This is a genomic window from Hymenobacter sp. BT730 (genome assembly GCF_030542105.1).
GTDB lineage: Bacteria > Bacteroidota > Bacteroidia > Cytophagales > Hymenobacteraceae > Hymenobacter.
In genome coordinates this window covers 115,344-346,029 of record NZ_JAUOFB010000001.1, presented here as the reverse complement: position 1 = coordinate 346,029, position 230,686 = coordinate 115,344, and the positions used below count along the sequence as shown (strand labels likewise).

At 56.7% G+C, this 230,686-nt stretch carries 194 protein-coding genes and 4 tRNA genes (1 of these 198 running past the window's edge); 102 read left to right on the top strand and 96 right to left on the bottom strand.

The genetic code is table 11. The features are described from left to right. From Q4G72_RS01445 to Q4G72_RS01405, 9 genes are all read left to right on the top strand, one after another. Window positions 1-1,362: the 3' portion of a pseudouridine synthase gene (locus Q4G72_RS01445; protein ID WP_303309656.1), read on the top strand. It extends 477 nt beyond the left edge of the window; the window shows 1,362 of its 1,839 coding nt (coding positions 478-1,839); its start codon lies beyond the left edge, outside the window; its stop codon occupies window positions 1,360-1,362. A gap of 54 nt (window positions 1,363-1,416) precedes the next feature. Further along, a complete protein-coding gene (locus Q4G72_RS01440; protein WP_303309655.1) occupies window positions 1,417-2,157 on the top strand; it encodes a type III pantothenate kinase in 741 nt (246 codons plus the stop codon). Next, window positions 2,147-3,475, top strand: a complete 1,329-nt coding sequence (bamG, locus tag Q4G72_RS01435) for a BamG family beta-barrel-assembly machinery protein (protein WP_303309654.1) — start codon at window positions 2,147-2,149, stop codon at window positions 3,473-3,475. Before Q4G72_RS01440 ends, bamG begins: the two co-directional genes overlap by 11 nt. A gap of 22 nt (window positions 3,476-3,497) precedes the next feature. Further along, on the top strand, window positions 3,498-4,052 hold the full coding sequence (gene lptC / locus Q4G72_RS01430) for an LPS export ABC transporter periplasmic protein LptC (protein ID WP_303309653.1): 555 nt from the start codon (window positions 3,498-3,500) through the stop codon (window positions 4,050-4,052). 3 nt (window positions 4,053-4,055) lie between these two features. Next, entirely contained in the window at window positions 4,056-4,325 is a 270-nt protein-coding gene (locus tag Q4G72_RS01425; RefSeq protein WP_303309652.1) for a hypothetical protein, read from the top strand. A gap of 135 nt (window positions 4,326-4,460) precedes the next feature. Further along, window positions 4,461-6,587: a peptidylprolyl isomerase gene (locus Q4G72_RS01420; RefSeq protein WP_303309651.1), complete on the top strand. Its 2,127-nt coding sequence runs from the start codon at window positions 4,461-4,463 to the stop codon at window positions 6,585-6,587. Window positions 6,588-6,752: 165 nt separating this feature from the next. After that, a complete protein-coding gene (locus Q4G72_RS01415) occupies window positions 6,753-8,600 on the top strand; it encodes a tetratricopeptide repeat protein (protein ID WP_303309650.1) in 1,848 nt (615 codons plus the stop codon). A 258-nt stretch (window positions 8,601-8,858) separates the two neighbouring features. Then, complete coding sequence (gene recJ, locus Q4G72_RS01410) at window positions 8,859-10,583, top strand: single-stranded-DNA-specific exonuclease RecJ (RefSeq protein ID WP_303309649.1); 1,725 nt, start codon at window positions 8,859-8,861, stop codon at window positions 10,581-10,583. Window positions 10,584-10,694: 111 nt separating this feature from the next. Beyond that, the gene (locus Q4G72_RS01405) at window positions 10,695-12,536 is read left to right on the top strand and encodes a M61 family metallopeptidase (protein WP_303309648.1); all 1,842 of its coding nucleotides are present in this window, start codon (window positions 10,695-10,697) and stop codon (window positions 12,534-12,536) included. Between the two features lie 48 nt (window positions 12,537-12,584). Here Q4G72_RS01405 and Q4G72_RS01400 read toward each other — a convergent pair whose 3' ends face one another. Continuing rightward, a complete protein-coding gene (locus tag Q4G72_RS01400) occupies window positions 12,585-13,298 on the bottom strand; it encodes a porin family protein (protein WP_303309647.1) in 714 nt (237 codons plus the stop codon). A 519-nt stretch (window positions 13,299-13,817) separates the two neighbouring features. Between Q4G72_RS01400 and lptB the strand changes: the two genes are divergently transcribed. After that, a complete protein-coding gene (gene lptB, locus Q4G72_RS01395) occupies window positions 13,818-14,549 on the top strand; it encodes an LPS export ABC transporter ATP-binding protein (protein ID WP_303309646.1) in 732 nt (243 codons plus the stop codon). Window positions 14,550-14,721: 172 nt separating this feature from the next. Beyond that, a complete protein-coding gene (locus Q4G72_RS01390) occupies window positions 14,722-16,218 on the top strand; it encodes a GH3 auxin-responsive promoter family protein (protein WP_303310678.1) in 1,497 nt (498 codons plus the stop codon). 673 nt (window positions 16,219-16,891) lie between these two features. Here Q4G72_RS01390 and Q4G72_RS01385 read toward each other — a convergent pair. The 6 genes from Q4G72_RS01385 to Q4G72_RS01360 form a co-directional block, all read right to left on the bottom strand. Then, window positions 16,892-17,674 (bottom strand): TIGR00266 family protein, encoded by a 783-nt coding sequence (locus Q4G72_RS01385; RefSeq protein WP_303309645.1) that lies wholly within the window; start codon window positions 17,672-17,674, stop codon window positions 16,892-16,894. A 139-nt stretch (window positions 17,675-17,813) separates the two neighbouring features. Further along, window positions 17,814-18,188 (bottom strand): hypothetical protein, encoded by a 375-nt coding sequence (locus Q4G72_RS01380; RefSeq protein WP_303309644.1) that lies wholly within the window; start codon window positions 18,186-18,188, stop codon window positions 17,814-17,816. A gap of 120 nt (window positions 18,189-18,308) precedes the next feature. Beyond that, window positions 18,309-19,868: a glutamate--tRNA ligase gene (gene gltX / locus Q4G72_RS01375; RefSeq protein WP_303309643.1), complete on the bottom strand. Its 1,560-nt coding sequence runs from the start codon at window positions 19,866-19,868 to the stop codon at window positions 18,309-18,311. 117 nt (window positions 19,869-19,985) lie between these two features. Then, window positions 19,986-20,597 carry a pentapeptide repeat-containing protein gene (locus Q4G72_RS01370; RefSeq protein ID WP_303309642.1) on the bottom strand — a complete coding sequence of 204 codons (612 nt, stop codon included), beginning with the start codon at window positions 20,595-20,597 and terminating at the stop codon, window positions 19,986-19,988. Further along, window positions 20,597-20,782, bottom strand: a complete 186-nt coding sequence (locus Q4G72_RS01365) for a hypothetical protein (protein WP_303309641.1) — start codon at window positions 20,780-20,782, stop codon at window positions 20,597-20,599. Before Q4G72_RS01365 ends, Q4G72_RS01370 begins: the two co-directional genes overlap by 1 nt. Window positions 20,783-20,879: 97 nt before the next feature. Beyond that, window positions 20,880-21,272 (bottom strand): RidA family protein, encoded by a 393-nt coding sequence (locus tag Q4G72_RS01360; protein WP_303309640.1) that lies wholly within the window; start codon window positions 21,270-21,272, stop codon window positions 20,880-20,882. A gap of 55 nt (window positions 21,273-21,327) precedes the next feature. On the opposite strand from Q4G72_RS01360, the gene Q4G72_RS01355 reads away from it, so the two are divergent. Continuing rightward, entirely contained in the window at window positions 21,328-21,999 is a 672-nt protein-coding gene (locus Q4G72_RS01355; RefSeq protein ID WP_303309639.1) for a 3-hydroxyacyl-CoA dehydrogenase family protein, read from the top strand. Here Q4G72_RS01355 and Q4G72_RS01350 read toward each other — a convergent pair. The 4 genes from Q4G72_RS01350 to Q4G72_RS01335 all read right to left on the bottom strand — a co-directional run bounded on the left by Q4G72_RS01350 (window position 21,988) and on the right by Q4G72_RS01335 (window position 27,763). Continuing rightward, complete coding sequence (locus Q4G72_RS01350) at window positions 21,988-23,157, bottom strand: DUF6056 family protein (protein ID WP_303309638.1); 1,170 nt, start codon at window positions 23,155-23,157, stop codon at window positions 21,988-21,990. The genes Q4G72_RS01355 and Q4G72_RS01350 overlap by 12 nt on opposite strands. Window positions 23,158-23,539: 382 nt before the next feature. Continuing rightward, window positions 23,540-25,375, bottom strand: a complete 1,836-nt coding sequence (gene glmS, locus Q4G72_RS01345) for a glutamine--fructose-6-phosphate transaminase (isomerizing) (RefSeq protein ID WP_303309637.1) — start codon at window positions 25,373-25,375, stop codon at window positions 23,540-23,542. 107 nt (window positions 25,376-25,482) lie between these two features. Further along, complete coding sequence (locus Q4G72_RS01340; RefSeq protein ID WP_303309636.1) at window positions 25,483-26,967, bottom strand: DUF4270 family protein; 1,485 nt, start codon at window positions 26,965-26,967, stop codon at window positions 25,483-25,485. After that, the gene (locus Q4G72_RS01335) at window positions 26,951-27,763 is read right to left on the bottom strand and encodes a glycogen/starch synthase (protein ID WP_121236357.1); all 813 of its coding nucleotides are present in this window, start codon (window positions 27,761-27,763) and stop codon (window positions 26,951-26,953) included. Before Q4G72_RS01335 ends, Q4G72_RS01340 begins: the two co-directional genes overlap by 17 nt. A 127-nt stretch (window positions 27,764-27,890) precedes the next feature. Here Q4G72_RS01335 and panC point away from each other — a divergent pair, with 127 nt between their 5' ends. From panC to Q4G72_RS01300, 7 genes are all read left to right on the top strand, one after another. Next, the gene (gene panC / locus Q4G72_RS01330; protein ID WP_303309635.1) at window positions 27,891-28,745 is read left to right on the top strand and encodes a pantoate--beta-alanine ligase; all 855 of its coding nucleotides are present in this window, start codon (window positions 27,891-27,893) and stop codon (window positions 28,743-28,745) included. A 63-nt stretch (window positions 28,746-28,808) separates the two neighbouring features. Then, window positions 28,809-29,156 carry an aspartate 1-decarboxylase gene (gene panD, locus Q4G72_RS01325; protein WP_044510915.1) on the top strand — a complete coding sequence of 116 codons (348 nt, stop codon included), beginning with the start codon at window positions 28,809-28,811 and terminating at the stop codon, window positions 29,154-29,156. Window positions 29,157-29,256: 100 nt separating this feature from the next. Then, window positions 29,257-30,306, top strand: a complete 1,050-nt coding sequence (locus tag Q4G72_RS01320; RefSeq protein ID WP_303309634.1) for a lysylphosphatidylglycerol synthase transmembrane domain-containing protein — start codon at window positions 29,257-29,259, stop codon at window positions 30,304-30,306. Further along, window positions 30,296-30,781, top strand: coding sequence for a D-glycero-beta-D-manno-heptose 1-phosphate adenylyltransferase (rfaE2, locus tag Q4G72_RS01315; protein ID WP_303309633.1), 486 nt, complete (start codon window positions 30,296-30,298; stop codon window positions 30,779-30,781). The genes Q4G72_RS01320 and rfaE2 overlap by 11 nt, the downstream gene beginning before the upstream one ends. A gap of 12 nt (window positions 30,782-30,793) precedes the next feature. Continuing rightward, entirely contained in the window at window positions 30,794-31,489 is a 696-nt protein-coding gene (locus Q4G72_RS01310; RefSeq protein WP_303309632.1) for a zinc metallopeptidase, read from the top strand. A 240-nt stretch (window positions 31,490-31,729) separates the two neighbouring features. Beyond that, window positions 31,730-32,869: an acyl-CoA dehydrogenase gene (locus Q4G72_RS01305; protein WP_303309631.1), complete on the top strand. Its 1,140-nt coding sequence runs from the start codon at window positions 31,730-31,732 to the stop codon at window positions 32,867-32,869. Window positions 32,870-33,027: 158 nt separating this feature from the next. Continuing rightward, complete coding sequence (locus tag Q4G72_RS01300) at window positions 33,028-33,954, top strand: helix-turn-helix domain-containing protein (protein WP_303309630.1); 927 nt, start codon at window positions 33,028-33,030, stop codon at window positions 33,952-33,954. 60 nt (window positions 33,955-34,014) lie between these two features. Here the strand turns inward: Q4G72_RS01300 and Q4G72_RS01295 are convergent, their stop codons facing one another. From Q4G72_RS01295 to Q4G72_RS01285, 3 genes are read right to left on the bottom strand one after another with little or no spacing between them, the layout of a single operon-like run. Continuing rightward, window positions 34,015-34,788 (bottom strand): phosphoglycerol geranylgeranyltransferase, encoded by a 774-nt coding sequence (locus Q4G72_RS01295; protein ID WP_303309629.1) that lies wholly within the window; start codon window positions 34,786-34,788, stop codon window positions 34,015-34,017. Continuing rightward, on the bottom strand, window positions 34,766-35,518 hold the full coding sequence (locus Q4G72_RS01290; RefSeq protein WP_303309628.1) for a hypothetical protein: 753 nt from the start codon (window positions 35,516-35,518) through the stop codon (window positions 34,766-34,768). Before Q4G72_RS01290 ends, Q4G72_RS01295 begins: the two co-directional genes overlap by 23 nt. 9 nt (window positions 35,519-35,527) lie before the next feature. Next, entirely contained in the window at window positions 35,528-35,905 is a 378-nt protein-coding gene (locus tag Q4G72_RS01285; RefSeq protein ID WP_303309627.1) for a phage holin family protein, read from the bottom strand. Window positions 35,906-36,065: 160 nt separating this feature from the next. Between Q4G72_RS01285 and Q4G72_RS01280 the strand changes: the two genes are divergently transcribed. Continuing rightward, window positions 36,066-37,211, top strand: a complete 1,146-nt coding sequence (locus Q4G72_RS01280) for a DnaJ domain-containing protein (protein ID WP_303309626.1) — start codon at window positions 36,066-36,068, stop codon at window positions 37,209-37,211. 58 nt (window positions 37,212-37,269) lie between these two features. On the opposite strand, the gene Q4G72_RS01275 is transcribed toward Q4G72_RS01280, so the two are convergent. Together Q4G72_RS01275 and Q4G72_RS01270 are read right to left on the bottom strand one after the other, a co-directional pair. Further along, a complete protein-coding gene (locus Q4G72_RS01275; RefSeq protein ID WP_303309625.1) occupies window positions 37,270-38,823 on the bottom strand; it encodes an FAD-dependent oxidoreductase in 1,554 nt (517 codons plus the stop codon). 179 nt (window positions 38,824-39,002) lie between these two features. Beyond that, window positions 39,003-39,075, bottom strand: a tRNA-Phe gene (locus tag Q4G72_RS01270). A 162-nt stretch (window positions 39,076-39,237) separates the two neighbouring features. Here Q4G72_RS01270 and Q4G72_RS01265 point away from each other — a divergent pair. The 5 genes from Q4G72_RS01265 to Q4G72_RS01245 all read left to right on the top strand — a co-directional run bounded on the left by Q4G72_RS01265 (window position 39,238) and on the right by Q4G72_RS01245 (window position 45,316). Beyond that, a complete protein-coding gene (locus tag Q4G72_RS01265; protein WP_303309624.1) occupies window positions 39,238-40,635 on the top strand; it encodes a 4Fe-4S dicluster domain-containing protein in 1,398 nt (465 codons plus the stop codon). 120 nt (window positions 40,636-40,755) lie between these two features. Continuing rightward, entirely contained in the window at window positions 40,756-41,610 is an 855-nt protein-coding gene (locus tag Q4G72_RS01260) for a (Fe-S)-binding protein (RefSeq protein ID WP_303309623.1), read from the top strand. Between the two features lie 161 nt (window positions 41,611-41,771). Continuing rightward, window positions 41,772-42,299, top strand: a complete 528-nt coding sequence (locus tag Q4G72_RS01255; protein ID WP_303309622.1) for a hypothetical protein — start codon at window positions 41,772-41,774, stop codon at window positions 42,297-42,299. 72 nt (window positions 42,300-42,371) lie between these two features. Further along, window positions 42,372-44,312 carry a CHU_0125 family OmpA-like outer membrane integrity protein gene (locus Q4G72_RS01250; protein ID WP_303309621.1) on the top strand — a complete coding sequence of 647 codons (1,941 nt, stop codon included), beginning with the start codon at window positions 42,372-42,374 and terminating at the stop codon, window positions 44,310-44,312. 185 nt (window positions 44,313-44,497) lie between these two features. Further along, the gene (locus tag Q4G72_RS01245) at window positions 44,498-45,316 is read left to right on the top strand and encodes a proline and serine-rich protein 1 family protein (protein ID WP_303309620.1); all 819 of its coding nucleotides are present in this window, start codon (window positions 44,498-44,500) and stop codon (window positions 45,314-45,316) included. 84 nt (window positions 45,317-45,400) lie between these two features. On the opposite strand, the gene Q4G72_RS01240 is transcribed toward Q4G72_RS01245, so the two are convergent. Further along, window positions 45,401-45,877 carry a DUF4293 family protein gene (locus tag Q4G72_RS01240; protein ID WP_303309619.1) on the bottom strand — a complete coding sequence of 159 codons (477 nt, stop codon included), beginning with the start codon at window positions 45,875-45,877 and terminating at the stop codon, window positions 45,401-45,403. A 91-nt stretch (window positions 45,878-45,968) separates the two neighbouring features. On the opposite strand from Q4G72_RS01240, the gene Q4G72_RS01235 reads away from it, so the two are divergent. The 5 genes from Q4G72_RS01235 (at window position 45,969) to Q4G72_RS01215 (ending at window position 51,117) form a co-directional block, all read left to right on the top strand. Beyond that, window positions 45,969-47,171, top strand: coding sequence for a thiolase family protein (locus Q4G72_RS01235; protein WP_303309618.1), 1,203 nt, complete (start codon window positions 45,969-45,971; stop codon window positions 47,169-47,171). 63 nt (window positions 47,172-47,234) lie between these two features. After that, window positions 47,235-47,780, top strand: coding sequence for a GNAT family N-acetyltransferase (locus Q4G72_RS01230; RefSeq protein ID WP_303309617.1), 546 nt, complete (start codon window positions 47,235-47,237; stop codon window positions 47,778-47,780). Between the two features lie 63 nt (window positions 47,781-47,843). After that, on the top strand, window positions 47,844-48,635 hold the full coding sequence (gene truA, locus Q4G72_RS01225; protein ID WP_303309616.1) for a tRNA pseudouridine(38-40) synthase TruA: 792 nt from the start codon (window positions 47,844-47,846) through the stop codon (window positions 48,633-48,635). Between the two features lie 155 nt (window positions 48,636-48,790). Next, complete coding sequence (locus Q4G72_RS01220; RefSeq protein ID WP_303310677.1) at window positions 48,791-50,497, top strand: ABC transporter ATP-binding protein; 1,707 nt, start codon at window positions 48,791-48,793, stop codon at window positions 50,495-50,497. Window positions 50,498-50,592: 95 nt separating this feature from the next. Continuing rightward, window positions 50,593-51,117, top strand: a complete 525-nt coding sequence (locus tag Q4G72_RS01215; protein WP_303309615.1) for a hypothetical protein — start codon at window positions 50,593-50,595, stop codon at window positions 51,115-51,117. A gap of 74 nt (window positions 51,118-51,191) precedes the next feature. Here the strand turns inward: Q4G72_RS01215 and Q4G72_RS01210 are convergent. Continuing rightward, window positions 51,192-51,265, bottom strand: a tRNA-Pro gene (locus tag Q4G72_RS01210). Window positions 51,266-51,368: 103 nt separating this feature from the next. Continuing rightward, window positions 51,369-51,442: transfer RNA gene (locus Q4G72_RS01205), tRNA-Pro, on the bottom strand. A 350-nt stretch (window positions 51,443-51,792) separates the two neighbouring features. Between Q4G72_RS01205 and Q4G72_RS01200 the strand changes: the two genes are divergently transcribed. Together Q4G72_RS01200 and Q4G72_RS01195 are read left to right on the top strand one after the other, a co-directional pair. Further along, window positions 51,793-52,305, top strand: a complete 513-nt coding sequence (locus Q4G72_RS01200; protein WP_303309614.1) for a T9SS type A sorting domain-containing protein — start codon at window positions 51,793-51,795, stop codon at window positions 52,303-52,305. A 99-nt stretch (window positions 52,306-52,404) separates the two neighbouring features. Continuing rightward, window positions 52,405-53,547: an NAD(P)/FAD-dependent oxidoreductase gene (locus tag Q4G72_RS01195; protein ID WP_303309613.1), complete on the top strand. Its 1,143-nt coding sequence runs from the start codon at window positions 52,405-52,407 to the stop codon at window positions 53,545-53,547. Between the two features lie 28 nt (window positions 53,548-53,575). On the opposite strand, the gene Q4G72_RS01190 is transcribed toward Q4G72_RS01195, so the two are convergent. Next, window positions 53,576-55,360 carry an ABC transporter ATP-binding protein gene (locus tag Q4G72_RS01190; protein ID WP_303309612.1) on the bottom strand — a complete coding sequence of 595 codons (1,785 nt, stop codon included), beginning with the start codon at window positions 55,358-55,360 and terminating at the stop codon, window positions 53,576-53,578. Between the two features lie 204 nt (window positions 55,361-55,564). Here Q4G72_RS01190 and Q4G72_RS01185 point away from each other — a divergent pair, with 204 nt between their 5' ends. The 8 genes from Q4G72_RS01185 to coaE all read left to right on the top strand — a co-directional run bounded on the left by Q4G72_RS01185 (window position 55,565) and on the right by coaE (window position 62,167). Further along, window positions 55,565-56,656 carry a Glu/Leu/Phe/Val dehydrogenase dimerization domain-containing protein gene (locus Q4G72_RS01185; protein ID WP_303309611.1) on the top strand — a complete coding sequence of 364 codons (1,092 nt, stop codon included), beginning with the start codon at window positions 55,565-55,567 and terminating at the stop codon, window positions 56,654-56,656. Between the two features lie 101 nt (window positions 56,657-56,757). After that, complete coding sequence (gene nusB, locus Q4G72_RS01180) at window positions 56,758-57,942, top strand: transcription antitermination factor NusB (RefSeq protein WP_303309610.1); 1,185 nt, start codon at window positions 56,758-56,760, stop codon at window positions 57,940-57,942. An 89-nt stretch (window positions 57,943-58,031) separates the two neighbouring features. Continuing rightward, a complete protein-coding gene (locus Q4G72_RS01175; protein WP_303309609.1) occupies window positions 58,032-58,346 on the top strand; it encodes a YtxH domain-containing protein in 315 nt (104 codons plus the stop codon). Between the two features lie 112 nt (window positions 58,347-58,458). Further along, window positions 58,459-59,460 (top strand): isocitrate/isopropylmalate dehydrogenase family protein, encoded by a 1,002-nt coding sequence (locus tag Q4G72_RS01170; protein ID WP_303309608.1) that lies wholly within the window; start codon window positions 58,459-58,461, stop codon window positions 59,458-59,460. A gap of 161 nt (window positions 59,461-59,621) precedes the next feature. Continuing rightward, complete coding sequence (locus tag Q4G72_RS01165; protein WP_303309607.1) at window positions 59,622-60,143, top strand: DUF1573 domain-containing protein; 522 nt, start codon at window positions 59,622-59,624, stop codon at window positions 60,141-60,143. A gap of 98 nt (window positions 60,144-60,241) precedes the next feature. Next, on the top strand, window positions 60,242-60,571 hold the full coding sequence (gene yajC / locus Q4G72_RS01160) for a preprotein translocase subunit YajC (protein WP_303309606.1): 330 nt from the start codon (window positions 60,242-60,244) through the stop codon (window positions 60,569-60,571). A 19-nt stretch (window positions 60,572-60,590) separates the two neighbouring features. Further along, complete coding sequence (locus tag Q4G72_RS01155) at window positions 60,591-61,559, top strand: YbbR-like domain-containing protein (RefSeq protein WP_303309605.1); 969 nt, start codon at window positions 60,591-60,593, stop codon at window positions 61,557-61,559. Window positions 61,560-61,564: 5 nt separating this feature from the next. Then, window positions 61,565-62,167, top strand: coding sequence for a dephospho-CoA kinase (gene coaE / locus Q4G72_RS01150; protein ID WP_303309604.1), 603 nt, complete (start codon window positions 61,565-61,567; stop codon window positions 62,165-62,167). 39 nt (window positions 62,168-62,206) lie between these two features. Here the strand turns inward: coaE and Q4G72_RS01145 are convergent, their stop codons facing one another. From Q4G72_RS01145 to Q4G72_RS01135, 3 genes are all read right to left on the bottom strand, one after another. Continuing rightward, window positions 62,207-63,394 (bottom strand): GNAT family N-acetyltransferase, encoded by a 1,188-nt coding sequence (locus Q4G72_RS01145; protein ID WP_368408957.1) that lies wholly within the window; start codon window positions 63,392-63,394, stop codon window positions 62,207-62,209. A gap of 60 nt (window positions 63,395-63,454) precedes the next feature. Continuing rightward, entirely contained in the window at window positions 63,455-65,068 is a 1,614-nt protein-coding gene (locus tag Q4G72_RS01140) for a glycosyltransferase family protein (protein WP_303309603.1), read from the bottom strand. Between the two features lie 75 nt (window positions 65,069-65,143). Continuing rightward, window positions 65,144-66,748 (bottom strand): glycosyltransferase family 39 protein, encoded by a 1,605-nt coding sequence (locus Q4G72_RS01135; RefSeq protein WP_303309602.1) that lies wholly within the window; start codon window positions 66,746-66,748, stop codon window positions 65,144-65,146. An 86-nt stretch (window positions 66,749-66,834) separates the two neighbouring features. On the opposite strand from Q4G72_RS01135, the gene Q4G72_RS01130 reads away from it, so the two are divergent. Further along, window positions 66,835-68,136, top strand: a complete 1,302-nt coding sequence (locus tag Q4G72_RS01130; protein WP_303309601.1) for a hypothetical protein — start codon at window positions 66,835-66,837, stop codon at window positions 68,134-68,136. A gap of 366 nt (window positions 68,137-68,502) precedes the next feature. Continuing rightward, entirely contained in the window at window positions 68,503-69,909 is a 1,407-nt protein-coding gene (locus Q4G72_RS01125; protein WP_303309600.1) for a metallophosphoesterase, read from the top strand. Window positions 69,910-70,275: 366 nt separating this feature from the next. Here Q4G72_RS01125 and Q4G72_RS01120 read toward each other — a convergent pair whose 3' ends face one another. After that, a complete protein-coding gene (locus Q4G72_RS01120; protein WP_303309599.1) occupies window positions 70,276-70,731 on the bottom strand; it encodes a hypothetical protein in 456 nt (151 codons plus the stop codon). A 500-nt stretch (window positions 70,732-71,231) separates the two neighbouring features. On the opposite strand from Q4G72_RS01120, the gene Q4G72_RS01115 reads away from it, so the two are divergent. From Q4G72_RS01115 to Q4G72_RS01055, 13 genes are all read left to right on the top strand, one after another. Further along, window positions 71,232-71,612, top strand: a complete 381-nt coding sequence (locus Q4G72_RS01115; protein WP_303309598.1) for a hypothetical protein — start codon at window positions 71,232-71,234, stop codon at window positions 71,610-71,612. A 21-nt stretch (window positions 71,613-71,633) separates the two neighbouring features. Then, on the top strand, window positions 71,634-72,077 hold the full coding sequence (locus Q4G72_RS01110) for a hypothetical protein (protein ID WP_303309597.1): 444 nt from the start codon (window positions 71,634-71,636) through the stop codon (window positions 72,075-72,077). A 629-nt stretch (window positions 72,078-72,706) separates the two neighbouring features. Next, complete coding sequence (locus Q4G72_RS01105; RefSeq protein ID WP_303309596.1) at window positions 72,707-73,441, top strand: GntR family transcriptional regulator; 735 nt, start codon at window positions 72,707-72,709, stop codon at window positions 73,439-73,441. A gap of 282 nt (window positions 73,442-73,723) precedes the next feature. Continuing rightward, the gene (locus Q4G72_RS01100) at window positions 73,724-76,831 is read left to right on the top strand and encodes a SusC/RagA family TonB-linked outer membrane protein (RefSeq protein WP_303309595.1); all 3,108 of its coding nucleotides are present in this window, start codon (window positions 73,724-73,726) and stop codon (window positions 76,829-76,831) included. A gap of 17 nt (window positions 76,832-76,848) precedes the next feature. Further along, complete coding sequence (locus tag Q4G72_RS01095) at window positions 76,849-78,330, top strand: RagB/SusD family nutrient uptake outer membrane protein (RefSeq protein ID WP_303309594.1); 1,482 nt, start codon at window positions 76,849-76,851, stop codon at window positions 78,328-78,330. Between the two features lie 12 nt (window positions 78,331-78,342). Then, window positions 78,343-79,293, top strand: coding sequence for an ROK family protein (locus Q4G72_RS01090; RefSeq protein ID WP_303309593.1), 951 nt, complete (start codon window positions 78,343-78,345; stop codon window positions 79,291-79,293). 6 nt (window positions 79,294-79,299) lie between these two features. Further along, entirely contained in the window at window positions 79,300-81,090 is a 1,791-nt protein-coding gene (locus tag Q4G72_RS01085; protein WP_303309592.1) for a class I mannose-6-phosphate isomerase, read from the top strand. Between the two features lie 5 nt (window positions 81,091-81,095). Then, window positions 81,096-82,493 carry a sugar porter family MFS transporter gene (locus Q4G72_RS01080; protein ID WP_303309591.1) on the top strand — a complete coding sequence of 466 codons (1,398 nt, stop codon included), beginning with the start codon at window positions 81,096-81,098 and terminating at the stop codon, window positions 82,491-82,493. Window positions 82,494-82,574: 81 nt separating this feature from the next. Continuing rightward, window positions 82,575-83,390 carry a hypothetical protein gene (locus tag Q4G72_RS01075; RefSeq protein WP_303309590.1) on the top strand — a complete coding sequence of 272 codons (816 nt, stop codon included), beginning with the start codon at window positions 82,575-82,577 and terminating at the stop codon, window positions 83,388-83,390. Between the two features lie 138 nt (window positions 83,391-83,528). Beyond that, entirely contained in the window at window positions 83,529-84,758 is a 1,230-nt protein-coding gene (locus tag Q4G72_RS01070) for a DUF5005 domain-containing protein (protein WP_303309589.1), read from the top strand. A 56-nt stretch (window positions 84,759-84,814) separates the two neighbouring features. Next, a complete protein-coding gene (locus Q4G72_RS01065) occupies window positions 84,815-86,356 on the top strand; it encodes a sialate O-acetylesterase (protein ID WP_303309588.1) in 1,542 nt (513 codons plus the stop codon). A gap of 51 nt (window positions 86,357-86,407) precedes the next feature. Next, entirely contained in the window at window positions 86,408-87,649 is a 1,242-nt protein-coding gene (locus Q4G72_RS01060; RefSeq protein ID WP_303309587.1) for a DUF5005 domain-containing protein, read from the top strand. Between the two features lie 374 nt (window positions 87,650-88,023). Next, a complete protein-coding gene (locus tag Q4G72_RS01055) occupies window positions 88,024-88,515 on the top strand; it encodes a hypothetical protein (protein ID WP_303309586.1) in 492 nt (163 codons plus the stop codon). Between the two features lie 214 nt (window positions 88,516-88,729). On the opposite strand, the gene Q4G72_RS01050 is transcribed toward Q4G72_RS01055, so the two are convergent. From Q4G72_RS01050 to Q4G72_RS01005, 10 genes are all read right to left on the bottom strand, one after another. Continuing rightward, window positions 88,730-90,349: a DUF4974 domain-containing protein gene (locus tag Q4G72_RS01050; protein ID WP_303309585.1), complete on the bottom strand. Its 1,620-nt coding sequence runs from the start codon at window positions 90,347-90,349 to the stop codon at window positions 88,730-88,732. 42 nt (window positions 90,350-90,391) lie between these two features. Further along, window positions 90,392-91,435: a FecR family protein gene (locus Q4G72_RS01045; RefSeq protein WP_303309584.1), complete on the bottom strand. Its 1,044-nt coding sequence runs from the start codon at window positions 91,433-91,435 to the stop codon at window positions 90,392-90,394. A gap of 109 nt (window positions 91,436-91,544) precedes the next feature. Further along, window positions 91,545-92,270 (bottom strand): head GIN domain-containing protein, encoded by a 726-nt coding sequence (locus Q4G72_RS01040; RefSeq protein WP_303309583.1) that lies wholly within the window; start codon window positions 92,268-92,270, stop codon window positions 91,545-91,547. An 84-nt stretch (window positions 92,271-92,354) separates the two neighbouring features. Continuing rightward, complete coding sequence (locus tag Q4G72_RS01035; protein ID WP_303309582.1) at window positions 92,355-92,945, bottom strand: RNA polymerase sigma-70 factor; 591 nt, start codon at window positions 92,943-92,945, stop codon at window positions 92,355-92,357. 1,007 nt (window positions 92,946-93,952) lie between these two features. Further along, window positions 93,953-94,672: a DUF4097 family beta strand repeat-containing protein gene (locus Q4G72_RS01030; protein ID WP_303309581.1), complete on the bottom strand. Its 720-nt coding sequence runs from the start codon at window positions 94,670-94,672 to the stop codon at window positions 93,953-93,955. Between the two features lie 44 nt (window positions 94,673-94,716). Next, entirely contained in the window at window positions 94,717-95,487 is a 771-nt protein-coding gene (locus tag Q4G72_RS01025; RefSeq protein WP_303309580.1) for a DUF4097 family beta strand repeat-containing protein, read from the bottom strand. 91 nt (window positions 95,488-95,578) lie between these two features. Further along, window positions 95,579-96,430, bottom strand: coding sequence for a zf-HC2 domain-containing protein (locus tag Q4G72_RS01020; protein ID WP_303309579.1), 852 nt, complete (start codon window positions 96,428-96,430; stop codon window positions 95,579-95,581). Between the two features lie 2 nt (window positions 96,431-96,432). After that, a complete protein-coding gene (locus tag Q4G72_RS01015; protein WP_303309578.1) occupies window positions 96,433-96,984 on the bottom strand; it encodes an RNA polymerase sigma factor in 552 nt (183 codons plus the stop codon). Window positions 96,985-97,072: 88 nt separating this feature from the next. Next, entirely contained in the window at window positions 97,073-97,513 is a 441-nt protein-coding gene (gene arr, locus Q4G72_RS01010) for an NAD(+)--rifampin ADP-ribosyltransferase (protein ID WP_303309577.1), read from the bottom strand. A gap of 466 nt (window positions 97,514-97,979) precedes the next feature. Beyond that, a tRNA-Val gene (locus Q4G72_RS01005) sits at window positions 97,980-98,057 on the bottom strand. 180 nt (window positions 98,058-98,237) lie between these two features. Between Q4G72_RS01005 and Q4G72_RS01000 the strand changes: the two genes are divergently transcribed. Continuing rightward, window positions 98,238-100,775, top strand: coding sequence for an AsmA-like C-terminal region-containing protein (locus Q4G72_RS01000; protein WP_303309576.1), 2,538 nt, complete (start codon window positions 98,238-98,240; stop codon window positions 100,773-100,775). Window positions 100,776-100,877: 102 nt separating this feature from the next. Beyond that, on the top strand, window positions 100,878-101,795 hold the full coding sequence (locus Q4G72_RS00995; protein ID WP_303309575.1) for a TerB family tellurite resistance protein: 918 nt from the start codon (window positions 100,878-100,880) through the stop codon (window positions 101,793-101,795). 74 nt (window positions 101,796-101,869) lie between these two features. Here Q4G72_RS00995 and Q4G72_RS00990 read toward each other — a convergent pair whose 3' ends face one another. Both Q4G72_RS00990 and Q4G72_RS00985 read right to left on the bottom strand, forming a co-directional pair. After that, entirely contained in the window at window positions 101,870-103,018 is a 1,149-nt protein-coding gene (locus tag Q4G72_RS00990; protein WP_303309574.1) for a mechanosensitive ion channel family protein, read from the bottom strand. 74 nt (window positions 103,019-103,092) lie between these two features. Further along, window positions 103,093-104,319 carry a Glu/Leu/Phe/Val dehydrogenase dimerization domain-containing protein gene (locus tag Q4G72_RS00985; protein ID WP_303309573.1) on the bottom strand — a complete coding sequence of 409 codons (1,227 nt, stop codon included), beginning with the start codon at window positions 104,317-104,319 and terminating at the stop codon, window positions 103,093-103,095. A 243-nt stretch (window positions 104,320-104,562) separates the two neighbouring features. Between Q4G72_RS00985 and Q4G72_RS00980 the strand changes: the two genes are divergently transcribed. After that, window positions 104,563-104,871: an ArsR/SmtB family transcription factor gene (locus Q4G72_RS00980; protein ID WP_044516101.1), complete on the top strand. Its 309-nt coding sequence runs from the start codon at window positions 104,563-104,565 to the stop codon at window positions 104,869-104,871. Between the two features lie 135 nt (window positions 104,872-105,006). Here Q4G72_RS00980 and hemA read toward each other — a convergent pair whose 3' ends face one another. Then, window positions 105,007-106,278: a glutamyl-tRNA reductase gene (gene hemA, locus Q4G72_RS00975; protein WP_303309572.1), complete on the bottom strand. Its 1,272-nt coding sequence runs from the start codon at window positions 106,276-106,278 to the stop codon at window positions 105,007-105,009. 302 nt (window positions 106,279-106,580) lie between these two features. Between hemA and Q4G72_RS00970 the strand changes: the two genes are divergently transcribed. Beyond that, the gene (locus tag Q4G72_RS00970; RefSeq protein ID WP_303309571.1) at window positions 106,581-107,774 is read left to right on the top strand and encodes an ATP-binding protein; all 1,194 of its coding nucleotides are present in this window, start codon (window positions 106,581-106,583) and stop codon (window positions 107,772-107,774) included. Window positions 107,775-107,920: 146 nt separating this feature from the next. Here Q4G72_RS00970 and Q4G72_RS00965 read toward each other — a convergent pair whose 3' ends face one another. Then, window positions 107,921-109,069 (bottom strand): lipocalin-like domain-containing protein, encoded by a 1,149-nt coding sequence (locus tag Q4G72_RS00965; protein ID WP_303309570.1) that lies wholly within the window; start codon window positions 109,067-109,069, stop codon window positions 107,921-107,923. Window positions 109,070-109,119: 50 nt separating this feature from the next. Then, on the bottom strand, window positions 109,120-109,596 hold the full coding sequence (locus tag Q4G72_RS17865; protein WP_368408969.1) for a carboxypeptidase-like regulatory domain-containing protein: 477 nt from the start codon (window positions 109,594-109,596) through the stop codon (window positions 109,120-109,122). A gap of 454 nt (window positions 109,597-110,050) precedes the next feature. Between Q4G72_RS17865 and Q4G72_RS00960 the strand changes: the two genes are divergently transcribed. Together Q4G72_RS00960 and Q4G72_RS00955 are read left to right on the top strand one after the other, a co-directional pair. Continuing rightward, entirely contained in the window at window positions 110,051-111,820 is a 1,770-nt protein-coding gene (locus Q4G72_RS00960; RefSeq protein WP_502213664.1) for an amino acid permease, read from the top strand. A 99-nt stretch (window positions 111,821-111,919) separates the two neighbouring features. Continuing rightward, window positions 111,920-116,479 carry a PDDEXK-like endonuclease domain-containing protein gene (locus tag Q4G72_RS00955; RefSeq protein ID WP_303309569.1) on the top strand — a complete coding sequence of 1,520 codons (4,560 nt, stop codon included), beginning with the start codon at window positions 111,920-111,922 and terminating at the stop codon, window positions 116,477-116,479. Window positions 116,480-116,529: 50 nt separating this feature from the next. Here the strand turns inward: Q4G72_RS00955 and Q4G72_RS00950 are convergent, their stop codons facing one another. After that, window positions 116,530-117,489, bottom strand: a complete 960-nt coding sequence (locus Q4G72_RS00950; RefSeq protein ID WP_303309568.1) for a DMT family transporter — start codon at window positions 117,487-117,489, stop codon at window positions 116,530-116,532. Between the two features lie 160 nt (window positions 117,490-117,649). Continuing rightward, window positions 117,650-118,639: a tRNA dihydrouridine synthase DusB gene (gene dusB / locus Q4G72_RS00945; protein WP_303309567.1), complete on the bottom strand. Its 990-nt coding sequence runs from the start codon at window positions 118,637-118,639 to the stop codon at window positions 117,650-117,652. Window positions 118,640-118,698: 59 nt separating this feature from the next. On the opposite strand from dusB, the gene Q4G72_RS00940 reads away from it, so the two are divergent. The 4 genes from Q4G72_RS00940 (at window position 118,699) to Q4G72_RS00925 (ending at window position 122,998) form a co-directional block, all read left to right on the top strand. Further along, the gene (locus Q4G72_RS00940) at window positions 118,699-119,748 is read left to right on the top strand and encodes a CPBP family intramembrane glutamic endopeptidase (RefSeq protein WP_303309566.1); all 1,050 of its coding nucleotides are present in this window, start codon (window positions 118,699-118,701) and stop codon (window positions 119,746-119,748) included. 50 nt (window positions 119,749-119,798) lie between these two features. After that, window positions 119,799-120,734, top strand: coding sequence for a phosphatidate cytidylyltransferase (locus tag Q4G72_RS00935; RefSeq protein WP_303309565.1), 936 nt, complete (start codon window positions 119,799-119,801; stop codon window positions 120,732-120,734). A gap of 140 nt (window positions 120,735-120,874) precedes the next feature. Beyond that, window positions 120,875-122,164: a Glu/Leu/Phe/Val family dehydrogenase gene (locus Q4G72_RS00930; RefSeq protein ID WP_303309564.1), complete on the top strand. Its 1,290-nt coding sequence runs from the start codon at window positions 120,875-120,877 to the stop codon at window positions 122,162-122,164. A gap of 153 nt (window positions 122,165-122,317) precedes the next feature. Further along, window positions 122,318-122,998, top strand: a complete 681-nt coding sequence (locus Q4G72_RS00925) for a phosphatidylserine decarboxylase family protein (RefSeq protein ID WP_303309563.1) — start codon at window positions 122,318-122,320, stop codon at window positions 122,996-122,998. 117 nt (window positions 122,999-123,115) lie between these two features. Here the strand turns inward: Q4G72_RS00925 and Q4G72_RS00920 are convergent, their stop codons facing one another. The 4 genes from Q4G72_RS00920 to ribD form a co-directional block, all read right to left on the bottom strand. Next, a complete protein-coding gene (locus Q4G72_RS00920) occupies window positions 123,116-124,291 on the bottom strand; it encodes a glutathionylspermidine synthase family protein (protein WP_303309562.1) in 1,176 nt (391 codons plus the stop codon). Window positions 124,292-124,402: 111 nt separating this feature from the next. Next, window positions 124,403-125,074: a Cj0371 family chemotaxis-regulating polar lipoprotein gene (locus Q4G72_RS00915; protein ID WP_303309561.1), complete on the bottom strand. Its 672-nt coding sequence runs from the start codon at window positions 125,072-125,074 to the stop codon at window positions 124,403-124,405. 117 nt (window positions 125,075-125,191) lie between these two features. After that, window positions 125,192-125,674 carry a free L-methionine (R)-S-oxide reductase MsrC gene (msrC, locus tag Q4G72_RS00910; protein WP_303309560.1) on the bottom strand — a complete coding sequence of 161 codons (483 nt, stop codon included), beginning with the start codon at window positions 125,672-125,674 and terminating at the stop codon, window positions 125,192-125,194. Between the two features lie 110 nt (window positions 125,675-125,784). Next, entirely contained in the window at window positions 125,785-126,828 is a 1,044-nt protein-coding gene (ribD, locus tag Q4G72_RS00905) for a bifunctional diaminohydroxyphosphoribosylaminopyrimidine deaminase/5-amino-6-(5-phosphoribosylamino)uracil reductase RibD (protein WP_303309559.1), read from the bottom strand. A gap of 97 nt (window positions 126,829-126,925) precedes the next feature. Between ribD and prmC the strand changes: the two genes are divergently transcribed. From prmC to rfbA, 7 genes are all read left to right on the top strand, one after another. Then, window positions 126,926-127,798 carry a peptide chain release factor N(5)-glutamine methyltransferase gene (prmC, locus tag Q4G72_RS00900; protein ID WP_303309558.1) on the top strand — a complete coding sequence of 291 codons (873 nt, stop codon included), beginning with the start codon at window positions 126,926-126,928 and terminating at the stop codon, window positions 127,796-127,798. 98 nt (window positions 127,799-127,896) lie between these two features. Continuing rightward, a complete protein-coding gene (locus Q4G72_RS00895; RefSeq protein ID WP_303309557.1) occupies window positions 127,897-128,496 on the top strand; it encodes an acyltransferase in 600 nt (199 codons plus the stop codon). 4 nt (window positions 128,497-128,500) lie between these two features. Then, a complete protein-coding gene (locus Q4G72_RS00890; protein WP_303309556.1) occupies window positions 128,501-129,796 on the top strand; it encodes a nucleotide sugar dehydrogenase in 1,296 nt (431 codons plus the stop codon). Window positions 129,797-129,873: 77 nt separating this feature from the next. After that, window positions 129,874-130,905 carry a UDP-glucose 4-epimerase GalE gene (gene galE / locus Q4G72_RS00885; protein WP_303309555.1) on the top strand — a complete coding sequence of 344 codons (1,032 nt, stop codon included), beginning with the start codon at window positions 129,874-129,876 and terminating at the stop codon, window positions 130,903-130,905. An 83-nt stretch (window positions 130,906-130,988) separates the two neighbouring features. Further along, on the top strand, window positions 130,989-132,044 hold the full coding sequence (gene rfbB, locus Q4G72_RS00880) for a dTDP-glucose 4,6-dehydratase (protein WP_303309554.1): 1,056 nt from the start codon (window positions 130,989-130,991) through the stop codon (window positions 132,042-132,044). Between the two features lie 29 nt (window positions 132,045-132,073). Then, on the top strand, window positions 132,074-133,081 hold the full coding sequence (locus Q4G72_RS00875) for an SDR family oxidoreductase (protein ID WP_303309553.1): 1,008 nt from the start codon (window positions 132,074-132,076) through the stop codon (window positions 133,079-133,081). A gap of 66 nt (window positions 133,082-133,147) precedes the next feature. Further along, entirely contained in the window at window positions 133,148-134,020 is an 873-nt protein-coding gene (gene rfbA, locus Q4G72_RS00870) for a glucose-1-phosphate thymidylyltransferase RfbA (protein ID WP_303309552.1), read from the top strand. 79 nt (window positions 134,021-134,099) lie between these two features. Here the strand turns inward: rfbA and chrA are convergent, their stop codons facing one another. Both chrA and Q4G72_RS00860 read right to left on the bottom strand, forming a co-directional pair. Continuing rightward, window positions 134,100-135,317: a chromate efflux transporter gene (gene chrA, locus Q4G72_RS00865; RefSeq protein WP_303309551.1), complete on the bottom strand. Its 1,218-nt coding sequence runs from the start codon at window positions 135,315-135,317 to the stop codon at window positions 134,100-134,102. A 145-nt stretch (window positions 135,318-135,462) separates the two neighbouring features. Then, window positions 135,463-136,440 (bottom strand): isopenicillin N synthase family dioxygenase, encoded by a 978-nt coding sequence (locus Q4G72_RS00860; RefSeq protein WP_303309550.1) that lies wholly within the window; start codon window positions 136,438-136,440, stop codon window positions 135,463-135,465. A 137-nt stretch (window positions 136,441-136,577) separates the two neighbouring features. On the opposite strand from Q4G72_RS00860, the gene Q4G72_RS00855 reads away from it, so the two are divergent. Together Q4G72_RS00855 and Q4G72_RS00850 are read left to right on the top strand one after the other, a co-directional pair. Next, complete coding sequence (locus Q4G72_RS00855) at window positions 136,578-137,405, top strand: hypothetical protein (RefSeq protein ID WP_303309549.1); 828 nt, start codon at window positions 136,578-136,580, stop codon at window positions 137,403-137,405. 320 nt (window positions 137,406-137,725) lie between these two features. Further along, the gene (locus Q4G72_RS00850; protein WP_303309548.1) at window positions 137,726-139,774 is read left to right on the top strand and encodes an OmpA family protein; all 2,049 of its coding nucleotides are present in this window, start codon (window positions 137,726-137,728) and stop codon (window positions 139,772-139,774) included. A 78-nt stretch (window positions 139,775-139,852) separates the two neighbouring features. On the opposite strand, the gene floA is transcribed toward Q4G72_RS00850, so the two are convergent. The 4 genes from floA to proS form a co-directional block, all read right to left on the bottom strand. Continuing rightward, window positions 139,853-140,854, bottom strand: a complete 1,002-nt coding sequence (floA, locus tag Q4G72_RS00845; RefSeq protein ID WP_303309547.1) for a flotillin-like protein FloA — start codon at window positions 140,852-140,854, stop codon at window positions 139,853-139,855. A gap of 105 nt (window positions 140,855-140,959) precedes the next feature. Continuing rightward, window positions 140,960-141,454 (bottom strand): NfeD family protein, encoded by a 495-nt coding sequence (locus Q4G72_RS00840; protein WP_502213669.1) that lies wholly within the window; start codon window positions 141,452-141,454, stop codon window positions 140,960-140,962. Between the two features lie 97 nt (window positions 141,455-141,551). Next, window positions 141,552-142,241 (bottom strand): hypothetical protein, encoded by a 690-nt coding sequence (locus Q4G72_RS00835; protein WP_303309545.1) that lies wholly within the window; start codon window positions 142,239-142,241, stop codon window positions 141,552-141,554. A 229-nt stretch (window positions 142,242-142,470) separates the two neighbouring features. Then, window positions 142,471-143,946 carry a proline--tRNA ligase gene (proS, locus tag Q4G72_RS00830; protein WP_303309544.1) on the bottom strand — a complete coding sequence of 492 codons (1,476 nt, stop codon included), beginning with the start codon at window positions 143,944-143,946 and terminating at the stop codon, window positions 142,471-142,473. A gap of 193 nt (window positions 143,947-144,139) precedes the next feature. Between proS and Q4G72_RS00825 the strand changes: the two genes are divergently transcribed. Beyond that, a complete protein-coding gene (locus tag Q4G72_RS00825; RefSeq protein WP_303309543.1) occupies window positions 144,140-145,360 on the top strand; it encodes a hypothetical protein in 1,221 nt (406 codons plus the stop codon). Window positions 145,361-145,407: 47 nt separating this feature from the next. Beyond that, window positions 145,408-146,949, top strand: a complete 1,542-nt coding sequence (locus Q4G72_RS00820) for an OmpP1/FadL family transporter (RefSeq protein ID WP_303309542.1) — start codon at window positions 145,408-145,410, stop codon at window positions 146,947-146,949. Between the two features lie 84 nt (window positions 146,950-147,033). On the opposite strand, the gene Q4G72_RS00815 is transcribed toward Q4G72_RS00820, so the two are convergent. Next, the gene (locus Q4G72_RS00815; RefSeq protein WP_303309541.1) at window positions 147,034-147,975 is read right to left on the bottom strand and encodes a hypothetical protein; all 942 of its coding nucleotides are present in this window, start codon (window positions 147,973-147,975) and stop codon (window positions 147,034-147,036) included. Between the two features lie 173 nt (window positions 147,976-148,148). On the opposite strand from Q4G72_RS00815, the gene Q4G72_RS00810 reads away from it, so the two are divergent. Further along, window positions 148,149-150,416, top strand: a complete 2,268-nt coding sequence (locus Q4G72_RS00810; RefSeq protein WP_303309540.1) for a S9 family peptidase — start codon at window positions 148,149-148,151, stop codon at window positions 150,414-150,416. A 123-nt stretch (window positions 150,417-150,539) separates the two neighbouring features. Further along, entirely contained in the window at window positions 150,540-152,006 is a 1,467-nt protein-coding gene (locus Q4G72_RS00805) for an energy transducer TonB (protein ID WP_303309539.1), read from the top strand. A gap of 5 nt (window positions 152,007-152,011) precedes the next feature. Here Q4G72_RS00805 and Q4G72_RS00800 read toward each other — a convergent pair whose 3' ends face one another. Then, entirely contained in the window at window positions 152,012-153,457 is a 1,446-nt protein-coding gene (locus Q4G72_RS00800) for an aldehyde dehydrogenase (protein WP_303309538.1), read from the bottom strand. 115 nt (window positions 153,458-153,572) lie between these two features. Here Q4G72_RS00800 and Q4G72_RS00795 point away from each other — a divergent pair, with 115 nt between their 5' ends. Continuing rightward, on the top strand, window positions 153,573-155,336 hold the full coding sequence (locus Q4G72_RS00795; RefSeq protein ID WP_303309537.1) for a DUF6311 domain-containing protein: 1,764 nt from the start codon (window positions 153,573-153,575) through the stop codon (window positions 155,334-155,336). Between the two features lie 49 nt (window positions 155,337-155,385). Here Q4G72_RS00795 and Q4G72_RS00790 read toward each other — a convergent pair whose 3' ends face one another. From Q4G72_RS00790 to Q4G72_RS00775, 4 genes are all read right to left on the bottom strand, one after another. Continuing rightward, window positions 155,386-156,360, bottom strand: coding sequence for a glycosyltransferase family 2 protein (locus Q4G72_RS00790; RefSeq protein WP_303309536.1), 975 nt, complete (start codon window positions 156,358-156,360; stop codon window positions 155,386-155,388). A gap of 8 nt (window positions 156,361-156,368) precedes the next feature. Next, on the bottom strand, window positions 156,369-157,112 hold the full coding sequence (locus Q4G72_RS00785) for a class I SAM-dependent methyltransferase (protein ID WP_303309535.1): 744 nt from the start codon (window positions 157,110-157,112) through the stop codon (window positions 156,369-156,371). Next, a complete protein-coding gene (locus Q4G72_RS00780; RefSeq protein ID WP_303309534.1) occupies window positions 157,109-158,086 on the bottom strand; it encodes a glycosyltransferase family 2 protein in 978 nt (325 codons plus the stop codon). Before Q4G72_RS00780 ends, Q4G72_RS00785 begins: the two co-directional genes overlap by 4 nt. A gap of 112 nt (window positions 158,087-158,198) precedes the next feature. Continuing rightward, window positions 158,199-159,725 carry a hypothetical protein gene (locus Q4G72_RS00775; RefSeq protein WP_303309533.1) on the bottom strand — a complete coding sequence of 509 codons (1,527 nt, stop codon included), beginning with the start codon at window positions 159,723-159,725 and terminating at the stop codon, window positions 158,199-158,201. 357 nt (window positions 159,726-160,082) lie between these two features. Here Q4G72_RS00775 and Q4G72_RS00770 point away from each other — a divergent pair, with 357 nt between their 5' ends. The 4 genes from Q4G72_RS00770 to Q4G72_RS00755 all read left to right on the top strand — a co-directional run bounded on the left by Q4G72_RS00770 (window position 160,083) and on the right by Q4G72_RS00755 (window position 164,234). Then, window positions 160,083-160,622, top strand: a complete 540-nt coding sequence (locus Q4G72_RS00770) for a hypothetical protein (protein ID WP_303309532.1) — start codon at window positions 160,083-160,085, stop codon at window positions 160,620-160,622. Between the two features lie 108 nt (window positions 160,623-160,730). Then, on the top strand, window positions 160,731-162,176 hold the full coding sequence (locus tag Q4G72_RS00765) for a hypothetical protein (RefSeq protein ID WP_303309531.1): 1,446 nt from the start codon (window positions 160,731-160,733) through the stop codon (window positions 162,174-162,176). Window positions 162,177-162,267: 91 nt separating this feature from the next. After that, window positions 162,268-163,602, top strand: coding sequence for a hypothetical protein (locus tag Q4G72_RS00760; protein WP_303309530.1), 1,335 nt, complete (start codon window positions 162,268-162,270; stop codon window positions 163,600-163,602). A 77-nt stretch (window positions 163,603-163,679) separates the two neighbouring features. Continuing rightward, window positions 163,680-164,234 (top strand): carbohydrate binding domain-containing protein, encoded by a 555-nt coding sequence (locus Q4G72_RS00755; RefSeq protein WP_303309529.1) that lies wholly within the window; start codon window positions 163,680-163,682, stop codon window positions 164,232-164,234. Window positions 164,235-164,253: 19 nt separating this feature from the next. Here Q4G72_RS00755 and Q4G72_RS00750 read toward each other — a convergent pair whose 3' ends face one another. From Q4G72_RS00750 to Q4G72_RS00740, 3 genes are all read right to left on the bottom strand, one after another. After that, window positions 164,254-166,089: a hypothetical protein gene (locus Q4G72_RS00750; RefSeq protein WP_303309528.1), complete on the bottom strand. Its 1,836-nt coding sequence runs from the start codon at window positions 166,087-166,089 to the stop codon at window positions 164,254-164,256. Window positions 166,090-166,157: 68 nt separating this feature from the next. Then, window positions 166,158-166,880 (bottom strand): glycosyltransferase family 2 protein, encoded by a 723-nt coding sequence (locus tag Q4G72_RS00745; RefSeq protein ID WP_303309527.1) that lies wholly within the window; start codon window positions 166,878-166,880, stop codon window positions 166,158-166,160. Between the two features lie 105 nt (window positions 166,881-166,985). Further along, complete coding sequence (locus Q4G72_RS00740) at window positions 166,986-167,777, bottom strand: SDR family oxidoreductase (RefSeq protein WP_303309526.1); 792 nt, start codon at window positions 167,775-167,777, stop codon at window positions 166,986-166,988. 152 nt (window positions 167,778-167,929) lie between these two features. On the opposite strand from Q4G72_RS00740, the gene Q4G72_RS00735 reads away from it, so the two are divergent. The 5 genes from Q4G72_RS00735 to Q4G72_RS00715 all read left to right on the top strand — a co-directional run bounded on the left by Q4G72_RS00735 (window position 167,930) and on the right by Q4G72_RS00715 (window position 172,229). Beyond that, entirely contained in the window at window positions 167,930-168,460 is a 531-nt protein-coding gene (locus Q4G72_RS00735; protein WP_303309525.1) for a 3-hydroxyanthranilate 3,4-dioxygenase, read from the top strand. A gap of 23 nt (window positions 168,461-168,483) precedes the next feature. Then, the gene (locus Q4G72_RS00730; protein WP_303309524.1) at window positions 168,484-169,500 is read left to right on the top strand and encodes an amidohydrolase family protein; all 1,017 of its coding nucleotides are present in this window, start codon (window positions 168,484-168,486) and stop codon (window positions 169,498-169,500) included. Window positions 169,501-169,531: 31 nt separating this feature from the next. Next, complete coding sequence (kynU, locus tag Q4G72_RS00725) at window positions 169,532-170,815, top strand: kynureninase (protein WP_303309523.1); 1,284 nt, start codon at window positions 169,532-169,534, stop codon at window positions 170,813-170,815. Between the two features lie 90 nt (window positions 170,816-170,905). Then, on the top strand, window positions 170,906-171,595 hold the full coding sequence (locus tag Q4G72_RS00720) for an LptF/LptG family permease (protein WP_303309522.1): 690 nt from the start codon (window positions 170,906-170,908) through the stop codon (window positions 171,593-171,595). Between the two features lie 25 nt (window positions 171,596-171,620). Then, window positions 171,621-172,229, top strand: coding sequence for an alpha-ketoglutarate-dependent dioxygenase AlkB family protein (locus Q4G72_RS00715; RefSeq protein WP_303309521.1), 609 nt, complete (start codon window positions 171,621-171,623; stop codon window positions 172,227-172,229). A 76-nt stretch (window positions 172,230-172,305) separates the two neighbouring features. Here the strand turns inward: Q4G72_RS00715 and Q4G72_RS00710 are convergent, their stop codons facing one another. Next, entirely contained in the window at window positions 172,306-174,984 is a 2,679-nt protein-coding gene (locus tag Q4G72_RS00710) for a TonB-dependent receptor (RefSeq protein ID WP_303309520.1), read from the bottom strand. Window positions 174,985-175,679: 695 nt separating this feature from the next. Between Q4G72_RS00710 and Q4G72_RS00705 the strand changes: the two genes are divergently transcribed. Further along, window positions 175,680-177,077 (top strand): FAD-dependent oxidoreductase, encoded by a 1,398-nt coding sequence (locus Q4G72_RS00705; RefSeq protein WP_303309519.1) that lies wholly within the window; start codon window positions 175,680-175,682, stop codon window positions 177,075-177,077. Window positions 177,078-177,174: 97 nt separating this feature from the next. Here Q4G72_RS00705 and Q4G72_RS00700 read toward each other — a convergent pair whose 3' ends face one another. The 3 genes from Q4G72_RS00700 to rpoN all read right to left on the bottom strand — a co-directional run bounded on the left by Q4G72_RS00700 (window position 177,175) and on the right by rpoN (window position 180,059). Then, complete coding sequence (locus Q4G72_RS00700) at window positions 177,175-177,606, bottom strand: hypothetical protein (protein WP_303309518.1); 432 nt, start codon at window positions 177,604-177,606, stop codon at window positions 177,175-177,177. Window positions 177,607-177,753: 147 nt separating this feature from the next. Then, on the bottom strand, window positions 177,754-178,380 hold the full coding sequence (locus Q4G72_RS00695; RefSeq protein ID WP_303309517.1) for a hypothetical protein: 627 nt from the start codon (window positions 178,378-178,380) through the stop codon (window positions 177,754-177,756). Between the two features lie 92 nt (window positions 178,381-178,472). Next, the gene (gene rpoN / locus Q4G72_RS00690) at window positions 178,473-180,059 is read right to left on the bottom strand and encodes an RNA polymerase factor sigma-54 (RefSeq protein ID WP_303309516.1); all 1,587 of its coding nucleotides are present in this window, start codon (window positions 180,057-180,059) and stop codon (window positions 178,473-178,475) included. Between the two features lie 234 nt (window positions 180,060-180,293). Here rpoN and asnS point away from each other — a divergent pair, with 234 nt between their 5' ends. Further along, window positions 180,294-181,691, top strand: a complete 1,398-nt coding sequence (gene asnS, locus Q4G72_RS00685; protein ID WP_303309515.1) for an asparagine--tRNA ligase — start codon at window positions 180,294-180,296, stop codon at window positions 181,689-181,691. Window positions 181,692-181,748: 57 nt separating this feature from the next. On the opposite strand, the gene Q4G72_RS00680 is transcribed toward asnS, so the two are convergent. The 4 genes from Q4G72_RS00680 to Q4G72_RS00665 form a co-directional block, all read right to left on the bottom strand. Beyond that, a complete protein-coding gene (locus tag Q4G72_RS00680; RefSeq protein WP_303309514.1) occupies window positions 181,749-181,997 on the bottom strand; it encodes a hypothetical protein in 249 nt (82 codons plus the stop codon). Between the two features lie 77 nt (window positions 181,998-182,074). Beyond that, on the bottom strand, window positions 182,075-182,575 hold the full coding sequence (locus Q4G72_RS00675; RefSeq protein WP_303309513.1) for a hypothetical protein: 501 nt from the start codon (window positions 182,573-182,575) through the stop codon (window positions 182,075-182,077). A 185-nt stretch (window positions 182,576-182,760) separates the two neighbouring features. Further along, entirely contained in the window at window positions 182,761-184,059 is a 1,299-nt protein-coding gene (locus Q4G72_RS00670; protein ID WP_303309512.1) for an alginate O-acetyltransferase AlgX-related protein, read from the bottom strand. 10 nt (window positions 184,060-184,069) lie between these two features. Further along, window positions 184,070-185,440: an MBOAT family O-acyltransferase gene (locus tag Q4G72_RS00665; protein ID WP_303309511.1), complete on the bottom strand. Its 1,371-nt coding sequence runs from the start codon at window positions 185,438-185,440 to the stop codon at window positions 184,070-184,072. 363 nt (window positions 185,441-185,803) lie between these two features. On the opposite strand from Q4G72_RS00665, the gene uvrA reads away from it, so the two are divergent. Next, entirely contained in the window at window positions 185,804-188,764 is a 2,961-nt protein-coding gene (uvrA, locus tag Q4G72_RS00660; RefSeq protein WP_303309510.1) for an excinuclease ABC subunit UvrA, read from the top strand. Window positions 188,765-188,830: 66 nt separating this feature from the next. Here uvrA and Q4G72_RS00655 read toward each other — a convergent pair whose 3' ends face one another. The 4 genes from Q4G72_RS00655 to Q4G72_RS00640 form a co-directional block, all read right to left on the bottom strand. Continuing rightward, window positions 188,831-189,445 (bottom strand): DUF4142 domain-containing protein, encoded by a 615-nt coding sequence (locus Q4G72_RS00655; protein ID WP_303309509.1) that lies wholly within the window; start codon window positions 189,443-189,445, stop codon window positions 188,831-188,833. A 66-nt stretch (window positions 189,446-189,511) separates the two neighbouring features. After that, complete coding sequence (locus Q4G72_RS00650; protein ID WP_303309508.1) at window positions 189,512-190,111, bottom strand: DUF4142 domain-containing protein; 600 nt, start codon at window positions 190,109-190,111, stop codon at window positions 189,512-189,514. Between the two features lie 33 nt (window positions 190,112-190,144). Continuing rightward, window positions 190,145-190,384, bottom strand: coding sequence for a hypothetical protein (locus Q4G72_RS00645; protein WP_303309507.1), 240 nt, complete (start codon window positions 190,382-190,384; stop codon window positions 190,145-190,147). Window positions 190,385-190,431: 47 nt separating this feature from the next. Beyond that, complete coding sequence (locus tag Q4G72_RS00640; protein WP_303309506.1) at window positions 190,432-190,986, bottom strand: DUF4142 domain-containing protein; 555 nt, start codon at window positions 190,984-190,986, stop codon at window positions 190,432-190,434. 217 nt (window positions 190,987-191,203) lie between these two features. Here Q4G72_RS00640 and Q4G72_RS00635 point away from each other — a divergent pair, with 217 nt between their 5' ends. Next, window positions 191,204-192,049: a hypothetical protein gene (locus Q4G72_RS00635; protein WP_303309505.1), complete on the top strand. Its 846-nt coding sequence runs from the start codon at window positions 191,204-191,206 to the stop codon at window positions 192,047-192,049. A gap of 156 nt (window positions 192,050-192,205) precedes the next feature. On the opposite strand, the gene Q4G72_RS00630 is transcribed toward Q4G72_RS00635, so the two are convergent. Further along, window positions 192,206-193,006, bottom strand: coding sequence for an enoyl-CoA hydratase-related protein (locus Q4G72_RS00630; protein WP_303309504.1), 801 nt, complete (start codon window positions 193,004-193,006; stop codon window positions 192,206-192,208). A 66-nt stretch (window positions 193,007-193,072) separates the two neighbouring features. After that, window positions 193,073-193,771 (bottom strand): 2-C-methyl-D-erythritol 4-phosphate cytidylyltransferase, encoded by a 699-nt coding sequence (locus Q4G72_RS00625; protein WP_303309503.1) that lies wholly within the window; start codon window positions 193,769-193,771, stop codon window positions 193,073-193,075. A 153-nt stretch (window positions 193,772-193,924) separates the two neighbouring features. On the opposite strand from Q4G72_RS00625, the gene Q4G72_RS00620 reads away from it, so the two are divergent. Then, window positions 193,925-194,269, top strand: coding sequence for a hypothetical protein (locus tag Q4G72_RS00620; RefSeq protein WP_303309502.1), 345 nt, complete (start codon window positions 193,925-193,927; stop codon window positions 194,267-194,269). 73 nt (window positions 194,270-194,342) lie between these two features. Here the strand turns inward: Q4G72_RS00620 and queA are convergent, their stop codons facing one another. After that, complete coding sequence (queA, locus tag Q4G72_RS00615) at window positions 194,343-195,392, bottom strand: tRNA preQ1(34) S-adenosylmethionine ribosyltransferase-isomerase QueA (protein ID WP_303309501.1); 1,050 nt, start codon at window positions 195,390-195,392, stop codon at window positions 194,343-194,345. A gap of 141 nt (window positions 195,393-195,533) precedes the next feature. On the opposite strand from queA, the gene Q4G72_RS00610 reads away from it, so the two are divergent. The 3 genes from Q4G72_RS00610 (at window position 195,534) to Q4G72_RS00600 (ending at window position 199,137) form a co-directional block, all read left to right on the top strand. Continuing rightward, window positions 195,534-196,793, top strand: coding sequence for an ABC transporter permease (locus Q4G72_RS00610; RefSeq protein ID WP_303309500.1), 1,260 nt, complete (start codon window positions 195,534-195,536; stop codon window positions 196,791-196,793). 172 nt (window positions 196,794-196,965) lie between these two features. Continuing rightward, window positions 196,966-197,829 carry an LOG family protein gene (locus tag Q4G72_RS00605; RefSeq protein ID WP_303309499.1) on the top strand — a complete coding sequence of 288 codons (864 nt, stop codon included), beginning with the start codon at window positions 196,966-196,968 and terminating at the stop codon, window positions 197,827-197,829. Window positions 197,830-197,952: 123 nt separating this feature from the next. Beyond that, window positions 197,953-199,137: a lycopene cyclase family protein gene (locus Q4G72_RS00600; protein WP_303309498.1), complete on the top strand. Its 1,185-nt coding sequence runs from the start codon at window positions 197,953-197,955 to the stop codon at window positions 199,135-199,137. Window positions 199,138-199,158: 21 nt separating this feature from the next. Here Q4G72_RS00600 and Q4G72_RS00595 read toward each other — a convergent pair whose 3' ends face one another. The 3 genes from Q4G72_RS00595 to Q4G72_RS00585 all read right to left on the bottom strand — a co-directional run bounded on the left by Q4G72_RS00595 (window position 199,159) and on the right by Q4G72_RS00585 (window position 201,655). Then, window positions 199,159-199,926, bottom strand: coding sequence for an ABC transporter ATP-binding protein (locus Q4G72_RS00595; protein WP_303309497.1), 768 nt, complete (start codon window positions 199,924-199,926; stop codon window positions 199,159-199,161). A 49-nt stretch (window positions 199,927-199,975) separates the two neighbouring features. Next, entirely contained in the window at window positions 199,976-200,197 is a 222-nt protein-coding gene (locus Q4G72_RS00590; RefSeq protein ID WP_019948259.1) for a DUF2795 domain-containing protein, read from the bottom strand. 138 nt (window positions 200,198-200,335) lie between these two features. Continuing rightward, entirely contained in the window at window positions 200,336-201,655 is a 1,320-nt protein-coding gene (locus Q4G72_RS00585) for a DUF349 domain-containing protein (RefSeq protein ID WP_303309496.1), read from the bottom strand. A 350-nt stretch (window positions 201,656-202,005) separates the two neighbouring features. Here Q4G72_RS00585 and ettA point away from each other — a divergent pair, with 350 nt between their 5' ends. Together ettA and Q4G72_RS00575 are read left to right on the top strand one after the other, a co-directional pair. Beyond that, window positions 202,006-203,670 (top strand): energy-dependent translational throttle protein EttA, encoded by a 1,665-nt coding sequence (ettA, locus tag Q4G72_RS00580; protein ID WP_303309495.1) that lies wholly within the window; start codon window positions 202,006-202,008, stop codon window positions 203,668-203,670. Between the two features lie 230 nt (window positions 203,671-203,900). Continuing rightward, complete coding sequence (locus Q4G72_RS00575; RefSeq protein WP_303309494.1) at window positions 203,901-205,004, top strand: PAS domain-containing sensor histidine kinase; 1,104 nt, start codon at window positions 203,901-203,903, stop codon at window positions 205,002-205,004. Window positions 205,005-205,060: 56 nt separating this feature from the next. Here Q4G72_RS00575 and Q4G72_RS00570 read toward each other — a convergent pair whose 3' ends face one another. After that, a complete protein-coding gene (locus tag Q4G72_RS00570; protein WP_303309493.1) occupies window positions 205,061-205,588 on the bottom strand; it encodes an inorganic diphosphatase in 528 nt (175 codons plus the stop codon). 218 nt (window positions 205,589-205,806) lie between these two features. Here Q4G72_RS00570 and Q4G72_RS00565 point away from each other — a divergent pair, with 218 nt between their 5' ends. Beyond that, window positions 205,807-206,214 carry a hypothetical protein gene (locus Q4G72_RS00565; protein WP_303309492.1) on the top strand — a complete coding sequence of 136 codons (408 nt, stop codon included), beginning with the start codon at window positions 205,807-205,809 and terminating at the stop codon, window positions 206,212-206,214. Here Q4G72_RS00565 and Q4G72_RS00560 read toward each other — a convergent pair. The 5 genes from Q4G72_RS00560 to Q4G72_RS00540 all read right to left on the bottom strand — a co-directional run bounded on the left by Q4G72_RS00560 (window position 206,204) and on the right by Q4G72_RS00540 (window position 209,328). Further along, the gene (locus Q4G72_RS00560; protein WP_303309491.1) at window positions 206,204-206,524 is read right to left on the bottom strand and encodes a hypothetical protein; all 321 of its coding nucleotides are present in this window, start codon (window positions 206,522-206,524) and stop codon (window positions 206,204-206,206) included. The two genes, Q4G72_RS00565 and Q4G72_RS00560, sit on opposite strands and share 11 nt — an antisense overlap. Window positions 206,525-206,670: 146 nt before the next feature. Next, window positions 206,671-206,880 (bottom strand): hypothetical protein, encoded by a 210-nt coding sequence (locus Q4G72_RS00555; RefSeq protein ID WP_303309490.1) that lies wholly within the window; start codon window positions 206,878-206,880, stop codon window positions 206,671-206,673. Between the two features lie 201 nt (window positions 206,881-207,081). After that, entirely contained in the window at window positions 207,082-207,378 is a 297-nt protein-coding gene (locus Q4G72_RS00550; protein WP_303309489.1) for a hypothetical protein, read from the bottom strand. A gap of 159 nt (window positions 207,379-207,537) precedes the next feature. Then, the gene (locus Q4G72_RS00545) at window positions 207,538-208,692 is read right to left on the bottom strand and encodes a trypsin-like peptidase domain-containing protein (RefSeq protein ID WP_303309488.1); all 1,155 of its coding nucleotides are present in this window, start codon (window positions 208,690-208,692) and stop codon (window positions 207,538-207,540) included. 48 nt (window positions 208,693-208,740) lie between these two features. Continuing rightward, window positions 208,741-209,328 (bottom strand): RNA polymerase sigma factor, encoded by a 588-nt coding sequence (locus Q4G72_RS00540; protein ID WP_303309487.1) that lies wholly within the window; start codon window positions 209,326-209,328, stop codon window positions 208,741-208,743. Window positions 209,329-209,463: 135 nt separating this feature from the next. On the opposite strand from Q4G72_RS00540, the gene Q4G72_RS00535 reads away from it, so the two are divergent. After that, on the top strand, window positions 209,464-209,691 hold the full coding sequence (locus Q4G72_RS00535) for a hypothetical protein (protein WP_303309486.1): 228 nt from the start codon (window positions 209,464-209,466) through the stop codon (window positions 209,689-209,691). A gap of 172 nt (window positions 209,692-209,863) precedes the next feature. Here Q4G72_RS00535 and Q4G72_RS00530 read toward each other — a convergent pair whose 3' ends face one another. The 6 genes from Q4G72_RS00530 to Q4G72_RS00505 all read right to left on the bottom strand — a co-directional run bounded on the left by Q4G72_RS00530 (window position 209,864) and on the right by Q4G72_RS00505 (window position 218,067). Further along, window positions 209,864-211,642, bottom strand: a complete 1,779-nt coding sequence (locus tag Q4G72_RS00530; protein WP_303309485.1) for a hypothetical protein — start codon at window positions 211,640-211,642, stop codon at window positions 209,864-209,866. 4 nt (window positions 211,643-211,646) lie between these two features. Next, window positions 211,647-213,869, bottom strand: coding sequence for a DUF4175 family protein (locus tag Q4G72_RS00525; RefSeq protein ID WP_303309484.1), 2,223 nt, complete (start codon window positions 213,867-213,869; stop codon window positions 211,647-211,649). Then, window positions 213,866-215,401 (bottom strand): BatA domain-containing protein, encoded by a 1,536-nt coding sequence (locus Q4G72_RS00520; RefSeq protein ID WP_303309483.1) that lies wholly within the window; start codon window positions 215,399-215,401, stop codon window positions 213,866-213,868. Before Q4G72_RS00520 ends, Q4G72_RS00525 begins: the two co-directional genes overlap by 4 nt. A gap of 26 nt (window positions 215,402-215,427) precedes the next feature. Further along, on the bottom strand, window positions 215,428-216,306 hold the full coding sequence (locus tag Q4G72_RS00515) for a DUF58 domain-containing protein (protein WP_303309482.1): 879 nt from the start codon (window positions 216,304-216,306) through the stop codon (window positions 215,428-215,430). Window positions 216,307-216,374: 68 nt separating this feature from the next. Next, the gene (locus tag Q4G72_RS00510) at window positions 216,375-217,352 is read right to left on the bottom strand and encodes an AAA family ATPase (RefSeq protein WP_303309481.1); all 978 of its coding nucleotides are present in this window, start codon (window positions 217,350-217,352) and stop codon (window positions 216,375-216,377) included. Between the two features lie 91 nt (window positions 217,353-217,443). Further along, window positions 217,444-218,067 carry a DUF4159 domain-containing protein gene (locus Q4G72_RS00505; protein WP_303309480.1) on the bottom strand — a complete coding sequence of 208 codons (624 nt, stop codon included), beginning with the start codon at window positions 218,065-218,067 and terminating at the stop codon, window positions 217,444-217,446. Window positions 218,068-218,254: 187 nt separating this feature from the next. Between Q4G72_RS00505 and Q4G72_RS00500 the strand changes: the two genes are divergently transcribed. Continuing rightward, window positions 218,255-218,884, top strand: a complete 630-nt coding sequence (locus tag Q4G72_RS00500) for a porin family protein (protein WP_303309479.1) — start codon at window positions 218,255-218,257, stop codon at window positions 218,882-218,884. 183 nt (window positions 218,885-219,067) lie between these two features. Here the strand turns inward: Q4G72_RS00500 and Q4G72_RS00495 are convergent, their stop codons facing one another. The 6 genes from Q4G72_RS00495 to Q4G72_RS00470 form a co-directional block, all read right to left on the bottom strand. Then, window positions 219,068-220,393 (bottom strand): TldD/PmbA family protein, encoded by a 1,326-nt coding sequence (locus Q4G72_RS00495; RefSeq protein WP_303309478.1) that lies wholly within the window; start codon window positions 220,391-220,393, stop codon window positions 219,068-219,070. 42 nt (window positions 220,394-220,435) lie between these two features. Continuing rightward, entirely contained in the window at window positions 220,436-222,088 is a 1,653-nt protein-coding gene (locus tag Q4G72_RS00490; protein WP_303309477.1) for a TldD/PmbA family protein, read from the bottom strand. A 92-nt stretch (window positions 222,089-222,180) separates the two neighbouring features. Next, window positions 222,181-223,515 (bottom strand): TldD/PmbA family protein, encoded by a 1,335-nt coding sequence (locus tag Q4G72_RS00485; RefSeq protein ID WP_303309476.1) that lies wholly within the window; start codon window positions 223,513-223,515, stop codon window positions 222,181-222,183. 56 nt (window positions 223,516-223,571) lie between these two features. Further along, a complete protein-coding gene (locus Q4G72_RS00480) occupies window positions 223,572-225,221 on the bottom strand; it encodes a TldD/PmbA family protein (RefSeq protein ID WP_303309475.1) in 1,650 nt (549 codons plus the stop codon). A gap of 226 nt (window positions 225,222-225,447) precedes the next feature. After that, window positions 225,448-226,491: a 5-methylcytosine restriction system specificity protein McrC gene (locus tag Q4G72_RS00475; RefSeq protein WP_303309474.1), complete on the bottom strand. Its 1,044-nt coding sequence runs from the start codon at window positions 226,489-226,491 to the stop codon at window positions 225,448-225,450. 6 nt (window positions 226,492-226,497) lie between these two features. After that, a complete protein-coding gene (locus Q4G72_RS00470; RefSeq protein ID WP_303309473.1) occupies window positions 226,498-227,778 on the bottom strand; it encodes an AAA family ATPase in 1,281 nt (426 codons plus the stop codon). 298 nt (window positions 227,779-228,076) lie between these two features. Between Q4G72_RS00470 and Q4G72_RS00465 the strand changes: the two genes are divergently transcribed. Then, window positions 228,077-230,560 carry a M1 family metallopeptidase gene (locus tag Q4G72_RS00465; protein WP_303309472.1) on the top strand — a complete coding sequence of 828 codons (2,484 nt, stop codon included), beginning with the start codon at window positions 228,077-228,079 and terminating at the stop codon, window positions 230,558-230,560. Window positions 230,561-230,686 lie beyond the last annotated feature (126 nt).

Sequence of the window (230,686 nt, the reverse complement as noted above, 5' to 3'; positions counted from 1 at the left end):
TTCAATAAGGTGGGTCCCAACCCGGCACCCGCAGCAGCTCCCTCTAAGCCTTACAACAACGACGAATATCGTGCCCCGGAGCGCGGCGCGGACTTGGGTCCGGACCGTGAAATTCGTCCTGCCCGTCCCTTTGATTTTCGGGGTCGTCCGGATGAAGGCACGTTTGAGCGGGAGCGGCCTCGTAGTGCGCCTGACCGCCGCGAAGGTGGTGCCAGCCCCCGCAGCTTTGGGGAGCGACCCGCCTTTGGCAGCCGTCCGGCTCCAGACCGCAAAGACAGCAGCAGCCGCCCTTATGGTGACCGAAAAGAAAGTAACAGCCGTCCCGCCTACGGCGACCGGCCGCAGGCTCGCCCTTATGGCGACAAGCGGGAGGCGCGGCCTTACGGTGATGCGGGCAAAGACCGTCCATCGTACGGCGACAAGCGGGAAGCACGCCCGTATGGGGAAAGAAGCGAGCGGCCTTTCGAGAAGCGCGACGCACGTCCAGCCGGCGCTGATAAGCGCGCCGGGCGGGATGTACCTTCTAACCGTGCGGGCAAGCTGAAGTATGGCGAAGTAGCCGGTGAAGCACCCGAATACAAGAACCTCAAGTTTTACGAGGACGATAAAAACCGGGGCAACAAGCGCCGTCGCGAGGAAGAAGAAACCAACTCCGACGAAATTCGCCTGAACCGCTATATCGCTAACGCTGGTATCTGTTCCCGCCGCGAAGCTGACTCGCTGATTGTTGCGGGCGAAATCAAGGTGAATGGCGAGGTAATTACCGAGTTGGGCTACAAAGTGAAGCCTACCGACACGGTGCAGTACGGTAAAACCAACCTGAACCGCGAAAAACTGGTGTATGTGCTGCTGAATAAGCCCAAGGATTTCATCACCACCACGGAGGACCCAGAAGGTCGCCGGACGGTAATGGAGCTGGTAGCCAGTGCCTCGAAGGAGCGTATTTTCCCGGTAGGCCGCCTGGACCGCAATACCACGGGGCTGCTGCTGTTCACTAACGATGGGGAAGTAGCGCAGAAACTCTCGCACCCCTCGCATAAAAACAAGAAAATCTATCAGGTAGAGCTAGACAAGCCCCTGACGGAGGAGCACCTGAAGCAGATTACAGCCGGGGTGGAGCTGGAAGATGGCAAGGCTGAGGTAGATGACGTGGCTGTAGTGGCTGGCAACCCGCATTTCGTGGGGGTTGAGATTCACATTGGTCGTAACCGCATTGTGCGCCGCATTTTCGAGCACCTGGGTTATGATGTAATAACCCTGGACCGCGTACAGTATGCTGGCCTGACGAAGAAGGACCTGCCCCGCGGTAAATGGCGCTTCCTGTCAGAGAAAGAGGTTATCCGCCTGAAATATTTCATGTAGAAAGCAACCCCGAACGGGGAAGCCGACTCCTCTTGGCAACATCTTCTGCCTTCTATGCACTTACTCACCCTCGACATTGGTAACACAGCGGCAAAGCTGGGCTATTTTGTGGAGGGTGAGTTGGTGCAGCAGGAGGCCGGGTTGCTTCCGGACCAAGTAGTGGAAACCGTTTCCCGCTTGTGCCCGGATCATGCCATTATTGCCACGGTCGCAACTCGTCCGGTAGAGGAGTGGGTGCAGGAAATGCAGCCGTACGTTCGTGGAACGGTGCTGCCTTTCTCTGCTGCTACTACTGCCATTCCCCTTCAAAATGCTTACGCTACGCCCCATACGCTGGGAGCTGACCGTTTAGCGGCCGCTGTGGGGGCAGCCACTCTCTTCCCGCGGCAGGACGCTCTGATCCTCGATGCCGGAACGGCGCTGAAAGCTGATTGGGTAGAAGGGGGGCATACGTTTCGGGGTGGTAGCATTGCGCCGGGGCTGCAGCTGCGGTTTCAGGCCTTGCATACTTTCACGGGGCGGCTGCCATTGATATCGGCGCCCCCGCTGGCTGACGACGTGCCCCTTACCGGTACAGATACGCAGTCGGCCATTCGTAGCGGTGTAGTGAACGGAATGGCCGCCGAAATGAATGGAATACTGGCCGCGTACCGCCAGCACAGCCCGCATCTGGCGGCCGTTCTGACCGGTGGCGACGGGCCTTTCTTTGAACCGCGGCTGAAAGGACGCATCTTTGCAATTCCCGAGTTGGTTCTGCTCGGGCTTCACCGAATTCTGGTGCATAATGTCAAGTAAGAAATTCGCCGGCTTCGTTGGCTTGGTAGTACTCAGTGCGCTGGCCGCTCCTCGCAGCCAGGGACAAGGTCTCGGTAACTCGCCTTATTCCCGGTTGGGCTTAGGCGACGAAGTTCCTAATACCGGAGGCATTCGTCAGCAGGGAATGGGAGGGGCTGGTCTGGCCGCGCCCAATAGCGCGCATGTAAACGACCAGAACCCGGCCCTGCTGTTCTATACCACGCGCACCACCTTTGAGCTGGGCCTGAACGGCCAGTACAAAACGGTGAAAAACAACGAGGCCTCCCAGAAAGATGGCAGTGCTACGCTGGGCTATCTGGCGCTGGCCGTGCCGCTTTCCAGTCGGTGGGCTGCTTCGCTGGGGTTACGGCCCTATAGCGTCGTTGACTTCGAAACAAAATCGGTGGATAGAGTTGCCGGCGACCCTAATGCCCGCTCCCTGAAGGAATATGAGGGCTCTGGCAGCCTTAGCCAGGTCTACCTCGCGCAAGGAGTGAAGGTTGCCAAAGGCCTTACCCTGGGCGTTACGGCGTCTTATATCTTCGGGGCTATTGATCAGAAGACCAAGGCAACACTGCTGACGGATACTACCTTTATCAACGCAGCCACTACTACCTCCATCGTAGGGGAACATACTTACTATTCTGACTTCCACTTCCGGGTGGGTTCTCATTACCGCACTGCGCTCAACAGCAACCTGAATCTGAACGTGGGCGGCACGTACACGTTTGGCTCAAAGCTGGACGGCACCAACTCCGTGGTGCTGGACCGTGAACAGATAGATGGTACTCTGGTAGAGCGCACTACGGTGCAGGATGAGCAGACCGGTGCCGCAACGCTGCCCTCCACCATTCAGGGTGGTATCTCCTTCGATAATAACAAGAACTGGACGTTGGCGGCTGATGCCAGCCACACTAAGTGGTCGGACTACCGGGGTTTCAGAGGTACTAATACCACCCCACTGGACAATACTTTCCGGGTAGCCGCCGGGGGCGAGCTGACGCCTGATCCATCTTCTGTGGACAGCTATTTCAAGCGGGTAACCTACCGGGTAGGCCTAAGCGTAGCTTCTATGCCCTACCGCCCTGCTGGGCAAACCCTCTATGACCGGTCTATTAGCTGGGGATTTACCCTGCCGGTGCCCACGGCTACGCCTTTGGATGCAGCCAATGTAAACCTCTCATTTACTTATGGTATGCGGGGTAATACCGATGTCAGCACGGCTTTTCCCAAGGGCAACATTCAGGAGGACTATGTGCGCGCTCAGCTGGGTTTCACCCTGAACAACCGCTGGTTTATCAAGCGCCGCATAGAATAACCAGGCTTATACTTCGAACAGCATGAGCAGCCACGGCAGGCATTGGCTTTGGAGCGGGTTGCTATTGGCAGCGTTGGGCACCGCCTGCGAGTCAAAATCGACAGCCAGTGTGAAGCCGGTGGTGTACAAGGGCCCCTTGCTGGAAAGCCAGAAGGTAACGCTGCTATTCAGTGACTCGGCTAAGCTGCAGATTAAGCTGACCGCACCTGTGCAGCAGCAGTTTGAGAACGGCGACCAAATTTTTCCAAAAGGAATGCAGGTAGTCTTTTTCGGGAAGGATAAGCAGGTTGTCAATACGCTTAGCGGCAACTACGGCAAGTTCGACCGGAACAGCAACCTATACTTGGTGCGGGGCAATGTGCGGGTGAACAACTCGGAAAAGCAGCAGAAGCTGAGCACCGAGGAGCTGTATTACAACAAGCAGAAGGGAACAATTTATACCGACAAGTTTGTGCGGGTAGAAACCCAGACGGAAATCCTGACCGGTACCGGTCTGACGGCCAATCAGGAATTTTCGCGCTATAAAATCCTGAAGCCCGCCGGTATTTTTACTGTTGAGCCCCCAGCGGCCGAATAATCCATGAAATTCCGCTTCGATAAGTCCTTGTTTCGCACGGTGCTGTTTTCCGTAGCACTGGTTGCCTTTATCATTGCCACCTACCAGACCATAGAGCAGAACGACAAAAATGCCGTAATGGACAATTACTGGCTGTTTATGCTGTCTTTCAGCTGTCTGCTGCTCTACCGGTTTCTAGGCCGGAAGCCCGTTACGGCACCGCCCACTACCCCGCCAGCCCCCGCAAAAAACACTCGCAAAACGCCGGCTGCGCGTCCGCGGGCCCGCAAATAACCCTCTGGTAGCTACCGGCACAAGCGGCGGCACTCGCACTTTGCCTGGTTGCCTGCGGATTAGCTTTGAATGTCCGGGGGATTCTGGTTATTTTGCGCCTCATTCTACTTTTCTTACCGCGCTTTTTTCAACTAAATGGCATTAATTAAAACGATTCGGGAAAAATCGGGCTGGGCAGTCGGCACCGTTGCCATCGGGATGCTGCTCTTTATTGTCGGTGGCGACCTTATTGGGGGCAAAAACCGTCTTTTCAACCGTAATGAAACCGTCGTAGGCGAAATTGCGGGCGAGAAAGTGGAATACGATGAGTATCAGCGCGTACTGGAGGATACTAAGCAAGCCTTTATTGCTCAGAACCAGCGTCAGCCCGACGAAACCACGATGGGATACCTGCGCGAGCAGGCCTGGAACAAGATTCTCTACCGTCTGGCCTTCCAGAAGGAGTTCGACGCTCTCGGACTGAAAATATCGGACGAGGAACTGACCGATATGGTGCAGGGCAAGAACATTCACCCCAGCATTAAGCAGGCTTTCACTGACCCCAAGACTGGCCAGTTTGACCGCAACCGTGTGCTGGAATACCTGCGCAACTTGGACAAGCTGCCTCCTCAGGCTCAGGATGCTTGGTACAACTTCGAAGCCAACCTGGCGCCCGAGCGCCTCGGCAACAAGTACAACAACCTCATCAAGCTCTCTACCTACGTCACGTCGGCGGAAGCCAAGCGCTTTGCGGAGGACAACAATTCCCGGGCCAGCATCAGCTATCTGCTGGTTCCGTACTTCTCCATCTCCGATTCGGCCGTGAAAGTGACCGATGACCAGCTGCAGGCGTACCTGGACAAGCACAAGAGCCAGTACAAATCAGAAGAGAGCCGCACCATTGAATATGTAACCATCCCGGTTACGGCTTCTGTGGAAGACAGCACCTCGATTAAAAGTACTATCGACCAGCTGGCTCAGCAGTTTGCTTCGGCTCCGAATGACTCCCTGTTCGTGAAGCTGAACACTGACCCCGAGTATCCTTACAACGGTGCTTACCTGTCGCCGGCTGATCTGCCCGAGAAGCTGCGCCAGAACCTGCCCCTCACACCTGGCAAAGTATATGGCCCTTATGCCGAGAACGGCACCTACAGCCTGTTCAAAGTAACCGGAACGAAAGCCGGCGCGCAGCCAGCCGCCCGCGCCAGCCACATCCTCATCAAGCCCGCCGACGCTACTCCCGCTGCCAAAGCGGCGGCGCTGGCCAAAGCCAAAGAAGTACTCGCTAAAATCAAAGGTGGTGCTGATTTCGCAGCCATGGCTCGTCAGTATGGTTCAGACGGTACTACCGCCACCGGCGGCGACCTGGGCTGGTTCACCAAGGGCCGCATGGTGCCTGAGTTCGAAAACGCCGTATTCGCGGCTTCTTCGGCCGGCTTGCTGCCCAACCCGGTAGAAACCTCTTTCGGCTACCACATCATCAAAGTAACGGCTCCTAAAACCACCCAGACCTATCAGGTCGCCGCCGTGCAGAAGTCCATTACTCCTTCTGATGCTACTCGCGAAGCCGCTTATGCCCGCGCCCAGGAGCTGAAAGGCAAAGCCACCGACCTGGAGTCGTTCCGCGCAGCGGTTGCGGCTGACAAAACTCTGCAGAAGCAGGAAGCGAAAGGCCTCGATAAAGGCGCCCAGACGGTGAATAACCTGCAGGGAGCCCGCGAGCTGGTACGTTGGGCTTACTACAACGACGGCAAGAAAACCGACATCGGAGACGTATCGGAGGTTTTTGACATCAACGACCAGTACGTGGTAGCAGTACTCACCGGCACCCGCGAAAAAGGCACCGTTGATCTGGCCAGCGTAAAGCCTGAATTAACCGCTTTGGTACGCAACGAAGAGAAGGCTAAGCAGATTATGGCCAAGCTGCAGGGTAAAACCGGCACGCTGGAGCAAATGGCAGCCGCTTATGGTCAGGGTGCCCAGGTAAACAAAGCCGACAATATTGCTATGGGTGCCGGCATGATTCCTGGCATCGGTAATGAGCCGGTGGCCGTAGGCACGGCATTCGGCCTGAAGCCCGGTCAGAAGTCAGCTCCTATCCAAGGCGAGCAGGGCGTGCTGGTGGTACAACTGAACAAAATGGATAAGCTCGACACCCCCGCCGACATCAATGCCATTAAGCGTCAGTTGTTAGTGCAGCGCTCCTCGCGTCTGGATGGTGCCATCTACGAAGCCATCAAAAACAAAGCAGATATCAAAGACAACCGTCCGCGCTTCTTCTAAGCCGCACCGCGTTGCTTCTACAAGCAAAAGGGCCGTACCTTGAGGTGCGGCCCTTTTTTGTGCTCCCGGTGGCCAAGAGTTTATTCCTTTGATGCAATGAATATGGCCGGAAGGTAGTTTGTCCTATGTGGCAGCCCGTTCAGGCTCCTTTTTCTACTTTGCTCTATGCGTAACAGGTATATCCATATTCATAGCAGCTGGCGCCGGATGCTGGCGTTAGCCATAGTGTGTGTCGGGTTGGCGTCGGGCGCAGCGCGGGCCCAGGAGGTAGTAGGCGAGGCGGCTTTAGCGCGTGAATACGTGCGCAAGGGAGACTTTAATAAAGCCGAGGTACTGTTCAGTCAGCTTTCTGCCGATGCGCAGCTCTCAGCCACTATTCTACCTGAATACCTGCGTACCCTACAGGAGCTGAAGCAGTTTAAGGAAGCCGAAAAGCTAGCCAAGAAAGCCCAGCGTAAGCGCCCGAATGACCCCTTGGTAGGTCTCCTGCTGGGCCGCGTGTACGAGAGCAGTGGCAATGCCCCGGAGGCCGCCAAACAGTACGAGCGGGTAATAGCTGCCCTCAAGCCCGATCAGGTAGTGGCTGTGGCCTATAACTTTCAGGAGCGCAACCAGCTGGAATGGGCTGAGAAAACCTACCTGCGCGGCCGCGAGCTGGCCCATAATGACACCGAGTATGCCCCCCAGCTGATTCAATTGTATACTGTGCTGCCCCGCACTCAGCAGCTACTGGCGGAAACGCTGCACCTACTGCAGCAGAATGAGCGCCAGTTGCCCTTTGTGCGCAACATGCTGCAGAACAGTCTGCGTGAGGAGAAAGACTTCGATGCCCTGCAGAAGCTTCTGCTGACCAATGTGCAGCAACACCCCGAGCAAAGCGTATACAGCGAACTGCTGCTCTGGCTATTAGTTCAGCGCAAGGACTTTACCGGCGCGCTGGTACAAGCCCGCGCCCTCGACCGGCTAGCCCACAGTGAAGGCAGCCGCGTGATGGACCTGGCCGATATTGCGCAGCAAAACAAGGACTACGAAACGGCCATTGAAGGCTACCAGTACGTGGTGCGGGAGTACCGCGACGGCCCCCTCTACAATGCAGCCCGCCAACGCATGCTGCAAGCCCGTGAGGACCAGGTGCGCAACACGTTTCCCGTGGACGTCACCAAAATTAAAGCCCTGCTCACGGAGTACCAGCAGTTGCTGACGGAGCTAGGACCTGGCTCACCCGATAGGGGCGAGGTCCTGCGCAATATGGCCGAGTTGTACGCTTTTCAGCTCGACGATAAAGCCAAAGCAGCATCCCTGTTAGAAGAGGCCATTGCCTCCCCCCGCGCCACCTCCCAGACCATTGACCAAGCCAAAATAACCCTGGCCGACTTGTACCTGCTGCGCGGGGAGCCTTGGGAAGCTACGCTGCTGTACTCCCAGGTAGAAAAGTCGCATAAAGACTCTCCGCTGGGCTACGACGCTAAGCTGCGCAACGCCCGCCTGAGCTATTTCGCCGGCGACTTTAAACTGGCCCAGAGCCATCTGGATATACTGAAGGAAGCCACCAGCCGCGAAATTGCCAACGATGCCATGCAGCTCAGCCTGCTCATCTCCGATAATACCGCCATGGATACCGCCGGCGTGGCCCTGCGCGACTATGCGGCCACCGAGCTGTTGGTGTTCCAGAATAAAGTGCCGGAGGCCCTGCGCAGCCTGGATGCGCTGGTGCAGAAGTATCCCGGTCACGCCCTCACCGATGAAGCCTGGTACCTGAAGGCCCAACTTCAGCGCCGCACCGGCGACTACGCCGGGGCCATTACTACCCTCACGCGCATCACCGCTAACCCTAAGTACGACGTGCTCAGCGACGATGCGCTGTTCCTGGCGGCCACCATTCAGGAAGAAAACCTGAATGACAAAGAGAAGGCTCAGGATTTGTATAACCAGGTGCTGGCCAAATACCCGGGCAGCATCTACACCGCCGAGGCCCGCAAGCGCTTCCGCAAGCTGCGCGGCGACAGTTTGTAAGCCCTGCGCCTAGCGGAAGAACAGAAACATCAGGGCCAGCGACAAAAGAAAACCCAGGTACATCAGCCCATCCGTGAGAATGTATTGGCGGTACTTTTGGTAAAAAGTGCGCAGTCTTTTCATGTGGCTGAAAGCAAGGCAGAAGAAGCGCAAAAATAGACAATAAAGAGCCCCTACATAGGTTAAGCGTGGCGGCCGGATGCGGTTTTCTTCTTACTTTTGAAGATAGCGTGCCCGTTGGGCAGCACCTCCCCAATTATGCAAAAACGATGGATCCGGAAGCCCGCGCCCGACCCCGAAAAGGTTCGGCACCTGGCCGATGCCTTGCGCGTCAATCCCTCCATTGTGTCGCTGCTGTGCCAGCGCGACGTCTGCACTTTTGAAGAAGCCAAGGCTTACTTCCGCCCCTCGCTCGACGAGTTGCCTGACCCTTTACTCATGCGCGACATGGACCGCGCCGTAACCCGCCTGCAGCATGCCCTGCACGCTGGGGAAAAAGTGCTGGTGTTCGGCGACTACGACGTGGACGGGACTACCTCCGTGGCCGTGGTGTATGCTTACCTGCACGCCTTTTTCGGTTCGGAGCGCATCGACTACTACATTCCGGACCGCTACAAGGAAGGTTACGGCATTTCAAACGCCGGCATTGATTTCGCCGCTGACAATGGCTACGCCCTGATTATTGCGCTGGACTGCGGTGTGAAGGCCGTGGATAAAATAGCCTACGCCAACACCAAGGGCGTTGACTTTATCATTTGCGACCACCACTTACCCGGCGACGAGCTACCAGCAGCCATAGCTGTACTAGACCCCAAGCGTGCCGACTGCCCCTATCCATTCAAAGAGCTTTCCGGCTGCGGTGTGGGCTTTAAGCTGATGCAGGCTTTCTGCCAGCACTTAGGGCAGGAAGAAGCCCCATTGCACGAGCTGCTGGATTTATTATCGGTGAGCATTGCAGCCGATATTGTGCCCATTATGGGGGAAAACCGCACGCTGGCCTATCACGGCCTGCGCCTGCTCAATGATACGGCGCACCCCCAGCGCCCGGGCCTCGATGCCCTGCGGGAGTTGGCCGGGCTGCGGGAAAGCAAGCTCAACATCAGCAGCCTGGTGTTTGGCTTCTCGCCCCGCATTAACGCGGCCGGCCGCATGGGCGACGCCAAGCGTGCAGTTTCTATGCTGCTGGCCCAGAGCAAGGAAGAAGCCTTCGAAAAAGCCAGCGTAGTAGACAAAACCAACCAGGACCGCCGCGGCTTCGATACGCGCATTACCAAGGAAGCTCTGGAAATGATTGAGGCCGACGCCAGCATGCGAGACGCCCGCTCCACGGTGCTCTACAACGAAACCTGGCACAAGGGAGTCATCGGCATTGTGGCTTCCCGTTGCCTTGATAAGTATTACCGGCCTACCATCATTCTCACGGAAAGCAACGGTAAAGCCACTGGCTCAGCGCGCTCCGTGATGGGGTTTGATGTGCACCAGGCCATTCTGGAGTGCGCCGATTTGCTGGACCAGTTTGGCGGGCACATGTACGCGGCCGGCCTCACGCTGCCGGTAGAAAACGTGCCCGCTTTCCAGCGGCGCTTTGAGGAGGTAGTCTCTTCCCGCATTACGGATGAGCAGCTGATTCCGGCCGTAGAAATTGACGGAGAACTGGCCCTGAGCGACATCACCATGAGCTTCTATAAGCTGCTCTGCCAGATGGAGCCCTTCGGCCCCGGCAATGCCAATCCTACCTTCGTTTCCCACGGTGTGCACGCCCAACCCGACTCGGCAAGGATTGTAGGCACCTCGCATTTAAAAATTGTGCTCACGCAGGATGGCCACCACAGCGTAGATGCCATTGGCTTTGGCCTGGGCGACTTCCTGCCGCAGATCCAGCAGGGCCGCCCATTCAGCGTGTGCTATACGGTGGAGCTAAATGAGTACCGCGGCGTGAAAACCCTGCAGCTACGCTTGAAAGATTTGCGCTGGGAAGAGTAGCCGCTTCCCGCCAGGCAACCCAATTGCAGACTTCCTGTCTTTCCTGTTATATTTTTATGATTTCGGGCAGTGCAGCCATTTCAGCCGCGCTTGCTGTATGGTTTAGCTGCTATGAGAAAAGAATGCGCATTGCTGGCCCTCGGGCTTAGCCTGAGTGGGATAGTACAGGCCCAGCAAGCCCCGGCGGGCTATGAGATTGGGGTAAACCTGCAGCAGGTAGAAAACGACCGGATAAAGATTGTGGTGAAAACCCCGCCCGTGCGCGAGGGCAAAGCCACGTACGTTATGCCCAGCGTGGTGCCCGGTTCCTATTCCAAGAAAGACTACGGCCGGTTTATCCATGGTTTTCAGGCCTACGACGATAAAGGCCGCAAGCTGAAAAGCAGCCGCGACGGTAACAACGTCTACGTCATCGACAAAGCCCGCAACCTGGCCCGCATCGAGTACCTGGTAGACGACACCTGGGACTCGAAAGACAACAGCAACTTTATCTTCCAGCCCGGCGGCACCAACATTGATGCCGGCCGCAACTTCGTGCTCAATCACTACGGGCTGTACGGCTATCTGGAAGGCTACAAAATGCTGCCCTATCAGGTAACGATTGAGAAGCCCGCCGAGCTGTATGGGGCTACTTCCCTTACCAAACAGCTGGCCTCACCTACAAAGGATGTATTTACGGCCAGCAGCTACGTGAGCCTGGCTGATGCGCCCATTATGTATAGCCGGCCCGATACGGCGAGCTTTATGACGGGGGGCGCCCGCATTTCGGTATCCGTCTTCTCGGAAACGGGCCTGGTGCAAGCGGCAGAAGTACGTCAGGCTATGCAGCCCATGGCTGAGGCGCTGGCCAAGTTCTTCGGCCGCATGCCCGTGCCGGGCTACCATTTTATCATGTATTTCCCGGCTTTTTCTTCCCCGGTAGTCAACAAGCAGGGGGGATTTGGGGCTATGGAGCACTCCTATTCTTCGGTGTACTTTTTGCCCGAAATAGGGGATGCGGACCGCACCCGTTCTATGATTCGGGAAGTGGCCTCCCACGAGTTCCTGCACATTCTGACCCCGCTGAACATGCACAGCCGGGAAATAGGGGAGTTCGATTTCCGCAACCCCAAAATGTCGCAGCATTTGTGGCTGTATGAGGGCGTAACGGAGTACTTCGCGCACCTGGTGCAGCTGCAGGGCGGCCTCACGCAGGAGGAAGATTTCCGCAAGGAAATGAAGAGTAAGATTGAGCAGGCCCAGAAGTACGGCGACGTATCGTTTACGGATATGAGCCGAAAAATTCTGGACAGTCCTTATAAGGACATGTATGAAAACGTGTATAAGAAAGGCGCTCTGCTGGGCTTTCTGCTTGATATCCGCATTCAGGAGCTAACCCAGGGCCGTCTCACCCTGCGCGACGTGCTGCTACAGCTGGCGCAGAAATACGGCCCTGAGCGTCCGTTTGAAGATGAGCAGCTGATTGGCGAAATCGTGGCCCTCACGCATCCGGAGGTGCGCCAATTCTTCACCGATTATGTGCAGGGGAGTCAGCCGCTGCCGCTCACGGAGTATTTCGCGAAAATAGGCTGGCGCTATGTCCCCAAGGACCGGGTGCTGGTGAAGGCATTCGGCGAGCTGGGCTTTAAGTATGATCAGGATAAGCAGGAGTTTGTAGTGGCCCAGACCCGTGCCGAGCGTAATGGCTTTGGCCTGCAAAACGACGACGTGATTCTGCAGGTAAATGGTACGCCGCTGTCTATGGGAAATGCCGAGAAGCTTCTCCGGCCCCTAGTAGAGCCTTCCTCTGATAGTAAGGTGCGGATTACCTACCGGCGCGGCAGCACGCAGCAGAACATAGAGGCAGCCCCGCAGGAACTGGAAGCCGAAATGAAAAACATTGTAGAGCCGCTGCCCGTGCCAACGCCCAGCCAGCGGACCCTACACGACCAGGTACTGCGCCCCCGCGCTTAGCAATCTTAGCCAGGGTCTAAGGCAGCGCTGCATCACGCACGCCCCTTCCTATTTGCCGATAGTCAGGGGCAACAGGTAGCCTAGCTGCAGCATAAAGGCGTCATTAAATGCCTTGGGCTCGTTGTCGATGTCTTTAGTGTCTATCAGGGAATTAAAGCCCCGGTTGTAGCGCAGGCCAATGCTGAGGCCGCTTTCGGCTTGATACCCCAAACCAGCTACTGCCCCAAGATCGGCACTAGCCAGATCCGACTTACTGTCGCCAGTATCCTTCTCCACCTTGTCTGCCTGGCCGTTGGTAAACTTGGTGGTGGTTTCTGTATCGGAGCTGGAACGGGCCAGGTAGCCGAACTGGGGCCCCAACTCAAAGAACAGGCCGCCGGCGTTGATCTTCCCCAATACTAGTACATCAATATAAGTGAGCACCCGGGTCTGCTCGAAAGAAAACTTTTCTACGCCCGAAGCCAACCCGGATTTCTGTTCGGTTTCCAATTGGTAGCCCTTGCGGTTGAGTAACACTTCGGGCTGAACGGAGAAGAACCCATCGGAAGAAACCGGAATTTGGACAGCGGCGCCTACATTGAACCCTAGCTTCCGCTGGTCCTGACTGGTATTATAGTTTGGGCCGGCAATCTGCTCCACATCGTCGCCGGCCAGCTTAGAATAGGTGGCCCCAGCTTTTAAGCCAATGCGAAAACCGCCGGGGTCCTGTGCGTACGCAGAGGCTGCGCTCAACACGAACAGAAAGGTTAGGATCTTTTTCATAGACGTTATAATAGATGTGAATGGTATGATAGAAAGCAGAGAGCTTACACCTGCTCCCAAAGCAAAGTGTATGGCCCAAGTGAGTCAGGGAGATTTTATATGGGGATACTATGCGTGGCGCAGGGCGTTTCTTGGTTTGATGACTATTGGTTAACTCGCTGATTAATATATTCTTTCGCTTGCCAGAGAGTATTGACTAGTATCAAGGCGGGTAATGATAAAAATCATTATCCTACCTCAAGCCAGTTACCCGCTCTGCTTCGTTGCTCTGTACTTTTCTTGGTGGCAGCAGTACGCAGTGCCGCCCCGGAAATACAGCAAAGTGCCGTGTGATTTTATCTGCCATAGCGCCTAAGCCCTTAACTCATGGTATAGTAGCGCCGGGTTGAAAATCAGTTGCTTGTGAAGCCTTGACTGCTGGCTAACTGCCCACGTACAACCCCAACAGCGCAATCTGCGTCCTGCTTTCACCGCCAGGTTGCTACTGCTACCCGGTTGGCTTCGCTACCTTTGCCTCCCATGATTCTGAAAGCTGAACACCTGATCAAGAAATACAAGTCGCGCACAGTTGTTAACGACATGAGCGTGACCGTATCCCAGGGCGAAATTGTAGGGCTGCTGGGCCCCAACGGCGCCGGCAAAACCACTTGCTTTTACATGATTGTGGGTATGGTGAAGCCCAATGAGGGCCACATCTACCTCGACGACGAAGAGATTACCAACCTGCCCATGTTCCAGCGGGCCCGCCGTGGCGTGGGCTACCTGGCACAGGAGGCCTCCGTATTCCGCGACCTGACCGTGGAGGAAAATATCCTCTCCGTGCTGGAAATGACCAAGCTTACCCGCCAGGAGCAGCTGGATAAAGTAGAAGAGCTGTTAAATGAGTTCAGCCTCACGCACGTGCGTAAAAACCTGGGCCGGGTGCTGAGCGGCGGGGAGCGGCGGCGCACGGAAATTGCGCGGGCCCTGGCCGTAAACCCCAAATTTGTGCTGTTGGATGAGCCCTTTGCCGGGGTAGACCCCATTGCGGTGGAAGAAATTCAGGGCATTGTGGCTAAGCTCAAGCACAAAAATATCGGCATCCTCATCACCGACCACAACGTGAATGAAACGCTCAGCATTGTAGATCGGGCCTACCTGCTATTTGAGGGCAAGCTGCTGAAGGCGGGTACTGCCGAAGAGTTGGCCGCCGATGAAACCGTGCGCCGCGTGTATCTGGGTAAGCACTTCGAATACAAGCGCAAAATTTAATAACTCCGTCTACAGATAGAGTAAAGGATAGAAATCGGGCAGAAAGACGGGCATTTCGCGCTGATACGGTAACTTTCTGGCGGTAGCATGGGTAAAACGGCCACCTGACGGGCAGTAGCGCCCATTTCCTCTTATTCCCGATTCTGTGATTAGCAGTATTCTGACGTGGGCCATGCAGCGGCGCCTCACCAGCATCAACCACTTCCGGGAACACCCGCTGGAAGTACAGGAGCAGGTATATGCCAATTTGCTGCGGCAAGCCCAGAGCACAGAATGGGGCCGTTTATATGGGTATGCCGAGGCGCCCTCGCGCCAGGAGTTTGCCCGGCGCGTGCCCGTGAGCAGCTACGAGCAATTGTACCCGTACCTGGAGCGCATGCTGCACGGCACTTCTGATGTGTTGTGGCCTGGCGCAGTAGAATGGTTTGCCAAGTCCAGCGGGACTACCAATGCCCGCAGTAAGTACATTCCGGTTTCGCAGCAATCCTTGCATGAGTGCCACTACCGCGCCGGCCGCGACATGGTGGCCATGGCCACCAGTATGTATCCGGAAGCCGATGTGCTGGCGGGAAAAACCCTTTCTCTGGGCGGTACGCATGGCAGCAACCCCTTTCGGCCGGGTTCCGAGTCGCGCGTAGGAGATGTTTCGGCCGTGGTCATGCAGAATCTGCCGGTTTGGGCCGAGTTTCTGCGGACACCCCCGCTGGAACTGGCCCTACTGGATGAATGGGAAGAGAAAATAGAGCGTATTGCCCGCCACGTGCTGCACGTGGATGTCACTACATTGGCAGGCGTACCTACCTGGATGATTGTTCTGCTGCGGCGGGTAGTGGAACTGGCCGGGGCAGAAAACATTAGTGAAGTATGGCCTAACCTGCGCCTGTTTCTGCACGGAGCCGTAGCATTTGGCCCGTACCGGGAGCTATTCCGCCAGCTAATTCCCAGTGGGCAGATGCGCTATCTGGAAATATATAATGCTTCTGAAGGCTACTTTGCCTTCCAGGATCAACCCGACTCTGAAGACATGCTGCTGCTGCTGGACCACGGGGTGTATTATGAGTTTTTGCCGGCAGATCAGTTTGAGGCGGAATACCCCCAGACTATTCTGCTGGAAGAAGTAGAACTGGGCAAGAGCTATGCGCTTATTATCAGTACCAATGCCGGACTGTGGCGTTATAAAATTGGCGATACGGTGCGCTTTACCAGCCTGGCGCCCTACCGCATCCGCATTACCGGTCGCACCAAGCATTTTCTGAATGCGTTTGGAGAAGAAGTAGTCATAGAAAACGCTGAGTCTGCCCTAGCCGCTGCCTGTTTGGCTACGGGCGCCCTGGTGCGGGACTTTACAGCCGCCCCTGTTTACTTCCAGACGGGGAGCAGTACCTCCCGCGGCGGGCATGAATGGGTAGTGGAATTTACGCAGCTGCCCACCAATACCGAGCAATTTGCCCAAGTGCTGGACCACACCCTTCGCCAGCTAAACTCGGATTACGACGCCAAGCGCCACCGCGACCTGGCGTTGGTAGCCCCTAAAATTACACCAGTGCCTGCCCATACGTTCGAGCAGTGGCTGGCTAAAAAAGGCAAGCTGGGCGGGCAGCATAAAGTACCCCGGCTAAGCAACTCACGGGAGGTGGTAGACGAAATTTTAAGGCAGCTAAACAATTAATGGTTGCCGAAGCTGCCTCTGAATGTGAGGTAAGATGCTGCTATAGTACCAGCAGATTATTTATTGCGCGTTGCGGCCCGTGCTACTTTCTGTCATCCTTCAAAAGTACTGTTACCAAACATGGGTAAGCCCTCCCAAGGTCCGTAACGTAGCTTATTCTTGGCAGAAGGAGTAGGGCAAAATGGAGAGAGGCATTGCTTTAGAGTGAGCTTTGCTACTTACAAGTTATAATAATAATGAGAAAATGAACTTACTGGTGAAAACCAGTATTATGCTAACATTCGTAGAATCAAGTACATAAGAATTATATAATTTATCTGAGGCTTTAATCAGGATAAGTATAATTCTTATAGATTAAGTTCTATATTAGTGACAAGGTTCCCCCCTAAAAATCCCCGCCCTGTGTCTACTATTGCAACTCACTCTCCTACTCGGTCTTCTTCCCGAAGCCGGCGCAATTACACTAGTCGTCGAAAAACAAAACAACGCCTTACCAATAAAACCATCCTAGGCTTTTTGGGTATCCTGCTGTTGGCTTTGCTGGTTAGTCTGATTGTTATTGCCGTGAAGGCTTCTATGTCTTCAGACAAAGAGTTTGCAGACAGCACGGCCTGGCAGCCAGTAGTTGTCACTACCGGAAGTTTGGGCTGATACGGGTTGAAGAACCAGGCCGCTATTCGTCTAGGATGCCGCCTACCAAATTACCCAGTACACCCCCGCTTTCCTTTCGTGCGTTGGAGCCATTAGGCATCAGTGCCTGGATAAGCTTCTTCACCGGCATAGACTGAAGCCACACCCGCCCAGTACCGCTGAGCGTGGCTAATAGCAGCCCTTCTCCGCCAAAAATCATTGATTTCAGGCCGCCTGCCCGCGTAATGTCAAAGTTTATACTGGGCTCAAAGGCAACCACGCAGCCAGTATCCACGCGGAGGATTTCATTCCGAAGCTGCTTCTCAATGATTGTGCCGCCGGCATGGATAAAGGCCTTGCCGTCACCAGTCAGCTTCTGTAGAATGAAGCCTTCCCCACCAAAGAAGCCTGCGCCCAGGCGTTTGTTGAAGTGAATGGCAATTTTGGTACCCCGGGCAGCGGCCAGAAACCCATCTTTTTGCACAATTAAGCCTTGGGGAAGCAAGCGTAAATCCAGCGGCAGAATAGTGCCGGGATAGGGCGCGGAGAAGGCTACCCGGCTTTTGCCATGGCTACCCCGATGCGTAAAGTGCGTCATAAACAGCGACTCACCCGTAATCAGGCGCGTACCCGCCGAAAACAGCTTGCCCATTAGCCCCTGATCAGGTTCGGAGCCGTCACCCATTTTCGTTTCAAAGGCAATAGCCTCCTCCATATACACCATGGCCCCCGCCTCGGCAATGACGGTTTCCTGAGGGTCTAACTCAACTTCCAGTACTTGAATATCAGAGCCAAGAATGCGGAAGTCAATGTCGTGAGCTTGCATAGCGGTGTGGTAAGTTTTCAGGCCCAAGTATAGCAAACTGCTGATAAATAGAGCGCGACTATACATGTTATATCAGCAAAAAGCCCGCTCCTGCACGTAGCAGAACCGGGCTTTTTAATGCAGGCTGTGAAAGCATCCGTTATTCATCCTCTACAGTATCCATAGCCGTATCCGACACATCCTCGGCTGCGTCATCTGCTTTACCGGGTTTCTTCTTGGCCTCCCGGCTGGTCCGGCGCATAAAATCTTCTTCGGATTCCTCGGGCTCTTGCGCTGCCGAGTCCTCTACAGGGAATTCCTCCTCGTCCTTCTCGCCAAACTGACCGTCGCGGTTTACCAGTTTTTTGTCGCGCACGTGGCGGTTCAGAAACGTGTTGATTTCCTCAATAGAGTAGTTGGAGGTGATTTCGCCCAGCGGATTCACCTTGATTTCGAACCCCTCCAGATCCTTATGCACTTTGGCTTTTTTCTCGGGGTCGACGGTTTTTTTCTTATTGACGGGTTTCTTAGCCATGATATCCTGCGTGGTTCGTAAAGAGAAAAGCAGGTGCAACCCCAGAAGCACGAAGGCCGCTCCGCAGCAATGCTGTACGGAGCGGCCCCGGCGGCGGATGCCTAAATGCAGAAATGTCCGCTACGCGGAGGCTTGCGCGGCCAGCTGGTCAATAGCCAGATTCAGCCGCTGCGCGGTTTCCTCAGGGCCCAGAATGCTCATAATAGCCATCAAATCGGGGCCGGCGGCAGCACCGGTTACAGCTACCCGCAAGGCCTGCAGTACCTGACCAATTTTGATGCCCTGGCGCTCCAGTACCTGCGTGAGCAGCGCCTTGATGCCTTCCGGCGTGGAGTCGGCAGTAGCGGGCAATGCCAGCGCAAACTCCTGCAGCGCACCGGCTACCTGCGCATTCCATTTTTTGCTGATTACCTGCTCATCGTAGCTGGTAGGGCGGTGGAAGAACAGCTGTGCCTCTTTCGCCAGATCAGCCGGGAAGGTAGCACGCTCTTTCACCAGCGCGGCAATCTGCTCGGCTTTGTTGGCGGATACCTCAACGCCTTGCTCTTTCAGGGCATCCAGCAAGTACTGGGCTAGCTCGCTGTCGGGCTTGGCGCGCAGGTATTGCTCGTTGTACCAGCGCACTTTGTTTTGGTCGAAGCGGGCCGGCGACTTGCTTACCCGCTCAATGGAGAAGGTTGCAATCAGGTCGTCCATGGTAAACAACTCCTGCTGCGTGCCGGGGTTCCAGCCCAGAAAAGCCAGGAAGTTGATGAATGCCTCGGGCAGATAACCCGATTCGCGGTAGCCGCTGCTCACAGTAGGCTCGCCGGTTTCGGCATCTTTGCCATGCCATTCCAGCGGAAATACAGGGAAGCCCAGCCGGTCGCCGTCGCGCTTGCTGAGCTTGCCGGTGCCGTCAGGCTTCAGCAGCAGGGGCAGATGCGCAAACTGCGGCATGGTGCTTTCCCAGCCAAAATAGCGGTACAGCAGCACGTGCAACGGCGCCGAGGGCAGCCACTCTTCGCCCCGAATCACGTGGGTGATTTCCATCAAATGGTCATCCACGATATTGGCCAGGTGGTACGTCGGCATGCCGTCGGACTTCATCAACACCTTATCATCCACGCTGGAGGAGTGCACTACTACCCAGCCGCGAATCAGGTCGTTGAAGCGGATTTCCTCCTTACGGGGTACTTTCAGGCGGATAACGTAGGGCGTATTGTTGTCGAGCAGTTGTTTTACCTCGTCTTCGGGCAGCGTGAGCGAGTTGCGCATTTGCGCGCGGGTGATGCTGTTATACTGCGGGTTGGGCACTTTGGCAGCCGTAAGGCGCGCGCGCATGGCGTCCAGCTCCTCGGGCGTATCAAAAGCATAATAGGCATGGCCGCTATCCAGGAGCTGCTGGGCATACTGCAGGTACATAGGCTTCCGCTCGCTCTGCCGGTAGGGGGCGTGTGGCCCGGGCGTTTCGGTCCAGGGGCTTTCGTCCAGCGTGATGCCGCACCACTCCAGGCTCTGCCGGATGTAGTCCTCGGCGCCGGGTACAAAGCGGTTCTGGTCGGTATCTTCAATGCGCAGCAGCATTTTACCGCCCAGCTTGCGGGCCAGCAGGTAGTTGTACAGCGCAGTGCGCACGCCGCCAATGTGCAGCGGTCCGGTGGGGCTGGGCGCGAAACGCACCCGTACTTCTCTTTCCATAATACAGTCGGTTCGCAGCGCTTTCGGGTGGGAAAACGCGCCGCAAAGGTAGGTAATTAGCCGGGGAGGCAATAGGCACCCCGGCAGGAATACGTTAGCTAATAGAACCCTGGGGCATTAGCTGATAACCAGCTCAAACTGCGTGAGCAGGCCAGGCAGGCTATGCAGGGAAAACCGAGCCTGCTTTACTTCGTTTTGGGCGGGGTCCAGTTCCACATCCTGCGCGGTGCTGAAATCCGCGCCCACCAATCGGGTTTGCTTGAAAACAGCCCGCAAGAGTTTGCAGTCCTGAAATGCGGCGTTGGTTAAATCCGCCTGCGTGAAATCCGCCTCCTGCAGCGAGCAGTTTATAAATCGGGTGTTGGACAGGGCCCGGCCCAGAAAAGAAGCGTAATCGAGCTGGCAGTGGTCGAAATGCACGCCAAACAGCATGTCGCGGCATGCCTGAAAGGGTAAGCCTATCAGCTTGCAACCCGCAAAAGCCACGTTCTGGAATGCCGTGTTAGCAATGGTGGCGCCCGCCAGATTGCAGTTCTCAAATAAACAGTCACTAAAGCGCCACCCGCTCAGGTTGGCCTGGCTGAAGTCGAAACCGACGAAGTGATATTCCTCAAACTCGCGCTGGCCGGCCAGATCCGCTGGCAGGGTGCGTGTTAGGACATGGCCCTCCGGGAAATAAGCGGGCTTGCGCAGTGGTTTGGGCGGCTTACGGGAAGCTGGCTGCCGCATCAGTCCCGGTTTCGATAGACCAGGTACAGAATCAGCCCCAGCGCGGTAATTCCCCCACGAATGGCCCAGGAAGCGGTGCTGCCCCACTGATCAATCCAGGTCAGAAACATAAACTTCATGCCCAGCAAAGGCAGCAGGAGCGATACAAACCCGATAATGAGCATTCCGAGACCAAGCTCTTTCATACACGCGGCAATAAGTAGATGAGAAATATTCAGGCGCTTACGTGCTGATTAAACGTAAGCGCCTGATTGCCAAACTAAGGCTTCGGCGCCGAATTATCTACTCGCTTTTTACCGCAATGCAGGATATTTCCACCTGCACATCCTTGGGTAAACGGCTGACCTGCACAGTTTCCCGGGCCGGAGCATATTCCTCGGAGAAATAGCTGCCGTAAATTTCGTTGATGAGGGCAAAGTTGCCTAAGTCCGTAACGAAGATGCTGGTTTTCACTACGTCCGTGAGGGCCAGACCGGCGGCGGTCAGTACAGCCTGCAGGTTACGCATTACCTGATGGGTTTCCGCTGCTACATCACCATTGCCGGCCAGTTGGCCGGTAGTAGCATCCAGAGCTATCTGCCCTGAGACGTACACGGTGTTGCCAGCTTGAATTGCCTGGCTGTAAGGCCCGATGGGCGCTGGGGCTTCGGGCGAGTATAGGATAGTATGCGGCATGAGCAAGAAGGAATTGAAGGGTGGACGTCTATCTTTGAGCCCAAAGTAAGCAACTATGCATCTGTTTATCGTCGAAGGCAGCCATCTGGAGGACGAGCTGCGCCGCAAATTTGGTCCGCAGCACACCTACGACTTCTGCCCGGCTACCTCCTTCGATCTGCTGACCCGCCTGGCCGCCGCCGATGTGGCTTTTGACCTGCGTCCCTGGCCCGAGCTGCACTATGAGCGCCCCCGTCAACCGCTGTTTTACGATACTACCCGGCACTCCCTGGCGCAGCTCTTTCACCATGAAGAAGCGCCCCTGGGTCCCGTATTTGGCTTATGTGCCGTGCCTACTTTGCTGGACCGCCGCCTGCTGGAAGTGAGCCTTTATAATCTCCACGATACCTCAGAGCTGGTCAAGGTATGTGCCGGCTTAGGTACAGAATATCGGATTGTAGCCGAGCGGGTGGGGCTGGTGACGCCGCGTATTGTCTCCATGATCATCAATGAAGCCTGTTATACACTGCAGGAAGGTACTGCCTCGGTGCGGGACATTGATCTGGGCATGAAGCTGGGCACCAATTATCCTCATGGGCCCTTTGAATGGGCCAATGCCATTGGAGTGGCCCGCGTATATGATATCCTGGAAGCGCTATACCAGGACACTCACGAGGAGCGCTACAAAGCCTGCCCGCTACTGAAGCATATGGCTTTGCGGGGCGAGTCGTTTGAGTTAGCGAGCTAGTACTGCAGCAGGAACTGCTACCCGCAGACTGCGTTTGCCGAAGCACGCGGCAAAATCCACATTGCCCCACCAATGTGGATTACTGGAAAGGTCGTTGAAGTAGATGGTTTTGAGCTTGACCGTGAGTGGGGGCAATACCACGTCTGGTATGGGAGCCGTGAGCAGCCGGTAGCGGGCTTGCTGCTCTTGGTCGTAGCGGGCGGCGTTACCACTCAACCAGTCAGAATAAGCCGAAACGACAGTATTGATGCGCCGGTTAATGTGCAGACGCTCCAGGGGTACATCATGGTTGCTCCATAGTGCCACGAAGATCAGGCCGCCTACTAATAGCCGGGCCGGGCCACTCAGCTGGGGTGCCGCGTGCCCTTTCCGCACCCGGTAGCCAATCCAGCCAAACACCGACATCCACCAGCTCACCATAAAAAAGAGGTAAAGAATATTGAAGCACCGGGGCGGCGGCGGCGTATCAATGGCCAGATACGTCAGTAGAAAGCTGCTGTAAAGTCCCATACCAAAGAACAGCGGCCACCACCAAACATTCCGGGTAAGGCGCTGCCAGATCGGGGCCGCTTTGGCAACAGCCACTTGATGCAGCCAGGGCAATAATAGGATGGTAACCAGTACCAAAATGCCGCTGCCCAGCCAGTTGACGAGCATATAGGCCACGGCTACCGTCGTGGTGAACACTGCGTGGGGCACTGATACCTGCACTTTCATGCTGTCTATCCGGCTGAAGTTACCGGGGGCTGAAAGCAGCAAAATAGCGCTGAGCAGAGCCAAGCCTGTCAGCCACCACCAACCGGCCGCTGACCTATTTTTCCATAGCACAGGTACCGAAACCAGCCCGCCCGCAATGGCAATGCAAGCTGTTACCTCCGAGAAAGCGGGAGCAAAAAAGGCCAGCAGACTGGCTATTACCCAGAATACGCCTCGCAGACTATGCTGCCGAATAAGGGGAAGCACCCCCATGACGGCCAGCAGTGCCAAGCCTAGAATGCAGGGAACTGTATATGCCAGGCCGCTAATAAACCAGTAAAAGGCCTCAGTAGGACTTGGGAGCCACAGGAAGTATAAAAGCACCAGTATGCTCCCCCCGGCCCAGCGCACCCGCTTGGATATAGTACCGCCACTCAGCACAGTATAGGCAGATACCGCCATACTCAGTCCCAGCAGCAGAATCAACCCTCCTACATACAACCTGTACAAAGGTAAATTCACCCCCCCTGCCGCTATAAACGGGTGCAAGATGCTGATAAGCGAGGAAGAGAACCGCCCCGAATGCCGAAAATGGGTATTAAATATGTAGGGCAGAAAGCTTTCTTTCCGGAGCGCCTGGGGCACACTGTAGTCATCCAGATAAGGATGGCAATAAACCGCCAAGGCAAGAAAAGGGAGCAGGCAGAGAGCAGCCCCTATGCCCAATAGCCACGGCCAGAAGCGGCGGTGCAGAAAAAGGGCTGAGGCAGAGCGGAAAATCATGACGTAAAAAAGGGAAGTACCGCAAAGTACTTCCCTTTCATTTATTGCTTCAGCAAAATGCTTACTCTACTGTTACCGATTTGGCCAAGTTACGGGGCTGGTCTACGTTGCAACCACGCAGTACCGCAATATGGTAAGATAGCAGCTGCAGTGGAACTACTGATACCAGTGGCATCAGGACTTCGCTTGTAGCGGGTACTTCAATCACAAACTCGGCCATATCCGGAATTGTCGTGTCACCTTCCGTTACCACCGCAATAATGCGGCCTTTGCGGGCTTTCACTTCCTGAATGTTCGACACTACCTTCTCATACGAGCTGTCCTTGGTAGCAATAACTACTACCGGCATGTTCTCATCAATAAGGGCAATAGGGCCGTGCTTCATTTCAGCCGCTGGGTAGCCCTCGGCATGGATGTAGCTGATTTCTTTCAGCTTCAGAGCGCCTTCCAGCGCTACCGGGAAGTTATACCCGCGGCCCAAGTACAAGAAGTTAGGCACATCCTTGAAAATCTCGGCAATCTGCTTGATTTCCGTGTTCAGCAGGAGTGCCTTTTCTACTTTGGATGGAATATTTTCCAGCTCCACCATCAACTCCCGCAGTTTCAGATCGGTGAGAGTGCCGCGCTTGCTGCCTACAATCATCGCCAGCAGCGTGAGTACAGTTACCTGTGCTGTAAAGGCTTTGGTAGAAGCTACCCCAATTTCAGGGCCTGCATGGGTATAAGCACCAGCATCAGTAGCGCGGGCAATGCTGCTGCCCACTACATTGCAAATGCCGAAAATGGTAGCGCCTTTGCTCTTCGCTAACTCAATAGCTGCCAGGGTATCCGCGGTTTCACCGGACTGCGAAATAGCAATAACAATGTCGCGCTCCGTGATGATGGGGTTCCGGTAGCGGAACTCCGAAGCATATTCCACTTCTACCGGAATCCGTGCCAAATCCTCAATCAGGTACTCGGCTACCAGGCCCGCGTGCCAGGAGGTACCACAAGCAACAATGATGATGCGCTGGGCATTCACGAACTTCTGCTCGTAGGCTCGCACACCACCCATGTTCAGGTGGCCGGCTTCCAGTTCTAAACGGCCGCGCATGGAGTCGAGGATGGAGCGAGGCTGCTCAAAAATCTCCTTCAGCATGAAGTGCTCGTAACCGCCTTTCTCAATGCTGTCGAGGGCCATTTCCAGCTTCTGGATGTACGGCGTCTGCTGTACATCTTCTTTGCTGCGAATCTCCATCTTGCCATCCCGAATAACTACGATTTCATAGTCATTCACATACACCACTTCGTTAGTGTACTCAATAATAGGCGTAGCGTCGGAAGCCAGGAAGAACTCGCCTTCACCGATGCCAATTACCATGGGAGAGCCTTTGCGAGCAGCAATCAGCTGGTTTGGCTCATCCTTGCTCAGCACAACAATAGCATAAGCACCTACCACTTCGTGCAGGGCCAGGCGTACAGCTTCTTCCAGCGAGCAGTTGTTTTGCTTCTGAATTTCTTCAATCAGATTTACGAATACTTCCGTGTCCGTATCAGAGTGAAAAACGTGTCCCTGCTGCTGCAGGTGCGTTTTCAGCGCGGCATAGTTCTCAATAATGCCATTATGGATAATGGCAATCCGCTCGGAGGTAGAATAGTGGGGGTGAGCGTTGGAGTCATTAGGCTCGCCATGCGTGGCCCAGCGGGTATGCCCCATGCCGGTATGCGAGTGCAAATCTTTATCGGCAATGAAAGCTTCTAAGTCAGCGACTTTGCCCTTCTTCTTGTAAACGTTCAACTCACCGTTTAACAAGGCCACTCCGGCAGAATCGTATCCCCGGTATTCCAGACGACGCAGTCCTTTTAGAATGATGGGGCAAGCCTCACGGTGCCCAATGTATGCTACAATGCCGCACATAATAGTTCAGTGAAAAAGGAAAATAGGCAGAAAAAAGGCCGGCTAGTACCAACGGAGCAAAGGCCCTCGCCGGAAACCAGCCGACAAAAATGCTGAAAAAGGTATTTCTACAGGCTGGACGTGTATACGCGCAACCTGATATTATTGGCGTCGAGTACGGCGCGGTTCAGGGTAAGGTTGGTCAGCTGAAGCGCGGCTTCTTCATTGGTTGTTAAACCATTGATGTTCCGTGGAGATGGAGTCAGCAAAAAGCCCTGCGGTATTTCAGCATCCAACTTGCCCGCTACATATGCCTGTACATAGCTGGTGAGCAAAACGCTGTAGTACTTATTGGTTGGTCCCAAATCGTAATACGTTACTGCAGCCGCATTTCCCGCCCCTTGAGCTGACGCAACATCTCTTTGAACCAGGCGGTCTTGGGTTACCCCATTAACGTTCCGGCGCAGAACCAAGTTATTGCGGTTCACTTCATACAGGTAAGCAAACGGCGGATAAGCAAACTGTAGGTTGGCAAAGGGTTTTATCGGAATAATAAGTTCCGCCCGGTTAATAATAAGATTGGGCTGCTTACGCAACTCGTTCAGACCGGGTATGAATAGCTTGGTGCTTAAGCCAGTTCCTTCCTGGATATAGGTTAAGCCATTTGTTCTGTCGGCCGACACAGAATCTTTGCGAGTACGTAAGCCCGCAAAAGCAGCTGAGCCGCTTAAATCGGTCGTGATTTGTGTAAAGAAACGAGGCGCATTAGGGTTGGTTCCAGTAGGGTCACCCAGATCAATGCTATAAGTACGGCCGGGTGTTTTCCGCTTATCTACGTGGAAATACACTACCATACGCGTGCTGGCAGAGCGGCCAAACTGGACAATAGAGCCTGAGAAGCTGGCCGTAGGGGCCAAGGCAAAGCCGGGCAGCAAGGAAGAAAGCGTTGTCTGGCTAAAACCAGGAGTATTCAGGGCCTCAAAGAGTTGTGTGGTAAACGATGAAGTCTGTCCGGCTTTTACCAGGGGTAGCCGGACTACTCGCACCGGAACCGCCACTACTACCGTCGTGGTGTCATCGGCCGAAGTAGGGTTCTTCAGCTGCCGCACCAAAGCCGTCCGGTTCACTTTGTCGCTCACATTCGTCAGCAAAGCGGGCGTTTGCACGGGTAGCGAGCTGGCCGAAGTATATGTTACTCGCTCTTCCAGAGGTTGAGCTAAACGGAAAAGATCAAACTGAACAGGCTTGGTGTCCGTGCCATACACCCGATCAAAACCCAGCCGCAGGACCACCGAATCCAGGCGGGCATTGGTGTAATCAGAAGGAAGGGAGTCGGAAGTGACTTTCGTCTCGAAAAAGGTACGTGCCGTAATGGTGCCCAGGTTGGCATCGGTCAGGCGGCCCACCAGATACTGGTTGCGGCCCAACGTGCCGAGCGAATCCAGCTTCACGGTGGAAGCCGTTACGGCAAAATCCTTGAATTCGGTATTAATAGGCGTAGTGCCGGGGAGGTCCAAGCCTAGCTCATTGGGGTCTTCGCAAGCAGTAAGCAGGAGGGAAGCCGAAAGAAAAAATGCCGACGCCCGTCGGAAGGCGCTAGCTGGCCAATTCATTATAGAGAGCGTAGTAAGAGGTAAGCAGATTATCATCGGCCGCTACCTGGCCAATGCTGCGCTTCTGGGAATACTCGTTGAAAAGCGCATTCAGGTTGTCGCTGAAGTCTTCGTCCGATTTGATGACCGAGTCAGCATACTCCATGCCGATTTTGATGAAGCCACCGAAATCAGCGGATTTCAGATGGGTGAGCATCTCATCATCAATGTCCAGCATCTTGGCCTTCTCAATAATGTCGCCTTCAAATTTGTGGGCGAATTCATTGTTATAGACCGTGAAAATAGACTTGGAGTCCTTGAAAATCGGGTCCTTCTTGTAAGTCGTTTTCAGGTACATCGGAATCAGGCCCGTCATCCAGTCGTTGCAATGAACGATGTCCGGCGCCCAGCCCAGTTTCTTCACCGTTTCCAGCACGCCCTTGCAGAAGAAGATGGCGCGCTCATCGTTATCGGCATGGAACTGGTTGTTTTTATCAACCAGCACCGACTTGCGGTGAAAATAATCTTCGTTGTCGATAAAATAAACCTGCAACTTGGCATTGGGAATAGAAGCCACCTTGATAATCAGGGGCTTTTCCTCTTCGCCTACGGCAATGTTGATGCCGGACAGACGGACAACTTCGTGCAGACGGTTCTTCCGCTCGTTGATAATGCCGAAGCGAGGAACGAAAATTCGGATTTCCATCCCCATTTCCTGCATTCCCTGGGGCAACATCCGCAGAAACTCCGCTACCTTGGTCGTCTGCAAAAACGGATTAATCTCCGTGGCAGCATAGAGTATTCTCAGCTTAGACATACAGGGTTCTGTGGTTAAAATTGGGAGGGCACACTTTGGGATGCACAAAATTAAACATTTTTAGGCGAAAATTCAACGAAACCCGCCCGTAGATGCCTGTGTGGCGTCGGAAGGGCCCTGTGTGTATATGGAGATTCTGCAAACCGCTGCCGGGTTGCAAGCGCGCACCGAAGGGTGGCGCCAAAACGGGCAGCGCATTGGGCTGGTGCCCACTATGGGCGCGCTGCACGAAGGCCACCTGCAACTGGTTAGAGCGGCCGCCCGGGAGAATGATGTCGTCGTCGTCAGCATTTTTGTCAACCCCACCCAGTTCAACAACCCGGAAGACTTCCGGCTGTACCCGCGCCTGCCTGAAGCTGATGCGACTCTGCTGCAGGATACCGGCTGCACCGTACTGTTTGCTCCCTCCGTGGAGGAAATGTATCCCCAGCCCACGGTGATGCGCTTTGACTTTGGCGCGTTGGAGCAGGTGATGGAGGGCGCCCACCGCCCGGGGCACTTCAATGGCGTGGCCACTGTGGTGAGCAAGCTGTTTCACCTGAGCCGGCCGCACCGCGCCTACTTCGGGCAGAAGGATTTGCAGCAGGTAGCGGTTATTCGCCAGATGGTGGCCGATCTGAGCTTTGATCTGGAGCCGGTTACCTTCCCCACCGTGCGGGAAGCCGACGGACTGGCCATGTCCTCCCGCAACCGGCGCCTTTCGCCGCAGGCCCGGGCGGTAGCTCCGCGCCTGTACCAAGCCCTGGAACTGGCCACCCGTTTGTTACAGCAGCATGCCACCGTGGCCGAGGTGCAGCAACAAGTCACGGCCTTTCTGCAGCAGCACCCGGAAATTGAGCTGGAGTACTTTGATATCAGCAATGCCCGCACGCTGCAACCCCTTGAGGACGGCGCCGCCCCGGCCGGGCAGGTGGCTTTGTGCCTGGCGGCTTGGCTGGATGGCGTGCGGCTGATTGATAACGTGGTAGTGAACCTGGCGTAAGTCAACCTTCGGTGCCACGGGATTTAACTATCTTTGCGGCCATTCATTCACCCGCTTTCACTCATGCAAATCGAGGTTCTCAAGTCCAAAATTCACCGGGCCAAAGTCACGCAGGCTGAGCTACACTACGTAGGCAGCGTCACGATTGATGAGGACCTGCTGGATGCCGCCAACATGGTGGAAAACGAGAAAGTGACCATTGTGAACGTGAACAATGGGGAGCGGTTCGAAACCTACACCATTCGGGGCGAGCGGGGCTCCGGCATGATTTGCCTGAACGGACCTGCTGCCCGGCGCGTTGCCGTAGGCGACATCGTAATTATCTTCTCCTACTGCCTCATCGATTTTGCCATTGCCCGCCAGCATCAGCCTACGCTGGTGTTTCCGGACCAGCATAACCGGCTGGTATAATTACCGTTGCTCTTACTAAAGTGCCCGTTGCCAGTCTGTTCGCCAGATAATGGCAGCGGGCACTGCGCTACCGGCTCCTTTTAACCGGCTCTAGATTTACGTGAAAAAACTGCTCAATATTCTAAAGTATGTGCTCCTGCTGGCCTTCTCGGCCCTGCTGATGCGCTACGCCGTGCGCGACCAGGATCTTAGCAAGGTGGGGCGGTACATGCGCGAGGCCAATTACTTCTGGATGGGTCTCACCGTTCTGCTCTCGGCGCTGGGCTACTTTAGCCGCGCCTACCGCTGGAAAATGCAGTTGGATGCCACTAAGCACAAGCCCGGCTATTGGGATGTATACCACGCCATGATGGTGGGCTACCTAGCCAATCTGGTGCTGCCACGTATGGGTGAGGTCGTGCGGTGCTCCATCCTGCGGCGTACCGGCGGCATTCCGGTGCAGGTGGCCCTAGGTGCCGTTATTACGGAGCGGGTAATTGACGTGCTGGTGCTGTTTTCCCTGTTGGGCGCTACGCTTCTGCTGGATTTTCATAAGTTCTGGGCCTTTGTGCTGAGCCTATTCTCTGATAAGTACGATACGCTGGCCCAAAGCCGGGATATCCTGCTGGTTGCCGCTGGTATTGCCGGGGCGTTAGCGCTCATTGGTGGTTACTTGCTTTACCGGAACGTGGAGCGGCTGCGGCAGCTGGCCCTGTTTAACAAGCTGGAAGGATTTGTGCGCGGGCTCATGGAGGGTGTATTCAGCATCCGCAAGCTGGATAGCAAAGGCCTGTTCCTGCTGCATACGGCCTTCACCTGGCTGGTCTATTATCTCATGGACTATCTGGCATTTTTTGCCTTCCCGGAAACCCATAACCTGGGTATGGCTGCCGGTCTGGCAGTCCTTACGTTTGGGGCGTTTGGGATGGCTACGCCGGTGCAGGGCGGCATCGGGGCCTTTCACCTGATGGTGCAAAGCACCCTGCTGGTCTATGGGGTGTCGAAGGAAGCGGGTATTGCGTATGCGCTGGTAGTGCATGGCACCCAAACGCTGCTGGTAGTGCTGATGGGTGGTATCAGCTTTGTAGTCAGTATGATCAAGTCGGGTCGGGAAAAGCGCGCCATAGCGGCGTCGGTGCCCGATGCCGCCACCCCAGCCTATGTGGAGTAAAGAAAAAATATTAAGCCGCGAGGCCCTGCTGCCCGTGCTGGAGCAGTGGCGCCAGCAGGGCCGCCGCATTGTATTCACCAACGGCTGCTTCGACCTGCTGCACCTCGGCCACGTCGATTACCTGGAGAAAGCACGGCACCTAGGCGATGCGCTGGTAGTAGGGTTGAATACCGATGCATCTGTTAGCTGTCTGAAACCAGGCCGACCTTTGCAGGACGAAATGTCACGGGCCCGCATTCTGGCTTCCCTTTTGTTTGTGGATGCGGTAGTACTCTTCGATGAGCCTACGCCGCTGGAACTCATTCAATTGGTGCAGCCTGATATCCTGGTAAAGGGGGATGACTACGCCATCAGTGGAATTGTAGGCCACGAGGAAGTGTTACAAAGAGGCGGAGAGGTGCTCACCGTACCGCTGGTGGCTGGCTACAGCACCACGCGTATTGTAGAGCGCATCCGCCAACTCCTTACTCCCTAAGCTCTTCCTCCTATGTATTCCACAAGCCCAATATATCTGGTCGTTATCGGGGCCATGATTGTCAGCTGGCTGATACAGTGGCGCCTGCGCAGCAAGTTTGCGCAGTACGCCCAGATTGGTCTGAAATCAGGCCTCACGGGCCGGCAGATTGCCGAGCTCATGTTGGCTGACCACGGCATCACTGATGTCAAAGTTATCAGCACGGAAGGCCGCCTTTCCGACCACTACAACCCCGCCGATAAGACCGTTAATCTCTCCGAGTCGGTGTACGCGGAGCGCAGTGCCGCCGCCGCTGCGGTAGCGGCGCACGAATGCGGCCATGCCGTGCAACACGCTACTGCCTACAGCATGCTGCAGTTTCGCTCGGCCATGGTACCGGCCCTGAGTGCCGTGTCGCGCTTTATGCCCTTCATCCTCCTGGCGGGGGTGTTGATGCTGCGCACCTCACTGATTCCGCTGGGCGTGGGCATTGCTCTGTTCTCGCTGACTACGCTGTTCTCCTTTGTTACCCTGCCCGTGGAGTTTGATGCTTCCCGCCGGGCCCTGGCCTGGATTGATAAGCGCGGTATTGTAACCTCCCAGGAGCATGCTATGGCGAAAGATGCCCTCTGGTGGGCCGCCATGACGTATGTGGTAGCCGCCATTAGTTCCCTGGCCACCCTGCTCTACTACGTAAGCATTTTCATGGGCAGCCGTGACCGGCGCTAACCTGTCAGCTTCTTCTTTAGTTAAGCGCAACGGGCCTCTTCGCCAGCCGGAGAGGCCCGTTGGTGTTTCGTTCTTATACTACGAATTCCGTAAGCTCTGAAGGAAAGCAGCCAACGCAAAATGCCTTATTAGAAAAATACGGGCATGCTGCTGTAACTGCCAGTTGAGTAGCTTAATTTTGACCACAATTCCCACCCGCTGCCCCAAGCAGCTCCACCTTCCTCACCCAAGTTTTACCGCATGGATTTCCAGCTCACCGAAGAACAACTTGCCGTTCAGGCTGCCGCCCGCGACTTTGCCCAGAATGAACTTTGGGCCGGCGTAATTGAGCGCGACGAGCACCAAAAATTCCCCACCGAGCAAATCAAGAAGATGGGCGAGCTGGGCTTCCTGGGCATGATGGTTAGCCCTGAGTACGGCGGCGGCGGCATGGACACGGTTTCCTACGTGCTGGCCATGGAAGAAATTTCCAAGGTCGATGCTTCCTGCTCGGTTATTATGTCCGTGAACAACTCACTGGTATGCTGGGGCCTGGAGAAATACGGAACGGAGGAGCAAAAGCAGAAATACCTGCCCCGCCTCACTTCCGGCGAAATCATTGGCGCGTTCTGCCTCTCCGAGCCCGAAGCCGGCTCCGATGCCACCATGCAGCGCACCACCGCCGAGGATATGGGCGACCATTACCTGCTGAACGGCACCAAAAACTGGATTACCAACGGCTCCTCTGCTTCGGTGTACCTGGTTATTGCCCAGACCAACCCAGAACTCAAGCACCGCGGCATCAATGCCCTCATCGTGGAGAAAGATGCTCCCGGTTTCGTGGTAGGTCCTAAAGAGAACAAGCTGGGCATCCGCGGCTCCGACACCCACTCCCTCATGTTCACGGACGTGAAGGTGCCCAAGGAAAACCGCATTGGCGAGGATGGCTTCGGCTTTAAGTTCGCTATGCAGGTGCTGGCCGGCGGCCGGATCGGCATTGCGGCCCAAGCTTTGGGTATTGCCTCGGGTGCTTATGAGTTGTCGTTGAAATACTCGAAGGAGCGCAAGTCATTTGGCGTGCCGATTTCCCAGCACCAGGCCATCCAGTTTAAGCTGGCCGATATGGCCACCAACATCGATGCCGCCCGCCTCCTGTGCCTGCAAGCCGCTCACGATAAGGACGCGCACCAGGACTACGCCAAATCCGGCGCTATGGCCAAGCTGTTCTCCTCCAAAGTGGCTATGGATACGGCCGTTGAAGCGGTGCAAGTGCACGGCGGTTACGGCTTTGTGAAAGAATTCCACGTGGAGCGCATGATGCGCGACGCCAAAATCACGCAGATTTATGAGGGCACTTCTGAGATTCAGAAAATTGTAATCTCACGGGAAATCCTCAAGTAAAAGGCGAATTGCCTAAAAGTCAGATTCATTGCACTAAACCCAGCCAATTTTTTGGCTGGGTTTTAGTTTTTGTGAATTTTTATATCTTATTTTGCATTGTATAAACTCGGGCAAGTAGCGCCCGTTTTCCACTCAGCTCCCCCACACCTAAGCGGTTTATGGAAGATTACAATAAAGTGATAGAGTCGCTCGGCGTCCGCTATATCAAAGCGAAGAACCTCGTCTTGCAGCAGCCTTTCACGGTGCGCAATTCGTATGACGTTGGCAATAATTTGATTCTCCTGCACAAAGGGCATATTTCCTTTGGCGATGATGAGCAGACCACGGTAGAAGAAGGCGAAATGCTCTTCATTCCCGGCGGTCGGGCTACGCGCGTGGCCTACGGCGACGGCGGCGGTAAGGTCATCACCAACGATGACCTGATCAGCAACAAAGACAAGTTTTTCCACTCGAATTCTGACCTCGACCTCATCGGCGACGCTGAAGAGAGCCACAGCTTTGTGAGCTTTGAGGCCAAAGTATTTGACTCGGTTAACTTCTTTGCCTCCCTTGATGTACCTGCTTTCCTGATTACCGGCAATTCCAAGCTGGCTAACCTGGTTATTAAAGTGGTAGAGGAAAGCCTGCAGGAACTGCCTGGCCGGGAGCGTCTCATCACCATTTACACCGAGAACATTGTGGTGGAAATTGTGCGCTACATCTTGAAAAACAAGATGTTTGTGGAGCAGCTGGCCACCAACAGCACCTACTTCAAGGATCCACGCCTCATTGACCTGTTCAACTACATCAAAGAGAACCTGGGCGGCGACCTGTCGAACAAGGTGCTCAGCGGCGTAGCCAACGTGTCGGAAGACTATGTAGGCCAGTACTTTAAGATGCTGACCGGCATCAACCCCCAGGACTACATCGAATACCAGCGCATGGAGCGGGCCGTATTCCTGTTGCGTACCACCAAAAAGAGCATCCGCGACATTGGGAAAGAAGTGGGCTACAAAGACACCGCTTATTTCTGTCGTCGTTTCAAGATGATGTTTGGCATTCCAGCCGGTAAAATGCGCCGTCGTGAGTCCGCCATGAACATCTAATTCTGCTTCGACTTGCATAAAAAAAGCCCTGGTATCATACCAGGGCTTTTTTTATGCGCTTTAATTGAGCGCCGTGCTGGCTACGGCATTGAAGGACTGTACCACCGCTGCTACCTCCGGCAGGAAGCCTGGGTCTTTTTCAATCTGATTGCCAATGACAATTACATCGGCCCCGGCCTCCAAGGCGGCCTGGGCTTTTTCAGTGGTATTAATCCCACCTCCTACAATGAGAGGGACTTCCACCGCCTGGCGTACAGCCTTAATCATGGCGGAGGATACCGGATACATGGCGCCACTGCCACCATCCAGATACATCAGGCGCAAGCCCAGCTGTTCGCCGGCCATGGCCGTGCAGGCGGCAATACCAGGCTTATCATAGGGTAAGGGCGTGGTGCCGCTTACGTAGCTTGCCGTAGTCTGACGGCCGGTATCAACCAGCATATAACCGGTGGGCAGAATCTGCAGTTTGCTCTGGCGCAGCAAAGGGGCGGCAATGACGTGCTGCCCAATCAGGAACTCCGGATTTCGTCCGGAAATCAGTGAAAGCAGCAGAATACCATCGGCCTGTCCATCCAGGTGCAGGCTGTGGCTGGGGAACAGCAGCACCGGTACTTTGGAGCGGCTTTTCAGCAACTGAATAAGGGTAGCCTGGTACGAATTCAGTACCAGGCTACCCCCAACAAAAAAGTAATCGACCGGATGGGTCTCGCTTAGCTCCAGCAAATGCCGGCAGCCCGCCTCGTCCAACTGGTCGGGGTCGAGCAATACGGCCAGCGACTTCTGGCCGCGGGCGCGGCGTTTGCTAAGGCCTTCATAGAGACTGTTGAGGCGCATTCGCGTCGTCGTGGTGATACGTAAAGTCTATGTCCTGCGTGGCCGGCTGAGCGGCGGGCGCTGTTGCAAGGTCGTTATTTTTGTCTACAGGCAAATATTCTCCTACTTTTTTGGCGACATAAGCCATCAGCACCGCCGAAACCTGCGCTATCAGCATTTTACCGGTATCCGACTTCAAAAACACGTTGAAGGCATCGGCCATGATGGAAGACGCACTGGAAGTAGGCTGCTGCGGACGCAAGGCTGGTGTGGTAGACCGTGCGGAGCGGGTATACTGGCTGATGGGGTTGTCCAGCGGAGGGAACGGATCCTCAGAGTCCGTGTGGTACACGTCGGGGGCCAGGTCGGCACGCTCATGGTTACTGGGCATCTGGCTGCCCCGGTCGTACTGATGCGGACCAGCGCCGAAGCCCAGATCATCACTCTCGGCGGTATCTACGGGGCTGTATGCTGGCCGCCGGTGGCGACTGTGGAGAGATTTGCCGGGATGATAGTCCAGCTGCTCATCATCTTCAAAGTCATCTTCCTCAGAAGGGCGGGAGCGGAAGGCGCGGGCTATCAGCCAGATGCCACCCGCCACGCCGGCGCCAATCAAGGCATACTTACCAATGCGCTGGGTCTGCTCTTTAATATCTTCCACATCGCCCATTAGGGCGCGCTCATATTCCAGCTTCTGGCGCTCCAGAAACTCCTTTTCGTCTTCAAAAAGCGGGTTGTGCAAATCGGCCATGGGAGAGAATTAAGCTTGGCGTTTATCAGATTTATAAATGGTGTTGCTCAGCATCTTATCGGCTAGCCCCTGGAATAGCTTTTTATCTACACCTACGATAAACACAATCAACAGCACCAGATAGATAGCGGCTACAATCCCAAAGCCCCAGTACGAGCTGTCCAGAGCGGCATTGAGAGCCAGCCCCGCAAAAATGCTCAGAAACACGAGAAACAACAGCCCAATAAGCGCCATGGTGACTCCGTGGGCAGTACCAACAAAGGCGTTTTTAACTTTTTCCTGGGTTTCGAGGCGTACAAGATCAATACGCGTATCGAGGTAGCCCATCAGGTTCCCGATCAAACTGTCATTTCGGGGCGTTTTGGTAGCGTCGTCGTCGTTGGCCATGCGGCAGAAGGAGTTTAGGGAGATAAATGCTTTAAAGAACTGGGTACGGAAAATACACGAGGAATGGTGCGATGCTAATGGAACTTCATACGAAAAAGCCTGTTCATCGTCTGAATTCCTACCGTAAAAGTCCCGTTCTTGCCCTGCTTACCGCTGTATTTTGAGCCCGAATCATTACCATATCCTGGGAGTATCAACTACGGCCACGGCGCTGGAGATTAAGCAGGCCTATAAGCGGCTGGCGCTACGCTACCACCCCGACCGTCATCGGGGCGATACGCGCTTTGAAGAGCAGTTTAAACAGGTGAGCGTGGCCTACGGTATCTTATCGGACCCGATCCGCCGGGCTTCCTACGACCACCTGCTGCGACAGGATGCGCTGCGGGCCGATGCTGCCCGCCGGCAGCAGCAATTCCGGGCACAGGGCCAGCGCGTATATGGGGTGCCGATGCCCCCGCCACAGCCGCTGCGCACCCGCCGTCCGGCTACTTCGTCGGAGCGCCACTACCGGCCCATACCCAAACGCCGCACCCGGTTTACACGCCGGGACTATCTGCTCATGCTGGGGGTACTTGGGTTGTTTATCCTGTTTGGGCTGTCAGTGAAAGTTACCATGGACCATCTCACCGCCCTGTCTAACTACGATGATGGGATAAAAGCTTATGGAGAGCGGCGGTGGAGTGTGGCGCATGCGTATCTATCGGAGGCCGTTCACTTTAAGCCGGAATTCAGTGCTGCCCGGCGGCGGCGGGGTGAAATAGAGCAGTTGGTTTTTCACGATTATGCTAATGCATTAACGGATTATAAGGTGGCCTTACGACAGCCCGCCTCGGTACGGCAGGCGGCCGAACTGTGGTGGCGTGTGGGACAGTGCCAGACTGAGCAGGGCCACATGGAAGGCGCCCTGCACAGCTACTCGCGGGCTATTCGGCTGGATTCTACTCTGGCTGGTCCCTGGCTGGACAGGGGAGAGCTGCGCATGTTTGAGCAGCGCCGATTTCGGGCCGCTATCCGTGATTTATCCATGGGCCTACGGCAGCGCGCGGCAAAGGGCAGCAGTCCCTCCGTACGGTACCTGACTTACCGGGGCCTGGCTTGGTTTAAGCTAGGCGAGTATGAGGCTGCCCGCGAAGATTATCAGCAAGTATTACTAAATAACCCCAATAACGGGCAGATCCATTTTCTGCTGGGGCGGCTGGCCCAGGAGGAGGGCAAGCCGGTGGCCGCCTGCGAATTCTACGCCCGCGCCGTGCTGCTTGGGTATGGCTACGCTGAGGAAGCGCGGCTGAAAAGCGGCTGTCAATAAGCTGACAAGCCCGACACGATGTATCAGGCTTGTGATTAGATCAGGCTTGGTATTAAGGTTACTCCGCTGGGGCCAGGTCCGTATTGGCCGGGCCCATCAGCAGCTTGCCAAAGGCATCGAAGCGGGAACCGTGGCAGGGACAGTCCCAGCTGCTTTCCAGGCCATTCCAATGCACCACGCAGCCCAGGTGTGGGCAAATGGCCGAGCACTCATGCACTTTCCCATCAGCGGCTTTATATACGGCTACTTTGGTGATGCCCCGGCGCAATACAGCACCCGAGCCGGCTGGAATGTCTTCAGGTTTGGCTACATCGCCACCCGTTAGCAACTCCGTGTATTCAGTGGCTACATTCACATTTTCGCGCACAAACTCCTTAATGGATTCTGGCTTGAGAGTAACCCGGCCCGGGTCGTAGAGCTTCTCCCAGGAATTAGGGCGGTCCATAACCAAGTCCCGGATCAGCATAGCACCCAGGGTGCTGTGCGTCATGCCGTGGCCGGAGTCACCGGTAATCAGGTACACGTTGTCTTTATCCAGTGGATTGCGGCCTGCAAATCCCAGGCAATCTACCGGCTCCATCACCTGTCCCGACCATTGGTATTCTACGCTCGTAATCTGCGGAAAATGTGCGCGGGTCCACTCTTCCAGGCAGCGCAGCCGCTCGGCAGGGTTTTCCTCCTGCCCGGTTTTATGGTCTTCGCCGCCCACAATCAGCAGGTCATCACTTGCTTCGGGTACTTCCTGTAGACGGATGTAGTGGTATGGGTCGGCGGTATTCCAATACAGCGCTTTGGTAATGGAGCCTTTCGGCACACGGGCGGCCAGTACGTAGGTGCGGTAAGGAGCCTGCTTGGTATGCATCACTACCCGGTCGTTGAATGGCGTGTTAGTGGCAATAACAATGGCTTGTGCGGTTACCGCAACCCCTTCGGAGGTGATTACCCGGGCGGGAGAGCCGCCTTCTACCGTTTCTACATGGGTGTGCGTAAAAATATGTCCTCCCTGAGCTGTAATGGCATCCACGAGCCCATGGAGATACTTGAGAATGTGGAACTGACCCTGATTGGGAAAACGCAGACATTCGCCGGTTTTAAATCCCTGCACTCCAGCATCAGCCAGTTGCTCTACCTGCTTTAATCCCGCACGGTGCGCGGCTTTCAATTCATCGGCCAGCTCTTGGGAGGTGCCGTTGGCGGGTAGGAAAAGGTAGCCGTCCAGACGCGAAAAGTCACAGGCTATTTTCTCGGTTAGTGCTATTCGCTCTATCTCATCTATAGCAGCGCCATGGCTTTCGGCTGCTAGCCGGGCACCTTCCTGGCCAAATAGATTTTCCAGGGTAGAGTACCGGTCATCCAGCGCATTGGATAGATGCGCAGTGGTGCGGCCGCTCTCGCCGCTGGCAATTTCACCATCTTCCAGCACTATTACCTGCTTGCCTTCTTTTCCCAGGAGATAAGCCGTCGTAAGGCCTGCAATACCGGCGCCTACAATCACCACATCGGCACTCATGGGCTTTTTTAGCGCTGAAAAGGTGGGTAGCGCGGCGGCTGTGGGGAACCAAACAGATTGGGTAGCACCAGATGTAGGGGCGCCAGAAGCAGGGTTAGGCATAGCAGGGGTAGAATAGTTTCTCCCGTGCTTACGGCCGGCTAAGCCCAAGGTTGAGCCGTTGGCCGTATCGTTAAGTACTAGCCAAATAGCCTCTTAGCCAAGAGATATGCCTTGGGTTACAGGCGTTTGGTTAAACGAAAAATCCCTGCCGGCTGGGTGCGGGCAGGGATTTTAATCTGTGGTAATGATTGGAATCGAACCAACGACACCAGCATTTTCAGTGCTGTGCTCTACCAACTGAGCTACATTACCATCTCCTCTTAAGCCGTATGGCCGTTGGGGAGCACAAAAGTAGTAAACCCATTCCAACCTGCAAGGCGTATCGTAAAAAAATGTTTCCGACTGCCAAAAGATATAGTTTGTTATGCATAACGACTATATTTCGGCCTAAACCCCAAACCTACCCATTTTCCTGTGCATTTTTCTATCCAAAACATTCTCTTCCTGCTGGTAGCGGTGGCGGGCTTTGGCCTGTTTGCCTGGCAAGCGCGGAAGATACGGGCCAATATCCTGGTGGGGCGCGACCGGGATATGAGCGGCCATGTGAGCGAGCGGCTGTGGAAAACGCTGCTGGTCGCCTTCGGACAACAGAAGATGTTCAAGCGCCTCACCCCGGCGTTTCTACACCTGATTGTCTATATCGGCTTCATCGTCATTAACATTGAAGTTATTGAAATTCTGATTGACGGCATTTTCGGGACGCACCGGGTACTGGGCTTTATGGGCCCGCTGTATTCTGCCCTTACGGGCACCAATGAAGTGCTGGGGGCTCTGGTCGTTCTGGCCGTAACGGCCTTCTGGTGGCGCCGCAACGTGGCTGGGGTACGCCGCTTTTCCGGCCCGGAAATGCGCGCCTGGCCCCGCCTGGATGCCAACGTAATCCTCTATATCGAGGTGGCCTTGATGGTGGCGTTGTTTCTGATGAACTCCTCCGACCTAAAAGCACACCAACTGGAAGGCAAAGAGCTGGCGGGCGCATTCCCTATTAGTCAGTTTCTGACGGGTTTGCTTCCCACAAATGCCAGCAGCTTAGCTGTGCTGGAGCGCGTGGGCTGGTGGGCGCACATTGTCGGTATTCTGCTGTTTCTGAACTACCTGCCCTCGTCCAAGCACTTCCACATTATCCTTGCTTTTCCGAATGTGTACTTCTCCCGGCTGGTGCCGCAGGGGCAGTTCTCGAACGTGGACAGCATCACCCACGAGGTGAAAGCCATGATGGACCCCACGTACCAGGTGCCGGCTCCGGCTACCAACGCCGATGGCTCGGCCGTAGCGCCCACGCCGTTTGGCGCCAAGGATGTAAATGACCTGGCCTGGACCAACCTGCTGAATGCCTACTCCTGCACCGAATGTGGCCGCTGCACCTCCGTGTGCCCGGCCAACCTAACGGGCAAGCTGCTCTCGCCGCGCAAAATCATCATGGACACGCGCGACCGGATGGAAGAGAAGTATAACTCGCCGCTGATTTTCGATCCGGCCCTTTACGGCAAAGAAGCCAAGCACGACCCACAGGAGCAGCTCGACAAAGAAAACCACACCCTGCTGCGCGGCTACGTGACGCCCGAGGAGCTCTGGGCCTGCACCACCTGCAACGCCTGCGTGGAAGCCTGCCCCGTGAACATCAACCCCCTGGAAAGCATTGTGGAAATGCGCCGCTTCCTGGTGCTGGAAGAGTCGGCGGCCCCTAACTCGCTCAACGTTATGTTTTCCAACATTGAGAACAACGGGGCGCCTTGGGCCTTCTCGCCTTCAGACCGCTTCAACTGGGCCGATGATCTGTACGTGGCCGAAAAAGCTACTACCGTAGCTTAAAATATTGAACCTCTTGCGGGGCTCTGCTTTGCAAGCTCCTTGCTTTCAACTTAATCTGACTTTCGTCAACCCAAAATAATGGCTGAGCTAACTGCCAAACGCCCCGTTTCTGTTCCACTCATGGCTGATCTGGCTGCCCGGGGCGAAACCCCGGAAGTGCTGTTCTGGGTGGGCTGCGCCGGTGCCTTCGATGACCGATACAAGCGCGTAACGCGGGCTTTTGTGCGCATTCTGGAACATGTGGGTGTGAAGTACGCCGTGCTGGGGATGGAAGAAACCTGCACCGGCGACCCGGCCAAGCGCGCCGGCAATGAGTTCCTGTTTCAGATGCAGGCTATGCAGAACATTACCACGCTGAATGGCTACGGCATCAAAACCGTGGTAACGGCCTGCCCGCACTGCTTTAACACCATCAAAAACGAATACCCGGCCCTGGGCGGGGAGTACGAGGTAATCCACCACAGCACCTTCCTGCAGCAGCTCATTAACGAGGGCCGCGTGAAGGCCGAAGGGGGCGAGTCGTTCAAAGGCCGCCGCATCACCTTCCACGATTCCTGCTACCTGGGCCGCGCTAACAACATCTACGAAGCGCCCCGCGCCGTGCTGGAAGTGCTGGACGCCGACCTGGTGGAAATGAAGCGCTGCAAAACCAACGGCCTCTGCTGCGGCGCTGGTGGTGCGCAGATGTGGAAAGAGCCTGAGCCTGGCAAAAAAGACATTAACATTGAGCGCACCGAGGAGGCCCTGGCTACGCTGGATGGCAATGCCGAGGCGCTAAGCAACCTGACCGGTGTGGAAAGTACCGCGCCGGGCCTGCCCGCCGGTTCCAACCACGGCGGCAGCATCATTGCCGTGGGTTGCCCTTTCTGTATGACGATGATGGCCGACGGCGTGAAAAACAAGGAGCGCGAGCAGGATGTGCAGGTGTTTGACCTGGCCGAGCTCATTGCCTCTGCCGAGGGGTTAAATGCTTAACCGCAAGCCTCAACAAAAGCGCTGCTAAGCCGGTCTAACTGGTCCCGACGGAACTTCCCGCCGGGACCAGTTATTTTGTATCATATCGGTGGCTGGCTGCGTTGATATCCTGCTTCAGGCTTGTAACCACCCCGCGCTTTCTCTCGACATCACTATTACTCATGTTTGTTTCATTTCAAGACCTGCCGTCTACGGCGCGCATCTGGATTTACCAAGCCAACCGGCCGCTGACGCCGGCAGAAGAAGCGGCCGTGCAGCCCTTGCTGCAACAGTTTGCAACAGACTGGACTAGCCACGGGCGGGCGTTGCAGGCCTCGGCTGCGTTTCTTTACCATCAGTTTCTGGTTATCGGGCTGGATGAAAAGGTAGCCGATGCCAGTGGCTGCTCCATTGATGCCTCTGTGCGCTTTGTGCAGGGATTGGAAGAACGACTGGGTATAACGCTGCTGGAAAAATCGACGCTGGCGTTTCTGCTGGATGGGCAAGTGCACCAGCTGGACCGCCGCGAGCTGCGCGCTGCCGTAACGGATGGGCGTTTGCAGGCCGATACGCCTTACTTCGATGCCACCATTACCAGCCACGCAGCGCTGCAAAAGGGGTGGCCAGCGCCGGCCTCGGCTACCTGGCTGCAACGGTACTTTCCGGTGGCGCACTCTAAGGACATCCCGGAGGGATACAATGCAGCCTAAACTTAGTATACTTGTTACGCTTTATCCGGGAATCGTTCTGTGTCAATGGTCCCGACAATCATTCTACTTTCTATGCGGAAATTTCTGATTTTATCGATGGCCGCCGGCACTACGGCGCTGCTGGGAGGCTGTAGTGCCTCGGAGCAGGCCACCAAAGCCGATAAACGCTTTACCCGCGGTGAATACGAAACCGCTATTCCGCTTTATAAAGCTGATATCAAGCGGGGTAAGCGCATTGCCTATTCCAATTACCGCATTGCTGAGTCTTACCGGCTTTCTAACCGCGTTGAGCAGAGCGAGGAGTACTACAAAGCGGCCGTAGGTGGGGGGGTGAAAAGCACTGATGCCCGCTTCTACTACGGGTTGGCCCTGAAAGCTAATGGCAAGTATGATGAGGCAGCCGAGCAGTTTACGGCTTATGCAGAAACCGGCGGCAACCAGACGCTGGCAGCTCGTGCCGAGCTGGAAGCCAAAAACGTGAAGCAAATACCGGCGCTGCTGGCCTTCAAAACCAATAACGAAGTGGAGGCGCTGGATTCTCTTAACTCACCGTCAGCGGATTTTAGTGCCACCATCATGCCTACCACCAAAGAGCTGGTGTTTGCTTCTGGGCGGGATGGGAAGAAGTATTTGGGCAATGGGGAAGGTTTTAATGACCTGTACGCCATTAAGTTTGCCGATGACCAGAAGATGACCGGTGGCACGGTGCGCAAACTGGAGGATAAGTTCAACTCCCCCAGTATGCACGAGGCCAGCGCCACGTACTCGCCCGATGGCAAAATGATGATTTTTGCCCGCTCGAACGACGGTACTAAGAAAGAAGCGAAGAAAGGTTTTCAGAGCGTGGACCTGTTTGTTTCCTACTACCGGGGAGCGGAATGGACGGAGCCGGAACTGCTGCGCGGAGTAAACAGCCGCACGGCAGATGACTTTTCGCCCGTATTATCCCCCGATGGGAAAACGTTGTATTTCGCCTCCAGTCGCACCGGTGGGCTGGGTGGTAATGACCTGTACAAGGCCACACTGGAAGAGGGTAACCGCTTCGCCAGCCCCGAAAACCTGGGCGATAAAATCAACACGCCCGGCAACGAAAACTTTCCGGCCGTAGCGCCCGATGGAACGCTGTACTTCTCCTCTGATGGACACCCCGGCTTGGGCAAGCTCGATATTTTTATGGTGGAAAAAGGCGTGGTAAAAAACCTGGCCACCCCTATCAATAGCCCCGGCGACGACTTTGCCCCGTACTTCACGGCCAAGGATATGGGCGTCTTCTCCTCCAACCGCAGCGGCGGCAAAGGCAGCGACGACCTCTACCTGTTCCGCAAGAAGCCGCGGAAGCTGGTAACGCTATATGCTGATGGCACCCTGCTGGAGCGGGACAGCAAAACCGGACAGACCAAGCCCTTGGCTGGGGAAGACATTGTGTTGCTGGGTCGCAATGGTCAGCGCTTACAGGAAGCGAAGTCCGGGCCCGATGGCAAATTCAGCTTTAAGCTGGACACGGCCACTACCTACGCACTGGTAGCCGACCGCCCGGGCTACTTCACCGCCCGTCAAGCCCTAAGCACCATTGGCAAAGTGCCCCCGCAGGATCAGCTGCCCAATGAGCAGAACGATATCCGACTGCCCGTAACGCTGACCCTGGACAAGATTGTGGTGAACAAAGCCATTGTGGTCGAGAATATTTTCTATGATTTCAACAAGTGGAATATTCGCCCCGATGCTGCCCTGGAGCTGGATAAGCTGGTGGAAACCTTAAACGACAACCCCAAAATTACCATCGAGCTTAGCTCGCATACTGACTCGCGGGGCAAGGACGCTTATAACCTGAACCTCTCCCAGAAGCGGGCGCAGTCAGCGGTAGACTATATCATTTCTAAGGGTATTGATAAAAGCCGTATAACGGCTCGGGGCTATGGGGAAACCCGGCCGGTTATCAAAAACGCCCGCAAGGAGGAAGAGCACCAGCGCAACCGCCGCACAGAGTTCAAAGTCACCCGGATTGCGCAATAATATTTAAGCAATTGAATATTAATAAAAAGGCCTTCGTCGTTATGATGAAGGCCTTTTTTGTATGGCTTCTGCCAATAAAATGCGACCGAAACATACAGAAATACTATATAGTTCCAGATTGGCACAATACTTGGCATTAGCTACCTGGGTACGGATGAGCCGCTACCCGCTTAGCAACTACTGCCATGAATAAGGCACTACTCCTCTGCTGCAGCTTTCTGCTCTGGGCCGCGCAGCTGGTGGCCGCTCCGGCCAATGTAAATTTCGTTTCGGAACATGGGGTTCCATTTGAGCTGCTGTTTGATGGACGGCCGCTTACCCGGGGCATTTCCCGCGAGGTGTACCTGGACCGGGTACAACCAGGGTTCCACTGGGCTGAATTCCGGATTCCGGCCGGCCGGGGCTTCGTGAAATACCGGACCCGGGTGTTTCTGGATGCCGGCTATGAATCAAACTATATTCTGATTGCCCGTCGGGGTTTTGCCCCCGTATTGCGCAAGGTTTCTGCCGTGCCTATTCGTTATAACCAAGGCCCGCGCTATAATGACCACCGCGACCGGGACAATGACCGATATGAGGACCGCGACGATGACCGGAATGACCGGCGCGACGATGACCGCCGGCCCGATTACGACTCGCATATCAACCGGGAAGATGACCGGGATTCCCGCTATGAGGACCGCTCCGGCTACAACGGCCGCGCTAACTCCCTGATGAGTTCCGCCGATGTGGATGAGCTGATCCGGGTGGTGGATGCCAAGCCCTTTGACAGCGGCAAGCTAACTATTGCGAAGGAGGCATTAAGCCAGTCCGATATTCGGACGGATGATTTAAAGCGTCTGCTGCGCCGCTTCGATTTTGAAAGCCAGCGCCTGGAACTGGCCAAGTTTGCCAGCAGCCATGTGGCCGATCCGCAGAACTTCTACCGGGTATATGAACTCTTCAACTTTGACTCGAACGTGAAAGAGCTGCAGGAATACACCGCCCAGCAACCCCGCCGTTAACCTGCCTTTTCTGCGCTATGTAAACCACAAAAAGGCTTCCCGAGGGAAGCCTTTTTGTGGTTTTAAGTGTTAGGCAAGCAGCATTTACCGCAGGCGGTCCATGCTACGCACCAGCTGCTCGTCGCGGCGGATAAAGCGGTTGGCCAGTAGGTTAAGCAGCAGCGCCAGTGTGGGCAGGTAAAAACCAGCTTCGAAGGAGCCGGCCAGCTTCACGTTCAGCAGCCGCTCGCCTACGCCGGAGTAATACCAGCTGGCGCCAATGGTGGCCATAATCAGGACCAGATTCAATAGGCCCAGCTGGAGCTGGCGGAAGCGGTTGCGGAACTGGAAAATTTCAAAAATTGCCACGGCTGCCGAAGCCAGCGCCAGCGCTGCAATAGGCCAGGTAGCCGTGGGCACCGACATGCCAGGGTCGGCGTGGGCGTAAGTGAGCTTGGTGGCGGTGAGCTGCAGTTCCTGGCCGCTGAGCGGATCCACTTTGCTCCAGATAGGCAGGAAAACAACGCTTAGCATGGCCAAAGCCAGCAGCAACAGGAACACGCTTTGGATTCTTTGTATCATCTTTGTGTTTTGCTAGTTCAGATTGGCCCGCGTATGCTGCGGGCCGGCAAAAGTAGCCAACAACGACCGGAATAACCGCATTTCAATACCAATGCAAACTGCATATATCGTGGACGCTGTCCGCACCCCTATTGGCAAATTTGGCGGTGCGCTCAGCAGCGTACGTCCTGACGACCTGGCCGCGCACGTGCTGCGCGAGCTGATGCGCCGCAATCCTTCAGTAGATAAAGCGGCCATTGAAGACGTTATCATGGGCGCCGCCAACCAGGCCGGCGAAGACAACCGCAACGTAGCCCGTATGGCTGCGCTGCTGGCTGGCCTGCCCATTACTGTGCCCGGCAACACCGTAAACCGCCTGTGCGCCTCGGGCCTGCAAAGCATTATGGATGCCGCCCGTGCCATTAAAGCCGGTGAAGGCGAGATTTACCTGGCGGGCGGGGCCGAAAGCATGACGCGCGCGCCGTTTGCCATGGCGAAGTCGGAAACCGCTTTTGGCCGGGACTTTACTGCCCACGATACTACGCTGGGCTGGCGCTTTGTCAACCCCAAGCTCTCCAAGCTGCATCACCCGTACACCATGGGCGAAACGGCCGAGAACGTAGCCCGCAAATACGGCATCACGCGGCTGGAGCAGGATGAGTTTGCCTTCAACTCCCAGCGCAAATACCACCGGGCCTTCGAGAAAGGCCGTTTCCGCCGCGAAATTGTGCCTGTATTCGTGTCCAGCCCCAAAGGCGACGCGGCCCTGTTCGACCACGATGAGCCGCCGCGTTTGTCAAGCATGGAAAAGCTGGCCAGCATCCGGCCCGCTTTCCTGCCCGTGGATGGTACCGTTACGGCCGGCAACTCCGCCGGTATCAACGATGGCGCTGCTGCCGTGATGATTGTAAACGAAGCGGCCCTCAAGCAATATAACCTGAAGCCGCTGGCCCGGGTAGTGGCCTCGGCCGTGGCGGGCGTCGATCCGGCTTACATGGGCCTGGGCCCAGTGCCGGCTACTCAGAAAGTGTTGCATCGGGCTGGCCTCACGCTCAATGAGCTGGATCTGATTGAGCTCAACGAAGCTTTCGCTGCTCAGAGCATTGCCTGCATGCGCGACCTGAACCTGGACCCGGAGAAAGTGAACGTAAACGGCGGCTCTATTGCCATCGGGCACCCGCTGGGCTGCTCCGGCGCACGCATCACGGCCACTCTCATCCATGAAATGCAGCGCCGCGAAAACGTGCGCTACGGCCTGGCTACTATGTGCGTAGGCGTAGGGCAGGGGGCTGCCGTTATTTACGAAAAGCTGTAGTACAAGGAGTTACGGGAGGTTTTATCGATAAAGCCTCCCGTAACTCATACTTCCGCCCTCGCTATGCCCGACGCGCTGCTAACCCCCATCCTTCCGTTGCCCATACCGGGGGCACGGCTGCGGCCCTGGCGGCAGAGCGACGCGCCCGCGCTGGCCCATTACGCCAACGACCGGGCTATCTGGCAGAACCTGCGCGACACGTTTCCGCACCCCTATACCACCGAGGATGCCCAGTATTTCCTGGCTTTGGTGGCCGATAGTCAGCGCGACGTGCACCTGGCTATTGACGTAGCGGGGGAGGCTGTTGGGAATATTGGGGTGCATTTCAAATCGGATATTCGCCGCCGCTCCGCGGAAATTGGCTATTGGCTGGCGCGGGACTACTGGGGCCGGGGCCTGGCTACCGCCGCCGTGCGTACTCTCTCCAACTACGTGCTGTGGAACTTTGATGTGTGCCGTCTATTTGCGGTTGTTTTTGAGCCGAACTATGCTTCGGCCCGCGTGCTGGAAAAGGCGGGTTACGCCCTGGAAGGCCGGATGCGCAAAAGCATCGTGAAAGATGGCCAGATGCTGGACTCCCGCCTTTACGCTCTCATCAAGGAAGAATAAGCATGCAGGCTTTAAGCCTGTAATGCCGGCCCTTCCTTTTCTCTGTCTGATTTCTCCCTGCCCTTGCGCTATTTCCTTCATCTCGGCTATGATGGCAGCCTGTACCACGGCTGGCAGGTACAGCCTAATACGCTAACGGTGCAGCGCGAGCTGGACCGGTGCCTGTCGCAGGTGCTGCGCCAGCCGGTATACTCCCTGGGCAGCGGTCGCACCGATTCCGGCGTGCACGCCAGCCATCAGGTAGCGCATTTTGATGCCGAAATACCCGACACACTAGACCCCGAGACGCTGCTGTACCGGCTTAACCGGGCGCTGCCGCGTGATATTCGGGTGTACGCGGTGCACCCAGTGCCGGATAAAGCCAACGCCCGCTTCGATGCGGAGGCCCGCACCTACGAGTACCACGTGCGCCTCGTGCCCGACCCCTTCACGCCCGCCCATGCCCTCTACCTCGACCGCGCCCCGGACTTGGTGGCTATGAACCAGGCCGCCGGCTACCTGCTGGGCTCCCGCGACTTCACCAGCTTTTCCAAAGTGAAGGGTGGGGAGAAGCATTACGTGTGCGTTTGCTACGAGGCCGGCTGGCGCGAAGTGCCCGGCGGACTCATTTTCCGCATCCGGGCCAACAGGTTTGTGCGCGGCATGGTGCGGCTGGTGGTGGGCACGCTGCTCACGGTGGGCCGCGGCAAGCTCACGCCGGAAGAGTTCAAACAGATTCTGGATGATCAAAGCCGGATAGCGGCCAGTGGCGCGGCCCCGGCCAACGGTTTGTTTCTGGCCCGGGTGGAGTATCCGCCCGAGCTGGTTCCGACAGAACAGCTACCCGCCGGAATGCCGTACTTTGTGAGCCGTTAGCCCCGCGGGGTTAACCGGACTGCAACTTAGGGGCTGGGTAAGGGGTTATTGATCCTCATAACCCCTTCTATTCTTAAACACATATCCACTTGGAGCAGGCAACTACCGCCACCAAAACCGGCAATATCTTCGACTGGCAGGTGCTGCGCCGGCTGATGACCTACGTGCGCCCTTACCAGCGGGTATTCTACTTTCTGATTTTCCTGACCGTGGCCACGGCCGCGCTGGGCACCCTGCGTCCCTTCCTGATTCAGCAGATGGTGGACGTGAGCATTGAGCAGGGCGACATGGTGGGCGTGAACAAGATGTTCGGCCTGCTTATCATCCTGCTGGTGGCTCACACCTTAGTCAGCTACCTGCAAACCTACTTTGGTGGCTGGCTGGGCCAGTACATCGTGCGCGACATCCGGGTAGACCTCTACCAGCACATTCTGGATCTGCGCCTGAAGTTCTTCGACCGCACGCCCATCGGGCAGCTGGTTACCCGGAATATTTCTGATGTAGAAACCCTCTCTGATGTGTTCAGCGAAGGTCTGGCTGCTATGATTGGCGACATCCTGCAGCTAGTGTTCATCATGGCCTTCATGTTTTATATTGATTGGCGCCTGACGTTAGTGAGTCTGTCCGTGATTCCGCCGCTGCTTTTCAGCACCTACGTGTTCAAGGAGAAGGTAAAGAAGTCCTTTCAGGAGGTTCGCACGGCTGTGGCGGCCCTAAACTCTTTCGTGCAGGAACACCTGACGGGCATGAACGTGGTGCAGATTTTCAACAACGAGGAGCGCGAGTTCCGAAAGTTTGAGAAGATCAACAAGGTGCACACGCAGGCCAACATCCGCTCTGTGCTCTACTACAGTATCTACTTCCCCGTGGCCGAGGTATTGGCGGCAGTAGGAGTGGGGCTTTTGGTGTGGTATGCGGCCCAAGGCCAGATTGAAGGCACTATTTCCAAAGGCGCACTCATCGCCTTTATCATGTATAACGCCCTGTTTTTTAGACCGATTCGCCAGATTGCGGACCGGTTTAATACCCTGCAGCTGGGCTTGGTCAGCACGGAGCGCCTGCTCAAGCTGCTCGACAGCAAAGAGCTCATAGCCGATACTGGCACCTTCGCTCCCGCTAACCTGCGCGGCGACGTGGAATTCGACCACGTCTGGTTTGCCTACAACGATGAGGAGTGGGTGTTGCGAGACATCAGCTTCACGGCCCAGGCTGGCCAAACGGTGGCTTTCGTGGGCGCTACCGGCGCCGGCAAAACCAGCATCATCAACCTGCTCAGCCGCTTCTACGAAATTAACAAAGGCACCATCCGCATAGATGGCCACGACCTGCGCGAGTTCGACTTGAAGCACCTACGCCGCCATATAGGCGTGGTGCTGCAGGATGTGTTTCTGTTCGCCGGCACTATAAAAGACAACATCACCCTGGGTAACCAGGATATCACCGAAGCCCAGATCTGGGAGGCCGCCGATTTGGTGGGCGCCCGCCGCTTTATTGAGCGCCTGCCCGGCGCCCTGCAGTACGAGGTAATGGAGCGCGGGGCTACGCTTTCCGTGGGCCAGCGCCAGCTCATCAGCTTTGTGCGCGCCATGGTGTACCAGCCGCGCATCATTATTCTGGATGAGGCCACCTCTTCCGTGGATTCGGAAACGGAGGAGCTGATCCAGCAGGCCATTGAGAAGCTGATGCAGGGCCGTACCTCCTTGGTTATTGCCCACCGCCTCAGCACCATCCAGAAAGCGGACCGCATTATCGTGCTGGACCGCGGCGAAATCAAGGAAAGTGGTACGCATGAGGAGCTTTTGCGCCACGGCGGCTTCTACCAGCAACTCTACCAGATGCAGTACAAGGACGCACTGGCGTAGCGTACTGGAATGGCAAGAGCAGTTATCAGTGGGCTCCATGCTTACTTCCCGGCTTCTGGGCTACACGCAACTATCAACTGAATTAATAAATACGAATGACTCGTTGGTTTTTTCTGCTGTCTATCCTGGTAGCTGCTTTAGCAGCAGGTATTTATGCGTATCTGGGTGGTTTTCGCTCTCCGGAAGTGGAGGTAGTAACCACGCAGGCGCCCATCTACCTGGCTGGTAAATATTTCAACGGCCGCGTCGATAGCAAAGAGTTTGGCCCCCTGTTCCGGCAGGCGCACCAGCTGCAGGAAAGTGGCCAATTGCGCGGCGAACTGGCTAATATTTACTACAACGACCCGGAAGCCGCCGGTGACACCGTAAAGGCTTTCATTGGGCTGATTGTGGCCGATACTACCACGCAAACGCTGCCCAGCGGCTACCGCTTCAGCACGTTCAGCGGCGGCCAGCGCGTAGTGCGCGCCCGCATCAATGCCAGCTATATGGTAGCTCCGGACAAGCTGTATGCGGGCATTAAGCGCTATGCCGAGTTGCAAAAGCTAAAGCTGCGGAAGGTGTACGTCGAAAGCTTCCCGGCTAAAGGACCGGTGGAGGTGCTGGCGGTAGTACAGTAACCACGCCAACCAAACATGAAAAAGCCCGCTTAACCGAAGTTCAGCGGGCTTTTTTGTAGAGGCGGGAAAATAAGTCGGGGTGGCAGGATTCGAACCTACGGCCTCGTCGTCCCGAACGACGCGCGCTACCGGGCTGCGCTACACCCCGAGGTAGGTGCTGCCGGTAGCACCCAGGGTACTAGTACTTTTTAGTGCGGAAAAAAGCCTCCGAACCGAAGTCCAGAGGCTTTCCGAGCCGCAGCTCTATTCAGTCGGAGTGGCAGGATTCGAACCTACGACCTCCAGCACCCCATGCTGGCGCGATACCAGGCTACGCTACACCCCGATGGAATCGAGTTGCAAATGTAAGACAACGACGGGATGCAACGCAACTTTATCGGCTATAAAATCCGAATTGAAATAAGTGCTGACCGCCAATAAAGGGTGTGTTAAGTCTTAAGCGGCTGATGAAAAGAAGGTTAGGGTCAGCCAAGTTTCAGCATCAAAATGGATAAAAAGTTGCTTTCAGACTCGATAATCCGAGCTTTTTAAGGTAGCTGAAGTACTAGCTAGCAGAATAAAATAAAAACGGGGTATATCAGTTTTGTGCAAAATATTGGTGCGATTTCTGCACCAAAGCGGCAGAGTTTCTTTATTTTTACCAAAACTGAGCTTTCTCTTTTCTGAGTGCTGTTTATGAAACTGTTTACTTCGCTAATGGCCCTGGCCATTCTTTTTGTAGGTGTCCAGGCTGCTTCAGCTCAGACAAAACCAGCCGCTAAGCCCGCTGCAAAACCGGCCGCAAAAGCTCCCATAAAACCGGCGCCCAAGCCTGCGGCCACTGTTGCGAAACCGGCCGCCGCTAAACCAGCTCCTGTTGCTGCAGTAGCTCCGGCAGCCGCTCCAGTAGCCCCCACGCTTATTTCTGATACGGACAATACTGCCCCGGTTGCAGCCTCTACTGATGCGCTGAAGGTGCGCATCGAAACTAACCCCATTACGAAGCGCCTGGTAGTGCGTACCAATGCTACCGGCCCTACCCGCGTAGAGGTGAACGATGATGCTGGCCGTCCGGTGCTTACCCGCGACATTGTAGCAGGAGACGCTGCCGCGGTGCTGGACGTAAGCCGCCTGCCTGCCGGCAGCTACATTGTGCAGTGTACCTCCGGGGAGCGGCGCGGCATGCGCCGTGTGGTGCTGGGCCAGTAACCTCTTGCTAAGCTTTTCCTGAAAAGCCCCGCTAGCTTCGGCTGTGGGGCTTTTTTATGTAGGAGCCCTCCTGATAATCTAGTTGCTTACCTTCGCTTTATGGCACAACGGCTTTTCTCCTACTGGGAACACCAGACGTTTCTGGATGCATATGATGTCGTGGTAGTGGGGGGCGGCATTGTGGGCCTCACGGCCGCCATTTTCACCCAGCGGCTACGGCCTATGGCCCGCGTGTGCGTATTAGAGCGTGACCTGCTACCTAACGGAGCAAGTACCAAAAATGCTGGTTTTGCCTGCTTCGGTAGTATTTCAGAACTGATAGAGCAGGAAAAAAGGAATGGTACCGCCGCTTTGCTGCAAGTAGTGCGGGCCCGCTGGCAAGGATTAGCCCTGTTGCGCGAGTTGCTCGGTGACGAAGCCCTGCACTATGAAGGTGTGGGTGGGTTTGAATTGTTCTGCCCTGAGGATGCGGCGCTGGCACACACCTGTCAGGAGCATATGGAATACTATAACCACCTGCTGGCCCCCATTATTGGTACCGCCGATATTTTTCGGGATGCTACTGCCCGCCTTCCTGAATTTGGATTTGCCGGCGTGGATGTCATGCTGGAAAATACGGCGGAAGGCTGCCTGGACAGTGGCCGCCTGATGCGCAGCCTGCTCCGGCTCGCCTGGCAGGAAGGTGTAACAGTATTGCATGGTTGCCCGGTTACTGGTTTAGAAAGCCGGGCTTCGGATGTTCGGCTGCAAACCGGACTAGGGAATATGCTGGCCGGGCAGGTGTTATTGGCTACCAATGCCTTTACTGCGCAGTTTTTTCCGGCCCTGGACGTTCAGCCTGGCCGCGGACAGGTACTGGTTACGGAGCCTATTCCCGAGCTGGCCATGCGCGGTACTTTTCACTACGATAAAGGTTATTACTACTTCCGGCAGGTAGGCAACCGGTTATTGCTAGGCGGCGGCCGCAACCTCGACTTTAGTGCCGAAGCTACGACCGAGCCAGGACTTACTCCTTTGGTACAGAATCGGTTGGAGCAGTTGCTGAATGAAGTCATTCTACCTGGCCAGCACCCACGTATTGATTACCGTTGGAGCGGGGTAATGGCTTTTGGCGCTGATCTGGAGCCGATAATCCAACCCTTGGCTCCGGGAATTTATGGGGCGCTCCGCTGTAATGGTATGGGCGTGGCCATGGGTACTGGCAGTGGCCAACGGGCTGCCGCAATGATGAACAGCCAATAGTAAGGGTGAGCCTAAGCGGTGCTATTTGCTACGCTTCTTCGCTTTGCAACTGCCGCTCATACAATGCGCGGTACAGGCCCTGTTCGTCACGCATCAGGGCATCATGGGTGCCGTGCTGCACAATCTGACCATCATCCAGTACCAGGATTTCATCAGCCAGCTTTACCGAAGATACCCGGTGACTTATGATGAGGCTGGTGCGGTTGGCCATAATGCGTTGCAGGCTGGCCAGAATAGCATTTTCCGTGTTGGTATCCACAGCGGAAAGGGAGTCGTCCAGAATTAAGATACCGGGCTCTTTTACTAAGGCGCGGGCAATGCTGACGCGCTGTTTCTGGCCGCCGGAAAGCGTGATGCCCCGCTCGCCCACTTTGGTGTCGAAGCCTTCCGGGAAGCGCATAATGTTGTCGTAGACATTGGCATCCTTGGCGGCCTGCAGCATTCTTTCCTCCGTTGGTTGGTCCAGCCCGAAGTTGATGTTGTTGCGGATGGTGTCGGAGAACAGGAACACGTCCTGCGGCACGTAGCCGATTTGCTCCCGCAGCGAGGTCAGGGCATAGTCGCGCACGTCTACTCCATCTACCTGAATGCTGCCGCCTGATACATCATAGAGGCGGCAGAGCAGGGCCGCCACGGTGCTTTTGCCTGAGCCGGTATTGCCGATGACGGCCAGCGTCTGGCCCGGCCGAATGCGGAAGGACACGTCACGCAGGGCTTGAATGCCGGTATCAGGGTAGGTGAAGGAGACGTGGTCAAAGACGATGTCGCCCTGAATTTCCTTCTCCACGTTCTGCCGCGACACGATATCGGTTTTCTGGTGGAGGAACTCGTTGATGCGGGCCTGGGAAGCTTCGGCACGCTGTACCAAGGAAGATGTCCAGCCCAGGGCCGTAACGGGCCAGGTGAGCAGGTTCACGTAAATCAGGAACTCGGCAATGCTGCCGGTGGTAATGGTGCCCCGAATCACTTCCTGACCGCCCACCCACACAGTAATAATGGTACTTAGACCTACCAGGAACAGAATCAGTGGAAAAAACAGGGAGTTGACGAAGTTCAGGCTCAGGGACTTCTGCTTGTACTCATCAGAAGCCAGTGCAAACTGCCGGTGCGAGTCTTCTTCCCGCACAAACGATTTCAGTACCCGGATACCCGAAAAGGCTTCCTGCACAAACGTGGTCATGCCCGCCAGGGAGCGTTGAATCTCGTCGGACTTCCGTTCAATCAGGTTATTTACGTAGAAAATACTGATGCTGAGAATAGGCAGCGGGAGCAGCGTATAGAGCGTGAGCTTTACGTTCACCATCAGCATCAGGGGCACAATCAGCAGAAACAGAATAACCAGCTGCATAAAATACATCAGCGCCGGGCCCACATACATGCGTACCCGGCCCACGTCCTCAGAAATACGCGACATTAAATCCCCGGTGCTGTGGCGGCGGTAGAAGGAGAGGGGCAGGGACTGGTAGTGCTGGTAGATTTCGTTTTTCTGGTCGTTTTCGATGAGCCGGCTCATCACGATGAGCGTCTGGCGCATGAAAAACAAAAAGATGCCCCGCAGCAGGGCCATCGTCACAATTAATACCCCATACAGCAGCACGTTGCGCCCAAACAGGGCATACACGCCGCTTTGCGCCTTGGTACCAGCATAGAGGTGATACAAATCAATTCCTTCGCCTACCAAGTCAAAGGAATAGCGCACAATCTGGGCCGGAAAAATGGCCAGCAACGTGCTCAGAGCCACAAATAACACCCCACCCAGGAAATGCCATTTGTAGCGGAAGAGGTATTTATTGGTGGAAGCGAGGGCGCGCACGTAAAGCAGGTTAGGACAGGTAGACAACCTCCGAGGCCATAAGCTTGTACATAGCTGATAGGGTGCCGGAGTCAGAAAAACAGGTTACTTTTGCACCCGAATTGCGGGGGCGGTATTGTCGTGTTGACAAAGATACAACAAGCCGGCCCTTACGGTTTCCCACCCAAATTTTCCCCACCCACCCTTTTCAAACATTCCACCCGCATGGTTGAGATTCAAACCCTGGCTAACACGTCGGTCTTTGGTCAGATTGCCGAGCATGAGCACGAGCAAGTTGTGTTCTGCCATGACAAGGACACCGGTCTGCGTGCCATTATCGGCATTCACAACACCGTGCTGGGCCCGGCCCTGGGCGGCACCCGCATGTGGCACTACGCTTCTGATGCGGAAGCCCTGAAAGACGTGTTGCGCCTCTCGCGCGGCATGACTTACAAGGCGGCCATTTCCGGCCTGAACCTGGGCGGTGGCAAAGCCGTGATTATCGGCGACGCCAAAACGCTGAAAAACGAAGCCCTGCTGCGCAAATTCGGCCGCTTCGTGCAGAACCTCAACGGCAAGTATATCACCGCCGAAGATGTGAACATGACCACTAAGGACATGGAATACATCCGGATGGAAACCAAGCACGTGGCCGGCCTGCCCGAAAGCATGGGCGGCTCCGGCGACCCTTCGCCGGTAACGGCCTACGGCACCTACATGGGCATGAAGGCCGCCGCGAAAAAGGCATTTGGCTCCGACTCTTTGGCCGGCAAGCGCATTGCCGTGCAGGGCGTGGGCCACGTGGGCACCTACCTGCTGGAGCATCTTTCCAAGGAGGGCGCCAAGCTAATTCTGACCGACTACTACGAAGACCGCGCCCTGGAAGCAGCAGCCAAATTTAAGGCGGTAGCCGTGGGTCTGGAGGAAATCTACGACCAGAACGTGGACATCTACTCGCCTTGCGCGCTGGGTGCCACCATCAACGATGATACGCTGGACCGTCTGAAGTGCAAAGTCATTGCCGGCTGCGCCAACAACCAGCTGCAGGACGAGAATGTGCATGGGCCAGCCCTGGTAGAGCGCGGCATCATCTACGCTCCCGACTTCCTGATCAATGCCGGTGGCCTGATTAATGTGTACTCCGAGGTGATTGGCGGCAGCCGCCAGTCGGCCCTCACGCAGACTGAGAAAATTTACGATTTCACCACGCAGGTGCTTGAAAAAGCCGAGCAGGAGGGGACGCATCCACAGGCCGCTGCCATTCGGCAGGCGGAGGAGCGCATCGCCGCCATCGGTAAGGTTAAATCCACTTACTAATTGCTGGTGCTGAGGTGAACAGGTAGTGAGGGGATGAGACATTTCCCGTCCGGCATTACCGCTCTACCTGTTCACCTCATCACTTCATTACCACACCCAGAATGCTCAACCGTCGCACGCTCCGCATTAAAGTCATGCAGGCCCTGTATGCCTATCAGCAGGCCATTGGGTCCGATGCCTCTCTGGCCCTTGACCGCATTGCGGATGCCTTTGCGCCTGACCTGAACTCGCCCGAGCCCCAGGACCGCAAGGTGCTGAAAGGCCAGCAGAAGATGGCGGAGGTTATCTTCAAGGAATGGCTGAAAACCGGTGAAGAGCCGGAGTCCCTGGACGACAAAGAGGTAAACGACGCCGTGCAGGATGCCATTAAGTACTACAAAAAGGCTAAGGCCAAAGATGGTACTTTCTTTGGCGGCCAGATGGTACACGCGGCCGAGAGCATTCATGACCAGTACATTCACCTGCTGAACCTGCCTACGGCGTTGCTGCAGGTGTTTGAGGAGGAGAAAAACCGCGAGTCGCGGCGCTACACGGCACCCAAGGAGCAGCGCCTGGACACCACGCGCCTGGAGGAAAACCAGGTGCTGCAGAAGCTGGCGGAGAACAAGCAGCTGCTGGACCTCACCATTCGGCGCACCCTGCACTGGGGCGGCGAGGATGAGATGGAAGCCCTGCGCATGGCCTGGCGCAACGAAATCCGTAACGATGCCGAGCTACAGAGCTACCTGGCCGCTCCGGCCGGCTCTTATGCCGAGGATCAGGAAATCGTGAAGCACCTCTATAAGGAGTACGTGTTCAAGGGCGAAGCCCTGCCGGCCTGGCTGGAAGAAGACGACCTGAACTGGGAGGAAAACCGCGCGGTGGTAAAAAACCTGGTGATGAAGACGCTGAAAATGCTGGACGAGCAAGCGGACGAAAACCTGGAATTGATGTCCCTGTCGGCTAACTGGCAGGAAGACAAAGAGTTTGCCGAAGCTCTCTACAAGCAGACCATGGAGGCCGACGAGCAGTACGAAAAGCTCATTGCCGACTCCGTGCAGAACTGGGACGTGGAGCGTGTGGCCCTCACCGACAAGATTATCCTGAAAATGGCCTTGTGCGAAATGCACTTATTCCGGGCTATTCCGGTGAAAGTGACCATTAACGAGTACATTGAAATCAGCAAAAATTACAGTACCCCCAAGAGCAAACAGTTTGTGAACGGGATTCTGGATAAATTGGCGCAGGACCTCACGGCTAGTGGTGCTATCCGCAAGTCGGGTCGCGGGTTGCTGGACAACCAGTAGCCTATGACAACCTCCGGTGCGCCGGAGCCGTTGAGCCTAACTCTATACATCCATTGTCCCTATTCCCACCACGCCACGTTTTCCGCACTATGGGTAGCAAAACCACTACCGGCCTTCTGTGCTTCGCAGGCGGCGCCCTCACCGGGGCTGTCCTCGGCATTCTATACGCCCCCGAAAAAGGCCGCGAAACCCGCAGCTGGCTTAGCTATAAGCTCGAAAAATACCGCGAGACCCTGGCTGACCTCACCGAAAGCCTCGTGACCAGCCGCAGCGATGCGGCCCCATCCTCAGCAAAATCGGAAGGCCAGCGCGTCATTCGCGACGCCAAGGATAAAGCCGAGCAACTGCTGGGGGATGTAGACCAGCTGATTAACCAGATTAACTCCCGCCGCTCTACGCTGTAGTCTTTCGTCTTCAAAATGTGGAAAGTGTGTTACTGACTCCGGTGATTCGTTAAGAAAGCATCCTGGTCGGTTCACATTTTCCACATTTTATCTTTTCGCATATTCATTCGTCATGCATACCATCACCCTTATTCCCGGCGACGGCATCGGCCCGGAAATCACCAAATCCGTCATCGATATTTTTGCTGCTGCCCAGGTACCGGTGCAGTGGGAAGAGCAGAACGCGGGTCAAACCACCTTTGACCAGTCGGGGGAGCTGATTCCGCAGACGCTGCTGGACTCTTTGGAGCGCAACCGGGTGGCCCTGAAAGGCCCTATCACCACCCCTGTAGGCAAAGGCTTCCGCAGCATCAACATCACGCTGCGTCAGAAGTATGACCTCTACCAGAACGTGCGCCCGGCTCAAACCACCGAGGGTATTACCTCCCGCTACACCGGGGTAGATCTGGTGCTGTTCCGCGAGAATACCGAGGGTTTGTACTCAGGGCTGGAAGTGTATGATGAGCGACTGGGAATTGCCGATTCGTTTAACCGTATTACGGTAGCCGGCTCGCGCAAAATCTGCCGCGCCGCATTTGCCTATGCTGCCAAGCATGGCCGCAAAAAGGTAACGCTGGCCCACAAGGCCAACATCCTGAAAATGGCGGGTACCCTGATGCTGAATGCCTGCAAAGAAGCCGCTACTGAGTTTCCGCAGATTGTGTTCGAAGACAAGATCATCGACAATATGTGCATGCAGCTGGTGAACAAGCCCGAGCAGTTTGATGTGGTGGTGACGACGAACCTGTTCGGCGACATCCTGTCTGACCTCTGCGCGGGGCTGGTAGGCGGCCTGGGCGTAGTGGCCGGCGCCAACATCGGCGACGACATGGCCATTTTTGAAGCCGTACACGGCTCGGCGCCCGATATTGCCGGCCAGGGCAAAGCTAACCCTACCGCCCTGCTACGCTCGGCCCTGATGATGCTCCACCACCTGGGCGAGCACCAGCACGCCGACCGCATCCAGAAGGCGCTGGAAGCTACCCTCAAAACCAAGGAAAAGTGCACCGGCGACCTGGGCGGCAAAGCGTCTACCAGCGAGTTTGCCCAAGCCATCATTGACAACCTGGCGTAGCTCATTAGCGCCTGATTTTGAAAGCCCTTCTGCGGTTTCTATCGTGCCCGATGGAAATTGGCGAGAGGGCTTTCGGGTTTATACTTGGCTTACCTTACTTTAGTACTTTCAAATTCTGTTTTACTGAAACCCTGCCTGCGGGCAGTTACTGTTCTCTTTGTATGAAACGCACCATCCTTTCTGCCTTCCTGCTTTCCGGAGTACTGCTAATGGGCTCCTGCAACCAGGACAAGCCTGCCGAAGTAGGCGTTGAAGGCATGAACGCTGCCGCCAACGAAGCAGCCGCGAACCCCACCGTAGATAACCCCAACGTAGCCAGCGACACCGAAGCGCCTAACCCGAACGCGCCGGTGATGACCTTCGCCGAAAATGAGTTTGACTTCGGCGACATCAAGCCCGGCGCCATTGTGAAGCACACCTTCACCTTTACCAACACCGGCAAAAGCCCGCTGCTGATTGAAAACGCCATTGCTTCCTGCGGCTGTACCACGCCTAACTGGACGAAGGACCCCATTGCCCCCGGCGGAAAAGGTACGATTGATGTGCAGTTCAACAGCCAGGGTAAATCCGGCATCCAGAACAAGGAAATTTCGGTGCAGGGCAACACCCAGCCCAGCGTAACCAAAATCTCCATTCGGGCCAACATTCTGGCCGATGGCAGCAACGGCCCCGTTCGTAAATAATTTGTAACTCGAAACTAAGCAGGCGAGAGGGCGCAGTATGCTACCAGAGTAGCCGGCAGCGCCCTCTCGCTTTATTTTCTCATTCTGTTCGCTTACCCATGTTCCTCACTTTATTGCTGCAGGCTCCGGCCGGAGAAGGCTTCACGTCGCTGCTGTTTCCCATTGCTATTGGTCTGGTTGTCTATTTCTTTATGATTCGCCCGCAGCAGCGGCGCTCCAAAGAGGCCAAACAATTCCGGGAATCAGTAGCCAAAGGCATGCAGGTAGTAACCATTGGTGGTCTGCACGGTAAAGTGGTAGAGGTAACGCCCGAAACTGTAGTGCTGGAAGTAGACCGGGGTGCCAAACTGCGCTTCGACCGCACCGCCATTGCCCGCCAGGTAGGGGGCTCGGCCCAGCCAGAGGCGGTGGTCGTTACTGAATCCTGATTTGTAGCTGCGTTTTGGTGTGTCGCTCCTGAATATTCGTCATATGGCCCGCTGGTTCGTCAGCCCTTTTATAGGGCAGGAGCGAAGCTATTGGCGGGCCGTAACGGCGTGTTTTCTGGCGGCCTCTACGTTCTGGCTGCTCAATGCGCTGAACAAAGTATACACCACGCGTATTGATTACCCCGTAGTATGGCGCTACGATACCCGCAGGTACATTCCCTTACAGCCGTTGCCCAGAGAGGTAGCCGTAAACGTAACGGCCCGGGGCTGGAAGCTACTGCGTAAAAACCTGATGCTGGACGTGCGTCCGGCCGAAATTGTGCTGGGTCGCCTGCCGGGTACCAAGTTCCTTTCGGGTACTGCCCTGCGCCCCACCTTAATGGGGGCTATGGAAGGTATGCAGCTCAACTACGTGCTGACGGACACCATTTTTGTGGAGTTTGACCGGCTGGTAACCCGCCGGTTGCCTCTCATGCTAAGCCCCGCCGCCGATGGTACAGCGCTGCCTTTCCTGGCGGAGTTTTCGCCCGAAAGCATCAACTTTCGGGGGCCGTCGCAGGTGGTTTCCCGTTTGGCCAGCCCCTATCTGGTGCATTTGCCGCAGGCTCCGGCCGGCAGCAGCAGTGGCTCTATCCGGGTGCCCATTGGGGGGCCTAAGCTGGTCACAACCGATGTCCAGGATGTCTATATCCGGCTGCAGCCCCGGCCTTTGGTAAGCCGGCGGGTTTCCGTGATGCCCGAGCTACATAATTTTCCGGTGGGCCAGGCCTATACTATACGCCCCGTACGCATGCTGGTGGAGGTGCAGAGCTTTGCAGAAGATACCGCGCGCCTCGACCTCTCGCAGGTGCGCGTCCTGCTGGATTACGGCCAGATGCATGCCGCCGACTCCACGCTTCAGCCTCTACTGACGCCCACACTGCCTCCTATCCGGGGTGCCCGGCTGCTTACGCCGGTGGTACACGTCTCGCTTACCTCCCATAAGTAGTAAGTATGCGGCGCATTGGCATCACGGGGGGTATTGGTTCGGGGAAAAGTGTAGTGTGCCGTCTGTTTCAGGTGCTGGGCACGCCCGTGTATGACTCCGATGCCCGTGCCAAGTGGGTTATGGCCCACGACACGGAACTGCGTACTGAGCTAATAGCCGCTTTCGGCCATGGCACTTTCACGGCCGATGGGCAACTGGACCGCACCTACCTGGCGCGGCGCGTCTTCAACGACCCCGAGCAGCTGGCCGCCCTCAATGCCCTGGTGCACCCGCACGTAGGCCGCGACTTTGAGCAGTGGGTGTTGCAGCAGCAAAAACACCAGCCCCCCTACATTCTGAAAGAGGCGGCGCTGTTGTTTGAATCGGGCGCTCACCGGCAGCTTAACCAGATTATAACCGTGTTTGCGCCGCCGGAGGTGCGGCATGCCCGCGTGTTACGCCGCGACCCGCACCGCACCCCCGATGATATCCTCAACATCATGGGCAAGCAGCTCAGCGAAGAGGAAAAGCTGCGCCGCGCCGATTTTGTAGTCTATAATGACGACATCCAACTGGTAATCCCCCAGGTACTGGCTCTGCACGAGAAATTTATGCAGCCTGAATTCTGAGCATAGGCGCGCAGAAGTTCAGGCTGCAGAGGCAAGTGTTTACCGAATAACCGGGCACCGCTCAAATGGCCGGGTAGGGTCAAAAAGCTTGCGGTAGGTAACGTGGGTTTTGAAGATGCGGGCTCCGATAGACCGGATAACTGCTAACATGCGCGGATTGAAGTCGCCAATCCAGTTCATCTCGATTTCTGTGTAGCCGGCTTTCATGAACTCCTGCTGCGCATGCACCATCATGGCCGATTCCACTCCCTTGCCTTGCCAGGCCGGCACCACGCCAAAAATCACCCCAAACATTTTCTTGGGCTGCCGCCGCTGGTAGCGCCACCGCTCATACACAAAGCGGAGCTTTCCGGTAAGGTTCAGGCGGGGACCTACGTGTTTGAAAATCTGATTCAGCTCGGGTAGGCTGACAAAAAAAGCCACGGGCTCCTCGTTGCAATAAGCAAACCATAGCAGGCGCTCATCCAGAACGGGCTGCAACTGCTTAATGAGGTTGCGTGCTTTCTCCAGCGGCATGTCACTGATACCGGAATGGTTGGCCCAGGCCAGGTTATAGACGTGGTGAAAATCCTGTGCCATGCGCTCTACATCACGGCCATTGGCGTGCGCAAAGCGAAACTCCGGGTGTTCCTGGGCGTAGCGCTCGGCCGCTTTTTGAAAGTTGGGATGAAGCGGCTCCGCCACGTCGCGGTAGCAGGTATACTGCTTGAAATACACCTGAAACCCGTACTGCTCAAACAGCTGCTGATAGTAGGGTGGGTGGTAGAACATACCATAGTTGGGCTCGGTAAAGCCCGCCGTGAGCAACCCCCAGAATCGGTCTCGCTCCCCAAAATTGATGGGCCCGTCCATGGCCTGCATGCCCCGTTCCGCCAGCCAGCGCTGGCTGGCCTCAAATAGCTGATTGGCTGCTACCTGATCTTCTATGCACTCAAAAAAGCCCATGCCGCCGGTAGGCAGAGTAGGGTCGGTGTGCGCATTGTGGTGGTTCACGAAGGCTGCTACCCGCCCAATAGCCTCCCCTTGCTCGTTGGTCAGAACCCAGCGAATGGCCTCCCCATGAGCAAAGTTGGCGTTGCGGGCCGGGTCAAAAGTAGCCTCAATGTCATGGTCTAAGGGGCGAATCCAGTGGGGATGCTGCTGGTAGAGCCGTTCCGGCATATTACGAAACAGGCGCTGCTCTTCGGCAGTACGAACTTCAATCAACGACATCATTAAATCAGGCAAGGAGTTCAGAAGTGCAAGGTACGGCGACGGTGGAAAACCCGAAGCCCGGTCAGAGGTTCGTTAGTAGCGCTGAAAAATGGACAAGATCTTGATGCCATTGGCCCGAAGAGAGTACACCTCCCGGCCTACGCTGTCTTGGTAAGTCTGCGGATGCCAGCGGTACCCCGTCATAAAATACCTGGCTTGGGCATTTGGCTGATATTGAATTCGGGCGCGTTCAGAAGGCGGTAATAGCAGGGAGTTGTTGTAGAGGGGCTCATGCTTGCCGGCCATCTGAATGGTAAGGTGCGGGGAGGCATCGTGGGCCAGCAGCCACTCCAGCCCCGGCCGGAATGCCAAGCCCCAATAGTCCCGCTCAAAGAGTTGCTCTGCCAGGGGCGCGGGTAAAAAGCTGAAGTATACCTGCTGAAACGGGTGCATCCGTACCATCCGGAAAACGGTAAGGGACATTTCCAGCAGGGCCGCCAGCAGACATGCTGCCGCCAGCCACCGTGCGGGCCGCCAGGATGTAGCTAGCTGCCACAAGTGGCGTATACCTTGGACAGCGAAGAGCAGCAGGGCCGGGTAAATGAAATAAACGTGGCGCCAGCCATCATATACCACTGCCTGTGTAAGGATAACCACCAGAACCGGGCCCAACAGCCATAGCGCAAACCAAGTATCGGCTTTCGCCGCAAGGGTACGGAGATAAGCACCCCGGGAGCGGAATAGCCGGGTAATGCCGTTGCTCAACCCAAGTAGCGCCAGCAGCGGGTAGGCCACTGGCGTAGTAAGCAGAATCCAGACCGGAAGGTAATGCCAGGGTAGCTGCGTGTCGGCTATCAGCTTACCAAAATAAAGGCAGGTGCCTGACCAAGGGTAGCTGCCTAGCCGGTGAAATGCTGCCCACAGATCGGGTAGTGGGGTAGCCCACAAATAGGGCCATCCCAGGATAGCCACTGCCAGGGTAGTAATCAGGTAAGTCAAGACCAGATACGCCCGGCGTGACAGGGGATAAACCTCTCCTGATAGACTAAGAAGCACTGCCAGGGTAGGGACTGCCACTAATAATCCCTGCACCCGAATATCGGTAGCCAGGGCCGTTAGCATGCTTAGTACCAGCACACGCCATAGGCTGGGCTGTTGCCGGAGCCACAGCAACCCGGCTACGGCCAACGTAAACAAGGACATAAATACGATGTCCTTACCATTATAAAATGCCTCTGCAAAGAACCGGGGGGAAACTACCAGTAACCCGCTGGCCATCAATCCCCATCGCCAGTCCTGAAAGCGCCAGCGCCCGATATAATACAGTCCCCACACTCCCAGTACAAACGTGCAGAATACCAACAGATGCCGCAGAAAATATAGAGGCCGGGCATCCCCATCGGTAAGAAGATAGCCCAGCCCGGCAACCACCATCTCAAATACAGGACCATGGTCACTGTCGGGATAAGCTCGGATATCGGGAATAGGGGAGTGACTCGCTGCTGCTTTTTGGGCAAAGTCAGGGGCCAATTGCTGAGCAACTTGGTTTAGGCTGACCAGACCATTGAGGTGGTTATTGACTTCATCCCACGACATACCATAGTCGCGGTGCAGCAGCAAGCCTAATAACAGGAGCAGCGTAAAGAACAGGCGGGGTATTAGCAGCGCCCCCCGAGAAACTTGAGGCAGAGAAATCGGACGGAGCACGCTGTAATGAATAGTTTCCGGTACTTTTTTATGAAGGTAATAGCTGTTGTTCCCTTCAGTGCTTTGCAGGATTTGTTAGTAGCGCTGAAAAATGGATAAGATTTTGGCGCCACTCGCCCGGATGGTATACACCTCGCGACCCACGATGGCCGGATACGGTTGGGAGTACTCGCGGTAATTAGTAAGGAAATAACGAGAAGACGCCCCTCCCAGACTTAGCCGACTGCTCTCAGCTCGTGGCAAAATCAAATAGATAAAGCCGATAGGATTGGCCGAATTGGTTTCTAGGGTGATGCGCGGAGAGGGGTCGTGAGCCAGTAACCATTCTACGCCCTGGCGGTTAGACAGAGCCCAATAGTCTCGGTCAAACAACTTTTCGGCTACCGGGCCGGGCAGGCAGCTGAAATATACGTTTTGAAAGGGATGGTCCTGCACCATACGGGTAAGCGTTAGAGCCATTTCGGCTACTCCCAGGCTGGCCACAACAACTGCCAATGGCCGCCAGCCCCGTTGCTGTTCTACAGCCGCAAGACCGGCGCGTACCCCCTGCACGGCCAGCAGCAGCAGCGCCGGATACAGAAAATACAGGTGCCGCCACCCATCATATAGTACTGAGTGTAGCCCAACGACTGCTACAATGGGGCCAACAGCCCAGCCTAAAAACAGAACATCGTAGCGGTAGTGCGGGCAGGTAAGCAGGCGCCGTAAGCTAAAGCCGGTTATCAGGGCCACAACTGCTCCCAAAAATGCCATGGTATAGGCCAGCGGAGTGGTAATAAATATCCAAACAGGAGCATAATGCCACGGTAGCTCCGTCGACATCATAAGTTGCCCCCAATACAGCACCGGGCCCTCCCAGCGGAAATGGCTCATCGTTTGAAAGGCCATTACCAAGTTGCCCCATGGGTTAGCCCATAAGTAAGGCCAGCCGAGGACGGTGAAGAGGGAGGCGGCTAACAAATATGCTCCGCCCACCTGTGCCAGTCTGCCTTTCTGGGAAATTGGCCGGGCAAATGCCGCCAGCCCCAGCATGCCCAGCGTGAATACCACTACCATCAGTCCCATAATCCGAACATCAATGGCAGCAGCAGTGGCCAGACCATGCACCAGGGCCCGGCTTATGGTGGGGTTCTCTAGCAAACGTAGCAGGGTGTATATGGCCACTGTAAAAAAGGCCATAAAAATCAGGTCCTTGGAATTATAGAAGCTCTCGGCAAAAAAACGAGGGGAAAGCAGCAGCAGTAGGCTTCCCAACAGTGCCCAGCGCCAGTCTTTAAATCGAATCAGGCCAATCCGGTATAGTGCCCACATCCCCAGCGTGCAGGTAAGATAGTTCAATAGGTGTTGCAGGAAGTAGAATTCCCGGGTATTACCGTGGGTAAAGATCCGGCCCAGCACAGCAACCGGTAAGGCGAATAATACGCCGTGGTCATGTTCCGAAAAGTTCTCAAAGTCAGGTATTTCATCGTAGGTGGCTTCTTGGCGGGCCAACTGCGGGAAAAAAAGCCGGGCAATGTATTTAGCGTTTACCAAGCCATTCAGATGGTCAATGGGTTCGTCCCAGCTCAGACCATAGTCGCGGTGCAGTAGCAGGCCCAGCAGCAGTACAAGGGAAAAGAACAAGCGCGGCAGAAGCCGCGCCCCCAAGGGTGCCTGAAAGAAGGTAAACAGACCTGGCATGCGGGATGAATAGTTTCCGGTAATTTCCGGCGAAGATAACTCCCTGTGGCGGCGCTTAGCGCCTACATTAGTCTTTACTTCCTTCTATGCTTCGTCGGCTCCCCCGTATTGTTTGGCTTGTTTTGCTCTTGCTGATGGCTGCCAAGCTGGCGCTGCTGTTGCACCTGAACCCCGAGCTGGCCTGGAACCCCGACGAAATCCGGAATGGACACATTGCCGACAACGTGCGGGCCGGTCATGGCTTTGTTTCCTACGATGCCACGCGCCAGCAGCTGCGCCCCGATGCCTTTCATGCTTCGTTTCCAGTGCTGGTATATGTGGCGTGGGAAAATCTGGGCTTGCCCAAGCACTACTGGACGCTGCTGGTTTACGTTGGTACATCCTTCCTGTATGCTGTAGCGTTTCTGTACGTGTATCGCACCCTACGCTGGCTGGGTGTTAGCCTGATGTTTAGTTGGCTGGGAGCAGGCTTGTTTGCCCTATATCCATCGGTAGCATACTATATCGGTGGGTTTTTCTGGTACGAAAACCTAGCCATGCCGCTGCTGGTGCTGGTAGGCTATAAGCTGCTGCGGTTACACGACGGGCGGCCACTCAGCTGGACCGATGCTATCCTGGTTGCTATCAGTATTACGCTTTCCTGCCTGTTTCGCAGCTATCTGCTGGCTGTGTATGCCTTGTGGTTGTTGGTATTGTTACTGGTATGCTGGCGCGGCCCTGCGGGCCGCCGGCAGGATGCTATGCGTTTGGGCCTGCTCACGCTGCTACTGGTGAGCATTGGCTACCTGCCGGTTTTGTACAAAAACCATAAGCAGTTTGGCGCTTATATCCTTAGCACCCAAGGCGGGTTTGAACTGCTGCATGGGCATAATTCCTTTACCCAGGGGCGTTTTATGTATAATTGGGATGACCCTGCGGCGCCTTTTGGCCGTTGGGTTCTGGCACATATTCCGCAGCTGCCCACGCTCAATCAGTATCAGGAAAGCCAGGCCCGCGCCCGCTTGGCCGGTCAGTGGGTAAAGCAACACCCCGAGGCGGAACTCCGACTGATAGGGCGTAAGCTACAGCTGTTTTTTACACCCGAGAACTATAATGTTGATACGGAGCACAACTTCCGGTGGAATCCGCTTACCACCTTGGTACATGCTTGTTTTCTGCTTTCGCTGCTGGCCGTAGTTCTGCGCCTTCGCGGCCTGCGCTTTCAAAGCACTGACGCCTTGCTGCTGGCACCCGTAGCGGCTATTCTGCTGCTTAGCCTCGTTTTCTTTGTCGGTTACCGCTGGCGCTATTTTGCCGAGCCCGCTATGCTGATGTATCCGTTGGTAGTGTGGCAGCGCCTGCGCCAGCCATTGGCGGCCAGGCAAACAAAAAAAGACAATCATTTCTGACTGTCTTTTTGATGTGGGAGATACTGGATTCTAACCAGTGACCCTCTGCTTGTAAGGCGCCCGCTGGGCATTCAGAAAAGCCTTTTCTGATCCGCATCACCAAAGACCGCAAGCAGGTCTTCCGCTCCACCGGGCTTTCCCTGCACCTGCTGTTGGTTTTATATGCTTCATTTACTCAATCAACGGCAACCTTGGCAGGGGTAGTTGAAAGGGGGAGGCAGGACGCACACTAGCATAAATGTATTTCCGCGAGTTGACTAGCTTACGGTTCCTCTTCCATCTATTTTGTCTGACTTCGATCATAGAAAACCATAAAATTTTATTTGTACATATGGTATAATTACAATAAAAACTTTAACTATAGTGATGGGAAAAGTATACACTGGCGTAGTAACTATGGTGCTTTTGCTGATTGCTATTCCTGGGTGGGGGCAACGTTTTGCTGCTATCGGGGATTTTGGACGCGTAGGGCAGCCGGAGCAGGACGTGGCTACGCTTGTGCTGGGCTGGAATCCCGAATTCATTATTTCCCTGGGCGACAATAACTACGAGTATGGTCAAGCCTCTACGATGGACCAGAACGTAGGCCAGTACTATCACAGCTACATCTACCCCTACACAGGCGCTTACGGCGCGACCTCTGATCCGCAGCAAAACCGGTTTTTTCCCTGCCTGGGCAACCACGATGTGATGACCCTAAAGGGGCAGCCCTATCTTGATTTTTTCACGTTGCCTGGTAATGAGCGGTACTACGACTTTGTGCGCGGCAACGTGCATTTCTTCGTGCTCAACAGTAATGCCAGCGAGCCGGATGGGATTACCTCAACCTCCGTGCAGGCTCAATGGCTGCAGCAGCAGCTGGCCGCCGCAACCGAGCCATGGAAGATTGTGTACCAGCACCACTCACCTTACTCTTCGGGCGACCGGGGAAATGATAAAAAGTTGCGCTGGCCCTTCCGCCAATGGGGCGCCTCGCTGGTGATGGCCGGGCACGACCATCATTATGAGCGGCTACTGGTGGATAGCCTCACCTACATCGTCAATGGGGTGGGTGGCGACGATGTGATAGGGGTGAAGAAGCTCCAACCCTACACGCGGGCGCTGTATGCCCTCGATTATGGGGCGATGCTGTTCAACGCCACCCCTCAAAGTCTATCGATGCAATTCTATACCCGCACCGGCGAGCTAGTCGACGCCTACACGCTGCAGAAAGAAGACCCCCTGCCCATTTCGCTCACTTCATTTGTGGCGAAGCGACAAGGTACTGAGGTCGTACTTCGTTGGACGACGGCTACCGAGCAGAATAGCCGGGGGTTCGGCATAGAAGGTTCGCCCGATGGTCTGTCTTATCATACAGTCGGCTTTGTGCCTTCTCAGCCAGGAAGTAGTACGAGCACGCGGAGCTACCGCTGGACGAACAACACCCCAGGTAAGGTTGGATGGTACTACTACCGGCTGCGCCAGGAAGATGAAGGGGGGCAGTTCGCCTATTATGGCCCTATAGCCGTTCATTTTCAGGGCCTGCCTGCCGCGTTGAACGTCTACCCCAATCCATTCGACCAGGAATTGACAATGGAGATTACGAGTGTCGCAGTCGGGCTGGCGATGCTTACACTCACCGATGAGGTGGGGAAGGTTGTGTGGCACGAGGTGCAGACCGTGGTGGCGGGCGTGAACCGCCTTGGAATCACTCCCCCATTAAAAGCAGGACAGTACCAGGCGACAGTGCGCATGAATGGACATATCCTGCGGCAACTTGTAGTCAAACAGTAAACAACCGCCTGCCACTGAGAATAAAGCCTCACCGGTGTTTCCGCTGCCGGCGGATAAAATGCAGACGGAGCATGCGGCGCAGCAGTGGCTGGTGCACGTGCGGGATACCATGCTAGCGCCGTTTACACGGAGGAGGATGAGCTAGAGCATTTCCTTCGCAACTGCAGGATAAACAAACCGCCCCAACCATACCGACCAGAGCTGTTTGCGGCTTGGGATGTAACTATGGATACGCACGATAAAACTATGTGCGTTTAGCGAAATAAGGTCGCGGCTCCTACCTACAGTAACTACCTGCCTAAAAACAACACCGGCCGTTTCTATGCTTGAAACAGCCGGTGTTGTTTTCCTGAACACGCGTAACGGTTAGTTTTTCGTTTCCAGCACGCTATATGTTTTTTGGGCGCCGGCTAAACTCTCGGTGTAGAGCTTATAGTGCTCCGCTCCTTTTTCGGGGCCGTACGCTTTCTTGAGTACGGCTTCGATGTCATAGCTGGCGCCTGGAATGACCGGGTCCATAATAAACAGGTACGCATAGGTGCCATCCGCCTCCGGCCGCACGGCGTTGAGCACGCGCGTCTGGCGAAATACGTGCTGCTCCTCGGGGCCTAGCTTGGCGAAAGTGGGCCAGAAAATGTCGCTGACAAAATGTTCAAACTGGACCCGCTTATCTGCCTTTACCGGGTTAACAATGACCCAGACTTTATCCCCGGGCTTGGCCAGCTCGCGGGTCGTTTTTTTCTGCTGGGCAGTGGCCGAGGGGGCACCACATAGGCTCAAGACACAGAGAGTAAGTAAGGAAATGAGTACGCGAAATTTCATAAATAACGGGTTAGAAGAAAGAAGTTAGCTCACTTTACCCCGAAGCGCGGCAAGTGCTTACAAATGAGGGTAAAGCCAGCTAAACATACTGGAATATTCCGAACAGCTTATACTATAAGCATATAAATTATTAGGTTAATGCATATCCTGAATTAAAGTGACAAACTGAACCCTGTAAAGAGAACTATTGGGAGCTAGCCAGTAAGGAGCTATAGTTCAGTCTCAGTGATGTCGAATCACTAGGCTGCTAGGTGTCTATTTGCTATTCTGCAGCAGTACTTTAAATCCTGATCAACACTGGGATAAAAAAGGGGAAGAGTAGAATATTATAATATTGAAATTTATTCATACACTCGTGCTATACCTAGTAGTGCTTTAGTTACCCTTGTCTATTGCTTGTGGTGTTTCTGTAACGGCAACAAAAGCCATACCCCGCTATTTTAATTCTCTATAGGCAAATGATGCGCAATGAATTATTCACTCCAGCGGGGAAGGTGCATATGACCACTGAATATGATCCTGCAAACGGCTGGGTGTATAATGATTGGAGGGGCCCGCAGAATTTGGCCCGTGTCATCGCCGGTAGCGAGGCGGGCTTACGGCTGCTGCGGCAACATACCTGCCCTTATCTGCTCAATGATAATCGCCACACCTCCGCGCCCTGGGACTACGCCGTCGAGTGGGTCGTGACCGATTGGCTGCCGCGCGCTCTAGCCGCAGGGCTGACCCATTATGCCCAGGTGATCCAGCCGGAATTGCCGACGGTTCACTCTGCGGACGTCTTGTATACCGCTCTTAGTGAGCAGGTGGAGATGCGCCTGTTTATCAGCCTGCTGGAGGCGCAAGCCTGGCTGCAGCAACTGCCGCCGCAGAAGAAGTAAATGTTATCCCCTTTCTGACCGATGAAAATAACCTTAACCAACAGCGCCAACGAGGTCTACCTGACTTCGGAATATGACCCTGCCAACCACTGGGTGTGCAACCACTGGCAGGGGGAGCAAACCTATGTAGGTATGGTGGCCGGCGCGAATGCCTGTCTGGCCTTGCTGCAACAGCACCAGTGTGCCTACCTGCTCAACGACAATCGCCAGGCCGTGGGCCTGTGGGATGAAATCCTGGAGTGGGTGACTACCAGCTGGACCCCACGGGCCATGGCCGCGGGACTGACCCATTTTGCTCAGGTTGTCAGCCTGGATACGCTGGCGGCCGATTCCTCGGAGGTGATGCGCGTCAGCCTGAAGGACAAGTTCCATATGCACTCCTTCACGATTATGGCCGAAGCCCAGGCGTGGCTGCGAGCGGCGCAGCAGCCGAGCGCGACCCCTCCGGCCGTCACGATGCCCTAGTGGGGAGGATTCGGCGCTTGGGTCGGTTAGGGTATGCTGGAAGCCGCCCAGATCACCCAGCGAATTAAGGGACGAGGGCTACTTCTCTGCTAGGATTGATAGCCTGCGAGAAAGAAGGGGCAATCTTAGTATTCGCTAACTGGTCGTCTGGGTCTGGACTAGCAGGAGTTTGCCATTTATAACGTTTATGAAACGGACGTTTTATAGAGGTGAAGGTTGAGCGGCTAGGTTTCGATAAGATTGACGGCGCTGAACCCATTCCATATTAGGCAGTTGTAAATAAGGTATGGTAAGTCCCTTTACGTTAAGCTAGTCATAAACATAACTAGCTGGCTAACTTAGATCATCTCACTTGGGCGCAAATCTCTTATGGCAGCAAGCCGGAAAATTATGCGAGACGCTTATCGACTTCCTACTGTTGCCGACGGAGGCACTCGGAACGTAGCGTAGAATTATGACTATTGCCATTAGACCGTGTAGTGAAAGTAGCAGGCCTTCTCGAGCCTATTGCCCTTGCTATAAACCACTGACTTTAAAAATTCTGCATTTTAGGAATTAGATCAAATTATTGTGTAATTGGGCCATCTCAATATGTCTGAACATTCATACATACTGGGGTACTTGGCTATATGGAAACTTTTAACATCGACCACAGCAGCACTACTCCCCTGCACGCGCAGGTAGAGGACCTGTTGCGGGACTTGATCAAAATTCCAGAATACCAGGAAGGCAAGCTGCTGCCGAACGAAGTAGCGTTAGCCAAGCAGTTAGGCATCTCTAGGAACACCGTCCGGCAGGCCACCAATAAATTGGTCTTTGAGCGGCTACTGGTGCGAAAAAAAGGAGTCGGAACAACGGTCGCCAAAAATAATATTATCACCAAGCTGGACAAATGGTCGAGCTTTACCCATGAGATGGGCGAGAAGGGCGTCTCGTTCCGAAACTACCGCATAGACGCCAGCTGGGTAGAGGCCGACAAAGAAGTCCGGCAGCTATTCCATATCGCCCGCCATACTAAGGTTCTGAAAATGGAGCGACTACGCGGGGTTGATTCTGGGCCGGTTGTGTTGTTTGTCTCCTATTTTCACCCTCGGGTAGGCCTAACGGGGAATGAGGATTTTACCCAGCCCCTGTACGACCTGCTGGAAAAGCAGTACCACACGGTTGCCGCCGTTTCCAAAGAAGGTATAAGTGCCATTCTGGCTGATGCAGAACTTTCTGAAAAGCTGGAAATAGAAGTAGGTGACCCGGTGCTGTTTCGCAAACGAGTTGTTTGTGACCCTGGTGGCCGCCCCATTGAGTATAACTTGGGCTATTACCGGGCTGATAGCTTTACCTACACTATTGAAATAAAGCGGGAATAGTTCGCTGGCAGTTTGTTTCAACTACGGCTAAAAAAACATCTAGACTGCCACCCGCAATCGATTCCGGTAACAATTGGTCTAGTCTGTTTCAGTAAACATCTCAACCTGATAGGCCACCATAATGGAGCCCTGACTTCAATAAATGACAGATGTCCAACTATATATGCATATGTATGAACATATGGACATGACGTATTTTTTGCCTTTTGACTCGTGCCTTTCTGATTCCGGTATATGACCACCCTTAGAAACCGACACCTCGCTCTGCAGTTGACTGCAATCATGACTGGCTGCCTAAGCTTGGGTAGGGTAGAAGCTGCTGTTCAGCCAACCCTTCTGCAGGCGCCCGCTGAGCGGGTAATCCAGGGAAAGGTAACGTCCAGCGACGGCAACGAAGCCTTAATTGGGGTCAGCGTCAGCATTAAGGGCCGGAACCAGGGCACCACCACCAATGCCGAGGGGCAATATAAGCTCACCATCCCCGGCGGGGAGGAAACAGTGCTTGTTTTCTCCTACCTAAGCTACACTACTCAAGAGGTGCCGGTTAAAAACCAGAGCACAGTGTCGGTAGTGCTGAAGCCCAACGTCCAGCAGCTCTCCCAGGTAGTAGTCATCGGCTACGGCACTACCAAGAAAAGCGACCTGACAGGCTCCGTCGCATCCATCAAATCGGAGGAGCTGTTAGCTACGCCCTCCACCTCTTTCGACCAGGCCCTGCAGGGGCGGGCCGCCGGCGTGCAGGTCACGCAGACCTCGGGTCAGCCCGGCTCCGAGGCCTCTATCCGCATTCGGGGTACCAGCTCTATCAACGCCGGCAACGAGCCCCTCTATGTCATAGACGGGATGCTGGTAAGCAGTGATGCCAACGACATGTCGGTAGGCGTCAACCTAGGCCCCCGCATCAGCGCCCTCTCCACCATCAATCCAAACGACATTGAATCGATTGAGGTGCTGAAGGATGCCTCAGCCACAGCCATCTACGGCGCCCGCGGGGCCAATGGGGTGGTGCTGGTAACCACCAAGCGGGGCAAGTCTGGCACGGGCACCGTTACGGTCGATGCCTACCGCGGAACGCAGCAGGTGGCCAACAAGCTGAAGGTGTTGGATGCCACCCAGTTTGCCAATCTGGTGAACGAAGCGAAATTCAACGCCAACCAGACCCCCCTCTATAATAACCCGGCAAGCCTGGGAGCGGGCACCGACTGGCAAAAAGAAATCTTCCGGACGGCTCCCATCGCCAGTTACCAGCTTTCCTTTGCCGGCGGCGACGACAAAACCAAGTACGCCATTACGGGCGGCTATTTCGGTCAGGATGGCATTATCCGCAACTCCGACTTTAAGCGCTTTTCTTTCCGGGCCAACTTGGACCGTGAGCTGAGTCCAAAGCTAACGGTGGGCAACAGTGTGAGCTACGCCCGCATAGCCTCCTCCGGCGTTTTGACGACTACGGAAACGATTGTGCCCGGCGTCACCACCGCCGCGCTGCTGTTCAATCCCATTCTGCCCGTGTATAACGCGGACGGGCCCGGCGGCTACACCTTTGAGAACCGCGGGGGCAGCTACCTGGGCAAGACGCTGGGCAACCCGGTGGCGGACGTCAACGAGTTTAACTCTTACGGCGTCAACTCCCGGATTCTGGGCAACGCCTATGCCCGCTATAAGATCCTGCCGAACCTGGAGGTGCGGACCAGCTTCGGCATCGACGCATTTTCCTCGCGGGAAAACGCCTTTGGGCCCAATTTCCTGAAGCGTACCCAGGCCAGCAAAGGGGAGGCCTCCATCGGTACCATCTCGGGGCTGACTTGGCTTAACGAGAACACGCTGACTTACAAGCCCGTGATCAGTGCAAACCACGCGCTTGACTTCCTGCTGGGCTATACCCTGCAGGAGTTCAACAACGAAAGCCTACTGGTGTACGCTTTTGACTTTCCGGATGCCCGCACTGGCTACCACGACATCTCGGCCGGCCTGTTGCCGCAGAAGCCGTTCAACGGAGAGTCGCGGTGGAGCATGGTCTCCTACCTGGGCCGGGTCAACTACACGCTCTTTGACCGCTTCCTGTTTACGGCCACCGGCCGGGTCGATGGCTCCTCGAAGTTTGCCGCCGGCAAGCAGTACGGATTTTTTCCCTCAGGGGCGGTGGCCTGGCGGCTGTCTGACGAGGACTTTATGAAGCAGTGGGCCTTCATTTCGGAGCTGAAGCTGCGCACCAGCTACGGCATCATTGGCAACCAGGCCATTCCGCCCTATCAGTCGCTGTCGCTGGTGGGCGCTTATGGGCAGGGAGTCTTCAACGGCACAGAAGTATACACCGGCCGCGAGCCGCTCACCTTCGCCAACAAGAACCTGAAGTGGGAAACCACGGCCCAGTTGGACCTGGGCGCGGATGCCGCTTTCTGGAATAATCGGGTAGCCATTACGGCCGACATCTACCAGAAGAAGACCTCCGACCTGTTGCTATCCACCCCGGTTCCCTACACCTCCGGTTTCAACTCCACAGTCCTGAACGTGGGCAACATCCAGAACCGGGGGGTGGAGCTGGATATCCGCACGACCAATGTGAAGGGCAAGCTGGACTGGAGCACGGCATTAAACTTCTCCGTCAACCGCAATGAGGTTACCAACCTGAACAGTGAAACCGATATTTTCCTGGGCGGTGGCACGCTGCTGCGGGTAGGCGAGCCGGTCGGCACTTTTTACGGCTACCAGTTTGATGGCATTTTCCAGTCCGATGAGGAAGCCAGCTCTAGTCCGGTGCTGAAAGGCCAGGAAGCGACTTCTTCCAATCCCGCCTCCCGCGCCCGCGCCGGCGACCGGAAGTACCGCGACCTTAACGGCGACGGCGTCATTGACGAGAAGGACCGCACCATTCTGGGCAGCGCCCAGCCCGATTTCACCTGGGCTTTCACCAACAACTTCTCCTTTTTCAATTTCGACCTGAGCATTTTCTTCCAGGGTTCGCAGGGCAACCGGATGGCCAACCTCAACCTGTTTGACCTGCAGAATTTCAACGGGCAGAACAACGTGCTGGCCAGCGCCGCCCTCGACCGGTGGACGCCCAGCAACCCCAGTACCAAATATCCCCGAGCCCTAGCCGCGGGCAGCCTCGACAACGGCATTTTTTCCTCCAACATCGTGGAAGACGCCTCCTACCTGCGCCTGAAAAACGTGAGTTTGGGCTACCGGGTGCCGGCTTCCCTGACGCAGAAAGCCCGGGTCAAAAGCCTGCGGATTTACGCCAGTGCCACCAACCTGTGGACGCGCACCAACTACTCCGGCTATGACCCGGAAGCCAACACATTTGGCCAGAACACCGCCGTCATTGGCGTGGATCGTGGCGGTTACCCGCAGGCAAAAACCTACCTGGTGGGCTTAAATATCGGGTTTTGATATCAAGAACACTCCCTATGAGATTCAATTCTAAATTCATAAGCAAAGCGGGCCTGGCCCTGTTGGTGGTGTTCATGGCCTCTTCCTGCCAGGATTTTCTGGAAGAAGACCCCAAGAACTTCGTGGCCGTCACCAACTTCTACAAAAACGGGGATGATGCCGTGGCGGCCGTCAACGCCATTTACGGCTACCTGAACTCCACGAGTACTGGCTCCACGGCCGGGGTCTATCACAGCACCTTCTGGGTGACGGCGGGCCTGGCCTCGGATGAGATGCTGAACCAGAATGTCTTTTCCCCGGACCTCGACCAGGTGGCTACGTTTTCCCACGGTCCGCAAAACGCGGCGTTGCTGGAAATCTGGGCCATGCATTACAAAGCCATAACCGTGGCCAACATTGCCCTGGAGCGCATTCCAGGCATTGAAATGGAGCCCAACCTCAAGGCCCGGCTGCTCAACGAAGCGCACTTCCTGCGTGGTCTGCTTTACTTCGATATGGTGCGTATGTTTGGCAGTATACCGCTGCTGACCAAGGAGGTGGAGCCCCTGACGCCCCCGGTAGCTACTGCCGACGAGATATACGCCCAGATCATCACGGACCTGAAGGCGGCCGAAGCCCTGCCTGTGAGCTACCCCTCGGGCGACGGCAAGGGCCGAGCCACCCAGGGAGCAGCCAAGGCGCTGCTGTCCAAAGTATACTTAACCCGGAAGGACTGGACCAATGCGGCCCAAAAGGCCAAGGAAGTTATCGACTCCAACAACTATGCGCTGTGGGAAGACTTTGCTGATGTATTTAAGCTTGTCAACCGCAACGGCAAAGAAGCCATTTTCTCAGTCGGTTTCGGCGACCAGGGTGGGGCCATCAGCTTCTGGGAAGTGGGCCAGTTTCAGGTGCGGCTGCTGCCCACAGAGCTGAGCGCCGAGGGCGTGGAGAATGCGCAGGGCTGGCAAGTACCGACGTTGTACCTCTACAATTCCTTTGACTTCAACGACCGGCGCCGGGAGGTAACGTTCCTAACCCAGTATACTAACCGCAGCGGCGTGGTGACGCCCATTCGGCCCTACATCCAGAAATACTGGGACCGGGCCGCCGAGCCCAAAGGAAACGGCAGCGCCAACGACTACCCGCTGATGCGTTACTCGGAGGTGCTGCTGATATACGCTGAGGCCAGCAATGAGCTGAACGCCTCCGCTGAAGCCCATCAGTACCTCAATATGGTGCGCAAGCGGGCCCGCTTTGATGGCACCACCTACCGGACCACCGTGCCGGATTACGAGAATCTATCTCAAGAGCAGCTGCGCGCGGCCATTCTGAAAGAAAGAGCGCTGGAGTTTGTGGGGGAAGGCCACCGCTGGTTTGATCTAGCCCGCACCAAAACGCTTGAAACACTGGTACCGCTGGCTAAGCCCGGCGTGGTGCCCAGCGCCAAGCACTATCTCTTCCCGATTCCGCAGCGGGAGCGGGACCTGAATCCAAACCTGCCGCAGAACGGCTATTAAGCGCCCTTGCCCATGAATGCAGAACACTGCGCTATTACGATGGACTTGGGAGGCACCACCATCAAATTGGGCTTGGTGCAGGCTGGGCGGCTGCTGGCCAGCAGCCAGCTAGCTGCCCATTCGGCCCAGGGGCTGGCGGGCCGGCTGCCTTACATCAGGCAGGCGGTTGATGCCTTACTAGCGGAGCAGGCCATGTCCCGCCAGCAGCTAACGGGCGTGGGCGTCGCCATTCCTGGCATCGTGGACAGCGTGCAAAAGAAGGTGCTGTCCATCGACAAGAAGTACGCTGATGCCCCTGAGCTTGACCTACCTGCATGGGCCCGAGAGGCCTGGGGCCTGCCCATTATCTTGGAAAACGACGCCCGCGCTGCGCTGGTAGGGGAGTGGCAGTACGGCGCGGCCCGTGGCCTCGACGACGTGGTGCTAATGACGCTGGGCACCGGTGTAGGCTCCTCCGCCATCATCGAAGGCCGGCTGCTGCGGGGTCGGCATTTTCAGGCTGGATGCCTCGGCGGGCACTTCACCATCAACGTGCAGGGTGCGGCCTGCAACTGCGGCAACATCGGCTGCGTGGAAGCGGAGTCCTCAAGCTGGAGCCTCGGGGAAAAGGTGAGAAGCCACGCTGAATACCACTGCAGCCAACTTCGGGTGGAGCCGCAGATTGACTTTGCCACTCTGTTTCGCTGCGCAGAAAAGGGGGATGCCCTGGCCCGGCAGCTGCGCGACCAGTGCCTGGATGTGTGGGCAGCCGGCGCCATCAACCTGATTCACGCCTACGACCCCGAAGTGCTGCTTTTAGGCGGGGGTATTATGGGCAGTGGGGCCTACATCGTGCCCTACCTGCAGGCCAAGATCGATGCTTTTGCCTGGACACCTTGGGGCCGGGTGGAAGTAAGGCCCGCGTCATCTTTTGCCAGTGCTGCCCTGCTGGGAGCCGCCTATTTAGTGAATCACCAAAACTAAGCTGTTTTGAAAAAATCGAACTACGATAAGTTTCCTGAGATACGCATAGAAGGCCACCGCTGCGTGGCGGGCTGGGCTGCCCTTGCCGAAACCATTGCGTCCCGCCTGGCTGAAAAACCTCTGGAGCGGGCCGTAGTGGTGGTAGAGTGCTACCACGGCGTCGACTCGGTAGAGGTACTCGCGCAGCTGGCCGCGGTGCTCCGACCAGTGCTCACCGTCGAGGCCCACACCACCCTCAAATCGGAAAAGCAGATAAATGAGCTGGTAAAAGAATTTGTGACCGACGACCCGGTTTTCGGGTATATGGCGCCGCTGCCGCTGCTGGGCTTCTTTGACCCGCAAAAGCAGCAGGCGGCGCGGGCGGAAATGGAGCGCGCGGCACCGGGAGTTACTCTGGTTGTTGGAACCGGTGCCAGCTTCCTGGCTTCCGCGCCCGACCTGCTCGTGTATGCCGATATGCCACGCTGGGAAATTCAGCTCCGCTTCCGCCGCGGGGAGGTAGGTAGCTTGGGCGTGCCCAACCGCCGGGAAAGCTTTGCCTACCTGTACAAGCGGGCCTTTTTTGTGGACTGGCGGGTGTGTGACCGGCACAAGAAGACCCTGATGGACAAATGGGATTATGTACTGGACACTACCGTGCCGGCAGTACCCAAGCTCATTACCGGTGCCGCCCTCCGCGACGCCCTGCAGCAGACCGTCGCCCGACCCTTCCGGGTAGTGCCCTTTTTCGACCCCGGCCCTTGGGGGGGACAGTGGCTGAAAGACGTCTGTGACCTGGACCGCACCGAGCACAACTTCGCCTGGGGGTTCGACTGCGTACCGGAGGAAAACAGCCTGCTCTACCGGTTTGGGGAGCACGCCGTAGAGCTGCCCGCCCTCGAACTGGTTTTCTCCCACCCCCGTGAGCTGCTGGGTGAAGAGGTATTCGAGGCCTTCGGGGATGAGTTCCCCATCCGTTTCGACTTTCTCGATACCATGGAGGGCGGCAACCTCAGCCTGCAGGTGCACCCGCTCACGGAATACATACAGGAGAAGTTCGGCATGCCCTACACCCAGGATGAGAGCTACTACATGCTCGAAGCCAAGGCGGATGCCTTTGTATACCTGGGCCTAAAGGAAGACGTGGTGCCCGAGCGCATGATGCAGGAGCTGGAGGCTGCCCAAACCCAGGGACAGACCTTCGAGGCCGAAAACCACGTGGAGAAATGGCCCATTAAAAAGCACGACCACGTCCTCATACCAGCGGGCACGGTGCATTGCTCCGGGGCCAACAGCGTGGTGCTTGAAATCAGCGCCACGCCCTACATCTTCACCTTCAAGCTCTGGGACTGGAATCGTATGGGCCTGGACGGCAAGCCGCGCCCTATCTCCCTGGAGCACGGCAAGCAGGTGATTCAGTGGGACCGCACGACGCAGTGGACGCAGGATAACATCATCAACCAGGTGAAGCCCGTGGGGGCCGGCGACGGGTGGCGCGAAGAGCGCACCGGCCTGCACGAGGGCTCCTTCATCGAAACTCGTCGGCACTGGTTCAGCAAAACTGTGCCGCACGATACCCAAGGGGTAGTGAATGTGCTGAACCTTGTAGAAGGCGCCGAAGCCATTGTGGAAAGCCCCACCCACGCCTTCGCGCCCTTCGTGGTGCACTATGCCGAAACGTTTATCGTGCCGGCTGCGGTGGGGGCCTACTCCATCCGGCCCTACGGCGCCGGGGAAGGACAGGAGTGCGCGACGCTGAAAGCGTACGTCCGCACCCCAATTCGCTTTAGTGCTAAGTATTCCATTCTAAACAACTAGGGCCCATGGAAAAGACCATAAATAACTGGTTTGTATACCGCATCACGATGGTCGCCGCCGTAGGTGGGCTGCTTTTCGGGTACGATACCGCCGTCATTGCCGGGGCCATCGGCTTTCTGCAGGCCAACTACCACCTCTCCCCAGCCATGATGGGCTGGATAGCCTCCTGCGCTATTGTTGGCTGCATGGTGGGGGCCCTCTTTGCGGGCGCGCTCAGTGACCGGATCGGCCGCAAGAAAGTGCTGATGCTCTCAGCCATCCTGTTTGCCGTGTCCTCCATCGGCACCGCTATGCCGCCGGATCTGACGTGGTTTGTGGCGTTCCGGCTGGTAGGGGGATTGGGCATTGGCATTGCGTCCATCCTGGCGCCAATGTACATCACCGAAATTGCCCCGGCCGCCATCCGGGGCCGCCTGGTGTCCATCAACCAGCTCGGCATTGTAACCGGTATTCTCCTCATCTACTTCGTGAATGCCGGCATTGCCGGGCTCTACGACGAAGCCTGGAACATCAGCGTGGGCTGGCGCTGGATGTTCGGATCGGGCATCATCCCGTCGGTCGTGTTCATGGTGCTGCTCTTCTTCGTGCCGGAAAGCCCCCGGTGGCTGGCCAAGCAGGGCTATGTGGCCGAGCCGCTGGCTATCCTGACCAGAATCAACGGCGAGGAGCAGGCCCGGGTGGAGCTGGCCCAGATTACCAGCGCACTGTCGGAGGAGTCGGGCACGCTGGGTGAGTTATTTGGACCGGCCCTGCGCAAGCCCCTGGTTATTGGGCTGGTGCTGGCCGTGCTGTCGCAGATTACCGGCATCAACGCCATTATGTACTACGCTCCGGAGATTTTCAAGTCAACCGGCGACGGCTCGGACTCCGCCCTGCTGCAAACCATCCTGGTGGGCACCGTCAACCTGCTCTTTACCATCGTGGCCATCAAGTACGTGGATAAGTGGGGCCGCAAGGGCCTTCTGCTGGTGGGCTCGGCGGGCATGGCCGTGTGCCTGCTCATTATCGGCGGGGCTTTTTACCTGGAGATGGTCCGGGGCTACGTGGTGTTAGTATTTATCCTGGCGTATATCGCCTTTTTCGCGGTTTCGCTGGGGCCGCTGGCTTTTGTCATCATCGCCGAGATATTCCCCAACCGCACCCGGGGCCTGGCCATGTCGCTGTGCCTGGGCGCCCTGTGGGTTTCGGTGTACCTCGTCTCCCAGTTCTTCCCCATTCTGTTGCAGTCCATCGGCAGTGCCTACACCTTCTGGGTATTTATGGCGCTGTCGGCGCTGACGTTCGTTTTCGTGTGGAAGGCGGTGCCGGAAACCAAGGGCCGCACGCTGGAGGAAATCGAGCATTCCTGGGCTGACGAGCAGGCCGCCGTGCCGGTGCCAGGCCGGGTTGCGCAGCCGCAATAGCCACTTATTCTTTCCGGCCTCTTACGCTCAATTCACTAATTGCTTTTCACTCCATTCCCACTTATAACCATTTACCCCACCATGAAAAAAAATACCTCCTATTGGTTTTACTGCGTTGCCTTGCTGGCAACGCTTCTGGGCACTTCCTGCTCGAAAGATGAGGAATCCACCCCTGAAGGCCCGACCGTTGCGTTGTCCAAAGATGATGTTTCGGGCAAAACCGGCCAGGTAGTGGAGTCGGTCGTAACCGTGTCGGCCCCCGGTAATCTGAAGAGCCTTACCGTCTCCAAGCAGGTCAATCTGCAAAACGACAACACGTTTGGCACGAATGGCACCCAGACAGTTCAGCTATCCGGCACGGAGCTAAAAACCTATACTTACAACTTCACCTATACCCAGGCGGCAGGCGAAGTAGATAAGCTGGTAGGCTTCACCTTTAAGGCAGTGGATGCGAATGGCAAAACGGCCGAGAAGGTGCTGACGGTTAACACGGCCGCTTCGGGTGCCCAGATCCTGGCAACCTACCGCTGGAACCTGAAATCCAAGCTCCACACCACACCCAACCCTGACGCAGAAACCATTACGGACTGCGAGAAGGACGATTCCTTCGTCTACAATGAAAATGGCACCATGGCCGTGAACTACGGCACGCAGGCCTGCACCTTCGACGGCTTCAACGTGTACACAGGCTGGACGCTGAGCGCCGACGAGAAGACCTTCACGCAAACTTATGCCTCGGCCTTCGACCCGAGCAAGGTTACGACGGAAACTTACAAAGTGCTGTCCCTGACCAAGGACCGCCTGGTGATGGAGATTACGCTGGACCTGTCCGTATTTGGCCCGCCCTACACCGCCAACGAAACCTTCATCTACACCTTCGACGCCAGCCCGAAATAGGCGACAATCCGTAGCGCTGCCTTGCAAAGTCCCATTCTGGGTTGGTTGTCTGACAATCGGCCTGGGATGGGTACAAGTGCGGTGACTGGCCTGTTGGGTTCTTCTTTCCCTCTTACTGTTTCTTAAAGCCATTGTCCGATGTTTAGACATAGTGCGCTACTGAGTGCCATTGTTCTGCTGGGAGCTACTGCCGCCTGCTCCTCCGATAAAAGCGACTCGCAGAGCAAGGGCCAGCCGCAACCGGCCAACACTGATATCACCACCCTGAAGTTTACGGTGGAGCCCGCGCCAGAGTGGACCGCCCTGTTCAAGCGGACCTCAGGGTGGTTCGGCGCCGATGGCATCTTTGCTATTCCCAAAAACGGCGTCGATACGCCGGGCTCCGGCAAAAGCACCGAAACGATGTTAATCTTCAGCGACACAATGATTGGAGACATCAAAGACGGCAAGCTGAACCCGGGACAAACCATGATCAACAACTCGGTGGCCGTGCTGAAAGGCGGTGTGCCCTCCACCGACAACATTAGGTTCTACTGGGATAAGGACCCGAATACCGGCAAGCACAAATCCGTGTTTATTCCCAGCACGCCCAATGCCCAACCGGGCGAGTACTACTGGCTGGGCGACGGGTTCGTGAATACTGCCAAAAACAACGATACCTATATTTTCGGCTACCGGGTGAAAAACACCGACGCCAAGGTATTTGGCTTCCAGGAAGTAGGTAATGCCTTAATTGTCATTCCCGCCGGCAGCGTGCCGCCTTTCAAAGACCAGCGGCAGCTGGATACGCCCTTTTTCCTGCCGGGAAGCGCACCCGATGACTATGGGTCACTGGGGGCGGGGATTTTTGTGAATACCAAGGAGGCGGGCGCCCCGCAGCCCGACGGCTACGTGTACGTGTACGGTGTGCGTGGCAAAGCTAAGAATGTGGTGCTCGCCCGCGTATTGCCGGCCGACGTGGAGGACTTCAGCAAATGGCGCTACTGGGACGGCACCGACTGGAACCCCGACCTGGCTAAGCTGGCTAACATCACTGACCACGCCTCCAATGAGCTAAGCGTGACACCCCTGCCCGACGGGCGCTATGCTATGGTGTTCCAGACGGATGGCTTTGGCACTACGGTGGGCCTGCGTCTCGCTCTCAAGCCCCAGGGCCCGTTCGGGCCGCCCATCAAAGTGTGGGACAGCACCGAAGACACCAAGATGGACAAGGACTTTTTTGCCTACAACGCCAAAGTGCACTCCAACCTATCGGAGCCCGGGGAGCTGCTGATCAGCTACAACGTCAATTCCTTCGACTTCTTCAAGGACATCCTAGAACAGCCTAATCTGTACCGACCCCGCTTCATCCGGGTGAAGCTGCAGTAGCGCCTGGTAGCTGCTTAACCTTTATTTCTCCGTTCCCCTCTCAATCAACCCGCTCCATGAGACATCGAGGCCCGCGTATTACTTTGTCGTGGGGGTGCCTGCTGGGGGCATTGGCCGCGCTGAGCTGGCGTAGTCCGGAACTGCCTTCCCAAACCACCCCGACCCTGCAGGTAGCCAGCATCCTGCAGAGCAACATGGTAATTCAACAGGCCAAACCCGTGGCGCTGTGGGGCACGGCCCCGGTAGGGGATACAGTAGTATTGGCCGCTGACTGGCGGGAAGCCCCGGTCTGGGTGGTGGCTGATGCGGCCGGGCAGTGGCGGGGCACCCTGTCCGTGCCCGCCGCCAAGCCCAGGGACTTCACCCAGCACACGCTAACGGTGAGGTGTAAAAAGGAAAAAATCACCCTGACCAACATTCTGATTGGCGAAGTATGGGTGTGCAGTGGCCAGTCAAACATGGACATGGAGCTGAAGCCTGCTCTGCCATGGCTGCGCGGCGTGGTGGACTATGAGCGGGAAATCAGCGCGGCCGATTACCCGGCCATCCGGCTGATCAATATTGAGAATTCCTTTAAAAAAACGCCGCAGCCCAATGCCAAAGGTACCTGGCTGATTTGCTCTCCCCGGACGGCGGGCGACTTTAGCGGCGTGGCCTATTTCTACGGGCGGGAGTTGCTGCAGCGCTTACAGGTGCCCATCGGGCTGGTAGTGGCTTCGGTTGGGGGCTCGGCCTGCCAGGCCTGGGCCAGCCGGGAGGCTCTGGCAGCCGATCCACTCGTCCGGGCTCGGTACCTGACGCCTTATGAGGAGAGCTCCCAGGCCGGGGAAAGCCTGGATTCCATCAAGACCCTGGAAAAGCTGTTCGAGGTGCTGGCCCGGCCCACCCTGCTCTACAACGCCATGATTCATCCCCTGAAAAATCTTTCTATCCGGGGCTTTCTGTGGTACCAGGGTGAGGCCAACAAAAAGGACGGGGCTGATTACACTGCGCTGTGCACCGCCATGCTAAGGGGCTGGCGCCGGGATTTCAACCAGGGGGAGCTGCCGTTCTACTACGTGCAGCTCACGCCCTACAACTGGGAGGAAAAGGACTCCACGGCTACCTACTATGCCCGCTTGCGCGAAGCGCAGGAGGCAATGTTGCAGGTCCGTAACACCGGTATGGCCGTAACGATGGACGTGGGCGAAGCCGATAACATTCATCCCCGTAACAAGCAGGCCGTGGGGCTGCGCCTGGCACGGCTCGCCCTGGCCCGCACCTACCGTCAACCCAAAACGCTTGAGGTAGGGCCTCAGCTAAAAAAGTACGTGGTAAAGGGTAGCCAGATCCACGTGTACTTCGCTCCCCGGAGCCTCGGCACCGGGCTTACTACGACCGACCAACGGCCACCCCGGCATTTCTACCTGGCCGGCGCGGATCACGTCTTTCACCCTGCCGCGGCGAAAATAGTGCAGCAGCACCTGGTGCTGACCTCGACCCGGGTGCCGAAGCCAGTAGCCGTTCGCTACGCCTTCACCAATTACCCCATTACCAACCTAGCCAACCAACAGGGGCTACCGGCCGTGCCTTTCCGCACGGACGCGTGGGACCAGTAAGCCCGCGCCTTTCCCATTCTCCGACTCCCGTATTCGCAACCACCTCAAGGTATGAAACCCTGTACTCCTAGCCGCAACCGGACTGGTGCCGCCCTACTTTCCTCCGCCATGCTGGTCCTGTCTCTCGCCGGGTGCGGCCAGCAGCAAACTGCCCCCGACGTCGCCGGGGCGGCCGGTAGTCAGGCGGCCCCGCCTACCCGGCAAGTACGGGCTGTGGCCGAGCCGCAGTGGGACAACATGCTGCTGCAGAACAAAGGCTGGCTGGGTGCTGACGGCATTTACAGCGTGGCGCTGAATGGCGTCGAAAAGTCCGGGGAGGCCGAGGGGAAAGGTACTTTCCTCTGGTTTAGCGACACCATCATCGGGGCTATCAAAGATGACTCCCTACAGGCTGACTGGGAGATGGTGCACAACTCCGTGGGCTACCTGCAAGGCAACGTACCCGACCCGGAGAAAATCAAGTTTCACTGGCGCCGGGATGCCCAGGGCAAAGCCGCTTCGATGTTTGAGCCCCGGACCGCCAAATCCAAGCCCGGCAACTATTACTGGCTGGGCGACGGGTTTTTCAACCACCAAAAGGACAGCACTATTTACATCTTCGCCTACCTGATCAAAAGTCTACCGGGGGGCGTGTATCCCTTTGAGGACATCGGCGTTTCCCTCATTGCCCTGCCCAAGGGCAGCCGGCCACCTTTTACCAACCAGCGGCAGCTTGATACTCCTCTGTTTATCCCAAACAGTAACGGAAAGGGGAAAGTGGTCTTTGGCGTAGCCGTACTGGCTAATACGGTGGGTGCCAAAGCCCCCAAGCCCGACGGCTACATTTACGTGTACGGCGTGCGGGGCATGAACAAGGAGCTTCTGGTGGCGCGCGTGCCGGACAAGGTGTTCGAAGACTTCAGCCAATGGCGCTACTGGGACGGCAGTACCTGGGGCCCGGATGTACACCAGGCAGCAGCCCTAACCAGCCGGGTGTCCAATGAGATGAGCGTCAGCTTTATGGAGGACGGTCGGGTGCTGGCCTCCTACCAGCTCGATACCAACTCGCCCACTATTGCCATCCAGACCGGCCAGACCCCAGCCGGGCCCTTCCAGCCAGCGAAAAAGATGTACGAGACGCCGGAAGTGTACGAGGACCTGGACTTTTACACCTATAACGCCAAAGCCCACCCGCACCTGTCCAAGCCAGGGGAATTACTGATCAGCTACAACGTCAACTCGTTCGACTTCATTGCCGACATTCACAAGCACCCGCACCACCTCCGCCCCCGGTTTATTTCAGTGAAGTATTAAGTGAGGCAGTCAGACTGAAACTGATAAGGTAAGTACTCAGCTTCTCCTGCGCATAAATGAAAAACGGGGTGGTCTAGGAATGACAGACAATAGAAGGACTTATCTTTCTTCTGCCCGTCATTCCTAGACCACCGCCGCTTTCTGATGTGGCCTATGGTCGCGCCGTTAAATGCCTTCGGCGCCTATGGTGCCTTCCGACTTGGATCTGCCATGCATAAGATAGTTGCTTATAAGGTTTATGAAACGCACGTTCAACAGGTGTTAGGAGCGCCCGCGCGCAGGGTGTTGAGCTGCCCGGTGCCCGTTCCGGACGCGGCAGGCGTTTCCTCTTAGGGAGCTCGATTTATCCTGTATCTTGTTGTAAAGCCATCAGCATGACTCCCGTGGAACTCTTTGCGCCCCTGCCTGCCCGCTTAGCCTCGCGCTACCGGCGGGCCCAGCACGTGCATACGACTTATGATTGCTTTGGGGCCGTGGCGGCGGAATACACCTTTTTTACTGGCCCCCAGGTGCTGTATGTGCGCTGGCAGGGCCATGTGACGAGCGATGAGCTGGTGCGCGCTGCCCAGGTGGGCCTACAGCTAAATTTACAGTGGCAACCCCGAGGCCTGTTTCATGACACACGGGGGACCAGCGGGGAGTGGGGAGAAGCCAGCTCCTGGGTGGTGCATGAATGGATTCCCAGCATCCAAGCCCAATGCCCGCACCTACGCGGCATCGCCTTCTTGCTCGAGCAGGGGATGCCCATGCCGTATGCCAACCAGCAACTGATGGGGCATCTGCGCGAGCAATTTGAGCTTCACGTCTTTTACTCGCCCACCTTAGCCTGGCAGTGGCTAGATGAGCGCACCAAGGGCGCCGCTTAAAGAAGGGGCACTGGCTATGCGAACCAACGACTATTGGTAAGAGCCTATCGGGATTAAGCGTGCAACTAAGCTTGCTTTACCAATTTTCACTACGGTGTACATAGACATGCGTTGTCCTAAGGTGGATCCTAACGCTCCGCAAAGAACGTGTGCCAATGTATTGCTGCCGGATGCCAGATAGGGGCTATATCAGTGCTGCTATGCTTGTTTTGGGCTAAAAGCGAACCCCAGCACAGTAGCCAAACCAGCCAAGGACCTGCGTGGCAGCATTACCTTCTTTCAACCAAAGATGTCGGTCATCCAGCAGGTGAGAGTATACATGGCCGCGCTCTGAGTCGTAGCGCTGGGTGACGAGGACACTCACGGTGGGGCCGGCTACCAGGCGCCAGTGGCCGCCAGCCTTAAGGGGCGCAAATCCGATTAGTAAGCGCAATTGGTTTTGCAAGTTGAGGTCGTTGGTCCAGCCGCGCTGCTCCTCATTTACATGCAGCGCCAGGGCGTCGATGCTCAGGCTAACCCGGTGCCAGGCTAGTAGTTCGGTACCGGCTCCGTAGCCCAGCGCCCAGCGGCGGTTGCCCCTGCCAAAGTCATTGTAGGCCCCAGCGAAGAAGGTATAAAAACCGGCCGAGCCGCCCAGCTTTAAAATGGCTCCGATGGGCCAGGACTCCGAGTTGGTTACTTCCATACGATGGTAACCGTGGCGCACGAAGTTGAAGGGGGCAATGCTAACGCCATTTACTGAGTCGGCTACGTTGAGCAGGCCGGCCAGCTGTAGGCCCTGCACGTTGCTCGCCGCATTGAACAACCCCGCCACCTGCACTCCCTGGACTTCGCTTAAGGATACATTGAACAAGCCGGCTGCCTGCACCCGGGAGCGGCGCGGGGTTTGTTTAACAACAGGCTCCTGGTTCGGATCAGCCGCAGCGGTATTGGCTTTGGCTATGCCGCTATAGTTGAACAAGCCAGCCGTTTGGACGCCATTTATTGGGCGCGTGGCTACGTTGAGCAGCCCCGCGGCTTGCCAGCCTGTGGCGGTACCGCCCAGCACGTTCAGCAAGCCGGCCCCCTGAAAACCTTCCAGGTGGCGGCCCACCACGTTGGCTAAGCCGGCCAATTGCACACCAGCCACCGTGTCGCGGTCCACGTTGAATAAGCCAGCCGCCTCGAAGCCATCCACGCCCGCCGCGCTGCCGCCCAACACATTCAACGATAACGTGTTGACCATTTCTCCGCTGCGTGCTCCATTGGAGCCTAAGGGCCCCAGAAAAGTCACTTGCGCGGTTCTGGTATTCGACCGCCGGGTAGGGGTTTCCCTTTCCGTAGATGGTGCCCCGGTGGAATCCGGCGCGGCTACTGCGGGCTGCGCCAGAGCCTCCGGTTCTGACATAGCTGGTTTCGCCTTTGGTTTGTTCTGGCCGGTACTGGCCGTTACGGCCGACTTTGGGGTGGCTGGCTTGCCGGTGGTGGGCTTGGCTGGCTGGGGGGGAGTAACTTTTGGGGGCTTGGGGGCTTGCGCCGGATGCAGCACCACCTGGTCGCCTACCAATTCGTAGCCAATGTTTTTGTCGGCTAATAATGTGTTGAGCACCGTACGCAACGGTTGGTTCTGTGCCCTTAGCGTGACGGGCTGCTGCAAGTTGAGGGCTGTATTGCTGTAGGAAATTCGTATTCCATACTGGCGGCGCAGCGTGCGCAGGGCAGATTCAAGGGGTACTTGCTGGAAGTTAACGCTCACATTGCGCTCCAGCACGGCAGAGGGTTTTACTTGCGCCGTGCCAGGAAAGCTGGCCAGCACAAAAAGCAAGGCTATGGCTAGGCATATGCAGTTTCGCATAGCTAAAGTTCTGATAGAAGTGGGAAGAAAGTTGCCTGAGGACTAAGGACAGCCCGGTCCATTCAGGATATAGCCGTCAGCCTTTCGGCTCACCGAGAGATTAGCCGAAAGGCTGACGACACGCAGCATCTGGGCTAAATCGGTGCGCACGAAGGTGCCCGTGAAGCGGCAGCGACTCAGGTCTGGGTGCGCCAGGGTGATAGAGGTATTGTAGTACCGGCTCAGGGTTTGGACCACCTGAGTCATGGATTGATTGTCGAACACAAGCTCGTCTCGCTGCCAGGCGCGGAAGTTGGGATCCACAATTGGCTTTTGGACGGCCACCACCGGGGCCGCCCGCCGGATGACGCCGCGCCGGCCCGGCCGCAACAGCACCGAATCGGGAGTGGCCGTCAGGTGCTGCACGGGGCTGAAGGCTACGCGGCCCGTTACCACGGCTACTTCCACGGAGTCCTCGGCGAGGTAGGCCCGCACGTTGAACGAGGTGCCTAGTACCCGCGTCCGGGTATCGTTGGCTAGTACCGTGAACGTCCGGCCGTGGTCTTTTTTTACTTCAAAAAAGGCTTCGCCTTGCAGCTGCACTACCCGGGCGGTTTTGTTGAAATCGGAATTGTAGCGCAGGGTGGAATGGCGGTTCACCCATACCTGACTGCCATCGGGCAGGGCTACCTGCCGGCGCTGGGCGCCCGCTGCTATGGTTATGGTTTCCGGCTGCCGGCCTACCAGCCGCCATACACTCCAAACACCCAGCAGCAGCAGGAGAGCCGCCGCTACGCGCAGCAAAGGCTGTACCGCGGGCCACATAGATACCACCCGGCCTCCGGGCGTGGCTGGTGCCGGGGCCAGGTTGGTGTTGACCCTGAACTGCTGCCAGGCCGTCTCCACATCAGCTTCCGTGAATTCATCGGGCATGTGGCCCCCCCGTTCCCAGGCGCGGGTAGCCTCCATTAGCAGCGGCAGCCGGGCAGGCGAGGCTGTAACCCAGGCATGCAGTTCCTGTTGTTCCGACGCCGAGGCTTCGCCAGCCAAGTGTTTGGCCAGCAAATCCCAAGGGGCTTCCTCTGCGTCGGAATACAAGTTAGGCATGAACAAAGATTGGCAAATACGCTTACTAATGTCGATTATTTCCGGGCCTTATCTGGCGGCGAGGAAGGCAGTTTAGCGCTTAGCCCGGCGCAAAGCAAGCTGTGCGGCCTTAGTTGTCGGCCTGCACCCGGCCCGAACCCGTAATGCGCGTGTTGACCATGGGGCTGCCTTTGTAGAAGACGTTTCCACTGCCGGTAATCTCGACGTTAAGGTGGTGGCTGGCTTGTACATAGCTTTGGCCTGAGCCGGTGATGGAAACGTTGGTGTCCTGGGTTTTGAAATCATAGGCGCTTACCTGGCCCGAGCCGCTGGAGCTGCACTTGTGGCTTTGGCCCGAGCCGCTCAAGCGTATTTCCCCCGAGCCCGTCAGGGTGGTCTGGAGTTCGGTTACCTGCGCAAAGTTCAGGTCCGCTACCCCCGTGCCCGACACCTCTACTTTACAGTTGCTGGTGGTCAGCGGCGCGTCGCTGCGAATTTTTCCGGTGCCCGACAGCTGCACCTCCGTGAGTTCCGGCACCGTGATATACACCTTGATGGGGTCGTGGCGCCGCACGTTCACATGGCCAAACTCAATTTGCAGCTCACTGCCGTCGATTTCCGTTTCCAGCACGTCTAGCACATTGCGTTGCGCTTCCACGCGCACTTGCTGCGGGCTGCCTTGGGTCAGCACTACTTCCGCGTCAATACTGAGTTCTACCCGCTTGAAACTGTTTAGGGTCCGCACTTCCGCTACGGTAGGGCCCGTTCCGTGTATGCGGGGGCCGGATATGTCGTTGTCGCAGGAAGTGAACACAAGTGTCGATAGGAGGGGGAGCAGGAGCCAGCTGTTTTTCATAGCGGTAGAGTGATGGTAAAAAAGTAGGTTCTGCTTATATAGAGTCACAACCGTTGATTTACCCCTACGCCGCCTCGAAAAAAATTATAAAAACTCCAGTAGCATCAATGCCAAGCCGGAAAATAGGCCTTTGAGCTGCTGTCGTAACAGGCGGAGCGCCTTACCCATCTGGTTGTCCACGGTCTTAGGGGATACGTCCAGCGTTTCGGCAATCTGCTGATAGCTAAGTCCTTCCTGGCGGCTGAGCAGGAACACGGCCCGGCACTGGGGCGGCAGCGTAGCCAGAGCCGCCGCTACGGCCGCTTCCGCATCCTGCTCGTTTAAATGCTCCAGGGTAGAGTTCGTACCCATATCCACTACGTTGGCGTCCTCCCAGGCTACCTGCCGCTTCTGGCGCTCGGTATGGCGCAGGGCCGCGTGGAGGGCCGCCCGAAAAAGGTAAGACCTGTAGGTAGCCGTAATCTGCAGCGTCGCGCGGTTCTTCCACACGTTCAAGAGCAGGTCCTGTACCAGGTCTTCGGCCACGGCCCGGTCTTGCACCACCCGAAACACGGCGTTGCCCAGCGGCCGGTAGTACGCCCGATACAAAGCTTCCATAAACGCCTCTGGATTCGTGCGCTGCAACTCCGCCAAGCGGAGTTCAAGGGCATCAGCAGTTTCAATGGCGTTGGACATAAGAGCCAAAAGAAGAAGCCATGATTTCCGGAAGCTCAGTTAGGATGCTTAGATAGGGCGCAGTTTTCCATCCTTCGCGAAAAGATAGGAGTATCAGTCACTAGACTGCTTTTGCCCCATTCTAGATTCTAAGCCAATACCTGTTGGCGGGAACCCACGAAGTTGGGGCTAAACTACACCTTTGTATGGAACGCTTCTCTTGAGATTCATCGGATTATATCTCTCTATCTTCTTTGGAGCGCTTATTAATAAATATATATGCCAAAGCCCAGTTCCGGCGTTGATCTCCATGGAACTGGGTCTGATCAGGGTAAGGTCGGCTTATCGCAATAATTTAAATCCAATCCCCCGCTCCTGCACCATCTGGCCCTACCGGCAGCTTTACGATAGTGGCGCAAGCGAGGGATAAAGGATCTAGGCGGCAGCCGTGAAGAAGTTGTCATCGATTCAGAGCTCCAGCAATTCCGAAAAAATCGGCTTCACTATCCTGTTCAATTTGTTTCATCTAGGTTCGGATTACGGCATTTCGTCTCCCTTTGCCCGCCCTTGCTGAAATTGTACCGAAGCAAAGCCTTTCGGATGGTGGGAGTTATTCAGGACGACGGCTTTCCCCGCCGGGCGAGTTGCCTTGTACCCAATAGCGGGAGTTTCCATCATTCCACTAAACAGTGGTCAGTCTACACCCCGGCGGGTCGCGGTGTCTCGTGTCTGAGGGACGTGCAACGCGTGTTCATACGCAGGCAGGGTCCTGTGTCCCATTTCTTAAACCCCCCTTAAAGAGCGGTGACAACCGAGTGAATACGTTCCAATAAAGTTTATGCATCGCGCTCCAACGGAATAGTGACACGCCCGGCCTTGTCGGTACGAGGGGACTCACAAGTGGAGAGCCCTTATAGCTGAGTCCCCGGAGTGGGTGTTTGGGTAGGCGTTGGCCTGCTTGCCAGGAAGTATCATCAGAGCCCCTAGACCGCTTTGCACCAGCCGAAAAGGCGCTACAAGACATTGGTTTATTTTTGCTTACGGAAGTAAACGTCGTTGCTGATGGACTCCAGGCGTACTAAAGGACCTGATTTGCCCAGGGAGCCGCGCACCTCGTAGCCCACCATGGGCACGCCTTCCTTGCGGTTGGTAAAGGCAATATCCTGGTCGGTGTACACTTCGCCGGTAATTGTCTTAAAGGCAACTTTCGCCCCTTGCCCCGATGACCAGGTTACATCCACGAAGCCGCTGATGGATTTGGCTTCCAGCTGACCGGTGAGGCCGGTAGCTTCAATGTTGCCACTAATAGTGTTCACCCGCAACGACACGCCCTCCGGCACTTCAATTTCTACTTCCACGTTACTGCACACCCGGTACCCATCTCGGCCTTTTTCTCCGCCCGAGCTCCAGGAAGAACCCTGACCGTCGGGACAGTCGCCTGGCTGGCCGGTGCGTAACATGGCTTCATCAAAGGCTGACTTCACCGTTATCTGGTCACCCTCGGTATTTAGAGTAAGTTGGAGTGCGTTGTTAAGCTTATTCTGATTAATAGTAACGGCGGCCCGCACACGCAGTTGCTTGCCTTTACTACCCCGAATTTTTATGCTGGTGGCCTGTTTCAAATCCAGCACCACTTGTTGTTTAGCCCCCACAGAGGCACTCTTTTCAATAATCTTTTGGGCGTTAGCCGCAGGTGCCGTTAGTAATAAGGCACCACTCAGGCTGAGGAGTAAACGAAAGAATTTCATGGCGTTACGGAGTTGGATAGAGAGAAAAGCAGCGCTGTAATGCATTACTTGGCTTTGCGCACGAAAATGTTGCCGCTCACCGATCGAAGGGAAACATTCGCCCCACCACCATTCACGGTTCCTTGCACCACCTGGCCACCCACGCGCCGCAGTGCGTCTTCACTTTTGCCCATGGCAATGTCAAAGTCGGTGTATACATCACCTGAGATGGAACGCAGCTGCAGCGTAGCTTTACTATTGGGGCGCATGGTCACGTCCACATCGCCACTCACCGAGGAAATCGAACTGGGCGACTTGCTTAGGTCGGCGTAGCGCACGGTAATGCTGCCGCTCACAGTATTGGCTACTACGCCGCCGCCCATGTTGCTGAGCTTGGCGCTGCCATTTTTCAGGTTCAGCTCGATGTTACCGTCCAGGTCGCGAACTTCCACATCACCGCCGTTAAAGTTGGTTTGGTTGAACACCACCGACATGGACTGAGGCACCCGAATGACATAATCAGCGTCTTTGCGCGAGGCTTGCACAATGCGCACCACGTTATCTTTCTGGGTGACGGAAAGGCCCAGGCGGGTGTTGTCTTCGGCTGAATTGTACACAGAACGCAGACCTTCGGCTCGCTTGGGCAGGGGCTCATAGCCATTGCCGCTGATGATGAGCACGTCGCCGTTGTAGCCTTCCAGCTTCACGTCGCTGCTTTGCATATCGAGCTCAATCTTGCGGTCCTTGCCGCCGAGCTTAAGCTTGAATTCCTGGGCCTGCAAGGCCGGAGCTGTCAGCAGTAAACAGCTAAAAGTGAGAAGCAATAACTTTTTCATGTCGGATTTGGGGTACAGAGTGAGCCCGGCCGGCGTCGCCACGTTCGCGGCGCCAGCAGTAGGGTTCGGGTTGGAAAAGGAAAAGAGAAAACTATATCAGGGTGCCGAGGCCGTATTCCGCTTGTTGACGCACGATGGGTAGCGCGTCGGGCTTATTGGCCAGCTGCTCTAGCTGGGGCGCCGCTCGCCGTTCGCGCATGTTCACCAGCAGCTCAATGAGCAGAATCTGCACGTTGGGGTCAGTTTGGATAGTCAGCGACTGGATAAAGGCTTCTCCCACGCGCGGGTCAGTCCGCAGCCGGTACAGCGCATTGGCCGCGGCCAAGCGCACATTGGAATTGGGGTCAAAATTCAGGGTGTTGATGAGTACCTGCACCGCAGGGTCGCCGGTGGCATCTACCTGCTCCACAGCATTGTCCACCAGCTGTATCCGGTCACTGGCCGACAAGCTTTGCGAGGCATCACCCGACAGAGCATTGGCCAGTTGCATGGCATGTTTGGTAGAGCCGGCTATTGGGGCACTGGTCACGGTGGGGGCATTTTCCGGTTGCCACTGCTGACCCAACACCATGCCCATCACTAGCAGCGCTACGCCAGCGGCAATGCGCATGGCCCAGCGGCTAACCTCGCCGGGCCACATCGTACGGATGCGGGCTTCCCGTACTTCAGGAGCAGGTACTGGCGCTGCTGCCACTACGGCCTTCTCCTTCTCCAGCATCAACAAAAACTGATTGCGCAGCGCGGGGGAGGGTTTTGCCGGCTCAATGGCTTCCATTTGAACTGACAATTCCCGAAGCTGGGCTACTTGCTCCTGGCAGGCAGGACATTGGCTTAGGTGAGAAGCTACCCGCGCGGTCTGCTCGGGCAGCAGGACTTGGTCGGCGTAGTCGATCAGCTGGTCGGCTACGGTGAAACAATCGTATGGGGAAGGACGGTCAGTCATGGCTAGGAAGCGAAATAGATGGTGCGCAGGGCTTGCAAGGCCCGATGGGCTTTTACCTTGGCGGCGCCGGCGCTGCAGGCCAGCTGCTGCCCGATTTCCTCGTAGCTGAACCCCTGAAAGCGGTGCAGCACCAGAATGTCACGCTGGGCTTCGGGCAGCAGCGCCAGGGCTTCGTGCAGGTTTTGGTCGCGCTCAGTAGTGATCATAGCATCAAATGCCGAGGAGCCGAAACCGCCTTGTCGCTCCACTTGCAGCACATCAGAGGTATGCATGTGCTGCTGGCGCTGCCAGTAGTCGGCATGGGCATTGCGGGCCAGCTGGTAAATCCAGGCCCGAAAGGATGGGCCCGGCTGGTAGCTGGTGCGGTATTTCAGCAGGCGTTCGAAGACCGTTTGCGTGAGGTCTTCGGCGGTTTCCCGGTCGTTGTTGGTACGGCGCAGCAGGTAATTGAAAATAGGCAGGTGGTAGCGGTCGAACAGCACGGTGAGCTGGTCCAGGTCATTTGCCTGAATCTGCGCCATTAAGGCCTCGTCGCTCGGGTAGTGTTCGGCCACCGGGGGTAGGGTTTTGCGGGTTGGTCGAAAGGAGTACCGGCAAATTCCGGCATCGTTACAGCGCCGCCCGGATTTTTTTCAAAAAGCGTCAATCTTCAATAGCCTCGATCCCCTGTTGCTTCAGGCGCTCTAGGTGCTCCTGCATGGCTTGGAGCTGTTCGGGGGCATGCCCCTGCCACTGCGTTACCTCCCCCACTACCCGCAGCGGATGGCGCGAACGGTAGGACCGGGTGGGATTGCCCGGGTACTTCTTATCCGTCAAATTAGGGTCGTCTTCCACGGAGCCCGTGGGCTCCACGACATAAATGCGGCCGGGGCCGTCGCCCACGGCCAGTTCCGCTCCCCAAATGGCGGCCTCCAAGGTAGCGGTGAGGTAGACATAGGCTGCGGGCTTGCGCTGGCCATAGTTGGATGGAAAGCCCGGTGTAATTATATCCCCTAGCTTGAACGGGGCTTTAGTGCCATGATAGAACCGTGGAGCCTGCCGGTCGCGGGGAGAAGCCTGGTCCTGTGGGCTAGGGGTTTTCATGGTCCTGGTCTGGTAAGGGAAGTTTGGTGCCCCGTTGCTGACACGCTCCTGGAAAAGATAAGAAGACCACCGGATAGGTTCCGATAAAATTTACCGATCGGAAGCAACAAGTCTTTAAAGGATGAGCCTCTGATAATACTTACTGAGCAAACTCATCCTATGACTCGGAATATCAATATCCTTGTATACCTATATAATTTTCCCTTGTGGTCGTCTTCCTAAATCCTTCAGTATGCTTTTCTGTCCGCTTGGCGAACGAGCTGGGTCTATACAAAGACATCAACACTATAGTAGCAGCCGAGCATAACAAGCCGACCAAGATATTTTACCCCATTTATTTAATCACAATCACCCGTGGATAACAATACGCTGAATGGCTAACCTCAAAGAGCTAACTTGTCTTAGCTTGTTTAAACCAAAAGCAAAACAGGCACCCAGCATTGCTGCTAAGTGCCTGTTTTGCTTTTGGTGGGAGATACTGGGTTCGAACCAGTGACCCTCTGCTTGTAAGGCAGATGCTCTGAACCAGCTGAGCTAATCTCCCTTTTCCGTCCCGGTATGTGCCGTTTGGGAGTACAAATATGGGGGGTGTTTTCGAATACACCAAACTTTCTGCGACCTTCGGCTAGAATTTTTTGGTCTTTGGAGCGTTAAAAGCGCGGTTTTAGATAGCAAAGCATTCATATTCAGAATTGTTGAGGCGTTGGGATTCCTGAAAAAAACATTGCTTCTGGGGCTTATTTTTTTTGCGCTACTGCTGAGTGGACTGCTGGCGGCCATAAAATTGGGCGAAAAGCACATCATTGGCCTCTTTGTTCAGCAGGCCAATCAGTATCTGGCTACACCGGTGCAGGTGGGCCGGATTGAGTTATCCCTGCTAGACCAGTTTCCCCGCGTTTCTATTACACTACATCATGTAACCATCCGTGGCACGCTGCCCGCAGATACCGCCGCGCTGGCGCACTTGCGTACGTTGTACTGTGCTTTCGATACTTGGGACGTGCTGTCGGGGAATTACCGGATTAGGGCGCTTACGTTAAGGCAGGGGCGGGTAGTAGTGCGGCGTAACGTAAAAGGGCAGGGTAATTTTGCCATTTTCCGGGCTGATACAACGCAGGCATCTGAACGGCCACTGGCTTTCGATCTGGAAAAAATAAGCCTGCAGCAGCTACAAGTGGTGTATCAGGATGACGGTCTGCGCCAGCGCTACCAACTACAGGTGCATGATGTTCGGGCCATGCTGGCCGTTGCCGGCCACCGGATTCAGATTGCTGCTACTGGCACGACGCGGGTAGATGGTATAGCGTTAGGCTCGGATGCTTATCTGCGCGGTAAGGAGCTGACGTTGCGCACTCAGCTCACCGTAGACCGGGATTCAAAGGTGGTTCGTTTCTCTCCCTCTGCGTTGCTTATTGGGCCGGCTGAATACCAGATAGCGGGGACCATAGCCTATGCCGCCGCTACGCAGCTGAACTTGACGGTTGAGGGGAAGAATACCAATGCGCAGTCGTTGGTAGCGTTGCTGCCGGCCCGGCTGGCACGCCGCTTAGCCGTTTACCGCAGCCGGGGAGAGGTGTATTTTGGTGGAGCCGTACAGGGCGAGTTGTCAGGGCGGGCAAATCCGCAACTGACGCTGACCTTTGGGTGCCGGAATGCCTCCTTCTTTCATCCCGGCTATAAGGAGAAGGTGGAACACGTGTTCCTAACGGGTACTTTCAGTAATGGCGTGCGGTGTAACGCGAAAACCTCGGTTCTGTCTTTGCAGAATATGCAGGGTACGCTGCAGGGGCGGCCGTTTAGCGGATCCTTGCACTATGCAAACTTTACCGACCCTACCATGCACCTGCGCCTCAAGGCGAACATGGATGTGGGACAGGCGCTGCGCTTTTTTCCGGTAGCCGCCGTGCGAGCGGGCAGCGGACAGGCCAACCTACAGCTACAGTTTCATGGTAATCTGCGCGCCTTCAGAGCTGGGTCTGGCAGCGCAGGTGAGGCCTCAGGGGAATTGGTACTGCAGCAGGTAAGTTTACGCCTGCGCGATTATCCGCAGCCCATTTCCCGGCTTACTGGCCGGCTACAGCTGCGCGGCAACTCGGTGGCGCTGATAGGCTGCTCGGCTATGTGGGGCCACTCTGATTTTCAAGTGAATGGGGCCTTGCGCAACTTTCCGGGTTGGGCCCTACGGCCGGGGCAGGCTTTGCTGGTAGATGCCACCGTAGCCTCGCGGCAGCTGAATTTAAATGAGCTACTGGCGGCTTCTGCTGAAACCAGGGCGGGCGCAGCGGTAGCCGGCAGCGTGCCGGCCAAATACGCTGCCGTAGCGGTGCCAACTTCTCTGGCGCTCCATATTCGGGTGGTAGCGCAGCAGGTGATTTTCCGGCGTTTGCAGGCCAGCAATCTGCGCGGCACCATTCGGTTGCAGAACCGGGTGTTTTCCTCGCCGGGGCTCAGCATTGAGGCGCTGGGCGGGCGGGCCAGCGTGCAGGGCACGGTAGATGCGCGCCGCCCGGAACTGATTAAAGCCAGCACCGTAGCTTCCTGCAGCCAGATGCCACTGGATAAGCTGTTTTATGTGTTTGAGGATTTCGGGCAGGGCTTTATTACTCACCGTCATTTGCGGGGCCTGCTCACTGCTTCCGGCGAGTCGGATGTGTATTTCAACCAGCGGCTTGAGCCATTAACCAACCGGCTGGAAGCAGAAATTAAAGCCACTGTGCGCAATGGGGAGCTGAACAACTTCGAGCCAGTGCAAAAGCTGTCGATGGTGGCCAGCCGGGAGCAACTGCGCCACCTGCGCTTCGCGGAGCTCACCAACAACTTCTACATCCAGAGCCGCACAGTATATCTGCCGGAAATGGAAATCCGCTCCAATGTGCGCACGGCTTCCCTGATTCGGGTAACCGGCACGCACACCTTTGATCAGCAGATGGATTACCATGTGTCTATTCCGGTATTACCAGGGCTGCTGCGTCGGGTGTCGATGGGTGGTGAAACAAACACCGGCCCCGCCATTCTGCTGGCCATACAGGGAGATGAAGACAATTTCCGGGTAAGCCTGGACCAACGCCGGACGATGCGGGCACCTGCTGCCACACCGGCCACCGTACGGCCCTCCGTGGGAGAGCTACTAAGCGGCCGAAAACCGGTACCGGCTCCAGCCGGTGCTGCCTCCGCCAAACCGCCGGTAGAGCGCCCATCCTTGGGGAAGCCGCGCGAAAAAAAGCCCGTAGCACCTGCTCCCGGCGAGTACTTCGACTTCTAGAAGTATAGGATCAGGTCAAAACAAACGTCGAGGTCAACATTCCAACACAGGGCGCGTTAAGGAGGGCTATAGTTAATTTCAACACCCAACCCTCCCCCTGATATGAACGATAATCAACTGCTGCAGCAGTACTCCGAAGAAGAAAAGACAGCTTATATCAGCGTTATTGCCAGCTTGGCCTCCGCCGACCGCGAAGCCTCGGCGGTAGAGGTAGAATTCCTGCAGCAGCTGGCCCATACGGCCGGTCTGAGCGGCGGCGCTACCCAGCAGGTAATAGCGGCTGCCAAAGACTCTACCAACGAAAGCGTAAAAGCTAATCTGGATGCCTTGCGCAACAGTGACCTGCGCTTTTCCCTCGTGACGGACCTCATCAGCTTTGCCCGCGCCGATGGGGCGTATGCCAACGACGAGGAGGCCATGGTCAATAAAATATCCGCCTACCTGGGCATCAGCCCTCAGCAAACCCACACGCTGGAGCAGGTAGTAGACCAGGCGGCCCAGGTACCGCACGATGCCAGCGACCCGGCCAAAAAAGGCTTCCTCAACGGCATTACCGATAAGCTGGACAGCGTAGGTATTCCCAAAGGTGCTCTGCTGGGCGGCCTGCTGGGCGTGGTAGCGCCCATGGTACTTTCCGGCATGATGGGCGGCAACCGCAACAACACCGGCGGCATGGGTGGCATGATGGGCGGTGGTGGCAGCACTATGGGCGGCCTGTTGGGCGGTGCCATGGGTGGTGGTAGCTCTATGGGTGGCCTGTTAGGTGGTCTGTTAGGTGGTGGCCTGCTCAGTGGCGTGCTCGGGGGCAACCAGCGGGCAGCTAGTGACCCTTACGGAGCCAACTATCCGCAACAGGGTACGCACGTAGGTAGTGGCGGTTTAGGATCCCTGGTTTCTATTCTGGGTGGCCTGGGTGGCCGGCCGGGCTCGGCGCCCCGCAGTGCGGGTGGTACCGGCCTGGGTGGGCTTATGGGTGGCGGCATAGGCAGCCTGCTCGGCGGGTTGCTTGGTGGCCGCTAGCCGCGCCGTACCTCCTGATAAACGCAGAAAGCGCCGGTAGTCTGAGACTACCAGCGCTTTTTTATGCCTTGGGCTTAGCTAACCAAGGGCTGTTGACTGGATTGCAGACCGCGGAGCGGGTCCTGATTAGCCAGTTGCACCAGCGTGGTATTGCTGCTCACGAAGTTGCCGCCAAACTGCTCCACAATTTCTACCAGGCAGTAGTTAAGGTCTTCCTTCACGGCCAGGTATTCATCGTAATCCACGGTTTCCACGAAGTACTGCACCGTTACTTCCTTGGCCGTGGGCGTGAGGGCAGAGAATTTAATCTGCACCTCCGGCGTGGTAAGCTTGTGCGCCTGAATCATGCGGTGGGCCTCCTTGATGATCTGGCGGAGCTGCTCGCTGGTGGTGGCGTGGCTGAGCGCCAGCGTAAAGCTTACGCGGCGCGCCGTGCGCAACGACAGGTTATCGAGCGGCTTATCAATCATGGATTTGTTGGGCACCGTCACAAAGCTCTTTTCGGCAGTGCGCAGCCGAGTGCTGCGGAAGCCTACTTTCTCTACGGTACCCGTTACGCCGCCTACTTCTACTAGGTCGCCCACGGCAAAGGGGCGGTCCAGGAAAATGGTGAACGAGGCAATGAGATTTTCCAGGCTCTCTTTGGCGGCGAAAGCCACGGCCAGACCACCAATGCCCAGACCGCCAATCAGCGCCGTAACGTTTACACCAAATACCCGGCTCAGCATCAGCAGGAATGTGAGCGAGAGCACCAGTACTTTCAGCAGGTCCTTGGCGAAGGGAATCAGCTGATTGTTGAGGCGGGAGGGCGTGGTTTCGGCGCGGCGCTGAAACACGAGCACCACAAAGTCAATCAGCCGCAGGCCAATCCAGCCCACTCCCATAAACACAGCCAGCTGAAACAGGCGAAATAAGGCCACCTGCGGCCAGGGCTCATTACGGGCCAGCTCTGAACTGCGCACTGGATAGTCAAGCACCTGAAAGGCAAAGTAGGCCGTAATCAGGAAAATAACGACTGACAGCGGCTGGATCAGTAAGGCCTGAAACTGCTGCTCCGAAACTCCTTCTGTGCGCTTGCGAATGGCCCGAAATACCAGCTTGGACAGCAGCTTGGACAGCAGCCGTTTGAAGAGGTAGCCAAACAGCAAAATGCCCAGGCACCACAAATAGGCCTGCACATCATTCCCAAGAAAGCGCTGATGTAGAAAATCCTGAAGAAGCATAGTAAGAGTTCAGAGGCTTTGCTGCCTGCGGCTTTCCTTAGATTAGAGAAAAGCCGCGGGCAGCTACTGCCTGGTTATACCAACTGGCGCAGAGCCAGCTCGAATGATTTCATGGCAATACCCGTGCGCTGGTTGCCCTGCTGCCGGGTGCGGGCCAGCGCCGAGCGGATAATGCGGGATGTGTCGCCGAAAATGGCTTCGTCGGTGATTTCCACGTTGGTTTCCATCAGGTAGGCGAAAACCCGGGCCATGCCGCAGTTGGCAATAAAATCGGGGATGACGGATACATGCTGGTCGGCGTACTCGCCGGTGGCGCCAAAGAAGATTTCGGGGTCCTGGAAAGGCACGTTGGCTCCACAGCTGATAACCTCCAGCCCGGCGCCGGTTAGTTGCTCTATCTGCGTGCTGGTCACCAGACGGGAAGCTGCGGCTGGAATGAAAATCTCCGCGCCCGAGGTCCAGATCCGGCGGTTCACTTCCTCAAAGCTCAGCAGATCATCGGCCACCAGGGTGTTGTTCTCACGGCGCAGGAACAGGTCCCGCACTTCCTCAAAGGAAAAGCCTTCTTCGCGCAGCAAACCACCACTGCGGTCAATAATGCCGGTGACGCGCACGCCCTGCTGGGAGAGGTAGTACGCGGCCGCCGCGCCCACATTACCCCAACCCTGGATGATAGCGCGCTTGCCTTGCAACCCGCCGCCCCACAACTCATAGTAGTGGCGCACGGCCTCGGCTACGCCGTAGCCCGTAATCAGGTCAGCTATGGTGTAACGGCGGGCACGGTCAGGAGTGAATTTCTCATCTTCTACCACTTTCACTACGCCCTGGCGCAGCTGGCCAATTTTCTGAATTTTCTGGGGCTCGGTGGCGCGGTAGTGGCCATTAACAATCCCTTCTTGTGGGTGCCACAGGCCATAGTCCTCCGTTATTGGAATTACGTCATGGATTTCGTCCACGTTCAGGTCGCCGCCGGTGCCGTAGTAGCTTTTCAGCAGCGGAATAACGGCGCGATACCAGCGCTCCAGCACGCCGCGCTTGCGCGGATCCTGCGGGTCGAAGTTGATGCCGGACTTAGCGCCGCCAATGGCCGGGCCTGAGACGGTGAATTTCACCTCCATGGTTTTGGCCAGACTTTCTACTTCACGCTTGTCCAGGCCTTTACGCATGCGCGTGCCCCCACCGGCGGCGCCGCCCCGTAAGGAGTTGATTACTACCCAGCCCTCGGCCTCGGTTTCCGCATCTTTCCATTCAAAAACGATTTCCGGACGCTTGTTCTCAAACTTTGCCAGCAGGTCGCGCATACTCTATTTAGGGTGGGTGGGGAAAATAATATTTCGGCAAAGGTAAGCAGCCAGAGGCGAGCTAGCCCGATTCTTGCTGTTATTGTCTTTTAGGAAGACAATCGATACCTGAAAAAGCACAACAAAAATTAAATTCTACAAATCTTTTTACCGGCCACTTTCGTTACTGTAGGAACTTTGCACTAGGTGTATAGCGTATTAGCCATACTTCGCTCCTCCCGTCGTTCATTTTTGTACTTGTTTATGAAACCATTGCTTTCTCGCGTCGAATCGAAGAAGGTAGATAAGGCTGCTGCGATGCTGAAGGTGCTGGCTCACCCCAAGCGCCTGGCCATCGTCGATCTGCTGGGTAAGGAAGAAAAGATGACTGTCACGGAAATCTACCGTAATCTGGATTTACCGCAGGCTATAGCTTCTCAACACCTTATTACGCTCAAGGATCGGGGCATTTTGTCCTCTTTCAAGGTGGGCACCAAAATCTACTACTCCCTGTCAATCCCCAAATTATTGGACGTGATTGATTCTCTTGAAGACTGCTGCGATACGCTGTAGTTTTCTGAGACGCTTCTACTTCAGCAAGAAGTAGGATAAAGGCACTACTGGTGCCTTTGTCTTTTGTGAAAAACAATGCCCCGCTTCTGGTTTAACCGGAAGCGGGGCATTGTTTTTAGGGCTGGAATAGCTGGCTTACGAAGCCGTAGGCTGCTTTTCCAGATCAAACATTTCGGTCAGCACATCGATGAGCTGCTCAGCGTCGTCGCGGCGGCATACTGCTTTTAACTGCAGGACACGCTGCTTCAGCACTTTCTGCATCAGGGAGCGGGTAATGTCGTCGAGGCGCTTGGCTTCTTCGGCCGATACCTTCTTCTGGATGCGGTCCATCTCTTCCTGGCGCAGTTGCTCCAGGCCCGCTTTCATGCGCTGAATAATGGGGGACACCATCATTTCCTTCGTCCAATCGGAGAGGCCGGCAATGCTTTCGGCAATGATGGCGCGCACGTGCGGCACAGCCGCCAGGCGCTGCTCCAGGGCGGCGCTGGCCTTGCTGTGAATAGCATCGATATTATAGACCAACACGCCGGGCACGTTTTCTACCTCGGCCTCAATGCTGCGCGGTACGGACAGATCGATAAAGAATTTGTAGCTGAGCACATCCAGCCGCTCTACCATGTCGCGGGTAAAGAAGGGCTCGTCGCGGGCAATGGAGGAGATAATAACGTCAGCTTCCTTCAGGCCTTCTACCAGGTTTTCGAAGTCCAGCACTTTCACGCCGCACTCCTCGGCCAGCGCTTCGGCTTTGCTGCGGGTGCGGTTGCAGATAGTCACGTCGGTGAAGAGCTTGCTGTCGCCGAGGTGGCGGCACACATCGGCGCCAATCTCGCCCAGGCCAACGACCAGCACGCGCGGGTTAGCCACGTCGGTGGTCAGCTCTTCTACTAGTTCCAGGGCCGCGTAGGAAGTAGAGGCCGCGCCGTCGCGGAAGGAGGTTTCCTGCTGCACGCGCTTGTTGGTGAAGAATACGGTGTGCAGCACGCGGTGCAGGAAGGGCCCGGCGGCGTCTTCATCAGCCGACCACTGATAGGCCATTTTGACCTGGTTGCTGATTTGCAGGTCGCCTACTACCTGGGCATCCAGGCCCATCGACACCTCAAAGAGATGCTGTACGGCCTCCTCATAGGTATTGAGCAGGTCGAAATAAGGGTAGTAGGGTGTGCTATCGGCAATGCCTTTCAGCTGGCCCAGCGCCTCAATAATAGCGGGGCTCTGGTCACGGTCGGCGGCGTAGTATACCTCAGTCCGGTTGCAGGTACTCAGCACGAGCAGGTCGGAAAGGCCCAGGTCGTGGTGCAGGGTGTGTAGAAAGCGGCGGCAGGCAGCCTCATCCAACGAAATCAGCTCCCGAATTTCCAGCGGGGCTTTTTTGAAGGAAAGACTAATGGCCTTGAACGGGTGGAGCATAGCAGGTGCTAGTGCGTATTGTAGGAGGCAAAATTACGGTGCAATCGGTTAGGATACTAGCTACTACTTCATAAGCGTTGCCTGGCACACCTAAAACAATGCTTAAAAAGCGCAATACAGGGCATTTTGTTCCGGGCGGGTGACTAAAATCATCTTTTCACCAGCCGGTTTTCACATCATTATGTGAGGTAGGTACGTTGAGTGGCTTGGCCCCTGGAAAAGCGGCCAAGTCAGCGAAGCCCGTACTTTCGTACCATACGACAAAGCCCCCTAGTTGGCTTTAAGCCCTTTTGATATTCCCTGTGCTTCCCGTTCTCCCCATCTACGACCAGAAATCCCGCATCAAGCTTGCCATTGTAGCCGTGGCGCTGCTCGTGGCGGGGGCCACTGTTGTGTACACCAACCTGCTGGTGCAGCGCCTTTCCGAGCGGGAGCAGCAGCAGATAGACCTCTACGCCAAGGCTCAGCGGTTTATCATCAACTCCGAGGTGGACTCGAACACCAATTTCGTGTTCGAGGAAATCATCAACGCCAACAAGACCATTCCCATCATCTTTACCGATGGCAACGGCTACCCGCTGGATGCCAAGAATATGGATGTGCCCAAGCGGCTGAGTGAGGCGCAGCGCCTAGCGCTGTTGCAGCGCGAAATCCAGATTATGAAAAGCCAGCACCCGCCCATTGTGGTGGAGCTGGGCGCGGGGCTGCGCAACTACATCTATTATAAAGACTCCGTGCTGCTGGCTCAGCTGCGCACCTACCCGCTGGTGCAGCTGGCCGTAATTGGCTGCCTGAGCGTTATTGCCTACTTCACCTTCAGCTACTCGCGCCGGGCCGAGCAAAACCGCGTGTGGGTGGGCCTGGCCAAGGAAACTGCCCACCAGCTAGGCACGCCGCTCAGTAGCCTCATGGCCTGGCACACATATCTGAAGGAGAGCGAGAAGTTTAAGAACGAGCCCATTGTAGACGAGCTGGGTAAGGATGTGCGCCGCCTGGAAATCATTACGGAGCGCTTCAGCAATATTGGCTCAGTACCGATTCTAAAGGATGAGAACATCCTGCGCGTCACGCAAAACGCCATTGCCTACCTGCAAAGCCGGGTATCGAAGAAAGTAACCTTCGAAATCCGCACGGACCTGCCCACCGACACGCCCGCCCAGGTGAATGTGCCGCTGTTTGACTGGGTAATCGAAAATATCTGCAAAAACGCCATTGATGCCATGGACGGGCGCGGCAGCATTACCATTCATCTGCGCCGCCCGGCCCGGAACAAGTCCCAGATTGCCATTGATATTACGGATACCGGCAAAGGCATTCCCAAGAGCAAGATAGACCGGGTTTTCCTGCCAGGCTTCACCACCAAAAAGCGCGGTTGGGGCTTGGGGTTAGCGCTGGCTAAGCGCATTATTGAGAATTACCACAAAGGCCGCCTCTTCGTGAAATGGAGCGAGGTAGGACGGGGTACTACGTTCCGGGTGATTTTGAACGGGGAATAGCTGCCGGTTACCGGTTATTAGTAAAAAAAGAACTGTCATCCTGAACTCAGCGAAGGACCTTATGCTAATTGAACGATTAGCGTAATAACGACTTGTTCAAGCATGATAAGGTCCTTCGCAGGCTCAGGATGACAGAGTACATATATCTACTTGCCTGAACTGCCCGCCGGTACAGCGGTTGGAATAGCTTCTTTGGCAGTGGTGTTGGCGGGTGCCGCTTTCTTGTTTTTAACTTCCTTCCGGTTGGTGATTTCCACGTAGCTATTGCCTGTAACTGGCTTGCCGTGGTGGGTGCCGGTGACGCGGCACATACCTTCCCAATAGGGTAGCTTCACGGCTGTGAAAAGGCGCAGGACCAATTCTTGGTCGGGTACTAGCGGCTCAATGGTGAGGTCGTAGCCCTGGCTGGGGATTTGGAGGCGCCAGCGGGTGGGGTAGCGGTTGCCGGAGCTGGGGCTGGTCCACCAGGCAGTGGTTTCGAGGTGAAAATCTTCGGCGGCGAGGTGGGTATTCTGACCTTGCGGCCCAAAGTGCGAGCCGCCATCAATGGCGCGGCCGGTTTGTTTCTCGTAGAGGTGGTAGGCCATAATTTCCTCACGGGGCTCATTGAGTTGCACGCTAAACCAGTCCCAGCCAATGTTGGGGTTGGTGACGGAGTTGCAGTTCCACTGCCGGTCGTACCACAGTTCGCCTTCTACCTCGTGCCGCTTTCCGTTTACCTCTAGCGTGCCCGTGGTAGCTAGGCGCGGATAGCTGTAGTAGCCGGCTTTCGCCACGTTGCCATAGTTCTCGTAACCCGTGCCGCCGTGCAGGAGCACCGGTTTAGTAGGAGTAGTGCTCAGATCAATAGCCATGCCCTCGTGGGCGGCCATGCGCGCCTGCAGGCGGTAAATGCCTTCCTGGCCACTGAGCGTCCAGCGCTGGTTTTGCTTTTCCATGGAAAGCGCCAGCGGCAAGGTGGCCGGTAATAAATCGGGGAGGTTTTCCAGCTTATAATCGTAGCGGAACTGCTGGGTGGCGGGGTCGGTAATGGCGAAGTTCACCATCTGCCAGTCTTTCTTGCCGCTGAGATTGAAGTGGAAGAATACGTACTCCACCCCAAATACCTCGCCCGTTACTTTATCCTTTAGGTGTCCCGTGAAATACCACCATTCCAGAGAGTTGCGCGGGTGTACGGCTTCTTCCTGGGGCAGCTGGGCGCGTTCCTCAAACACATCATGCTTGTTGGTGGGCTTGAGGGCGCAGCCGGTAGTAAAGGTGAAAAGCAGGAGGGTAGCGAGCAGCAAATTCTTCATACCCCGGGAAAAGGAATTTGGTGGGCAAAAGGTTTGCGGGTTGCCGATGGCTAGCGGCGGAAAGGACGGGAGAGTCGCAGCCAGAGGCCGCGTGGCGTGTATATAGGATGAACGATGGATATCCCGCCAGCAATAATCACAGTTTCTCTTAAAAGCCGATTGTCAGGAGTCAGCTCAATTCGATAATCCTGCGCAAGATCAACAGGTATAAACCGATGGCTCTGAAAGCCAATGGTACTTACACTGACAATAGGAGGCCGTTGAGCATCTACAGGCCGAAGGTAGAGTTCAAACCTACCATCGGGCCCAGTGTATACACCAACATTAGTGCCCCGTAGTAAAATTGTGGCGCCGGGTAAAGGCTGATGGGAGATAGAGTCCACAACAATGCCCCGTAATATGTATCTGCTGGTAGTTAAGTTCTCGTCAGACGCCGATACAATAGAAGCGGAGTCTTCGCTTATTTCTGATGCCCGGTATTGAGTTAGATGTGAAACCGCCGTTTGTGCCTGCGCATTCCCTAGCATTAACTTCCCAAGACCCAAGGCAACCATAACTGCCGCTAGCCACTTTCGCCACGGCGAGGAATAATCAGGCGCGAAAATCGGCCGCGCTAACTGGTCAGCCCGAACCCGCCCGCAGCTTCCCCTGCTCTGTTTCTGTAGCCACGCCACCACCTCCGCATCCGTCATCCGGGTAAAATCCACCACCACCTTATCACAAGCGGCGCAGTGCCGGCCTTGACCAGCGGGCGTCATGGCGGCCCAGTTTTCGGAGCAGGGCTGCGGGATGGAGAGCGTGAAGGAACGGCGGTGCATGGGCGGCGAAGAACGGGTTTCGCTTGCAGGATGCTAAAAGCGGGTGCATTGCATACCCACCGCAGAAGTATCCCAAATTATCTTTCCGGCATGCTACCGGGCCAATAGATGCCGCCGCGCCGCATTATTCTGTATCTTTTGGCCCCTAAAACTATTTACTCCCTTGTCTGCACCACTGCCAACCACCCGCTCTACCAGCCTGTTCCGGCGCAAGAACATTGCCGACATCCTCCACAACCCACCCGCCGACGCTGAGCCGCATATTGGCGCGGTAGAAGGCGGCCTGGCCCGCCACCTCACCGTGCGCGACCTCACGGCCCTGGGTATTGCGGCCGTCATCGGGGCAGGTATATTCAGCACCATCGGCAACGCCTCCCACGATGGGGGGCCGGCCGTTTCCTTGCTGTTTGTGTTCACGGCCATTGCCTGCGCCTTTTCCGCCTTGTGCTACGCGCAGTTTGCCGCTACCATTCCCGTCAGCGGCTCGGCCTATACCTACGCCTACGCCTCCTTCGGCGAGCTGGCCGCCTGGATTATTGGTTGGGCGCTGATTATGGAATATGCCGTGGGTAACATCGTAGTGGCCATTTCCTGGTCCGATTATTTTACCGGTCTGATGGATGGCATTGGGTTGCATATTCCGGCTTATCTCACCATGGGCACGCAAAGTGCCTACAAAGGCTACCACGAGGTACTCGCCCTGATGCAGGCCGGCAGGCCGCTGGCCGGGGCTTCGCCGGCACAAATGGACGCCTACAAGGTGTGGAACAGCGCCCCGGCCCTGTTTGGCGACCTGAAACTGGTCTGCGACCTTCCCGCCTTTATGATTACCGTGCTGGTCACAGCGCTGGTGTACATTGGTATCAAGGAATCCAAAACCGCTTCTAACCTGCTGGTGTTGTTGAAGTTGGTGGTCGTGCTGATTGTTATTGCAGTGGGCGCTTTTTACGTTGATACGGCCAACTGGAGCCCCTTTGCCCCCAATGGCGTAGGTGGCGTGCTGAAGGGTGTTTCAGCCGTTTTCTTCGCTTATATCGGCTTTGATGCCATCAGTACCACGGCAGAGGAATGCAACAACCCGCAGCGCGACCTGCCCCGGGCCATGATCTATGCCCTCATCATCTGCACGGTGTTATATGTGATTATCACGCTGGTCCTAACCGGCATGGTCAGCTACAAAGAGCTGGGCGTCGGCGACCCATTGTCGTTCGTGTTTGAGCGGGTGGGTCTTGATTGGCTGGCGGGCGTGGTAGCCGTATCGGCGGTATTTGCCATGACCTCGGTGCTGCTGGTGTTTCAGATTGGTCAGCCCCGTATCTGGCTGACGATGAGCCGCGACGGTCTGCTGCCGAAGGTGTTTGCCAAAGTGCACCCTAAGTTTCACACGCCTTCGTTCTCCACCATTGTAACGGGCTTCTTTGTGGGCGTACCGGCCCTGCTGCTGAACATGGATCTGGTGATTGACCTGACCAGCATTGGCACCCTGTTCGCCTTTGCGCTGGTGTGCGGCGGTATTCTCATCATCGACCCCCACGGCACTTCCAAGGCGCGCTTTAAAGTGCCGTACGTAAACGGCCGCTACCTCGTGCCGCTCATTCTCATGGTGATTGGCGTGCTACTGCTCAACTACAACCGCACCGCCATCAACGAGTTCTGGAGCGCAGTAACCAGCGGCCAGTACGAGCTATTCCGCCATCAGATTCCGATGCTGGTCTTCCTGTTTTTCTGCGTAGGGCTGGCCTGGGCTTCGTTCACCCGAAACCTCTCGCTGCTGCCCGTGCTGGGCCTGCTCACCAACCTGTATCTGATGACGCAGCTGGGCATTGGCAACTGGATGCTGTTCTTCGGCTGGCTGATCATTGGGCTGGTGATTTACTTTGGCTACAGCTACAAAAACAGCAAGCTGAACCAGCCGGCGCTGGCTGTGCGCTAGGCGCCCCGGCCGTTGGTTTAAATAGAATAAAAGTGGCCCGATGTGCCGGTCTAATGGCCGCCGCATCGGGCCACTTTCCTTGTCAGAATAGTTTCTGCTATGTTATCAGTGGAGCAAGAGCGGCTGCTGGCCCTGCTCGCCTATATCCAGGAAACCGTGCGGTTGCGGTCTGCGCCAGCGGCCGACGTGACCCGTCAGCCGTATTTTCATGCCCTGGAAGCCCAGCTAAGCGGCCTGCCCGGCGTGGAGCTGAATTTAGCCGCCAACTCCCCGGAAGCAGAAGAAGAGGTATGGCTGCGCATTGAGCGGCTGCGGGAGCGGCCCGCGCCGCCCATTCTGGAGGAACCCCTCGCCACGCTGATTGACTTCACGAACGACCCCGGCAGTCGGCCGGAGCTACGCCGTGCGCTGCCTGCCAGCACCTTGCGCCGCTTGGGTTTGCTGCCAGAGGCTGCCCCGCAGCAACCCGCCTACGACCCCCTGGCCCCGATTGAAACCAGCACCCTGGCCCAGCTACCCAGCCTGGCAGTGGCATTGGAGCAGTATATCCGGCAGCAGTGGCAGCCGTGGGCGCTGGAAGAAAACCAGCGCCGCCGTACCATGGCCTGGTACTCCCGGCTATATACCCTCAAACAGCAGCTGGATGGTGGCCTCACCGACTCCCCCCTGGAACTAGTGTGGGGCGTGGGCGTGGCAGTGTGGCAGCTGAACGGCACTGCCGTGTGCCACCCGCTGCTCACCCGCCTGGTAGAGCTGACGCTCCATCCGCAGTCCATGGCGCTGGAAATACGCCCCCGGGACGTGGTAACCCGTCTGGAGGTGGAGATATATGCGGCGCAAAATGTGGGCGGCGTAGCTGAGTTGGAGCGGGGCAGCCGTCCCCTGCTCGCCGAAAACCCCTACCTGTCCCCATATGAGCCGGCTACCTACCAACCCATACTAGAGCTGGCAGCGGGCTTTTTGGATGAGCAAGGCCATTTCTTGTTCGATAAAAACCAGGCCCGCTTATTACCCGGCGCCACAGCGGCGCTTCAGATAACCGATACTTGGGTGCTGTTTGCCCGCCCACGCACCAGCAATACTTTTTTGCAGGATCTGGAAGCCCTGCGTACGCAAGTGGAGCAAGCGCCACACGGACTGCCAGAGGCGGCCGCCGCGCTGGTGCGGGAACCGGCTGCCTACCACGCCAACCACCCACTGCCGGCCTTCCGGGGCTTATCGATGGTAGGAGGTAGCACCGGAAACCCGAATTCACCGCTGCAAGAACTGTATTTCCCGCTGCCGTTTAATGAGGAGCAGGTGCGCATTATTCAGATGCTGGAACACGCGCCCGGCGTAGTAGTGCAGGGCCCGCCCGGCACCGGCAAAACCCACACCATTGCCAACGTCATCTGTCACTATCTGGCTTTGGGCAAACGGGTGCTGGTCACGTCCATGAAGGACCCGGCCCTGGCCGTGCTGCGTGATAAGCTGCCGGCAGCGGTGCGCCCTCTGGCTATTAGTCTGCTCACCAGCGAGCGGGAGGGCATGCAGCAGTTTGAGTACGCCATTCAGCGCATCGGCGAGGAAGTGCAGCGCCTTGACCCCGCCGCTACTACCCGGCAGATTGAGCAGCTGGCTACGCAGCTAGATGCCTGCCACGCCCGGCTGGCGTCCATCGACCGGCTCGTAACCCAATGGGGTCAGCAAAACCTGCAGCCGCTGGATCTGGACGGAGAAATACTGGCGGCAAGAGACATTGCCCGGGAAGTAGTGCAAAGCGCCGACTTAGCCGATTGGCTGGAAGACGACCTGGAAACAAGCCCAGCTAATGCCCCACAGTTCACGGAGGTAGATATCAATGCCTTGCGCACTGCTCGCCACACCCTGCAGGCAGACCTGGTATACCGCACGGCCCAATTGCCTGTGCTGGAAGTACTGCCGGATATTCGTGAGCTGTTGCTCACGCACCAACAGCTCAGTCGGGCTACCGAGCTGCAAAAGGCGGTAGCCCTCGGGCAGGTACCGGCGCTGGCCGCGCTTCCCGATCTGCCGGACCAGCTGGCCGCCGCGCTAACTCTACTTGCTGATGTACAGGAGCAGCAACAACAAGTCGCTGCTATAGCCTGGGGCATCAGTCAGCAAGAACAGCTAAAGCAAGGCCGAAAAAAGCCGCTATACGCACTGCTGGAAGCGCTGGGAGCAGAATTGCGAACTGCCCTGCAGGCCAGGCAGCAGTTCCTGTCCCGACCGGTTAGTGTGCCCGCCGGAATAGAGCTAAATGAGGAGTTGATAGAGGCAATCCAGGCACAGGCGCAGGGGCAGCGTCCCTTCGGGCTGGCCCGCTGGTTTGGCAAAGCCGCGCAAAAGCAGCAACTGGCTGAAATTAGGGTATTAGCAACTGCTCCATCCACGGCCACTGATTGGGCTTACGTGGGCAACTACCTGCAGGTGCTGAGGACCCTGCGGGCATTAGCGGCCCGCTGGAATGCTTTGGCTCCAGAGTTAAGCTTGCCGGTTTTGGCTTCACACCAACCTATAGCCGCTGCCACGGAAGCCTTTCAGCAGTACGAAGAATACGAGTTGGTGCGCGATGCGCAGCAGCTGGAAGATGCCCTGAAAATAACGCTGCAACGCTTGTTGCCCACTTTGGCCCCAGCCGGAAAAGTGGGGTCCCTCGAAGACGCTCAGAGAATATTACACCTACACCAGGACCGCCTGCAGCTGGAAACGACCTGGGCCGTGCAGGAGCGATATGAGCGGGCCCTGCACGGCACCACCGGCCCCGTCAGCGAAGAACTGCGGCAGTTTGTGGCCAATAGCCTGGGCAACCCAGCGGTGACGGACGCCACTCTGCAGACCCAATGGGGCACGCTCACCCAGGAGCTGCGGCGCATCCATGCCCTGCAAAACGAACTGACTACGGTAACGAGCATCACGGCGCAAATAGCCGCCTCCGGTGCGCCGTGCTGGGCGGCCCGGCTGCAGCGTGAGCCAGCCAACGGCCCCCTCGACGAGCTGCTGCCCACCGACTGGCCGGTGCGGTGGCGGCTACGGCGGCTCTCACGCTACCTGTCGAGACTGGATCAGCGGGCTGAAATGAAACAGCTGGCCACGGAGCGGGTAGAAATGGAAGCGGCATTAGCCCGCAACTATCAGGACATCATCACCCAAAAAACCTGGCTGCAGCTGGCCCTTAAGGCTACGCCGTTAGTGCGTAGCGCGCTGCAGGCCTACCGGAGCGCCATTACCCGGGTGGGGAAGGGCACCGGCAAGAGCGCCGGTAAGTACCGGCAGGCAGCGCGGGAGGCCGCGCAGGTGGCTAATTCGGCCATTCCGTGCTGGATTATGCCGCACTACCGGGTGTCGGAGTCGTTGCCGGCGGAGCTGGGGGCGTTTGATCTGGTGATTGTGGATGAGGCCTCGCAGTCGAATCTGCTGGCTTTGCCGGCTTTATTACGGGCCCGGAAAATCCTGATTGTAGGCGATGATAAGCAGGTGGGCCCCGGCCGCAGCGGGCTGACGGAAGAAAAGGAGAATGAGCTGATGAGCCGCTTTCTGGCTACGCAGCCGGCGCTCTACCGGCCGCAGCTTTCGCCCAGCCATTCTATTTACCAGCTGTTTCAGGTAGTTTTCTCCGATTCGCAGGTGCCGCTGCAAGAGCATTTTCGGAGTGTAGGGCCCATTATCGAATACTCCAAAAGGGAGTTCTACCATCATAGCCTCCGGCCTTTGCGCCTGCCTACCGCCTCCGAGCGGCTGGATCCGCCTTTAGTGGACGTAGTGGTGGAAGATGGAGTTCGGCAGGGAGATATAAATCCAGCTGAAGCCCGCTTTATTGTAGAGGAAATCCATCGGCTGACCCAGGATCCGGCCATGCAGCAGCGCAGCATCGGCGTGGTATCGTTGCTGGCTGATAAGCAGGCGAAGCTTATTTGGGAGATGCTGGAGCAAGAAATTGGGCTGGAAACCATGTTGCGGCACCAACTGGCCTGCGGCAATGCGCACACCTTCCAGGGCAAGGAGCGGGATATTATGTTCCTTTCCATGGTAGTGGCGCCGGGGCAGGCCACGGCCCTGGGGCAGACCGAGGATGCCCGCCGCTTTAACGTGGCCGCCTCCCGGGCCCGCGACCGGATGTATCTGGTGCGCAGTATCGAGTTGGAAGACCTGAGCGCCGCTGACCAGCTGCGCCGCGGCCTATTAGCGCATTTCACCTCCCCGTACGCCCAGGACGAGCAGCGCATAAGTAACCTGCGGGAACTGTGCGAGTCGCCGTTTGAGCAGGAAGTGTACGATATGCTCACGGCACGCGGCTACCGCGTGCAGCCACAAGTGCGCGTGGGCCACTACCGCCTCGACCTAGTAGTAGAAGGCGAAAACGACCGGCGCCTGGCCGTGGAGTGCGACGGCGACCAGTATCACGGCCCTGACCGGTGGCAGGACGACCTGCGGCGGCAGCGCGTGCTGGAGCGGGCCGGCTGGCAGTTCTGGCGCTGCTTTGCCTCCGCCTGGGTGCGCTGGCGCAAAGACACCGAGGAGGATCTGCTGGATACCCTAACGCGCGCTGGGATTATGCCGCAGCCGGCCGGTCAGCTGTTCACTACTTCTTATGTAGAAAAGCGGTGCTATGTCAGCTTGCCGGAATTGGATATGCGCTTGGCGGCTAGGGTAGTATAGCGGGCCTCTGGCCCGGGTAAGATCTTGCCCAGTAGCGCACGCTTTACAGCTTACCGAGCCCGGTGAATAATGAATACGCTGAGCAGAATAATCACCATGCCCAGTACGTGCCACAGGTTAAACGCCTCGCCATCCAGCAGGCCCCAGCCCAGCGCCACAATGGGCACAATGTAGGTATTGGAGGCCGCAAACAGCGCTGTAGAGCTGTGAATAAGCTTGTTGAACAGCACCATGGCAATGGCGGTGCTCATAGTAGCCAGCAGCACAATGTAGCCGAAAGCTGTCCAGGCGCCCGGTACGGTAGTCAGCTTGTGCAGGAAATCGGTGCCCAGCAGCAGAAAGACCAGTGCCGGACCGCCAATCAGAAGCAGGAGCACTCCGGTAACGGCGACGGAGGGAATGCCTTGAAAGTGGTGCTTGATGATGTTGAGGCTCACGCCGTAGCCCGCCGTAGCCAGCACAATGTACAGCCCGTACCAGGCATTGCCTTCACCGGCGGGCGTAGATTCCCCGCCGCTGCCGCCCAGCAGCATCAGCACCACGGTGCCGACAAGGCCCAGTGCTATGCCCAGCACCCGCAGGCTGGTCAGGCGCTGCCCAAAAAACAAAGCGCCCATGAGCAGCGTGAACACGGCCGTTAGCGCATTGAGCACACCGGCCAGCCCCGAGGCCAGCTTGGTTTCGGCGTAGGCAAACAGGAAAGCAGGAATGAGTGTGCCAATCACCCCGCTGAACAGCAGCCACTTAAAGCGGCTGCGCTCGATGCTGCCGATGTGCTTCAAAGAAAACGGCAGTAGCAGCAATGCCGCCACACTAACCCGGGTAGCGCCCAGCTCCAACGCCGAAAACACGACCAAACCCTTCTTCATCAGAATAAACGAAGTACCCCAGATGCAGGCCAGCACTACCAGCAAAATCCAGGCGGAGGCCGGAATGCGGTGAGGTGGGGACGAGGCAACGCTGGGAGGGGCAGGAGCAGTAGTTACGACCGGGGCGGGGGAGGAGGGCATCAGGGTGTAGGCGGAAAGGCAAAAAGGTATCCTGTCATTCTGAGCTTGGCGAAGGACCTTATGCCAGTTAAACGAGTCGTGGTTACACTAGTCGTTTAGCCATGAGAAGGTTCTTCGCCAAGCTCAGGATGACAGAGAAGAAATGAATAGCAGCGAATGATTACATCACCATAACAGGCTCCGCGGCAATAATTTCGTTTAGAATGCTGTGCACTTCCTCCGGCGAGTCGGTTTCTACCAGGCGCATGCGCCACTGCTTAGCGCCTTCCAGGCCCCGGAAATACTGGGCATAGTGGCGGCGCATCTCGAAGATGCCCACGCGGGAGCCTTTCCACTCAATGCTTCTCTCGAAGTGCATGCGGCACATGTTCACGCGCTCCTCCACGGTGGGCGGGGCCAGCAGCTCGCCGGTGGCCACGTAGTGCTTCACCTCCCGGAAAATCCAGGGGTAGCCAATGGCGGCGCGGCCAATCATGATGCCATCTACACCGTAGCGGTTTTTGTACTCCAGCGCTTTCTGGGGCGAGTCGATGTCGCCGTTGCCGAAGATGGGAATGCGGATGCGCGGGTTGTTTTTGATGGCTGCAATCAGGCGCCAGTCAGCGTCGCCTTTGTACATCTGCACGCGGGTACGGCCGTGAATGGTGAGGGCCTCAATACCGATATCCTGCAGGCGCTCGGCTACTTCCTCCACGTTTTTGGTGGTGTCGTCCCAGCCCAGGCGGGTTTTCACCGTCACGGGCAGGTGGGTGTTGCGCACCACGGCGGCCGTCATATCCACCATTTTGGGAATGTCGCGCAGCAGGGCAGCGCCGGCGCCGCGGCAGGCTACCTGCTTTACCGGGCAGCCATAGTTGATGTCGATGAGGTCGGGGCCGGCTACGGTGCTGATACGGGCACACTCGCCCATGGTATCTACATCAGAGCCAAAGAGCTGAATCCCAATGGGCCGCTCGTAGTCGAACACGTCGAGCTTTTTGCGGCTTTTGGCGGCATCCCGAATCAGTCCTTCCGAAGAAATAAACTCGGTATACATCAAATCAGCCCCATTGGCTTTGCACACGGCCCGGAAGGGCGGGTCAGAAACGTCCTCCATGGGAGCGAGCAAAAGCGGGAAATCAGGCAGGGCAAGGTCGCGGATGTGTACCACAGGGTAAGCTATTACGGGATTTTGCGCAAATTTACGACACTTCCAACTGTCCCGCCCCCATGAAAGGTTTCGTCCCCAGCCGTTTGCACCCCATTCTGGCCTTGCTGCTGCTGGTAGGCCTCATGTTTTTGTGTTTTTGCCTGGCCTCCTTTGTGCTCATGCTGCTGACTGGGGCCCTTTTTGGCATTGGGCTCATGGAATTTGGGCAGGTGATGCAAAATCCGGCCCGGCACCCACAAGGCTGGGCCATGATGATGCTGGCACAGGGCATATTCCTGTTGGGCGGCTTTGCGGGCGCGGCCTTGGCGCTGGTCCGCATTCAGGGCCAGAGCTGGCGCGCCTATTTTGCCCCCCGGCACCCGGTGCCCGCCCGTTGGCTGCTGCTGGGCGCGGTGCTGATTGTGGTGATGCTGCCGGCCATGTCGGGCCTGGTGCAGTGGAACGCCGATATTCACTTCCCCCGCTTTTTGCACGAGTTTGAGGTGTGGGCCCGTGACAAAGAAACTCAGGCGCAGGATCTTACCCGTTTTCTTACCCAGTTTGAGAACAGCACCCGGCTGCTAATAGGCTTGCTGGTTATTGCCGTTGTGCCGGCCATCAGCGAGGAACTGGTGTTCCGGGGCGTGCTGCAGCGCCAGCTCACGCGTTGGTTTGGCTCTTACCACACCGCCATTTGGCTATCGGCTATAATTTTTAGTGCGATTCACCTGCAGTTCTTTGGCTTTGTGCCACGCATGGTGCTGGGCGTAGTGCTGGGCTACCTGTACGCGTGGTCGGGCAATATCCTGGTGCCCATGGCGGCGCACTTCACCCAGAATGCTGTGCAGCTGGTGCTGCTCTACCTGCAGCAGCGGGGGACGCTGGCCACCAGCTTTGACCCTGATTCCACCGATGCCCTGCCGTGGCCGGCCATGCTGATATCGGCGCTGCTGAGCGGTGGGCTGTTGGTGCTGGCCTACCGGCATTTCAACCAGGACCTGGCCCCCAAGGTAATGCACACCCTTTCCCACGATGGGGTGCAGATTGGGGGCACTGTGCCACCAGCGGGGCATACGCTCACCGGCCATGGCATAGAGCCGACCCCAGGAAAACAATTGCCATCAGGATAACCTAAGGCGGGCCGCTTCCATTATATTGTCTTCTTAAAATCTGATTTCGTTTGACTATTTCTACGCCTGCTTCCGCTCCCGATACTTCCAACGACAAAAAACCGATGTCCAATCTGGGGCAGCGGGTATTGTACGGTGCCATAGGCGCGGCGGCACTAATTGGCTGTATCTGGTACAGTGCCTGGACGTTTGCCCTGTTCTTTGCCGTGGTGCAGGCCCGCATGTTGTGGGAGTTTTACCGCATGATGAAGCGCTCTGGCTATGCTCCGGCGGCACTGTTGGGTATAGCGGCTAGTTTGGTGCTGTTTATGGGCGTGGCAGGCTTGTTTCTGAGCGTGGATGCCCGGCAGCCGCTGAACAGTCTGGGGGCGGTGGTTACGGCTACAGGGGAACTGGGTATTGTGCTGCGGGCTTTGTTGCTAAGCTTTTTACTACTGCTACCGCTGGCCTTAATTGTTCGCGAAATGATCATCTGGCCGCGTTCCAAGCGGCCCTTCGCCAATGTAGGCGTAAACCTTACCGGCTTGTTTTATGTAAGCGTGCCCATGACACTGCTGGTGCCGCTAGCTTATAGTGGTGGCAGCTATGACTACCGCCGCGTGCTAGCCTTGCTGCTACTGGTTTGGGCCGCTGATACCGGTGCCTACGCCGCCGGCAAAAACTTTGGTAAGCACAAGCTGGCTCCCAGTATCTCGCCTGGCAAAACCTGGGAAGGCTGGGTGGGCGGCACATTACTTACCCTGGTTGTTGGCTGGGCACTGGGTTATCTACTGCCCGAACTGCCACTGGCCTACCGCCTGATAGCTGCAGCGGTAGTAGCTGTGTTTGGCGTACTGGGTGATTTGGCCGAGTCCATGCTCAAGCGCAGCGTGGGCGTGAAAGACTCGGGCCGCATTCTGCCCGGCCACGGCGGCCTGCTCGACCGGTTCGATGCCTTTCTGTTTATTCTGCCGGTTCTCCTGCTACTGTTGGTATTGTTGGGCTAGGAAAGTACCCTGCTTGGTTTCTTGCGTATGGCATAAACCTGCTACCTTTGGCCACCCATTCACACCTGCGCTATACTCGCTGCCCACCAGCCAGTTTAGCGCCGGTTATTTTCCACCCACTTTTACTTTTTTCTCTTCGTATGGCTGCCACCACGGTGTACAAAGAACCCGCCCCCCGCGTCGACGCCGAAAACCCTCTGGAATCCATGATGTCGCGCTTCAACGTGGCCACGGAAATTCTGGGTCTGGATGACGAAACTTATAATGTGCTCAAAGCACCCGATAAGCAGGTTATCGTGCACATTCCCGTAACCATGGACAACGGCAAAGTGCGCGTTTTTGAAGGCTACCGCGTGGTGCACAACACCATTCTGGGCCCTTCCAAAGGCGGCATCCGCTACGATAATAACGTGCACCTCGACGAAGTAAAGGCCCTGGCGGCCTGGATGACGTGGAAGTGTGCCGTGGTTGATATTCCTTATGGCGGTGCCAAAGGCGGTATCATCTGCGACCCAACTACCATGAGCCCCGGCGAAATTGAGCGCCTCACCCGCGCCTACACGCTGGCTTTGAAAGACGTATTCGGCCCCGACCGTGACATTCCGGCTCCCGATATGGGTACCGGCCCGCGCGAAATGGCCTGGCTGATGGACGAGTTCAGCAAGACCGTAGGTGCTACTTCGCCAGCCGTGGTGACCGGCAAGCCGCTGGTAATGGGTGGCTCGCTGGGCCGTACTGAGGCTACCGGCCGTGGGGTAATGGTATCGGCCCTGGCGGCGCTGAAGAAGCTGGGCATGGAACCCACGCAGGTTTCGGCCGCCGTGCAGGGCTTCGGCAACGTAGGCTCCTGGGCCGCTAAGCTACTGAGCGAGAAAGGCGTGAAAATCAAAGGCGTATCCGATGTGAGCGGTGCTTACTGGAACGACAATGGTATCAACATCGACGAAGCCATTGCTTATAAGAACGCCCATAAAGGCCGCCTTGATGGCTTCACCGGCGCTACCCTGATGGAAAACGCCGACGACCTGCTCCTCACGGACGTAGATGTGCTGGTACCAGCTGCCGTAGAAGACGTTATTACCGAGCATAACGCCCACGACATTAAAGCCAAGTTGATTGTAGAAGGCGCCAACGGACCGACTTCGGCTTCCGCTGATCCCATCATCAATGAGAAAGGCATTATGGTGGTGCCCGACATTCTGGCTAACTCCGGCGGCGTAACCGTATCCTACTTTGAGTGGGTACAGAACCGTCAGGGCTTTAAGTGGACCGAGGAAATGGTCACCGAGCGGGCCGATCGGATTATGTCCGACGCCTTCGAAAAAGTGTATGCCACCAGCCAGAAATACAACATCCCGATGCGCATTGCCGCGTATGTGGTAGCCATTGATAAAGTAGCTCAAACCTATAAGTACCGCGGCGGTTTCTAAGCCCGGGCATTGCCCTTTGCTGCTTTCCCGCAGCAAAAGTTCTTCCGAATTTTACGGCCCATCTGGCGCACTGGCGCATAGGTGGGCCGTTTGTCGGAACCGGGCAGGCCGCTAAAGCCCCGTATCGCCTGCCCCCACCGTTGCCGTTATTCCATGAAGATTCACAAAGAAGGACGACGTATACTTTTCTTTACCCTGCTGGCTCTGCTGGCCGTTAACCTGCTGCTGTTTCGGGTAAATGCTGCCAACGATACGTTCAACAAAATATTCGCGGGTGCTTCCGTCGTAGCCTTCCTGCTGCTGCTGCAATTCTTCCGCAGCCCGTTTCGCAACCTGCTTACCCACGAAGATTTTTTGGTTTCTCCCGTAGATGGCAAAGTAGTGGTGATTGAGGACGTGCACGAACCGGAATATTTTGACGATACGCGCAAGCAGATCAGCATCTTCATGTCGCCCATTAACGTGCACATCACCCGCAACCCCATTTCGGGCATTGTGCGCTACTTCCGCTACCACCCGGGGAACTACCTGGTGGCCTGGCACCCCAAAAGCAGCACCAAAAACGAACGTACCACGGTGGTAGTAGAGTCGGATGCGGGGCCGTTTGTGCTGTTCCGGCAGATTGCCGGCGCCATGGCCCGCCGCATTGTATGGTATGTAAATGAAGGCGACGAAGTAACGCAGGGCGAGGAATTCGGCTTCATCAAATTTGGCTCCCGCGTGGATATTTTCGTGCCGGTAGACACCGAAATGAAAGTGAAAATGGGGGATAAAGTGAAAGGCGGCGAAACAGTTATTGCGCAGCTGAAAACCAACCCGCCCCGCCTCTTCTAAATTTCGGAGGCTTCAGTTCTTTCTGATTCTAACACCAACGGCCGCTCCAAGTATGAGCGGCCGTTGGTGTTCCTGGGGAATATGTTTATTCGCTAGTTACTGATTTCTAGGTGGAAACTATAACAGTACGTGCGGCACAAACTCTGATAAATTAGTGATGAAAGCGGCGTCCCGCCGGAAGCCCAGCGCGCAGGCTTCTCCAGCCCAAAATACGCCAGCCTGGTAGCGCCGTTCCTGGGTATCTGTGGGTAGCTCGGCCCAGCCTTGGTAAACCGCTGGTTGCTGAGAAAACTCGCCGGCTATGGCTATGCCCTCCTGGCCTCCGGCCTTTAGTTCGGTTACATTCTGCCCCTCTCGGCCCAGCACCGGCTTACGCACATGATGCCCTGTCAACGGCTGCAGGGAAGCTTCCAGCAACAGTGGGTGATGTGGAAATACCTGCCAGAGCCAGGCCAGAATGCCTTTGCTCTGGAAAAGCAAGGTGTAAGCTGGGTTGGCAATGATAACATCCCGGGAAAGCAGCAGTTGGGTCAGGTCGGCCGTCAATTCCGGCTCCTCCTCTGCCAGAATTTCCCAGGGCACCAGCTTAAACAGGAAGCCAAACTGCTGCCATTGTTCCGGGCCTACCTGCGCCCATACGCCCCGCTCTTCGCCCTCCACCGACACCTGCATAGCATCGGCAGAACACACGTGGGCACTGGCAAAGCCAGCTGCTAAAGCTGCCTCGGCTATAATCGCGCAGTTGGTTTCGTCTTCAGCGCTACCCGGAAGGTGTATCAGCAGTAGGTTATGGTCGAGGTCGGGATTGAGGGCCAGCCACTCGGTGAACTGGCTCTGCAATCCTTCAAATAACCCATTGGCCTGGCGTTCTTCATCAGCCTGGCCGGCTGCTACCAGGCTGGCCCACTGTACTACGGCAGTTTCCGGTATGCCGGTGGCCGTATCGGCGTTGAACTCCAGTAGCTTAATGCCATCAGGCGTAGCTGCCAGGTCGAAGCGGCCATATAAGTGCCAGTGCCGCTCATCGTTCCAGGAGTGCCGCACTGCTGCCCACAAATTGGTGGGAATAGCCAGCAAATGGAGCAAATCATCCGGAATGGGGTCGGGTATAGCCTGGACCAGCATTTCGTAGAGCGTGTCGGCCGCTTCCAGCAGCGCTTCGGCCTCCGTTTCCGGCAACTGTACCGCTTCGCGGGCAACATAGGCAGCGCAGGCATCTTCTACCGCCCATTCCCAGCCCAGCGTACGAATGGCCGGGGCAACGTCGCCGGAAAGAGGAAGCAAACGAATCATATACAGCGGTTGATAAATGCGTTAGATGGAAAGCACACGGCACAGGCGTGCAACCCGCCTTCCCAAAAAAAAATGGCTGGAGGTTGAACGGTGCGTACTGCGAGCAAAGTATCAGCCCCCAAAGCCTCCACCATAACCACGGCTGCCAAAGCCGCTGCTGCGGCCCATTCGCGGCGCCGTGCTACGGTAAGCGCCCCGTGAAAAGGTGCGGCTTTCCTGAATGCCAGCCGAGCGGGAACTGCGGCTGCCTGAAAAGCCCCGGCCGAAAAAGCCACGACCTTGGGTTTCCCGCTCGCGGGCAATATTCTGGCGCCAGCCCATGTTGTTTTGCATCACGCCGGGGTTGGCGTAGTAGCCGGGGTTCGGCGTCAGGAAGCGGCCGGCCATGTAGCCGATGCCACTCCACATCAGCACGTCCATCATGCCGGTGCTGCCTACCCGGTTTTCGGGATTTTGGCGGCTGTAGTCCTGCATTTGCTTTTGCAGCGCCTGTCCTTGGAGAGTATCTACTTTGCCATCAAAATGATGCAGGATAGCCGCTACCTCTTCCTTGCCCGCAGGCCGTTCGGCCGTGATTTTCCACTCGCCCGGCTGCACTTCGGTCATTTCGGTAATCACGCCCTGGCTGTATGTTTCGCCGCTCCAGTCGCCGGAAGCCGTTTCCTCTCCAGCACGGTTATCGGAGGAACAGCTGGGCAGTGCTGTAAGGCCTAAACTGGCGGCGGCAGCTACCAGCAGTAGATTGCGACGCCAGTCGCCGAGCGGATAAAAGGTCTTTTTCATGGGTGGGAGAGAGGGATACCGGGTGAAAAACAGACTGAATTTACCAGATAATCCGGCGGTCTGTTTCAAAGGTCTGGAAACCTGAAAAAACAACGGGCTTTAGCCTAAATTCGTTTGCTAAAACCAGCGGGCCGCCGTCAGCATCAGGTGTTCCAGCGCGTGCTGGTCATCAGCATCAAAATCGGCGAGCTGGTCACTGTCTACATCCAGTACCGCTACCACTTGACCATCTTTCAGCACGGGTACCACAATCTCTGATTTGGAATCGGAGCTGCAGGCAATGTGGCCGGGAAACTGCTCCACATCGGGTACTAAGATGGTTTTGGCCTGGTCCCAGCTGGCACCGCATACGCCCTTGCCGCGTCGGATGCGGGTGCAGGCAATGGGCCCCTGAAATGGTCCGAGAACCAGCGCATCCTCTTTCACCAGATAAAAACCCACCCAGAAAAATCCAAAAGCCTGCCGCAGGGCAGCCACGGTATTGGCCAGGTTGGCAACCAGGTCCGGCTCGCCGGTAGTCAGGGCTTCAATTTGCGGAAGGAGCTGGCGGTATTGCTCGGCTTTGCTGAGCGTGGTATCAAGCAGAAGTTCTTCAGCCATGGGTAAGGAGTACGATAAGAAAGACGCGTAACAGGGAAAAGCAGGTCGAGGTTCGGGAATAGGGGTGGGCACACAAAAGTAACGTGGGCGGCCCAGGGCCTATGCGCCCATCAGTAGCCGTCGTTTTTCAGATATACGTACACCTGGTCAGAACCAAGGGGAAACTGCTCGTGTAGCCCCATCAGGCCCAGGCGGGGCGCTGCCACCCCAGCGCCTAGGTGGTTTACACTACGTAATACCCTTATTTCATCCCAAAGCCCATCTGCCAGTAGCGTATTGAGTACCGTAGGCCCACCCTCCACCAGCACGGACTGTACGTTACGCCGGTAGAGGTTGTCCATGATCTGAGGAAACAAGTCATCAGCCTCCGACAGCTTTACATAGCCCAGATTACCTGTAGTAGCGCGCTGCCGATAGGTGTACACCAGTGTCGGCTGGCTGCCATCGAAGAGATGATGGGTGGGCGGCAGGCTCAGGTTTTTATCGATAACAATGCGAATAGGGGCGGGGCCCGGCCATTCGCGCACGTTTAGCTGCGGATTGTCGTGCAGGGCCGTGCGCGTGCCTACCAGAATGGCGTGCTCCTCGCCGCGCCACTGATGCACCGCCATACGGGCCAGATTACCGCTGATTTGCACGGGTTGGTAAAACCGTCCGGAAAGGAAGCCATCGGCAGTTTCAGCCCATTTTAAAACAATGTACGGCCGCTTTTGCTCCTGAAAGGTGAAAAAGCGCCGGTTCAGCCAGCGCCCTTCCGCTTCCAGCACCCCGGTTTCTACCTGTACGCCAGCAGCGCGTAGCTTAGCCAAACCGCTGCCCGCTACCAATGGGTTTGGGTCGAGGTTGCAGACCACAACTTCAGGAATTCCTTTCGCAATGAGCAAATCGGCACAGGGCGGCGTTTTGCCGTGGTGGGAGCAGGGCTCCAGAGTGACATACACACGGCTATGCGGCAGCAAAGCTGGCTCTGATACCGATTCAAGGGCATTGACCTCGGCGTGCGGGCCCCCGTATTGTCGGTGCCAGCCTTCCCCAATAATACGTCCCTGATGCGTAATGACGCAGCCAACCAAGGGATTAGGACGGGTATAGCCGGTGCCAAGCCGCGCTAGGTCAAGGGCGCGGCGCATCATGAGGTCGTCAACAGCAGTCATAGCCGGGATGGGAGCGTAGCTTTGTGTGGCCGAAGGTACGAAACCCCACCGAGGCCCGGCTCCGTGCCATCCTTTCTTGGCCTATGCTCCCCACACTATGACTATACGCGAACTGACCGTATCACTTGCCGCCAGCCTGCAGGGGCTCTACCCGGAAACGGAAGCGGCGGCTATAGCTAGTCTGGTGCTGGAGCAGATGCTAGGCCTTTCGCCATTGCAGCGACGAATGAAAGCCTCGGAGGAAGTGCTGCCTGAAATAGAGCAGCAGATATTGGCCATTCAGCACCGGTTGCTGCAACACGAGCCGGTTCAGTACGTGCTGGGCATTGCGCACTTTATGGATATGGAACTGGAAGTAACACCCGCCACGCTCATTCCTCGCCCGGAAACCGAAGAACTCGTCCAGCTGATTGTGCAGGAGCAGCCGGCGCGGCATACTGGCTTAGTGCTGCTGGATATTGGCACGGGCAGTGGGTGTATTGTGCTGGCCTTGTGCCGGGCGCTACATCCCCAGCGCGCAATAGCGGTTGATATTTCGGCAAGTGCCCTGGCAGTGGCTCGGCGTAATGCAGACAAGTATAGCTGCCCCATAGAGTTTCAGCAGGTAGATATTCTCCAGGCCCTGCCATCAGGCATTGCCCCACACTCCCTGCAGGTGCTGGTGAGCAATCCACCCTACGTACTGGAAAATGAGCGGCCCCTGATGCGGCGCAATGTGCTGGACTATGAGCCCGCCACTGCCTTATTCGTCCCAGACCATGATCCGCTGCTCTTCTATCGGCGCATTGCAGAGGTAGGAAGAGAGATGCTACAAACCGGTGGGGCGTTGTATTTTGAAATTAACGAGCAGTACGCTTCAGCACTAAGCAGCTTGTTAGCGGACCTGGGATATGAAGCCGTAGCCGCCGTAGCCGACATATTTGGGAAGGACCGGATGGTACGCGCCACCTGGCCCGGCCGCCGAGAATAATTCCATAAGGCGGTAACGCTCACCTCTCAATTCAAGAAACTGATAAAAGCCCTACCTTTGCCGGCTCTGATCTGCTGTTTGAACTACCCGCTGCCGGAATGCCCGACGCTGTCTTGTACTTTGCTCACCCGACTGCCGTTCTGGATGAAGGCTGCCGCATTGGCAAAGGCTGCCGCATCTGGCATTTCTCTCATTTAATGACTGACTGTCAGTTGGGAGCCGGCTGTAGCATTGGGCAAAATGTAATGATTGCGCCTGGGGTTGTGCTGGGGCAGAATGTGAAAGTTCAGAACAACGTTTCCCTGTACTCTGGCGTAACCTGCGCCGATGATGTCTTTCTGGGCCCATCGGTCGTTTTCACAAATGTGCGGAATCCCCGTAGTGCAGTGCCGCGCCGCGACCAGTACCAGCCTACTGTGCTGGAACGGGGCGTGAGTGTAGGCGCCAACAGCACCATAGTATGTGGTGTGCGCCTGGGGGAATATGCCTTTGTAGGAGCCGGGTCCGTAATTACGCGTGATGTACCGGCTTATGCCTTGGTATACGGCAACCCGGCCCGTCAGCATGGTTGGATGAGCATGCAAGGGCACCGGCTGTATTTTAATGCGGAAGGTGTAGCCGTTTGCCCGGAAAGCAACGAACAGTATCAATTACAGAATAATCAGGTTTTTCCTCTTAGAACCCGCACCAATCCATAATATCGTGTACGAGCAACTGCTACAGAAACAGGCCAAGCTGGCCGTCATTGGCCTTGGATATGTTGGCCTTCCGATTGCCCTTGAGTTTGCCCGCAAAATCAGCGTTATCGGTTTCGATATCAATGCGCAGCGTGTAGAACTGATGCGCAATAACATTGACCCCAGCGGTGAGCTGGAAGCCAAAGATTTTGAAGGCTGTGATATTACGTTCACGGATTCGCTGGACGTGCTGCGCGAAGCCCGCTTCTTTATTGTCGCCGTACCTACGCCTATCGATGAGCACGCCATGCCCGATCTGCGGCCCCTGCTGGCAGCCTCTGCCACGGTAGGTAAAGTGCTGAAGAAAGGCGACTATGTTGTGTTTGAGTCCACAGTATATCCCGGCTGCACCGAGGACGACTGCATCCCGGTAATGGAAAAGCTCTCGGGCCTGAAATTCCCCGAAGACTTTAAAGTAGGCTACTCGCCGGAGCGCATCAACCCCGGCGACAAGGAGCATACCCTGGCCCGCATCGTGAAAGTGGTATCCGGCTGCGATGCTGAGTCGCTGGACCTGATTGCCAAAGTGTACGAGTTGGTGATTACAGCTGGTGTACACCGCGCCAGCAGCATTAAGGTGGCTGAAGCCGCCAAAATCATCGAGAACACCCAGCGCGACGTGAACATTGCGTTGATGAACGAGCTGTCGATGATTTTTGACCGCATGAGCATCAACACATATGAGGTGCTGGAAGCTGCCGGCACCAAATGGAACTTCCTGAAATTCTCGCCCGGTCTGGTTGGCGGCCACTGCATTGGCGTAGACCCTTATTATCTGACTTACAAGGCCAAAGAGCTAGGCTACGATGCCAAGGTCATTCTCTCAGGCCGCACTACCAACGATAATATGGGCGCCTACATCGCACGTAAAACCGTGCAGATGATGATAAAAAAGGGGAAAGACGTAGCCAAGAGCAAAGTGCTGGTGATGGGTGCTACGTTCAAGGAAAACGTGGAAGATATCCGCAATTCCAAAGTAGCTGACGTGATTCAGGAGCTGAAAAACTTCTCCGTTAACGTAGACATCGTGGATCCTCACGCCGATTCGGACGAGCTACACCATGAGTACGGCTTCCGCCTGACTGATCCGGCTTCCATTAGCAAGGATTATGATGCCGTAATTGTAGCAGTTAGCCATTCTCCTTACACAGATCTGGACGAAGCGTACTTCCAATCCATTACGAGAGAAAACGCTGTATTAGTTGATATCAAAGGCCTGTACCGTGGCCAGATGCAGGAGCTTCAGTACTGGAGCTTATAATTCGATTTTCCGTTGCTTGTCGGCTTTATGCGGAAATAACGGTGAGCCGGTTTCGGTTGGTTGAACGCTAAAACTATATGGAAAGGACGAAAATTCTCGTTACCGGAGGCGCAGGCTATATTGGTTCTCATGCGGTGGTAGAGCTCTATGAGGCTGGATTTATGCCGGTTATCATAGATGACTTCAGCAACTCACGCGAATCGGTACTCACCGGCCTGGAGCAAATTCTGGGCGTGCGTGTGCCATTTCACCGCGTTGACTGCAATGATGCCGAGGCTATGCGGGCCGTATTTGCGGAAGAAGGAAACCTGCGCGGCGCCATTCACTTTGCTGCATATAAAGCAGTAGGAGAGTCAATAGAGAAGCCTCTGGAATACTACCAGAATAACATAGGCTCCCTGCTGACCCTGTTGCAGGTAATGCGCGAGTTTGGGGTGGAAGCGCTGGTGTTTTCGTCTTCCTGCACTGTGTATGGCGTTCCGGATAAGCTACCCGTAACGGAGCTAACGCCCACCAAAAAAGCGAATTCGCCCTATGGTGCCACCAAGCAGATGTGCGAAGATATCCTGCGCGACGTGGCAGCGGCGCCAAGCAATCGGCTAAAAACCATTCTCTTGCGTTACTTCAATCCGATTGGGGCTCATGCTTCTGCTAAAATTGGAGAGCTGCCCTTGGGCGTACCGCAAAACCTGATTCCGTATGTAACGCAAACGGCTGCCGGCATTCGGGAAAAGCTCACTATATATGGCGATACATATGCTACCCCAGATGGCACCAACATCCGGGACTATGTGCATGTGGTAGACCTAGCCAAAGCACATGTGGTGGCCGTGCAGCGGCTGCTGGATGGAAAAGGCGAGGTGGTAGAAACCTTTAACATCGGTACTGGCCGGGGCAACACTGTACTGGAAGTGGTGCATGCGTTTGAGCGCGCCACAGGGCAGAAGCTGAACTATGTCATTGGTCCGCCCCGCCCCGGTGATGTGCCCGCCATTTATGCCGATGTCACTAAAGCCACGCAGGAGTTGGGCTTCCGTACTACTGCAACCTTAGAAGAGGCCCTGGCAAGTTCCTGGAAATGGCAGCAGTCCTTGGCTGCTGTTAGCTAATAGCGGTTAGCTGGTCATTTTACCGCATTAATCAGTTAAAAAAGGCAGATAGCTAACTACTACCAGCCAATAGCTTAAAAACGATGAAAATTGTCATCACCGGCGGGGCCGGCTTCATTGGGTCGCACGTCGTGCGCCTGTTCGTAACTAAGTATCCGGAGTATCAAATTCTGAACCTGGATGCGCTGACCTACGCGGGCAACTTGGAAAACCTGCGCGATATTGAAAATGCACCCAACTACCGCCTGGTTAAAGGCGACATTACCGACCAGGCTTTTGTAGACCAGCTTTTCGCTACTGAAGAACCCGATGCGGTTATTCACCTGGCCGCCGAGAGCCACGTAGACCGCAGCATTACCGACCCGCTGGCTTTTGTCAAGACCAACGTGTTGGGCACTGTGCATCTACTGAATGCCGCCAAAAACCTGTGGAAGCCCATGGGCTATGAGGGCAAGACCTTCTACCACGTAAGTACTGATGAAGTATACGGCTCCCTTGAAATGGGGCCGGAGATGTTCACCGAAGAAACGGCCTACGACCCCCGTTCTCCTTATTCCGCTTCCAAGGCTGCTTCCGACCATTTTGTGCGGGCCTGGTACCACACCTACCATATGCCGGTAAAGTTGAGCAACTGCTCCAACAACTACGGGCCTAATCATTTCCCGGAAAAGCTGATTCCGCTGGCCATCCACCGCATCCGTACCAACCAGCCGGTGCCGGTGTACGGCAAAGGCGAGAACGTGCGCGACTGGCTGTTTGTAAAGGACCACGCCACAGCCATTGATGCCGTATTCCACAAGGGCAAAGTAGGCGAAACCTATAACATTGGGGGGGTAAACGAGTGGAAGAATCTTGACCTCATTAACCTGTTGTGTGATACTCTGGATGAGAAAACGGGGCAGGAAAAAGGCACATCACGCAAGCTCATTACTTTCGTAACCGACCGTGCTGGCCATGACCTTCGCTATGCCATCGACTCCAGCAAAATCATGAACGAATTGGGCTGGAAGCCGTCCGTTACCTTTGAGCAGGGGCTTTCCCAAACTGTAGACTGGTACCTGGAGAACCAGGAGTGGCTTGACCACGTTACCAGCGGCTCTTATCAGCGCTACTACCAACAGCAATACGCGGCGCGCTAATACGCCGCGTATTGCAGTATTAATTTAAGATGTACGAAACTCCTTTTCACGACCAGCCGCTCCATCAACTGAGCTTCCTCGTTACCGGCGGAGCCGGATTTATTGGCTCCAATCTGGTAGAATACCTGCTGAAGTACGGTGCCAAAGAGGTGCGTGTGCTGGATAACTTCTCCAACGGCTTCCGCAAGAATGTGAAGCTGTTTGAGGGCAATCCGGCGCTTCATGTTATCGAAGGAGATATTCGGGACCGGCAAACCTGCCTGGATGCCTGCAAGGGTATCGATATAGTGCTGCACCAGGCAGCGCTGGGCTCCGTGCCGCGCTCCATCAATGACCCTATCACCAGCAACGATGTGAATGTGGGCGGCTTCGTGAATATGCTGGTAGGGGCTAAAGAGGCTGGTGTGAAGCGCTTCGTCTATGCTGCTTCCAGCTCTACCTACGGCGACCATAAAGCATTGCCGAAAGTGGAGGACCGTATTGGCAAGCCTCTCTCTCCCTATGCTGTGACCAAGTATGCCAACGAGCTGTATGCCGATGTATTTGGTAAAACCTACGGCATGGAAATCATTGGCCTGCGCTACTTTAATATCTTCGGTCCCCGCCAGGACCCCAATGGCGCCTACGCAGCCGTCATTCCGCTGTTCATTGATGCCGTACTGGAGGGCAAATCACCCCGCATGAACGGCGACGGTGGCCAAACCCGCGACTTTACCTTCGTGGAAAACTGCGTGCAGGCTAATATCAAAGCGGCACTGGTACAAAACTCCGAAGCCGTAAACCAGGTCTACAATATTGCCGTAGCCGACCGCACCTCGCTTAACGATTTATTCCACATCCTGAAAGAAGAAGCCGGGTCCGATATCAACCCCGAGTACGGCCCCGACCGGGCCGGCGACATTCGGGACTCTCTGGCCGATATCAGCAAAGCCCGAAACCTGCTGGGCTACGATCCGCAGATTCGCATTCGCGAAGGCCTGCAGAAGACACTGGCTTGGTTTACTGCCAATCAGGAATTTATTGCCGAGCGTAACTAACACCTTCCCTGCATCCTGCGCAAGCTTATGCTGACAGGAGTGATTTCAAGATCCTAAGTCCCCAACATGAAAGGAATTATCCTCGCCGGTGGCTCCGGTACTCGGCTGCACCCCCTCACCCTGGCCGTGAGTAAGCAACTGATGCCAGTGTATGATAAGCCGATGATTTATTATCCGCTGTCGATTCTGATGATGGCGGGTATCCGCGAAATTCTCATTATCACGACCCCACACGACCAGGAGCAATTTAAAAAGCTACTAGGGGATGGTGTGAATCTGGGCTGCCGCTTTGAGTACGTTGTACAGGAAGTGCCTAATGGTCTGGCGCAGGCTTTCGTGCTGGGTGCCGACTTCATTGGCCACGACAAAGTAGCCTTGGTATTAGGCGACAATATTTTCCACGGCGAAGGCATGGAAGAGCTGTTGAAATCCAATAATGATCCGGACGGTGGTGTCGTATATGCCTACCACGTACACGACCCGGAACGCTACGGTGTGGTGGAATTCGATGCCAATAACCACGCCCTAAGCATTGAGGAAAAGCCGGCTATTCCCAAGAGCAACTACGCCGTACCCGGTCTGTATTTCTACGACAATGAGGTAGTGCAAATTGCCCGCGACCTGAAGCCCAGCGCCCGGGGGGAATACGAAATTACTGACGTGAATCAGGAGTATTTGCGTCGGGGTAAGTTGAAAGTAGGTATTCTGGGTCGGGGCACTGCCTGGCTGGATACCGGCACGTTTGAAAGCCTGATGCAGGCGGGCGAGTTTGTGCGCGTGCTGGAACAGCGGCAGGGCCTGAAAGTAGGCTCCATTGAAGAAGTGGCGTACCGTCAGGGCTTCATTGATGCCGCCCAACTGCGGAAAATTGCTGAGCCACTGCGCAAGAGCGGCTATGGCGACTATCTGTTGCGCTTACCCGAGCAGCTGTTGATGTAATCCTCTTCTGGCTTAGAAACAAAAAGTGCCGCTGCCCTGATTAGAGCAGCGGCACTTTTTGTTAAGGAAAAGCGCGCTTTCAAAGCAGAACTCCTGCCAGCAAACCAGTGCCTACAATGATGTAAGATGGGATCTTCTCCCAGAGCAGCACCAGAAACGTGACGGCAACCAGCGCAATATTGATGGTGGTATCGGGCAGAGGGTGATACAGCAGGAAAGTGGCAGCCCATACCAGCCCGGCTGATACAGCATTTATACCTTCTAAAGAAGCCTTTACCACCCGGTAGCGGCGCAGCTGGTCCCAGAACCGAATCAGGAAGAAAATAAGCAGGGTACCCGGCATAAAAATACCGGCGGTGGCCACTACCGCTCCCAGCAACTGTCCGCCAATACCGTGCTGGCGCATAGCCAGCGCGCCGATGTAGGAGGCAAAGGAAAAGTTAGGGCCTGGCACCGCCTGCACCAGCCCTAGGCCCGAAAGAAATTCTGAGGCCGTGAGGTATTGCTTAAACTCCACAAACTCGGCGTAAAGCAGCGGGGCTAACACCTGCCCCCCACCAAATACCAGGCTGCCGTTGCGGTAGAAATTCTCGAACAGGCGTATCGGCAGCTCCCTGGTGTAGCTACCCAGCAAGGCCGCCATTATCAGAATGCCAATCCAGAGAATAAAGTTGGCCCATTCAATGCGCATCGGTTTTTTTTCCTCCTGCGGTAGCCGGCGGTAGCGGAAGGTAGTCACTAGGCCACCGGCCAGCAACAGCAGTGGCAGCACCCAGGGCAGCTGAAAATAGTAGGCCAGCATGGCAGCGGCTACCAGTAGCGCTACCGAGGTTTTGGTTTGAATAACCTTCTGCGTGATCTTAAAGGCTGAGTAGGCTACAAAGCCGATGGCAATGGGCTGCACATACTGAATAACGTGCGCCACCTGCGCCTTATCCAGGTAACTCATAGCCAACCCCGCTACCGTCATGATGATAACGGCGGGCAGCATCCAGATCAGCAGAGTAAGGTAGGCCAGATTGGGCCCGCCCAGCCGAAAACCAATGGCCGTAATGGTCTGGGTGGAAGTAGGCCCGGGCAGCAGTTGGCAGAGGGCCGTAAGCTCCAGCAGTTCTGCCGTAGTGAGATAGCCGCGCTTCTCTACCAGCAGCCGGATCATCATGGCCATGTGCGCCTGTGGACCGCCAAAAGCGGTGCACCCCAAGGCTGCCACGTCCTTCAGAAAAATAAAATGGCGTACCCGTTTGGTCCGGTCGCCACGTGGGGGAGGAGCCAGGATAATTTCTTCCGTTTCCACAGTCGGTTGCCGGTTGTCGGAGGAGAGGTGCCCAAGTGGCGGAGTTACTCAGGTAACCTACAAAATAAAACCGGTTGTCAGGAGCCAGGGGCGAAAAAGTGCAGCCTGACTTCCGACAACCGGTAAGCGTACTTGGGTCAGAAAATTACTTTTTCTTCAGGCCCAGCTCTATGAGGCGCTCATTCAGGAATTCGCCGGCCGTGATGTCGGCTTCCTTCTTGGGGTTCTCGGTCGTTACGCAGTTCTCCAGTGCTGCCAGGCTCATTTCGGAGCGCGGGTGCATAAAGAACGGAATGCTGTAGCGCGAAGAATTCATTTTCTCGCGGGCAGGGTTTACTACGCGGTGAATGGTGCTTTTCAATACGCCATTGGTCAGACGCTGCAGCATGTCACCTACGTTTACCACAATCTGGTCGGGCAGGGCCGTGATAGGAATCCACTTGCCGTCGCGGCGCTTCACCTGCAGACCATCCGCCGAAGCCCCCATCAACAGGGTAATCAGGTTGATGTCGCCGTGCTCTGCAGCCCGTACGGCATCGGCCGGAACCGAATCAGGGTTTTCGATGGGATAGTAGTGAATGGGGCGCAGGATGGAGTTGCCGTTGCGCACTTTGTCATCAAAGTAGTTCTCCGGCAGCTTCAGATACAAAGCAATAGCACGCAGCACATCCTTGCCGGCAGCCTCCAGCGTTTTGTAGGCGGTGAAGGTGCTTTTATGAAACGTAGGTATCTCCGCAGGCCAGATGTTATCCGGGTATTCGTTTTTGATGGGGTCGTTGGCATCATCAACCTCCTGGCCCACGTGAAAGAACTCCTTCAAGTCGCCGGTGTTGCGGCCTTTAGCGTGCTCTTTTCCCTTGCTGATGTAGCCGCGCTGGCCGGCCAGTTCCGGGTTTTCATAGCGCTGCTTAACTTCGTCGGGCAGAGAGAAGAAGGCTTTTACGTCGGCATACAATTCCTCTGTCTGCTCATCGGTGAGGCCGTGGTTCTTCAGAGCTACAAAGCCAATGTTTTGATAGGCTTCGCCGAGTTGTTGCACAAAGCGTGCTTTGCGGGTGGGGTCGCCGGAACGAAAGTCGGCGAGGTCGAGGGATGGAATTTCTTCCAGCAATTTTTCCTCCATAGTGAAAAAACAATATACTTTTGGGCAAACCTTACGTATTGCGCAAGGTACTTAAAAAACATGTGGCTACCGAGAAACCACTAGGACTTCGGTAGCGCTCTATTCGACTTCTCTCTGACCACCACTTTGCCCCTTTTATGAAAGCATCAGCTTTACTACTCGGAAGTGCCTTTCTTCTTGGTTTAGGTGCCTGCGACTCTGCTCGTCAAACCAGTGACACCCCTACCTCCGCAACGGCGGAGAGCGTAAACACTACCCCGCGTGCCGAAGCCATTGAAAACAATGGTATCCGCTTTACGCCCTTTGAAGATTCGCCAAAAAACCCGGAAGCGATGCTCCAGCTGAAGTCGCCGGTAACGGGTTCTACTGTGCCTTCCGGCGCCGTGGCATTCGACTATGATATTAGCAATTTCCAGCTCACGAAAATGACCGGCGGCATGCACGCCGAGGAAATGGCTAACTCGGAAAAAGGCCAGCACATTCACAATATTGTGGATAACGAGCCCTACACCGCTCACTACAACACGGAGTTTACTAAAAATATTTCCGATGGCCAGCACGTGGTGCTGTCGTTCCTGTCACGCTCTTACCATGAGAGCCTGAAGCACCGGGGGGCGCATGATCTGCGCGTTATCACGGTAGGCAAAGTAACCACGCCTCTGAACTTTGATACCAAGGCACCCCACCTGTTTTACAGCCGCCCCAAGGATACCTATACCGGCAAAGATGCCCAGAAGGTGATGCTGGACTTTTACCTGGTAAACACTACGCTGGCACCAGAAGGTAATAAAGTGCGCGCTACCATCAATGGCACCGAGTTTATGCTGGACCGCTGGGCCCCGTACATGATGGAAGGCCTGCCCATGGGCGAAAACACCCTGAAACTGGAGCTGGTAGATGCCAATGGTACGCTGATTCCCGGTCCGTTCAACTCCGTGACGCGCACCTTTACCTTGCAGCCCTAGTCGCTGATAGCTTAGACTTAAATTAGTTCTTATGGTAAACAGGCCTGTGTACTAATGTGCACGGGCCTGTTCCGTGTTTTTATTCTCCTATCTGCTAAAAATTAATGTGCGGCTGACGGGCTTATTATGTTACTTTCATATAATATTATTAATATAGTTTTGTGTAAATCAAACAAGAGGCAAGATCAGCCCAGTTGTTGCGTTTTCCGAGCGTAACATGAGGATGAGAGAAAACGTCTCTGTTCTGTTTTCGGACGTGGGCGTTTCCGGAGCAGGCTCTATGGAGAGCTTGCTGGCAATCAGTTTTTTTCCGCTACAGTATGCTACAGGTAAGACACTGGCTTTTGGGTTTGGCATTGTGTGGGATGGGAATGCGCGCGCAGGCGCAACACGCAGTATGGGCGTCTAAACTGGTAGAAGTATCATCGCAGAAAGCATCGGGAAAAGAGGCGTTTTCGCCGGAAAAGGTACTGGGCGAGCCTAATGCGTTACCACTGGGACAAATCAGCAACGATGCCTGGATTCCGAAAAAGGAAGGGCCCAATGAGTATATCGAAATAAAGTTTGGCAAGTCATTAATTGCCAGGCAGGTAACGGTAATTGAAAACTTCAATCCTGGCTCTGTTACCAAGATTGAGCTGATTGATACCCGCGGCACCAAGCACCAGGTATATGAAAATAAAAATCCGGGGCCGCTGCCAGATGCCTTTCGCACCCTAACCGTTACGTTTTCCCCCGGTACCTACCGCACTATTGGGGTAGGTGTTACGATGAATACAAAGGCCGTAAATGGCGTAAACCAGATTGATGCAATTGGTATTGCCGATGTGGCGGAGCTGATGGTTAAATCGGATTTCAAGCAGGCCCCCAAACCCGTCGGAGTGGATTCGACGATGGAGAATTTGGGGCCGAATGTGAATTCCAAGTACGTGGATACGCACCCGGTTATCTCCCCCGATGGCCGCACGCTGTTTTTCGCCCGCCAGGAGCATCCGCAGAACGTAGGCGGCAGCAACGACGTGCAGGATGTATGGTACAGCACGCTGGCACGTTCTACTACCGATAAGAAAACGTGGAACCAGGCCAAAAATATCGGCAGCCCAATTAATACTCCCGGTCCCAATGGGCTGGCCTCTATTTCCACTGATGGCAACCTGGCGTTGCTCATTAATGTGTATAAGGAGGATGGTACGCTGGACCCGAAAGGTGCCAGCTTCAGCCACCGCACCAAGACGGGCTGGAGCAAGCCGGAAAAAGTGGAAATCGATGATTTCTACAACGATGACGACGAAAACGTGGACTACTATTTGGGGCCGAATGGTAAAGTACTGCTGATGGCCGTAGACCGGAAGGATGGTAAAGGGCAGCAGGATATCTATGTAAGCTTCCTAAAACCCGATGGCCGTACCTGGAGCCGCCCGCTGAATCTGGGTGGCACTATCAATACCAAAAAGCCGGAGTTTGCACCTTTCCTGGCAGCCGATGGCAAAACTCTATACTTCGCCTCGGAAGGCCACCAGGGCTATGGCAAAGGTGACATTTTCTACAGCAAGCGACTGGATAACTCCTGGACCAACTGGACCACCCCCCGCAACATGGGGCCCAATGTTAACTCCCCGGACTTCGACGGCTATTTTACCCTTTCCGCAGCCGGCGACGAAGCGTATCTGGTATCCTCGCGCAACGGTATCAATAACTCGCGCGACATCTTCCGTATTGGGCTGGTGCCGCAGTTTAAGCCGGAAGTAGTCACGCTGGTGCGCGGTCGTGTGCTGGATGCCTCCACGCAAAAGCCCGTGCAGGCGGTTATTCACTATGAGAACCTGCTGACAGGCGAAGAACTGGGTGTGGCTGAAACCAACCCTGCGGATGGCAGCTATACCATTGTGCTGCCCTCAGGGGTGCACTACGGCTACCGCGCCGAGGCAACAGACTACTTGGCTGAAAGTGACAACCTGGACGTAACGGACCGCCAGAAGTACTCGGAAATTACGCAGGACTTGTTTCTGGTGCCCTTTGCAGTGGGCCAGAAAATTAAACTCAACAACATCTTCTTTGCCCAGAGCAAGTACTATCTGCGCGAAAACTCTTATCCCGAGCTGCAGCGCCTGATTAAGATCCTGAAAAACTACCCCAACGTAGAAATCAAGCTGGAGGGCCACACCGATAACCAAGGAGACCCGGCCCTGAACCTAAAGCTCTCTATTGACCGGGTGAATGAGGTGAAGAAATACTTAGTGTCGAAGGGCATCAATGGCTCCCGCATTACCACCGAAGGCTACGGCGGCACCAAGCCCATTGCCAGCAATGACCAGGAAGATACCCGCAAGCTGAACCGCCGCGTAGAGTTTACCGTGACGAAGAAGTAGAGCGTTTACCTGGCAGTTGTTAATAGAAAAGGTCCTCCGTGCTTTGCGCGGAGGACCTTTTCTATTAATGATTTAGGCTTAACTCAGCCGCGTCTCGTCCCGGCCAGGCTTGGTGCTGCCACTCTGGTTGCCGGGGTTAGCAATAGAGTCACGCATATCGGTGTCGGCCTGCACGTTACGCATTTTGTAGTAGTCCATCACGCCCAGGTTGCCAGAGCGAAAGGCTTCCGCTATAGCTTTCGGAATTTCTGCTTCGGCTTCGACCACGCGGGCTTTGGCTTCCTGGGTTTTAGCGCGGTTTTCCTGCTCAATGGCTACGGCCATGGCGCGGCGCTCTTCGGCTTTGGCCTCGGCCACTTTCAAATCGGCAGTGGCCTGGTCAATCTGAAGCTTGGCCCCGATGTTCTCTCCGATGTCAATATCTGCAATATCAATGGAGAGAATTTCAAAAGCAGTGCCGGCATCCAAGCCCTTGCTGAGTACCAGCTTCGAGATTTTATCAGGGTTTTCGAGCACCTCTTTGTGCGACTTGGAGGAGCCGATGCTGGTTACAATACCCTCGCCTACGCGGGCCAGAATGGTTTCCTCGCCGGCACCGCCCACCAGCTGGGTAATGTTGGCGCGCACCGTAATGCGGGCTTTGGCAATCAGCTGAATGCCATCCTGCGCCACCGCGGCTACGTTGGGCGTATTAATCACCTTGGGATTTACGCTGGTGGTCACGGCCTCAAATACGTCTCGGCCGGCCAGGTCAATGGCGGTGGCTTGCTTGAAGGTGAGGGGAATGTTGGCTTTATCGGCCGAAATCAGGGCTTTGATGACGCTGGGGATATTGCCGCCAGCTAGGTAATGGGTTTCCAGGTCGTTGGCCGTCAGCTCCAGGCCGGCTTTGGTAGAGGTGATAAGCGAGTTGACGATGAGGGACGGAGGCACCTTGCGCACCCGCATAAACGCCAGCTGAAACAGGCTAACCCGTACACCGGAGAAAATGGCTGTAATCCAGAGGCTGATGGGAAAAAAGTACAGCAGCACCAGCAGGGCCACCGCGGCCACTACTAGCGGGAGAAAGGGAAAGTCCATAGGGCAGGTTGGGTTGGGAGGTGCCGTTGCTTGTTTCAGTGAAATAGGCAGCAGCAACTAACAACTAAAAACTGACAACTCGCAACTGGTTACGGGCAACCTAACTTAGGCCTGCTCTACTACGATGCGGTTTTGCTCGATGCGCAACACGCGTACCATCTGGCCGGCATCCACAAACTCGCCGCGTGTTACTACCTCGCGGCGGTCATCTGTAAAGAGAGCCGTGCCGGCCGGGCGTAGCGCCGAGAGCGTGCGGCCCACGGTGCCGGGCTGCACATCGGGTAGGCGCGCATCCCGCACGTGGCTGGAGTGCACGCTAGTAAGTGCCATTTTATTGAGGTTGCGGGGGCGCAAGCCTACATATACCAGCACGCCCGTTATCAGCAGCGAGGCCACCAGCATGTAGTGCCCGTAAGGAGTGCCCAGGTCGCGGTAGCCCAGCCAGATGCCGGCTATCAGCAGGGCCAGCCCGGCCAGCCCTACCACGGTGGTGCCCGGAATAAAAATCACCTCGGCCGCTACAAACAGCAGACCGAACAACAACAGCAACGCAATAGTGAGCCAGTCCATGACTACAAAGAAAAAGGTGGTAGTGAAGATACGCAGAAAGCCCGCGTTAGCGTCTCGGTCCTCTACTTTACTGCCGGCTTTCTATCTGGTGAACCGAGCTGGCATGTATGGAGTGACTCCCGCCCTGTTATTGTACGATATGGCTGCGCAGCAGCGTCCAGGTGTACAATTTGCCTTGATAGCGCACCCGGTGCAGGACAATGCCCAAGTGCGGCACCCAGGCATAATACGCCGGCCAGCCGCCTTCGGAGGCATCCACGGGTAGGCTGACTTCCATCACATCCGCATACTCTTTTCCAGCTACTGTCAGCGGCTGCGAGTGCCAGGTGGCATAACTGGACCTCAGTACGCGCTGATCCTTCGGGATGCGATAGGGAAACACGTGCGCACTGCCTTCATCGGCTGTGCTGGTGGGCAGGTACTGCCCGCGCATAATCATCCAGCAGGGAAAGCCGTTGTCTCCCTCATCCTCCCGAATCGGCAGGCCGCAGTTCCGGTTCACACTATAGACCACATCCGTCCCGCCCCAAGCGGAGCGCGTGCGCAGTCCGAAAACCTCGTGCTTCATCGGAACCCATTCATCTATATGGTCATACTCCCGATAAACATTATCCTTCAGGGACACCACCCATGTGCTGTCCAAGCGGCCGGTGACGGAATCCTGGTAAATCCAGTAGGTGCCGGGCCGAAAGCGGGTGTAGGCTTTCAACTCGGCCGGCAATGGCACGGCTTCAGGTTCGGGCTGGGGTTTGTGGCAGGTAGTAGCTAGTAGGGGTAACGCCAGCAGCCAAAGAAAGGCAAGGATAGACTTTCTCATAAGTGAGGTAACTGTAATGGATTTACACATTCACAGATAGACTAGCTCCATAATAGGCTGTCGGAATTAAAGCTGCTCAGGAAGTACTGTCTTAGCCTGGCAATGGTGTTGGTATGCGGGCCAAGTTATTGACAAACTGCTGAGTAATACATAACCTCCGGAGTCCAAAACAACAACGCCCCGTTACAGCATGTGTAACGGGGCGTTGTTGTTTTGGACTCCGGAGAAATTAGTACGCCTTGGCGAAGTAGGCGCGGCGCTGGCTGGGCTTGCCGGTCAGAATGCAGATGCCATCCTCATCAGGCTCATTCAAAGCCAGGCAGCGGATGGTGGCTTTGGTTTCGTCTTTGATGCGCTCCTCGGTTTCCGAGGTGCCATCGTAGTGGGCCACCACGAAGCCGCCTTTTCCTTCCAGCACTTCTTTGAACTCCTCGTAGGTGTCTACGCGGGTAGTGAGCGTGTCGCGGAAGGCCAGGGCTTTGCGGTAGATGTTCTGCTGAATATCCTGCAGCAACTGGTCGATGCTGGCCACGATGTCGGCCAGGGGCAGGTTCATTTTCTCCTTGGTGTCGCGGCGGGCAATTTCCACGGTGCCGGCATCCAGGTCGCGCATGCCCACGGCCATGCGAACGGGCACGCCTTTCAATTCCCACTCCGCAAACTTGAAGCCGGGACGCTCGGTGTCGCGGTCATCAATCTTTACGGAAATGCCGCGCGCAATCAGGCCCATCTGAATGGGGCGGATGCGCTCCAGCAGCTCATCCAGCTGGCCGGTTTTGTAGATGGGCACAATCACCACCTGAATAGGCGCCAGCCTGGGCGGTAATACCAGGCCTTCGTCGTCGGAGTGCGCCATAACCAGGGCACCCATCAGGCGGGTGCTTACGCCCCAGCTGGTGCCCCACACGTGCTCCAACTGGCCCTGCTTGTTGGCAAACTGTACGTCAAACGCTTTGGCAAAATTCTGCCCCAGGAAGTGCGAGGTGCCGGCCTGCAGCGCTTTGCCATCCTGCATCATGCCTTCGATGCAATAGGTTTCCAGGGCGCCGGCAAACCGCTCGTTCTCGGTTTTTACGCCTTTGATAACGGGCAGCGCCAGGTGCTCCTCAGCAAACTCGGCGTACACGTCCAGCATCTGGCGGGTTTCGGCCAGGGCTTCCTCGGCGGTGGCGTGGGCCGTGTGGCCTTCCTGCCACAGGAACTCCGCGGTGCGCAGAAACAGGCGGGTGCGCATTTCCCAGCGTACCACGTTGGCCCACTGGTTGATGAGCAGGGGCAGGTCGCGGTAGCTCTGGATCCAGCCTTTGTAGGTGCTCCAGATAATAGCCTCCGAGGTGGGGCGCACAATCAGCTCTTCCTCTAGCTTAGCGTTGGGGTCTACGCGCAGCTTGCCGGGGTTGTCGGGGTCGGTCTGCAGGCGGTAGTGCGTTACTACGGCGCATTCTTTGGCAAAGCCTTCTGCGTTTTTCTCCTCGGCTTCAAACAAGCTTTTGGGCACGAACAGCGGGAAGTATGCATTCTGGTGGCCGGTGCGCTTGAACATATCGTCCAGGGTGCGCTGCATTTTTTCCCAGATGGCATAACCATAGGGCTTAATAACCATGCAGCCGCGAACCGCCGAATTCTCGGCCAGACCAGCGCGTTTCACCAATTCATTATACCACAGCGAATAATCTTCGCTCCGCTTCGGCAGGCTTTTGCTCATGATGGGACTATCTTTGGGTAGAGTTGGAATAGTTCCCCAAACTGGTACAACATTTGTCAGTAAGTTGGGGCACCGTTTCGGGGCGAAATTACGTTATTAAACCGGAGCATACTGCCCTTGTCTAAAAGTGTCAGGCAACCGTTTGAGGTTACTGGTAATCTTCTTTATAGTCGTCTTTCTTTGTAGGTCTACCATGAAATCTACCTTCACTACTTTCCTGTCCGCTCTGGCCCTGGTTGCGCTGGGAAGCTGTGCGGGCACTTCTGCTCTCACCACGGAGAGCGACGGGGTATATTACTCCTCAAAAGACCAGACCACTGTGGACCCTGCTCTGGCAGCAGTGCAGGCAAACCGGGGCTTGGGAAATACGCCTTCGGATGAATCGGCTTCCTCTTCGGATGCCCGTACGGAGCAAGGCCAGCAGCGGGAGCAGTACAGCGACTCGTACTCAACTTACGATGATGACGAGTACACCTACATGGCCCGTATCCGGCGCTTTCATCAGCCCAGCTACTGGTCGTTTGCCCCGGGCTACTATGATTATGCCTACACCAGCTACGCCTACGACCCCTGGTTTTATGGCGACTATGCCTACGGCCGCCGCTACGGATATTATGATCCTTTCTATGACCCCTTCTATGGTGGCGGTTCTTATGTAAGCATCTCCATTGGCTGGGGCTGGCCTTCCTACCGTCGTCCGTATGGTTATGGCTATGGCGGTGGGTATGATTGGGGCTACCGGAACGGGTACCGCAATGGCTACCATAACGGCTATTATAACAACCGCTACAACGACTGGGGAAGAGTCTCGCGCGACAACACGCACTATGGTCCGCGCCGCGACCGGAGCACCAACGTAGGCACTAGTAATTCCACTACCCGCGGCCGCGGCGTTATTACTGACCGGCGCGCTTCCGATAACCGGGTGAGTACGCCAGGTGGTACCGCCATTAGTGTACCTGGCACAGAGTCGCGGCGTCCGGCTTCTACCTCACCAGGCAATGACCGGCCCATTCCGGCCCGCGGCCGCATTGAGGAGCGTAATGCCGATGGTGGTGTGCGGGGCAGCGTAAGCGAACCAGCCCCTCGTTCCGGCCGTGTACTGGAAGAGCTACCACAGGCTCCGGCACCCAGTCAGGCCAGGGAAGAAGAGACGCCTCGTCCGCAGCCTCGCCGCGCACGGAGCTTCCCCGCCGAATCGGATAGCCAGGATGAGCGGCCTTCCCGCCCTGCTGAGCAGCCCCGTCGGGAGCGTACCCGGGAATACACGCCCGAGCGCAGCGAGCAGCCGGCCCGTTCCTATGAGCGGCCCGCCGAGCGCAGCAGCGAGTCTTCCCGGCCATCTTCTCCGCCTCCTTCCCAAAACAATGGTTCGCGTGATAGTGGCGCACGTGGCCGTGGCCGCGTGAACTAAGCGTCATCAGCGTTACGCGTATTCGTTCTGCCCCCCACCTTCTCCGTATGAAAACCCTTCCATTCTGGCTTGGCCTGGCTTGTCTGGGCCTCGCCCTTCCTTCTGTTGCCCAAACCGATGCTGATGCGCTGCGCTACTCCTGGCAGCAGTTTGGTGGCACGGCCCGTACGCAGGCTATTGGGGGCGCTACCACCGCGGTGGGCGCCGACCTGGGCGTGCTCAATTCCAACCCGGCCGGTTTAGGCCTGTTTCGCCAGTCGGAATTCAGCTTTACGCCGGGGTTAGGATTTTCACAGGCAACAACCTCGGGGCTGGGCAGCCCGCTGGAGACGAACAAGACCAGTCTGCACATCGGCAGCATTGGCATTGTTTTCACCAACCGACTGGCCGATAATGATAACTCTTCGGACTGGCGCGGCAGCAGTTTTGCCTTCGGCGCTTCGCGCATCAACGATTTTAACTCCCGCTTTCATTACAAAGGGCAGGTAGCCGACCGGCAGACTTTCTTCGAATATCTGCGTGAATCGCCGGCTACACAGGAGGACCTGGATGCGGAATACGGACAAAACGGGGAAAACATCACAACCCTGGATGGGCTGGGCTATGGGGCTTATCTGACGAATGTTAACCAGGACGATCAGGGCCGGGACTATGTCTCTACCATTAACCGGTCTGAGCCGGTCAGTATTGACGAAACGGTTTCCACCACTGGTTCGCAAACGCAGTACGACTTTGGCTACGGGGCCAGCTACCGCGACAAAGTATACCTGGGTGCCAGTTTGGGCATTGTCCGGACGAAGTTTAACCAGATCCGGGAATACAGCGAGGCCGAAGACGATGTGAACACCGCCTTCACGAATCTGCTGCTGCGCGATGAAGTCATTACGAGGGGTACTGGCATCAATGTGCGGGCCGGCGTAATTTATCGGGCCAGCGACCAACTGCGGGTAGGTGCCTCGGTACAAACGCCCACTTTCAGCGGCCTGACCGATACTTATAAAACGTCCCTCAATACCAACTTCTCGGGCCTTCAGATCACCAATTCTGATGGCACTATCAGCACGATTAACGACGCACTGGCGGTAACGCGGCCCAGCGAATCCAACTACACGCTGACATCCCCATTCCGGGCCAATGCAGGCGCCGCACTGGTGATAGGTAAAAACGGGTTTGTTTCCGCGGATGCGGAATACGTGAACTATGGACAGGCCCGCCTGCATGCCGATGAGGAAGGCAACACCGATGATGAGGCCTATTTCGATGAGCAAAACCAGGCCATAGCGGCCAAATACCACTCCGCCGTGAATGTGCGTTTGGGTGGTGAATTGCGCGCCGATATCTTCCGTTTCCGCCTGGGCTATGCCCGCTACGGCGACCCTTTCAAATCCAATGAGCTGGAGCGCACCCGTGCCTATTATACTGGTGGCGTAGGTCTGCGGCAAAAAAATGCCTTTATCGATTTGTCTGGCGTGTACAACACCAGCAGTTCAGCTTACTCGCCATTTTCGTTGGTGAACGAACAGCAACCCCGCCTTACAATTGATGAGCACCGCTTCACCACAAGCTTTACCGTGGGCTTGATATTCTAACATCATATTGCCGCTAACGCAAAAAGGCCCGCACTTTCTATAGTGCGGGCCTTTTTATATGTGTTTAAGCCGTTGGTAGGCCGCCTATTCCTTGTCAATTCTGACCTGAACCGTTGCCCGGGGAGTAGCTGTGTTGTTCGTGACGTCCTCAACCAACAGCACGCCGGTACGTCCGGCGGCAGTGCGGAAAACTAGCACATTATCTTTTACCAGCGCGCCGCTACGGGTAGGAGTTGATGGGGTATCAGCCGTATCATACACAGCCACAATACTGGCAGCCTTAGTCAGGGCGTTGAACTGGGCCGACGTGAGGCTGGTGCGGCGGATGCTAGTGGCATTGCGGGCCGTGGTGGGCCATATATTAATATTCAGAAAGGGGGCCGCATCTGCTACCGTGGCATCGGAGGGGGAGGCCAGCTCTATACCACCAGCGGCCGAAGGCAGGGCAATCAGGTCAACCAGTTGCTGCGCGTTGGGGTTAGTACTAACTGTGAAGCCCGGAAATACCAGCCCCTGGCGTGCATTGAGCGTGCTGCGGCTGCGCGTGCGGCGGGCGGCTTCCAGGAATACTTTGTAGGGGTGGTATGGCTTAGCCGAATCCGCATTGTTTACCGTGAGCCGGTAGCCTCTGCTGGAGGTTTTGTTATCGGCATTGGTGAGGGAATGAGTCCATTTTTCCGCGCCGGAAGTGGTGCGGGCGCCAAATGTGAGCTGATAATTGAAGGTGGGGCTGCTGAAGGTGGTATCGAAATACACCAACGGGCTGGGCTTTTTCTCCGCGTCTTTTTCTCTGGCAAAGTAATCTACCGTGATGGTATAATGCTTTAGTAATGGTTCCTTGTCATTGCGCAGGTCGCCAGTCACGCGCGTGGTCAGCGTATCGCCGGGCGTGGTGAGGATTCGGTCGTTGGAAGTCAGGCGCGTGGAGCCCACAAAATCGAACCGGGGGTTGGAGTCGGGGTCGGAGCTGCAGGCAGCCAGCCCACTCAGGACCAGCAAACAAATAACAGATAGACGAAGAGCCATAGAAAACAAAGGTGTGAAGAACCCTGCAAAGTCAATACATCCAGGCAAGCAACCTTTGTCGTTTCCGTCCCGACTTTGCGCCGCCGGCGGCCTCATTCCAGGGTAGGCGCACTTGTTTCGCCAAGGGCGTGTTATCTTTAACGTTAGTATTCCCGCCGAAATTTTTTCACTCTATGCAATTTCGCACTCTCGGACTAGCCTTAGCGCTGGTCCTGACCAGCCCCGCCTTGCTGCCGGGGCTCACACCCACTGCTGTTGCCCAGCAGAAAAAGGACATCACCCTCGAAGACATCTGGCAAAAAGGAACGTTCCAGGCCAAGTCGGTACCCGGCTTTAACTGGATGCGCGACGGTCGCTACTACTCCTCCCTGGATAAAGGCGACCTGGTGCAGCACGACGTAACCACTGGCCAGGCCGTACAAACCCTGGTAGCCGGCAAAGATTTGCTGACGCCCGGCAACCCCCAGCCGCTGCAGGTAGCCGGCTACGAGTTCAATGCCGACGAGCAGAAAATCCTGTTCTGGACCGACGAAGAACCCATTTACCGTCGCAGCTCCCGCGCCCTTTACTACGTGTACGACCGCGCCGCTAAGAAGCTCACGCCCTTGAGCGCCGGCAACAAGCAAAGCTACGCTACCTTCTCTCCTGATGGCAGCAAAGTGGCTTTCGTGCGCGACAACAACCTGTTTGTGGTTGATCTGACCACCATGCAGGAAAAGGCTGTAACCACGGACGGGGTGCGCAACAAGCTCATCAACGGCAGCACCGACTGGGTGTACGAGGAAGAGTTTGAGTTTGCGAAAGGCTTCTTCTGGTCGCCCGACAGCAAGCAGCTGGCTTTCTACACCTTCGATGAGTCGCAGGTGCCGGAGTACAACCTGCAGGAGTGGGGCCCGCTCTACCCTAAAGACTACCGCTACAAATACCCCAAAGCGGGCGAGAAAAACTCCATCGTGAGCATCTCAACGTTTGATGTAGCCGCCGCCAAAACCACGAAAATGGACGTGGGCCAGGAGCCGGACCAGTACATCCCGCGCATCCTCTGGACGCAGACGCCTAACGTGCTCAGCATCCGTCGCCTCAACCGCCTGCAGAACAAGCTCGAGATTCTGCACGCCAACGCCAGCACCGGCAAAACCGACGTAGTGCTGACCGATACCGACGCGGCCTACGTGGAAGTAAACGACGACCTACGCTACCTGAAAGGCGGCAAGCAGTTCCTGTTTACCAGCGAGAAAGACGGCTTTCGCCACTTGTATCTCTATGATATGAAGGGCAAGCTGGACCGTCAGCTGACCAAAGGCAACTGGGAAATTGCCGAAATCAACGGCTTCGATGAGAAAAACGGGCTGGTGTATTTCACCAGCACGGAAGGCTCGCCCATGGAGCGCCACCTGTACCGCGTGAGCCTGAAAGGCAAAGGCAAAACCCGCCTCAGCGAGGCCGGCCGCGGCGTAGATGCCGTGAATATGAGCCCCGACTGCCGCTACTACCTCAACTACCACTCTGAGGCTGGCGTGCCGCAAGTGGTTAGCCTGCGCACGGCCCAAACCGGCAAGCTGGTGAAGGTGCTGGAAGACAACGCTGCCCTGCGCCAGACGCTGGGCCAGTACAACCTGGGCAAGCTGGAGTTCATCAACTTCAAAAACTCGGAAGGCGTAGCCCTGAATGGCTGGATAATGAAGCCCGCTAACTTCGATGCCAGCAAGAAATATCCGGTGCTGATGTACGTGTATGGCGGCCCCGGCTCCCAGACCGTGAAGGACGACGCGGGTGGGGGCATTGCCTTCACCAACTACCTCTGGCACCAGCTGTTGGTGGAGAAAGGCTACATCGTGGTTTCTGTGGATGGCCGCGGAACCGGCGCGCGCGGCGCGGCTTTCAAGAAGTCGACCTATGCTAATATGGGCAAGCTGGAAACCATTGACCAGGGCGAAACGGCCAAATACCTGGGCACACTGCCTTACGTAGACAAGGCCCGCATCGGTATCTGGGGCTGGAGCTTCGGCGGCTACATGACGGCCCTGGCCATGACCAAGGAGGCCGACCTGTTCCGCATGGGTATTTCGGTGGCTCCCGTTACCAACTGGCGCTACTATGACACCGTGTACACCGAGCGTTTCCTGAAAACCCCCCAGGAAAACCCCAGTGGCTACGATGACAACTCGCCCGTACAGTTTGCGGATAAGCTGAAAGGCAAGCTGCTGCTGGTACACGGCACCGGCGACGATAATGTGCATTTCCAGAACTCCGTGGCCTTCACGGATGCCATGATCAAAGCCAATAAAGACTACCAGACGCTGTACTACCCCAACCGCAACCACGGTATTTACGGGGGCAACACGCGCCTGCACCTCTACCGCCAGATGACCAACTTTATCCTGGAAAATCTGCCCCTTACGCCCGATGCCTCTTCAGGCGCGGCGAAGTCGGTGAACTAGCATAAATCTCCTCCGCTTGGGCTTGCCCAGGGCTTTGTGAAGCACAAAATGCTTGCAAAGTCCTGGGCAATCTTGTTTATTGCCAAATCATTAAGTTCTCTATACCCGGTGCTATTTATGCTGATGCTCTTTCAACGTAGCTTGTGGAAGCCATTTTTCTTCTTGCTTTTCCTGCTGACCAGTGCGTGTCAGCAACAGCCGGCGGAGAAAACCCAGTCCGCTAATGCCGCCGCAGCCTCCTCTGAGTCGCTGGCTGCGGATACGGTAACCTTAACGGCGGAGCCCCCGAGCGACAAGCCCGTTACCTGGCACCGCCTGACCCGCCGCACCAACCCCAACGCCCCCCTATTAGTGTACAGTCGGGTAAGCCGGCCCCCGGCCAGCGAGCTGGTTGCCAGCCCGCCACCCCGCGAAACCCGCCTGTTCGACCTCACCCGCAAAGCCAGCCAGTACTACCGCATTGACCCCACGCACCCCGCCGAAGTGCGCGGGCAGGAGGGTACTGTGGTGCGGATTCCGGCCGGCTGTTTTGTGGATGGGCGGCAGCGGGCCGTGGAAGGCCAGGTCTGGATTGAACTGAAGGAATGCTATTCGCTGGTGGATATGCTGCTCTCCGATATGGTGAGCGAAACGGCTGATGGGCAATTGCTGACTACGGGCGGTGGCGTTTTTATCCGCGCTTCGGCTCACGGCCAGCAGTTGGCGCTGGCTCCCAACCGCACCTACCAGGTAGAGTTGCCCGTTTCGCGTCAGCAGGCCGGTATGTCCCTGTTCCGGGGCATCAGCGCCGAGCTGCAGCCCGTGCGGTGGGAGGAAACTGCCCCCGCCGACCCGGCACCGGAACAGATTTATACCACCGCTGAGCAGCTGCCCACCTACGGCAAAAGCCCCACGGACATCAACAAGCTCATCCGCTACCCTAAAACGGCTTTGGCCCGGGGCACGCAGGGAATGGTGTTTGCCTCCTTTGTAGTAGATGAGGCCGGCCGCATCCGCTCCCCCAAAATCCTGCGGGGAATTGGGGATGGGTGCGATGAAGAAGTGTTGCGGGTGCTGCGTCAAACCTCGGGCCACTGGACGCCGGGGCAGCAGGATGGCCGCTTTGTAAAAGTGAAAATGGTGGTGCCCATTCGCTTTAACCCGCAGGAAGGCATGCTCACCACATCCGATACTGCCCTGGCTTCAGCCCCAACCGATACGGTAGAAGAGGCGGAGGAAGGGCTGACTTCGGCGGAGCACTACGTCTTCCGGACCAACAATCTGGGCTGGCTTCTCTGTGCCCGCCCGCACTCCGCCTCGTCGCCGTCGGCAGAGCTGGCCGTGCGGCTGGATGCCGACCCCAATACCAGCGTGCGCCTGGTACTGGCCGATGGCCGCACGGTGCTATCAGGCGTTCCGAATGAAACCGGGAGCTATGTTTTCCGCCATGCGCCCGCCCAGCCGAAAGGCACACTGGTAGCCGTGCGCTACTTCAACGATACGCCCTACCTGGCCCTGCGGCAAACGGATAGTGCCTCGGATACCACGCAGCTGAAGTTCGAGGAAACCACGCTGGCCCAGCTGGAAACAGCTTTGCGGCGGCTAGAGTAACTCAGCTAGCCCAGCTTGAGCGTAATGCTTTGGGGCTCCGTGAAAAAGCGTAGTGCTTCCAGCCCGCCTTCGCGGCCCACCCCAGAGTTTTTCATGCCACCGAAAGGGGTGCGCAGGTCGCGGTGCAGCCAAGTGTTAATCCAGACAATGCCGCTGTGCAGGGCATGGGCCACGCGGTGGGCCCGGTTTAGGTCGCGGGTCCAGATGGTGGCGGCCAGGCCGTAGTCGGTGCCATTGGCCCAGGTTATGGCTTCTTCTTCGGTATCGAAAGGGGTGAGGGTGACCACGGGGCCGAAGATTTCTTCTTTGTTTACCCGGCAGTCGGGCGTGAGGCCTTCAAAGACGGTTGGCTCCAGGAAATACCCGTTGGCGCAGCGTCCCTCCAGATGCACGCGCTTGCCGCCGGTCAGCAGGGTGCCGCCTTCCTCGTGGGCTAGCTCAATGTAACTGAGCACTTTGAGCAGATGCGCCTCGCTGACCAACGCGCCTTGTCGGGTGCCATCCTCCATAGGGTCGCCTACTGTCAGGCCGGCCACGCGCTCCAGAAAAGCAGCTTTAAAGGGCTCGTAGATGCTGCGCTCGATGAAGATGCGCGAGCCGCAGAGGCAAATCTGGCCCTGGTTGGCAAAGGAGCTGCGGATACTGATGTTTACAGCTTCCGTCAGGTCGCAGTCGGCGAAGATGAGGTTGGGGTTTTTGCCGCCCAGCTCCAGCGAGAGTTTCTTGAACATGGGAGCAGCCGTGCGGGCAATATGCTCGCCGGTTTTAGTGCCGCCCGTAAAGCTGATGGCCTTAATGCCCGGATGCTCAATGATGGCCTGCCCGGTGCCTGGGCCAGCGCCGTGCACAATGTTCAGGACCCCAGCCGGTAGCCCGGCTTCAATGCACAGCTCGCTCAATAGAAATGCCGTGTGCGGGGTGATTTCCGAGGGCTTGGCCACCACGCAGCACCCTACGGCCAGGGCCGGCGCAATTTTCCAGGTGAATAGGTACAGCGGCAGGTTCCAGGGCGAGATACAGCCCACCACGCCCAGCGGGTGCCGCACGGTGTAATTCAGCGCCACCCCTTCCTGAAAGTGGGTTTCGGAAGCAAAATGCTGCGCGGCTGTACCGAAAAAGGAGAAGTTACTGGCCGCCCGCGGAATATCTACCGTGCGCGCCAGACTCACGGGCTTGCCGTTGTCCTTGCTTTCTGCCTGGGCCAGCAGCTCCAGGTCGCGCTCAATTAGCTCGGAAATGCGCACCAATAAACGGCCCCGCTCCTCGGCGGGCAAGGCACGCCATGCAGGCAGCGCGGCCTCTGCCGCTGCTACGGCCGCTGCTACATCCTGGGTATTAGAATCCGGCAGCAGGGAATACACCTGGCCGGTAGCCGGCTCGAGGTTGTCGAGGTAGCGTTCGGCCGCGGGCGGCACCAGCTGGCCGTTGATGTAGTTCTGAAGCTTTAGCATGGGTGGGGTCAGGATGGGGACAGCAAGGTAAAGCTAGCGGATTTGAATAGCTACTTTTGCAGGCAGGGCCTGTAGCTGAAAAGCGGCGCCTCCCGCTACCGATCCACTCTCCTGCATGAAATACTGGCTTCGCCTAACCCTGGTCACGGGCTTTTATGTTCTGCTGTTCATTTTGTTTACCTGGCCCCTGGCTGCGCAGCTTACTACTGCTTTCCCTACCCGGCCAGGTTTCGGGGGCGACTCGCTGCTGTACATCTGGAACTTCTGGAATTTCCGCGAAGCGGTAGCCAGCGGCCATAATCCATTCTATACCAATTGGCTGCTGTATCCCGGGGGCTCGTCGTTGTGGATGCATGCCTACATGCCTCTGCTGGGTATGCTGAATGTAGGGCTACAAAATGAGATGCTCACCATTAATCTGGGTCTGCTGGTAAGCTACGCATTGTCAGGCACGGGCGCTTACCTGCTTTGCCGCCGCTGGGTGCGCAATCCGGTGTTGTGCCTGCTGGCCGGGGTGATTTTCGCCTACTCTCCCTACAAGCTAATTCGCCTGCCGGAACACTATAATTTAGTGCTGACGGCCACGGTGCCCTTTTTCGTAATGGCTTTTCTGGATGCTTTTGCGTTCGAGCCCGGCCACTTTCTGCCGCAGGTGCGCAGCCGTCGGGCCGTGGTCTGGTGCCTGGGGCTGGGCTTGCTCACGCTGCTCAGTGACCACTACGTGACGTTTGGGTTGCTGTATTTTTCCCTGGCCTATGCGCTGTGGTACTGGCTGCGCTTGGGCCAGCTCAACTGGCGCCGGTGGCAGACCTGGCTGGGCCTGGCGGTAGTGCTGCTGGTGTGCCATATCCTGATCAAGCAGCTGCGCAACCTGGGCGTACCCGATTATGGTGGCCCCTGGTGGGGCGGCGATGCCGTAAGTTACCTGCTACCGGCACCTAACAGCCGCTTTCTGGATTTTGGCTGGGCTCAGCGTCTGACTCAGAGTCCAGAGGTGTACAACATGCCGGGCTCTGTGGAAATTGTGCTGTTCCTGGGCTACTCCCTGCTGCTGTTGGGGCTGATAGTAGCGGTTTGGCCAAACCGGCCCGCCTCCAGCCGCCACTTGGATGCTGCGGGCCGGCCACTGGCCTGGGTGCTACTATTCTTTGTGCTGTTAACGCTACCAACGCTGCGCATCTACGGCAAAGACCATCTTAATCTGCCCACCGCGCTGCTGCACTTCATTCCTTTCATCAATAATATCCGGGTGCCCACGCGCTGGGTCATGATGGTCAGCCTGCTGCTGCCCGTCGTGTCGTTTAGTGCGCTGGAAGCCATTTGGCAGACCCGGCTGCGCCCCCAGTGGCAAACTGCGCTGAGCGGACTGCTGTTAGGAATAGTGCTGGTAGAATATTGGCCTAAGCCTATGCATCTTACCACTGGCAACGATATTCCGGCCGTGTATGCAGAGGTAGCCCGGCTGCCCGGTACCACCTTGTTCCCTATTCCATTTGGGCTGATGGATGGTAACCGACAAGTAGGCCTGGTCCAGACCGAGCAGTTCTTTTACCAGACTTATCACCATAAGAAGCTGCCCATTGGGTACTTCTCCCGCATCCGCCCAGAAGTTTTCACGGTGTTCCAGCAAGACACCGTCCTGAGCCGTTTGCTGGCCGCACAAACCCACCCCACTACGATACCACCCGCTATACCTACGTCCGCTCAGGTTCAGGCCTTTCTGCGCAAGTATCAGCCGGCCGCTTTCGTAGTGCACCCCGCCTACCTGAACCAGCCCGTGCACCTTTACCTGCGCCGGATGCTACTGCCGCTGGGTTATTCGGAGCGGCTGATAGATGGGTACAGCCTGCTCTGGCGCCCGGCGGTGAAAATCAGGTAACACCTTTGAATTTTGAATGGCCTATAACAAGCTTAACCGAGGGGCAGTGCTAATGAGCAGACGGCGGCTGATCAGGCACGGTAGAGGTTGGCAGATCCGTTTCATCAATGATGTAGAGCGGCCGTTGACGAGTGTTAGCACCCAACCGGGCAATATATTCCCCGATAACGCCAATACACATCAACTGCACTCCACCTAAAAACAGTACGCTGACAATAGTAGATGGCCAGCCGGCCCCATAGTTTTTCAGGAAAAAACGGGCGTAAATAGCATACAGCATCACTAAAAAGGCGACACCCGAAACGACAAAGCCACTAATAGAGGCTACGCGCAAAGGCAGGTCGGAAAAGGAGGTAATGCCATCCAGGGCCAGGCGGATGAGTTTGCCATACGTATACCCCGGTGTGCCGCCCCCACGTTCTGACCGGTCGAACTCCAGAAACGTCTGGCGGTAGCCAATCCAGGAAATCTGCCCCCGGATAAATTTGTTCTGCTCCGGCATGCGCTTGAGCGCCTCCACTACCTTACGGGAAATAATGCGGAAGTCGCCGGTATCCAGGGGAATATTGACGGAGGTGATGCGGGCCAGCAGGCGGTAGAATACTTTGGCCGTGAAGAGCTTAATGGCACTTTCCCCTTGGCGGGAGCGGCGCTTGGCGTACACCACCTCGTAGCCTTCGCGCAGCTTGGCGTATAGCGCGGGTATCAGTTCCGGCGGATCCTGCAGGTCACCATCCATCACCACCACGGCGGCACCCCGCGACAAATCCAGACCGGCTGTAATGGCAATCTGGTGGCCAAAGTTGCGGCTGAAGGTGATGAAATGCACGCGTGTATCGCGGGCGGCCAGCTCCCGCATAATGGTGAGGGAACGGTCGGCGGAGCCATCATTGACAAGAATCACCTCCGCTTGCAGCGGCAGCGCGTCGAGCATGGCGCTCAAGCGGGCATATAGCGCCGGCAGGTTCATTTCCTCGTTGTAGATGGGGATGATAATGGATAAATCCACGGTGTCTCGGATCAAAATAAAAACTAAGCCGGTTTGCGGGCCAGGGCAAATACACTCACGCCCACGGGGGCATTGAGGGCCTGCAGCAAGCGGTTTTCGGCGGAAATGTAGCCGCGCAACAGGGTGTTTAGCAGCGGCGGAGTGGCAAAGAAATCATCCTTGGCCGGGCGCTCATCGGCCGGCAGCAGACGTTTGAGCAGGCGCACAGCGGCCGTAGGGAAAAATAACCCCACGTTCCAGTAGGAGTGGCGCTGCACTTGCAGGCCGGCCGTGCGGAGGGCGGCCGTGAGCTGGGCGGCACTGTAACGACGCCAGTGCTGGTTTACTTCATCGTGCTTGCCCCATAGAAACTGAAAGGCGGGTACAAACACCAGCAGCTGGCCGCCGGGCCGCAATACCCGCATCCACTCGCGCAGGGCCTGCGCCTCGTCTTGAATGTGTTCCAGTACATCAGAGGCTACCACCAGATCAAAGGAGGCATCGGGGAAATCCAGGTGGGCGCCATCCATGCAGGATACGTTGGAAATACCACGCTGCCGGGCCACGGCCACGCCGGCTTCGCTAACATCAATACCAGTCAGGTTAGAGTAGCCTACGGCCGCCAGGCGCTGAAGCAGGGGCCCACCCGAGCAGCCAATTTCCAGCACGGCCGCCGTGTGGGGTAGCTTCAGGTCCTGAATCAGGCGAAACACCATGTCGCGCCGGGCCTGAAACCACCAGTAGTTTTCTTCTATCTGATGATACTTCAGCTCGTATTCAATATTCATAAAGCAGTACCGGTTGGTAACCCTGCGGCCTGCGGCCGGGTAGGCGCATCGGTTACGTTGGTGTCGGAGATGATATAGAGTGGGCGTTGGCGCACATTAGCCAGCAGGCGGGCTATGTACTCGCCAATAATGCCCACCGTAATAAGTTGCACCCCTCCTAAAAACAGAATGCTGACCATGAGCGAAGCCCAGCCCGGCTCATAGTCCCGCGTGATGAAGCGGGCATACAGAGTATAGAGCATCACCAAAAAGGCTACGCCGGATACCAGGAAACCGCTAACGCTGGCCATTTTCAGCGGCACATCGGAAAAACCGGTAATGCCATCCAGGGCCAGTCGCAGCATTTTGCGGTAGGTATAACCGGTTTCACCCCCGGCCCGCTCGGCGCGGTCGTATTCCACATAGGTCTGGCGGTAGCCAATCCAGGAAATCTGGCCCCGAATAAACTTGTTCTGCTCCGGCATCTGCCGTAAGGCATCTACCACCTTGCGGGAAACAATGCGAAAATCACCGGTGTCGACGGGAATAGAAATATTGGTGATGCGGGCCAGCAGGCGGTAGAAGAGCTTCGCCGTGAATTTCTTGGCAACACTTTCCCCCTGGCGGGAGCGGCGCTTGGCGTACACCACCTCGTAGCCTTCACGCAGCTTGGCGTATAGCGCGGGTATTAGCTCCGGCGGGTCCTGCAGGTCGGCATCAATGATAACTACCACGGCCCCATGCGACAGATCCAGACCGGCCGAAACGGCAATCTGGTGACCGAAGTTGCGGCTGAAATCGGCGTAGCGGACGTGCGGGTCGTGGGCAGCCAGCTCCCGAATGAGAGACAGGGAACGGTCAGCGGAGCCATCATTGACAAAGATGAGCTCATAGCTGCTGAGCCCCATGGGGGCTAATACGTTGCACAGCCGGTTATACAGCGCCAACAGGGTGGCTTCCTCGTTATAAATAGGAATAATGACCGACAGGTCCACAGGCAGGCGGGTGGGGTTAGCAGCGCAAAAATGATGAAATAATGCGGGTTGACCAGATTTACTTGTGGGCCTGGTCATTGTGGCCTGCGGTGCCCGAGCGGTGGCAGGCGGCCTACCAGCGGTAGAAAACGGATAGAATTCGGATGCCATTTACCCGCACAGCATATACTTCATTGCCTACACTAGTGGGGTAAGGCTCTGGATGGGTGCGGTAGGCAGTCAGAAAATAGCCTTCCGGATTAGGGGGCGCTATTTTAAAGCGGGCGCGGTCTGCGGGTTTTAACACAGCTAAGTTGTTTTCCAGCAGAATCGGGAAGGGGGCATCAACCGTAATTTGGGCAGCCGGGTTGTTGGCCAGAATCCACTCCAACCCCTTCCGATAGGATAGCCCCCAATAATCTCCCTCAAATAATTGCTCGGCTTCTCTACTGGATAAAAAAGAATAATAGACCTGCTGATTGGGATGCGCCTGTATCATGCGCGCCAGGGTGTAGCCTGCTTCCGCCACGGCCAATACGGCGGCCAACAGGGCCAGCCGTTTTACCAAAAAATATTGCCGGCTGAGCTGCCAAATGCCATATGCCCCTCGCACGGCTAGCAGCAAGAACGCCGGATAAATAAAATATAAATGCCGCCAGCCATCATATATCACCGAGCCCAGTACGATGACCATGAAAAGGGGAATAAAAAACCAGGCGCTCAGCAGCAGGTCGATTCTGCCGCCCGCCGTGCGCAGTGTGGGAATCAAGCGGCGCCCCAGGGTATACATATAGGTGCTGATTCCTATGAGAAAAGCAACGGAATAGGCTATGGGTGTGGTAATGAGGATCCAGAGCGGGGCATAGTGCCAGGGCAAGTGCGTGGTCTGTACTTTCTCGCCTAAATACAGCACATACCCATCTACCCGGAAGTGCTTCATGTTATTGAAAGCGAGAATGAAATTATCTAGGGGGCCCTCCCACAGAAACGGCCATCCTGCTACCGTGAGAACCGCCGCCACCACTACATACCAGCCCAGTGTTTTAACCAGCTGCACGCGCCGAGCATTTTCAGGTGGTCCAAAGAAGGCTTCCAAAAGAAACATGCCCAGGGAAAGTGCCACCAGCAGGCTACCCAGAATGCGTACATCCGTGGCCATGGCCGTAGCCAGCCCATGTAGGGTGGCTCGGGTAAGCGTGGGGCGTTGCAGCAGGCTGACGAGCGTATAGACTCCAAAGGTGAAAAACCCCAGAAACACCAGGTCTTTGCCATTGGAAAAAGCATCAGCAAAAAAGCGGGGAGAAAGCAGCAACAGCGTACTGGCCAGGAGCCCCAACTGCCAGCTGCCAAACCGGACAAGGGCCAGCTTATAGACAGACCATAGCCCCAAAACAAAGGTTAAGAAGATACAGAAGTGCCGCACCAGGTAATAAGTGCGGGAGTCGATACCCGGCCAAAAGACCTCCATAAACGCCAGCGGCAAGTGAAAGAGCACACCATGGTCCCGCTCCTCCAGCGTAGCGAATTCGGGCACGTGAGCGAAGATGGCCTGCTGTCCGGTCCAGCGAGGCGCCACTTGGGCCAAGATATATTTAGCGTTAACGATGCCATTCTCCCGGTCAATGGATTCATCCCAGGAAACACCATAGTCCTTATGCAAACACAAGCCTAACAGGAGAATCAAAATAAAGTAGCCCCTTACATAAGCCGTGTGCCGTATCATTGTGCCCACAGTCAAAATAGATGATATGAATTATATATAAATAACCATATTAAAAATATAATAAATTATAAACAAGAATAAGCCTATAAAATCAGTTGCCTTCCCCTGCGGTGCTGACGGCAGGGCATCTGGGTGCCGTTTTTAAGGGTGAAGGTTATGGCCTGCTAATGCGCGCCGGCAGTAGCTGGCATTGAGTATTTTGGACGAAAAGGGCAGGCCAAAAAAGCTTGGTTGCTTAGCTGGTAGAGTTCCTACCTTTGGAATCCGCATAAGCATGTTCCCTATACCTACTTTATGAGAAAACTTACGATTCTGCTGGGGCTATCCTTGCTGGGTGCCTGCTCGGCTGATGAGCCTTCAGGCACGGCTACGTCGGGCAAAAGAATCATTACCGCCAACGACTTTGAGTCGGTAGCGGGGTGGAATGTAGACCCCTCCCTGCTGGACCGGGGCCGGGCGCGCTCCGGCCAGTATGCTATTAAGGTGGATCAGGACCACGAGTTCAGCCTCACCTTTGATATGCCGCTGGGCCAGGCCACGCCTTCCAAAATCAAACACGTTCGGCTGGAAGCCTGGGCCTATCTGCTAAGCGAAAAATCGACCGGGGTGCTGGGCGTGCAGATTATGGAGCCGGGTACCAATAATCAGACCTTTGGCGATGATATCAAGCTCGGCGACGTGGTGAAAGCCCACAATAAATGGGTGCACGTAAGCAAAGACATTACCCTGCCCGACAACATTACCGCCCTGCAGCACATCCGGCTGTCCTTGTGGCGGGCCAATGCTTCCGATGCTGTACTGGTAGACGACGTAAAGCTGAGCATCCTGGACTAGTCTCCTCACTTGGATGCAACCCAAGCTGGGCGAGGAAGCCGGAACCCATGGCACGATAATCCATGGCATGCCCCGCTTCAGCGCTGCCATTCCTATCCATTGAGCCGAATGAATAACCGCTACTGGTCGGGCTTCTTACTGGTGCTTATCCTGGCAGACGTCGTGTTAACGTACTGGCAGAACTATCAGCTTCCGCTGGACGGCGACCTTGTAGCCATTGTGTTTCCTGCGCCATGGTATACCCCGGTGCTGCACGACCCGTTTGGCTGGGCAGTCCTAACCAAAAACGCAACCTACGCTGCTACCAACCGCTTTTTTGCGCATGCCGCCATGGGCCTGTACTGGAAGCAGGTGCCCCATCTGTTGCAGCGCTTTACCACGCCCATTAATAGCCTGTACGTGGCTGTAGCCCTGTTTAATACCGCCGTTCAGCTGGCGCTGGCCTTGCTGCTGGCTGCTTATGTCCGGGTAGGGGCGGGGGCCCGGTCCGGCAGTTGGGGCTACTGGCTGGCTGTAGCGCTGTTAGTGCCGCTGTTCCAGACGGAAGGGCTCTACAATCAGATGGGTATTACCAACTTCGCCGTTACCTATACTTTTTTCTATGCCTTTCCGGCGACTTTGCTCTTGCTACTGCTCTGGCCTTTTTACCGGGCAGCGCACCGGGGCCAGCCGTTGCGGCTCCGGGCGTGGCAGGCAGTGCTCCTGGTGTTATTGATGATGGTTATTTCCTTTAATGGCCCCGTTATCACGGCCGCCGTGGCGGTGCTGTTGCTGGGTATCGGTCTGTACTGGGCCAGGCGGCAGTGGCGAGCCGGCCTACGCTGGCCCAAGCTGCGCGCAGTGCCGGGAGAGTGGCTTTCGGGGCAGACGCTGCTACTATTAGGAATCCTGGGTGCCCTGAGTGTGTATTCGCTCTACATTGGGCGCAACAACGCCGAAAATGGCCATTCGCACACGCTCGGGGAGCTGTACCAGCTTTTGCCCAAAGGCATTTTGCTGGAGCTGGGAAACGACTGGGGCCTGCCAGTACTCATCCTGTTGATTGTGCTGAATGCCCAGCTGATTCGCCGGTTTGTACCGGCTTCGCCGGAGCGCCAGTGGGTGCTCAGTAGCCTGCGCGCGGTGGGTTGGTTTGCCGTAGTATTCCTGCTGCTGCTACCCTTGGGCGGCTACCGGGACTACCGCCCTTACCTAGTGCGCGGCGACTCTATCCTGCCCATCCTGCTGGGCCTGTTCTACGCCTATGGGGTATCCACCTACTTCCTGCTTTTTCAGTTGAAGGGCATATGGCGCCGCCGCTACAGCGTGGTAGTAGGGGTATTCCTCTTTGCTTTTATCTACGTGGATACCACGCTCAAACTCCCGCGCAATAACGACTGCGAGCGGTGGGCCTTGGATCAGCTGGCGCGGGCACCAGAACCAGTGGTTCGTCTTTCTCCTTTTTGCACCGTGCTTTCCTGGGCGCCGATGTATGATGCGCATCAGTCAGAGCTGCAGGCCGAAATGCTGCGCTACTGGGGCGTTACTACCCGCAAAAAACTCTACTATCAGTAAGGAAAACGGCTAAAGATCTTCTGCTTATCTCTGCGTAAAAGTGCCCGGCCCGGGCCTTGGTTTCATGCGTAACACCTCTTCTTTCTGCCCGATGCCAACTGAGGTGCCAACGTCAACACTGAGCTGCTGGCGAAGCTGGCTGCCCGCTTCGCACACAAGCTACGTCTGGCTGATAACGGCCTTCATCACTATGGCCCTGATGAAGGATGCTTCCCGTTGGAACCGTGCCGATGTACTGGTGTGGGACGCCGGCGGCTACTACCTCTATCTGCCGGCCACTTTCATTACCCACGATTTAGGGGAGGGCTCCTTTCTGACCTATGTGCGTCAGCAGTACCGGCCCGACCTGGACCCGGACTACAGCTTCGTACATCTGCCCAACGGCCGTGTCGTGTTCAAGTATCCCATCGGCATGGCTATTATGTATGCGCCCTGGTTTGCTGTGGCCCACGCCCATGCCCAGTTGCAAGGCTTTCTGCCAGATGGCTACTCCACACCTTATCAGCGGGCCATTGCGCTGGGCTGCATGGCGTACGCCTTGCTGGGCTTGTGGCTGCTGGGCCGGGAGCTGCGCCACTACGTGCCCGATCATCTGGCCGCGCTAGCGGTATTGGTGGTGGGCTTAGGCACCAACCTGTTGGTGTACTCCACCATTGATGCACCCATGGCCCACGGTACACTGTTTTTGCTGAACGTGCTGCTGCTGCGCTATACCCGCCAGTGGTATGCGCAGGGCCGCTGGGCTGCAGGCATCCGGCTGGCGCTGATTTTTGGACTGATGCTGTTGGTGCGCCCTTCGGAGCTCTGGATGGTAGCCGTGCCGCTGCTGTGGGGGCTTACCAGCCGGGCGGCCGTTGCGCAACGGCTGGCCTTCTGGCTGAGCCTTTGGCGGCAACTGCTGGGTATGGTGCTGCTGGTGGCGCTGATTGGCAGTGTGCAGCTGCTTTTCTGGCGCATAGTGGGCGGGCACTGGCTGCTGGATTTTTACCCCGGTGAGCGGTTTTACCTGCTGAGTCCTCACTTATGGGAAGGCCTGTTCAGTGTGCGGAAGGGCTGGCTGTTTTGGAGCCCCTTACTGATGCTGGCGCTGCTGGGCGTGTTCTGGCTGCGGCGCACGGTGCCCGCGGCGCTGCCTGTAGCGCTGGTGCTGGTGCCGGCGGTTATCTACCTCACCTTTAGCTGGTGGGACTGGACCTATGGCGGCGGTTTCGGTTGCCGGCCCCTCATCAGCCTGTATCCGTTGCTGAGCTTGTGTCTGGCCAGTTTCTGGGTGCGCTGGTGGCGCCGGGCTGTCATTCCACTGGCCGTAGTGGTAGGATTACTGGTGCTGCTGAATGTGCGCCAGAGCTGGCAGTATGCCCGCGGCACCATCGACTGTTGCCACATGGACTGGGCCCGTTACAAAGAGCATTTTTTCGACCATTGATGCCAGGCTTCGGGCCTGTAGGGTCAACTGGCGGCCATAGGCTTGGCCCACCTCATTTTCTTTGCGACTTTCGTGCTATGCTGAAACCCGCTTCTGCCACCGCTTTGCTGGTGGCGCTTTTTCTGGCTGGCTGCTCTTCAGCCCCCAGTACCACGCCCGATACGGCCCTGCTGGCTGCCAGCAGCTTCGAGAATATGGACGGCTGGCTAGCCGACTCACCCGCTCTGGCCACGCTCAACCAGGATCAGGCCCACACCGGAAAGTACAGCACCATGGTCAGCCCCGGCCACGAGTTCAGCCTGGGCTACAGCAACAAGCTCAGCAAACTCGCCCCGGACTGGCCGGCCCAACTAAAAGTGGGCGCCTGGGTGATGCTGCCCAACGACCAGGCGGCCGCCAAGCTGGTGGTAGAGGTGCAGGCCCCCGAACATAAGGGCCCTAACCTGCTCTGGGAAGGCTTCGACCTTACTCAATCGGTGAAGCGCTACAACCAGTGGCAATACGTGGAATATACCATTACCCTGCCTACTGCTGCCGGCCCCAACCACCGCCTGCTGGCCTACCTGTGGCTGGCCGACAGCAAGCAGCCTGTGTACCTGGATGATCTGAAAATATTCCTTCCCGGCAAGTAAGCTGCCGAATCCGCCTTGGCTACTTTACTACTTCCACGGGTATGCGCAGGCGCACGGGCCAGTCCTGATAGTTTTTGCTGATAAGGCTGATTTCGAAGGTGTAGCGGCCCGGCTGCCGGGGCGTTTGCAGCGCAACGGTCTGCGTCCAGGGCTGCCATACATCCACTTCCAGGGCTACTTCCATGGGGTTAGTGTCCGAAGGCCAGTCGTGGGGCTTGTAGAAAGCGGTGCGCAGCAGGGTAGGGTGGGGTACCCGGGTGCCGGAGTGCAGGGGCTGGGCATTGGCGGGCACACTTACCTGCACCTGCACGGTATGCTGACGTCCGGCCTGCAGCGTGGTTGGTAGCGGGCTGGCTAGTGCCAGCTGCACCTGCTGGTGCGCTGCAATGTAGGGCCGCAGCGCTGCCGTATCCAGGGGCGGGAGAGTATTGAGCACGCGGTACGCCGTGTGCGGAAAGCGGCAGTAGTTGGCGGGCAGGTCGGCGGTATTCACGGTTTCAAAAGGCCCCAAGAGAATTCCAGGCTGGGCACCAGTAGCAGCCAACTGGTCGATGTCCCAGCCTACACGCACCGTTTGCACCGAATCGGGGCTGTGGCGGGCACTGACCATCATGGTTTCACTGGCCGAGGCCCACCACGGCCAGCCGGCGCGCAGGCGGTGCGGGTCCACGTTATCGGGGTACATAATGAACTTGCGCTCCGGAAACTCGCTGGTGTACGCCAGCAAATGGGTGAGCCATTTCTGGTAGGCCGTGTAAGGCGTGTGCCGGTACCAGATCAAACCCAAACGGGCCACCAGCAATACCAGCAGCAAGCCGGTGACCAAGGCCGGGCCGCGGCTATTCCAGCGGCGTTCCAGTGCCGGCAGCAACTCCATGGCAAAGGGAATGGCCACGAACAGCGTGAGCGGCAGGTAGAGGTTTTCCAGGTAGGTTGCCTCGGTATAATCGGGGTTGGAAACGTTGATAATGAAGGCATAGCCCGCTACCGCTGCCCACATCAGTCCCATGCGGAGCAGCGCCAGCCGCGTGCCTTGCCGGATATAAAACACCGACAGCACCAGCAGCAGCACCGGCAAAGCCAGGAAGCTGCGGCTGCACAGGTGCCAGAAGTTCTCGAAGCTGTCGATGCTGAGATAATGGGGGAAATACCGCTTCAGGTTGGGCCCGAAAGTCATGTGCGAGGACTCGTACGAGCCGGGCGGCGTGAGCAGAATCCGCAGCCCGTACATAGCCAGCGCCAGCACCAGCAACCCATAATAGGCCCGGTCCTGAAACCGCCGGTTCAGCAGCCAGTCATAGGTCCAGATAAACAGGAAAGGCAGGATGATAAGCGGATGACCGAAAATAAACACCGGTACCAGCGTGGCCAGTGCCAGTGTGCTAAAGCGCCGCTGTAGCGGTGCCTGCCGGGAAACACCCGCGTAGAAAAGCAGCAATGCCGCCAGACCCTGCGGTAGTTCCGACTGCGCCCAGTAGAACGTGCGCGAGGCCAGCAGCACAAACAGCAGCACCACCACCAGGGCCACATGCTCATTCTTAAACCAGTAGGCGCACAGCAGAAAAACGGCCAGGTAATACAGGATAAACACCACCGAATACAGCCGCAGCACCGCATCCAGAGACAAGCCGGCCTTCACCGCTAATACAGTCGGTAGTTGGGTGACAATGGCTACAAAGCGCCGGTTCTGAACAAACAGCGTCTTTTCCTTCAGGTAGTAAAACAGGTGGTAAGCCAGGTCATAGTAAGCGGCCCGCTCCAGGTAGAAATGCCAGGCAAACAGCAACAGCACCAGCATGGTAGCCAGCGCCAGCCGCATAGGCCCACGGCTTGCATATTGTTTCGGGAGTAGCATACACGCAGGGTAAAAGCCGCTGGCAACGGCTCAGAATAATAAAAAGCCAGGGTGGCCGAAAACGAAGATTAACTGAACAGCCCGTACTTCACAATGCAGTAAATAGCCCGCACTCCATCGCGCCAGCCTATTTTCTTGCCTTCGGCGTAGGTGCGGCCGTAGTAGCTGATACCTACTTCATAGATACGCACGCCGGGCACCCGGGCCACTTTAGCCGTCACTTCAGGCTCAAAGCCAAACCGTTTTTCCTCCAGCACCAGGCTCTGAATTATATCGCGGCGGAACAACTTGTAGCAGGTTTCCATGTCGGTCAGGTTCAGGTCCGTGAACATGTTCGACAGAAACGTGAGGAACTGATTGCCGATGCTGTGCCAGAAAAACAGGATGCGGTGGGGCTTGCCGCCCATAAACCGGGAGCCAAACACCACATCAGCAAAGCCTTTCAGAATGGGCTTGAACAGCACGTTGTATTCTTCCGGATCATATTCCAGGTCAGCATCCTGCACAATTACATAGTCGCCGGTAGCTTCCCGGATGCCCGTGTGCAGCGCTGCACCTTTGCCCTGGTTCACGGTGTGGTGCAGCAGCCGCAGCCCCATCTTGGGATGCTGCTCCATGTAGCCGGCAATTGCTTCCGCCGAGCCATCGGTGGAGCAGTCATCGACCAGAATAATTTCCTTACGAATGCCATTCACCAGCACGGTTTCATGCAGTAAATCCAGAATCTGGTGAATCGTGCGGGCCTCGTTATAAACCGGAATAACGATAGAGAGCGTATCAAACTTGACCAAATTGGTGGTTGGTTGAGCGTGGTTAAGGGCCGGTGGCCGCTACGAAGGAAGCACGGAAAAGCGTTTCCGCCAACAGCGGCTACCCGGCAAAATCAGTATAAACCGCTACAGACTGCCGGTGCGGCCGCCATCTACCGGCACATTAATACCATTGATATAGCCGGCGGCCGGCGAGGCCAGAAAGGCTACGGCCGCCGCCACTTCCTCGGCGTGCCCAAAGCGCGCGGCCGGAATCAGGCGCAGCATACCCGCCTCAATCTCCTCGGTGGCCTGCCCGGTTTGCTGTACTTTTTTCTCGATGAGCGAGGTGTGCCGCTGCGTCATGGTAGCGCCTGGCAGCACGTTATTCACCGTTATGCCGTGCGCAGCCAGCTCGTTGGCCAGCGTTTTGGCCCAGTTAGCCACTGCCGCCCGAATGGTGTTGGAAACGCCCAGACCGGGTAGTGGCTGCTTTACGGAGGTGCTGATAATGTTGATGATGCGCCCGTAGCCGCTGGCCTTCATGCCGGGCACCACGGCCTGCGCCAGCAGGTGGTTGCACACCAAATGCTGCTCGAAGGCAGCCCGAAAAGCATCAACCCCGGCCTCCAGAATAGGTCCGCCGGCGGGGCCGCCGGTGTTGTTGACCAGAATCTGAAAGCCAGCGGGGTGCGTGGCCAGGTACTCCTGCAGGCGCTGGGCCAGCTGGTCAGGCTGCGAGAAATCAGCCACTATGTAGTCGTGCTGCTGGCCGTGTTCTACTGGAAGGGAAGCGGCTACTTCCCGCAGGGTAGCTTCGTTGCGGGCCAGCAGCGTAACAGTGGCGCCCAGGCGGGCCAGCTCCTCGGCGGCGGCCCGGCCAATGCCCTGGGTACTGCCGCCCACCAGTGCGCGGTAGGGAGTTAGAGAAAGATTCACGGTAGAATAGGAATAAGGATGCGACGGGCAGCAAGGTAGAAAGTTGTGGGCTTACGCGGGAAGTTGCGGCGGCAATTCCGTACTTAGCCGGGCATTTGTGCCGTTTTTTGGCCCCATGTGCCCGTTGTTCTCCCACCTCAACACTCCCCGCTATGCCCGTCGCTCGTCCTTTCAACTTCCAGCAATGGATTGATGAACACCGCCATTTGCTGAAGCCACCCGTGGGCAATCAGCAGGTGTTTAAAGACAACAAAGACTTTATTGTGATGGTAGTGGGCGGCCCCAACGCCCGCAAAGACTACCACGTGGACGAAGGCGAAGAGCTGTTCCTGCAGATAGAGGGCGACATCGTGGTGAAAATCATTGAGGACGGCAAGCCGGTCGATATCGAAATCAAGCAGGGCAGTATGTTTCTGCTGCCGCCCGGCGTGCCCCACTCGCCGCGCCGCCCGGCCGGCACCGTGGGTATGGTGTTGGAGCGCTACCGCAGCCCCGGTGAGCTGGATGGCTTTCAGTGGTACTGCGAAAACTGCGGCAACAAGCTCTACGAGGAATTCGCCGAAATCACGGACATCGTGGCCCAATTGCCGCCCATTATGAACCGCTTCTGGCAGGATGAGCACAAGCGCACCTGCCAAGTGTGCGGCACGGTGATGCAGCCGCCCGCACCGGTTGCTTCCTGATTTATTGCCTCTAGTTTTCCCCCGTGCTTAAAATCGATATTCATACCCACATCCTGCCCGAAACCTGGCCCGACCTGCGCGAGCGGTACGGCTACGGCGGCTTCATCCGGCTGGAGCACCACAAACCGTGTTGCGCCCGCATGATGCAGGATGACAAGTTTTTCCGCGAAATTCAGGATAACTGTTGGGACCCGCAGGTACGCATGCGGGAGTACGACCAGTTTGGCGTGGACGTGCAGGTACTGAGCACCGTGCCCGTAATGTTCAGCTACTGGGCCAAGCCCCACGATGCCCTGGACCTGAGCCGCCTGCTCAACGACCATATTGCCGGGGTAGTAGCTCGCTACCCCACGCGCTTCGTAGGCCTGGGTACCATTCCCATGCAGGCCCCTGATCTGGCGGTCCGGGAACTGGAACGCTGCGTGAAAGAGCTGGGCATGGCCGGCGTGCAGATTGGCTCCCACGTGAATGACTGGAATCTGGATGCCCCGCAGCTGTTCGAGGTATTTGCGGCAGCCGAAGAGCTGGGCGCCTGCGTGTTCGTGCATCCCTGGGACATGATGGGCCAGCAGAAAATGCCCAAATACTGGCTGCCCTGGTTGGTAGGCATGCCCGCCGAAAGTACTCTGGCCCTGTGTTCCCTGGTATTTGGTGGCGTATTGGAGCGCCTGCCCAAGCTGCGCGTAGCCGTGGCCCACGGCGGCGGCACCTTCGCCTCCACCATCGGCCGCATTGAGCACGGTTTCCACGTCCGCCCCGACCTCTGCGCCATCGATAACAACGTAAACCCCCGCGAATACCTGGGTAAGTTCTGGGTGGATTCCCTGGTGCATGACCCCCTGATGCTGGATTATCTGGTGAAAACCCTTGGCGCCGATAAAATCACGCTGGGCACTGATTATCCTTTCCCGTTGGGAGAGTTGCAACCCGGTCAGTTGATTGAATCCATGCCTTTTTCCGACGAAATAAAAGCCCGAATGCTGGGCCAGAATGCCCTGGACTGGCTGGGCGTGCCTGGTAGCCACTTCTGCCAGGCGTAGCCCTGCCCGCGCCTGCCTATCTTTGCCCTTCATGACCTTCGAGCCTACTCCCGAATTCGCCGCCCACCTCGACGCGCAGGATCCGCTGCACCTGTTCCGCAACCTGTTTCATATTCCGCCCGGCCCCGAAGGGGGAGAGGCGGTATACCTCTGCGGCAACTCCCTGGGTTTGCTGCCCCGCGCCGCCCGTGCCGCCGTGGAAGAAGAGTTTGCTTCCTGGGAAGAGCGGGCCGTGGAGGGTCATTTCCTGGGTGCCATGCCCTGGATGCACTACCACGAAAACCTGACGGCGGCTACTGCCCGGCTGGTAGGCGCCCGGCCCGTGGAAGTAGTGGTGATGAATAACCTCACCGTGAACCTGCATCTGCTGCTGATTACTTTTTACCGGCCCACCGCTACCCGCTACAAGGTGCTGATGGAAGGCGGCGCTTTCCCATCGGATCAGTACGCGCTGGAGTCACAGGTGAAGCTGCACGGCTACCAGCCCGACGACGCTATTGTGGAGCTGGTCCCCCGCCCCGGCGAGTACACGCTACGCACCGAGGACATCGAAGCCAAAATTCAGGAGCTGGGTGATTCGCTGGCCACCGTGATTCTGGGTGGCGTCAACTACTACACTGGCCAGGCTTTCGATATGGCCGCTATTACCAGGGCCGGCCACGCCGTGGGCGCCATGGTAGGGTTCGACCTGGCCCACGCCGCCGGCAACCTGCTGCTGCACCTGCACGACTGGGACGTAGACTTTGCCTGCTGGTGTTCCTATAAATACCTTAACTCCGGGCCCGGCGGCACCAGCGGCGTGTTCGTGCACGAGCGGTTTGCCAACCGCCCGGATTTGCCACGCCTGGCCGGCTGGTGGGGCCATGACCCCGCCGACCGCTTCCAGATGAAAAAAGGGTTCCGGCCTATGCCCGGCGCTGCCGGCTGGCAGCTCTCCAACGCCCAGATTTTCCCCATGGCCATTCACCGCATAGCCCTGAACTTAGTGGACGAAGCCGGTGGTATGCCTGTCCTGCGGCAGAAAAGTGAGCAGCTCACGGCTTATCTGGAGTTTCTGATACGCCGCCTGCAATTGCCAAAAGAAGTGCTCGAAATCATTACCCCGCAGGACCCCAACCAACGTGGCTGTCAGCTTTCGTTGCTGGTGCACCGCAACGGCCGCGAGCTATTTGACCACCTGGCCAGTGTAGGGGTGATGGCCGACTGGCGCGAGCCCAACGTTATTCGGATGGCCCCCGTGCCGTTGTATAATACTTTCGCCGATGTACAGCGCGCCGGCGCCGCTTTGGCCGATTGGGCACTTATAGCGGAATAATTTTTGGAGTTTAGCTGTTTACATACAGTCTGAATTCGTACCTGTACATATCCCTCCCCGGGGTATCTGCTTTTTAAGTTGATAGCACCTATGGCTGAAGAATATGCGGCCAAAATGGCCACCAAATCCCTGGCTGAGCTACTGCAATACGTTACGGCCCGCTACCAGTACCGCGAGGATGCCGTGTTGGCCGCCCTTGATGAGCTGGCACGGCGCGGACAGCCTTATGCTGAAGCCGATGCACTTCGGCCTTCCCTGGAAGCAGCCGTGCGGGAGCAGGAAGTGCAGCAAGCAGCTGCCCGCCAACTCTCGGAGGCAGATGATTCGGAAGTAGTAGCCGATGCTGCCACGACCGATACGGCACTCTACTCCCCAATATCTATCACCATTCTGTCGGTCTTCTTCTCGATGCTGGCCGGGGGGATTTTGCTGTGTATAAACCTGTTTCGGCTGGGCCGGGTGCGGGCCATGCTGGGTCTAATACTGTTCCTGGTAGTTTACCTGTTGCTAGGCACGCAACTGCTGGTTTGGGGTATCATGCAGCACAGTATAAATCCTTTTCTGGCGGCTCTTCTCTTTAATGGCGTGGCCCTGGCAGCCTATCTGTTCTGGTTCTGGCCCCGTTATGTGGGAACTGCCAGTTACCGCAACCGCAGCCTGTTATTGCCAATTCTGATCTGCTTTCTGTTGGTGTGGGGTATGCAAAAGATGATGCCCTACCTCATCAAGCAGCAGCCCCAGGAAGTGCAGCGGGAAATGGAGCAGTTAATGAAGCCATAAATACGGGTTCTTTGTAGTCTCTGCCGTGCCGCTTTCCGCCCTGTCGTTGCCCGATGCCGATATCTGGCTGGATACGGAGTTTCTGCCGGTGGCGGAAGCTGTCCGGTTGCAGCAGGAGCTGACGGATACCTTACAATGGCGACAGGAACCTATCCGCCTCTTTGGGAAGGAAGTACTGCAGCCTCGCCTTACTGCCTGGTACGGCGACGCTACGGCACAGTATAGCTACTCCGGGCTGTCCCTTGCGCCTCAACCCTGGACGCCCGCGCTGCAACACCTGCGTACCCGTGTAGAGCAGGCAACCGGCACCACGTTCAATAGTGTGCTGCTCAATCTCTACCGCACCGGACAGGATAGCATGGGCTGGCACGCCGACGATGAGCCCGAGTTGGGACCAGAGCCTATTATTGCATCAATTAGCCTGGGTGCCACCCGCCGCTTTCGCCTGCGTCCTCGCTATCCGCAGCAGCCGGACCATGCAGCCCTTGGTTTGGATCTGTCCACGGGAAGTTTGCTGGTGATGCGCGGCCCTACCCAACAGCATTGGCTGCACGCCGTGCCTAAAACTGCCCGGCCCGTCGGCCCACGTATCAATCTCACATTCCGGACCATATATCCCGGTGCCCGGCATTGAAGGCAGAAGGAAATAACAAACAATAAAAAAGCCCTTCCGGTCATGGAAGGGCTTTTTTCGAATAGGGAGGTTGGGATTATTTGATATCCACAAGCACTCCTACGAATGCGAGGCGACCAATGTTGGGGCCACCATACACTTGGGTGTTGTTCTGGTTCAGCAGATTGGAAGCACCGGCTTGTAGCGTAGCCCCCAGCTTCGGCAGGGAGTAGCCCACAAAGGCATCCAGGCTGCTGTAGTCGTCCAGCTCACCTTGCGCGAAGGGCATTTCATAAAGGTGGCCCTGCGCCCAGCGGTAGTTCAGCGAGTAGCTCAGGCTGCTCATTGCCACGCCATTCACGCCCAGGTTATACTTATGCTTGGGAGTGTTGAAGAAGGTCTGGAAGCCTTCGGGCAGGTTGCCATCCTCCAGCACGTTCAGGGAGTAGTTGCCGGTTAGGTTCAGCGCCTTGGTCATGTAGTACGTCAGGCCCAGGGCCGCGCCCTGCGTGCGCACTTCCTGGCTAGCATTGGTCCACACCTGCAAAACGCGGGTATCGGCATTGCGGCCTTGGAACTGCGTTGCCTGGCCGCTCTGCAGCTGCTGCGGGGTGGGGCGGCTGCCGTCACGGTTGCCTATGAAGCGCTGCGCACCAATAAAGTCGTTATAGTTGCTGCGGAAGTAGTTGACATCTACCAGCACTTTTTCGGCCAGAATGGCCTTGTAGCCTACTTCATAGGTATTCAGGCGCTCCAGCTTCAGCTTGGCGTATTCCACCGGGCTTAAGTTGGTGAGGCTGTAGCCTTGGTAGCCATTGCCGACGTTGCCCAGCAGCAATACCTGACCTACATCCAGGCGGATGTACTGATCCAGCTGGGTTGGCGAGCGGAAGGCGCGGCCATAGCTGGCGCGGAAGTTATGCTGCTTGTTGGCACCCGCCGAGTACACGGCCGAGGCGCGGGGTGAAAATGCCGGGTCGAAGTTCTTGAAGTCATCCAGACGGCCGGCAATAGCCACCTTGAGGCGCTCATCCAGCATTTTGTGGGTTAGCTGCGCGTAGCCGCCCAGCTCATGGTTCTGAATCCGGGCGTTGTCATCAGCATAAAGGTTGCCGTTAGAGCCCAGACGGAACTTACGGTAAGCGGCCCCCACAATCAGGTCGGTAGCTTCGCCGAAGTGGAAGTTGTACTGGGCGTTGCCTTCATTCAGCAGGGAGCTGGGGTTGAGGCGGGCACCCTGGCCGGGGGTAGCATCTTTAATGATCTGGCTGCGAAGCGAGGAAAACTCCGGGCTGTTGGGGTCTAGTTGATATTTAGCGGCGGCGGCTTGGGCGGCAGCCTGGGCCTGCTCATTGCTCAAGCCGCTCTGGCGGGAGCCCGCGTAAGTCTGCGCATAAGCGTTGTAGTAGGCCTTGGCATAGCTAACCGAGTTGCCCTGCGCATCAGTCACGCCAGGAATCGGGGAAGTCTGGATAAAGGCACCCAGGAAGCTTAGGTCATAGGAATTGTTGCCGAAATCCTGTACCGACTGGCCCCGTAGGAACCAGTTCTTGCCTTTGATTTCGCCGTGGTACTGGTTGGTGCCAAAGTCCTTTAAGCGGTAGCGGCTGCTGCTCTGGTACGAGGCAGTGCCCCGGGCAAAGCTAGCCCCAACCGTCATTTTCGTGTTGCTGTTGAGCAGGTAAGAAACTGTAGGCTGGAACTTGCGGGCCGTGGCCTTGTCATCATTTGCCACCAGCGTTTTCTCATCGAAGCCGGGCATGAAGACCGTCTTACCCCGCACTTCCGGGAACGGGAAGTTCTGCGGGAAAGTGAAGCCGCCCAGCTCGCCGTAGCGGTTCACCGCATCATAGCCCAGCGTAGAGCCTTCCGCATTGTTGCGCCGCTCAATTTGGGTGCTGGAAGCATTGTAGTTCTCTGCCAACCAGTCATCGGCCGTGAGGTAGCTGCCCACTACTTTGAAAGCAAACTTCTCGCCCAGCTTTTTAGCATAACGCACCTGGCCATCTAAATAGCTGCGCTGGCCGCCGCGCACCCGCAAGCTCAGGCCTTCGCTCACGAAGGGGTCCCGGGAATTCAGCAGCAGTACGCCGTTAAAAGCGTTGGCACCGTACAGCGCCGAGGCCGGGCCGTGAATGATTTCAATGCTTTCAATATCCAGCTCCGGTACACCCGTCAGGTTGCCGGCGTTGGCGTTCAATGAGGGCGACTGAGTATCGAAATAGTCGGTCAGCTGAATCAGACGCTCGGATTTGGCCGAGTTAAAGCCGCGCGTGCTCAGGCTGTTCATCAGCAAGCTGGAGCTGTTCACGTCAATACCTTTGAAGTGGTTGAGGCCCACCTGAATATCGGCCGTGGGGATGCGCTCTACCTGCTGCGCGGTAATTTTCTCTACCGTGACCGGGGCCTGCAGAATGCCTTCCTCCACGCGGGAGGCGGCTACTACCACTTCATTGGTAAAAGCGGCACTAGGGGCCAGAGCCACATTCAGCGCGCCCTCAGGCTTGTTTAAGCTGATGTCGCGGGTTTCAAAGCCCACAAAGGATACTGATAGCACAACCGGAGTAGTGCTGAAATCGGCCCGCAGGGTAAACTTGCCTTCCCGGTCGGTGCTTGTACCTACAAAGGTGCCTTTCAAGAAAACCGTAGCACCGGGCAGGGGCTCACCGGTGTTGGTCTGTACTATCCCTGAAATAGGATTTTCTTGCTGTGCCCAGGTATTGTGGGTTAGGCATAGGAATAAAGCCAGAAGCCAGGCTCTGTAAAATTTCTTCATACAATAGGTGAACAGAAAAGAGGGCGGTATAAAAAATGAGGCACAAATGTACTGCAAAGCACCTGATGCATCAAATCTTGCCGGCTCTTATTTGTCTGCCTATCAATAGGATAGCGGGGTTAATGAAATAGGGTTTATTAAAGATTTGAATAGCTGTTCCTACGCTATAACCAGCTAATAGCGAATATCCGGATGGCCATATAGATTCTGGCATTCGGTGCGCCCAATTATAAATTCCCCTATTTGAAAGATATCAGTCCGGGTAAAGCTCATGCCCATTCGCCCGGCCGGCATAGTAGAAAGAGCCGGAAGGGTTTGCTGGAAAGGGATAGACAGCTGCTGGGGAGGAACCACGGGCTTAACTACCACTGGCCGCCGATGACGTGGCATGGAGCGGGGTTTTAAGGTAGTAGAAGTAGAAACGCCTGGTTCGGCAGCAAATAACGAAAAGGGTGTCCACTGCATGGTAACAGAGATAAAGAGGGGGCGGGATATGCCTAAGACCTTGCTATAAAAAGCAAATCATAGCATCGTATAATTTCATATTGATCAAGTATAATCAATATTTTAGAATAATTCACCTAATTATATATAATATTTTAATAAAACTGTAATCTGCTTATACAACGCACCGTCTAGATATCCTGGTGTTTGCCAAAACCGATTTAGATTGCGCCAGGCTGTCCGCTAATCTTATGACTTTATTTTCTTCGGCTGCCGCTCCGGCGGGTTCTGCTTCTGCTGCTTCTGAACGGTATACCATTATGGGGGCTGGCCTGGTCGGCTCACTGCTGGCGCTTTATCTGGCGCGGCGCGGCTACCCCGTAAAGGTACTGGAGCGCCGCCCCGATCCTCGTCTGGCAGGCCCTATAGAAGGCCGCTCGATAAACCTGGCCCTTTCTGACCGTGGCTGGCGGGCGTTGGAGGGTGTAGGCATAGCCGAGCAGATCCGGCAGGTAGGCATTCCTATGTATGGGCGCGTGATGCACGATGTAGCCGGAAACCTGACGTCTCAGCCCTATGGGCAAAACAACCAGGCTATCTACTCGGTGTCTCGGGCAGGGCTGAACCGCACGCTGCTGGAACTGGCAGAAGCCATGCCAGGTGTGGAGGTGCAGTTCAGCCAGCAGTGCCTGAACGTGGACTTGCGTACCCGCACCCTGGAGCTGCGCAACACCGCTACGAACGAAGTCCACAACCACGAATTTCAGCGCCTTTTCGGGGCCGATGGGGCCTTCTCAGCGGTGCGCGGCGCTCTTCAGAAAACCGACCGCTACAACTATTCCCAAAGCTACCTGGAGTACGGCTATAAAGAGCTGAATATTGCCGCTGGCCCCGGCGGCACCTGGCAGTTGGAGAAAAATGCCCTGCACATCTGGCCGCGCGGGCAGTACATGATGATTGCCCTACCCAATCTGGACGGGTCCTTTACCTGTACGCTGTTTTTCCCCTACGAAGGCCCGCACTCCTTCGCGGCCCTACAAACCCCGGAGCAGGTACAGGCATTCTTCCAGGAGGTCTTTCCCGATGCCGTGTCGCTGATGCCGGAGTTGGTAGAAGACTTTTTCCAGAACCCCACCGGCTCCCTCGTTACGGTGCGCTGTTTTCCCTGGGCTTTTGATGACGACGTGCTGCTTTTGGGCGATGCTTCCCATGCTATTGTGCCCTTCTATGGCCAGGGCATGAACGCGGGATTTGAGGACTGCACAGTGCTCAATCAGCTCATGGACCAGTACGGGCAGGACTGGCACACCATCTTTCGGGAGTTTCAGCGCCAGCGCAAGCCGAACACCGATGCCATGGCTGATCTGGCCGTGTACAACTTCGAGGAAATGCGCGACCGGGTGGCCGATCCGCGGTTTCTGCTTCAAAAGAAAATTGAAAGTAAAATCTCGGCCCAATACCCTGGCCGCTGGATGCCGCTTTACTCACAGGTTACCTTCTCGGCCACGCCCTATGCCGAAGCCTGGGCGGCCGGCCAACAGCAGGACCAGATTATGCAGCGCCTCATGCCCCATATTCATAGCGAAGCCGACTATGACCGGCCGGAAGTGCAGAGCCTGGTGGCCGCAGAGATGAAGGCCAAAAGCTAAAAGCCCGCAGCGCTAAAATGAAGCCGCCCGGCCTGCCGACCAGGATAGGTCAGGCGGCCGGGCGGCTCGCTGTTGCAAGTAGGGCGTGGTAAAAGTCTTAGCGCTTGGCCGTAGCCGGGGCTTCAAAAAGGGCTAATGGCTCGCGGTTGCGCAACCAGTAAAAAGTAGCCAGTTGGCTGGAGCGGAGCACCCGGCTCAGATCCGCCGCGTAGCGACGCTCCAGGCGAAGCTGAGCATAGGAAACACCTACCAAACGGCTCGCCGCCGCTTCTTTCTGGCACAAATGGCTGTACGTGTAACGCTCAAACTGGCGCTGCTGCTTGGGGCTCAGATCCAGCGCATCCCGGAAACGCTGCGTAATGAGTTCTGCTTTAGCTGCTTTGGTAAGAATTAAAGGCTCAGCCGGCTCTTGGTCTGCCAGAAAGCTGGTATGGTGGTTAGCTGATTGCGCCAGTGCGTTATTAGCGCCGGCTAGCATGGTAATCAGTAAAAGAAGAGTAGCTAAGCGAATGGTGTAAGAAGGGAACATAACAATAGGTGGAGGGAAATAGGAGATGTACAGAATTATGTTCCAAAAGTACAGGAAATAAATGCAATTCAATCCAGGTATCAGACGAAATTATCTAATCTTCTACCAAAGCCCTGGAAAACTCGTCCAAAGCGCCCTTTCTGCCGACTAACCTCGACAGTAAGCCGTTAAAATAAATACAATACCTAGCCCGGCACTGAGGCCAGCCACCACTTGAGCTTTCGTATGGGCGCGTAATACCAGGCGGGCCCACAAAACAGCCGCTACTACCGACAGCATCATCCCAATCAGAAAAGTAGCGCCTGGGGCCGCTAGCTGTTGTAAGCCCAGCAGCGTCAGCAAGCCCAGTGCGCCCCCCATCCCCATAGCGTGGGCACTGATTTTCCAGAGAAGGGTCACCAAAAAGGCCAGCAGCACGGCCAGGGTCATGCCCAGCATCATCTGCGCCAATAGTGGATCAAACACGGTCGGGCGGTATAATAACAGCGCCGCCGCGCCAAAGCTGGCAGTGGCCAGCAGTAACGGCCAGGCGCGCTGCTGGCGCTCCTGTAGTAATAAGGAACTCACCAGCCCCGCCCGATACAGTGCGAATGTTCCCAGCGTGGGCAGTGCAAACGTAAACACGGCCACTACTGCCATAACTACCCACCGGTCCGGCAGGGCTGGCCGCATCAGCGTTTCGGGCAAGGCGTAGCAAACCAAGGCAAACAGATAAGTAGGCACCAGCAATGGGTGAAACACCCCCGAGAGCAGGGTAGCAAAATGCTTTTTCAAGAACAGGCAGAACAGGTAATAGGGCGCAAGATACAGCGCCGGCGGAGCACAATGCCGGGCATAAAAAAGGCCGGTAGCTACCGGCCTTTTCTTTAGAGCTCTTTGCGCAGGCGCGCCACTGGAATATTCAGCTGCTCGCGGTACTTGGCCACGGTGCGCCGGGCAATGTTGTAGCCCCGCGCGTTCAGCATCTTTTCCAGCTTATCGTCAGATAGTGGCTTGCCTTTGCTTTCGCCTTCAATAATTTCCTTCAGAATGTGCTTTACCTCGCGGCTGCTGGCGTCCTCGCCGGAGTCGGTGGCAATGCCTTCCGAGAAGAAATACTTCAGCGGATAAATACCGAACTCAGTCTGCACGGCTTTGGAGTTGGCCACGCGGCTCACGGTGCTGATATCCATGCCAATTTCCTGGGCAATGTCTTTCAGAATCATGGGGCGCAGCTTGCTTTCGTCGCCTTCCAGGAAAAACTCGTGCTGGTAGCGCACAATCGAGTCCATGGTTTTCAAAAGCGTGTTCTGGCGTTGCCGGATAGCATCAATAAACCACTTGGCCGAGTCCAGCTTCTGCTTCACGAAGGTGACGGCCTCCTTCATCTTGGTGTCCTTCTTGGCCGCCTTGTCGTAAGTCTGGAACATCTCCTGATAAGCCGGCGACACGCGCAGCTCGGGCGCGTTGCGGGCATTCAGCGTTAGACTGAGCTGGCCGTTGTCGTTGGTCAGAATGAAGTCGGGGATGATGTACTGCACCTTGCCCAGGCCTACCGGACCGGTGCCGCCGGGCTTGGGGTTCAGCTTCAGAATCAGGGCAATGGCGTCTTTTATCTCGTCATCTTCCAGATCCAGCTTCTGCTGAATGCGGGTATAGTGTTTCTTGGTAAATTCGTCGTAGGTATCGGTCAGAATTCGCTCGGCGTGCTCTACTACGGGGTCGTCCTGGTGGCGGCGCTCCAACTGTAGCAGGAGGCACTCCCGCAGGTCGCGGGCAGCAATACCGGGCGGGTCGAAGCTCTGAATCAGGTGCAGCACCTGCTCAATTTCCTCGGTGGTGGTTTCGATGTTCTGGGAGAAGGCCAGGTCGTTGACAATGGCCGACAGGTCGCGGCGGATGTAGCCGTCGCCATCAATGGAGCCGATGAGCTGGCGGCCAATGGCTTCCTGCTTTTCATCTAAGTCGGCAAAGCCCAGCTGGTCCAGCAGGGAGTCGATGAGGGAGCCGCTGGTGTCGGCCAGGGGCATCTCCCGGTCGTCTTCCGGCTCGCCGGGGCCGTCGCCCTGCATTTTGTAGCCGGCTATTTCGTCGTCGTTGAGGTAGTCGCCCAGGTCCAGATCGTCATTGTCGTTCTGGCGTTCATCAGGGGTGGCTTCTTCGGCTACGGGTAGCTCAATTTCGGGCTGCTCATCGGCGGGCTCGTCAAAATCTTCATCCAGCGTGCTGTTGTCGCTGTCGAACTCGGCATCGGGGTCGTTGTCGAAATCCTCGTCAGCTTCTTCGTCGCGGTCCTGCTCCTCAAACTCCTCTTCGGGCTCGTCGTCGCCTTCTTCCAGGGCCGGGTTGGCTTCCAGCTCTTCTTTGATGCGGGCTTCCAGCTCGGCAGTGGGAATCTGCAGCAGCTTAATGAATTGTATCTGTTGGGGGGACAGCTTCTGCTGGAGAAGCTGTTTCATGTCCAGTCGTTGCATACTCTAAAAAACGGTACGCCCCGCTGGCAGCGAAAGCGGGGTTTAACTTCAAATGTAGGCCTTTCTGTACTTGAGTTAAAGTAAAAAAGTTTGGCCTGCCGGCTGCGTAACTATTGTATACGGCTGCGAGCTGCCTGCCCGGCAAGCCGTTGGCATAATTTCACTTTCGGCCGCTTTTCAAAACCGCTACCTTTGCCCACTTATCCTTATCAACCCCGAACCAAAAAAGTCCCGATGTCCGACCTCCGAAGAAGCAGCGTGCAGGAATTGCTCCGCAGCGAAGAGCTGGAACGCGAAGTGCTGGTGAAAGGCTGGGTGCGCACCCGCCGCGGCAACAAATACGTGCAGTTCATAGCCGTAAACGACGGCTCCACCATCCATAATATACAAGTGGTGGCCGATGCGGAGAAGTTTCCGGAGGAAAATCTGAAGGACGTATCCACCGGTGCCTGCGTAGCCGTGCGCGGCAAGCTGGTGGCCTCGCAGGGCAAAGGTCAGACGGTGGAAGTGCAGGCTTCGGAGATAGAAGTGCTGGGCAAAGCCGATCCGGAAGAGTACCCACTGCAGAAAAAAGGCCACTCCCTGGAATTCCTGCGCGAAATTGCCCACCTGCGCCCCCGTACCAACACATTTGGCGCCGTGCTGCGCATCCGCCACACGCTGGCCTTCGGGGTACACCAGTACTTCAACGACCGGGGCTTTTTCTACGTGCACACGCCCATCATCACCGGCTCCGATGCCGAGGGTGCCGGCCAGATGTTCCGCGTGACCACGCTGCCCGAACAAAACCCGCCGCTCAATGAAGCCGGTCAGGTAGACTATAAGGAAGATTTCTTCGGCAAAGCCACCAACCTCACGGTATCGGGGCAGCTGGAAGGCGAGCTGGCCGCCATGGCTCTGGGCAAGGTGTACACCTTTGGCCCTACGTTCCGCGCCGAAAACTCCAACACGGCCCGCCACCTGGCCGAGTTTTGGATGATTGAGCCGGAAATGGCCTTCTACGACCTGCAGGATAACATGGACCTGGCCGAGGATTTCCTGCAGTACCTGGTGCGCTACGCCCTGGAAAAGTGCGCCGATGACCTGCAGTTCCTCAACGAGCAGTACGATAAAGAACTGCTCACGCGCCTGCAGTCTGTGGTAGACAATGCCTTCCAGCGCCTTACCTACACCGAGGCCATTGAGATTCTGAAAACCGCCAAGCAGAAGTTCGAATTCCCCGTGGATTGGGGCACCGACCTGCAGAGCGAGCATGAGCGCTACCTGGTAGAAAAGCACTTCAAGAAGCCCGTTATCCTGACCAACTACCCCAAGGATATCAAGGCTTTCTACATGAAGCTGGACGAAGATGGCCGCACCGTAAGCGCCATGGACGTACTCTTCCCTGGCATCGGCGAAATCATTGGGGGCTCGCAGCGCGAAGAAAACCTGGAGAAGTTGAAAACCCGCATGGCCGAAATGCATGTGCCAGAAGAAGACCTCTGGTGGTATCTGGACCTGCGCAAGTTCGGCTCCGCGCCCCACTCCGGCTTCGGCCTGGGCTTCGAGCGTCTGGTACTGTTCGTCACTGGCATGGCCAACATCCGCGACGTTATTCCTTTCCCGCGCTTCCCCAAAAACGCAGAGTTTTAATCAGAGACTGAGTAAATGATAAAAGAAGAAGGCGGCCTACATAGGCCGCCTTCTTCTTTAGCAATAGTCTCGCAGTTCTTTATCATCCACGGCCACCAGATTATCCAGCCGCACTTCAAAACCATCTTCCAGGCGCAGGTACTCCACTTTGTCGCGAAGGAACAGGTCCGTGATGACGCCGCTATAAGTGCTGGGCGGCGTGTCGGGCTCGGTGCGGTAAACTAGCGTGCAGCGCTGGCGGGTAGTGGCCAGGGCCTCCAACTCGTCGTAGAACGAGCAGTTGATGGGTTGATAGTCGGTAGCCATAGCAGGCTGTACGCAAAAGCCCCGGCGCAGATACCTGCGCCGGGGCTTATTTTCTGTAGGCAGATGGCCGGAGAAGCTTAATGCTTGCCTTTGCCGTGGCCTTTTCCGTTGCCATTCCCCTTTCCGGGGTTGCCGTGGTAGTCATCATTTCGGTTATCCCCCACAATAATCACCCGGTCGCGGGAGTAATTACCGCTACTGCGCATTTTCTTGGCCTGGCCGGGAGGCATGCCATGGGGATGAGGCTTCTTATATTTTGTACGGTGCTCCTCAATGCGGATCCAGGGCTGAGTGCCGCGGTAGTTGAGCACTACAGGGTGAAAGTTGGAGGTATTATAGCCATTCAGGCTGCTCAGACGCGTCCAACGGCCTTCGCGCAGTACGATGTAGCGCTTGTCCTGCAGGTCGTAGTAGCCGTCATATTCCGGCACGTAGTAGTATTGCGTACCCGCCGGGGCAGCAGGTCCCCAGGAAGGAGGATTAATATTGATATTCACCTGCGCCTGGGTAGGAGCCGCTGCGCCCATAAGGAACAGCGCAAACATGCCGGAAAGCGCCATTTTGGGGAAGAATTTCATAGGAAGAGCTTTTTTGGTGGAAAGATTATGATACCCTGTATGGCAAGAACGACGCCAAAAAATTACGGTGTCCGCTTCAGATAACAACGCCCCTGGTTTTGCGGACGCCAGGCTCCTGTAAAATGCTTGCCGCGGAGGCTGGTTGTCCGATAGGGTAAGGCTGCAACCTAGCACCAATATCAGCCTTACCGTTCTGTGTGGTCATATCGTGCCCGGGCCATAGGGTACAGCAGCTGCTCCGGGGGCACGTTTTGTTTATAGGCCTCCGCCCACAGACTGTCGCCAATAGCCGGGATGCGAATCAGCGCCTGCTCAATGCTGCTGATGCGCTTTTTATCGGCTTCAGTGATGGGGTGATACAACTCGTAAAGCTGGTTAATGAAGGCATCGTACACCAGGTTGTGTTCGGTCTCCAGCATCATAATAAACTGCCGGGACTCAACCTGCTGGCGCAGGTCCAGCTGTTCCAATTGCTCCCCGGTGCGGGTATAGTTGGGGGTATAGCTGAAGATAGCCCCATCAACCCCCCAGAAGCGGGATTCCGGGGCAAACAGCGTTTGCAGATAGGGGTAGAACTGCATAAACCCCCAGGTGAAGCTGTCCCCGGAAATCAATAGATTAGGCCGTTGCTGCGTTGGGCGCAACGGGTCAAACACTACCTGGGGGTAGGCCATGGGGTAGTGTTGGTAGTCGAATACCAGGTTCAGGGGGGCACTCAGGTCACTATCGGTCAGGCGCACGGAGTCCTGCCGCACCTCCAGCGGGCCCTGGCGGTGGAAATCAATTAAATCGAACTTCCCTAATTGCTCCATGCGCCGGAAAAGGGTGTCGGCAGTCAGGGCCACGGCGTACCCGCTCCAGTGCGTGCCGCCGCGGGGAAAAAGAGCGTACCGGCTGGTATCTTTCCATTGGGCCAGCAGCTGGCTCAGGTCCAGCAGCTGAATGCTGCTTGCTTTCATTTCCCGCATAAACCCTTCGTAGTTCGAGCTGTCTTTCACGGGCTTACCTACCGTAAAGGGCAGGTCTTCGGGCTGAAAGCGGGCCTTGTTGGGGGCCATCACAAATAGAAACGGTATGCCGCGCTTGGCCAGCTCCTGCTGCACCACCTGCATGCGCCGCACCCGGTAGCGGATTTCCCGGGCACCCAGATAATCCTTACCCAGGTAGCTATTAACCACGCCGGGCTGAAATAGCACATCGTGCCGCCCAATGACCAGATCAGACGAACGAGCCACGCGCAGCAGCGAGAAAGACAGCTGATTGCGCAGCCGGATCAGGCCGCTCCGGAACCCGATTCGGTCTTCCAGGTACTGTTCCAACTGGGGCTGATACGTGCCGGCCAGCAAGCTTTGCACGGAAAATTCCGGGTGGGGCGCCTGCACATATGCACCCGCTAAAGGCGTTTCCTCCAGCCAGTGAAAGCGGGCTTGCAGGCCCGGAATCAGCAGCAATAGCAGCAGCAGGAGAAATAGAGCACGCTTCATGAGAGGCCGCTTAAAACCGGAAGTAAATGAACGGGTTGAAGTGGCTGCCGATAATGTAGCCCGCGCTTAAAATCAGCAGAGCACTGGTGACTACTGTAGTGGCGACTGCGCGCCGCAGACTGAAGTGGGTGGTGGCCAGTAGCTCCAGTTCCTGCCGCTCTACCCGGGGCAGCGCTGCCATAAAAGCAACGACACTCGCCAGGGTCAGCGTGGCCCAGAACTCGGTGCTGAAGGGGGGCAGCTCCGTCCAGGACCCGGCCAGCATACGCTGCAAATACCGCAGAGCGTCGGTCAGGCTTTCGGCTCGAAAAAGTACCCACCCAATTACCGTGATAAAGAAAGTAGGCAGGATGCTGAGGACGCCCAGCCGCTGGTAAATCCGCAGCAGAAACAGCCGGTCCAGAATCAGAAACAGGCCGTGAAAAGCGCCCCAGGCAATGAAATTCCAGGCGGCTCCGTGCCAGAAGCCTGAGAGGATGAACACCGTCCACAGGTTGGCATACAGCCGGGACTTCGACACGCGGTTGCCGCCCAGCGGGATGTAGAGGTAGTCGCGCATCCAGTGGCCCAGCGTGATGTGCCAGCGCTGCCAGAACTCGGTAATGGAGCGCGAAACGTAGGGGTTGTTGAAGTTTTCGGGAAACTGAAATCCAATCATGCGCCCAATGCCAATGGCCATGTCGGAATAGCCCGAGAAGTCGAAGTAAATCTGGAAAGTGTAGGCCAGGGCTCCCAGCCAGGCCAGCGGCGCCGACAGCTCGGCGGGCGGCATTCCAAAAATCCGGTCGGCTTCCTGGCCCAGCACGTTGGCGATGAGCACCTTCTTGGCCAGGCCCAGCGCAAAGCGGAAAAAGCCGGCCAGGCGGTGGTCCACAGTTTCAAAAGCGGTGCGGTCAGTGAGCTGCCCGGCTATTTCGTGAAAGCGCACAATGGGGCCCGCTATCATCTTCGGAAACAGCATAATGTAGAGCAGAAAGTCCCAGAAGCTGCGCAGCGGTTTGTTTACACCGCGGTATACATCAATGGAGTACGTCAGCTTTTCGAAGGTGAAAAACGAAATGCCGATGGGCAGCACCACCTGCTGCCAGTGTAGCTCGGCCCCACCCAGCGCGGTGCGCAGGGTGCTGGCATTTTCCAGAAAGAAGTTGGCGTACTTGAAATAGAACAGCATCCCCACGTTCAGCAGGATGCTCAGGGTGAGATAAATGCGTTTCTGCCACCCTGCGGCCGCATCCATCAGGCGGATGATGTAGAAGTTCAGCACCACCGAAGCCAGGAACAGCGCCAGGAAATTGAGCCCGCCCCAGGCGTAGAATAACAAGCTGCACACCAGCGCTACGGTGTTCCGGAGCCGGACCGGCGCCAGATAATAGAGCAGCAAAAAGCCCGGCAGAAAGTAAAATAGAAAGAGCGTACTGCTAAATACCATGTAAGGCGGGATACACGAACTACATAATGGACCCGAAAATAGAGCTTTGCCCGTTTCGGCCACCAAAAAGAAGTCTTCCTGTGATAAAGCGCCACCGAAATGCCTAGGATCAGCGTAAGTAAGTGGCCGAAAAAGAAGTTTTGCTTTGCGCGGGACCTTTCTCCGGCTCCCCTTGTTACTGCCTATCTGCCCGCTTTAGGGCTTCTCCGTTGCTGCCCGCATCTGCTAGCCAATCTGCTTGGCAAGTAAACTATTGCAGGTAGTTGTTGGGGTCCGTTTTGCGTACCTTTGCAGACTTATACGCTTCGCTGTTGCATGGCCAAAAAATCATCCGCTAGTACTGTTTCTACCGCCCCCAGTAAAAAACCGGTAGCCGCTGCCGCTGTTGCGGCCCCGTTACCGGACTCGCAGAACGGGCATTCTACTACTCCGGCGGCCGATGTGGAGGCGCCGTTTATTGAAGTTTACGGGGCGCGGGAGCACAACCTGAAGAACGTTTCCATCAAAATTCCGCGCGGCAAGCTGGTGGTCTTCACTGGTATTTCCGGCTCTGGCAAGTCGTCGTTGGCGTTTGATACGATTTACGCCGAAGGCCAGCGCCGCTACATGGAGACCTTTTCGGCCTACGCCCGTTCCTTTATGGGCGGGCTGGAGCGGCCCGACGTGGACAAGATTGAGGGCCTGTCGCCGGTTATCAGCATCGAGCAGAAAACCACCTCGCGCAACCCCCGCTCCACGGTAGGCACCATCACGGAGATTTACGACTTTCTGCGCCTGTTCTACGCCCGCACGGCCGAGGCTTTCAGCTACGCCACGGGTAAAAAGATGATCCGGCAGTCAGACGACCAGATCATCAATTACATCCTCAAGCACTTTGATGGGGGCAAGCTGGTGGTACTGGCGCCGGTGGTAAAAGGCCGCAAAGGCCACTACCGGGAGCTATTCCAGCAGATAGCCAAGCTGGGCTTCACGAAAGTGCGCGTAGATGGCGAGCTGCTCGATATTACGGCCAAGATGCAGGTGGACCGCTACAAAATCCACGACATCGAAATTGTCATCGACCGGCTGACGGTGAAGGAAGAAGACCGGTTCCGCCTCTCGGGCTCGGTGCAGAATGCGCTGACCCACGGCAAAGGCACTATGCTGGTGCTGGACCCCGACTCGAAGAAGACCCAGTTCTTCTCGCGCTTTCTGATGGACCCCACCACCGGTATTGCCTACGACGACCCGGCACCCAACACTTTCTCCTTCAACTCGCCCTACGGCGCCTGTCCCGTGTGCAACGGTTTGGGCGAAGTGCAGGAAATCACCCGCGAGTCGGTGATGCCGGATACCAAGCTGAGCATCAGCCGCGGCGGCATTGCGCCGCTGGGCGAGTACCGCGACATCTGGATTTTCCAGCAACTGGGCCTGATTCTCAAAAAGCACAAAGCCAGCCTGAGCACGCCCATCGATAAGCTGCCTACTGAACTGGTGGACCGGCTGCTGCATGGTATTCCGGAAGACGAGGACGCTGACCCCAAAAAGGCGGGCTATACCGAGCCGTTTGAAGGTATTATTCCCTTCCTGCGCCGGCAGATGGATTCCGAGTCCGACAACATCCGGGAGTGGATTCAGCAGTACACCCAGGCCAAAGAGTGCCCCGAGTGCCACGGTTACCGCTTGAAGAAAGAAAGCCTGCACTTCAAAATTGCTGACCGCCACATTGGTGAGCTGTCGGTGATGGACATCAAGCAGCTGGCTGAGTGGTTTGAAGATCTGGAAAACCGCCTGACGGACCGCCAGAACCTGATTGCGCGCGAGCTGCTGAAGGAAATCCGCAAGCGCATCGGCTTCCTACTGGAAGTGGGCCTGGATTACCTGGATCTGCACCGCTCCGTGCGCACGCTTTCGGGCGGCGAGTCACAGCGTATTCGCCTGGCCACGCAAATTGGTACCCAACTGGTGGGCGTGCTCTACATTATGGACGAACCCAGCATTGGCCTGCACCAGCGCGACAACGAGCGGCTGATCAAGGCCCTGCAGCACCTGCGGGATTTGGGCAACTCCGTCATCGTAGTGGAGCACGATAAGGATATGATTATGCACGCCGACCATGTGCTGGACATTGGCCCCGGTGCGGGCATCCATGGCGGGCACATTGTAGCGGAAGGCACGCCGAAGGAAATCTTCTCCAGCGGCTCGCTCACCTCGCAATACCTCAGCGGCCAGAAGCACATTGAGCTGCGCAAAACCAAGCGCACCGGCGACGGGGGTGAGCTGGTGTTGAAGGGCGCCAAAGGGCACAACCTGAAAAACGTGACGGCGAAATTCCCCCTGGGCAAGTTCATTGCCGTCACGGGGGTGTCCGGCTCCGGCAAGTCTTCGCTCATTCACGATACGCTGTACCCCATCCTCAACCAGTACTTCTTTAACGCCAAGCGCGAGCCGCTGGCGTATAGCAGCATTGAAGGCCTGGACCTGATTGATAAGGTGATTGAGGTAGACCAGTCGCCGATTGGGCGCACGCCGCGCTCCAACCCGGCCACCTACACGGGCGTGTTCACCGAAATCCGCCAGCTGTATTCCTCGCTGCCGGAAGCCAAAATCCGGGGCTACGGGCCGGGGCGCTTCTCCTTCAACGTGAAGGGCGGGCGCTGCGAAACCTGCGAGGGAGCCGGTATGCGTACCATCGAAATGAACTTCCTGCCCGACGTGCACGTGCCCTGCGAAACCTGCAAAGGCCGCCGCTACAACCGCGAGACGCTGGAAGTGCGCTTCAAAGGCAAAAGCATTACCGACGTGCTGGACATGACGGTGGAAAAAGCCGTGGAGTTCTTCGAGTTTCAACCCCGCATCCTGCGCAAAATCAAAACCCTGAATGAGGTGGGCCTCGGCTACCTCACGCTGGGTCAGCAGGCTACCACGCTTTCGGGTGGCGAAGCGCAGCGCGTGAAACTGGCCACGGAGCTCAGCAAAAAGGACACCGGCAAAACGTTCTACATCCTGGACGAGCCTACCACCGGCCTGCACTTCGAGGACATCAACCACCTGGCCGTAGTGCTCCAAAAGCTGGCCGACAAAGGCAACACCGTGCTGATTATTGAGCACAACCTGGACCTGATTAAAGTAGCCGACCACGTTATTGATATCGGGCCCGAGGGTGGCGCGGGTGGCGGCACCATTGTGGCACAGGGTACGCCCGAGCAGGTAGCCAAGAGTAAGAAAGGCTATACCGCCCGCTTCCTGGCGGAAGAGCTGAAAACCAGCAAATACGCAGAAGAAACCGTAGATTAATCAGACCCAAAGGCATAAAAAACCGGCTGAATAGCCGGTTTTTTTATTTTTGATAGGTCAGCTCCCTTACATTTTCATGTTATCGTTCTCCTTAGCCATGGTCGTATGCTGCTGGATAACGGGTAGGGTTTTGCTGGCAAATGCCTTGGCATCGGCATCCTTACCGTTGTTGATTTCGCTCTGGAACAGGGCCACCGTTTTATCGTGGTCTATCACCATCTGGTCCATGTAGGCTTTTTCAAACTCTTTGCCGGAAAGCTTACTCAGTCGGTCCTGAATGCTTTTATGCTCAGCATCCATGTCACCGGGCAGCTTCACGTTCTTCTTTTTGGCTATGGCCATCAGTTCGGTACCGGCTTTGGTGTGGTCGGCCACCATTTTGTTAGCGTAGGTTTTGGCCTCGCCAGTAACGCCTTTTTCCAGCGCCAGCTTGCTCAGGCCTATTTCGTTGTGGCCACCTTCATCCGCTTTCATCATAAATTGCTCATCCGTCAGTACCGGCATATTCGTGCTGGTAGCGGCGGTGCTGGCCGTATCCATTGTATTCATATCCGTAGAGGCGGTGCCCTCGGTTCCGGTCTGGTCGCTGGTGTTAGTGGTCGTGTCGGTAGTAGCCCGGTCGTTACCACAACCGCTCAGTAGCAAGCCTGCGCTGAGCAGGCTAAAGAATAGTTTTTTCATGGAGAGTTAGTGAAATGGATTAAGGATTAAAAGGAAGAAAGTAATGGTAGTAGGATAAGCTGCTGGTTATTTTCTGGCTTTCACAGCAGCCAGCATTTTCTGGGCCTGTTCTAAATGGTGTTGCAGCACCGGTGTGGTTTTTTGGGCAAAGGCTTTAATGTCCGGGTCACTGGCTTTCACGGAGGCCTCAATAAATTTCTTCACGTCCTCCTCATGGTCTTCTACCATTTCGCGCAAGTACTCCCGATCCATAGTAGTACCTGTTTTCTCGGTCACGTCCTTATATACTTCCTGGTGGTCCTCTCCCATAGCGGTGGGAAGCGTAATGTTCTTACGGGCGGCCAGGGCCTTTAGCTCGGTATTGGCTTTGGTGTGGTCCTTCACCATCATATTGGCAAATTGCTTGGCTTCGGTGGTGGTAGCCTTGGCGGCTACTGCTTTGCCCAATTCCACTTCCAGCATGCCGCCGCTGGCGGCTTTGGTCATAAATTCAGAATCAAAATTCCGCTTCTCTTCCATTTTACCGGTAGCTGCGGACTCCGTACTGCTTTCGTTTTTAGCTTTATTAACTTCCTGAGCATTTTCCACGGCATCCTGCCGGGAGTTGCAACCGCTGCCCATCAGTAAGAGCGTGGCGCATAAGGTACTCCATAGCAAAGTTTTCATCGGTAGCGGAATTATAGAGATAGTGGCAGTTGCCTACCGGCGACTGGTAGAATCCATTGCGGCGGCCGCCGAGTCAGCATCAACAGCTACCGTGGGGCCGGCGTCGTTATCAATTACGGTGGCATCAGCCTGTACCCCGCCTTCTTGGGCGGCTTTGTCCATGTCGCTCACGGCTTCGCCGGCAGTGCCATCCGTACGCTTATCGGTATTGCAGCCTGCATTCAGGGTCAGGGCTGCCAAGAGGGGCAGGTAAACAAACAGCGCTTTTTTCATTGATTGTAGGGTGCTTTAGAGGGCAGGAGAGTAAAAATAAAAGAGCGTTATTTTAGGTCCTCGGTCTGGTCTTCGAGGTCTTTCAACTGAGAAAGGTGCTGCTGCACGATGGGCAGGTAATTGGCCGCAAAGCCACGGATGTCGCCATCATAAGCTTCTTCACGCATATCGTCGAAGGCCTCAGCCAGTTGCTTGTAACTATCGGTGAGCTGACTGATGTATTCTCTATCAAAGCTGCCCCCGGTGTAGCTGCCAAACTCGCGGTAGCGCTTCTGCTGGTCATTGCCCAGGCCGGTGGGCAGCACAATGCTTTTCTGCTGCGCCAGATTCTGCAGCGCTTGGTCGAGGGTAGTATGGTCGGTTTGCAGCTTACCGGCCAGGGCCCGTACCGCTGGCAGCGCCGCTTTCTGCTGGGCCAGTTGGCTGAGCTGCACGGTCATCAGGCTGGCTACGGCCGTGTTCACCATAAACTCTGCGTCGCGCTCCTGCTTTTTAGTGACATCTTCACTGCTGATGCGGCGCTCATTTTCGAATTTTGCTTCAGCTACGGGGTCTTTCTGGCTGGCATCGGGTGAGCAGGCTGCTACCAGTACAAGCAGCATAGCAGGCAGGAAAACCCGGCCGAGGGAAGGCAACGAAGGGAGGGAAGGGCGTTGAAACATAGCCCTCTATACGCACCGAAGGGATACGTGTTCTTTCGAAAGAGAAAACGAAAGCCTGAAAAGTGCAAAAAGAAAATTTTTGAGTAGATTAAACCTTTTGAATATTCAGCTTTCTAAGCCGCAAAACAGCTTCTTTCATCGTCAAACCTTTTATAACATGAACGCCTCCATCTTCCGTTCCGTGTGCTTTTCGGCCCTGGCCGCGTCCGGCCTGCTACTTGCTGGTTGTAATAAAGAAAGTGATGAGCTCAGCCCGGACCGTACGGCTTCTGCGGAAGACTACGCTACGGTAGAAGAAGAAAACGTGACAGTAAGTGACCTGACCGCCGCTGCAGAACCCGCCGACTTAACCACTTCCGGCAGCCCGGCCGTCGCCCCCGACGACCTCCGCCTGATCCTCCCGGACTGTGCTACCCGCACCTACGAGGCCGCTATCCGCACGCTCACCCTGGATTTTGGAACTACCAACTGCCTGGACGCCCGCGGTATCGCCCGGCGCGGTAAAATTGTAGTGGTATTTCAGGGCGAGCGGCGGCAGGCAGGCTCCTCGGCCACTATCTCCCTGGTAGACTACTACGTAAACGACCGGCGCCATACCGGCACGCGTATTTTAACCACGCTAGAAAACGGGTCCTATAATTTAAAGGTACAGGATGCCAGTGTAGCCACGGCTACCGGCACGGCCACCTGGAACTCAGAGCGCACCTACACCCGTACGGCGGGCTTTGGCACCCGCACCGTGTTCGATGATGAATATAAAGTAACCGGCTCGGGCTCGGGAGTAAACCGCAAAGGCGTGGCCTACACCGTGCAGATTGAGCAGCCGCTGGCGAAGGTGCTTCGCCGGGGATGCGCCCGGCATTTCGTGGCCGGCACCCTCAATATCACCAACTACAAAAACCGCAGCCTGCTGCTCAACTACGACCCCACCGGCACCCAGGCCTGCGATAATATTGCCTCCGTAACCATTGATGGCAAAACCCGCCTGATTAACCTGCGCTAGGCAGCCGCTTGGCTGACTTCAGAATCCCGGTACCGGTAAGGGAATAAAACCATCTGAGTTGAGCTGATAATACGCTTACAGAAGCGCTGATACGGTATTAATCAAAAGAGCCCGGAGCCATATGGCTCCGGGCTCTTTTGATTAAAGTGCTATTGGTTATTTGCCGGTGAAAGCAGGCTTACGCTTTTCCGCAAACGCCTTTACACCCTCCTGGTAGTCCGCCGACTCGCCGGCAATCTGCTGGCAATGGGCTTCGTAATCCAGCATCTCATCCAGCGTGGCCGCGCCAGCCTTGTTCAGCATTTGCTTAATCAGGCCAATGGCTTTGGTAGGAGCGGCAGCGTAGCGGCCCGCCAGTGCATAGGTAGCTTCGTCCAGGTGCTCAGGAGCTACCACTTGGTTTACCAGGCCCAGGCGCAGGGCTTCTTCGGCCGGCACCTTGCTGCCCAGCGTGCACAGCTCAAATGCTTTGAGCGTGCCCACCAGCCGCGGCAAAAACCACGACGAGCCCGAATCCGGTACCAGGCCAATATTGATAAATACCTCAATCAGGGAAGCCTCAGTAGAAGCTACAATAGCGTCGCAGGCCAGTGCCAGCGAGCAGCCCGCGCCGGCCGCAACGCCGTTGAGGCGGCAGATGATGGGTTTGGGCAGCGTCCGCATGGCCCGGATAATGGGGTTATAACGCTTGTGCAGGGAATCATAAAATGAGCGTTTTTCCCCATTGCTGGCGCCCTTCAGATCTTGCCCCGAGCAGAAGGCCCGGCCAGCACCTGTTAGGACCAGCACCCGCACCCGCACATCACGCGCTATCTGCTTAAGAGCATCCTGCAGCTCATAGCTCTGTGGGTCGTTAAAGGCATTGAATACATCGGGGCGGTTCAGGGTAATGGTGGCTACGCCGTCGGGGCTTACGTTGTAGAGCAGGCAGGTATAAGTAGGCTGGGTGGCTTCCATGAGAAATCAGTTGGGGAGGAATGGGCGGGCAAAGTAACCGGATCAGCGGAAATATTGCGCCGTAAGTTAGACGGTAGGAGGACTGGCAGCCCGCAGAAAAGCTTCCGCTACCAGCAGGTCTTCCGGGGTGGTAATTTTCAGGTTACGATAGTCGCCCTCCACCAGCCGGATGGGGTGCAGGTCTTCCACCACACTGGCATCGTCCGTAAAGGTGGATAACTCCGGCATTTGGTAGGCGCGCTGCAGCAAATTCAACTCAAAGCATTGTGGGGTTTGCACGAGGCGCAGTCGGGAACGGTCTAAGGCATAAGAGCCATCCTTAGACAGCCCGCGCACCGAGTCTTTGGGCACTACGGCAGCCACAGCAGCCCCGTGTGCTTCTGCTGCCAGGTAAGTATTGTTGATGACGGAAAATGACGTGAGCGGCCGCACCCCATCGTGCACGGCTACAATTCCTTCGTTGTTACTACCCGCCACCTCCGCCAGGCCCAACCGAACGGAGGCCCAGCGCGAAGCCCCACCGGCTACCACAGTGTGCGGAATCTGTATGGCATGCTCCGTGCAGAGTTGCTGCCAGGTCGCAAACGCATCGGCGGGAAGTACCAGCACAATGCGCTGCACCTGCAAGGCAGGCTCGGCAAAGCGCCGCAACGTATGCAATAGTACTGGCTCGCCCAGCAGATTCAGAAACTGTTTAGGGCGGTCGGCGCCCATGCGCGTGCCGCTGCCGCCGGCAACGATAATGGCAAAGCGGGGAAGAGGCATAAAAAGCTATAGAAGGCTAAGCCCGGCGTCAGCAGTGCGCCGTGTTACGCCCAAAATTAGCGTATATTCAATAAGGCCGTCTGCCACTGCGCGCGGCCCCCTAACGGCCTGTTTGTGGGGCCTGATATACTTCCACTTCTATCCTGCTACGCTATGACTACTCCAGCCTCCCCCTCCATGTCTTCTCAGCCTATCACGACTCTTTCTCCCAAATCCAAGGTTATTCCTCCGCAGGCTATCCGGGCGCTGGCCATTGGCGCCCGTGCTACCGGAGTAGAGTCCATTGGGGCTCGCAGTGTAGGCGCATTAGCTATTGGGGCTGTGGCCTTTGGTGCCGTTGCTATTGGCGCTTTGGCAATAGGCCGCCTGGCAGTACGCCGCCTGACGGTGCGTGCATCCCGGCTGGGTCACGTGGAAATAGACCAGCTGACCATTAAGCGTCTGCAGGTAGGCAACCTGGTGGTAACCGGGCAGGTGAGTATGCCCTCCAGCCACTGAGCTATTAGCTACCTAAAACAAAAAGCCCGGCTGCGTTGGCAACCGGGCTTTCAGGGGTAATCAGATCAAGAGGCTACAGAATCAGCATGGCGTCGCCGTAGCTGAAGAACTTATATTTCTCTTTGATAGCCGTTTGGTAGGCTTCAATGAGCAGGTCGTAGCCAGCGAAGGCGGCAGCCAGCATCATCAGCGTGCTTTCCGGGGTGTGAAAGTTGGTCAGCAGGCAGTTGGCAATTTTAAAATCGTAGGGAGGGAAGATAAACTTGTCTGTCCAGCCCTCGGTAGCCTTCAGCCGGGCATTAGCCGATACCGACGACTCCATAGCGCGCATAGAGGTGGTGCCCACGGCGCACACCCGCTTTTTGCGGTCCAGCGCCCGGTTTACGATGGTAGCCGTTTCAGAAGGTACCACAAAGTTCTCCGAATCCATTTTGTGCTTGGTCAGATCTTCCACGTCAACGGCGCGGAAAGTGCCCAAACCTACGTGCAGGGTAACCGGGGCTACCTCTACACCTTTAATTTCCAGGCGCTTCATTACCTCACGGGTGAAGTGCAGACCGGCCGAAGGCGCGGCCACAGCACCCGTGTGCTTGGCGTAAATGGTCTGGTAGCGCTCCTTATCCGCTGGCTCTGCCTCGCGGGTGATGGATTCACGTGGAAGAGGCGTTTCGCCTAAGTCGTGCAGCGCTTTGTAAAATTCCTCGTCGGTACCATCGAACAGGAATTTGATGGTCCGGCCGCGCGAAGTCGTGTTGTCAATAACTTCCGCCACCATGTCGGACTCACCGAAGTAGAGCTTGTTACCCACCCGGATTTTGCGGGCCGGATCTACCAGCACGTCCCACAGGTGAATTTCCTTGTTCAGCTCGCGCAGCAGGAAAACCTCAATCTTGGCGCCGGTTTTCTCCTTATTGCCGTAAAGGCGGGCCGGAAACACTTTCGTATCATTCACCACCATCACGTCGCCTTCATCGAAGTACTCAATGATGTCTTTGAACACCCGGTGCTCAATCTTGCCACTATCACGGTGCAAAACCATCAGCCGAGATTCGTCGCGCGTTTTGGCGGGGTGCTGTGCTACCAGATTTTCGGGCAGGTCAAATTTGAACTCGGATAGTTTCATGGGCCAGAAAGGGCAATAGTTGGGGAACCTAACGAAAAATTTGAGGGCACGAAAGTACGCACAATGGCTGGATTAATTGTTACTTTCCGGCCAAAATCTGGTTATTGCCCATATTGGGCCCCGTCCTCAACTTAGCTCCCTATGAAAGCCCTGCGTCTGACACTTGAGAGCTTCCGGTTTGCATGGCAGGCGCTAAAGTCGAATCTGCTACGCACCATTTTGTCCTTGCTAGGTGTCACGGTGGGCATCTTCGCCATCATTGCCGTGTTTGCCGTGGTCGATTCGCTGGAGTCCAACGTGCGCCAGAGTATGAGCTTTGTAGGCGACAAGGTGATTTACGTGGCGAAGTGGCCCTGGGCATTTGGGGGCAACTATCCGTGGTGGAAATACTTTAACCGCCCCGTGCCTACGGTGCGGGAGTACCGCCTGCTGGAGCAAAACCTCAGCGCCAACAACAAAGGCGTAGCCATCTTCGCCGCTACCGGCGGCAACACCCTGAAAGCCGGCAGTAACAGCGTGGCGGACTGCGCCCTGCAGGGCGTAAGCTTTGATTTTCGGGTGGTGTCGGATGTACCCATTACGGAAGGGCGCTATTTCACGGCCCAGGAAATCGAAGCCGCCCGTCCGGTGGCCATTGTTGGCTATGATATTGCAGCCAACCTATTTCCCGGCCGCTCGGCTATAGGCCAGGAATTCAAGGCTAAAGGGCTGCGGTTTATCGTTATTGGGGTGATGCAGAAAGAAGGTAAAAAGCTGCTTGATACGCCCAGTAACGATACTAATTGCCTTATTCCCTTTGGTGCCTTCAGTAAAATGTTTGCGCTGAGCACCGGCGGCATGAGTGGCGTAATGCCCACTATTGCAGTGAAGGGAACAGATACCGATTCTGGCCTGCTGGATCTGGAAGCCGAGCTACAGGGCACAATGCGCAACATTCGCGGGCTCAAGCCCAAGGAAGACGACAACTTCGCCCTGAACCGCCCCGAAATGCTGGCTAACGCTATTACCCAGCTGTTCTCGGTTATCGGCATTGCCGGGGCCGTTATTGGTTCCTTTGCCATTTTGGTGGGCGGCTTTGGTATTGCCAATATCATGTTTGTGTCGGTGAAGGAGCGCACCAATATCATCGGTATTCAGAAGTCACTGGGAGCCAAGAACTACTTTATCCTGTTTCAATTTCTGTTTGAAGCCATTTTTCTTTGCCTGATTGGCGGCGCTGCCGGCATTTTGCTCGTGTGGCTGATTACGATGATACCGCAGGATGCTATGCCCATCTTCCTCTCCGCCAAAAATATTGCGCTGGGCCTTACCGTATCCGTTGTCATCGGGATGCTGGCGGGTATTATTCCGGCCGTGCTGGCTGCCAATATGGACCCCGTGCTGGCCATTCGGGCCAAGTAGCGATACTGGTAACGAAAACTTAACGGGAGTAGGCCAGATAGTGACAAATCGTTAAATTGCGGGTCCGTACTTTGGGTCGCCCTGCTTCGCGCAGGGCGTCTTTTTTTTGCCAACCCCACCCTTTATATTCCCCAACGGCCCGTTTTAAGGCCGTTTTTTACGCCGAGCGAGAATGACGAAACTTAAGAAAACCAGCAAGACCAAACTCTCTGATGAGGCCCTGAATGCCGGCAGCGGACAAACCATCAGCCAGCCCAACATCAACGATAATAAGGTAACCAGCATCAGCGAGCTGCGTGAGCAGTCCCATGGTGTCCGCACTGTGCAGCTGGACGACGAGCAGCGCATCCGCAAAGCCTTCGTCGACAAAGACTGGAACGAAATCAAGATTGCCGACTCCTGGCAGATCTTCAAGGTGATGGCCGAGTTTGTGGAGGGCTTCGAGAAGATGACCAAAATCGGCCCGTGCGTCTCCATCTTCGGCTCGGCGCGCACCAAGCCCGATAACCCTTACTACCAGATGGCCGAGGAAATTGCGGCCAAGCTGGTGCGCCACGGCTACGGCGTTATCACGGGCGGTGGTCCCGGCATTATGGAGGCTGGCAACAAAGGCGCCCGCTCCGAGGGTGGCCGCTCGGTAGGCCTCAACATTGAGCTGCCCTTCGAGCAGTTCCACAACATCTACATCGACCCCGATAAGGTTATCAACTTCGATTACTTCTTCGTACGCAAGGTGATGTTCGTGAAGTACGCCCAGGGCTTCATTGGCATGCCCGGCGGCTTTGGCACCCTGGATGAGCTGTTCGAAGCCATCACCCTCATTCAAACCAAGAAAATTGGCCGCTTCCCCATCGTTCTGGTAGGCTCGGCTTACTGGAATGGTTTGTTTAAGTGGATTGAAGACGTAATGCTGCACGAAGAAAGTAACATCTCCGCCGAAGACATGCACCTGGTGCAGATTGTGGATGATGCCGCTTCGGCCGTAAAAATCATCGACGACTTCTACAGCAAATACCTGCTCTCGCCAAACTTCTAATGGGCCGGGTAGTTCCGCATTACAAAAAGCCGCTTCTTCGGGAGCGGCTTTTTTCGTGTTTACCTTGCTGCTGCATTTTGCCGGGCTGTCGTCCGGGCGGCTGTCTTACTCCTTCTGAACTCTGTGCAAGCCAAAGACTCTAGGCCTTCTTTTACCTATGACTACCTGCTGGCCGGCGGTGGTGCAGCGGGCCTGAGCCTGCTCTATCACATGCTGCAGGAGCCACGGCTGGCCGATAAGCAGATTCTGCTGATGGAGCCCGAGCGCAAAGACCAAAACGACCGAACCTGGTCGTTCTGGGCCGATGCCCCCACACTCTTTGATGACATAGTAGCGCACGAGTGGGCGCAGCTGGCTTTCCGCAGCCCCGGGTTTGAGCAGGTATTTCCCCTGCAACGGCACCGATACAAAATGATCCGGGGGTTAGACTTCTACCGCTTCGTTAAGGCAGCCGTAGCTACAGCCCCGCAGGTAACGTGGATTACCGGTACAGTAGAGCGGCTGGAAGAAGCCGCCAGCGGCGTGGTAGCACACACCAGCGCCGGTACCTTCGCCGCCCGCTACGCCTTCGATAGCCGCCCCCCACAGCTGCAAAAACGGCCCGACAAGCACCGCTACCTCCTACAGCATTTTGTGGGCTGGGAAGTAGAAACCGAACAGGACGCCTTCGATCCGGAAACGGTAGAGTTCATGGACTTCCGCGGGGCGCAGCAACAGGAAGCGCGGTTTATGTACGTGCTACCCTTCACCAAGCGCCGGGCCTTGGTTGAATACACGCTGTTTTCAGCGGAAATGCTGCCTCAAGCGGCTTATGAGGCCGAAATTAAAGCATATCTGCACAAGCTGGGTGTAGAAAAGTATCGGATAGAAGCCGAAGAAGTGGGGGCTATTCCCATGACGGACCATCCCTTGCCCGCTGTACAAAGCCCGCATATCATCAACATAGGTACCCGGGGCGGCCGGGCCAAGCCCAGCACCGGCTACGCCTTCAAGCGGATTCAGGAGCAGTCGGCAAGACTAGTGACGGCCTTGGCGGCTACCGGCCAGCCACCGCAGGACCCCACTGGCGACCAATGGCAGTTCCGGCTATTCGATACGCTGCTGCTGGACGCCATGCAGCGCCGCGGCGAGCAAACCCGCGACATCTTCGCGCAGCTGTTTCAGCGCAACCCGGTGGAGCGGATATTTGATTTCCTGGATGAGCGCACCACGCCTTGGGAGAATCTGCAGGTCATGAATTCCGTCTCGCCGTGGCCGTTTCTTCGCTCCATCTGGCAGGTGCTGCGTGGTAAACCGGGGCAGCGGTGAAAGGGGAATTAGGTCAGATTATCATCTGACTTCTAAGCTTTCTTCGCTTTCCAAAAAGGCCCGCTCAACTTGCACAGCTTCTGCTGATAATGGTTGTAACTGGGGCTGCGGGCGTGACAGATTCAGCAGGTAACCGGGCAAGGCGGCTAGATTATCCAGGTCGTGGGTGATGCAGAGAATGGTTTTTCCTTCCTGCTGCACCCAGCTTTTCAGCAAATCGAACACCCGGCGGCGGTAGTACACGTCCAACTGCTGGGTGGGCTCATCTAGGAGGTAGAGGCCGGCATCCTGCAGGCTGAGTTGCGCCAGCCACACCAGCTGCTGCTCGCCGCCGCTGAGCTGGGTGAAGTCCCGATGGGCGAGGTGGGCGGCGCCTACGCGGGCCAGCGCCTGCTCGGCCAAGGTGTAGTCGGTGGGGGAGTAGCTGCTTAGAAAGCGGTGGTGGCGGTAGCGGCCCATTACCACCAGCTCCTGCACCTCAATGGGAAAGGAAACCGAACTGCGCTGCGGCAAATGCGCCAAAAGGCCTTCGGCGGCCGGCCGGTGAACGGTGCGCAGGTTACGGCCGCCCAGGTGCACAGTGCCCTTGTAGGGGATTTGTCCTGTAAGAGCGCGAAAAAGCGTGGTTTTGCCGCAGCCGTTGTGCCCGATGATAGCCACGAAGGCAGGCTCGGGGACCAACAAAAAAAGGTTGCGGAGCAGCACACGCTGTGCATACCCCGCAACCAGATTTTCCACGCGGAGCGTGGTGGGTTGTTGATTGTTGTTAGGGAAGGGTTGGTTGTTCAACGAAGCAAAGCCAGTCTGCAGGTATCCAGCAACCTTTCACCAGCAGCAATTAATACTCGTCTTCGTTGAACATGAAGTCTTCTTTGGTCGGGTAGTCCGGCCAAACTTCTTCAATGTTCTCGTAAGGCTGACCATCGTCTTCCAGAGCCTGCAGGTTTTCTACAACCTCCATCGGAGCGCCCGAGCGGATAGAATAGTCAATCAATTCGTCCTTGGTGGCGGGCCAGGGGGCATCTTCCAGATACGAAGCCAATTCCAGCGTCCAGTACATAGTCGTGTGTTGCTACAGAAAAAAGGTTGGCAAAAGTAGGTGTTCGGCAGTTAAAACCTAGCTACTGCTCAGGAAATAACCCAATAACAGCGGCAGATTACTTAACGAGCAGAACGTAAAATAGTGTGCAAGGTTGAACTAAGCAACTAAACGCTGCCGCAGAAGTTCAATTAGCTCGCTCTTGGTGCGGATTTTTCTTTCGAACGTGCGGATTTTTCCCTGCAGCATAGTGCGGAAGGCCTCGTTGCCAGGCGAGTCGCTGAGCTTGCCCAGATTCTCTTCCAATACATCCTGTTCCTGCCGGTCGTACTTGATAAAATCGCGCAGGGCCTGCACCCGTACGTTGTATTGCTCCTCGGGGGTGCTGCTGGTATCCAGGCCGTTGGCCTGGCGCTTGCGCACGAAGTGCTCCAGGGCGCTCAACTCAAATACTTTGTCGCAGGCGGCCAGAAACTGCTCCCACACCCGGTCCGACTCTTCGCCGCGCACAGGACCCACCTTTTTCCAGGCGGCCTGCAACTCTTTGGCGCGGGCCACAGCCTCGCCCATAGGGCGCTCCAGCAGGGCTACGGCTTCGTCTACCAAAGCCCGCTTGCGGTTCAGGTTTTCGTCGGCGCTGGAGCCGTTGCCGGTAGTGGTAGTTTCGGGGCGCTTGGTGTTGATATGCTCCTTCAGGCGCTCAAAGAAGTGGTTGTGCGCCGCCCGGAAGCGCGTCCAGAGCTCATTGGCCTGCTTGCGGGGCAGGGAGCCGTCTACTTCTTTCCAGTCCTGCTGCAGTTGCTTGAGCTTGCGGGTGGTTTCCTCAAACTCTGTGGAGTTTTTGAGGGCTTCAGACTTATGAATCAGCTCTTTGTACTTGTCGTAGACGCGGTTAGTCATGGCCTTTTTCTCGGCCTGGAACTGCTTGCGTTTGGCAAAGAAGCCTTCTACGGCATCGTGAAACCGGGCATCCAGCTCCTCAATGAGGTGCTTTTCTACGGGCCCGGTTTTAATCCAGGCCTGGCGCAGCTCCTTAATGGTATCCGCCGCGCCCTGCCAATCTACGGTATCGTGCAGCGCCTCTACTTCCTTGATCAGGTTGATCTTGGTGGAGAGGTTTTTTTCGCGGTTGCGGGCCACCATTACCTTGATGTTCTCCTCCGCGTCGGTGAGGCGGCGGTGCAGGCTGGCAAAGTCGCCCAGCCCGTCGTAGGAGGCCACCTGCTCTTTCAGGTGCAGGGCTTTCATCAGGAAAGAGCCCTTATTTTCAGCCTCCTCCATTTTGTGGAGCAGGTCGTCTACTTTGGTGCGGAAGGCTTCGAAACGTTGGGCGAAGTACGTCAAAGACGCCTCCTCCGATTCTTTCACCTGCCCAACCTGCCGGGCGGGCAGGTCCATGAACGGGTGTAGCCACACCTGGTCGCCCTGGATGTAGCCATAACGGCGGGCTTCGGCCAGCAGGTGGTCAGTTGGTTCCATATGTAGTATAGCGAGAGCGGCAATAGATGGCCGAACGGGGTAGGTTAAACAAATTATTACAAGTGTACGGCTTGCGGCGCAATTTCGGTATACCCTGGCCCGGGAGTATAGCCATGGGAAAGCCGCCTTCTGCTGCCTACCTTTGGCCATAGGAAAACCGGTGCCGCCGCCGGAATTGCTTTAAACCGTTCCTTCCGGCTACGGCTGCTTTACCAACTCGGTTATTCTCAGCTTCTCAACTACCAAAGGCCAGATGGCCCGGCCGGTGTACCTTCGCCGGGGCTTGCCCTGCCAGGGTGCGGTAACCGAGCACCTTACCTAACGTCACGATTTTTTAATTCTTTCTCTGCATGAGCGACCAGACCATCATTTTTTCCATGGCCGGCGTGAGTAAAATCTACCCGCCGCAGAAACAGGTTCTTAAAAATATTTACCTCTCGTTTTTCTACGGGGCCAAAATCGGTGTACTCGGCCTGAACGGCTCGGGTAAGTCGTCGCTGCTGAAAATTATTGCCGGCGTCGACAAGCAGATTCAGGGTGAAGTCGTCTGGTCGCCAGGCTACTCGGTGGGCTACCTGGAGCAGGAGCCCCAGCTCGATGCCAGCAAAACCGTACTGGAAGTAGTGCAGGAAGGTGCCGCCGAAACGGTGGCTTTGCTGAAGGAGTTCGACGAAATCAACGAAGCCTTTGGGGCCGAAGACGCGGACTTTGATAAGCTGCTGGAGCGCCAGGGCGCCGTGCAGGAACGCCTCGACCACCTGGATGCCTGGAACCTGGACAGCAAGCTGGAGCGCGCCATGGACGCCCTGCGCACCCCCGACCCCGAGGCCATCATCGGCAACCTTTCCGGGGGCGAAAAGCGCCGCGTAGCCCTTTGCCGCCTGCTGCTGCAGGAGCCCGACGTACTGCTGCTGGACGAACCCACCAACCACCTGGACGCCGAGTCGGTACTGTGGCTGGAGCAGCACCTGCAGCAATACAAAGGCACTGTTATAGCCGTTACCCACGACCGGTACTTCCTGGACAACGTGGCTGGCTGGATTCTGGAGCTGGACCGCGGCGAGGGTATTCCGTGGAAAGGCAACTACTCTTCCTGGCTGGAGCAGAAGTCTAACCGCTTAGCCCAGGAAGAGAAAACCGAGAGCAAGCGCCAGAAAACGCTGCAGCGCGAGTTGGAATGGGTGCGCATGGCCCCCAAGGCCCGCCAGGCCAAGAGCAAGGCCCGTCTGGCTGGCTACGATAAAATGGTGAACGAAGACTCCCGCGAGAAAGAACAGAAGCTGGAGCTGTTCATCCCGGACGGCCCGCGTCTGGGCTCGCAGGTCATTGAGGCCCACAACATCACCAAAGCCTTCGGCGACAAACTGCTGTTTGAAAACCTGTCGTTCAACCTGCCGCAAGGTGGCATTGTAGGCATCATCGGGCCCAACGGCGCGGGTAAAACCACCTTGTTCCGTCTCATTACGCACCAGATAGAGCCCGATGCCGGCACGTTTGTGGTAGGCCCCACGGTGCAAACGGCCTATGTAGACCAGCAGCACGACACGCTGGACCCTAATAAAACAGTGTTCGAAACCATTTCCGGTGGTACCGAAACTATGATGCTGGCTGGCCGCCCCGTGAATGCCCGGGCTTACGTGAGCAACTTCAACTTCCGTGGTGGCGACCAGGAAAAGAAAGTGGGTATGCTCTCCGGGGGCGAGCGGAACCGCGTGCACCTGGCTACTACCCTCAAGCAAGGCGCCAACCTGCTGCTGCTCGACGAACCCACCAACGACCTGGATGTGAATGCCATCCGGGCTCTGGAAGATGCCCTGGAGAACTTTGCCGGCTGTGCCGTTATCATCAGCCACGACCGGTGGTTCCTCGACCGTCTGGCCACGCACATCCTGGCCTTTGAAGGCGACTCACAGGTGGTATGGTTTGAAGGCAACTTCTCCGACTACGAGGAGGCCAAGCGCAAGCGCCTCGGCGACGTGGAGCCCAAGCGGGTGCGGTACAAGAAGCTGACTTAAGCCAGTATCACACAAGGAAACAACTCTTTGTATCTGCTTAACAGGGCAGAGGAATGATTTCCATTTTTTCGAGCCTTTGGAAAGAGAAGCCACTTCTTTTCCCAAAGGCTCGCTTCTTTTTAGCCTGTTCTAGCGCTTGGTTTGCCTGCTGGAAAAAGGCTATATGTCAATTCACAACGAAACCCGGCAACTGATGGTATAGTGGGGCAGTACTGCCTCTCTTCTAACTCATGCACCCCCACCCCGACCTATTTGCCACCTTAGCCGCGCACGATTCCGTGGTATACTTCTGTTACCGTCCTGCGGATAAGCAGGTGCTGTACGTGAGCGACGCTTATGAGCGGGAACTGGGGGGACATGTGGATAAAGTGAATGAGGAACTGCCTCACTGGCTGAATCTGCTGCATCCCGACGACCGTCCTTATCTCACAGACTGCATTCACCATGCAGCTACCGGCCAGCTGGCGGAGGATGTCAATCTGCGTCTACTTAACCCAGACGGCAGCCTGCGCTGGCTGTGCCTTTCCGCTATCGGCTACGTACCTGATGGGGCTGAGGCCACAAATGGCCTGCTAATCAGTGGGCATGTGCGCGACACCACCAGTTCACGCAACGTGCTGGAGGTAGCCCGCCGCTACCAGAGCAAGAAAAACTCCATGCTCGAAATCCTGTCGCATGATCTGGCCAGTCCGCTTGTACTGGCGCAGCAAATGGCCGACTACATTGCCGAGAAAGTGGAAGGCCTTCAGGATGCTCGCCTTAATGCTATGATTAGCGAAATGCGCATTGCCTGCCAGGAAGGCGTTAGCCTGATCCGCGACTTTGTAGACCAGGAATTCCTTGATTCCAGCAACGTGGATGTACACCTGGAGCGTCTGGATCTGGTAGAGCGTCTCAACATTCTACTTCAAAATTATCAGCACCGGGAGTATGCTGCCGGCCATCATTTTCAATTCCAGGCCTCGCACCCTAGCATCTACGCCGATATAGATGAAAACAAGTTCATGCAGGTGCTGAACAACCTGCTCGGCAATGCCATCAAGTTCACCCCAGATGGTGGTTTCCTGAGCGTAACCATCGCCCAGCAGCCCACCCGGGTGCTGCTAACGGTAGCCGATACTGGTATTGGTATCCCGGTGGAGCTGCAGCCCGAATTATTTGAGCGTTTTACCCGGGCTCGGCGGCCTGGGCTGCGGGGGGAGAAAACTACTGGTCTGGGAATGTCCATCATCAAAACCATTGTGGAACTGCACGACGGACGCATCTGGGTGGAAAGCGCAGAAGGGCAGGGTACTACCTTCTTTATTGAGCTGCCGTTGCCTAAAGCCGGCTAGTGGCAGGCATGCTGTTTCCGGACAGAATTAAAAACGGACTGCAGCAAAAGAGGCACTTATACATGGGCCTGAGCCAGCAAGCTGTGGGCCTTTTTGGCTCCCGCGCGGTGTAGCACCCTGATGTCACCTCCTTTAGCTTCGTTGTAGGAGTGGAAGAAGTGCTCAAATTCATGTAGCATCTCCTCCGGCAGGTCGCTGATTTCATGAATTCCTTTATGTACGCGGGAGGTAGCCGCCACGGCCAGCAGCCGGTCGTTGCGCATAGTAGTGCCATCTTTTTCCCGTTGCTCGATTTCCAGAGCGCCAATCAGCCGGGCCTCCACCACACAGCCCGGAAAGGTAGGCGCATCCAGCAAAAGCAGTACATCCAGCGGGTCACCGTCGGCAGCTTTCGTGGAAGGCACAAACCCAAAATCATACGGAAAGCTGTGACCTTCCGGCAGCACGCCCTTCAGCTTAAAAGCCCCTAAGTCAGGCTCAAAAGCCACTTTGTTACGGCTGCCCTTGGGCGTTTCCACCACCACATGAATGCGGGTGTTTGATTTGGCAACATGTGCAGGGAGTTGGTGCAGGGAAACAGACATATGCAGGATATAGCGTGGCCTGGTTGTACGACTTTTGGCCGGAACAATGTTTTGAGGCCGATGCCAATGCTAGGAAAATAGCCTTTCTCCGGCTTGGCCCGCACTTTGGCTACTGAATGCAGCTTCGAACTTTTTTAGCTTCTGTAAGAATAAGATTTCCTTCGCTAACTGTATTTTTATCCTAGCCGTAGGTATCTTTTTTCCCTCCGTGCTCTTACATGCAGCTAAATTCCCTACTTGATACGCCTGCTATTTCTATTGGGCATGATGCCCAAAATCAGTGGCTGTATGTAGACTGGAAAGGAGAGCACACGCAGGAGTCTTCCCAGGCCGGGTGTATGCTGATGCTGGACAGCCTGCGAGCATTTCCGTGTCATAAAATCCTGAACGATAATTCTAACATTACCCACACCTCGGTGCAACTCACGCTATGGGGCGCCTGGTGGCTGGAAGAAATGCAGCGGGCCGGCCTGCAGTACGTAGCCTGGGTCTATCCGCGAGACTTTGCTGCCCGCCAGGCTACCGAGGCCACTGTGCTAAGAATTATGCAGCCCGTGGTGGGCACATTTGATGATGTAGCCACCGCTTATATGTGGTTGCGGCAGCAAGTGGCCGTTAGTCAGTAACCTGCCACCATAGCTCAGTATTCGGTGGCAGCGCCGTGGCGGTGCTACTTTCCAGCAGTAGCCCTACTACGGCAGGCAGCTCTGGCGTGGCTTCTTCTCCGGCAAAGTGTACTTCTTCTACTGTGCCAAAGAGGGGTAAGGCTGAGGCATTGGGCTCACCCAAATACACTTGCAGCCCGCTGTGCAGGGGCAATTGCAGTAGCTTGGCGCTAGGCTGGTCTGGTAAAGCCAGTAGCCCCAATCCCGGCAGATGAATGCAGCGCGCTATGCGAAATAACTTCTCAAATGCCATAAAAGGTCGGGTCTGCATACGTGGGAATTCCCGTGTACGCAGACCCGCGCTGCAAATGGTGTGGTTGCGGAGCTATTGCAGCCGCAAGTCATCGGTAGCCTGGCATTCCGCTTTAACTCCGTACCAGGAAGCAAGGAGAGATACCAGCTACAGAGTGGGTAACGCTAGTAGCGTTGGCGGCGCATTTTGCGCAGGCGCTTAGCATTTGCACGTTGCCGCTTTTTCTTTTCTGATTTGGAAACCCAGGTACTGTTACTGGCCGCCACACTAGCAGCAGTAGGAGAAGCCGCCGGCACAGTAGCAGCATGGGTTTCACCCGTAAATAGCAGGGCAACTACAACACCTCCCAACAACGACCAAGTAACAGATTTCATAGCGCAGTAGAGTTTTATATGAATAAAAACAGATTTTTTTGACAGGTCAAAGGAATAGCAATTTCTGATAGAATGCAAGAAAATATTTATCATTATATAAAAATTATAATAAAAATAATATCTAAACAGAAAAATCCTAGAGGAGTACCAAGCTCAATCGAGCTTGGTACTCCTCTAGGATTTCCACTATATACTCTTTGATTAGCCTATCTGACGAGTCGACTTCTTTTTAGGCTGTTCATCTGCTTCCTCATCATCAATGGCTTCGGCTACACGCTTGGTGAGCAGCACAGCACCTACTGCCAGCACCGCAATGCCTACAATCAGTTGGGTAGTAGTAAAGCGGTGGCTAGCCTTGCGTAGGAGTGCGCCCCCATGCTGTAATAAGTCTTCTATATGGTCGTGGTTGCCCTGGAATACGTGGTAGGCACTCTCAAAAGTGCGGGCAATGTCTTCGGGCAGAATTTTTTCCAGGTTTTGATCCAGCTCAGTGCTCATGATGTTTGGAAGGAAAAGAGGTAGATAGACGATATGTGGTTAGGTATGCAGCAGTAAGCCGCGAGGCTGTGTACGCAAAACCCTATGTAAAGGCTGTCTGAGAATAAAAAAAGGCCTGTCCGCGGGGAACAGGCCTTTTCAAGGGAATAGGAAGAGAGTTTATTCGTACACTTTCACCACAAAGACATAGTCCTGCAACTTACGCACCTGCTGCGCCCGTGAGGTGCCATACAGTTGGTTGGTGCGGGGCATGTTGTAAGTGGGCCCGGAATTGGCCGCCGACAGCGAATCCACCAAACGCATCAAATAAGACGACTTGGTAGCGAAGGCTGCGCTCTGCACATCCATTTGCTTGCCGCTGATAATGCCAATCAGATTACCCCGGTCATCGAGGACCGGGCCACCGCTGTTGCCCGGGTTCACCGGAATAGAAATCTGGTAAAAACCCGTGTCACCTTCAAAGCCAGAGCGGGCGCTCAAAGAGCCTTCGCCAAACACTACATCCTCGCGGGGGTAGCCCAGCGTGTATACCCGCTCGCCCAGGTCAGCAGCGCCGCGCTTGAAGGCGTAAGGCAAGCGGCCAAAGCTTTTGAATTTTTTGTCGTTGATGCGCAGAATGGCCAGGTCGTGGGCCACATCGGAGAATACGGGCTCGGCGCGGTAGCGCTGCCGGTCGCGGCCTTCAATCAGCAGCGAGTCAGCGCCCTGAATCACGTGGTAGCTGGTCACCATGTAGCCATCAGATGTGAGAGCAAAGCCAGTGCCGCCAAATTTGCCGGGGTTCAGCTCCTCCGGCGACTTCGTGCCATCTATCTGATTAATAGCCCGATTGATGGCGCGCTGGTTGCGCTTAATGCGGTCCATTTCCCGGCGCAGTACCGTGTAGCCGTAGGTAGAAGGCCGTTGGGCTGCCCGCCACCACTCAATACCAAGCAGCGTAGCAAACACGGCCAGCACGGCCACTGAGGCCGCTACGGCAATAGTGGCGCGGTAGCCATTCCAGAAGTCGCGCAGCTTACGCTCTACCGGCGAGATGTACACCTTCGGCATAGAAGGGATACCGGTTTCCCGCACTTCAGACGCAGCTGCCTGCTCCGCATCCAGCTCGGCCTGTATGGTCTGCAGCTTGCGGCGGGTAGCTAAGCGGTGGCCATAGGCGCGCATGGTGCCCGTCAGCGCCTCAAAATCAGCGTAGCGGCGCGCAAAGACTGGGTCAGCAGCCAGGCGGCTTTCCAGTTCAGCGCGGGTAGATGCATCCAGCTCGCCTCGCTGGTAGGCTTCAAATAGCTCGTAATAGTCAGCTTCCGTCTTCATAGCAGTGCGGCGGGTAGGTGAGGCCCGCAGTGAGCGCCGGGAGCGGTATCAGGACAGTTCTTCCTCTTGATAATGAGTGAAAAATAGCTTCTTTAACCGAACCAGGCACTTGTATTTTTGATTTTTGGCGTTATCTGCGTTGGTATAGCCAAAGTCAGCGGTGAGCTGCTGCATGGACTTATCCAACAGATAAAAACCTTCTAAAAGCGAACGACAGGGCTCACCTATCCGCTCCAGCGCTTCAGCCATGGTGGCCAGGCGCCGGTCGCGCTCCTCGGCCAGGGCCAAATCGGCCTCGGCTCCGGTTTCGAGATAGGGCTCGTGGTCTTCGAGACGCACGCCGAAGCGGCTTTTCTCGGCCAGTCGTTTCAGCCACAGCCGGCGGCACACCGCGTAGAGGTAGGTCTTGATCTGGCAGCTGAGCTCCAAAGAGCCTTCGCGTACCTTCTCATAAAATACCATCACGCCCTCCTGATACACATCCTTGGCTTCATCCTCGGTGCCGCTGTTCTGCTGCACAAAGTGAAGGACCATTGGAAGGTGCAGGCGGTAGAGGTGCGCCAGCGCCCGGTCGTCGCCGCGGCGAATAGCTGCCACGAACTCTTCATCGGTATAGGAAGGTTGACCCTTGCCCATTCGCTTTGCTTCTTAATACGTTGCGCACCCTGTGGTAACCCAAGAAAAAAAACTTTTTCCAAAGTGGGTTACCTTTCTTCCCGGCAGGTATGAAGGGCGTTTTTCAGACTTTTAATTTTCAAACCTAACACCAAAATGAAGAATCTGCTCAAAGTTTCTGCTGTTGCCGTTCTGTTCGCTGCTGGCCTGACCTCTTGCGAGTCTAAAACCACTGAGTCCACCGAAACCACCAACGTAGAAGCTACTGCTCCTGCTACCACTGATACTACCGTTACTTCGGAGACGACTACGGTTACTAACGACACGACGGCTGCCGCTCCTGCCGCTACTACCACGACCACCACGACCGAAGAGACCAAGTAATTGCAGCGTTAGAGGCTGGCAGCGTAAGCCGCTGACCTCTGACTCTCCCGGCCCGAATACCCGCAAGGGTGTTCGGGCCGTTTTTTATCCTTTTGGCGAAGATATTCCTGCTGTACCCCGGCCGGGCCTATAAAGTTTTAGGCGAAGTCCGGGCTTGAAAGCAGGGGTGGGTTTACAGTTTCTCTTCCAGCCACATAAAGCCGGCGGCCGCTACAAAAAGAATAAAGAACCACCAACGGGGCCAAGCCACTTCCCGGGTATAAGTGTGGGGTCCGTTGCCCGGCTGCAGGGAAGGTTGGGTTGTTAGTCGCTGTTGCCATGCTAGTCGTTGCGGGCCTGGCCAAACGGAATCGGGGTACACATACACCCAGTTAGGTGGCTGCTGGGCCAGCTGCACCTGATGCCAGCCCGCAGTGGCGGGCCAATATTTGGCCGTGCTCCACTCGGGCAGGTGTGAGTCCTGTTCCAACGCCAGCGGGGCTGTATTCCCACTCGGCGCGCGTACCACCGGCGGTGTGGCGGGGAAGCCCGTAGCAGAAAGCTGCAGCGTAAGGGGCTGGTTGGGGCGGGGCCAGTACGGCTGTGATTTCCAGGAGGCCGCTACAGGCTGCGGGCGAGCTGCCGCCGTCAGCAGCAAGCTCCAATACGCATCGTAAACGGCCGGGGTATTTTGCAGCAGCCAGCTAAAGGTTTCCGGCACGGTAGATACTACCACCTGCCCCAGACCTACCCGGTGGCGGGCCACTACCACCCGTTGCTGCTGATCAGAAACCAAGGAATAAGTGCTGGCCGGCAGCTGCAGCGTAGCGGTAACAGCTGCCGTGGGCTTCCCGGCTGGCATGCCCGGCCAGCGTAGCCCACGGGGCTCGGTAGCCGCTATTGGCCGCAATGTAAAGCCCGCGCGCCCCGGCATGGCAGTCGGTAGCTGCTGACCTTCCGCCAGCACGATCAATCCCAAGCCTTGCTTTTGCACGGCCGCCCGCAAGCTGCTCACTTCCGCCGAAAGCGCGGACAGGATACCGGCATCGGCTACCACTACATCGTAGCGCGAAAGTAGTAGGCTGTTGAGCGAAGCCATGGCATGAGCCGTCTGATTCACCAACTCCGTCTGCACTGTATTCCGGCTCACGCCCACCCGCAAGCCCACGGCGTGCTGGCGGGCGGCCAGATGGTTTTTCAGAAACTTGAATTCAAATGAAGGGGCACTACTGAGCAGCAGCACCCGTAGCGGCTGCGCCGGAAGTACCTCCACCGGTAGGGGCTCCACGGCTAGGATGTTCTGATTTTGCCGCAGCACCAGCTCAAATACGGCCGGCCCGGTGGTGCGGGGAATCGTCTGAAGCCGGAAGGCAGCGTTGCCCGGACTCAAACGCACAGAATCCTGCGGCACCCCCGCCATTCGTAAAACGACCCAAGAGGTGGCCGCAGATTTTGCCAGGCGGCCTTCCACCCAGAAAGGCTGGCCCGTAGTCAGCTGATGGGGCCAGCCAGCAGTTTGAATGCTGGGCAGAACAGCGGGCGGGTGAATGACCAGACGATTAGCTGGCAGGGCATCGGCTTCTGCGGGCGGCAGGCCATTTCCCAGAATATGCAGACGGTGTAAGGGCAGCTGCCTCTCAAACATAGCCGCTACCTGGCGCACGGCGGGCGTGTCGCCTATGGCTTTTTCGTACCGATAAATCGGAGTGGCCGGCCCTAGCTTTTGGAGCAGTTGCCGGAGAGAATCGGGTTGGTAGCCGGGGGTGAGCAAGATGGCCGTGCCCGCCGCTTGCCGAACGGTGTGGGTAGGCGGCTGCGCCATAGCCCAGAGGCCGGCACAGGCCAGCCAGCCAGCCACGATACGCCCCGCCAGCCAGTGCCGGTTAGGGCGGCGGATAGCTGCCACCGTCAGGCCCAAGGCCAGCAGTACACAAAAAGCGGGAAGCACAACCGTAGGGAGAGAGAAAGTCATACGGCTAGCGAAGCTCCTGGAAATAACGTTGAGAAAGCCGGTCGGGGCCAGGCTGACGGACGGGGGCCGGGCTGGGAGCGGGCAACAGGTGCAGCAGGGCGCGCTCAATCACCGGCAGGCAACTGCGGCAGGGCGGCTGTTTGGCCCGTAGCCGGCCCGTGAGGCTGCGCAGATCCCGCAAAGCCCCTAGATAAGCGCCAGACTGTTGCAAAGCTTCCTGGGCCAGAGTTTGCCCGGCCTGCTCCAGCACCAGCGCATCGGTTGAAGTAGGTGCAGCGCCCTGCTGCAGGCGTTGTACAACCGCCAAGGCCGCCCGTGCGGGTTTCTGTGACGAGGTCGGAGCCGGAACGGACCGCCGGATGGCAGTCCCTGAAGCATTACCCAGCTCACCTGTCAGGCGCAGGGTAGCCTCGGGGAAAACCGGCGGCTCAAAGCCCGACTTTTTCACGTAGGCCCGGGTTTGCTGCTGCACTTGTTTGAGCAGGCGCAGGGCTTTGTATTCGAAGGGCAGCGCGGCGGTAGGCCGGCCCGTGCGCAGCCGCAGCTCGGCCTCCCACATCTGACTGAGCACAATGCTGAGCTTGGCTTTCACTGCGGGCTCCAAAAAATCAGCCGTTTCCGCGTCATCGTGGGCATGCACGTAGGCATCCATCAGGTGGGAAGCATCCCCGGCGGCTTCGGTAGTGGCTGATGGGGGCTTCTCATCGTGGTGCTCATGCTCATCCGGTCCCTCGTGCTTGTCCGCTGAGCTGTCAGAATCGGGCAGTACGGGCGCGTCGCCGATGCTTTCCGAGAATTCCTCCCCCATAAACTGGCCGTAACGCAGCCGCAGTACTTTCTGGTCGTAGCCTATGGTGTTGGAGCGCTCCAGTAGGGTAGCATCGGTCAGGTCGCGCTTTTCTGCCAGCAGCTTTTCGGTATCAATGATAATTTGCCGCTGGCTCCGAAAATATGCCGGTACCACATTCACGCCCAGGGCCATGTCGGTGCCGGAGTCATCCACAGTAGTGTCTTCCCACTGCACCAGATAGCTGTCGGAGCGGGCGGTGCGCTGGTGGTTGTCCCAGGTCTGCACGTAGAAATACACTTCGTCGCCGTAGGTGAGGCCCAGCTGGGGCAGGCGCAGCAGGTGCGCCAGGGTAGCCTGCACCGGCTGGCCGCGCAGGCTGCCGCTTAGCTCCGTGGCTACTTCCCAAAACTTCACCGCTTCACCCTGACCCTGCGCTACGGTGGCTACCAGGCGGGCGCGGGTTAGTCCATAATCATCCTGCAGCAACACGCGCACCGGCACCTGCGGCTTCATGCCAAACTCAACCAGGGTATAGGGTTTTGGCGTCTGAATCCGCACCGTAGGCGCTTGGTCAGGCTGTACGTTGATGGCGTAGTCATCAGAGTTATGCCCCGCGAAGCGCAGATGGTAGAGCACGGATGACGTGAGAGTGGCCTGCGTTGTGAAGGTGTTGGCCTGTCCGGCTACGGGGCGGAAAGGGAGGGTTTGCTTGCCTAGAACTAGTTGTGGCGGCTGTTTGGCGGACCGGCTCACACGCACGGTCCAGCGCACCGAGGAACCTTCCGGGCAGCGAAACGATGGCTGGGAGGCTGAAAAAGCAGCTTGCCGAGCGTAAGCTGGTGGGCTGATTACGACGCGAGTTTCCAGCAGGCGTGGGGCTGTCGGTTGGCCTGCCACAGTGGGGCTTTCAGGAAACCGGATGGCCAGGGCTGGTGCCGCATCAGCACGAGCAGTTGAATTTGATTTCCATAGCGCCAATCCGCCGGCCAACAGCAACAGCGCAACGGTCAGAAGGAGAGCTGGGCGCCAACTGATAGGCAGCAATGGCCGTTTTTCAGCAGAAAGGGAGGAGAGACGGTTGATGATGTGCTCCCGCTGCAGGCCTTCCAACAAGCTTAGCTCATTGGGCTGGCGCAACAGCAGGCCGGCGCTGTCTTCCAGCTCGGGATACAAGCGGTTGAGTTGGCGGGCAGTATTAGCCAAATCAGGCTGCCAAAGCCGGAACAAATACCATAGCAGCAAGGCAAGTCCCAAAAAGCCCAGAGCCAGAGTAGGAGTGTGCCAGTCGGTTCCGCGCTGCCAGGCCATTATCAGCACCAGCAACCACGCCATTGCCGACAGCAGCGCGCGCGCGGTTTGCTGCCAGGCACGCTGGTGGGCTACCTGCTCCAGTAGTATATGCGGCGTTGCCAACGTTTGGTTTTTCGTTACCCTCATACAGCAGATGCATTACTAGCGGACACACGAGCTTGCCGGGACGCTACCAGCCGCTCAAAAGCCCACAAAATCCCTGCTGCCAGTATCCACCACACCCGCAAATCCACCGCCACCGGGCTTTTAACAACCGACTGCAGTACTGGCTGAGTATCGTCAAAACGCTGTAAAACGGAAGGTGGTAGCGTCCGGAAATCGTGCGCTGGATTTAGCGCTGGTTTCGGGTGCAGCAGCGGCAGGAGTAGGGCCGGCAGCTCTGCAGTTTCGCCCAATTCACTCCAGCCGGCCTGAAAACGGGTGTGCAGCTGATAGTGTCCGCCTTTTTGGGCAGGAGTATAAGTCAGCAGCGGCTGCCCGGTGGCATCCGCCCATAAGGCAAGCGCGCGGCTCATAGGGACGGCCTTGTCCCGCCGCTGAACAGGGACAACCGGCCCTTCCGGAAAAGGAGCAAAATGAGTAGCCACCGCCTTGCCCGGGCCGGCTGCTACCTGCCATACGTTCAGGCCGGTAGCCATGCTTGCTTTCAGCTCGGTTGGCAATGGCGCATCCGTCAACCAGAATACCCAGTCCAGCGGCTGGGCGGCAGGCGGCGCATCAGCGGAAACCACCAGCTGCAGAGGCATGGCTACGCCCAAGGCCGCGGCTCGCAGCGCAGCGCGCACATGGCGGGCTTCTTCGGCGTAGGCTGGGGCCATCCGCACCCACACGCGCCAGGCGTCCGTCTGAACGGGAATGGTATCAGTGGCGGAAACTAGCAGGGCGCGGTCGGCAGAAGTCTGATACTGCCAGTTGCCTAAGCCCGGTACGTCAATGGGCTGGGATGATACTGGCCGCATGATGGTACGAAAGGTGGTGCGGTTTTCTGCGCTGTGACCCAGCAGCAGTGTAAGTGTAGCAGGCGAAGGCCGGAAAGCCGCCTGCACCCACGTAGTGGAGTCATCCAAGGGAATGGCAGTCCAGGCCAGGCGCCGGGACAAGGCAGGGCGGTTGCCCTGAAAATGCCGGAGCCTGGCGGAAGTAAATGCCCACAGGCGGCCTTGGGGAAATGAGTCGGTGGCCTGCTGCAGACGTGCCCACAGGTTCTCTACGGGTTGCGGTTTTTGGCTAGCCGGGTACGCCGAATCCGGCCGCAACCAGGCGGCCGTCGGTATCAGGGGAAAGCCGCGCTGTAGCAACCGTAAGGAATGCCCTCGGCGGCGTAACGAATCTATCTGCGGGCGTACCGCCTCTACGCCGCCGGAAGTCAGTAGCTCCGGGCTGATGAGTACGGGGCCTCGTAGCGGCTGGGCCGGGCGCTGCCAAACCGGACCGGCCAGCGCCAGGGCCAGCAGTGACAGTACGGATACGCGGAGCAAAAACAACAGCAGCTGTTCCGGGCTGAGTCGCCGTAACCGCCGGTTAGCGCCGGCTTCCAACCACCGCAAACTGCCTACCTGTACCGTGCGGCCGGGCCGCCGGTTCCACAAATAAATGGCCAGGGGTACCACTAAGGCACCTAAAGCCAGTAATGCGGAAGGAGAGAGCAGCGTAAACAAATGCGTAAAGAAATAGGTAGAAAAGATTAGCGCAGCATAAACCGGCGGCGTTGCAGAAACTCGCGCATGGCCCGGGTTAGCTGTTCGTTGGTGGTCAGCAGGTGATAATCAAAGCCCTGGCGGCGGGCATTGGAGGCTGTGTCGCGCAGCCAGGCGGTTAGGTTCTGCTGCCAGGTGGCGCGCTGCTGGTCGGCATCCAGCTGCAGGGTACGGCCGGTTTCGAGGTCTTCCAGCGTAAGAGAACCGCGGAAAGTGAAGTGCTGCTCATTATGGGCCAACAGGTGTAGAAGCAAAACCTCGCCGGTGGCGGCTTGCAGGCGCACCAGCAGGTCCATGATTTCGCCTTCGGCCTCATACAAGTCGCTGACACAGATAGTCAGGCTGCGCCGACGCGTGGCGGTCAGCGAAGCCAGAGCTGGGGGCTCGGGAAACTGGCCCTGGGCTGTGGTCTGCTCCAGGGCGTGAAAAATGCGCGCCAGCTGCCGGGTATCGTTGCGGGCCGGAATGTGCTGCAGCCCGGCCGGGTGTAGAATGGTCAGGGCCACGGCGTCGCCCTGCTGCTGGGCCAGGTAGGCTAGCGCGGCCAGCAGCAGCCGGGCGTAGTCCAGCTTGGTCAGGCCGTTGTCGTCGCGGTGGTTCATGCTGGCCGTGGCATCCAGCAGCAAATGCACCGTGAGGCTGGCTTCCACTTCCGATTCGCGGATGTAGTAGCGGTCGGAGCGGGCAGCCAGGCGCCAGTCCAGGCGGCGCAGGTCGTCGCCGGGTAGGTAGGGGCGGTACTGACTGAACTCCAGCCCCGAGCCGCGCTGCCGGCTCTCATGCTGCCCATGCATAAACTCCTCCGCCGCCTGCCGGGCAGCCAGCGGCAGGTTTTTCAGCGCATGCAGGAGTTCAGGGGAAAGCATGAATGATTTGTGGGGTATGGTCAGGCTGCGGTTACCGGTTCGGCCCGACAAATGATGATTAGCAATGCTTAGAGCTTTACTGCTTTCAGCAGCTCCACTACGGCATCGTCCGCGGTAATATTCTCGGCTTCGGCGTTGAAGTTCAGCAGCACGCGGTGGCGCAGCACGGCCGGGGCCAGCGTATGCACATCATCCGGCGTGGCCGCAAACCGACCCTGCAACAGGGCCCGGGCTTTAGCGCACAGAATAAGCGCCTGCCCGGCCCGCGGCCCCGCGCCCCAGCGGCCGTATTGCTGGATGAAAGGTACCGTAGAGGTAGCAGGCCGGGTGGCGCGCACCAGGCGGTTCACAAAATCCAGCAGTTCCGGGCTCATGCTCACTTGCCGCACCAGCTCCTGCAACTGCCGAATATCAGGGCCGCTGAGCACGGAGTTTACCACGGCCCGGTGGGTGCCGGTGGTGCCGCTTAGTACCGCCAGCTCTTCCTGCTCCGAAGGGTAGCCCATGCGGATGTAGAGCAAAAAACGGTCGAGCTGGGCTTCCGGCAGTGGGTAGGTGCCGCTTTGCTCAATGGGGTTTTGGGTGGCCAGCAGGAAGAACGGCTGAGGCAGGGCGTGCTCCTGCCCGGCGTAGGTTACGTGGCCTTCCTGCATGGCTTCCAGCAGCGCCGCCTGGGTTTTGGGCGGCGTGCGGTTGATTTCATCCGCTAAAACCAGGCTGGCGAAAATGGGGCCTTCGTTGAATTTGAACGAGCGGTGCCCGGTGCCGTGGTCCTCTTCCAGTACCTCCGTGCCCAGGATATCGGTAGGCATCAGATCCGGCGTGAACTGGATGCGGCGGAAGGGCAGATCCGTAGCGGCGGCCAAGGTGCGCACCAGCAGGGTTTTGGCCAGGCCCGGCACGCCTTCCAGCAGCGCGTGCCCACCCGCCAGCAGGGCTACCAGCACTTCGTCCAGCACCTGCTGCTGGCCTACGATGACCTTGCCAATTTCCTGACGGAGAGGTGTGAGTTTGGCAAGCAGCTGGCGGAGTTCTTGTTCAGTCATAAAATTCAGTAGGTCAGAGCGAGATATCTCCATGCTGACGTTTTGTTTCTCTTAATTACTACCCGGCCAAATGCTTCGGCCTGGTCCTGAGTTACACAGTTAGAGCATACAGCAAGATATTGACGCCAAACTTGGTGTTGTCTTCAGCCAGGAAGCGCTTGTTGCGGAAATCGTAGTCCCACTCGCAGCCGTAGTCTTTGTTGGAGTAGAGCACGCCCAGGCGGCCGTTTATTTCGATGCCTTTGAGGTAGTCGTGCACCAGGTCGTCGCCCCAGCCATTGAGCTCGAAAGCGGTGGGAGGTGGCCCTTCCTTGAACTTGAAAAACTGCGAGTAGAGCGGATGCGTGTTCGGGATTTTGCGCAGCGCCCCGGCCCCGAAACACTGGCGCATCTGCTCCTCAAAGGAGCGTGCAAACAGCCCGTCGATGTCGTGGTTGCAGTCATCCACAAACACAAAGCCGCCGCCGCGCACATACTGCGTGAAGTTCTTTTTCTCCTGCTCCGAAAACTGCACCAGCCGGTGGCCGGAAAGGTAGCAGAACGGGTAGCGAAACAGCTCCGGCGAGTCCAGGGCCACTACTTTCTCCTTGGGCGCAATGGGCACCTTGGTGTACTCTACCAGGGAATGCAACAGGTTGGCGGGCATCCGTTCGTCCACGGCATCCCAGTCGCCGGAGTGGTAGCTGAGGCGGACGAAGGTGAACGGGGCGGGCATAGCGGGGCGAATACGTGCGGCAAAGACAATACCGAGCCCACAAAGGTGGCTTATGAGCTTGGGCGAAAGAGGAAAAAAAGCGAAATAGCGCCGCAATCTGCTTCAGTATGGCGCGTTTAAGCCAGCACACTATGGTTCTATTCTCCTGCCAAGTTACTTCCGCACCTTTTTACCCTTTGCAACTGCTATGAAAAAACTTATGCTTTTGCTGGCTGGCCTTCTGGTGGGCAGCGCCGCTTCCGCTCAAATAGGTATAAAAGGGGGCCTGAATGCCGCCGTGCTCGATGGGGAGCAAATCAGCCAGAAAACCGATTATAACTATACTTACCACGCCGGCTTTTTCTACACCTATAATGTGGTAGGGCCGCTTTCCATCCGGCCGGAGCTACTCTACTCCCTACAGGGCGCTGATTTTAAAGCCGCTCAGGAAGACTACGAAACCAAGCTGCAATACCTGAATCTGCCCATCCTGCTCGACCTCAAACTCAGCCGCCTGCACCTGCAGGCCGGCCCGCAGTTTGGGGTGTTGCTCACGGCCAAGCAGGCCGGCACCGTACTGGTCAGCTATGACCCCGCCACCCAGATGGAAACCTACGGCAGCGTAAGCCACCAGGTAAACGACCAGTACAAAAAGCAGGATTTTAGCCTGTGCGTGGGCGCTGAGCTGGAGCTGCTGGCCGGCCTGCGCGCCGGTGGCCGCTTCAACGCCGGCCTCACCGATATTGCCGACTATAAAGACGTCCGCAACCCCAACGACCCCCGCCTAAAAAACCGCGTGGTGCAGGCTTATCTGGCGTTTCAGTTGGGCGGGAAGTAGCGCATACAACTTTCCTGCGTCAACCTAATCGAATAGTCACCCTAAAAAACAGCTGTCATCCTGAGCTTTGCGAAGGACCTTATCACGCATCAACGATAATCGTAGCAACGACTCGTTCTAGCAAGAGAAGGCCCTTCGCAAAGCTTAGGATGACAGCCTTTTTTTAGTGGAAGGAAGCTGCTACTACACCGCGTCCGATAAGCTAGTAAACGTGAAGTCCCGGATTTTCATGGGCGGTATAACGTTGCCACCCAGACGCACGGGCTTGCCCAGGGCTTCCACGTTGTTGAGCATAATCACCGGGCTTTCGTTGAAGCGCATGTTTTTGATAGGGAATTTGATCTTCCCGTTCTCAATGTAGAAGGTTCCGTCGCGGGTGAGGCCGGTGACCAGCAGGGTTTGCGGGTCCACGTCGCGGATGTACCACAGGCGCGTGACCAGAATGCCTTTGGCGGTGCTCTTGATCATATCCTCCAGACTCTGGGTGCCGCCGCTCATCACAAAGTTGCCGCCAAAAGCGGTGGGCTCCACCTTGTTTTTCTGCGCCCAGAAGCGGGTGTAGTACAGATTCTTCACCACGCCCTTTTCCACCCAAGGCATGCGCTTCACGGGCAGTCCTTCGCCATCGAAAACGCCTCCAGGGGCAGTAGCATTCTGCGGGTCGGTGTAGATGCTGATTCGGTCATCGAAGAGCTTCTCGCCGGTTTTGTTGCCGCCGCCTTTTTTGCTCAGGAACGAGCGGCCTTCGTCGGCTTCGCGGGCATCCAGGGCATACACCAGGCGGTTCAAAAGTCCTTCATCTGATACCAGGGCGGCGGGCTCCAAAATCACGGTGTATTTGCCGGGCTCAATAGCGCGGGCATTTACCGAAGACGCGGCTTTATCGGCGGCGCGCTTGGTGAGGGCCTTGGCATCAAAGCTCTTCACGTCGGCAAAGTCGGCCACGGCGTAGCCGGAGCCTTTGCCGTCGGCGGTGCGCACCGTTACGCTGTAGTCAATGTTGGTGAACTGCTGGTAGGCCTCCAGCCCTTTGCTGTTGCGCAGGGCCTGAAACGAAGACGCATCTTCCAGAAAGCCGGCTGCCGTGAGCTTGCGGCTTTCGCAGAGGGCAATACTGTCGCCGGCCGCCTGGGCCCGCATGTCCGGTGTGATGGCCGCCGTGGCGGGAACAAACGTGGCGGGCGTGAGATACTGCTGCGGGCCGAGCATGGGTACGTATTCCGGATCTTCGGGAGCGAGGCGCGCAATTTCCTCGGCCCGCTTCACGCACTGGCGCAAGGTGGCGTCATCAAACTGGTTGCAGGTAGCCACACCCGATTTCTTGCCGAAGCGTGCTTCCACGGCCAACGACACGTTATCGGACATGCCCGCAGTGCTCACGTTGTTGCGGGCGTAGCGGATGTTGCCGCTGAGGCGGCCCTGCAGCGTGCCGGCGCACTCATCAGCCTGCGAGAAGCTGAGTACTTTTTTCAGGATAGCCTGAGACTCTTCTTGGGAAAGGATAGGCATCGGAGGAAAGCTGAGGGGTTGAGAAGATAAGCCAGCAAGTGCTTAGCCGATTTTGCGGGCCGTATTGATGACGTTCACGCCATTGAAGCGCGTGGTGCTGGAGCCGTGGCTCACCGCCGAGCTTTGGCTGGGCTGGCCCTTACCATCGTTAAAGAAGCCCGCAAACCGGTAGTCCGACTGGTCACACACGGCCGAGCAGCTGTTCCAGAACTCCTGGGTGTTCGACTGATACGCCACGTCTTCCAGCATACCCGTGATTTTGCCTTTCTCAATGGCATAAAACACCTGCCCGCCAAACTGGAAGTTGTAGCGCTGCTGATCAATGGAGAAGGACCCGTTACCGGCAATGTAAATGCCTTTATCCACGTTTTTCACCATCTCATCCACACTGAGCTTGGCAGCTCCGGGCTTTAGGCTTACGTTCGGCATGCGCTGGAACTGCACGTCTTTCCAGGACTGGGCGTAGCAGCACCCATCCGACTCGTTCTGGCCCACCATGTGCGCCTGGTCCCGAATCTTCTGGTAGTCCACCAGCTTGCCTTCGGTAATCAGGTTCCATTCTTTGGTTTTTACGCCTTCATCATCGTAGCCTACCGCGCCTAGGGAGCTGGTTTGCAGCTTGTCAGCTACAATGTTCACCTGCTTGGAGCCGTAGGGCTTGCCTAGCTTTTTCCACTCCAGCGTAGCAAACGATGTACCCGCGTAGTTGGCCTCGTAGCCCAGCACGCGGTCCAGCTCCAGCGGGTGCCCTACCGATTCGTGGATGGTCAAACCCAGGTGGTGCGGGTCCAGCACCAGGTCGTACTTGCCGGGGGTGACGGATTTGCAGCTGAGCTTTTCCTTGGCCTGTTTGGCGGCGCGGGCGGCATCTTCCAGTATGTCGTAGCTGTACTTATAGCCCACCACATCGGAGCCTTGGGGCCCGGCTACTTTGTCCTCGGCCTTGGGCGTGAGGTATTCGTATCCCATGCCCATGGGGGAACTCAGGGCCTGCCGGCTGCGGAACTTGCCCGAGGTGCGGTCGACCACCGTAACGCCAAACGTGGGGTAAATGCGGTGAATATCCTGGTCGATATAAGAGCCATCCGTCGAGGCAAAGTACTTCTGCTCGTTCACCTGAAACAACACCGAATTCACGAAGCTCGCACCATTGTCCAGCGCTTTGGCGTTAGCCGCCAGCAGCAGGTCTACTTTCTCTTTTACAGGTACTTCGAAAGCGTTTTGCTTGATAGGCGCTTTCCAGCTTACCTCGCCGTAGCCCTTCTGCGGCGCCAGCCGCACCTGCTCTTTCTGCACCTTGGCATTAGCCTTGGCAATCTGCACGGCCAGCTGTGCCGCTTTGGCCAGACCGGCTTCCGTTACGGTATTGGTAGACGCAAACCCCCAGGTACCGTTGGCAATAACCCGCACGCCGGCGCCAAAGCTTTCCGTGCTGGCAATGTTTTGTACCTGCTTTTCGCGGGTGAAAATGCCCTGGTTGAGGTAGCGGCCAATGCGCACATCGGTATAGGTGGCGCCGGCGGCTTTTGCCGCGTTCAGGGCGGCATCGGCCAGGCGCTTTTTAACGGCTACATCGGGGCCGGCTTCCAGCAGGCGCATGGGGTCCACGGCATTGCCGGCAAAGCTGGGTAGAGAGGGCAGCCACAGAGCACCCGTCGCAAGGCCGGTTAGGCCCACAAAATCACGTCTTTTCAAAGGAGTAGAGGTAGGGAGTGAAGTAGGCCCGTCTTGCCAACGGTGGAAAGTAAGGAGGTAGCCTTTACTTGCCGCCGTTGGCAAGACAGTCGTTACACGGCGTCAGAGAGGCTAGTGAAGGTGAAGTCCCGAATTTTCAGCGGGGGCACCAGGTTGCCACCTACCCGCACGGGTTTGCCCAGGGCTTCCAGGTTGTTGAGCATGATAATGGGCGACTCGTTGAAGCGCATGTTCTTGATGGGAAATTTGATTTTCCCGTTCTCAATGTAGAAAGTTCCGTCGCGGGTGAGGCCGGTGTACAGCAGCGTTTGCGGGTCTACCGGACGGATGTACCACAGGCGCGTCACCAGAATGCCTTTGGCTGTGCCCTTAATCATGTCTTCCACGCTCTGGGTGCCGCCTTCCATAATCCAGCCACCGGGAGGTGGTAGGTCGGGAATACCCGATTTCTGGGCCCAGAAGCGGGAGCTGTACAGGTTCTTCACCACGCCCTTCTCCACCCAGGTTACTTTCTTCTGCGGGCGGCCGTCGCCGGCAAAGGTCAGGTCCGGAATTTCGGCGTTGGTAGGGTCGGAGTAGATGGTTACCCGCTCATCGAAAAGCTTTTCGCCTTTCTTATTGCCGCCGCCTTTTTTGCTCAGGAACGAGCGGCCTTCGTCGGCGTTGCGGGCATCCATGGCATTCATCAGTGCATTCAGCAGCGAGGCGTCGCTGTTGGCTACCAGGGCAGCCGGCTCCAGAATCACGGTGTACTTGCCGGGCTCAATGGCCTTGGCATTGCGCGACATAGAAGCTTTATCGGCCGCAATTTTGGTCAGGCGGGCGGCGTCAAATTTGCTGGAGTCGTTGTAGTCGGCGGTGGCGTAGCCGGAGCCAGTGCCATCGGGCGTACGCACCGTTACGCTGTACTCCAGGCCGGTTTGCTGCTGATAAGCCTCTAGGCCTTTGTTGTTGCGGCGGGCTATAAAATTGGCAGAGTCAACCAAAAATGCGGCGGAGGAAAGCTTGCGCTCATCACACAGCGCCATGCCGGCGGCTACCTGCTTGGCCCGGAAATCGGGGTTGATGCCGGCCGTGCTGGCCGCATATGACGAGGGCGAAGTCAGGTACTGCTGCGGGCCCAGCAGGGGCATGTACTCGGGATTTTCCGGGGCCAAGCGGGCAATTTCTTCGGCCCGCTTCACGCACTGGCGCAGCGTAGCATCATCAAACTGGTTGCAGGTGGCCGTGCCCGACTTCTTGCCGAAGCGGGATTCTACGGCCAGCGCTACGTTGTCGTCGGCGCCGCTGGTGCTGATGGCATTGCGCGCTGAGCGCACGTTGCCGCCAATGTTGCCCGTGAGCGTGACTTCGCACTCATCGGCGGTGCTGAAGCTCAGTACTTTTTTCAGGATGGCCTGGGATTCTTCTTGAGAAAGGATTGCCATGAAAATGGATGTCTTTTGGAATAAGGGTTCGGCTGCGCTGGGCAGGACGGACTGATTTAGCCGATTTTGCGGGCCGTATTGATGACGTTCACGCCGTTAAAGCGCGTGGTGCTGGAGCCGTGGCTCACGGCCGACACCTGCGGCGGCTGACCTTTGCCATCGAAGAAGGAGCCGAACAAGCGGTAATCCGACTCGTCGCAGATGGCCGAGCAGCTATTCCAGAACTCCTGGGTGTTCGACTGATAGGCCACGTCTTCCAGCATACCCGTGATTTTGCCTTTCTCAATGGCGTAGTAGGCCGTGCCCCCAAACTGGAAGTTGTAGCGCTGCTGGTCAATGGAGAAAGACCCGCGGCCGGCAATGTAAATGCCCTTGTCCACGTTCTTCACCATGTCGTCCACGCTCATTTTCTCTTTGCCAGGCTTCAGACTGATGTTGGCCATGCGCTGGAACTGCACATCCTGCCACGACTGCGCGTAGCAGCAGCCATCCGACTCGGTCTGGCCAACCATGGCGGCCTGGTCGCGGATTTTCTGGTAGTCTACCAGCTTGCCTTCCTTGATGATATCCCACTCCTTGGTCTTCACGCCTTCGTCATCGTAACCCACTGCGCCCAGCGAACCGGGCTGCAGCTTATCGGCCACAATGTTGACGATTTTGGAGCCATAAGGCTTGCCGGATTTTTTCCACTCCAGGGTAGCGAAGGACGTGCCGGCGTAGTTGGCCTCATAGCCCAGCACGCGGTCCAGCTCGGTAGCGTGACCCACGGATTCGTGAATGGTCAGACCCAGGTGATTGGGGTCCAGCACCAGGTCGTATTTGCCCGGCGTAACCGACTTGGCGGTGAGCTTTTCCTTGGCCTGCTTAGCGGCCAGGGCAGCATCTTCCAGCATGTCATAGCTCTTTTTGTAGCCCACCAGGCCCGTACCAGCGGGACCGGCAATCTTGTCCTGAGCCTTCGGAATCATGTACTCGTAGCCCATGCCCATGGGCGAGCTTAGCGCCTCGCGGGAGCGGAACTTGCCCGAGGTACGGTCAATGGCCGTCACGGTAAAGGTGGGCCAGATACGGTGGATATCCTGATCGATGTACGAGCCATCCGTCGAAGCGAAATACTTCTGCTCATTCACCTGGAACAGGGCCGAGTTGACGTAGGTAGCACCGTTGTCCAGGGCCTTGGCGTTGGCAGCCAGCAGCAGGTCTACTTTGTCTTTTACGGGTACTTCGAAGGCATTCTTTTCGATGGGCGCTTTCCAGGTGACTTCGCCGTAGCCTTTCTGGGGAGCCAGCTGCACTTTGGCTTTCTGCACCTTGGCATTAGCCTTAGCAATGGAAGCGGCCATTTTAGCGGCATTGGCAATGCCAGCTTCGGTTACGGTATTGGTAGCGGCAAACCCCCAAGTGCCATCCACAATCACGCGCACGCCAGCGCCAAAGCTTTCGGTGCTGGTAATGTTCTGCACCTGCTTTTCGCGGGTGAAAACGTACTGGTTCAGGTAGCGGCCAATGCGCACATCGGCGTACGTGGCACCGGCGGATTTGGCGGCATTCAGAGCAGCATCGGCCAGGCGCTTTTTCAGGGCCGGATCAATGGCTTCCAACAAACGGTCGGGGTCTACGGCAGTGCCGCCAAAACCGGGCAGGCTGGGCAGGAACAGGGCACCGGCGGCCAGACCGGTCACACCTACAAAATCACGTCGTTTCAAAAGCGTAGAAGTGTTAGGAGATAGAGAGAAAAGAGAGGGTGAACCACAACTTAAAACGTGGCTGAAGGACGCCCGCCGGAAATGGAAGGCTGCTTACCGGTTGGAAAATAGCTAACCTGATATGATATATCATCTACTGCCGAAATTCTATTGCCGACCGTAAGTCTGAGAATAGCTCTAAAATGCTCAGAATCCTTGAAAAAGCGGTGGATGTTCGGCTGATAAATCAGCTTACAAGCGCTAGCAAATCAGCCGCAATGCCCGACCAGGGCTGGGCAAGGTCCAGAGTAGCTACCCGCACCGGAAAGCCGCCCAGCGTGTAGCGCAGATCCACAGCGCGCGTAGTGGCCGGATACAGCAGAACACCTTCCAGCTGCTGCCCGAGGAGTTGGGGCTGATTCTGTAGATAGGCGTAGAGCTGGTAGAGGTGGGGGGCAATGAGGCGCTGCTGGTTGTAGCGCGTGCGCAGCGCGGCGGCGTAGTATTTAGTATCGAGGATGAGCTTCCGGTCGGGAGCTTCCAGGGTGGTATCGGTAATCATGGCGGGCAGCAGGGCCAGGTCTTCGGCCCGCTCGGCGGCGGCCTGCCATTGAATGGTTTCCGAGAGCACCCGGTAGCGGCGCTGCTCCAGCCGGTAGAAGTTGCGCACAAACTGCTCAAACAGCCGCGCCATCAGCACCTCGTCGCGGCGGAAGTCCCGGAAGCGGAACGGACCTTCGCTGTCCGGCTCGGGCAGGGCGCTGGCATGGAGCAGTTCGCAGAGGTTGAGCAGAAACCGCTCCGGGCCGGTGTGCTGCTGGCGGCGCACCAGGCGCAGGGTGTGGCTGCTGAGCGGTAAAGCTGAAACTCCCACCGGAAAACGGGTCAGCACTTGGCGTACTTCGTGGCGCAACGCAGCGGGTAGCTGGCGGGAGCGGCCTAGCTGTTGCAGCGTACCCAGCAGTAAGCCATTCAGCGGCGTGTTGTAGCCCAGCTCATCATAAGCACACACGGCCCGGCCACGGGGCAGCAGATTGCGCAATAGGGTAGGGGCCAGGAGCACCCGCCCGCGCAGCTCGGGCAGCTCCTCTTCCCGCTCGGTATACGTCTGGCGCAGGCCTTGTTTCAGTTGTCGGCGCAGGGCCGTGAGCAACAGGCGCGTGAGTAGCTCTACCGGCCGGTGAAACTCCGCGGCTTCTACCATCTGCAGCTCGCCTGGCTCTGGCAGGCGGTTCCAGGCGTAGCAGAGCAGGTAGTAAAGGTTCTGAATGGGAATCACGGCCGCCGACATAACTGGTTAGCTGCCCAGTAGCCGTTTGATTTGCGCCGTGGCTTTGGCGGGCTGATCCAGCCAGTACTCCGTAAGCAACGGGGCAATTTCCTGAGTCAGGATTAGCTGCAGCCAGGTTTCTGCTTCGCTGACTTTCTGGGGCGGGTGGCAGAAGTAGCTGTGGCCGATGCGGAAATCAGGTCCCAGGTCCGGGTCATCAGCAATGGTTTGGTTGAGCTCGGTAAGGCGGGCCGTGAGACGCTGAATAACCGTGGCCGGTACGCCCTGCCCAGCCAGAAACTCCTGCAGGGGCTGCCCGAACTCCGGCTCCAGATTCACAAAGGCAAACCGTCGCCGCAGGGCGTAGTCCAGCGGGGCCAAGCTACGGTCGGCGGTGTTCATGGTGCCGATAACGAACAGGTTTTCCGGCACGAAGAAGTGCGGCGCATCAGCCGGGGCGTAGGGGAGGCGCACGGCGTGGGCGGGGCCGCGCTTATCGGCCTCCAGCAACAGCAGCAACTCGCCAAAAATGCGGCTCACGTTGCCCCGGTTCAGTTCATCAATCAGCAGGAAATATGGCCGGGTGGGGTCCGTGGCGGCCTGGCGGCAAACGTCGGGCAGTACACCATCCGTGAGGCGGAACGTGCCAGCGGCATCGGGGCGGAAGCCCTGCACAAAGTCTTCGTAGCTGTAGCTGGGGTGAAACTGCACCAGCTCCGTGCGGGCGGCATCGGTAGTGCCCAGCAGCAGCCAGGCCAGCCGCTGGGCCAGGAAGGTTTTGCCGGTGCCGGGCGGGCCCTGCAGCAGCAGGTTTTTGCGGCGCTGCAGCGCGGCCAGAGCGGCATCCAACTCATCTTCGCTAATGAATAGCTCGGCCAGGGCTTGGGCCCGGGTGTAGGTGGCCGGCGTATCGTAGGGTGCGGTGGGCTCTGCCGCTATGGCAGCAGTGGAAGGGTGCGGCGGGGCTTTACGGGTAGGGCGGCCGGTGTATAAATCCTCCAGCTGCTCCTGTTCGGCCACGTCGCTATCCAGCGGGGAGTTGGCCAGGGTGGGGCGCTTGGCGGCAATGGTAAAATCAAGCTGTTCCAGCAATTGGTTGGTGGCGGCGCCGCTGGGCAGGGGCCAGGTGGCTTGGGGTTGCTGGGTAGCCAGGCGGTAAGCTAGCTGCGCCACGGCGCGGGGCGGATAGCGCCGGCCGCGGTAAACCAAGTCATAGACCGTGCTGGGCGGCAGGCGCTGGCCTTCGCGCTCAATCTGGCGGAGGGCTCGCAGTACGTGTTGGCGGGTGAGGGGAAACAGGTCGGGCATTCGGTTAAATGTACGCGCAAAACGATTTGCCGATGTTGTGACTTTTCCGGGCATATGCTATTGGGATATTGAATTACCTAGCATGCCGGTATATTGCCAGGCAAACTGATTATTACAATAAATCTAATATGATTTTATATAGTACCTTGTTTTGCATACTAGCAATTATTATGTTTACACATCATTTGTAGCTAGTCTGGGTTTAAGCTGCTTATTTTTGACAGTGGGCAACCCGGCTGCATAAAAAGATGTCCGTCAGATAACTCATCATCATTCTTCTCTTCTCCCTCTCCTTCACATGAGAAAAATCTTTACCGCTACGGCCTGCTTGCTAAGTGCAGTTGCCATGGCGCAAACGCCCGCCGCACCAGCTGCTGAGCCGGAGTCGCCTTACCGCGCCTCGGCCACCAAAGTCAACGACCTGGTGCATACCAAGCTTGATGTGCGCTTCGACTACGCCAAGCGCTACCTCTACGGTAAGGAATGGGTAACGCTGAAGCCCCACGCTTACGCCACCGACTCGCTGCGCCTTGATGCCAAGGGCATGGATATCAAGACAGTAGCCTTGATGAATGGCGAGCAGCTGCAGCCCCTGAAGTACGATTACTCCGACAACAATAACCTGCGCATTCATCTGGGCAAAACCGTGGCCCCGGGCGCGCCCTACACAGTGTATATCGAGTACACGGCCAAGCCTGACGAGCTGAAGGTAAAAGGCAGTGCAGCCATTAACGATGCTAAGGGCCTGTACTTCATCAACCCCGACAGTGCCGTGAAAGGCAAGCCGGTGCAGATCTGGACGCAGGGCGAGACGGAAGCATCCTCAGCTTGGTTTCCTACCATCGACCGACCCAATCAGAAGACCACCTCCGAAATCAGCATGACGGTACCCAGCAAGTACGTTACGCTGAGCAACGGCGCGCTGGTGAGCCAGAAGCCCGCCGGTGCCGGCCTGCGCACCGATACCTGGAAAATGGAGATGCCCCACGCGCCCTACCTGTTTATGATGGCCGTTGGTGACTTCAAAATCTACAAAGACACCTGGCGCGGCAAAGAGGTGAGCTACTACCTGGAGCCCAAGTACGCCCCCTTCGCCAAGCAGATTTTCGGCAACACGCCCGATATGCTGGAGTTCTTCTCCAACCGCCTGGGCGTGGAGTACCCCTGGAATAAGTATTCCCAGATTGTGGTGCGCGACTACGTGAGCGGCGCCATGGAAAACACCTCGGCCACGCTGCACGGCGACTTTGTGCAGATGACCGACAAGCAGCTGGTAGACCGTGAATACCAGAACGAATCCGTTATTGCCCACGAGCTGTTTCACCAGTGGTTTGGCGACTATGTAACGGCTGAAAGCTGGAGCAACCTGACGGTGAATGAGTCGATGGCTGACTTCTCCGAAGGGCTCTACGCCGAGCACAAGTACGGCGCCGATGCCGCCGACTCGCACAACCACCGCAACCTGCGCAACTACCTGCGTAGCCCCAAGGATGCCCAAAAGCAGCTCGTGCGCTTCCATTATGACGATAAGGAAGACATGTTTGACTTGGTGAGCTACCAGAAAGGCGGCGCCATTCTGGACATGCTGCGCACTTACCTCGGCGACGACGTGTTCTTTGCTGGCCTGCAGAAATACCTGAAGGATAATGCTCTGGGTAACGGCGAAGCGCACCAGATGCGCCTGGCTATGGAAGCCGTTTCGGGCAAAGACCTGAACTGGTTCTACAACCAGTGGTACTATGGCACCGGCCACCCGGTGGTAAGCATTGACTATGCCTGGGATGCTGCCAAAAAAGTGCAGTCGGTAACCGTAAAGCAAAACCAGCCCGGCCAGATTTTCCAGCTGCCCTTCGCCATTGATTACTACGTGAATGGCAAAGTGGAGCGCCAGCGCGTGATGATGACCGAGGCTACCCAGACCTTCACCATGCCGCTGGCCGCTAAGCCAATGCTGGTAGACGTGGACGCTGAAAAGACCCTGGTGTGGCAGCAGACGGACAATAAGCCGCTAACTGAGTATGTGTACCAGTACGCGCACGCACCGCTCTACGTAGCCCGCCGCGAAGCCCTGCTGGCCGCTGATGCCAAGCAAACTACCGATGCCGCCGCCCGCACGCTGCTGCTGGCTGGCCTGAACGATAAGTTCAACAACCTGCGCATGGTAGCTGCTGAGCGCCTAAAGCTGGAAGACAAAACGGTAGCTAAAGCCGCTGCCCCAGCCCTGCGCAAGCGCGCCGCCGAGGAGAAAGACCCGCATGCGCTGGCCACCATGCTCACCTCTCTGGCCAAGCTGAAGGATAAGAAAGACGAGAAACTCTTCACCAAGCAGGTGAACACCAGCGAATCGTATGCCGTGCAGGCGGCGGCTCTGCAGGCTCTGGCGGTTGTAAACCCCAAAGCAGCCCTGAGCAAGGCCCAGACCTTGGAAAGCACCGACCAGGGCGCGCTGAGCCAGGCAGTGGTCGGCGTATATGCCAAGGCCGGCGGGCTGGGCCAATGGAACTACGTGCGCGACAAGTTTGATGCCGCCAGCGGCCAGAACAAGTTTTCCTACTTTGAAGGCATGGGCACCATGTTGGCCCGCCTCGAGGACCCGAAAGCCTTTGCCGAAGACGTAGACCGCCTCAAAGGCCTAGCCGTGCAGTACAAAAAGTACGGTGTCGATCAGCCCGTAATCGGTATGATTCAGGCCGCTCTGAAGGAGCAGGCCGGTAAGCCTAACGCCGCTGCTAACCAAGCCGTGGCTGAAAAGGCTATTGCCGAGATTCAGGCTGCCAAGTAAGGCGCTGACTCTTCAAGTTAAGTAAAACACAAGGCCGTTCTGACGTTAGTCGGAGCGGCCTTGTGTTTTTAGAAAAAATTAAAAGCTAGTTCCCCTCCTCAGCTGAGGAGGGGCCAGGGGTGGTTG

Excerpts from the sequence above, each read along its gene's own strand:
- Q4G72_RS00515 (WP_303309482.1), bottom strand. The coding sequence starts at position 216,306 with ATGCTTTCCCCTGAACTCCTGCATGCGCTGAAAAACCTGCCGCTGGCT.
- galE (WP_303309555.1), top strand. The coding sequence starts at position 129,874 with ATGGAAAGGACGAAAATTCTCGTTACCGGAGGCGCAGGCTATATTGGT.
- prmC (WP_303309558.1), top strand. The coding sequence starts at position 126,926 with ATGACTATACGCGAACTGACCGTATCACTTGCCGCCAGCCTGCAGGGG.
- Q4G72_RS00985 (WP_303309573.1), bottom strand. The coding sequence starts at position 104,319 with ATGCGCGACCTGCTGGCAAAGTTTGAGAACAAGCGTCCGGAAATCGTT.
- Q4G72_RS00755 (WP_303309529.1), top strand. The coding sequence starts at position 163,680 with ATGCTGAAACCCGCTTCTGCCACCGCTTTGCTGGTGGCGCTTTTTCTG.
- Q4G72_RS01290 (WP_303309628.1), bottom strand. The coding sequence starts at position 35,518 with ATGGCCGATTTGCACAACCCGCTTTTTGAAGACGAAAAGGAGTTTCTG.
- Q4G72_RS01245 (WP_303309620.1), top strand. The coding sequence starts at position 44,498 with ATGAATAAGGCACTACTCCTCTGCTGCAGCTTTCTGCTCTGGGCCGCG.
- Q4G72_RS01195 (WP_303309613.1), top strand. The coding sequence starts at position 52,405 with ATGGCACAACGGCTTTTCTCCTACTGGGAACACCAGACGTTTCTGGAT.
- Q4G72_RS00850 (WP_303309548.1), top strand. The coding sequence starts at position 137,726 with ATGCTACAGGTAAGACACTGGCTTTTGGGTTTGGCATTGTGTGGGATG.
- Q4G72_RS01040 (WP_303309583.1), bottom strand. The coding sequence starts at position 92,270 with ATGAAAAACAGCTGGCTCCTGCTCCCCCTCCTATCGACACTTGTGTTC.
- Q4G72_RS00475 (WP_303309474.1), bottom strand. The coding sequence starts at position 226,491 with ATGTCGGCGGCCGTGATTCCCATTCAGAACCTTTACTACCTGCTCTGC.
- asnS (WP_303309515.1), top strand. The coding sequence starts at position 180,294 with ATGTCCGACCTCCGAAGAAGCAGCGTGCAGGAATTGCTCCGCAGCGAA.
- lptC (WP_303309653.1), top strand. The coding sequence starts at position 3,498 with ATGAGCAGCCACGGCAGGCATTGGCTTTGGAGCGGGTTGCTATTGGCA.
- Q4G72_RS01120 (WP_303309599.1), bottom strand. The coding sequence starts at position 70,731 with ATGAAATTTCGCGTACTCATTTCCTTACTTACTCTCTGTGTCTTGAGC.
- Q4G72_RS00915 (WP_303309561.1), bottom strand. The coding sequence starts at position 125,074 with ATGAAAAAGACCTTTTATCCGCTCGGCGACTGGCGTCGCAATCTACTG.
- Q4G72_RS00535 (WP_303309486.1), top strand. The coding sequence starts at position 209,464 with ATGAAGAATCTGCTCAAAGTTTCTGCTGTTGCCGTTCTGTTCGCTGCT.
- Q4G72_RS00720 (WP_303309522.1), top strand. The coding sequence starts at position 170,906 with ATGGCTGAAGAATATGCGGCCAAAATGGCCACCAAATCCCTGGCTGAG.
- Q4G72_RS00760 (WP_303309530.1), top strand. The coding sequence starts at position 162,268 with ATGCCAACTGAGGTGCCAACGTCAACACTGAGCTGCTGGCGAAGCTGG.
- Q4G72_RS01075 (WP_303309590.1), top strand. The coding sequence starts at position 82,575 with ATGAAAAAAAATACCTCCTATTGGTTTTACTGCGTTGCCTTGCTGGCA.
- Q4G72_RS00505 (WP_303309480.1), bottom strand. The coding sequence starts at position 218,067 with ATGCCCGCCCCGTTCACCTTCGTCCGCCTCAGCTACCACTCCGGCGAC.
- Q4G72_RS01020 (WP_303309579.1), bottom strand. The coding sequence starts at position 96,430 with ATGACTGACCGTCCTTCCCCATACGATTGTTTCACCGTAGCCGACCAG.
- bamG (WP_303309654.1), top strand. The coding sequence starts at position 2,147 with ATGTCAAGTAAGAAATTCGCCGGCTTCGTTGGCTTGGTAGTACTCAGT.
- Q4G72_RS00675 (WP_303309513.1), bottom strand. The coding sequence starts at position 182,575 with ATGAAATTCTTCCCCAAAATGGCGCTTTCCGGCATGTTTGCGCTGTTC.
- Q4G72_RS01370 (WP_303309642.1), bottom strand. The coding sequence starts at position 20,597 with ATGCGGCAGCCAGCTTCCCGTAAGCCGCCCAAACCACTGCGCAAGCCC.
- lptB (WP_303309646.1), top strand. The coding sequence starts at position 13,818 with ATGATTCTGAAAGCTGAACACCTGATCAAGAAATACAAGTCGCGCACA.
- Q4G72_RS00965 (WP_303309570.1), bottom strand. The coding sequence starts at position 109,069 with ATGAAGAATTTGCTGCTCGCTACCCTCCTGCTTTTCACCTTTACTACC.
- Q4G72_RS01300 (WP_303309630.1), top strand. The coding sequence starts at position 33,028 with ATGGAAGATTACAATAAAGTGATAGAGTCGCTCGGCGTCCGCTATATC.
- Q4G72_RS01360 (WP_303309640.1), bottom strand. The coding sequence starts at position 21,272 with ATGCCGCATACTATCCTATACTCGCCCGAAGCCCCAGCGCCCATCGGG.
- Q4G72_RS01035 (WP_303309582.1), bottom strand. The coding sequence starts at position 92,945 with ATGTCCAACGCCATTGAAACTGCTGATGCCCTTGAACTCCGCTTGGCG.
- Q4G72_RS00705 (WP_303309519.1), top strand. The coding sequence starts at position 175,680 with ATGACTTTATTTTCTTCGGCTGCCGCTCCGGCGGGTTCTGCTTCTGCT.
- Q4G72_RS01170 (WP_303309608.1), top strand. The coding sequence starts at position 58,459 with ATGCATACCATCACCCTTATTCCCGGCGACGGCATCGGCCCGGAAATC.
- Q4G72_RS00895 (WP_303309557.1), top strand. The coding sequence starts at position 127,897 with ATGCCCGACGCTGTCTTGTACTTTGCTCACCCGACTGCCGTTCTGGAT.
- Q4G72_RS01230 (WP_303309617.1), top strand. The coding sequence starts at position 47,235 with ATGCCCGACGCGCTGCTAACCCCCATCCTTCCGTTGCCCATACCGGGG.
- Q4G72_RS00735 (WP_303309525.1), top strand. The coding sequence starts at position 167,930 with ATGCCCGTCGCTCGTCCTTTCAACTTCCAGCAATGGATTGATGAACAC.
- Q4G72_RS01135 (WP_303309602.1), bottom strand. The coding sequence starts at position 66,748 with ATGCCAGGTCTGTTTACCTTCTTTCAGGCACCCTTGGGGGCGCGGCTT.
- Q4G72_RS00540 (WP_303309487.1), bottom strand. The coding sequence starts at position 209,328 with ATGGGCAAGGGTCAACCTTCCTATACCGATGAAGAGTTCGTGGCAGCT.
- Q4G72_RS00630 (WP_303309504.1), bottom strand. The coding sequence starts at position 193,006 with ATGGAAGCCACCCAGCCTACTTATACCTGCCTGCTCTACAACGTAAGC.
- Q4G72_RS00510 (WP_303309481.1), bottom strand. The coding sequence starts at position 217,352 with ATGACTGAACAAGAACTCCGCCAGCTGCTTGCCAAACTCACACCTCTC.
- Q4G72_RS00795 (WP_303309537.1), top strand. The coding sequence starts at position 153,573 with ATGAAATACTGGCTTCGCCTAACCCTGGTCACGGGCTTTTATGTTCTG.
- Q4G72_RS00805 (WP_303309539.1), top strand. The coding sequence starts at position 150,540 with ATGCTCTTTCAACGTAGCTTGTGGAAGCCATTTTTCTTCTTGCTTTTC.
- Q4G72_RS00955 (WP_303309569.1), top strand. The coding sequence starts at position 111,920 with ATGTTATCAGTGGAGCAAGAGCGGCTGCTGGCCCTGCTCGCCTATATC.
- Q4G72_RS01350 (WP_303309638.1), bottom strand. The coding sequence starts at position 23,157 with ATGGCGGTATCTGCCTATACTGTGCTGAGTGGCGGTACTATATCCAAG.
- Q4G72_RS01405 (WP_303309648.1), top strand. The coding sequence starts at position 10,695 with ATGAGAAAAGAATGCGCATTGCTGGCCCTCGGGCTTAGCCTGAGTGGG.
- Q4G72_RS00930 (WP_303309564.1), top strand. The coding sequence starts at position 120,875 with ATGGCTGCCACCACGGTGTACAAAGAACCCGCCCCCCGCGTCGACGCC.
- Q4G72_RS01100 (WP_303309595.1), top strand. The coding sequence starts at position 73,724 with ATGACTGGCTGCCTAAGCTTGGGTAGGGTAGAAGCTGCTGTTCAGCCA.
- Q4G72_RS00650 (WP_303309508.1), bottom strand. The coding sequence starts at position 190,111 with ATGAAAACTTTGCTATGGAGTACCTTATGCGCCACGCTCTTACTGATG.
- glmS (WP_303309637.1), bottom strand. The coding sequence starts at position 25,375 with ATGTGCGGCATTGTAGCATACATTGGGCACCGTGAGGCTTGCCCCATC.
- Q4G72_RS00765 (WP_303309531.1), top strand. The coding sequence starts at position 160,731 with ATGAATAACCGCTACTGGTCGGGCTTCTTACTGGTGCTTATCCTGGCA.
- Q4G72_RS00585 (WP_303309496.1), bottom strand. The coding sequence starts at position 201,655 with ATGGAACCAACTGACCACCTGCTGGCCGAAGCCCGCCGTTATGGCTAC.
- Q4G72_RS00990 (WP_303309574.1), bottom strand. The coding sequence starts at position 103,018 with ATGCTTCTTCAGGATTTTCTACATCAGCGCTTTCTTGGGAATGATGTG.
- Q4G72_RS00610 (WP_303309500.1), top strand. The coding sequence starts at position 195,534 with ATGAAAGCCCTGCGTCTGACACTTGAGAGCTTCCGGTTTGCATGGCAG.
- rfbB (WP_303309554.1), top strand. The coding sequence starts at position 130,989 with ATGAAAATTGTCATCACCGGCGGGGCCGGCTTCATTGGGTCGCACGTC.
- Q4G72_RS01240 (WP_303309619.1), bottom strand. The coding sequence starts at position 45,877 with ATGATACAAAGAATCCAAAGCGTGTTCCTGTTGCTGCTGGCTTTGGCC.
- Q4G72_RS00550 (WP_303309489.1), bottom strand. The coding sequence starts at position 207,378 with ATGAGCACTGAGCTGGATCAAAACCTGGAAAAAATTCTGCCCGAAGAC.
- Q4G72_RS00605 (WP_303309499.1), top strand. The coding sequence starts at position 196,966 with ATGACGAAACTTAAGAAAACCAGCAAGACCAAACTCTCTGATGAGGCC.
- Q4G72_RS00485 (WP_303309476.1), bottom strand. The coding sequence starts at position 223,515 with ATGGCAATCCTTTCTCAAGAAGAATCCCAGGCCATCCTGAAAAAAGTA.
- arr (WP_303309577.1), bottom strand. The coding sequence starts at position 97,513 with ATGAAAACCCCTAGCCCACAGGACCAGGCTTCTCCCCGCGACCGGCAG.
- Q4G72_RS00785 (WP_303309535.1), bottom strand. The coding sequence starts at position 157,112 with ATGAATATTGAATACGAGCTGAAGTATCATCAGATAGAAGAAAACTAC.
- Q4G72_RS01090 (WP_303309593.1), top strand. The coding sequence starts at position 78,343 with ATGAATGCAGAACACTGCGCTATTACGATGGACTTGGGAGGCACCACC.
- Q4G72_RS00555 (WP_303309490.1), bottom strand. The coding sequence starts at position 206,880 with ATGAAATCTGTTACTTGGTCGTTGTTGGGAGGTGTTGTAGTTGCCCTG.
- Q4G72_RS00810 (WP_303309540.1), top strand. The coding sequence starts at position 148,149 with ATGCAATTTCGCACTCTCGGACTAGCCTTAGCGCTGGTCCTGACCAGC.
- Q4G72_RS00465 (WP_303309472.1), top strand. The coding sequence starts at position 228,077 with ATGAGAAAAATCTTTACCGCTACGGCCTGCTTGCTAAGTGCAGTTGCC.
- Q4G72_RS01045 (WP_303309584.1), bottom strand. The coding sequence starts at position 91,435 with ATGCCTAACTTGTATTCCGACGCAGAGGAAGCCCCTTGGGATTTGCTG.
- Q4G72_RS00620 (WP_303309502.1), top strand. The coding sequence starts at position 193,925 with ATGACTACTCCAGCCTCCCCCTCCATGTCTTCTCAGCCTATCACGACT.
- Q4G72_RS00815 (WP_303309541.1), bottom strand. The coding sequence starts at position 147,975 with ATGGCTCTTCGTCTATCTGTTATTTGTTTGCTGGTCCTGAGTGGGCTG.
- kynU (WP_303309523.1), top strand. The coding sequence starts at position 169,532 with ATGACCTTCGAGCCTACTCCCGAATTCGCCGCCCACCTCGACGCGCAG.
- Q4G72_RS01105 (WP_303309596.1), top strand. The coding sequence starts at position 72,707 with ATGGAAACTTTTAACATCGACCACAGCAGCACTACTCCCCTGCACGCG.
- Q4G72_RS01380 (WP_303309644.1), bottom strand. The coding sequence starts at position 18,188 with ATGGCTAAGAAACCCGTCAATAAGAAAAAAACCGTCGACCCCGAGAAA.
- Q4G72_RS01055 (WP_303309586.1), top strand. The coding sequence starts at position 88,024 with ATGACTCCCGTGGAACTCTTTGCGCCCCTGCCTGCCCGCTTAGCCTCG.
- nusB (WP_303309610.1), top strand. The coding sequence starts at position 56,758 with ATGCTCAACCGTCGCACGCTCCGCATTAAAGTCATGCAGGCCCTGTAT.
- hemA (WP_303309572.1), bottom strand. The coding sequence starts at position 106,278 with ATGCTCCACCCGTTCAAGGCCATTAGTCTTTCCTTCAAAAAAGCCCCG.
- Q4G72_RS01250 (WP_303309621.1), top strand. The coding sequence starts at position 42,372 with ATGCGGAAATTTCTGATTTTATCGATGGCCGCCGGCACTACGGCGCTG.
- Q4G72_RS01215 (WP_303309615.1), top strand. The coding sequence starts at position 50,593 with ATGACTCGTTGGTTTTTTCTGCTGTCTATCCTGGTAGCTGCTTTAGCA.
- Q4G72_RS01130 (WP_303309601.1), top strand. The coding sequence starts at position 66,835 with ATGCTTCGTCGGCTCCCCCGTATTGTTTGGCTTGTTTTGCTCTTGCTG.
- Q4G72_RS01355 (WP_303309639.1), top strand. The coding sequence starts at position 21,328 with ATGCATCTGTTTATCGTCGAAGGCAGCCATCTGGAGGACGAGCTGCGC.
- Q4G72_RS01115 (WP_303309598.1), top strand. The coding sequence starts at position 71,232 with ATGACCACTGAATATGATCCTGCAAACGGCTGGGTGTATAATGATTGG.
- Q4G72_RS01340 (WP_303309636.1), bottom strand. The coding sequence starts at position 26,967 with ATGAATTGGCCAGCTAGCGCCTTCCGACGGGCGTCGGCATTTTTTCTT.
- Q4G72_RS01185 (WP_303309611.1), top strand. The coding sequence starts at position 55,565 with ATGGTTGAGATTCAAACCCTGGCTAACACGTCGGTCTTTGGTCAGATT.
- msrC (WP_303309560.1), bottom strand. The coding sequence starts at position 125,674 with ATGGCTGAAGAACTTCTGCTTGATACCACGCTCAGCAAAGCCGAGCAA.
- Q4G72_RS00770 (WP_303309532.1), top strand. The coding sequence starts at position 160,083 with ATGAGAAAACTTACGATTCTGCTGGGGCTATCCTTGCTGGGTGCCTGC.
- Q4G72_RS00700 (WP_303309518.1), bottom strand. The coding sequence starts at position 177,606 with ATGTTCCCTTCTTACACCATTCGCTTAGCTACTCTTCTTTTACTGATT.
- Q4G72_RS00820 (WP_303309542.1), top strand. The coding sequence starts at position 145,408 with ATGAAAACCCTTCCATTCTGGCTTGGCCTGGCTTGTCTGGGCCTCGCC.
- Q4G72_RS00980 (WP_044516101.1), top strand. The coding sequence starts at position 104,563 with ATGAAACCATTGCTTTCTCGCGTCGAATCGAAGAAGGTAGATAAGGCT.
- Q4G72_RS01200 (WP_303309614.1), top strand. The coding sequence starts at position 51,793 with ATGAAACTGTTTACTTCGCTAATGGCCCTGGCCATTCTTTTTGTAGGT.
- Q4G72_RS00950 (WP_303309568.1), bottom strand. The coding sequence starts at position 117,489 with ATGCCCTCCTCCCCCGCCCCGGTCGTAACTACTGCTCCTGCCCCTCCC.
- floA (WP_303309547.1), bottom strand. The coding sequence starts at position 140,854 with ATGGACTTTCCCTTTCTCCCGCTAGTAGTGGCCGCGGTGGCCCTGCTG.
- Q4G72_RS00530 (WP_303309485.1), bottom strand. The coding sequence starts at position 211,642 with ATGACTTTCTCTCTCCCTACGGTTGTGCTTCCCGCTTTTTGTGTACTG.
- Q4G72_RS01440 (WP_303309655.1), top strand. The coding sequence starts at position 1,417 with ATGCACTTACTCACCCTCGACATTGGTAACACAGCGGCAAAGCTGGGC.
- Q4G72_RS00710 (WP_303309520.1), bottom strand. The coding sequence starts at position 174,984 with ATGAAGAAATTTTACAGAGCCTGGCTTCTGGCTTTATTCCTATGCCTA.
- Q4G72_RS01415 (WP_303309650.1), top strand. The coding sequence starts at position 6,753 with ATGCGTAACAGGTATATCCATATTCATAGCAGCTGGCGCCGGATGCTG.
- Q4G72_RS00855 (WP_303309549.1), top strand. The coding sequence starts at position 136,578 with ATGAAAGCATCAGCTTTACTACTCGGAAGTGCCTTTCTTCTTGGTTTA.
- Q4G72_RS00860 (WP_303309550.1), bottom strand. The coding sequence starts at position 136,440 with ATGGAGGAAAAATTGCTGGAAGAAATTCCATCCCTCGACCTCGCCGAC.
- Q4G72_RS00590 (WP_019948259.1), bottom strand. The coding sequence starts at position 200,197 with ATGTACTGGACGCTGGAATTGGCTTCGTATCTGGAAGATGCCCCCTGG.
- panD (WP_044510915.1), top strand. The coding sequence starts at position 28,809 with ATGCAAATCGAGGTTCTCAAGTCCAAAATTCACCGGGCCAAAGTCACG.
- Q4G72_RS01285 (WP_303309627.1), bottom strand. The coding sequence starts at position 35,905 with ATGGCCAACGACGACGACGCTACCAAAACGCCCCGAAATGACAGTTTG.
- Q4G72_RS01095 (WP_303309594.1), top strand. The coding sequence starts at position 76,849 with ATGAGATTCAATTCTAAATTCATAAGCAAAGCGGGCCTGGCCCTGTTG.
- Q4G72_RS01275 (WP_303309625.1), bottom strand. The coding sequence starts at position 38,823 with ATGCCTAACCCTGCTTCTGGCGCCCCTACATCTGGTGCTACCCAATCT.
- Q4G72_RS01065 (WP_303309588.1), top strand. The coding sequence starts at position 84,815 with ATGAGACATCGAGGCCCGCGTATTACTTTGTCGTGGGGGTGCCTGCTG.
- Q4G72_RS00835 (WP_303309545.1), bottom strand. The coding sequence starts at position 142,241 with ATGAGAAAGTCTATCCTTGCCTTTCTTTGGCTGCTGGCGTTACCCCTA.
- coaE (WP_303309604.1), top strand. The coding sequence starts at position 61,565 with ATGCGGCGCATTGGCATCACGGGGGGTATTGGTTCGGGGAAAAGTGTA.
- Q4G72_RS01165 (WP_303309607.1), top strand. The coding sequence starts at position 59,622 with ATGAAACGCACCATCCTTTCTGCCTTCCTGCTTTCCGGAGTACTGCTA.
- Q4G72_RS01295 (WP_303309629.1), bottom strand. The coding sequence starts at position 34,788 with ATGCGCCTCAACAGTCTCTATGAAGGCCTTAGCAAACGCCGCGCCCGC.
- Q4G72_RS01310 (WP_303309632.1), top strand. The coding sequence starts at position 30,794 with ATGTATTCCACAAGCCCAATATATCTGGTCGTTATCGGGGCCATGATT.
- Q4G72_RS00750 (WP_303309528.1), bottom strand. The coding sequence starts at position 166,089 with ATGCTACTCCCGAAACAATATGCAAGCCGTGGGCCTATGCGGCTGGCG.
- Q4G72_RS00525 (WP_303309484.1), bottom strand. The coding sequence starts at position 213,869 with ATGAGGGTAACGAAAAACCAAACGTTGGCAACGCCGCATATACTACTG.
- Q4G72_RS01335 (WP_121236357.1), bottom strand. The coding sequence starts at position 27,763 with ATGTCTAAGCTGAGAATACTCTATGCTGCCACGGAGATTAATCCGTTT.
- Q4G72_RS01420 (WP_303309651.1), top strand. The coding sequence starts at position 4,461 with ATGGCATTAATTAAAACGATTCGGGAAAAATCGGGCTGGGCAGTCGGC.
- rfbA (WP_303309552.1), top strand. The coding sequence starts at position 133,148 with ATGAAAGGAATTATCCTCGCCGGTGGCTCCGGTACTCGGCTGCACCCC.
- Q4G72_RS00500 (WP_303309479.1), top strand. The coding sequence starts at position 218,255 with ATGAAAAAACTTATGCTTTTGCTGGCTGGCCTTCTGGTGGGCAGCGCC.
- Q4G72_RS00925 (WP_303309563.1), top strand. The coding sequence starts at position 122,318 with ATGAAGATTCACAAAGAAGGACGACGTATACTTTTCTTTACCCTGCTG.
- Q4G72_RS01365 (WP_303309641.1), bottom strand. The coding sequence starts at position 20,782 with ATGAAAGAGCTTGGTCTCGGAATGCTCATTATCGGGTTTGTATCGCTC.
- Q4G72_RS00940 (WP_303309566.1), top strand. The coding sequence starts at position 118,699 with ATGAAAGGTTTCGTCCCCAGCCGTTTGCACCCCATTCTGGCCTTGCTG.
- Q4G72_RS00645 (WP_303309507.1), bottom strand. The coding sequence starts at position 190,384 with ATGAAAAAAGCGCTGTTTGTTTACCTGCCCCTCTTGGCAGCCCTGACC.
- ribD (WP_303309559.1), bottom strand. The coding sequence starts at position 126,828 with ATGACTGCTGTTGACGACCTCATGATGCGCCGCGCCCTTGACCTAGCG.
- rpoN (WP_303309516.1), bottom strand. The coding sequence starts at position 180,059 with ATGCAACGACTGGACATGAAACAGCTTCTCCAGCAGAAGCTGTCCCCC.
- proS (WP_303309544.1), bottom strand. The coding sequence starts at position 143,946 with ATGAGCAAAAGCCTGCCGAAGCGGAGCGAAGATTATTCGCTGTGGTAT.
- queA (WP_303309501.1), bottom strand. The coding sequence starts at position 195,392 with ATGAAACTATCCGAGTTCAAATTTGACCTGCCCGAAAATCTGGTAGCA.
- Q4G72_RS01060 (WP_303309587.1), top strand. The coding sequence starts at position 86,408 with ATGAAACCCTGTACTCCTAGCCGCAACCGGACTGGTGCCGCCCTACTT.
- Q4G72_RS00495 (WP_303309478.1), bottom strand. The coding sequence starts at position 220,393 with ATGCCTATCCTTTCCCAAGAAGAGTCTCAGGCTATCCTGAAAAAAGTA.
- Q4G72_RS00545 (WP_303309488.1), bottom strand. The coding sequence starts at position 208,692 with ATGAAGACGGAAGCTGACTATTACGAGCTATTTGAAGCCTACCAGCGA.
- rfaE2 (WP_303309633.1), top strand. The coding sequence starts at position 30,296 with ATGTGGAGTAAAGAAAAAATATTAAGCCGCGAGGCCCTGCTGCCCGTG.
- Q4G72_RS01220 (WP_303310677.1), top strand. The coding sequence starts at position 48,791 with ATGACCTACGTGCGCCCTTACCAGCGGGTATTCTACTTTCTGATTTTC.
- Q4G72_RS00565 (WP_303309492.1), top strand. The coding sequence starts at position 205,807 with ATGCAGCTAAATTCCCTACTTGATACGCCTGCTATTTCTATTGGGCAT.
- panC (WP_303309635.1), top strand. The coding sequence starts at position 27,891 with ATGGAGATTCTGCAAACCGCTGCCGGGTTGCAAGCGCGCACCGAAGGG.
- Q4G72_RS00800 (WP_303309538.1), bottom strand. The coding sequence starts at position 153,457 with ATGCTAAAGCTTCAGAACTACATCAACGGCCAGCTGGTGCCGCCCGCG.
- Q4G72_RS01385 (WP_303309645.1), bottom strand. The coding sequence starts at position 17,674 with ATGCAAGCTCACGACATTGACTTCCGCATTCTTGGCTCTGATATTCAA.
- Q4G72_RS01110 (WP_303309597.1), top strand. The coding sequence starts at position 71,634 with ATGAAAATAACCTTAACCAACAGCGCCAACGAGGTCTACCTGACTTCG.
- Q4G72_RS00655 (WP_303309509.1), bottom strand. The coding sequence starts at position 189,445 with ATGAAAAAACTATTCTTTAGCCTGCTCAGCGCAGGCTTGCTACTGAGC.
- Q4G72_RS01400 (WP_303309647.1), bottom strand. The coding sequence starts at position 13,298 with ATGAAAAAGATCCTAACCTTTCTGTTCGTGTTGAGCGCAGCCTCTGCG.
- Q4G72_RS01260 (WP_303309623.1), top strand. The coding sequence starts at position 40,756 with ATGGCTGATCTGGCTGCCCGGGGCGAAACCCCGGAAGTGCTGTTCTGG.
- Q4G72_RS00995 (WP_303309575.1), top strand. The coding sequence starts at position 100,878 with ATGAACGATAATCAACTGCTGCAGCAGTACTCCGAAGAAGAAAAGACA.
- Q4G72_RS00680 (WP_303309514.1), bottom strand. The coding sequence starts at position 181,997 with ATGGCTACCGACTATCAACCCATCAACTGCTCGTTCTACGACGAGTTG.
- ettA (WP_303309495.1), top strand. The coding sequence starts at position 202,006 with ATGAGCGACCAGACCATCATTTTTTCCATGGCCGGCGTGAGTAAAATC.
- Q4G72_RS00470 (WP_303309473.1), bottom strand. The coding sequence starts at position 227,778 with ATGCCCGACCTGTTTCCCCTCACCCGCCAACACGTACTGCGAGCCCTC.
- Q4G72_RS01305 (WP_303309631.1), top strand. The coding sequence starts at position 31,730 with ATGGATTTCCAGCTCACCGAAGAACAACTTGCCGTTCAGGCTGCCGCC.
- Q4G72_RS01425 (WP_303309652.1), top strand. The coding sequence starts at position 4,056 with ATGAAATTCCGCTTCGATAAGTCCTTGTTTCGCACGGTGCTGTTTTCC.
- Q4G72_RS00570 (WP_303309493.1), bottom strand. The coding sequence starts at position 205,588 with ATGTCTGTTTCCCTGCACCAACTCCCTGCACATGTTGCCAAATCAAAC.
- Q4G72_RS00875 (WP_303309553.1), top strand. The coding sequence starts at position 132,074 with ATGTACGAAACTCCTTTTCACGACCAGCCGCTCCATCAACTGAGCTTC.
- gltX (WP_303309643.1), bottom strand. The coding sequence starts at position 19,868 with ATGGAAAGAGAAGTACGGGTGCGTTTCGCGCCCAGCCCCACCGGACCG.
- Q4G72_RS01025 (WP_303309580.1), bottom strand. The coding sequence starts at position 95,487 with ATGAAAAAGTTATTGCTTCTCACTTTTAGCTGTTTACTGCTGACAGCT.
- Q4G72_RS01255 (WP_303309622.1), top strand. The coding sequence starts at position 41,772 with ATGTTTGTTTCATTTCAAGACCTGCCGTCTACGGCGCGCATCTGGATT.
- Q4G72_RS01030 (WP_303309581.1), bottom strand. The coding sequence starts at position 94,672 with ATGAAATTCTTTCGTTTACTCCTCAGCCTGAGTGGTGCCTTATTACTA.
- Q4G72_RS01050 (WP_303309585.1), bottom strand. The coding sequence starts at position 90,349 with ATGCGAAACTGCATATGCCTAGCCATAGCCTTGCTTTTTGTGCTGGCC.
- recJ (WP_303309649.1), top strand. The coding sequence starts at position 8,859 with ATGCAAAAACGATGGATCCGGAAGCCCGCGCCCGACCCCGAAAAGGTT.
- Q4G72_RS00560 (WP_303309491.1), bottom strand. The coding sequence starts at position 206,524 with ATGCAGACCCGACCTTTTATGGCATTTGAGAAGTTATTTCGCATAGCG.
- Q4G72_RS01070 (WP_303309589.1), top strand. The coding sequence starts at position 83,529 with ATGTTTAGACATAGTGCGCTACTGAGTGCCATTGTTCTGCTGGGAGCT.
- uvrA (WP_303309510.1), top strand. The coding sequence starts at position 185,804 with ATGGCCAAAAAATCATCCGCTAGTACTGTTTCTACCGCCCCCAGTAAA.
- yajC (WP_303309606.1), top strand. The coding sequence starts at position 60,242 with ATGTTCCTCACTTTATTGCTGCAGGCTCCGGCCGGAGAAGGCTTCACG.
- Q4G72_RS00635 (WP_303309505.1), top strand. The coding sequence starts at position 191,204 with ATGAACGCCTCCATCTTCCGTTCCGTGTGCTTTTCGGCCCTGGCCGCG.
- Q4G72_RS00625 (WP_303309503.1), bottom strand. The coding sequence starts at position 193,771 with ATGCCTCTTCCCCGCTTTGCCATTATCGTTGCCGGCGGCAGCGGCACG.
- Q4G72_RS00575 (WP_303309494.1), top strand. The coding sequence starts at position 203,901 with ATGCACCCCCACCCCGACCTATTTGCCACCTTAGCCGCGCACGATTCC.
- Q4G72_RS01175 (WP_303309609.1), top strand. The coding sequence starts at position 58,032 with ATGGGTAGCAAAACCACTACCGGCCTTCTGTGCTTCGCAGGCGGCGCC.
- Q4G72_RS00670 (WP_303309512.1), bottom strand. The coding sequence starts at position 184,059 with ATGAAGCGTGCTCTATTTCTCCTGCTGCTGCTATTGCTGCTGATTCCG.
- Q4G72_RS17865 (WP_368408969.1), bottom strand. The coding sequence starts at position 109,596 with ATGCTAGGGAATGCGCAGGCACAAACGGCGGTTTCACATCTAACTCAA.
- Q4G72_RS01390 (WP_303310678.1), top strand. The coding sequence starts at position 14,722 with ATGCAGCGGCGCCTCACCAGCATCAACCACTTCCGGGAACACCCGCTG.
- Q4G72_RS01080 (WP_303309591.1), top strand. The coding sequence starts at position 81,096 with ATGGAAAAGACCATAAATAACTGGTTTGTATACCGCATCACGATGGTC.
- Q4G72_RS00640 (WP_303309506.1), bottom strand. The coding sequence starts at position 190,986 with ATGCTGCTTGTACTGGTAGCAGCCTGCTCACCCGATGCCAGCCAGAAA.
- Q4G72_RS00825 (WP_303309543.1), top strand. The coding sequence starts at position 144,140 with ATGAAATCTACCTTCACTACTTTCCTGTCCGCTCTGGCCCTGGTTGCG.
- Q4G72_RS00920 (WP_303309562.1), bottom strand. The coding sequence starts at position 124,291 with ATGATTCGTTTGCTTCCTCTTTCCGGCGACGTTGCCCCGGCCATTCGT.
- Q4G72_RS01235 (WP_303309618.1), top strand. The coding sequence starts at position 45,969 with ATGCAAACTGCATATATCGTGGACGCTGTCCGCACCCCTATTGGCAAA.
- Q4G72_RS01125 (WP_303309600.1), top strand. The coding sequence starts at position 68,503 with ATGGGAAAAGTATACACTGGCGTAGTAACTATGGTGCTTTTGCTGATT.